The 230686-nt window shown below is 61.7% G+C and carries 196 protein-coding genes, 4 tRNA genes and 5 pseudogenes (2 of these 205 cut by a window edge); 91 read left to right on the forward strand and 114 right to left on the reverse strand.

Going from position 1 to position 230686, the window contains the following annotated elements; translation table 11 throughout:
* The 5 genes from AB4O23_RS14175 to AB4O23_RS14195 form a co-directional block, all read right to left on the reverse strand.
* Positions 1-616, reverse strand: the 5' portion of a protein-coding gene (locus AB4O23_RS14175) for a branched-chain amino acid aminotransferase (protein ID WP_017527033.1). 404 nt of this gene lie to the left of the window's left edge; the window shows 616 of its 1020 coding nt (coding positions 1-616); it begins with the start codon at positions 614-616; its stop codon lies beyond the left edge, outside the window.
* A gap of 82 nt (positions 617-698) precedes the next feature.
* Complete coding sequence (lpdA, locus tag AB4O23_RS14180; protein WP_068937417.1) at positions 699-2078, reverse strand: dihydrolipoyl dehydrogenase; 1380 nt, start codon at positions 2076-2078, stop codon at positions 699-701.
* A gap of 4 nt (positions 2079-2082) precedes the next feature.
* Positions 2083-3339, reverse strand: coding sequence for a dihydrolipoamide acetyltransferase family protein (locus AB4O23_RS14185; RefSeq protein ID WP_065877558.1), 1257 nt, complete (start codon positions 3337-3339; stop codon positions 2083-2085).
* The gene (locus tag AB4O23_RS14190) at positions 3340-4398 is read right to left on the reverse strand and encodes an alpha-ketoacid dehydrogenase subunit beta (RefSeq protein WP_016978112.1); all 1059 of its coding nucleotides are present in this window, start codon (positions 4396-4398) and stop codon (positions 3340-3342) included.
* A gap of 1 nt (position 4399) precedes the next feature.
* Complete coding sequence (locus AB4O23_RS14195) at positions 4400-5635, reverse strand: 3-methyl-2-oxobutanoate dehydrogenase (2-methylpropanoyl-transferring) subunit alpha (protein WP_017527036.1); 1236 nt, start codon at positions 5633-5635, stop codon at positions 4400-4402.
* A gap of 194 nt (positions 5636-5829) precedes the next feature.
* Between AB4O23_RS14195 and bkdR the strand changes: the two genes are divergently transcribed.
* The gene (gene bkdR, locus AB4O23_RS14200; RefSeq protein WP_003174877.1) at positions 5830-6318 is read left to right on the forward strand and encodes a Bkd operon transcriptional regulator BkdR; all 489 of its coding nucleotides are present in this window, start codon (positions 5830-5832) and stop codon (positions 6316-6318) included.
* Between the two features lie 54 nt (positions 6319-6372).
* On the opposite strand, the gene AB4O23_RS14205 is transcribed toward bkdR, so the two are convergent.
* Complete coding sequence (locus tag AB4O23_RS14205) at positions 6373-7236, reverse strand: MBL fold metallo-hydrolase (protein WP_460147119.1); 864 nt, start codon at positions 7234-7236, stop codon at positions 6373-6375.
* Between the two features lie 94 nt (positions 7237-7330).
* Between AB4O23_RS14205 and AB4O23_RS14210 the strand changes: the two genes are divergently transcribed.
* From AB4O23_RS14210 to AB4O23_RS14235, 6 genes are all read left to right on the forward strand, one after another.
* On the forward strand, positions 7331-7666 hold the full coding sequence (locus AB4O23_RS14210) for an ArsR/SmtB family transcription factor (RefSeq protein WP_017527038.1): 336 nt from the start codon (positions 7331-7333) through the stop codon (positions 7664-7666).
* 51 nt (positions 7667-7717) lie between these two features.
* Positions 7718-8962: an NAD(P)/FAD-dependent oxidoreductase gene (locus tag AB4O23_RS14215; RefSeq protein WP_065877556.1), complete on the forward strand. Its 1245-nt coding sequence runs from the start codon at positions 7718-7720 to the stop codon at positions 8960-8962.
* On the forward strand, positions 8963-9775 hold the full coding sequence (locus AB4O23_RS14220; RefSeq protein ID WP_017527040.1) for a sulfite exporter TauE/SafE family protein: 813 nt from the start codon (positions 8963-8965) through the stop codon (positions 9773-9775).
* A gap of 157 nt (positions 9776-9932) precedes the next feature.
* Positions 9933-11108, forward strand: a complete 1176-nt coding sequence (locus tag AB4O23_RS14225; RefSeq protein WP_065877554.1) for a porin — start codon at positions 9933-9935, stop codon at positions 11106-11108.
* A gap of 172 nt (positions 11109-11280) precedes the next feature.
* Entirely contained in the window at positions 11281-12426 is a 1146-nt protein-coding gene (gene nosP, locus AB4O23_RS14230) for a nitric oxide-sensing protein NosP (RefSeq protein ID WP_116077787.1), read from the forward strand.
* The gene (locus AB4O23_RS14235) at positions 12368-14311 is read left to right on the forward strand and encodes a PAS domain-containing hybrid sensor histidine kinase/response regulator (RefSeq protein ID WP_017527044.1); all 1944 of its coding nucleotides are present in this window, start codon (positions 12368-12370) and stop codon (positions 14309-14311) included. Before nosP ends, AB4O23_RS14235 begins: the two co-directional genes overlap by 59 nt.
* A gap of 46 nt (positions 14312-14357) precedes the next feature.
* On the opposite strand, the gene AB4O23_RS14240 is transcribed toward AB4O23_RS14235, so the two are convergent.
* From AB4O23_RS14240 to AB4O23_RS14265, 6 genes are all read right to left on the reverse strand, one after another.
* Positions 14358-15023 (reverse strand): response regulator transcription factor, encoded by a 666-nt coding sequence (locus AB4O23_RS14240; RefSeq protein WP_017527045.1) that lies wholly within the window; start codon positions 15021-15023, stop codon positions 14358-14360.
* A gap of 27 nt (positions 15024-15050) precedes the next feature.
* Positions 15051-15590: a PQQ-dependent catabolism-associated CXXCW motif protein gene (locus AB4O23_RS14245; protein WP_068937420.1), complete on the reverse strand. Its 540-nt coding sequence runs from the start codon at positions 15588-15590 to the stop codon at positions 15051-15053.
* Positions 15591-15697: 107 nt separating this feature from the next.
* Entirely contained in the window at positions 15698-16489 is a 792-nt protein-coding gene (locus AB4O23_RS14250; RefSeq protein WP_065877546.1) for an ABC transporter permease, read from the reverse strand.
* The gene (locus tag AB4O23_RS14255; RefSeq protein ID WP_065877544.1) at positions 16486-17226 is read right to left on the reverse strand and encodes an ABC transporter ATP-binding protein; all 741 of its coding nucleotides are present in this window, start codon (positions 17224-17226) and stop codon (positions 16486-16488) included. Before AB4O23_RS14255 ends, AB4O23_RS14250 begins: the two co-directional genes overlap by 4 nt.
* The gene (locus tag AB4O23_RS14260; RefSeq protein WP_017527049.1) at positions 17223-18182 is read right to left on the reverse strand and encodes a YVTN family beta-propeller repeat protein; all 960 of its coding nucleotides are present in this window, start codon (positions 18180-18182) and stop codon (positions 17223-17225) included. Before AB4O23_RS14260 ends, AB4O23_RS14255 begins: the two co-directional genes overlap by 4 nt.
* A 30-nt stretch (positions 18183-18212) precedes the next feature.
* Entirely contained in the window at positions 18213-19385 is a 1173-nt protein-coding gene (locus AB4O23_RS14265) for an ABC transporter substrate-binding protein (RefSeq protein WP_017527050.1), read from the reverse strand.
* Positions 19386-19552: 167 nt separating this feature from the next.
* On the opposite strand from AB4O23_RS14265, the gene AB4O23_RS14270 reads away from it, so the two are divergent.
* Both AB4O23_RS14270 and AB4O23_RS14275 read left to right on the forward strand, forming a co-directional pair.
* On the forward strand, positions 19553-20815 hold the full coding sequence (locus AB4O23_RS14270; RefSeq protein ID WP_065877771.1) for a sensor histidine kinase: 1263 nt from the start codon (positions 19553-19555) through the stop codon (positions 20813-20815).
* Positions 20812-21438: a response regulator transcription factor gene (locus AB4O23_RS14275; protein ID WP_017527052.1), complete on the forward strand. Its 627-nt coding sequence runs from the start codon at positions 20812-20814 to the stop codon at positions 21436-21438. Before AB4O23_RS14270 ends, AB4O23_RS14275 begins: the two co-directional genes overlap by 4 nt.
* A gap of 214 nt (positions 21439-21652) precedes the next feature.
* Here AB4O23_RS14275 and AB4O23_RS14280 read toward each other — a convergent pair whose 3' ends face one another.
* Together AB4O23_RS14280 and exaA are read right to left on the reverse strand one after the other, a co-directional pair.
* A complete protein-coding gene (locus tag AB4O23_RS14280; RefSeq protein ID WP_065877542.1) occupies positions 21653-22300 on the reverse strand; it encodes a pentapeptide repeat-containing protein in 648 nt (215 codons plus the stop codon).
* Between the two features lie 98 nt (positions 22301-22398).
* Positions 22399-24303 (reverse strand): quinoprotein ethanol dehydrogenase, encoded by a 1905-nt coding sequence (gene exaA, locus AB4O23_RS14285; RefSeq protein ID WP_083221592.1) that lies wholly within the window; start codon positions 24301-24303, stop codon positions 22399-22401.
* Positions 24304-24557: 254 nt separating this feature from the next.
* Here exaA and pedF point away from each other — a divergent pair, with 254 nt between their 5' ends.
* From pedF to AB4O23_RS14345, 12 genes are all read left to right on the forward strand, one after another.
* Positions 24558-25019 (forward strand): cytochrome c-550 PedF, encoded by a 462-nt coding sequence (gene pedF, locus AB4O23_RS14290; protein WP_017527055.1) that lies wholly within the window; start codon positions 24558-24560, stop codon positions 25017-25019.
* Between the two features lie 3 nt (positions 25020-25022).
* A complete protein-coding gene (locus tag AB4O23_RS14295; RefSeq protein ID WP_460150175.1) occupies positions 25023-25898 on the forward strand; it encodes a substrate-binding periplasmic protein in 876 nt (291 codons plus the stop codon).
* Positions 25899-25907: 9 nt separating this feature from the next.
* Positions 25908-26657, forward strand: a complete 750-nt coding sequence (locus AB4O23_RS14300; protein WP_460063681.1) for a quinoprotein dehydrogenase-associated SoxYZ-like carrier — start codon at positions 25908-25910, stop codon at positions 26655-26657.
* Between the two features lie 16 nt (positions 26658-26673).
* On the forward strand, positions 26674-27606 hold the full coding sequence (locus tag AB4O23_RS14305) for a quinoprotein relay system zinc metallohydrolase 1 (RefSeq protein ID WP_065877535.1): 933 nt from the start codon (positions 26674-26676) through the stop codon (positions 27604-27606).
* A 115-nt stretch (positions 27607-27721) separates the two neighbouring features.
* Positions 27722-29497 (forward strand): PQQ-dependent methanol/ethanol family dehydrogenase, encoded by a 1776-nt coding sequence (locus AB4O23_RS14310; protein WP_017527059.1) that lies wholly within the window; start codon positions 27722-27724, stop codon positions 29495-29497.
* Between the two features lie 122 nt (positions 29498-29619).
* Positions 29620-31140: an acetaldehyde dehydrogenase ExaC gene (gene exaC, locus AB4O23_RS14315; protein WP_017527060.1), complete on the forward strand. Its 1521-nt coding sequence runs from the start codon at positions 29620-29622 to the stop codon at positions 31138-31140.
* Positions 31141-31380: 240 nt separating this feature from the next.
* Entirely contained in the window at positions 31381-31452 is a 72-nt protein-coding gene (gene pqqA, locus AB4O23_RS14320; protein WP_074750225.1) for a pyrroloquinoline quinone precursor peptide PqqA, read from the forward strand.
* A gap of 103 nt (positions 31453-31555) precedes the next feature.
* Positions 31556-32719, forward strand: a complete 1164-nt coding sequence (gene ercA / locus AB4O23_RS14325; protein WP_017527061.1) for an alcohol dehydrogenase-like regulatory protein ErcA — start codon at positions 31556-31558, stop codon at positions 32717-32719.
* Positions 32703-34073 carry an ATP-binding response regulator gene (locus AB4O23_RS14330; protein ID WP_068937423.1) on the forward strand — a complete coding sequence of 457 codons (1371 nt, stop codon included), beginning with the start codon at positions 32703-32705 and terminating at the stop codon, positions 34071-34073. The genes ercA and AB4O23_RS14330 overlap by 17 nt, the downstream gene beginning before the upstream one ends.
* A 77-nt stretch (positions 34074-34150) precedes the next feature.
* On the forward strand, positions 34151-35614 hold the full coding sequence (locus AB4O23_RS14335; RefSeq protein ID WP_460063688.1) for a DASS family sodium-coupled anion symporter: 1464 nt from the start codon (positions 34151-34153) through the stop codon (positions 35612-35614).
* A 240-nt stretch (positions 35615-35854) separates the two neighbouring features.
* Positions 35855-37498: an MFS transporter gene (locus AB4O23_RS14340; protein WP_017527064.1), complete on the forward strand. Its 1644-nt coding sequence runs from the start codon at positions 35855-35857 to the stop codon at positions 37496-37498.
* Positions 37495-38640: an HlyD family secretion protein gene (locus AB4O23_RS14345; protein WP_065877529.1), complete on the forward strand. Its 1146-nt coding sequence runs from the start codon at positions 37495-37497 to the stop codon at positions 38638-38640. The genes AB4O23_RS14340 and AB4O23_RS14345 overlap by 4 nt, the downstream gene beginning before the upstream one ends.
* Positions 38641-38660: 20 nt before the next feature.
* Here the strand turns inward: AB4O23_RS14345 and AB4O23_RS14350 are convergent, their stop codons facing one another.
* The 9 genes and pseudogenes from AB4O23_RS14350 to copC all read right to left on the reverse strand — a co-directional run bounded on the left by AB4O23_RS14350 (position 38661) and on the right by copC (position 47180).
* Positions 38661-39560, reverse strand: a complete 900-nt coding sequence (locus tag AB4O23_RS14350; RefSeq protein WP_068937425.1) for an aldose 1-epimerase — start codon at positions 39558-39560, stop codon at positions 38661-38663.
* Between the two features lie 98 nt (positions 39561-39658).
* Positions 39659-40939 (reverse strand): TRAP transporter large permease, encoded by a 1281-nt coding sequence (locus AB4O23_RS14355; RefSeq protein ID WP_017527067.1) that lies wholly within the window; start codon positions 40937-40939, stop codon positions 39659-39661.
* A 1-nt stretch (position 40940) separates the two neighbouring features.
* Entirely contained in the window at positions 40941-41468 is a 528-nt protein-coding gene (locus AB4O23_RS14360; RefSeq protein WP_017527068.1) for a TRAP transporter small permease, read from the reverse strand.
* A 63-nt stretch (positions 41469-41531) separates the two neighbouring features.
* On the reverse strand, positions 41532-42494 hold the full coding sequence (locus AB4O23_RS14365) for a TRAP transporter substrate-binding protein (protein WP_017527069.1): 963 nt from the start codon (positions 42492-42494) through the stop codon (positions 41532-41534).
* Positions 42495-42544: 50 nt separating this feature from the next.
* Positions 42545-43420 (reverse strand): SMP-30/gluconolactonase/LRE family protein, encoded by an 876-nt coding sequence (locus tag AB4O23_RS14370; protein WP_135196099.1) that lies wholly within the window; start codon positions 43418-43420, stop codon positions 42545-42547.
* A 30-nt stretch (positions 43421-43450) separates the two neighbouring features.
* On the reverse strand, positions 43451-44269 hold the full coding sequence (locus AB4O23_RS14375; protein WP_065877525.1) for an NAD-dependent epimerase/dehydratase family protein: 819 nt from the start codon (positions 44267-44269) through the stop codon (positions 43451-43453).
* A 231-nt stretch (positions 44270-44500) separates the two neighbouring features.
* A pseudogene (locus AB4O23_RS14380) lies at positions 44501-45764 on the reverse strand (OprD family porin).
* A gap of 189 nt (positions 45765-45953) precedes the next feature.
* Positions 45954-46811: a copper homeostasis membrane protein CopD gene (copD, locus tag AB4O23_RS14385; protein ID WP_017527073.1), complete on the reverse strand. Its 858-nt coding sequence runs from the start codon at positions 46809-46811 to the stop codon at positions 45954-45956.
* A 3-nt stretch (positions 46812-46814) separates the two neighbouring features.
* A complete protein-coding gene (copC, locus tag AB4O23_RS14390) occupies positions 46815-47180 on the reverse strand; it encodes a copper homeostasis periplasmic binding protein CopC (protein ID WP_065877519.1) in 366 nt (121 codons plus the stop codon).
* A gap of 116 nt (positions 47181-47296) precedes the next feature.
* On the opposite strand from copC, the gene AB4O23_RS14395 reads away from it, so the two are divergent.
* Positions 47297-47917: a TetR/AcrR family transcriptional regulator gene (locus tag AB4O23_RS14395; protein ID WP_017527075.1), complete on the forward strand. Its 621-nt coding sequence runs from the start codon at positions 47297-47299 to the stop codon at positions 47915-47917.
* 112 nt (positions 47918-48029) lie between these two features.
* Here AB4O23_RS14395 and preA read toward each other — a convergent pair whose 3' ends face one another.
* The 3 genes from preA to hydA form a co-directional block, all read right to left on the reverse strand.
* Complete coding sequence (preA, locus tag AB4O23_RS14400; RefSeq protein WP_017527076.1) at positions 48030-49304, reverse strand: NAD-dependent dihydropyrimidine dehydrogenase subunit PreA; 1275 nt, start codon at positions 49302-49304, stop codon at positions 48030-48032.
* Positions 49304-50671, reverse strand: coding sequence for an NAD(P)-dependent oxidoreductase (locus tag AB4O23_RS14405; protein ID WP_065877513.1), 1368 nt, complete (start codon positions 50669-50671; stop codon positions 49304-49306). Before AB4O23_RS14405 ends, preA begins: the two co-directional genes overlap by 1 nt.
* Positions 50672-50829: 158 nt before the next feature.
* Entirely contained in the window at positions 50830-52269 is a 1440-nt protein-coding gene (gene hydA / locus AB4O23_RS14410; protein WP_017527078.1) for a dihydropyrimidinase, read from the reverse strand.
* 591 nt (positions 52270-52860) lie between these two features.
* On the opposite strand from hydA, the gene AB4O23_RS14415 reads away from it, so the two are divergent.
* On the forward strand, positions 52861-54348 hold the full coding sequence (locus AB4O23_RS14415) for an NCS1 family nucleobase:cation symporter-1 (protein ID WP_017527079.1): 1488 nt from the start codon (positions 52861-52863) through the stop codon (positions 54346-54348).
* Between the two features lie 155 nt (positions 54349-54503).
* Positions 54504-55787, forward strand: coding sequence for a Zn-dependent hydrolase (locus tag AB4O23_RS14420; protein WP_017527080.1), 1284 nt, complete (start codon positions 54504-54506; stop codon positions 55785-55787).
* A 160-nt stretch (positions 55788-55947) separates the two neighbouring features.
* Here the strand turns inward: AB4O23_RS14420 and AB4O23_RS14425 are convergent, their stop codons facing one another.
* From AB4O23_RS14425 to AB4O23_RS14435, 3 genes and pseudogenes are all read right to left on the reverse strand, one after another.
* Positions 55948-57366 (reverse strand): efflux transporter outer membrane subunit, encoded by a 1419-nt coding sequence (locus tag AB4O23_RS14425; protein WP_135196769.1) that lies wholly within the window; start codon positions 57364-57366, stop codon positions 55948-55950.
* Positions 57350-58516 carry an efflux RND transporter periplasmic adaptor subunit gene (locus AB4O23_RS14430; protein WP_068933548.1) on the reverse strand — a complete coding sequence of 389 codons (1167 nt, stop codon included), beginning with the start codon at positions 58514-58516 and terminating at the stop codon, positions 57350-57352. The genes AB4O23_RS14425 and AB4O23_RS14430 overlap by 17 nt, the downstream gene beginning before the upstream one ends.
* A pseudogene (locus tag AB4O23_RS14435) lies at positions 58506-61728 on the reverse strand (efflux RND transporter permease subunit). The gene AB4O23_RS14430 and the pseudogene AB4O23_RS14435 overlap by 11 nt, the downstream one beginning before the upstream one ends.
* 195 nt (positions 61729-61923) lie before the next feature.
* Here AB4O23_RS14435 and AB4O23_RS14440 point away from each other — a divergent pair.
* Positions 61924-62334 carry a PA0061/PA0062 family lipoprotein gene (locus tag AB4O23_RS14440; RefSeq protein ID WP_068933550.1) on the forward strand — a complete coding sequence of 137 codons (411 nt, stop codon included), beginning with the start codon at positions 61924-61926 and terminating at the stop codon, positions 62332-62334.
* Here AB4O23_RS14440 and AB4O23_RS14445 read toward each other — a convergent pair.
* Positions 62331-62480 carry a hypothetical protein gene (locus tag AB4O23_RS14445; protein WP_017527085.1) on the reverse strand — a complete coding sequence of 50 codons (150 nt, stop codon included), beginning with the start codon at positions 62478-62480 and terminating at the stop codon, positions 62331-62333. The two genes, AB4O23_RS14440 and AB4O23_RS14445, sit on opposite strands and share 4 nt — an antisense overlap.
* 210 nt (positions 62481-62690) lie before the next feature.
* Between AB4O23_RS14445 and AB4O23_RS14450 the strand changes: the two are divergent.
* A pseudogene (locus AB4O23_RS14450) lies at positions 62691-63354 on the forward strand (C39 family peptidase).
* Positions 63355-63389: 35 nt separating this feature from the next.
* Here AB4O23_RS14450 and pbpG read toward each other — a convergent pair.
* Both pbpG and folD read right to left on the reverse strand, forming a co-directional pair.
* Positions 63390-64313 (reverse strand): D-alanyl-D-alanine endopeptidase, encoded by a 924-nt coding sequence (gene pbpG, locus AB4O23_RS14455; RefSeq protein ID WP_017527087.1) that lies wholly within the window; start codon positions 64311-64313, stop codon positions 63390-63392.
* Positions 64314-64520: 207 nt separating this feature from the next.
* A complete protein-coding gene (folD, locus tag AB4O23_RS14460; protein WP_065877503.1) occupies positions 64521-65375 on the reverse strand; it encodes a bifunctional methylenetetrahydrofolate dehydrogenase/methenyltetrahydrofolate cyclohydrolase FolD in 855 nt (284 codons plus the stop codon).
* Between the two features lie 276 nt (positions 65376-65651).
* Between folD and AB4O23_RS14465 the strand changes: the two genes are divergently transcribed.
* The 10 genes from AB4O23_RS14465 (at position 65652) to AB4O23_RS14510 (ending at position 75047) form a co-directional block, all read left to right on the forward strand.
* Positions 65652-65728: transfer RNA gene (locus AB4O23_RS14465), tRNA-Arg, on the forward strand.
* Positions 65729-65760: 32 nt separating this feature from the next.
* Positions 65761-65836: transfer RNA gene (locus tag AB4O23_RS14470), tRNA-His, on the forward strand.
* A 57-nt stretch (positions 65837-65893) separates the two neighbouring features.
* A tRNA-Leu gene (locus tag AB4O23_RS14475) sits at positions 65894-65978 on the forward strand.
* A 76-nt stretch (positions 65979-66054) separates the two neighbouring features.
* Positions 66055-66130, forward strand: a tRNA-His gene (locus AB4O23_RS14480).
* Between the two features lie 398 nt (positions 66131-66528).
* Positions 66529-67839, forward strand: coding sequence for a trigger factor (tig, locus tag AB4O23_RS14485; protein ID WP_017527089.1), 1311 nt, complete (start codon positions 66529-66531; stop codon positions 67837-67839).
* 91 nt (positions 67840-67930) lie between these two features.
* Positions 67931-68566 (forward strand): ATP-dependent Clp endopeptidase proteolytic subunit ClpP, encoded by a 636-nt coding sequence (gene clpP / locus AB4O23_RS14490; protein ID WP_003174822.1) that lies wholly within the window; start codon positions 67931-67933, stop codon positions 68564-68566.
* A gap of 112 nt (positions 68567-68678) precedes the next feature.
* Positions 68679-69962, forward strand: coding sequence for an ATP-dependent Clp protease ATP-binding subunit ClpX (gene clpX / locus AB4O23_RS14495; RefSeq protein ID WP_010209414.1), 1284 nt, complete (start codon positions 68679-68681; stop codon positions 69960-69962).
* A gap of 160 nt (positions 69963-70122) precedes the next feature.
* On the forward strand, positions 70123-72519 hold the full coding sequence (gene lon / locus AB4O23_RS14500) for an endopeptidase La (protein ID WP_068935149.1): 2397 nt from the start codon (positions 70123-70125) through the stop codon (positions 72517-72519).
* A 150-nt stretch (positions 72520-72669) separates the two neighbouring features.
* Positions 72670-72942, forward strand: a complete 273-nt coding sequence (locus tag AB4O23_RS14505; protein WP_003174819.1) for an HU family DNA-binding protein — start codon at positions 72670-72672, stop codon at positions 72940-72942.
* Between the two features lie 230 nt (positions 72943-73172).
* Positions 73173-75047: a SurA N-terminal domain-containing protein gene (locus tag AB4O23_RS14510; protein ID WP_017527091.1), complete on the forward strand. Its 1875-nt coding sequence runs from the start codon at positions 73173-73175 to the stop codon at positions 75045-75047.
* 48 nt (positions 75048-75095) lie between these two features.
* Here AB4O23_RS14510 and AB4O23_RS14515 read toward each other — a convergent pair whose 3' ends face one another.
* The gene (locus AB4O23_RS14515) at positions 75096-76283 is read right to left on the reverse strand and encodes an MFS transporter (RefSeq protein ID WP_065877501.1); all 1188 of its coding nucleotides are present in this window, start codon (positions 76281-76283) and stop codon (positions 75096-75098) included.
* A gap of 119 nt (positions 76284-76402) precedes the next feature.
* Between AB4O23_RS14515 and AB4O23_RS14520 the strand changes: the two genes are divergently transcribed.
* Both AB4O23_RS14520 and AB4O23_RS14525 read left to right on the forward strand, forming a co-directional pair.
* The gene (locus AB4O23_RS14520) at positions 76403-77302 is read left to right on the forward strand and encodes a LysR family transcriptional regulator (protein WP_017527093.1); all 900 of its coding nucleotides are present in this window, start codon (positions 76403-76405) and stop codon (positions 77300-77302) included.
* 89 nt (positions 77303-77391) lie between these two features.
* Complete coding sequence (locus AB4O23_RS14525) at positions 77392-78165, forward strand: DUF2242 domain-containing protein (protein ID WP_017527094.1); 774 nt, start codon at positions 77392-77394, stop codon at positions 78163-78165.
* A gap of 1 nt (position 78166) precedes the next feature.
* Here the strand turns inward: AB4O23_RS14525 and aceE are convergent, their stop codons facing one another.
* Positions 78167-80827, reverse strand: a complete 2661-nt coding sequence (gene aceE / locus AB4O23_RS14530) for a pyruvate dehydrogenase (acetyl-transferring), homodimeric type (RefSeq protein ID WP_017527095.1) — start codon at positions 80825-80827, stop codon at positions 78167-78169.
* Positions 80828-80972: 145 nt separating this feature from the next.
* Here aceE and AB4O23_RS14535 point away from each other — a divergent pair, with 145 nt between their 5' ends.
* Entirely contained in the window at positions 80973-81443 is a 471-nt protein-coding gene (locus tag AB4O23_RS14535) for a MarR family winged helix-turn-helix transcriptional regulator (RefSeq protein WP_068935145.1), read from the forward strand.
* A gap of 78 nt (positions 81444-81521) precedes the next feature.
* Here the strand turns inward: AB4O23_RS14535 and AB4O23_RS14540 are convergent.
* From AB4O23_RS14540 to AB4O23_RS14550, 3 genes and pseudogenes are all read right to left on the reverse strand, one after another.
* A pseudogene (locus tag AB4O23_RS14540) lies at positions 81522-81632 on the reverse strand (transketolase-like TK C-terminal-containing protein); the annotation flags it as partial.
* 261 nt (positions 81633-81893) lie between these two features.
* Complete coding sequence (locus AB4O23_RS14545) at positions 81894-82928, reverse strand: AraC family transcriptional regulator (RefSeq protein WP_460063722.1); 1035 nt, start codon at positions 82926-82928, stop codon at positions 81894-81896.
* Positions 82929-82932: 4 nt separating this feature from the next.
* A complete protein-coding gene (locus tag AB4O23_RS14550) occupies positions 82933-84063 on the reverse strand; it encodes a carbon-nitrogen hydrolase family protein (RefSeq protein ID WP_267864565.1) in 1131 nt (376 codons plus the stop codon).
* Between the two features lie 212 nt (positions 84064-84275).
* Between AB4O23_RS14550 and AB4O23_RS14555 the strand changes: the two genes are divergently transcribed.
* Together AB4O23_RS14555 and AB4O23_RS14560 are read left to right on the forward strand one after the other, a co-directional pair.
* Positions 84276-86315, forward strand: coding sequence for an NADPH-dependent 2,4-dienoyl-CoA reductase (locus AB4O23_RS14555; RefSeq protein WP_116077808.1), 2040 nt, complete (start codon positions 84276-84278; stop codon positions 86313-86315).
* Between the two features lie 57 nt (positions 86316-86372).
* On the forward strand, positions 86373-87272 hold the full coding sequence (locus tag AB4O23_RS14560) for a 1-aminocyclopropane-1-carboxylate deaminase/D-cysteine desulfhydrase (protein ID WP_017527101.1): 900 nt from the start codon (positions 86373-86375) through the stop codon (positions 87270-87272).
* On the opposite strand, the gene AB4O23_RS14565 is transcribed toward AB4O23_RS14560, so the two are convergent.
* The 3 genes from AB4O23_RS14565 to AB4O23_RS14575 all read right to left on the reverse strand — a co-directional run bounded on the left by AB4O23_RS14565 (position 87253) and on the right by AB4O23_RS14575 (position 89891).
* Complete coding sequence (locus AB4O23_RS14565) at positions 87253-87810, reverse strand: cytochrome b (protein WP_017527102.1); 558 nt, start codon at positions 87808-87810, stop codon at positions 87253-87255. The two genes, AB4O23_RS14560 and AB4O23_RS14565, sit on opposite strands and share 20 nt — an antisense overlap.
* Before the next feature lie 115 nt (positions 87811-87925).
* Positions 87926-88753 (reverse strand): phosphonoacetaldehyde hydrolase, encoded by an 828-nt coding sequence (phnX, locus tag AB4O23_RS14570; RefSeq protein WP_068931684.1) that lies wholly within the window; start codon positions 88751-88753, stop codon positions 87926-87928.
* A 28-nt stretch (positions 88754-88781) separates the two neighbouring features.
* Entirely contained in the window at positions 88782-89891 is a 1110-nt protein-coding gene (locus tag AB4O23_RS14575; RefSeq protein WP_217855183.1) for a 2-aminoethylphosphonate--pyruvate transaminase, read from the reverse strand.
* 110 nt (positions 89892-90001) lie between these two features.
* Between AB4O23_RS14575 and AB4O23_RS14580 the strand changes: the two genes are divergently transcribed.
* The gene (locus AB4O23_RS14580; RefSeq protein WP_116077814.1) at positions 90002-90859 is read left to right on the forward strand and encodes a LysR substrate-binding domain-containing protein; all 858 of its coding nucleotides are present in this window, start codon (positions 90002-90004) and stop codon (positions 90857-90859) included.
* Positions 90860-90958: 99 nt separating this feature from the next.
* A complete protein-coding gene (locus tag AB4O23_RS14585) occupies positions 90959-91666 on the forward strand; it encodes a YebC/PmpR family DNA-binding transcriptional regulator (RefSeq protein WP_017527106.1) in 708 nt (235 codons plus the stop codon).
* A gap of 61 nt (positions 91667-91727) precedes the next feature.
* On the opposite strand, the gene AB4O23_RS14590 is transcribed toward AB4O23_RS14585, so the two are convergent.
* From AB4O23_RS14590 to AB4O23_RS14605, 4 genes are all read right to left on the reverse strand, one after another.
* Positions 91728-93029: a protein kinase gene (locus AB4O23_RS14590; RefSeq protein ID WP_065877769.1), complete on the reverse strand. Its 1302-nt coding sequence runs from the start codon at positions 93027-93029 to the stop codon at positions 91728-91730.
* Between the two features lie 37 nt (positions 93030-93066).
* Positions 93067-94161, reverse strand: coding sequence for a cell division protein ZapE (gene zapE / locus AB4O23_RS14595; protein WP_460063729.1), 1095 nt, complete (start codon positions 94159-94161; stop codon positions 93067-93069).
* An 83-nt stretch (positions 94162-94244) separates the two neighbouring features.
* The gene (locus AB4O23_RS14600; RefSeq protein ID WP_017527109.1) at positions 94245-94982 is read right to left on the reverse strand and encodes an anti-sigma factor family protein; all 738 of its coding nucleotides are present in this window, start codon (positions 94980-94982) and stop codon (positions 94245-94247) included.
* A complete protein-coding gene (locus tag AB4O23_RS14605) occupies positions 94979-95485 on the reverse strand; it encodes a sigma-70 family RNA polymerase sigma factor (RefSeq protein ID WP_460063732.1) in 507 nt (168 codons plus the stop codon). The genes AB4O23_RS14600 and AB4O23_RS14605 overlap by 4 nt, the downstream gene beginning before the upstream one ends.
* A 170-nt stretch (positions 95486-95655) precedes the next feature.
* On the opposite strand from AB4O23_RS14605, the gene AB4O23_RS14610 reads away from it, so the two are divergent.
* Together AB4O23_RS14610 and AB4O23_RS14615 are read left to right on the forward strand one after the other, a co-directional pair.
* Positions 95656-96738, forward strand: coding sequence for a catalase family peroxidase (locus tag AB4O23_RS14610; protein WP_017527111.1), 1083 nt, complete (start codon positions 95656-95658; stop codon positions 96736-96738).
* The gene (locus tag AB4O23_RS14615) at positions 96735-97274 is read left to right on the forward strand and encodes a cytochrome b (protein ID WP_017527112.1); all 540 of its coding nucleotides are present in this window, start codon (positions 96735-96737) and stop codon (positions 97272-97274) included. Before AB4O23_RS14610 ends, AB4O23_RS14615 begins: the two co-directional genes overlap by 4 nt.
* Before the next feature lie 15 nt (positions 97275-97289).
* Here the strand turns inward: AB4O23_RS14615 and AB4O23_RS14620 are convergent, their stop codons facing one another.
* Positions 97290-98441: a M14 family metallopeptidase gene (locus AB4O23_RS14620; RefSeq protein ID WP_017527113.1), complete on the reverse strand. Its 1152-nt coding sequence runs from the start codon at positions 98439-98441 to the stop codon at positions 97290-97292.
* A gap of 462 nt (positions 98442-98903) precedes the next feature.
* Positions 98904-99254, reverse strand: a complete 351-nt coding sequence (locus AB4O23_RS14625) for a DUF6124 family protein (RefSeq protein ID WP_017527115.1) — start codon at positions 99252-99254, stop codon at positions 98904-98906.
* Positions 99255-99385: 131 nt separating this feature from the next.
* Here AB4O23_RS14625 and AB4O23_RS14630 point away from each other — a divergent pair, with 131 nt between their 5' ends.
* Positions 99386-100021 (forward strand): LexA family protein, encoded by a 636-nt coding sequence (locus AB4O23_RS14630; RefSeq protein ID WP_065877490.1) that lies wholly within the window; start codon positions 99386-99388, stop codon positions 100019-100021.
* Here the strand turns inward: AB4O23_RS14630 and AB4O23_RS14635 are convergent.
* The 4 genes from AB4O23_RS14635 to AB4O23_RS14650 are packed head-to-tail and all read right to left on the reverse strand — an operon-like array spanning position 100018 to position 105544.
* Complete coding sequence (locus tag AB4O23_RS14635; RefSeq protein WP_065877488.1) at positions 100018-101943, reverse strand: acetyl/propionyl/methylcrotonyl-CoA carboxylase subunit alpha; 1926 nt, start codon at positions 101941-101943, stop codon at positions 100018-100020. The genes AB4O23_RS14630 and AB4O23_RS14635 overlap by 4 nt on opposite strands.
* Positions 101940-102746, reverse strand: a complete 807-nt coding sequence (locus tag AB4O23_RS14640; protein WP_460069594.1) for a gamma-carboxygeranoyl-CoA hydratase — start codon at positions 102744-102746, stop codon at positions 101940-101942. The genes AB4O23_RS14635 and AB4O23_RS14640 overlap by 4 nt, the downstream gene beginning before the upstream one ends.
* A 15-nt stretch (positions 102747-102761) precedes the next feature.
* A complete protein-coding gene (locus tag AB4O23_RS14645; RefSeq protein WP_065877484.1) occupies positions 102762-104369 on the reverse strand; it encodes a carboxyl transferase domain-containing protein in 1608 nt (535 codons plus the stop codon).
* An 11-nt stretch (positions 104370-104380) separates the two neighbouring features.
* Entirely contained in the window at positions 104381-105544 is a 1164-nt protein-coding gene (locus AB4O23_RS14650) for an isovaleryl-CoA dehydrogenase (RefSeq protein ID WP_017527120.1), read from the reverse strand.
* 150 nt (positions 105545-105694) lie between these two features.
* On the opposite strand from AB4O23_RS14650, the gene AB4O23_RS14655 reads away from it, so the two are divergent.
* Both AB4O23_RS14655 and AB4O23_RS14660 read left to right on the forward strand, forming a co-directional pair.
* On the forward strand, positions 105695-107326 hold the full coding sequence (locus AB4O23_RS14655) for an AMP-binding protein (RefSeq protein ID WP_065877482.1): 1632 nt from the start codon (positions 105695-105697) through the stop codon (positions 107324-107326).
* Positions 107327-107425: 99 nt separating this feature from the next.
* Positions 107426-112549, forward strand: a complete 5124-nt coding sequence (locus tag AB4O23_RS14660) for an NEL-type E3 ubiquitin ligase domain-containing protein (RefSeq protein ID WP_460063741.1) — start codon at positions 107426-107428, stop codon at positions 112547-112549.
* Between the two features lie 546 nt (positions 112550-113095).
* Here AB4O23_RS14660 and AB4O23_RS14665 read toward each other — a convergent pair.
* The 3 genes from AB4O23_RS14665 to AB4O23_RS14675 form a co-directional block, all read right to left on the reverse strand.
* Positions 113096-113995 (reverse strand): hydroxymethylglutaryl-CoA lyase, encoded by a 900-nt coding sequence (locus tag AB4O23_RS14665; RefSeq protein WP_116077824.1) that lies wholly within the window; start codon positions 113993-113995, stop codon positions 113096-113098.
* 5 nt (positions 113996-114000) lie between these two features.
* Positions 114001-114405, reverse strand: a complete 405-nt coding sequence (locus tag AB4O23_RS14670; protein ID WP_460150178.1) for a MerR family transcriptional regulator — start codon at positions 114403-114405, stop codon at positions 114001-114003.
* 84 nt (positions 114406-114489) lie between these two features.
* Entirely contained in the window at positions 114490-115425 is a 936-nt protein-coding gene (locus tag AB4O23_RS14675) for a LysR family transcriptional regulator (RefSeq protein ID WP_017527123.1), read from the reverse strand.
* Between the two features lie 166 nt (positions 115426-115591).
* On the opposite strand from AB4O23_RS14675, the gene AB4O23_RS14680 reads away from it, so the two are divergent.
* A complete protein-coding gene (locus AB4O23_RS14680) occupies positions 115592-116821 on the forward strand; it encodes an acyl-CoA dehydrogenase (protein WP_017527124.1) in 1230 nt (409 codons plus the stop codon).
* 51 nt (positions 116822-116872) lie between these two features.
* Here AB4O23_RS14680 and AB4O23_RS14685 read toward each other — a convergent pair whose 3' ends face one another.
* Entirely contained in the window at positions 116873-118204 is a 1332-nt protein-coding gene (locus AB4O23_RS14685; RefSeq protein ID WP_068931689.1) for a substrate-binding domain-containing protein, read from the reverse strand.
* 129 nt (positions 118205-118333) lie between these two features.
* The gene (gene xthA / locus AB4O23_RS14690) at positions 118334-119146 is read right to left on the reverse strand and encodes an exodeoxyribonuclease III (protein WP_017527126.1); all 813 of its coding nucleotides are present in this window, start codon (positions 119144-119146) and stop codon (positions 118334-118336) included.
* Between the two features lie 169 nt (positions 119147-119315).
* Between xthA and AB4O23_RS14695 the strand changes: the two genes are divergently transcribed.
* The 7 genes from AB4O23_RS14695 (at position 119316) to AB4O23_RS14725 (ending at position 130284) form a co-directional block, all read left to right on the forward strand.
* Positions 119316-119966 (forward strand): GNAT family N-acetyltransferase, encoded by a 651-nt coding sequence (locus AB4O23_RS14695; RefSeq protein WP_017527127.1) that lies wholly within the window; start codon positions 119316-119318, stop codon positions 119964-119966.
* A 64-nt stretch (positions 119967-120030) separates the two neighbouring features.
* Entirely contained in the window at positions 120031-121758 is a 1728-nt protein-coding gene (locus AB4O23_RS14700) for an autotransporter assembly complex protein TamA (RefSeq protein WP_460063747.1), read from the forward strand.
* A complete protein-coding gene (locus tag AB4O23_RS14705; protein WP_460150180.1) occupies positions 121758-125429 on the forward strand; it encodes a translocation/assembly module TamB domain-containing protein in 3672 nt (1223 codons plus the stop codon). The genes AB4O23_RS14700 and AB4O23_RS14705 overlap by 1 nt, the downstream gene beginning before the upstream one ends.
* A 189-nt stretch (positions 125430-125618) precedes the next feature.
* Positions 125619-126089, forward strand: coding sequence for a MarR family winged helix-turn-helix transcriptional regulator (locus AB4O23_RS14710; protein ID WP_017527130.1), 471 nt, complete (start codon positions 125619-125621; stop codon positions 126087-126089).
* Positions 126089-127540 (forward strand): efflux transporter outer membrane subunit, encoded by a 1452-nt coding sequence (locus AB4O23_RS14715; protein ID WP_460069587.1) that lies wholly within the window; start codon positions 126089-126091, stop codon positions 127538-127540. The genes AB4O23_RS14710 and AB4O23_RS14715 overlap by 1 nt, the downstream gene beginning before the upstream one ends.
* 15 nt (positions 127541-127555) lie before the next feature.
* A complete protein-coding gene (locus AB4O23_RS14720; RefSeq protein ID WP_017527132.1) occupies positions 127556-128755 on the forward strand; it encodes an efflux RND transporter periplasmic adaptor subunit in 1200 nt (399 codons plus the stop codon).
* Complete coding sequence (locus tag AB4O23_RS14725) at positions 128755-130284, forward strand: DHA2 family efflux MFS transporter permease subunit (protein ID WP_017527133.1); 1530 nt, start codon at positions 128755-128757, stop codon at positions 130282-130284. The genes AB4O23_RS14720 and AB4O23_RS14725 overlap by 1 nt, the downstream gene beginning before the upstream one ends.
* Positions 130285-130349: 65 nt before the next feature.
* Here the strand turns inward: AB4O23_RS14725 and lpxH are convergent, their stop codons facing one another.
* Both lpxH and AB4O23_RS14735 read right to left on the reverse strand, forming a co-directional pair.
* Positions 130350-131099, reverse strand: coding sequence for a UDP-2,3-diacylglucosamine diphosphatase (gene lpxH, locus AB4O23_RS14730; protein WP_017527134.1), 750 nt, complete (start codon positions 131097-131099; stop codon positions 130350-130352).
* Positions 131096-131602 (reverse strand): peptidylprolyl isomerase, encoded by a 507-nt coding sequence (locus tag AB4O23_RS14735; RefSeq protein ID WP_065877469.1) that lies wholly within the window; start codon positions 131600-131602, stop codon positions 131096-131098. Before AB4O23_RS14735 ends, lpxH begins: the two co-directional genes overlap by 4 nt.
* A gap of 237 nt (positions 131603-131839) precedes the next feature.
* Between AB4O23_RS14735 and AB4O23_RS14740 the strand changes: the two genes are divergently transcribed.
* The 3 genes from AB4O23_RS14740 (at position 131840) to AB4O23_RS14750 (ending at position 139021) form a co-directional block, all read left to right on the forward strand.
* Positions 131840-133540 carry a glutamine--tRNA ligase/YqeY domain fusion protein gene (locus AB4O23_RS14740; RefSeq protein ID WP_116077829.1) on the forward strand — a complete coding sequence of 567 codons (1701 nt, stop codon included), beginning with the start codon at positions 131840-131842 and terminating at the stop codon, positions 133538-133540.
* Positions 133541-133555: 15 nt separating this feature from the next.
* Entirely contained in the window at positions 133556-134938 is a 1383-nt protein-coding gene (cysS, locus tag AB4O23_RS14745; protein ID WP_017527137.1) for a cysteine--tRNA ligase, read from the forward strand.
* A 456-nt stretch (positions 134939-135394) separates the two neighbouring features.
* The gene (locus AB4O23_RS14750; protein ID WP_267864560.1) at positions 135395-139021 is read left to right on the forward strand and encodes a hypothetical protein; all 3627 of its coding nucleotides are present in this window, start codon (positions 135395-135397) and stop codon (positions 139019-139021) included.
* Between the two features lie 22 nt (positions 139022-139043).
* Here the strand turns inward: AB4O23_RS14750 and AB4O23_RS14755 are convergent, their stop codons facing one another.
* The 7 genes from AB4O23_RS14755 to AB4O23_RS14785 form a co-directional block, all read right to left on the reverse strand.
* Complete coding sequence (locus AB4O23_RS14755; RefSeq protein ID WP_017527139.1) at positions 139044-139403, reverse strand: Na+/H+ antiporter subunit G; 360 nt, start codon at positions 139401-139403, stop codon at positions 139044-139046.
* The gene (locus tag AB4O23_RS14760) at positions 139400-139678 is read right to left on the reverse strand and encodes a K+/H+ antiporter subunit F (protein WP_017527140.1); all 279 of its coding nucleotides are present in this window, start codon (positions 139676-139678) and stop codon (positions 139400-139402) included. Before AB4O23_RS14760 ends, AB4O23_RS14755 begins: the two co-directional genes overlap by 4 nt.
* On the reverse strand, positions 139675-140163 hold the full coding sequence (locus AB4O23_RS14765) for a Na+/H+ antiporter subunit E (RefSeq protein ID WP_017527141.1): 489 nt from the start codon (positions 140161-140163) through the stop codon (positions 139675-139677). Before AB4O23_RS14765 ends, AB4O23_RS14760 begins: the two co-directional genes overlap by 4 nt.
* On the reverse strand, positions 140160-141842 hold the full coding sequence (locus AB4O23_RS14770; protein WP_223496144.1) for a monovalent cation/H+ antiporter subunit D: 1683 nt from the start codon (positions 141840-141842) through the stop codon (positions 140160-140162). Before AB4O23_RS14770 ends, AB4O23_RS14765 begins: the two co-directional genes overlap by 4 nt.
* Complete coding sequence (locus AB4O23_RS14775) at positions 141839-142183, reverse strand: Na+/H+ antiporter subunit C (RefSeq protein ID WP_003192163.1); 345 nt, start codon at positions 142181-142183, stop codon at positions 141839-141841. Before AB4O23_RS14775 ends, AB4O23_RS14770 begins: the two co-directional genes overlap by 4 nt.
* A complete protein-coding gene (locus AB4O23_RS14780) occupies positions 142183-145104 on the reverse strand; it encodes a monovalent cation/H+ antiporter subunit A (protein WP_460063759.1) in 2922 nt (973 codons plus the stop codon). Before AB4O23_RS14780 ends, AB4O23_RS14775 begins: the two co-directional genes overlap by 1 nt.
* A gap of 154 nt (positions 145105-145258) precedes the next feature.
* Positions 145259-146188, reverse strand: coding sequence for a DMT family transporter (locus tag AB4O23_RS14785; RefSeq protein ID WP_267864558.1), 930 nt, complete (start codon positions 146186-146188; stop codon positions 145259-145261).
* A 93-nt stretch (positions 146189-146281) separates the two neighbouring features.
* Here AB4O23_RS14785 and AB4O23_RS14790 point away from each other — a divergent pair, with 93 nt between their 5' ends.
* The 11 genes from AB4O23_RS14790 to AB4O23_RS14840 all read left to right on the forward strand — a co-directional run bounded on the left by AB4O23_RS14790 (position 146282) and on the right by AB4O23_RS14840 (position 157171).
* Entirely contained in the window at positions 146282-146845 is a 564-nt protein-coding gene (locus AB4O23_RS14790; RefSeq protein ID WP_068934693.1) for a helix-turn-helix domain-containing protein, read from the forward strand.
* Between the two features lie 154 nt (positions 146846-146999).
* Positions 147000-148196 carry an SfnB family sulfur acquisition oxidoreductase gene (locus AB4O23_RS14795; protein WP_065877456.1) on the forward strand — a complete coding sequence of 399 codons (1197 nt, stop codon included), beginning with the start codon at positions 147000-147002 and terminating at the stop codon, positions 148194-148196.
* A gap of 12 nt (positions 148197-148208) precedes the next feature.
* Positions 148209-148535 (forward strand): acyl-CoA dehydrogenase, encoded by a 327-nt coding sequence (locus tag AB4O23_RS14800; RefSeq protein WP_065877455.1) that lies wholly within the window; start codon positions 148209-148211, stop codon positions 148533-148535.
* Entirely contained in the window at positions 148535-149971 is a 1437-nt protein-coding gene (locus AB4O23_RS14805; RefSeq protein ID WP_065877454.1) for an LLM class flavin-dependent oxidoreductase, read from the forward strand. The genes AB4O23_RS14800 and AB4O23_RS14805 overlap by 1 nt, the downstream gene beginning before the upstream one ends.
* Positions 149972-150080: 109 nt before the next feature.
* The gene (locus tag AB4O23_RS14810; RefSeq protein WP_065877453.1) at positions 150081-150929 is read left to right on the forward strand and encodes an AMP-binding protein; all 849 of its coding nucleotides are present in this window, start codon (positions 150081-150083) and stop codon (positions 150927-150929) included.
* Positions 150926-151696, forward strand: a complete 771-nt coding sequence (locus AB4O23_RS14815; RefSeq protein WP_017527150.1) for an ABC transporter ATP-binding protein — start codon at positions 150926-150928, stop codon at positions 151694-151696. The genes AB4O23_RS14810 and AB4O23_RS14815 overlap by 4 nt, the downstream gene beginning before the upstream one ends.
* Positions 151696-152577 carry a branched-chain amino acid ABC transporter permease gene (locus AB4O23_RS14820; RefSeq protein WP_017527151.1) on the forward strand — a complete coding sequence of 294 codons (882 nt, stop codon included), beginning with the start codon at positions 151696-151698 and terminating at the stop codon, positions 152575-152577. Before AB4O23_RS14815 ends, AB4O23_RS14820 begins: the two co-directional genes overlap by 1 nt.
* A gap of 4 nt (positions 152578-152581) precedes the next feature.
* Positions 152582-153631 (forward strand): branched-chain amino acid ABC transporter permease, encoded by a 1050-nt coding sequence (locus tag AB4O23_RS14825; protein ID WP_017527152.1) that lies wholly within the window; start codon positions 152582-152584, stop codon positions 153629-153631.
* A gap of 21 nt (positions 153632-153652) precedes the next feature.
* Positions 153653-154993, forward strand: coding sequence for an ABC transporter substrate-binding protein (locus AB4O23_RS14830; protein ID WP_460069575.1), 1341 nt, complete (start codon positions 153653-153655; stop codon positions 154991-154993).
* 3 nt (positions 154994-154996) lie between these two features.
* Positions 154997-155764, forward strand: coding sequence for an ABC transporter ATP-binding protein (locus AB4O23_RS14835; RefSeq protein WP_017527154.1), 768 nt, complete (start codon positions 154997-154999; stop codon positions 155762-155764).
* Between the two features lie 12 nt (positions 155765-155776).
* Positions 155777-157171: an FAD/NAD(P)-binding protein gene (locus AB4O23_RS14840; protein ID WP_137219765.1), complete on the forward strand. Its 1395-nt coding sequence runs from the start codon at positions 155777-155779 to the stop codon at positions 157169-157171.
* Positions 157172-157217: 46 nt separating this feature from the next.
* On the opposite strand, the gene AB4O23_RS14845 is transcribed toward AB4O23_RS14840, so the two are convergent.
* Genes AB4O23_RS14845 through AB4O23_RS14860 form a run of 4 tightly spaced genes read right to left on the reverse strand, consistent with a single transcriptional unit; the run spans position 157218 to position 161811 of the window.
* Positions 157218-158462: an efflux RND transporter periplasmic adaptor subunit gene (locus AB4O23_RS14845; RefSeq protein WP_065877447.1), complete on the reverse strand. Its 1245-nt coding sequence runs from the start codon at positions 158460-158462 to the stop codon at positions 157218-157220.
* Positions 158452-159915 carry a TolC family protein gene (locus tag AB4O23_RS14850; RefSeq protein ID WP_017527157.1) on the reverse strand — a complete coding sequence of 488 codons (1464 nt, stop codon included), beginning with the start codon at positions 159913-159915 and terminating at the stop codon, positions 158452-158454. The genes AB4O23_RS14845 and AB4O23_RS14850 overlap by 11 nt, the downstream gene beginning before the upstream one ends.
* Complete coding sequence (locus AB4O23_RS14855; protein ID WP_460063769.1) at positions 159908-161107, reverse strand: ABC transporter permease; 1200 nt, start codon at positions 161105-161107, stop codon at positions 159908-159910. The genes AB4O23_RS14850 and AB4O23_RS14855 overlap by 8 nt, the downstream gene beginning before the upstream one ends.
* Positions 161104-161811: an ABC transporter ATP-binding protein gene (locus AB4O23_RS14860; protein WP_135196778.1), complete on the reverse strand. Its 708-nt coding sequence runs from the start codon at positions 161809-161811 to the stop codon at positions 161104-161106. The genes AB4O23_RS14855 and AB4O23_RS14860 overlap by 4 nt, the downstream gene beginning before the upstream one ends.
* A gap of 356 nt (positions 161812-162167) precedes the next feature.
* Here AB4O23_RS14860 and AB4O23_RS14865 point away from each other — a divergent pair, with 356 nt between their 5' ends.
* Both AB4O23_RS14865 and AB4O23_RS14870 read left to right on the forward strand, forming a co-directional pair.
* Positions 162168-162917 (forward strand): TetR/AcrR family transcriptional regulator, encoded by a 750-nt coding sequence (locus AB4O23_RS14865; protein ID WP_017527160.1) that lies wholly within the window; start codon positions 162168-162170, stop codon positions 162915-162917.
* A 299-nt stretch (positions 162918-163216) separates the two neighbouring features.
* On the forward strand, positions 163217-166873 hold the full coding sequence (locus tag AB4O23_RS14870; RefSeq protein ID WP_460063773.1) for a hypothetical protein: 3657 nt from the start codon (positions 163217-163219) through the stop codon (positions 166871-166873).
* 109 nt (positions 166874-166982) lie between these two features.
* On the opposite strand, the gene AB4O23_RS14875 is transcribed toward AB4O23_RS14870, so the two are convergent.
* Together AB4O23_RS14875 and AB4O23_RS14880 are read right to left on the reverse strand one after the other, a co-directional pair.
* Positions 166983-168044 carry an FUSC family protein gene (locus AB4O23_RS14875; RefSeq protein WP_137219763.1) on the reverse strand — a complete coding sequence of 354 codons (1062 nt, stop codon included), beginning with the start codon at positions 168042-168044 and terminating at the stop codon, positions 166983-166985.
* A gap of 73 nt (positions 168045-168117) precedes the next feature.
* Positions 168118-169734 (reverse strand): NADP-dependent glyceraldehyde-3-phosphate dehydrogenase, encoded by a 1617-nt coding sequence (locus AB4O23_RS14880; protein ID WP_017527163.1) that lies wholly within the window; start codon positions 169732-169734, stop codon positions 168118-168120.
* 138 nt (positions 169735-169872) lie between these two features.
* On the opposite strand from AB4O23_RS14880, the gene AB4O23_RS14885 reads away from it, so the two are divergent.
* The 3 genes from AB4O23_RS14885 to AB4O23_RS14895 all read left to right on the forward strand — a co-directional run bounded on the left by AB4O23_RS14885 (position 169873) and on the right by AB4O23_RS14895 (position 173391).
* Positions 169873-170757, forward strand: a complete 885-nt coding sequence (locus AB4O23_RS14885; RefSeq protein ID WP_017527164.1) for a Dyp-type peroxidase — start codon at positions 169873-169875, stop codon at positions 170755-170757.
* Between the two features lie 65 nt (positions 170758-170822).
* Positions 170823-172187 (forward strand): MFS transporter, encoded by a 1365-nt coding sequence (locus tag AB4O23_RS14890; RefSeq protein ID WP_065877438.1) that lies wholly within the window; start codon positions 170823-170825, stop codon positions 172185-172187.
* A 70-nt stretch (positions 172188-172257) separates the two neighbouring features.
* Positions 172258-173391, forward strand: a complete 1134-nt coding sequence (locus tag AB4O23_RS14895) for an MFS transporter (RefSeq protein ID WP_017527166.1) — start codon at positions 172258-172260, stop codon at positions 173389-173391.
* 1 nt (position 173392) lies between these two features.
* Here the strand turns inward: AB4O23_RS14895 and AB4O23_RS14900 are convergent, their stop codons facing one another.
* Positions 173393-173914 carry a DUF3087 family protein gene (locus AB4O23_RS14900; RefSeq protein WP_017527167.1) on the reverse strand — a complete coding sequence of 174 codons (522 nt, stop codon included), beginning with the start codon at positions 173912-173914 and terminating at the stop codon, positions 173393-173395.
* Positions 173915-174040: 126 nt separating this feature from the next.
* Here AB4O23_RS14900 and AB4O23_RS14905 point away from each other — a divergent pair, with 126 nt between their 5' ends.
* Positions 174041-174220, forward strand: a complete 180-nt coding sequence (locus tag AB4O23_RS14905) for a hypothetical protein (protein ID WP_017527168.1) — start codon at positions 174041-174043, stop codon at positions 174218-174220.
* Positions 174221-174234: 14 nt separating this feature from the next.
* Complete coding sequence (locus AB4O23_RS14910) at positions 174235-174435, forward strand: DUF6021 family protein (protein WP_017527169.1); 201 nt, start codon at positions 174235-174237, stop codon at positions 174433-174435.
* Between the two features lie 31 nt (positions 174436-174466).
* Here the strand turns inward: AB4O23_RS14910 and AB4O23_RS14915 are convergent, their stop codons facing one another.
* The gene (locus tag AB4O23_RS14915; protein WP_017527170.1) at positions 174467-174703 is read right to left on the reverse strand and encodes a DUF6555 family protein; all 237 of its coding nucleotides are present in this window, start codon (positions 174701-174703) and stop codon (positions 174467-174469) included.
* Between the two features lie 260 nt (positions 174704-174963).
* Here AB4O23_RS14915 and AB4O23_RS14920 point away from each other — a divergent pair, with 260 nt between their 5' ends.
* Complete coding sequence (locus AB4O23_RS14920) at positions 174964-175716, forward strand: outer membrane beta-barrel protein (RefSeq protein WP_017527172.1); 753 nt, start codon at positions 174964-174966, stop codon at positions 175714-175716.
* A gap of 91 nt (positions 175717-175807) precedes the next feature.
* Here the strand turns inward: AB4O23_RS14920 and nuoN are convergent, their stop codons facing one another.
* From nuoN to AB4O23_RS15035, 23 genes are all read right to left on the reverse strand, one after another.
* Positions 175808-177271 (reverse strand): NADH-quinone oxidoreductase subunit NuoN, encoded by a 1464-nt coding sequence (nuoN, locus tag AB4O23_RS14925; RefSeq protein ID WP_017527173.1) that lies wholly within the window; start codon positions 177269-177271, stop codon positions 175808-175810.
* A gap of 7 nt (positions 177272-177278) precedes the next feature.
* The gene (gene nuoM / locus AB4O23_RS14930) at positions 177279-178811 is read right to left on the reverse strand and encodes an NADH-quinone oxidoreductase subunit M (RefSeq protein ID WP_017527174.1); all 1533 of its coding nucleotides are present in this window, start codon (positions 178809-178811) and stop codon (positions 177279-177281) included.
* A gap of 39 nt (positions 178812-178850) precedes the next feature.
* A complete protein-coding gene (nuoL, locus tag AB4O23_RS14935) occupies positions 178851-180704 on the reverse strand; it encodes an NADH-quinone oxidoreductase subunit L (protein WP_068934710.1) in 1854 nt (617 codons plus the stop codon).
* The gene (gene nuoK / locus AB4O23_RS14940) at positions 180701-181009 is read right to left on the reverse strand and encodes an NADH-quinone oxidoreductase subunit NuoK (protein ID WP_003174727.1); all 309 of its coding nucleotides are present in this window, start codon (positions 181007-181009) and stop codon (positions 180701-180703) included. Before nuoK ends, nuoL begins: the two co-directional genes overlap by 4 nt.
* A gap of 2 nt (positions 181010-181011) precedes the next feature.
* Entirely contained in the window at positions 181012-181515 is a 504-nt protein-coding gene (gene nuoJ / locus AB4O23_RS14945) for an NADH-quinone oxidoreductase subunit J (protein WP_017527176.1), read from the reverse strand.
* Positions 181516-181524: 9 nt separating this feature from the next.
* On the reverse strand, positions 181525-182073 hold the full coding sequence (gene nuoI, locus AB4O23_RS14950; RefSeq protein WP_003174725.1) for an NADH-quinone oxidoreductase subunit NuoI: 549 nt from the start codon (positions 182071-182073) through the stop codon (positions 181525-181527).
* Between the two features lie 11 nt (positions 182074-182084).
* A complete protein-coding gene (gene nuoH / locus AB4O23_RS14955) occupies positions 182085-183092 on the reverse strand; it encodes an NADH-quinone oxidoreductase subunit NuoH (RefSeq protein ID WP_460063788.1) in 1008 nt (335 codons plus the stop codon).
* A complete protein-coding gene (gene nuoG, locus AB4O23_RS14960; protein ID WP_460063791.1) occupies positions 183089-185803 on the reverse strand; it encodes an NADH-quinone oxidoreductase subunit NuoG in 2715 nt (904 codons plus the stop codon). The genes nuoH and nuoG overlap by 4 nt, the downstream gene beginning before the upstream one ends.
* A gap of 135 nt (positions 185804-185938) precedes the next feature.
* The gene (gene nuoF / locus AB4O23_RS14965; protein ID WP_017527178.1) at positions 185939-187294 is read right to left on the reverse strand and encodes an NADH-quinone oxidoreductase subunit NuoF; all 1356 of its coding nucleotides are present in this window, start codon (positions 187292-187294) and stop codon (positions 185939-185941) included.
* Positions 187291-187788, reverse strand: coding sequence for an NADH-quinone oxidoreductase subunit NuoE (gene nuoE, locus AB4O23_RS14970; RefSeq protein ID WP_003174721.1), 498 nt, complete (start codon positions 187786-187788; stop codon positions 187291-187293). Before nuoE ends, nuoF begins: the two co-directional genes overlap by 4 nt.
* A gap of 2 nt (positions 187789-187790) precedes the next feature.
* Positions 187791-189575 (reverse strand): NADH-quinone oxidoreductase subunit C/D, encoded by a 1785-nt coding sequence (gene nuoC / locus AB4O23_RS14975; protein ID WP_017527179.1) that lies wholly within the window; start codon positions 189573-189575, stop codon positions 187791-187793.
* A gap of 71 nt (positions 189576-189646) precedes the next feature.
* The gene (locus tag AB4O23_RS14980; RefSeq protein WP_017527180.1) at positions 189647-190321 is read right to left on the reverse strand and encodes a NuoB/complex I 20 kDa subunit family protein; all 675 of its coding nucleotides are present in this window, start codon (positions 190319-190321) and stop codon (positions 189647-189649) included.
* A 10-nt stretch (positions 190322-190331) separates the two neighbouring features.
* Positions 190332-190745 (reverse strand): NADH-quinone oxidoreductase subunit A, encoded by a 414-nt coding sequence (locus AB4O23_RS14985; RefSeq protein WP_003219575.1) that lies wholly within the window; start codon positions 190743-190745, stop codon positions 190332-190334.
* A gap of 555 nt (positions 190746-191300) precedes the next feature.
* Positions 191301-192626, reverse strand: coding sequence for an isocitrate lyase (gene aceA, locus AB4O23_RS14990; RefSeq protein ID WP_003174717.1), 1326 nt, complete (start codon positions 192624-192626; stop codon positions 191301-191303).
* A gap of 494 nt (positions 192627-193120) precedes the next feature.
* Positions 193121-193858, reverse strand: coding sequence for a secretin N-terminal domain-containing protein (locus AB4O23_RS14995; RefSeq protein ID WP_017527181.1), 738 nt, complete (start codon positions 193856-193858; stop codon positions 193121-193123).
* A gap of 229 nt (positions 193859-194087) precedes the next feature.
* Positions 194088-194510: a GNAT family N-acetyltransferase gene (locus AB4O23_RS15000; RefSeq protein ID WP_017527182.1), complete on the reverse strand. Its 423-nt coding sequence runs from the start codon at positions 194508-194510 to the stop codon at positions 194088-194090.
* The gene (locus tag AB4O23_RS15005; protein WP_017527183.1) at positions 194503-195669 is read right to left on the reverse strand and encodes a ribosomal protein uL16 3-hydroxylase; all 1167 of its coding nucleotides are present in this window, start codon (positions 195667-195669) and stop codon (positions 194503-194505) included. Before AB4O23_RS15005 ends, AB4O23_RS15000 begins: the two co-directional genes overlap by 8 nt.
* Before the next feature lie 83 nt (positions 195670-195752).
* Positions 195753-197123: an adenylosuccinate lyase gene (gene purB / locus AB4O23_RS15010; RefSeq protein WP_065877430.1), complete on the reverse strand. Its 1371-nt coding sequence runs from the start codon at positions 197121-197123 to the stop codon at positions 195753-195755.
* Between the two features lie 125 nt (positions 197124-197248).
* Entirely contained in the window at positions 197249-197872 is a 624-nt protein-coding gene (gene hflD, locus AB4O23_RS15015) for a high frequency lysogenization protein HflD (RefSeq protein WP_017527185.1), read from the reverse strand.
* Positions 197869-198993: a tRNA 2-thiouridine(34) synthase MnmA gene (mnmA, locus tag AB4O23_RS15020; protein ID WP_017527186.1), complete on the reverse strand. Its 1125-nt coding sequence runs from the start codon at positions 198991-198993 to the stop codon at positions 197869-197871. The genes hflD and mnmA overlap by 4 nt, the downstream gene beginning before the upstream one ends.
* A gap of 59 nt (positions 198994-199052) precedes the next feature.
* Positions 199053-199499 carry an NUDIX hydrolase gene (locus tag AB4O23_RS15025; protein ID WP_017527187.1) on the reverse strand — a complete coding sequence of 149 codons (447 nt, stop codon included), beginning with the start codon at positions 199497-199499 and terminating at the stop codon, positions 199053-199055.
* A 67-nt stretch (positions 199500-199566) separates the two neighbouring features.
* A complete protein-coding gene (locus AB4O23_RS15030; protein ID WP_017527188.1) occupies positions 199567-199968 on the reverse strand; it encodes a carbohydrate-binding module family 20 domain-containing protein in 402 nt (133 codons plus the stop codon).
* A gap of 211 nt (positions 199969-200179) precedes the next feature.
* Complete coding sequence (locus AB4O23_RS15035) at positions 200180-202405, reverse strand: NADP-dependent isocitrate dehydrogenase (protein WP_017527189.1); 2226 nt, start codon at positions 202403-202405, stop codon at positions 200180-200182.
* A 507-nt stretch (positions 202406-202912) separates the two neighbouring features.
* Here AB4O23_RS15035 and icd point away from each other — a divergent pair.
* Entirely contained in the window at positions 202913-204169 is a 1257-nt protein-coding gene (icd, locus tag AB4O23_RS15040) for an NADP-dependent isocitrate dehydrogenase (protein ID WP_065877767.1), read from the forward strand.
* Between the two features lie 81 nt (positions 204170-204250).
* Here the strand turns inward: icd and cspD are convergent, their stop codons facing one another.
* Entirely contained in the window at positions 204251-204529 is a 279-nt protein-coding gene (cspD, locus tag AB4O23_RS15045; protein ID WP_065877426.1) for a cold shock domain-containing protein CspD, read from the reverse strand.
* Positions 204530-204753: 224 nt separating this feature from the next.
* Between cspD and clpS the strand changes: the two genes are divergently transcribed.
* Complete coding sequence (clpS, locus tag AB4O23_RS15050) at positions 204754-205122, forward strand: ATP-dependent Clp protease adapter ClpS (RefSeq protein ID WP_460063804.1); 369 nt, start codon at positions 204754-204756, stop codon at positions 205120-205122.
* Positions 205123-205151: 29 nt separating this feature from the next.
* On the forward strand, positions 205152-207422 hold the full coding sequence (gene clpA, locus AB4O23_RS15055) for an ATP-dependent Clp protease ATP-binding subunit ClpA (RefSeq protein WP_017527192.1): 2271 nt from the start codon (positions 205152-205154) through the stop codon (positions 207420-207422).
* A gap of 186 nt (positions 207423-207608) precedes the next feature.
* Here clpA and infA read toward each other — a convergent pair whose 3' ends face one another.
* The 3 genes from infA to aat form a co-directional block, all read right to left on the reverse strand.
* A complete protein-coding gene (gene infA / locus AB4O23_RS15060; RefSeq protein WP_002553999.1) occupies positions 207609-207827 on the reverse strand; it encodes a translation initiation factor IF-1 in 219 nt (72 codons plus the stop codon).
* A gap of 100 nt (positions 207828-207927) precedes the next feature.
* Positions 207928-208635: an arginyltransferase gene (locus AB4O23_RS15065; protein WP_017527193.1), complete on the reverse strand. Its 708-nt coding sequence runs from the start codon at positions 208633-208635 to the stop codon at positions 207928-207930.
* Positions 208636-208691: 56 nt separating this feature from the next.
* Positions 208692-209372 (reverse strand): leucyl/phenylalanyl-tRNA--protein transferase, encoded by a 681-nt coding sequence (gene aat, locus AB4O23_RS15070; RefSeq protein ID WP_460063807.1) that lies wholly within the window; start codon positions 209370-209372, stop codon positions 208692-208694.
* Positions 209373-209857: 485 nt separating this feature from the next.
* Here aat and ftsK point away from each other — a divergent pair, with 485 nt between their 5' ends.
* The 6 genes from ftsK to cysG are packed head-to-tail and all read left to right on the forward strand — an operon-like array spanning position 209858 to position 217363.
* The gene (gene ftsK / locus AB4O23_RS15075; RefSeq protein ID WP_368949365.1) at positions 209858-212269 is read left to right on the forward strand and encodes a DNA translocase FtsK; all 2412 of its coding nucleotides are present in this window, start codon (positions 209858-209860) and stop codon (positions 212267-212269) included.
* Between the two features lie 54 nt (positions 212270-212323).
* Entirely contained in the window at positions 212324-212947 is a 624-nt protein-coding gene (gene lolA, locus AB4O23_RS15080) for an outer membrane lipoprotein chaperone LolA (RefSeq protein ID WP_003174700.1), read from the forward strand.
* A 27-nt stretch (positions 212948-212974) separates the two neighbouring features.
* Positions 212975-214300, forward strand: coding sequence for a replication-associated recombination protein A (locus AB4O23_RS15085; RefSeq protein WP_460150183.1), 1326 nt, complete (start codon positions 212975-212977; stop codon positions 214298-214300).
* Positions 214297-214671, forward strand: coding sequence for a fluoride efflux transporter CrcB (crcB, locus tag AB4O23_RS15090; protein ID WP_248079473.1), 375 nt, complete (start codon positions 214297-214299; stop codon positions 214669-214671). Before AB4O23_RS15085 ends, crcB begins: the two co-directional genes overlap by 4 nt.
* Before the next feature lie 16 nt (positions 214672-214687).
* Positions 214688-215968, forward strand: a complete 1281-nt coding sequence (gene serS, locus AB4O23_RS15095; RefSeq protein WP_460150185.1) for a serine--tRNA ligase — start codon at positions 214688-214690, stop codon at positions 215966-215968.
* A complete protein-coding gene (cysG, locus tag AB4O23_RS15100; protein ID WP_017527199.1) occupies positions 215969-217363 on the forward strand; it encodes a siroheme synthase CysG in 1395 nt (464 codons plus the stop codon).
* 107 nt (positions 217364-217470) lie between these two features.
* Here the strand turns inward: cysG and AB4O23_RS15105 are convergent, their stop codons facing one another.
* The 6 genes from AB4O23_RS15105 to tusD form a co-directional block, all read right to left on the reverse strand.
* The gene (locus AB4O23_RS15105; RefSeq protein ID WP_065877418.1) at positions 217471-218466 is read right to left on the reverse strand and encodes a glutathione S-transferase family protein; all 996 of its coding nucleotides are present in this window, start codon (positions 218464-218466) and stop codon (positions 217471-217473) included.
* Positions 218467-218554: 88 nt separating this feature from the next.
* Positions 218555-219556: a glycosyl transferase family protein gene (locus AB4O23_RS15110; RefSeq protein WP_065877416.1), complete on the reverse strand. Its 1002-nt coding sequence runs from the start codon at positions 219554-219556 to the stop codon at positions 218555-218557.
* On the reverse strand, positions 219553-219888 hold the full coding sequence (locus tag AB4O23_RS15115; RefSeq protein ID WP_068937039.1) for a TusE/DsrC/DsvC family sulfur relay protein: 336 nt from the start codon (positions 219886-219888) through the stop codon (positions 219553-219555). Before AB4O23_RS15115 ends, AB4O23_RS15110 begins: the two co-directional genes overlap by 4 nt.
* A complete protein-coding gene (tusB, locus tag AB4O23_RS15120; RefSeq protein WP_017527203.1) occupies positions 219885-220163 on the reverse strand; it encodes a sulfurtransferase complex subunit TusB in 279 nt (92 codons plus the stop codon). Before tusB ends, AB4O23_RS15115 begins: the two co-directional genes overlap by 4 nt.
* Positions 220163-220513: a sulfurtransferase complex subunit TusC gene (tusC, locus tag AB4O23_RS15125; protein WP_135196788.1), complete on the reverse strand. Its 351-nt coding sequence runs from the start codon at positions 220511-220513 to the stop codon at positions 220163-220165. Before tusC ends, tusB begins: the two co-directional genes overlap by 1 nt.
* A 1-nt stretch (position 220514) precedes the next feature.
* Positions 220515-220907 carry a sulfurtransferase complex subunit TusD gene (gene tusD / locus AB4O23_RS15130; protein ID WP_065877414.1) on the reverse strand — a complete coding sequence of 131 codons (393 nt, stop codon included), beginning with the start codon at positions 220905-220907 and terminating at the stop codon, positions 220515-220517.
* 157 nt (positions 220908-221064) lie between these two features.
* On the opposite strand from tusD, the gene AB4O23_RS15135 reads away from it, so the two are divergent.
* Positions 221065-222240 carry a CaiB/BaiF CoA transferase family protein gene (locus AB4O23_RS15135; RefSeq protein WP_065877413.1) on the forward strand — a complete coding sequence of 392 codons (1176 nt, stop codon included), beginning with the start codon at positions 221065-221067 and terminating at the stop codon, positions 222238-222240.
* Positions 222241-222280: 40 nt separating this feature from the next.
* Here AB4O23_RS15135 and AB4O23_RS15140 read toward each other — a convergent pair whose 3' ends face one another.
* Both AB4O23_RS15140 and AB4O23_RS15145 read right to left on the reverse strand, forming a co-directional pair.
* Complete coding sequence (locus AB4O23_RS15140) at positions 222281-222775, reverse strand: SprT family zinc-dependent metalloprotease (RefSeq protein WP_017527207.1); 495 nt, start codon at positions 222773-222775, stop codon at positions 222281-222283.
* 128 nt (positions 222776-222903) lie between these two features.
* Positions 222904-223507, reverse strand: a pseudogene (locus AB4O23_RS15145) (Yip1 family protein).
* A 361-nt stretch (positions 223508-223868) separates the two neighbouring features.
* Between AB4O23_RS15145 and ttcA the strand changes: the two are divergent.
* Positions 223869-224693 carry a tRNA 2-thiocytidine(32) synthetase TtcA gene (gene ttcA / locus AB4O23_RS15150; RefSeq protein WP_017527209.1) on the forward strand — a complete coding sequence of 275 codons (825 nt, stop codon included), beginning with the start codon at positions 223869-223871 and terminating at the stop codon, positions 224691-224693.
* Positions 224694-224761: 68 nt separating this feature from the next.
* Complete coding sequence (locus tag AB4O23_RS15155; RefSeq protein ID WP_065877411.1) at positions 224762-225433, forward strand: DNA-3-methyladenine glycosylase I; 672 nt, start codon at positions 224762-224764, stop codon at positions 225431-225433.
* On the opposite strand, the gene AB4O23_RS15160 is transcribed toward AB4O23_RS15155, so the two are convergent.
* Genes AB4O23_RS15160 through arsC form a run of 3 tightly spaced genes read right to left on the reverse strand, consistent with a single transcriptional unit; the run spans position 225427 to position 226797 of the window.
* The gene (locus AB4O23_RS15160; RefSeq protein WP_017527211.1) at positions 225427-225849 is read right to left on the reverse strand and encodes a DUF2069 domain-containing protein; all 423 of its coding nucleotides are present in this window, start codon (positions 225847-225849) and stop codon (positions 225427-225429) included. The two genes, AB4O23_RS15155 and AB4O23_RS15160, sit on opposite strands and share 7 nt — an antisense overlap.
* The gene (wrbA, locus tag AB4O23_RS15165; RefSeq protein ID WP_460063957.1) at positions 225833-226390 is read right to left on the reverse strand and encodes an NAD(P)H:quinone oxidoreductase; all 558 of its coding nucleotides are present in this window, start codon (positions 226388-226390) and stop codon (positions 225833-225835) included. Before wrbA ends, AB4O23_RS15160 begins: the two co-directional genes overlap by 17 nt.
* 53 nt (positions 226391-226443) lie before the next feature.
* Positions 226444-226797 (reverse strand): arsenate reductase (glutaredoxin), encoded by a 354-nt coding sequence (gene arsC, locus AB4O23_RS15170; RefSeq protein ID WP_017527213.1) that lies wholly within the window; start codon positions 226795-226797, stop codon positions 226444-226446.
* Positions 226798-226912: 115 nt separating this feature from the next.
* Between arsC and AB4O23_RS15175 the strand changes: the two genes are divergently transcribed.
* Positions 226913-227374 (forward strand): TlpA family protein disulfide reductase, encoded by a 462-nt coding sequence (locus AB4O23_RS15175; RefSeq protein WP_017527214.1) that lies wholly within the window; start codon positions 226913-226915, stop codon positions 227372-227374.
* 76 nt (positions 227375-227450) lie between these two features.
* On the opposite strand, the gene AB4O23_RS15180 is transcribed toward AB4O23_RS15175, so the two are convergent.
* The 4 genes from AB4O23_RS15180 to AB4O23_RS15195 all read right to left on the reverse strand — a co-directional run.
* On the reverse strand, positions 227451-227855 hold the full coding sequence (locus AB4O23_RS15180) for an META domain-containing protein (RefSeq protein WP_137219759.1): 405 nt from the start codon (positions 227853-227855) through the stop codon (positions 227451-227453).
* Positions 227852-228292 carry a hypothetical protein gene (locus AB4O23_RS15185; protein ID WP_065877407.1) on the reverse strand — a complete coding sequence of 147 codons (441 nt, stop codon included), beginning with the start codon at positions 228290-228292 and terminating at the stop codon, positions 227852-227854. Before AB4O23_RS15185 ends, AB4O23_RS15180 begins: the two co-directional genes overlap by 4 nt.
* 71 nt (positions 228293-228363) lie before the next feature.
* Positions 228364-229353 (reverse strand): 2-hydroxyacid dehydrogenase, encoded by a 990-nt coding sequence (locus AB4O23_RS15190; protein ID WP_065877405.1) that lies wholly within the window; start codon positions 229351-229353, stop codon positions 228364-228366.
* Between the two features lie 23 nt (positions 229354-229376).
* Positions 229377-230686 carry the final stretch of a response regulator gene (locus tag AB4O23_RS15195; protein WP_065877403.1) on the reverse strand. The gene runs 1444 nt beyond the window's last position, so 1310 of the gene's 2754 nt are visible here — the last part of the coding sequence; its start codon lies off the right edge, out of view — the gene reads right to left on this strand; its stop codon occupies positions 229377-229379.

Raw genomic sequence — 230686 nt, forward strand, 5'->3', positions numbered from 1 at the left:
CGGCGAACCCGGATTTTTTCGCTTCCGAGCCCGGCATCAGGCTGGCGGCGTAGTTGCCGCCGACTTTCGCGGCACCGGTGCCTTGCGGCGCGGCGCGGTCGAACGTGGAGATCTGGAAGTTGTGTGGCACCAGGCCGCCCTTGAAGTAGGCGCCAACCGGGATGCAGAACACCGAGAAGATGAACTCCGGCGCGGTACGCACGCCAATGTTGTCACCGGTGCCGATCACGAACGGGCGCAGGTACAGCGCGCCGCCGCTGCCGTACGGCGGGATGAATCGCTCGTTGGCCTTGACCACTTGTTTGCAGGCTTCGATGAAGTCCTCGGTGGGCACGTGCGGCATCAGCAGGCGGGCGCAGCTGCGCTGCATGCGCGCGGCGTTCTGGTCCGGACGGAACAGGTTGATCGAGCCGTCCTTGCAGCGGTAGGCCTTGAGGCCTTCGAAGCACTGCTGGCCATAGTGCAGGGCGGTGGAGCCCTCGCTGATGTGCAGCACGTTGTCGTCGGTCAGGGTGCCAGCTTGCCATTCGCCGTTTTTCCAGGTCTGGAGAAACCGCTTGTCGGTCTTGATGTAGTCAAAACCCAGCTTGTCCCAATTGATGCTTTCGTTACCCATGACACCCTCTATCTCTGGTCAAGTCGGATTTTTTCTGAATGGGCGCAACAATACTGCATTAGCCGGTGCCTTAGCACCCCCTTCAAAGGTGCAACGCGTGCCCCAATGCCCGCAGCGCAGCTTCCTGTACCGCCTCACCCAAGGTTGGATGGGCATGGATGGTGCCGGCCACGTCTTCCAGGCGCGAACCCATTTCCAGGCTCAGGCCAAACGCGGTGGACAGTTCCGACACGCCCACGCCCACCGCTTGCCAGCCGACGATCAGGTGGTTGTCACGTCGCGCCACTACCCGCACGAAGCCGGTTTTCGACTCCAGGGTCATGGCCCGGCCATTGGCGGCGAACGGAAAGCTCGACACGATGCAGTCCAGGCCGGCCGCCTTGGCCTCGTCCGGGGTCTTGCCGACCACCACCAGTTCCGGGTCGGTAAAGCACACCGCCGGGATGGCCGCCGGGTTGAATTCGCGGTGTTGACCGCTGATCAGTTCGGCCACCATTTCACCCTGGGCCATGGCCCGGTGCGCCAGCATCGGCTCGCCGCTCAGGTCGCCAATGGCATACACATTGCGCATGCTGGTCTGGCAACGGCTGTCGATCTTGATCGCCGCGCCGTGCATGTCCAGGTTCAGCGCTTCGAGGTTCCAGCCCTGGGTGTTGGGTTTGCGACCAACGGCCACCAGCACTTGATCCGTTTCCAGCGACAAGGTGTCGCCATTCGGGTCACGCACTTGCAGGCAGTGGTCGGCAAAGCCGATGACGCTGTGCTTGAGGTACAGCTTGACGCCCAGTTGCTTGAGGGATTCGCCGACCGGCTGCGTCAGTTCGGCGTCGTAGGCCGGCAGGATGCGATCCTGCGCCTCGACCACACTGACCTCGGCGCCGAGTTTGCGGTAGGCAATCCCCAGCTCCAGGCCGATATACCCGCCGCCCACCACGATCAGGCGCTTGGGCACGCGAGTCGGCGCCAGGGCTTCGGTGGACGAGATGATCGGCCCGCCAATCGGCAGCATCGGCAGGTTGACGCTGGTCGAGCCGGTGGCCAGCAGCAGGTGTTCGCACTGGATACGCTGGTCGCCGACATCGACGGTCTTGCCGTCGACCACCTTGGCCCAGCCGTGGATCACCTGCACTTTGTGCTTCTTGAGCAGCGCGGCGACGCCGGTGGTCAGGCGGTCGACGATGCCGTCCTTCCATTCCACGCTCTTGCGGATGTCCAGGGTCGGTACATCCACTTCGATACCCAGCGGCGAGCCCTGGCTGTGGTGCACGCTCTGCTGGAACTGCTCGGCCACGTGGATCAAGGCCTTGGACGGAATGCAGCCGATGTTCAGGCAGGTGCCGCCCAGCGCCTGGCCTTCCACCAGAACGGTCGGGATGCCCAGCTGGCCTGCGCGGATCGCCGCCACATAACCGCCGGGGCCGCCGCCGATAATCAGCAGCGTTGTTTGCAATGTCTGGGTCATGCCCTTACTCCAGGAACAGGCTGGCGGGTTGTTCGAGCAGGCCGCGAATGGCCTGGATGAATTGCGCCGCGTCCATGCCGTCGACCACGCGGTGATCGAACGAGCTGGAGAGGTTCATCATCTTGCGCACCACGATCTGGCCCTTGATCACCATGGGCCGCTCAACGATGCGGTTAACCCCGACAATCGCCACTTCCGGCAGGTTCAGCACCGGCGTGCTGACGATACCGCCCAGGGCGCCGAGGCTCGTCAAGGTAATGCTCGAGCCCGACAGCTCGTCACGACTGGCCTTGCCGTTGCGCGCGGCCGTGGCCAGGCGTGCGATTTCCTCGGCATTGCCCCACAGGCTGCGCGCCTCGGCGTGACGCACCACCGGTACCATCAGGCCCACATCGCTCTGGGTGGCGACGCCCACATGCACCGCGCCGAGGCGGGTGATGATCTGGGCTTCGTCGTCGTAACGCGCGTTGATCTGCGGGAAGTCGCGCAACGCCACGACCATGGCGCGCACGATGAACGGCAGCAGGGTCAGCTTGCCGCGCGTAGTGCCGTGTTTTTCGTTGAGGTGTACACGCAACTCGTCCAGCGCGGTGACGTCGATCTCTTCCACATAGCTGAAATGCGCGGCCCGCCGGGTGGCGTCCTGCATGCGCTGGGCGATCTTGCGGCGCATGCCGATCACCGGGATCTGTTGTTCGTCGTTGCGTTCGGCGTAGGGGTTGGCCGCTGTTGATGGCCTGGACGAGCCTTGTTGCAGGTACGCCTCGAGGTCTTCATGCAGAACCCGGCCCGCCGGGCCGGTGCCTTGCACCAGGCGCAGTTGAATGCCCGCGTCCAGCGCATGTTTGCGCACCGCCGGAGAGGCCAGCGGACGTTCATCGGCTGCACGGGCCGCTGGCGCCTGAGCGGTCACCGCGACCGGCGCTGGTTTGCTTTCGACCGGTGCCGGCCTGGCTTCAGGCACAGGCGCTGCCTTCGGCGGCTCAGCCACTGTCGGCGCGTCCTTGGCGTTACCAGCGCCTTCCACTTCAATGCTGATCAAAATACTGCCCACGGCCATGACCTCGCCCGGCTCGCCGCCGAGGGAAATCACCTTGCCGTGCACCGGCGAGGGGATGTCCACCATCGCCTTGTCGGTCATTACATCCGCCAGCACCTGGTCTTCGACGACCAGGTCGCCGACCTTCACATGCCACTGCGACAATTCAACTTCCGCGATGCCTTCGCCGATGTCCGGCATCTTGATAACGTGCGTGCCCATTCAGACCTCCATGACCCGTTTCAACGCCGCGCCCACTCGGGACGGCCCTGGGAAATACGCCCATTCCTGCGCGTGCGGGTAGGGCGTGTCCCAGCCGGTGACGCGTTCGATCGGGGCTTCCAGGTGGTGGAAGCAATGCTCCTGCACCAGCGACACCAGCTCGGCGCCAAAGCCGCAGGTGCGGGTAGCTTCGTGCACCACCACGCAGCGGCCGGTCTTTTTGACTGACTTGACGATGGTCTCCAGGTCCAGCGGCCACAGGCTGCGCAGGTCGATGACTTCGGCGTCGATGCCGGTTTCCTCGGCGGCGACTTGCGACACATACACCGTGGTGCCGTAGGTCAGCACCGTCACGGCCGAACCCGGACGCACGATGGCGGCCACGTCCAGCGGCACGGTGTAGTAACCGTCCGGCACTTGCGCTTGGGGGTGTTTCGACCACGGCGTTACCGGGCGGTCGTGATGGCCGTCGAACGGGCCGTTGTACAGGCGCTTGGGCTCCAGGAAGATCACCGGGTCATCGTTTTCGATGGATGCGATCAGCAAACCCTTGGCGTCATAAGGGTTGGACGGCATCACCGTGCGCAGGCCGCAGACCTGGGTAAACACCGCTTCGATACTCTGGCTGTGGGTCTGCCCGCCATAGATGCCGCCGCCGCAGGGCATGCGCATGGTCAGCGGCGCGGTGAACTGGCCGGCCGAGCGATAACGCAGGCGCGCGGCTTCGGAGATGATCTGGTCGGTGGCGGGGTAGACGTAGTCGGCAAACTGGATTTCCGCGACCGGTCGCAGGCCGTAGGCGCCCATGCCCACGGCCACGCCGATGATGCCGCTCTCGGAAATCGGTGCGTCGAATACCCGCGAGCTGCCGTACTTGGTCTGCAAGCCTTCGGTGCAGCGGAATACGCCGCCGAAATAACCGACGTCCTGGCCGAACACCACCACGTTGTCGTCGCGTTCGAGCATCACGTCCATGGCCGAGCGCAGCGCCTGGATCATGGTCATGGTGGTAGTGGTCATGGCGGTTTCCACTTCAATGCTGTTGTTGTGATCGTTCATGTCAGACCCCCAACTCTTGACGCTGGCGCTTCAAGTGCTCCGGCATCTCTTTGTAAACGTCCTCGAACATGGTCGCGGCGCTTGGAATCTGGCCGCCGGCGAGAGTGCCGTATTGTTCGGCTTGTTTTTGCGCGGCGATCACTTCGGCTTCCAGTTCGGCACTGACCGCCGCGTGTTCCTCTTCGGACCACTGGCCAATCTTGATCAAGTGCTGCTTGAGGCGCGCAATCGGGTCGCCCAGCGGGAAGTGGCTCCAGTCGTCGGCGGGGCGATATTTGGACGGGTCATCGGACGTGGAATGCGGGCCGGCGCGGTAGGTGACCCATTCGATCAGGGTGGGGCCGAGGTTGCGGCGCGCACGTTCGGCGGCCCAGGCGGAGGCGGCGTATACGGCGATAAAGTCGTTGCCGTCCACGCGCAGCGAGGCGATGCCGCAACCGACGCCGCGTCCGGCGAAGGTGGTGGCTTCACCGCCGGCGATGGCCTGGAAGGTGGAGATCGCCCATTGGTTGTTGACCACGTTGAGAATCACCGGCGCCCGGTACACGTGGGCAAAGGTGAGGGCGGTGTGGAAGTCGGATTCGGCGGTGGCGCCGTCGCCGATCCAGGCCGAGGCGATCTTGGTGTCGCCCTTGATCGCCGAGGCCATGCCCCAGCCCACGCCCTGTACGAATTGAGTGGCGAGGTTGCCGGAAATGGTGAAAAACCCCGCGTCCTTCACCGAATACATGATCGGCAACTGGCGGCCCTTGAGCGGGTCGCGCTCGTTGGACAGCAACTGGCAGATCAGGTCCACCAGCGGCACTTCTCGGGCCATCAGGATGCTTTGCTGGCGGTAGGTGGGGAAGCACATGTCGTCGATGTTCAAGGCCAGGGCCTGGGCGCTGCCGATGGCTTCTTCGCCAAGGCTTTGCATGTAGAACGACATTTTTTTCTGACGCTGGGCGACCACCATGCGGTTGTCGAAGATGCGCGTCTTGAGCATGGCGCGCATGCCCTTGCGCAGGATGTCGGCGGGAACGCCTTCGGCCCACGGGCCCAGGGCCTGGCCCTGGTCGTCGAGTACACGGATCAGGCCCTTGGCCAGGTCGGCGGTGTCGGCGGGTTCTACGTCGATGGCGGGTTTGCGCACCAGGCCCGCGTCGGTCAGGCGCAGGTAGGTAAAGTCGGTCTTGCAGCCTGGTCGGCCCGAGGGTTCGGGAACGTGCAGGCGCAATGGTGCATACGGCTGGTTCATGGCTTCTACGCTCGATCTTGTGAATTTCTTGTAGTGGGCGCGCTAGCTGACAGTCAGTCTTCGGGTAGAAGAAATCTTGTCCTACAACAATCATAGGCGGGGCGCAGAAGAATATTTATCTGTGTTTCGTTGCGCTGGGGCTCATTTGCGGATAAAAAAACTGCATAAACATAATAAACAGGTGATTTTGTCTCATGCGCAAACTGGACCGTACCGATATCGGCATTCTCAACGCCCTGCAGGAGAATGCACGGATCACCAACGCCGACCTGGCCCGCTCGGTCAACCTGTCGCCCACGCCGTGCTTTAACCGGGTGAAGGCAATGGAAGAACTCGGCTTGATTCGCGAGCAGGTAACCTTGCTCGACGCCGACCTGCTGGGGCTGCACGTCAACGTGTTTATCCACGTGAGCCTGGAAAAGCAGAACGAGCTGGCACTGCAGCAGTTCGAAGGGGCGATCTCGGACCGACCCGAGGTGATGGAGTGCTACCTGATGGCCGGCGACCCGGATTACCTGATCCGGGTGCTGGTGCCGACGATCCAGTCGCTGGAGCGCTTCATGATGGATTTTTTGACCAAGGTGCCGGGTGTCGCCAACATCCGCTCGAGCTTTGCGCTCAAGCAAGTACGCTACAAAACCGCGTTGCCGCTGCCGGCGAATGGCATCAGCCTCGGTTCTTGAATTAACACAGGACAGAATGTGGGAGGGGGTCCCCCCACATTGTTTAATCGCATTTCATAGTTGGTTGAGTGGGATCTTCAGGTAGGTCACGCCGTTCTCTTCCGCCGGCGGCATATTCCCCGCCCGCACATTCACCTGGATCGCCGGCAGCAGTAATGTCGGCATGCCCAACCCGGCATCGCGCTGGGTGCGCATCGCCACGAACGCCGCCTCATCCACGCCGTCATGCACATGGATATTCCCCGCGCGCTGCTCGGCCACGGTGGTCAGGCATTTGGCTTCGCGACCTTCAGGCGGGTAGTCATGGCATACGTACAGTTGGGTGTGCGGTGGGAAGGCCAGCAACCTGCGCATCGACGCATACAACTGCCGCGCATCGCCGCCGGGGAAGTCGCAGCGGGCGGTGCCCACGTCGGGCATGAACAGCGTGTCACCCACCAGGATCAAGCGGTCGTCGATCAGGTAGGCCATGTCTGCCGGGGTATGCCCCGGTACATGCAGCGCCTGGGCTTTTATCGCGCCGATATGAAAGATTTCATCCGGCGCGAACAAATGATCGAACTGCGAGCCATCGGCGCGAAATTCAGGCTCCAGGTTGAACAGGTGCTTGAACACGTCCTGTACCTGGCTGATGCACTGGCCAATGGCGATCTTGCCGCCCAGCGTGCGGCGCAGATACGGCGCGGCCGACAGATGGTCAGCATGGGCGTGGGTCTCCAGCAGCCACTGCACCTGCAAACCGTGCTCGCGGACAAAGGCGATGACCTTGTCGACCTGGCGCGTGTCGGTGCGCCCGGATGCCGGGTCGTAGTTGAGCACCGAGTCGACAATGGCGCAGGGGCCGCCGTCCGCTGCATAGACGACGTAGGTGTAGGTCGACGACGCCTCGTCCAAAAAGGAATGAATCAACGCTGACATGACGGCTACCCCTGCTGCTGAAAAAAGTGATTACAATCACTTTACATTTACACATAATGTTTCGAGCTTAAGTGACGCAAAGGACCCGAGGCAAATGGAATCTACTCTGAGTGAAGGCGAAGTTGCCCAGTTGCGCGCATCGGCGTCCAAGGCCTGTGCCTTGCTCAAGGCCCTGGCCAATGAGGATCGCTTGTTGATCCTGTGCCAACTCACCCAGGGCGAGCGCAACGTCGGTGAGTTGGAAACCATGACCGGCGTGCGCCAGCCCACGCTGTCACAGCAGTTGGGCATCTTGCGTGATGAAGGGTTGGTCGCCACCCGTCGGGAAGGCAAATACATCTTCTACGGGTTGGCCAGCCACGAAGTGATTCAAGTGATGAAGACCCTGTCCGGCCTGTACTGCGGCGCGGTGATAAAAAGTTGGGCGTGACGCCATACGGCAGCGACCCTTGTGTGCATTGACGATAAAAGGCAATAGACCATGACCGACCAACACTGGGGCCCAACCATCAGTGGCGATATCGTCGTCATCGGCGGCGGTTCGGCAGGCATCGGCCTGCTGGCCAGCCTGCTCAAGCGCGACCCGCACCTGAATATCACCCTTGTCGAACCCAGCGATCATCACTGTTACCAACCGGCCTGGACCCTGGTCGGCGGTGGCGTCTACGACATTAAAAAGACCCGTCGCCCCCTGGCGGACGTGCTGCCCAACGGTGTCACCTGGGTGCAGGCGGCCGTCACTGAGCTGCTGCCGGACGAACACACCCTGGTACTCGACAGCGGCCAGCGCGTCACCTGGAACAACCTGATCGTCTGCCCCGGCCTGCGCCTGGCCTGGGAAAAAATCGAAGGCCTGGAAAACACCCTGGGCCAGCACGGCGTCACCTCCAACTACCGCTACGAACACGCGGCCTACACCTGGCAATTGGTGCGGCAGCTCAAGGGCGGCAAGGCGATCTTTACCCAGCCGGCGATGCCGATCAAATGCGCCGGTGCGCCGCAAAAGGCCATGTACCTGTCTTGCGACCATTGGCTCAAGCAGGGCAACCTCAAGCACATCGACGTGGAATTCAACCTGGCTGGCGCAGCGTTGTTCGGCGTGGCGACCTTTGTGCCGCCGCTGATGAACTACGTAGCAAAATACAACGCGCGCCTGGCCTTCAATGCCAACCTGGTAAAGGTCGACGGCCCGGCACGCAAGGCCTGGTTTGAAGTGAAGGACGCCGAGGGCAATGTCACCGTCGAGGAAAAATCCTTCGACCTGTTGCACGTTGTTCCCCCGCAGGTCTCCCCGGACTTTATCCGCCACAGCCCACTGGCCGATGCTGCCGGCTGGTGCGAAGTGAACCCCCACAGCTTGCAACACCTGCGCTACCCGCACATTTTCGGCCTGGGCGATGTGTGCGGCACCACCAATGCCAAGACCGCCGCCGCCGTGCGCAAACAGATCGTAGTGGTTGCCGAAAACCTGCTGGCCCTGCGCAAGCAGGCGCCGCTGCCGCTCAAGTACGACGGCTACGGTTCCTGCCCGCTGACGGTAGAGAAGGGCAAGGTGGTACTGGCCGAGTTCGGCTACGGCGGCAAACTGCTGCCGACGTTCCCCCTCGACGCTACCAAGGCGCGGCGTTCGATGTGGTTCCTCAAGGCCACGCTGCTGCCGTGGTTCTACTGGAACGGCATGCTCAAGGGGCGCGAGTGGCTGACCCGCTTGAGCAAGGTGGACTGAATGCTGCTGGCCAGTGTGTTGGGGTTGTTGATGGGCCTGGTCATGGGCCTTACCGGCGCGGGTGGCGGCATCCTCGGCGTGCCGGCGTTGGTGCTGGGCCTGGGCTTGAGCATGACCCAGGCCGCGCCGGTGTCGTTGCTGGCGGTGGGCGCGGCGGCGGCCGTCGGTGCGATTGATGGCTTGCGCCACGGCCTGGTGCGTTACCGCGCCGCGCTGCTGATCGCCTTGCTCGGCGCACTGTTTTCGCCGTTGGGAGTGTTTGTCGCCCATCAACTGCCGGAGCCGTTGCTGATGGGCCTGTTCAGTGCGCTGATGGTGCTGGTGGCCTGGCGCATGTTGCAGCGGGAAAAAGTCGACGCCGGGCCGAGCGACCATGGCGCCGCGTCCTGGGGCCAGAAGAACTGCATGCTCAACCAGCAGACCGGGCGCCTGGCCTGGACCGCCAAATGCAGCGCCACCCTGGCTGCGCTCGGCGCCGTGACCGGCGCGGTGTCCGGTTTGCTTGGCGTGGGCGGCGGTTTTCTGATCGTGCCAGCGTTCAAGCAGCTCACCGATGTACAGATGCGCGGCATCGTCGCCACGTCGCTGATGGTCATCAGCCTGATTTCGCTGATCGGCGTGGCGGGGGCGTTGCATGCCGGCGTGCGCATCGAACCGGTCGGGTGGATGTTCATCGGCGCCAGCATCGTCGGCATGCTGGTCGGCCGACGCCTGTGTTCGGTGATCCCCGCGCGTGCCTTGCAGGTGGGGTTTGCCGGCCTCTGTGTACTGGTTGCCGTGGGCATGTTGGCCAAGGCCGGTCTTACGCATTAAGTGCCGGGCCTGCGAGCGGGCCCGTCTTACGCCAGAATTGCCGGGCACCCGCTGCCCGCCCAAAGCACCTTCAAACCACGGCCAAGGCAGCGTAGTCCGTGGCCTGGCGCCTTTCGATAATCGCCTCCGACATCAAGTCCCCGTTGCGGAGCGCGTTATGCATAACAATAAAAATGTCCCCCTGCGTCTGTTACCTGCGTTTATCGTCGGCCTGAGCCTCAGCCCGTGGGCTGGCGCCGAAATCATGCTGTACGACAAGGACGAAACCACCTTTTCCACCGACGGCTACATCAACGCTTTCTACGTCAACAGCGATGTGGACCGCGCCGGCGACCAGTACGACCGCCGTCAATCCCGCGTGAAGATGGGCTTTCTGCCCAACTACCTGGGCTTCAACATGAGCAAGCAGGTCGACGACCTCAAGCTCGGCGCCCGCGCCTCGTTCTGGGTCACCATCAACGACAGCGAAACCAACGGCACCGACACCGCCATCGACGTGCGCCAGTTCTACGGCACCGTGGCCAACCCCGAGTGGGGCGAAGTGCTGATCGGCAAGGACTTCGGCCTGTTCGCCCGCTCCAACATCCTGCTCGATGAACTGCTCGCCGGTTACGGCCAGGTCAGCGACAGCCTCGGCCTGGTGGACGGCGGCGGAGTGTCGTTCGGCAATATCGGCAGCGGTTACCCGTACCCGTTCCCCACCTCGCAGATCACCTATCGCACTCCGGTGATGGACGGCCTGCGCGTGGCCGTCGGCATCATGGACCCGGTCGACACCAACGACAGCAGCGCCGTGGGCAAGGCCTACCAGGAGAACCCGCGCACCGAAAGCGAGGTCACCTACCAGTTCGACCTGGGCGGGGCGAAGATCTACAGTTGGCTCAACGGCAGCTACCAGACCTCCGATAACACCGACTCCTCCGTGGCCTCGGTCACCTCCAAGGGCCTGGGTTATGGCGTGCAAGCCAAAATGGGCGGCTTGTCGCTGACCGGTTCCGGCTTCCAGGCCAAGGGCATCAACCCGTTCTTCACCAACAATGCCGGGGAAGCCACCCTGCGTAATGTGGACAGCAACGGCTACCTGGTGCAGGGCTCGTACAAACTGGGCAAGAACCGCCTGGCGCTGTCCTACGGTAAAACAAAGGATGACGGCAACGGCGTGGTGGGCAGTGGCGCGGATTATGAGACGCGCGGGGTTGCGCTGTTTCATGACGTGAACGACAACCTGAAGCTGGTGGCCGAGTACAACCAGTTCCAGATCAAGGGGCATGACACCAGCGCCCAGAATGAAGACACCGATACCTTCGCCGTTGGTGCTGTCTTGACTTGGTAATGCGGTTAACTGTGGGAGGGGCGGTGCGACGATTCGACTTGCCCCTCCCACATTTTGATCTCCATCAGTCTTGAGAGAGTCATCCCATCGCATCCCCCTACCCAGTACACAAGTAGCATAGGTCCCGCCCCCCAGCCCTTTGTACACTCATGCCTCAGAGGGGGAACCAACGATGCATAACAGTGAAGGCGTAGTCAGCGCCATGTCCCAGGCCACCGACGCGGGGCAGGCGGCTGAGGAGTTGGCCCGCCAACTGCTGCACCCCTACCTGGGGTTTGTGCTGTTTTTCTGTTCGGCTTCCTACGATTTGCAGGCGTTGGGCCAGGCCTTGCAGCAGTGTTTCGGCAATGTGCGCGTGGTGGGTTGCACCAGCGCCGGCGAGATCACGCCCCAAGGCTACGGCCGCAATTGCATTACCGCGATGGGTTTCAACCACGCGCATTTTTCCATCGCCACCGAGCTGATCGACCAGGTCGAGCACTTCAGCCTGATCGACGCCCAGCACATGGTCGAACGGCTGGTCGGCGGCTGCCGCAGCAATACCCTGGCCCCCATCAAAGGCAACACGTTTGCCCTGACCCTGCTCGATGGCCTGTCCAGCCGCGAAGAGATGGTGCTCGCCGCCCTCAGCGCCGCCCTTGGCGATATCCCGCACTTTGGCGGCTCGGCTGGCGACGACAACTTCCTCACCCACACCCACGTCTACTTCAACGGCGCCTTTCACAGCGGCGCGGCGGTGGTGGTGCTGGTCAATACCTGGCTGGATTTCGAAGTGTTCACCACCCACCACATCCTGCCGCGTGCCGAAAAACTGGTGGTGACCGGTGCCGACAGCCCCTCGCGCCGGGTCTACGAGCTCAACGCCGAACCCGCCGCCGAAGAATACGCGCGGCATATCGGCGTGGCGGTGGCCGACCTCGACCATCGGGTCTTTGCCGCTCACCCGCTGGCGGTGCGCATCCATGACCAGTACTACGTGCGCGCCATCCAGCAGGTGCATGAAGACCTCAGCTTGAGTTTCTACTGCGCCGTGGAAAACGGCATCGTGCTGACCGTGATGAAGCCCGGCCCGATCCTGCCCAACCTGGACAGCCTGTTCGACGGCCTGCAGTCGCGCCTCGGCGAACTCTTGCTGACCATCGGCTGCGACTGCTTCCTGCGCCGCCTGGAATTGGAAGACGCCGGCAACCTGGAACAGATCGGCAGTTTCCTGCAAGCCAAACGGGTGATGGGCTTCAACACCTACGGAGAACAGTTCAATGGCATGCATATCAACCAGACCTTCACCGGGGTCGCCATTGCCAGAGGCCGGCGCTGAACTGCTCGCCCAGGTTGCCCAGCTGCAACAGGACAACCACAAGCTGGCCCGGATCAACGCCGCGCTGATCGAACGCATCGAGTCCGGCATGAGCCAGGGCAATAACCCGTACACCACCTTCCAGCATTCGGTGGTGCTGGCCGAGCAAGTGCGCGAACGTACCGATGCGCTGAACCAGGCGATGGCCGAACTCAAGGCCAGCAACCACCTGCTGATCAACGCCCGGCTGCGCGCCGAAACCCTGCGCGGCGAACAAGTGGCGGCGCAGAAAGCCCAGGAAAGCGAGCGCTGGATTCGCCTGATCACCGATAACGTACCGGCGCTGATCGGCTACCTGAATGCCGACCTGGTCTATGAGTTCACCAATAAAGTCTACGAAGAATGGTACTGCTGGCCGCGCGGCATGATGCTCGGCCAGAGCCTGCGCGAAGTGCACAGCGAACAGCACTGCCAGCGCCTGGACGCCTACGTCGCCCGCGCCCTGGCCGGGGAGAGCGTGACCTTCGAATTCGCCGAGACCAATATCAATAACCAGGAACGCTACATGCTGCGCTCCTACGTGCCGAACATGCTGGCCAGTGGCGAAGTGGTGGGGATCTTTGTGTTGATCCGCGACATCACCGAACGCCGCCGCACCGCTGAAGCGCTGCATCAGGCCTATCAGCACCTGGAACAGCGCGTCGCCCAGCGCACCTCGGAACTCACGGCGCTCAATGACCAATTGCTCAAGGAAATCGACGAGCGCCGGCGTATGGAAAGCCGCCTGCGCGAGGCCAAGCTGGAGGCTGAACAGGCCAACCTGTCAAAAACCAAGTTCCTCGCGGCCGTCAGCCACGACCTGCTGCAACCGCTCAACGCCGCACGGCTGTTCACCAGCGCCTTGTTGGAGCGCCCGAGTGAAAAACTGGTGCGCAACGTGAGCAATTCCCTGGAAGACGTGGAAAACCTGCTGGGCACCCTGGTGGATATTTCCAAGCTGGACGCCGGGGTGATCAAGGCCGATATCGCGCCGTTCGCCTTGAGCGAATTGCTCGATAACCTGGCCGTCGAGTACACCGAATTGGCCCGCAGCGAAGGGCTGGAGCTGCACTTCATCGGCTGTTCCGCGCTGGTGCGCAGCGACATCCAGCTATTGGCGCGGATCCTGCGCAACCTGCTGAGCAACGCGATTCGCTACACCTATCAAGGGCGCATTGTGCTGGGGTGTCGGCGCCAGCATCAGCGCTTGTCGATCCAGGTGTGGGACAGCGGCATGGGCATTGCCGAGGAGCGGCTGGAGGAGATTTTCCAGGAGTTCAAGCGCGGCGATGTGCAGCGCCCGGACCAGGATCGCGGCTTGGGCCTGGGGCTGGCGATTGTGGAAAAAATTGCCGGCATTCTGGGGCACCGCATCACAGTCAAATCCTGGCCGGGCAAGGGCTCGATGTTTGCAGTGGAGGTGCCGTTGAGCGCCACCGCGCCCAAGTCATTGCCCCTGCCGTGCATGAGCGAGGCGTTGCTGGAGCGCTTGCAGGGCGCCCGGGTGTGGGTGCTGGATAACGACGCGGCGATCTGCGCAGGCATGCGCACCTTGCTCGAAGGTTGGGGCTGCCAGGTCGTGACGGCGTTATCCGAAGAAGACCTGGCGCGACAGGTGGACAACTACCATGCCGAGGCGGATTTGCTGATTGCCGATTACCACCTCGATGACGACCAGAACGGCGTCGACGCCGTGGCCCGCATCAACGCCCGGCGCGCCAGCGCGATCCCGGCGATGATGATCACCGCCAACTACAGCAACGAGCTCAAACAGCAGATCCGCGAGTTGGGGCACACCTTGATGCACAAGCCGGTGCGGCCGATGAAGCTCAAAACCGCCATGAGCCACCTGCTCGGCCGTCCCTGACAAACACAAAACCAGTGTGGGAGGGGGCTGTGTGGTTGCTGTGGGCTCAGCGGCGCAGGTAGGAGCCGAAATCGATATCTCCGGCACTCAATATCGCCTGCACGCGGTTATGCACATTCAGCTTGCGCAAGATCGCCGATACATGGGCCTTTACCGTGGTTTCGGCAATTTCCAGGGTGTACGCGATCTGTTTGTTCGACTCGCCCTTGGTCATGCGTTCGAGCACCAGCAACTGCTTGCGCGTGAGGGCCTGCAATAGCTCGGGGGCGAAGCCCGGGTTTTCGTTGAGGCGCCTGTGGGTGCCGGTTTTCTGGGTGCGGATGATGTCGGGCGGCAAGTACACATTGCCGTTGAGAATCTGCTGGATCGCCTCGGTCATTTGCAGGCGTGGCGAGGACTTGGTGATAAAGCCCACCGCGCCATAGGTGATGGCTTGCAGCACGATCTGCTTGTCCTGCTCGGCCGAGACGATCACCACCGGGATGGTCGGTGCCTCGTTGCGCAGGTTGATCAAACCGTTGAGGCCGTGCATGCCGGGCATGTTCAGGTCCAGCAGGATCAAATCGAGGTCATCGTGTTCCTGGGTCAGGGCAAGCGCGCTGTCCAGGTCGGCGGTTTCCATCACCTCGCTGCCGGGGAAGCCGTCGCTGATGACGTTGTGGATCGCCTCGCGAAACAGCGGGTGATCGTCGGCAATCAAGATCTTGTACATGGCCGTTCACCTTCTTGTTGTGGTTTTTTATTGAAAGGGTTCGGGTGTCGCAGCCGTCACTGGCAGTTGTGCCGCTTCCCAGGCATCCAACCCGTCGCGATACCAATACACAGAGGTATAGCCCAGGTTGGCGGCACGTTTTACCGCGTTCCAACTCAGCCAGCAATCGGCGCGGCAATAGAACACCAGCGGGCGTGCGAGGTCGCCGTCGGTGAACTTATACAGGTGGCGCACGAAGTACCCCTGCCACTCGGGCGTGAGGTCGCCGTCGCCGGTGTTGGCCAGCCAGTGGCTGCCGGGCAGGTTGGCGTGGGGCTGGTCTTCGATGAAGCGACCTTGCAGCCATGGGCGGCGATACACGTCAATCAGCACCGGCGCCGGCGTTTGCTCGAGCAGGGTTTGCAGGGCCGGGGTGTCGACAACGGCCGCCCCCGGCAGTTGATCGGGCGTGGGGCTGCGGTACAGGCTGATGCGATAGCCGTCGGCGGAAAACAGCGGGGAGTCGGCCTGGGCGTTGACACAGAGCAGGCACAGTAACGCCAACAGAGGCAGTCGGGCAGGCAGCATGGCGGGTCAATCCTTATCGTTATGTCGCCATTACACGTGAGTCGCGCTGCCTTGGGAATGCGACGATAGACAGCAAAACCAGTACTAAAGTAGTAGTTTTGCCGCCCTCAGCCTTTTTTGCGCAGTGCCGCGTGCTGGGGGTTGAAGGTCAGCACCGCCAACAATGCGAACAACGCTGTCAGCCCCACGCACACCGCCATCGCCAGCCCGGCGAAGCGCTCATACAGGGCAAAGCGCACCAGTTCCACGGCGTGGGTAAACGGGTTGATCGCGCACAACCAGTACAACCCTTCGCTGGAGTCGCGCATCTTCCACAGCGGGTACAGCGCCGACGACAGGAAAAACAGCGGGAAGATCACGAAGTTCATCACGCCGGCAAAGTTCTCCAATTGGCGAATCGCATTCGACAGCAACAAGCCCAGGGCGCTGAGCATCAACGCCACCAGCAGCAACGCGGGCAGGGCGATCAACAGCCCCATGGCCGGCGGGCGCACGCCGTAAACCCAGGCAATGGCGAGGAACGCATACACCTGCAACAGCGAGATCAACGCAGTGGCCAATAGTTTGCTGCACAGCAAAAACGTGCGCGGCAGCGGGCTGGTCAACAGCACGCGCATGCTGCCCATCTCGCGGTCGTAGACCATCGACAGCGAGCCCTGCATGCCGTTGAACAGCAGGATCATGCAGGCCAGGCCGGGGATGATGTAGACCTCATAGGGGATGTAGGTGTCGTAGGGCTCGATCACCGAGATGCCCAGGGCCGCGCGGAACCCGGCGGCAAACACCACCAGCCACAACAGCGGGCGCACCAGCGCGCTGAGAAACCGCGTGCGCTGCAACACAAAGCGCAGCCATTCGCGCAGCACGATGCCGCGCAGGCACTGCCAATAAGCGTTCATGCCGTGGCCCCCGCAATGGCGGGGCGCGTCAGCCGGGCGAACAGGCTGCCCAGGTCATCGCCCTGTTGTTGAGTGAGCACATCGACTTGCCCGCTGGCCACCAAGCGGCCCTGATGCAGAACCATCAGTGCGTCGCTGGCCTGCACCTCATCCAGCAAGTGGGTGGTCCACAGCACGCTGATGCCGTGTTCGGCGCACAGGCTGCGCACGTGCCGGTTCAGGGCCAGGCGGCTGGCGGGGTCGAGGCCGACGCTTGCTTCGTCGAGCAGCAGCACGCGCGGCGCGTGCAGCAACGCGCGGGCAATTTCCACACGGCGCCGGTGCCCGCCGTTGAGTTCGCGAACCTTTTCGCGGCGTCGCTCAGTGAGGGCCTGGCGCGCCAGTTCGGCTTCGACCCGCGTGTTGGCCTGGCGTCGCGACAAACCATGCAGCGCGGCGTGGTAACGCAGGTTCTGCTCCACGCTCAAGTCCAGGTCCAGGGTGCTTTGCTGGAACACCACGCCCAACTGGGTGAGGGCGGCGCGCGGTGCCTCGCGCAGGGAATGCCCGCTCACGCGAATGTCGCCCGACTGCAGGTCATACAGCCGGGTCAGCAGGGCGATCAAGGTCGATTTGCCGGCGCCATTGGCGCCCAGCAACGCCGCAAATTGCCCGGCTGCGAGGCTGAAACCCACCTCGTTCAAGGCCTGGCGCGAGCCATAGGCGAAACTCAGCGCGCTGACCTCCAGGGCGCTCATGGCGTTACCACCACGCCCCAGGGGTAGCGCCCGACTTTTACCGACTTGATCACCTTGAGGCTGTCCACATCGATCACCGACACATCACCGCTCACGCCGTTGGTGGCCAGCAGTTGTTTCTGGTCCGGGGTAAACGCCATCTGCCAAACGCGGCGGCCCACCAGCAGGTAGTCGAGGATCTCGAAAGTCTTGGCGTCGATCACCGCCACATGGTTGGCCGGGCCGAGGGCGACAAAGCCGTATTTGCCGTCGGCGCTGAGTTTGATGCCCACCGGTTGCACCTTGTCCGGGTGGACGCCCTTGATCTTGAACGTCAGGGTCTTGAGAACCGCGCGGCTGGCCACGTCGAGAATGGTCACGGTGCCGCCGATTTCCGCCGAGGCCCACAGCTGCGAGCCATCGCTGTTGAATTCGACAAACCGTGGGCGCTGATCCACCAGGGTGCTGTCGGCCAGGGTCTGGGTGCTGGTGTCGATCCAGTGCAGCATGTTCGTGGTTTCGCTGGTGTTCACCGCCCATTTGCCGTCCGGGCTCACCGCCATGCCCTCGGGCTCGACGCCGACGTTGATCTGGCCGAGCACCTTGGACGTCTCGGTGTCGATCACCGTGACCAGCGCATCGTCTTCGTTGGACACATACAACCAGCGGTTATTGGGGTGCAGGGCGAACTGCTCGGGGTCTTTGCCGGAGGGCAGCTCCTTGATGATCTTGCGCGTGGCCACGTCCATCACCTGCACCCGGTCCGAGTCGCTGGCGCAGATGTACAGCAGCTTGTTGTCATGGGACAGCAGCAGGCCCCGCGGGCGCTGGCCGACCTTGAGCGTGTCGGTGACTTGCAGGGTCTGCAGGTCGATCAGGCTCAGGCTGTTGTCTTTTTCATTGGAGACCCAGGCGGTACTGGCCACGGCGTGCCCGGCGGCAAGCAGCAGGGCGCATGAGAGCAGGGTGCGGCGCATGGCGGATTCCTTATTATTGTGGGGTGGCGATCAGGGATAGCGGCACGTCACCTCGGGCTTGTCATAGCCCAGGCTGTCCATTTCATTGGTGGGGTGCAGGAAGCCGTCCTGGGGTGAGGTGCTCACCAGGGCGCGCGGTTGCACGATAGGAATCGGCTGGCGCAACTGGCCGTTCCAGGGGCGATAGCTGAGCTTGCGACCCTTGAAACCGTCCAGCGGCAGCTGTTCGCTGATCGCCAGTTGGCGGATCGCCATGGGGTCGGCCTGGCGTAACCGGCTCACCGCACTGGCAACGCTGCGCACGGCCATCCAGGCGGCGAAGTCGCGGTCGTTCATCCAGCGCCCGGTCAGGGCCTCAAAGCGTTTTTGCAATTGGGCCGCGCCGTAGGTCTCGACGGTTTTGTGCCAGCCGGTCGGCGTGAGGCCCTGCGTACCGGCGACGGGGCGGGGGTACCAGGTTTGATAGGGGACGTACTCGCCGAAGTCGCCGCGCTCATCGGCCACCAGCACCACCTCGTATTCGGCGGTCTGGGTGAACAGCGGCATATCCGCCTGGGCGCTGCGGCGTTGGTCGTTATCGAAACGCCAGGCTTTTTCCGCCACCAGTTGCACGCCAAAACGCTTGGCGGCGCGGCGCAGGGCGGCGGCGTAGGCCTGGTCGTCTTCGGTGGGGCCGACGATCAGCAGCGCCTTTTGCCATTTGCGCAGCACCAAAAACTGCGCCAGCGCGTCGGCGAGCATCGCGCGGCTGGGCAGGGTATGCAGCACGTTGCCCAGGCAGTCGGTGCTGCGCAGGCTGTCATCGGGGCTGCCGGCGTTGAACAACAGGCTGTCGGGCAGGGCGGCGCTGAGTTGACGCAGGCTGGCGGTGGGCGCGTTCACCACGAACAGGCGCAGGCCCTGGTCATGTTGCACCTTGGCGGCGGCAAGCAGCGCCTCGGCCGTGTCCACCGTGGCGCTGGCCAGGCTGTAGCGTTGATTGAGAAAGGCGCCGGTGCTGTTGCTGTCGATGATCGCCAGTTCGGCGCCGCGTTGCCCGGCATCGGCGGGTTCGGTAATCACATTCGACAGCAGCGGCCCAGGGTCAGGTCGATAGCCCAGGTAGCCGAGCTGCACCTGCAACGGCGTCTGGGCAGCCTGGCCGGTGGTGGCCCAGGCGATCGCCATCAGGCAGACCACGGCATAAGGGGCGAGCTGGCGCATAAGGCACTCCATGACAGGTAGCGCCAGCATAGGAAGGCTTACGGTCGCTGCAAATATGCAGAAAGTACCGCCGAGCCAGTACCAAGGTAGTAGCCCCCCGCGCGTTGCGCGGTTTTAGCATGGAGCACCACGGGCCTATTCACAGGAGTGACACCAGCATGCGCGTCTTGTCGGCCTTGTGGCGGATCAACCTGTGGGTGTGCGGCTTCTTCGTGCTGGTCACCTGTGCCTGCACTGCGTTGTTGCTGCACCAGGCCCTGGCGGATGTGGAACGCGAGCTGCAATCGGCCGAAGCGGTGGTGCACTACCTGAGCGAGACCGCCGAACGCGACCCCGCCAGCCTGCAACCCAGGCTCACCGCCAGCCTGCGCCATGTGCGCGTGCACTGGCTCAAGCCTGGCGAGACCGCGCAGGCGCCCACGGCGCAGGGCCCGGATGCCTGGCTCGGGCGCCTGTTGTTCGTCGAGGCACGGCGCACGGCCCAAGTGCTGGACTTACCGGACGGTCGACGCGTGTCCATCGCGGTAGACCCACGGGATGAAATCGACGAAGTCTGGGACTCCCTGCAACAACTGTTGGGCCTGTGCGCCCTGGCGCTGGCGCTGAGCCTGTTGACCATCCGCTGGGCGGTGCGCCGTGGCATGGGCGTGCTCGATGAGCTGCTGCGCGCCCTGCAACAGGTGTGTGCCGGCCGGCTCAATGTGCGCCTGCGCAGCGAAGGCGCGCCGGAAGCGCGGCAATTGGCGCTGCACTTCAATCGCATGACCCACGCCCTGGAACAGGCCCGCACCGACAACACCCAACTCACCCAAACCTTGCTGGCGGTGCAGGAGCAGGAACGCACCCACCTGGCCCAGACCCTGCACGACGACCTTGGCCAATACCTGGCCGGTATCCGCGCCCAGGCGTGCCTGTTGCGCCTGGTGGCCGATCAGCCGCAAATGCTCACGCGCACCGTGGGGTTGCTGGAGGCGCATTGCGAGCATTTGCAGCAAGGTTTTCGCGCGCTGGTTCACGACCTGTACCCGGTGGCCCTGCAACATCTGCCGATGGCTGAGGCGTTCGCCATGCTGGTGACGCAGTGGCAGGCCAGCCATGGCATCCCGTGCCGGTTGCAGGTCAGTGCCGATCTGCCGGCGCTATCCGGCGCCAGCAAGACCCACCTGTATCGCCTTCTCCAGGAAGCCCTGACCAACATCCTGCGGCATGCCGACGCCAGCCAGGTGCGCGTGCGCCTGCAGCATCGCGGTTCACGCCTGCGCCTGTGGGTGCGCGATAACGGACGCGGCGCAGACACCCCCCAGCGGCCCGGCGTGGGCCTGCATTCGATGGCCGAACGCGCGCGCTGCCTGGGCGGCGAACTGAAGATCCTCAGCCACCCCGGCGCCGGTTGGGCGCTGGCGTTGAACATGCCATTGGAGGCCGGATGAATATTCTGTTGGTGGATGACCACGCCGTGGTGCGCCAGGGTTACGCCAGCCTGTTGCGCGCCGTGCTGCCGGCGGTCGAGGTACGCGAGGCCGCCAGTGGCGAAGAAGCGTTGAGCCGGGTGCAGGAAGCGGTGCCGCACCTAGTGATCATGGACTTCGGCCTGCCGGGCATCAGCGGCCTGGAAACCACCCGCCGCCTGCGCCAGCGCCTGCCGCAGCTGCGCGTGCTGTTTTTCAGCATGCACGACGAATTGCCACTGGTGCGCCAGGCCCTGGAGGCCGGGGCCTGGGGCTACCTGACCAAAAGCTCGGCGCCCGAAGTGTTGATCGAAGCGGTGCGGCGCATCCTCGACGGCCACGCCTACATCGAACAGGCCCTGGCCACCGAACTGGCCTATACCCCCAGCGATCAACGCCTGCAGGGCATGACCCCACGCGAGCTGGAAATCTTCCTGATGCTGGCCAAGGGCACCCCCACCCGTGCGATAGCCGACCGGCTCAATATCAGCAGCAAGACCGTGTCCAACCACCTGACCCTGCTCAAGAGCAAATTGCAGGTCAGTTCCCATGCTGAACTGGTGCATTTGGGAATCGACATGGGGGTGGTGCGGGTGGCTGGATAAGCGGGCCAGCGTGTTTGACGGGAGCCTGAGATCAAAAGCTCGGGCAACAGCAAAAGCAAAAGCCAGAGCTGAGGCTGGCTGAGCTCTATTTGATCGATGGAGATAAAACTGTGGGAGGGGGCTTGCTCCCGATAGCGGTGGGTCAGTTGACGTATCTGCAACTGATGTACGGCTATCGGGAGCAAGCCCCCTCTCACATTTGAATGGCGGTGTGCTAACGGTCCCAGGTGGTGGGGCAGTCCGTGCAGCCCTCCAGGTTGGCGTCCTGGAAGTTCGCGTAGTGCTGGCGACTGCCGGTGAGTGTCGCTTTTTCCAGGTTGCTCTCGCCAAACTTGGCTTCCTGCAAGTTCGCGTCACGCAGGTCTGCCCCTTGCAGGTCCGCCTTGCTCAACCAGGTCATTTCCAGATCCGCCGCACGCAGGTTGGCCTTGTGCATCTTCGCTCCCGACAGCCGTGCGAATTGCAGGTAGGCCGCGCTGAGGTTGGCGTTTTCAAACTGCGCGCCCTGGGCAAACAGGCCCCAACCCTGGATCGCCATCAGCGTGGCGCCGGTAAAGTCGGCCAGGCGCAGGTTGCTTTGTTGCAGGCTGGCGCGGGTGAGGTTGGCGCCTTGCAGTTGGGCTTTTTCCAGGTTGGCCAGGTCGAGCGTGGCGTGGCGCAGGTCCGCACCGCGCAGGTCGGCGCCGGCCAGGTTCATGTTGCCGAGGTTCTGGTTGCGCAGGTTGGCACCCTGCAGGTTGGCGCCGGGGCATTGGCTGTGTTCGGCGATGGTGCAGCCGTTGATGATCAGCGGGGCGTCGTCGCCATCATCGGCGTGGGCCAGGGGCAGGGCGAGCAGGAGTAACAAGGGTATGTAGTTCATCACGAGACCTCTGGGGATCCTGTAGCGAGCGAGCTTGTGGGGTGAGCGGGGCAAGCCCGTTCACCACAAAAAAGCGCGGCCCGGCATTGGCTGATGGGTTATTTCTGGGCGGTCTTGTTATCCCAACTCGGGATCTTGAACACCCAGAACGACCCACCCTGTGCCACCGGCTTGGTCAGCTCAGCCATGTCGCCGCCCCACAACGGCACCGCGCCGCCATAACCGACAGTCACGCCGATGTACTGCTCGCCATCCTGCTCCCAGGTGATCGGCGGCGAGACGATGCCGCTGCCGGTCTGGAACTTCCACAGCTCCTTGCCGGTTTTGGCGTCGAAGGCCTTGAAGAAACCGTCGCCGGTGCCGGTGAACACCAGGTTGCCCTTGGTCGCCAGCACGCCGGCCCACAATGGCAGGTGTTCCTTGTGCTCCCACACCACCTTGCCGGTGGTGGGGTTCATCGCCCGCAGGGTGCCGACGTGGTCGTCATACATGCGCTTGATGCGAAACCCCATGCCCAGGTACGCCGAGCCCTTCTTGTAGTTGACCTCTTCGGTCCAATATTCCTCTTTCCACTGGTTGCCCGGGATGTAGAACAGCCCGGTGTCCTGGCTGTAGGCCATGGGGTTCCAGTTCTTGCCCCCCAGGAACGGCGGCGAGACTTCCACCGGTTTGCCTTTGGTTTCGCCGGGCAATGGCTTGGCCGGGCGCTGGCCTTCGTTCTCGACCGGGCGGCCGGTCTTCAGGTCGATGTGGCTGGCCCAGGTGATGTTGTCCACGAACGGGAAGGCGTTCTGCAGCTTGCCGTTGTTGCGATCGACCACGTAGAAGAAACCGTTGCGGTCGGCGTGGCCGGTGGCCTTGACCACTTTGCCGTCCTTGCCCTTGTAGTCGAACAGCACCAGCTCGTTGTTGCCGGAGAAATCCCACGCGTCGTTGGGGGTGTGCTGGTAGAACCACTTCACTTCACCGGTGCTGGGGTCGACGCCGACCTGGCCGGAGGTGTAGAGGCTGTCGAAGTCGTGGGGGTTGCCGTCCTTGGCCGTCCGCGCCCAGGTGTTCCACGGGCCGGGGTTGCCGGCGCCGACGATGATGGTATTGGTCTCGGCATCGAAACTCGCGCTCTGCCAAGGTGCGCCGCCCCCGTGGCTCCAGGCTTCGACCTTGCCGGTTTCGGTGGTCGGGTCGTTCGGCCACGACGGTGCTTTCACGTCGCCGGTGGGCGTGCTGTCCTTGCCGTTCAGGCGACCCATGTGGCCCTCCACGAACGGGCGCATCCAGACTTCTTCGCCGGTGTCCGGGTCGCGCGCATACAGCTGGCCGACCACGCCGAATTCATCGCCGGAGCTGCCGTGGATCAGCAGTACTTTGCCGCTGACTTTGTCTTTGATCAGCACCGGGGCGCCGGTCATGGTGTAGCCGGCGGCGTGGTCGCCGAATTTTTTGTTCCACACCACTTTGCCGGTGTTTTTGTCGAGGGCGATCAGGCGCGCGTCGAGGGTGCCGAAGTAGATCTTGTCGCCGAAAATCGCCGCACCGCGGTTGACCACGTCACAGCACGGGCGAATGTTGTCGGGCAGGCGGTGGTTGTACGTCCACAGGCGCTTGCCGGTCTTGGCGTCGAGGGCAAATACGCGGGAATAGGACCCGGTGACGTAGACCACGCCGTCGTTGACGATGGCCTGGGACTCCTGGCCGCGCTGCTTCTCATCGCCGAACGAATAGGACCAGGCCGGGGTGAGCTTGAACACGTTCTTGTCGTTGACCTGCGCCAGCGGGCTCCAGCGCTGGGCGTTGGTGCCCATGCCGTATTGCAGCACGTCCTGGGTGGTCAGGTGGTCGTTGGCGATGTCTTCCCAGGTGACGTTGCGCGTCGGTTTTTGGGTAGAAGGGGCAGGCTCGGCGGCGGCAAAGCCGGTGGCACTCAACGACAGGCTGCCGACCAGCAGCAAGGCCTGCACGGCAAGGCTCAACGGTGAACGGGCGGGTAGCGATCTTATTGTCATGGTTGCAGTTCCCAGTGGAGGTTTTGGCCTGCACAGGGTGGAGCGCCGGGGCATTGGGCGGATACGGAAAAAGTCCCGCTGTGGCCGGGAAGACTTCCCGGACCGCCGCTGTTTTAGGCGTGCCCCTCAAGCCCTACTACCAAGGGAGGAGAGGCCGACCACCAAAGCAGCATACGGCCCATGCCCAGGGCTTTCTAAGATGGTTGCCATAGCCTCTGTAATGAGGTTTTGCGTGCAATTCTGAGGGCAAAATAATGACAACAAAACACAATGCCTGGCTCGTGGCTGGCCTGTTGGTGGGTGTGATCGGTGCCGGCTCCGCCTGGGCGCATGGCAACGTGGTTCCGCAAGCGGTGGAAACCAAGGGCCTGACCTCGATCAAAGACGCCGGTGTGCCGGTGGACGCCGACGGCTGGGCGGCGGTAAACCCGTATCGCACCTCGCCGGAACATGACAAAGCGGTGGAAATCGGTTCGTCCGCCTATAACCAGAACTGCGCTGCCTGCCACGGCCTGGAAGCCAAGTCCGGTGGTATCGCCCCCGACTTGCGCATGCTGGATGCGGGCGAGGCCGGTGATGAGTGGTTTGTGGAGCGCGTGCGCCACGGCGCGGTGCGCGACGGTCGGGTGTATATGCCGAAAATGGCCGATTACCTGAGCCAGGAGGCCTTGTGGGCGGTGCGTACCTACCTGGACTCCGTGCACGTCGAGGAGTAACCCATGCGCCTGTTCGCGTATGTGCTTGGCCTGGCCCTGCTGTGTTGCCAGACGGCACAGGCGCAGGTGCGCGGCTATGACCAGATGATCGCCGACGGTGAGATCAAGGTGGCGGTGTACAAGGACTTCGCCCCCTACAGCTTCCAGGAGGGCAGCTCCCCACGGGGTGTCGACGTGGAGCTGGCCCAGGCCCTGGCCAAGGCCCTCGGTGTGCAACTGACGCTGATCTGGGCGCCGACCGGCGAGAAACTCGACGACGACCTGCGCGACTACATCTGGCGCGGCAGCCCGTTGCACCACCAGCAACTGGCCGACCTGATGATGCGCGCGCCCTACGACCCTGCCTACGCACAAAAGCGCAACGACCAGGGCGAGTTGGAAAACGGCCACGTGGTGATGTTCGGGCCCTACCAGAACGAACAATGGCAGGTGGCGTATGACCGCCGACGCCTGGACAAGGTCGCCAGTGTGGCGGTGTTCGAGCAGCACCCGATTGGCGTCGAAGTCGACAGCGTGCCGTCGTTCTACCTCACCTCGGTATTCAACGGCATGCTCGCCGGCAAGACCCGTCACTACCCCGGCGTGCCCCAGGCGTTCGCGGCGATGAAGGCCGGCGAGGTCGACGCGGTGATGGCCATGCGCGGTGAAATCGACTGGCAGGTGCACGAGGCCCACGACCCGCAACTGGCCCTGGCGCAAAACGCTTACCCCAACATGGGCAAGCAGCGCTGGGAGATCGGCATGGCGGTGCACGAGAGCAATCGCCAGTTGGCCTATGCCGTGGAAGAGGCGCTGGAAGCGCTGATCCGCGATGGCTCGGTGCAGCGCATCTATAGCCACTACGGCCTGCAGTACGAAGTGCCCGACATGTACCAATAGGAGCAGGCGATGAACTGGCGACTGAGCTGCATATTGGCCTGCTGGCTGCCGTTGGCGGCGCACGCCGTGGAGGTCGACCCGGTGCCGTCGGTGATGTGGGCCTTCTACCACAAGCAGTTCCTGGCGGATGCGCCGTTTGTGTTCGACGAGCGGGTCAAGCTGCTGGCGCCGCCGTTCGCCGAGGATGCGCGCCAGGTGCCGCTGGAAATCGACGCCCGTGCGTTCAACGGCGAGGTGGTGAAGATCCTGGCCTGGGCCGAGCTGAACCCGCTGCCGAAGATTGTCGAGTTTGAACCCAAGGCCGGGGTGTTGCCGTGGCTGTCGATCCGTATTCGCATCGAACAGGCCACGCCGTTGCGCGCGGCGGTACTCACCACAGACGGGCTGTGGCACGTCGGCTCGACCCTGATCGACGCCGCCGGTGGTGGCTGCACCGCACCCAGCGTGGTGCGTAGCCAACCGGGGTGGGAGGAGCATATCGGCGAGGTGCTCGGCGGGCGTTACCCACGTGGCGAATTCAGCCGGGTGCGCGTGCAGGTGGCGCACCCGATGGACAACGGCATGGTCAGCGGCATCCCGGAATTTTTTCTCAACCATGCGCAATTGCGTGGCCGGGATGATCAGGTGCTGGCCGAACTGGAGCTGTTCCCGGCGGTCAGCGAAAACCCCAACCTGGCGTTCGATATCGACGCGCCAGGGCCCACCCGCCTGGTGCTGCGTGACAACAGCGGCAACGAATTCGACGCGGCCATCCCCTGACCAGAAGGAGCGCGGCATGCGCTGGATTCTCTTGTTGTGCCTGGGCCTGAGCCTGCCCGCCCTGGCAGACCTCGACTACGCCCTCAAACCCCGACTGATCGCCGACGACACCTGGCTGCTCGAAGGCAGCACCGACAACTTTGCCAAGGCCAATGGCGGCAATATCGTCAACACGGCGTTCATCGTCACCGAGGCCGGCGTGGTGGTGATCGACACTGGCCCGTCGCGGCGCTACGGCGAAGCCCTGCGCCAGGCCATTGCCAAGGTCACCGCCAAACCGGTGGTCCGGGTGCTGATTACCCATCATCACCCCGACCATGCGCTGGGCAACCAGGCGTTCAAGGACGTCCCCATCGGCGCGCTGGCCGACACCACGCAGTTACTGCACGAGCAGGGCGACAGCATGGCGCAGAACCTCTACCGCATGGTCGGCGACTGGATGCGCGGCACCGAAGTGGTGTTGCCCACCCAGGTGCTGGAGCCCGGTGTGCTCAGCGTGGACGGCCACGACCTGCGCCTGCTGGCACTCACCGGGCACACCGGCGCTGACCTGGCGATTCTCGACCAGAGTACCGGCGTGCTGTTTGCCGGTGACCTGGTGTTTTATCAGCGCGCCCTTACCACCCCCAACAGCCCTGGGCTGGCGGTGTGGCTGGCCGACCTCGACACCCTGCAAGCCTTGCCCTGGAGCCTGATCGTGCCCGGCCATGGCCCGGTGGCCAGCGATGCGCAGCCCTTCGCGCAGATGCGCGACTACCTCACCTGGCTCGATCAACTGCTGCGCGACGGCGCCGCCCAGGGCAGCGACATGGCCGAGATGATCCGCAGCCCCATCCCCGAGCGGTTCGCCGCGATCAGCCTGGGCCGCTATGAACTGATCCGCAGCGTCAGCCACCTGTACCCGCGCTACGAGCGCGCGCAGATGCAACGGGTGGATACCCGCTACTAAGGAACTAGCGATCTCGATACTGCGGTCAATTGTGACAATCGCCCCTGCGCCCAAGAATCTGCACCAGACCGGGAAAATTTCCCGGATATAACAAAAAACCGCAGAGGTAGCCGTCATGACCCAACCCGCACGTCGCCAACCCTTCGCCTTGAGTGTGTTGCTCGGTGCCATCCTGTTATCCGGCCAAACCATGGCGGCCGTGACCGACCAGGACATCCTCCAGGACCCGAAAACCCCCGGGCAGATCGTCACCAACGGCCTTGGCGTGCAGGGCCAGCGTTATAGCCCGCTCGATACGCTCAACGTGGACAACGTCAAGGAGCTGCGCCCGGTCTGGGCATTTTCGTTTGGTGGCGAGAAACAGCGCGGGCAGCAGGCGCAGCCGATGGTCAAGGACGGGGTCATGTACCTCACCGGTTCCTACTCGCGGGTGTTCGCGGTGGACGCGCGCACCGGCAAGAAGCTCTGGCAATACGATGCGCGCCTGCCCGATGACATCCGCCCCTGCTGTGACGTGATCAACCGTGGCGTGGCGCTGTATGGCGACCTGGTGTTCTTCGGCACCCTCGACGCCAAGCTGGTGGCCCTGAACAAAGACACCGGCAAAGTGGTGTGGAGCAAGAAAGTCGCCGACCACAAGGAAGGCTACTCGATCAGCGCCGCGCCGCTGGTGATCAACGGCAAACTGATCACCGGCGTGGCCGGGGGCGAGTTCGGTGTGGTGGGCAAGATCGAGGCCTACGACCCGAAAAACGGCGACCTGTTGTGGAGCCGTCCGACCGTCGAAGGCCATATGGGTTACGTCTACAAGGACGGCAAGGCCGTGGAAAACGGTATCTCCGGTGGCGAGGCGGGCAAGACCTGGCCCGGCGACCTGTGGAAGACCGGCGGCGCAGCACCGTGGCTGGGCGGCTACTACGACCCGGAAACCAACCTGCTGTTGTTCGGCACCGGCAACCCGGCGCCGTGGAACTCGCACCTGCGCCCTGGCGACAACCTCTATTCGTCGTCGCGCCTGGCGCTGAACCCGGACGACGGCACCATCAAGTGGCACTTTCAGAGCACGCCCCACGACGGTTGGGACTATGACGGCGTCAACGAGCTGATCTCCTTCAACTACACCGACGGCGGCAAGGAAATCAAAGCGGCGGCGACCGCTGACCGTAACGGCTTCTTCTATGTGCTCGACCGCACCAACGGCAAGTTCATCCGTGGCTTCCCGTTTGTCGACAAGATCACCTGGGCCACCGGCCTGGATAAGAACGGCCGGCCGATCTACAACGAAGCCAGCCGCCCCGGCGCGCCGGGCAGTGAAACCAAGGGCACCTCGGTGTTTGTCGCGCCGGCGTTCCTCGGCGCGAAGAACTGGATGCCGATGGCCTACAACCGCGACACCGGGCTGTTCTATGTGCCGTCCAACGAATGGGGCATGGATATCTGGAATGAAGGCATTGCCTACAAGAAAGGCGCGGCGTTCCTTGGCGCGGGTTTCACCATCAAGCCGCTGAACGAAGACTATATCGGCGTGCTGCGCGCCATCGACCCTAAAACCGGCAAGGAAGTCTGGCGCCACAAGAACTTCGCGCCGCTGTGGGGCGGGGTGCTCACCACCAAGGGCAACCTGGTGTTCACCGGCACGCCGGAAGGGTTCCTGCAGGCGTTCAACGCCAAGACCGGTGAGAAGGTCTGGGAATTCCAGACCGGTTCCGGCGTGCTCGGCTCGCCTGTGACCTGGGAAATGGACGGCGAACAGTACGTGTCGGTGCTCTCCGGCTGGGGCGGCGCGGTGCCGTTGTGGGGCGGCGAGGTGGCCAAGCGGGTCAAGGACTTCAACCAGGGCGGCATGCTCTGGACGTTCAAATTGCCTAAAGAGCTGGTCGCCAAGCACTAAATCTACGACCAAATAACAAGAGCCCCCCCTGCCAACGGCGCATTCGCCCGGCGGCGGGGGCTCTTTACTATCGGGTCATCGCCTGTTGACCGACAGGCCCGGACCCAGACAGAGGCTTCAACATGATCTACGCACAACCTGGTACCCCTGGCGCTATCGTCAGCTTCAAATCGCGCTACGGCAATTTCATCGGCGGCGAGTTCGTTGCGCCGCTCAGTGGTGAGTACTTCACCAATTCCTCGCCGGTCACCGGTGAAGTCATCGCCGAGTTCCCGCGTTCCAACGCCGCCGACATCGACAAGGCCCTGGATGCCGCGCACGCCGCCGCCGACGCCTGGGGCAAGACCTCGGCCCAGGACCGTTCCCTGGTGCTGCTGAAAATCGCCGACCGCATCGAGCAACACCTCGAAGTGCTGGCCGTGAGCGAGACCTGGGACAACGGCAAGGCCGTGCGCGAAACCCTCAACGCCGACGTACCCCTGGCTGCCGACCACTTCCGCTACTTCGCCGGTTGCATCCGCGCCCAGGAAGGCGGCGCCGCCGAGATCAACGAACTGACCACGGCCTATCATTTCCACGAGCCGCTGGGCGTGGTCGGGCAGATCATTCCGTGGAACTTCCCGCTGCTGATGGCCGCCTGGAAACTCGCCCCGGCCCTGGCCGCCGGTAACTGCATCGTGCTCAAGCCGGCCGAGCAGACGCCGCTGTCGATCATGGTGTTTGCCGAGCTGATCGCCGATCTGCTGCCACCGGGCGTGCTGAACATCGTGCAGGGCTTTGGCCGCGAGGCGGGAGAGGCGTTAGCCACCAGCAAGCGCATCGCCAAGATCGCCTTTACCGGCTCCACCCCGGTGGGCGCGCACATCATGCATTGCGCGGCCGAAAACATTATTCCGTCCACGGTGGAGCTGGGCGGCAAATCGCCGAACATCTTCTTTGAAGACATCATGAACGCCGAGCCTGCGTTCATTGAAAAAGCCGCCGAAGGCCTGGTGCTGGCATTTTTCAACCAGGGCGAAGTGTGCACCTGCCCGTCGCGGGCGCTGGTGCAGGAGTCGATCTACGAGCCGTTCATGGCCGAAGTGATGAAGAAGATCGTCAAGATCAAGCGCGGCAACCCGCTGGACACCGAGACCATGGTCGGCGCCCAGGCGTCCGAGCAGCAATACGACAAGATCCTCTCGTACCTCAAGATCGCCCAGGAAGAGGGCGCGGTGCTGCTCACCGGCGGCGCGGCCGAGCGTTTGGATGGCGACCTGGCCAGCGGGTATTACATCCAGCCGACGCTGCTCAAGGGCCACAACAAGATGCGCGTGTTCCAGGAGGAAATCTTCGGCCCAGTGGTGGGTGTGACCACCTTCAAGGACGAAGCCGAGGCCCTGGCGATTGCCAACGACAGCGAGTTCGGCCTGGGCGCCGGTTTGTGGACCCGCGACATCAACCGCGCCTATCGCATGGGCCGGGCGATCAAGGCCGGGCGTGTGTGGACCAACTGCTACCACCTGTACCCGGCGCACGCGGCATTTGGCGGGTACAAGAAATCGGGCGTGGGGCGTGAGAACCACAAGATGATGCTCGATCACTACCAGCAGACCAAGAACCTGCTGGTGAGCTACGACATCAATCCGCTGGGGTTCTTCTGACCCCCTGATTGCAACGCGGTCCCCTGTGGGAGGGGGCTTGCTCCCGATAGCAGTGGGTCAGTGACATGAATGTTGACTGACCCACCGCCATCGGGAGCAAGCCCCCTCCCACATTTTGTCCTGGGTACATTCGCGACTATTGCAGTGCATTCACTCCTTCGAAAGTAGCATTCGCACACCCATCCCCCCATGCATTAATGCCTCTACCGGAATCTTCCGGCATAACAAGAGGACTACCCCATGTGGACTAAACCGACCTACACCGACCTGCGTATCGGCTTTGAAGTGACCATGTACTTCGCCAGCCGCTGATCGCGGGCGCCGCACGGAGGATGCCTCTTTGGTCTGATTGCATTCGCGGCCGGATCGGTTAGTGTGGAGCGCATCTTCCAAAATAATAAAAACAGGCTTTCCAATGAGCCCCAACTTGAGCCTCCTGCGTAAATTCGTCTCGCCTGAAATCATCTTTGGCGCCGGCTGCCGGCATAACGTGGGCAATTACGCCAAGACCTTCGGCGCGCGCAAGGTGCTGGTGGTCAGCGACCCCGGCGTGATCGCCGCCGGCTGGGTGGCGGACGTGGAAGCCAGCCTGCAAGCCATCGGCATCGACTACTGCCTGTACAGCGCCGTGTCGCCCAACCCCCGCGTCGAAGAAGTGATGCAGGGCGCCGAGGTGTACCGCGAACACCATTGCGACGTGATCGTGGCCATCGGCGGCGGCAGCCCCATGGACTGCGCCAAGGCCATCGGCATTGTGGTCGCTCACGGGCGCAGCATCCTCGAATTCGAAGGGGTGGACACCATTCGCGTGCCCAGCCCGCCGCTGATTCTCATCCCCACCACCGCCGGTACGTCGGCGGATGTGTCGCAGTTCGTGATCATTTCCAACCAGCAGGAGCGCATGAAGTTCTCCATCGTCAGCAAGGCGGTGGTGCCGGATGTGTCGCTGATCGACCCGGAAACCACGGCCAGCATGGACCCGTTCCTGTCGGCCTGTACCGGTATCGATGCGCTGGTGCATGCCATCGAAGCGTTCGTGTCCACCGGCCATGGCCCATTGACCGACCCCCATGCGCTGGAAGCGATGCGCCTGATCAACGGCAACCTGGTGCAGATGATCGCCAACCCCAGCGACATTGCCCTGCGTGAAAAAATCATGCTCGGCAGCATGCAGGCGGGCCTGGCGTTTTCCAATGCGATTCTCGGCGCGGTACACGCCATGTCCCACAGCCTCGGCGGCTTCCTCGACCTGCCTCACGGGTTGTGTAACGCGGTGCTGGTGGAACATGTGGTGGCGTTCAACTACAACTCGGCGCCAGAGCGCTTCAAGGTGATCGCCGAGACCTTCGGCATCGACTGCCGGGGCCTTAACCATCGGCAGATCTGCGCGCGGCTGGTGGAGCACCTGATCGCGTTGAAGCACGCGATCGGCTTCCACGAAACCCTCGGCCTGCATGGGGTGCGCGTGGCGGATATTCCGTTCTTGTCCGAGCATGCGATGGACGACCCGTGCATCCTTACCAACCCACGTGAGTCGAGCCAGCGTGACGTCGAGGTCGTGTATGGCGAAGCGCTCTGACGACCAGCAGCGCGCCCTCGCCGGGCTGCTGGGGCTGGGCGACCAATCGGCGCGCAAGAGCCACTACCCGGAGCTGACGGCGCGGCTGGATGAGTTGGAGGACGAGCGCAGGCGCTACATCCGCCTGAACGACGAGCTGGAGCAGCGCGTGGCCGCGCGCACCGACGAGCTGCTGGAAGCCAACCACAACCTGCAACAGCAGATCGCCCAGCGCGAACAGGTCGAGCAAGCCCTGCGCGACGCCCGCGATGCCGCCCAGGCGGCCAACCGCAGCAAGGACAAATACCTCGCCGCCGCCAGCCATGACCTGCTGCAACCGCTCAATGCCGCGCGGCTGCTGATTGCCACGTTGCGTGAACGTAACCTGCCCAGCGTCGAGCAGGTGCTGGTGGAACGCACCCACCAGGCCCTGGAAGGCGCGGAAGATCTGCTCACCGACTTGCTCGACATTTCGCGGCTGGACCAAGCGGCGGTCAAGCCGGACGTGGCCCTGTATCGGCTGGATGAAGTGTTTGCGCCGCTGGTCTCGGAGTTTCAATCGGTGGCCCAGGCCGCCGGCCTCAACCTGCGGGTGCGCATGGGGCACTACGCGGTGCATACCGACCTGCGCCTGCTCACGCGGATCCTGCGTAATTTCCTCAGCAATGCCTGCCGCTACACCGATGAAGGCTGCATCCTGCTCGGCGCACGCCGCCGTGGTGATTACCTGCGCCTGGAGGTGTGGGACACCGGGCGCGGCATTGCGGCCGACCGGCTGGAGGCGATCTTCCTTGAGTTCAACCAACTGGACGTGGGCCGCGCCGCCGACCGCAAAGGGGTGGGGCTGGGCCTGGCGATTGTCGAGCGTATCGCCGAGGTGCTCGGTTATAGCATCGCCGTGCGTTCGTGGCCGGGGCGGGGCTCGCTGTTCAGCATCGAAGTGCCGCTGAGCGCCCAGATGCCAGCGGCGATCAGCCAGTTGCCGGTGCAACCGACCACGGGCAACCCGCTGCCGGGCCGGCGCTTGCTGGTGATCGATAACGAAACCAGCATCCTGGAGAGCATGCGTGCGTTGCTCGGCCAGTGGGGCTGCGAGGTCGTCATCGCCACCGACCAGGCCGGCGCGTTGCTGGCGTTGCAGGGCAGGGCGCCGGAGCTGATCCTGGCGGACTATCACCTGGACCACGGCGTACTGGGCTGCCAGGTGGTGCGGCAGTTGCGCGAGCATTTCGCGCAGAAGATCCCGGCGGTGATCATCACCGCGGACCGCACCGACCAGTGCCGCCGTGCGCTGCGGCGGTTGGATGCGCCGCTGTTGAACAAGCCGGTCAAACCTGGAAAGTTGCGGGCGGTGTTGAGTCAGTTATTGGGCTAGCCCCTTGACACCTGTCAACACGCGGCGCGGCGCTTTGCCTCATGCTCAAGGCTTGATTTAGAGCCCTGGAGCACCCCATGAGCGCGGCATCTTTCAAATTACCGTTGGGCCTGGTGGTCGCCGTACTGGTGATGACCGGTGTGCTGCTGTTGCCGCTGCCCGCCGACTTGCCGGTAGCGGGGCAGCGGATGCTGGCGATCCTCGCGTTTGCGGTGGTGGTGTGGATTACCGAAGCGGTGTCCTATGAGGCCAGCGCGATCATGATCACCTCGCTCATGGCGTTTTTGCTCGGTACCGCGCCGTCGCTGCAAGACCCCGCGCACCTGATCGGCAGCAGCCCGGCGATCAGCATGGCCCTCACCGGGTTTTCCAACCCGGCGCTGGCGCTGGTGGCGGGCGCGTTGTTTATCGCCGCCGCGATGACCCACACCGGCCTGGACCGGCGCATCGCCCTGGTTACCTTGAGCCGCGTCGGCACCAGCACCCGGCGCATTCTGCTGGGGGCGATTGCGGTGACTATTCTGCTCAGCCTGGTGGTGCCCAGCGCCACCGCACGCAGCGCCTGTGTGGTGCCGATCATGATGGGCGTGATCGCCGCGTTCGGCGTCGACAAACGCTCGAACATCGCCGCCGGGATCATGATCGTGGTGGCCCAGGGCACCAGCCTCTGGAACGTCGGCATCCAGACCGCCGCCGCGCAGAACCTGCTGACCGTGGGCTTCATGGACAAAATGCTCGGCCAGCGCGTGTCGTGGATCGACTGGCTGATCGCCGGTGCGCCGTGGGCGCTGATCATGTCGGCGGTGTTGCTGTTTCTGGTGCTCAAGTTGCTGCCTCCCGAAACCGACAGCATCCCCGGTGGCAAGGAGGCGGTGGCGCAGTCCCTGGTCGATATCGGCCCCATGACCGGCCCACAGAAACGCCTGCTGAGCGTGTCGCTGTTGCTGCTGCTGACCTGGGCGACGGAAGGGCGCCTGCACGCGTTCGACACCACCTCGACCACCTACGCCGGGTTGGTATTCCTGCTGTTGCCGGGTATCGGCGTGATGACCTGGAAGGACGTGCAGTCGCGGATTCCCTGGGGCACGGTGATTGTGTTCGGCGTGGGGATCAGCCTCGGTACGGCGTTGCTGACCACCCAGGCCGGGCAGTGGCTGGGTTCTGCCGTCGTGGCCCACACGGGGCTGGATCAGGTGGGGCCGTTGGGGGTGTTTGCGATTCTGGGGGCGTTTTTGATCGTGATTCACCTGGGGTTTGCCAGCGCCACGGCGTTGACCTCGGCGTTGCTGCCGATATTGATTGCGGTACTGCAGACCTTGCCGGGGGATTTCAGCCGGTTGGGGATGACCATGCTGTTGGGGTTTGTGATGAGCTACGGGTTTATCCTGCCGATCAATGCGCCGCAGAACATGGTGTGCTTGGGCACCGGCACGTTCACGGCGCGCCAGTTTGCCAAGGTGGGCATCCTGGTGACGCTGATCGGGTACGGGCTGATGCTGGTGTTTGCCGCGACCTACTGGAGTTGGCTCGGTTGGATCTGATTGCTCTTCTGAATGCACAAGAGATCTGAATGTGGGGCTTGCTCCCAATGAGGAAGTGTCAGTGGATGCATCTGTTGCTGACCCACTGCCGTCGGGAGCAAGCCCCCTCCCACATTTTTGACCGTGCCCGCTTCAGCCGTTAATTGCCCGCCAACATGACAAGATGAACTCCATTCAGGTTTACTACTCCCTGAATAACGCCCCCTGCGATCCCAACCGCCGGCTCATCCAGGTCATTGAATGGACAAATACACCCCCCACACCTGGGAACCCCACGAGCGCCCGAGCCTGCCGGGTTCGCCGTCGACACCGTTGCACCCCACGCACAAGCGTTGGCTGTTCGCACTGGTGGGCGTGCTGGTCGCCATCACCGGTGGCCTGGGTAACGCCCTGGTCATCGCCAACCTGCAATACCTGCAAGGCGCCCTCGGCGCGACCACGGCGGAAATGGCCTGGCTGCCCGCCGCTTATGTGATGACCAACGTTTGCATGAACCTGCTGCTGGTGAAGTTTCGCCAACAGTTCGGCCTGCGCGCGTTTACCGAGGTGTTCCTGGTGTTGTATGCGCTGGTGACCTTCGGCCATTTGTTCGTCAACGACCTCAGTTCAGCCATCGCGGTGCGTGCGGCGCATGGGATGGTGGGGGCGGCGCTGAGTTCGTTGGGTTTGTACTACATGATCCAGGCGTTCCCGGCGAAGTGGCGCTTGAAGTCGCTGGTGCTGGGCCTGGGCACGGCGCAACTGGCGTTGCCGCTGGCGCGGCTGTTCTCCGAAGACCTGCTGCAAATCGCCGAATGGCGGGGCCTGTACCTGTTCGAGCTGGGCCTGGCGCTGATCTGCCTCGGCTGCGTGTTCCTGCTCAAGCTGCCGCCTGGCGATCGTTTCAAGACCTTTGAAAAACTCGACTTTCTCACCTTCGCCATTCTCGCCAGCGGCGTCGCGCTGCTCTGCGCGGTGCTGTCCCTGGGGCGTATCGACTGGTGGCTGGAAGCGCCGTGGATCGGCGTCGCCTCGGCCTGTTCGCTGGTGTTGATCATGGCCGGCCTGGCCATCGAACATAACCGCGCCAACCCGATGTTGATGACCCGCTGGCTGGGCAGCGGCACCATGATTCGCCTGGCGCTGGCAGTGATCCTGATTCGCATGGTGCTGTCCGAGCAGTCCACCGGTGCGGTGGGCTTCATGCAGATGCTGAACATGAGTTACCAGCAGATGCACACCCTGTACGTGGTGATGCTGGCCGGGGCAATCAGCGGGTTGGTGGTCAGCGCGTTAACCATCAACCCGGCCCACTTGTTGATGCCGCTGGTGATTTCCCTGGCGCTGATGGCAACCGGCTCGGTAATGGACAGCTTTTCCAGCAACCTGACCCGCCCCGAGAATCTGTACGTCAGCCAGTTCCTGCTGGGCTTTGGCGGCACGTTCTTCCTGGGGCCGACCATGGTGCTGGGCACCAAAAACGTATTGGCCAACCCGCGCAACCTGGTGAGCTTTTCGGTGATGTTCGGCATTTGCCAGAACCTCGGCGGGCTGATTGGCGCAGCGTTGCTCGGCACCTTCCAGGTGGTGCGCGAGAAGTACCATTCCAGCATGATCGTCGAACACCTGAGCCTGATTGACCCGCGTGTGGCCGCACGGGTGCAGAGCGGCGGTTCGGCTTATGGCGGTCTTGTCGCCGACCCGGAACTGCGCAACCTCATGGGCATTCGCAGCCTGGCCACGGCGGCTACCCGTGAGGCAAACGTCATGGCTTACAACGATGTCTTTATGCTGATCGCGATTATCGCGATGCTGACCATGACCTGGATCTTTATCCGCAGTCTGTGGTTGATGAGCACCACCAAAACGGCCACTCCCGTTCAACCCAGCGGCGCGACTTCATGACCGAACCCACGACCACGACCACCAATGCCATCGCCTCCACCCCGGAAGGCACTACGCCGCCGGGCGCCACCGTTACCGAGCCGCGTTCGTTGCGGGTGCGCATACTCTCGTCCCTGGGCTTTGCCGCGATTGCCGTGGTGGGGGTGTTGATTGTGCTTTACGCCTGGCAGTTGCCGCCGTTCAGCAGCGCCGTGGAAACCACCGAAAACGCGCTGGTGCGCGGGCAGGTGACGATCATTGGTCCGCAGCTCAGTGGCTATGTATTTGAAGTGCCGGTGCAGGACTTTCAGTACGTCAAGGCCGGCGATTTGCTGGTGCGCCTGGACGACCGTATCTACAAGCAGCGCCTGGACCAGGCCCTGGCACAGTTGGCGGTGCAGAAGGCCGCCTTGGCCAATGTGGTGCAGCAACGTAACAGCGCCGAAGCGACCATCAAGCTGCGCCAGGCGGCATTGGCGGACAGCCAGGCCCAGGCGCGCAAAAGCACCGCCGACCTGCGCCGCAACGAAGAGCTGATCAGCGACGGGTCGGTGTCCCGGCGCGAGCTGGACGTGACCCGTGCCGCCCATGCGCAAACCCTCGCCGCCGTGACGCAAGCCCAGGCCAGCCTGGAAATTGCCCGGCAGGACCTGCAAACGGTGATCGTCAATCGCGGCTCCCTGGAAGCGGCGGTCGCGAGTGCCGATGCGGCGGTGGAGTTGGCGCGGATCGACCTGTCCAACACGCGCATTACCGCGCCGCGTGACGGTCAATTGGGGCAGATCGGTGTGCGCCTGGGGGCCTACGTCAATTCCGGCGCGCAGTTGATGGCGCTGGTGCCCAAGCAGTTGTGGGTGATCGCGAACATGAAAGAAACCCAGATGGACAACGTGCAGGTCGGCCAACCGGTGACCTTCACCGTGGATGCGCTGAACCACCGCAAATTCCACGGCACGGTGCAGCATATTTCCCCGGCCACCGGGTCCGAGTTCAGCCTGTTGCAGGCGGACAATGCCACCGGCAACTTTGTGAAGATCGCTCAGCGCGTGCCGGTGCGGATTATGGTGGATCCCGACCAGGTTGAGAGTGAGCGGCTGCGGCCGGGGTTGTCGGTGGTGGTGAGCATTGATACGGCGGGGCGCCTGAAAAACAGCCCGCCCTGACATCCCTGACACAACACAAATCAAAATGTGGGAGGGAGCAAGCCACCTCCCACAGTTGGAATGTATTTCAAGGTGAAATCGAGGTGGGTTGATTGGCCTTGCTCCAGCAGTTTCAGGCCCGGTTTGCCCGGCAGGTGATGAGCATTCACCGGATGACTCACCGGCTCGATGCAAAAGAACCCCAGCCCCGGCGGGCAGTACAGCAGGAAGTAATCGGCGCCGCTGGCCTGGCATTCCAGGGCGTAACCCAGCTCGGGCTGTTCAATGCGGCAATGCCCGTCCCACTGGCAAAAGCCGTTGTCCACGAGACCTTCGGGCAGCGCCTTCAATAGCTGAAAATCCCATTCGGGCGGCACTGGCGCCAAGCCTGTCGGCAACTTCGTGGTATCACTCAACCACACCTGTGCCGCCGAGGCCTGCAATCGTGTGTCCGGCCGGCGCGGGAAGTAGGGATGCAACCCCAGCCCGTGCCACGCGGCTTTTTCCGCCAGGTGGGTGACGCGCAATTCGATACTCAGCTCCCCATTGTTCAACCCAATCCGTTGCTCGGCGCGATAGGTAAACGGTGTCTCGCACCGCACCTCAAGCACCACTTCATTCGCCGTTTGGCTGACCACCTGCCACGCCTGCTGCCAGGCCGAGCCGTGAATCGGAAACGGATCGGTGGCGCTGTTGGGCGTCAGCACCAGCCAGCCGTCGGGATTGTCGAACCCTTCTTTTGCAATGCGGTTGGACCAGGGCGCCAAGGGGTAACAGCCCAGCTTGCCGGGCAGGCCGATGTTCAATGCCTGCTGGTCGTTATGCCGCAACAGCGGCTGGCCCGTGGCGCGTGCGGTCCAGTTGACGAGGCTGCCGCCGATGGCGGGGGCGAGGGTGAGGTGTGTGAGTTGATCGCTGATTTCGATGAGGTTTGAAGGCATGGTCTTTCGCCGGATGAAGGGGGACGGTGGCAGGGGCAAATTGTGGGAGGGAGCAAGCCCCCTCCCACATTTGATCTGCTTTGTGCTTGAGAGCGGGTTTACAGCACCACACTCGGCAGCCACAGCGACAAGGCCGGGATGTAGGTCACCGCTATCAGGATCAGGAACAGCACCGCGTAAAACGGCAGCAGCGCCTTCACGGTTTTCTCGATCGTGGTTTTGCCCACTGCCGCGCCGACGAACAGCACCGCGCCCACCGGCGGGGTGATCAGGCCGATGCCGAGGTTCACCAGCATGATCATGCCGAAGTGCACCGGGTCGACGCCGATACCCAGCACCACCGGCAACAGGATCGGCGTGAGGATCAGGATCAGCGGCGCCATGTCCATCACCGTGCCGAGCAACAGCAGCATGACGTTGATGCACATCAGGATCACGTAGCGGTTGTCCGACAGGGTCAGGAACAGCGTGGTGATCTTCGCCGGGATCTGCATCAGGGTCATGATGTAGCCGAAGCTGGCGGCGAAGGCGATCAGGATCATCACGATGGAAATGGTGCGCACCGTGCGGTGCATCAGCTTGGGCAGTTCGTTCCACTTATAGTCGCGGTAGATAAACATGGTCACGAAGAACGCCCACAACACGGCAATCGCGGCCGATTCAGTGGCGGTGAAGATCCCTGAGAGGATACCGCCCAGAATGATCACCATGGCCATCAGGCCCCAGAGTGCATCGGCGGCAATTTTCAGCGCCTGCTTGAGGGGGATGACTTCGCCTTTGGGGTAGTCGCGTTTCTTCGCGAAGATCAGGCACAGCACCATCAGGCACGCGCTCATCAACAGGCCCGGGACCACGCCGGCCATGAACAGCGAGGCGATGGACACCGTGCCGCCGGCCGCCAGGGAGTAGAGCACCGAGTTGTGGCTGGGCGGCGTCAACAGCGCCTGCACCGAGCCGCTGACGGTCACGGCGGTCGCGAACTCACGCGGGTAGCCACGCCGTTCCATTTCCGGGATCAGCACCGAGCCGACCGAGGCGGTATCCGCCACCGACGAGCCCGAGATGGCGCCAAAAAAGGTCGAGGCCACGATATTCACCAGGGACAGGCCACCGCGCACGAAGCCCACCAGCACCCCGGCAAACGCCACCAGGCGCCGCGACATGCCGCCCTCGGCCATGATCGCCCCGGCCAGCACAAAGAACGGGATCGCCATCAGCGAAAACTTGTTCACGCCGCCGGCCACCTGAATCATCAGGGCCTGGAAGGGGATGTCGATCCACCATGCGCCAATCAGCGCTGACAAGCCCAGGGCGTAGGCCACCGGCATGCCGATCAGGATCAAGGCGATAAAGCTGCCCAACAGAACTAAAGCATCCATTTCACGCAGCCCCTTCACTTTCTTCGACGAGGTCGAAGCGCACCACACGACGGTTGCTCTGGTCACCGAGCAGGAGTTTTTCCACCACAAAAATCAGCGTCAACACACCGCCGATAGGGATCGGCATGTAGGTGATGCCCACGCGCAGGGTGGGGATGGCACTCATGAATTGGTTCCAGGTGGACAGGCACAGCTTGGTGCCCCAAATGGCCATGAACAGACAGATGGTCGCCATCAGCAGTTGCGAGAAAATGCCGACGAGGCGGCGTTGTGCGGGCGGCAGGCGGTCAACGACCATGGCCACCGACATATGCGCGCCGGCGCGATAACTGGCGGCGGCACCGATAAAGGTGAACACCAGCATCAGCAGGATAGCGGTGGGTTCCGGCCAGCTTGCGCCGGTACCCAGGACGTAGCGGGCGAAGATGCCCCAGGGGATGATCAGGGCGACGCCGAGAACCGAAAGGCCGGCGACCCAGATACAGGTCATATAGATACGGTCGTTGATGCGCAGCAGTAAATTCTTCATGGCGTTCACCGTGACCGGGCGCGTCAGTACCCACCGCGCCGGGCCTTGTCAGAGAGGAGGGCGTTACTGCACGGCGTCGATACGCTTGATCAGGTCGGCGTAAGGCGCGCCGTACTTGGCCCGCACCGCTGCGGTGGCGTCGTAGAAGGGTTTTTTGTCGACGCTGATGAACTCGACGCCGGCATCCTTGAGTTTTTTCTCACTGCTGGCGGACTTGGCGTCCCACAGCGTGCGCTCATCGGCCTGGGCGGCCTTGGCGGCTTTTTTCACCATGTCTTGCTGGGCGGGGGTGAGTTTGTTCCAGGTGATTTTAGACATCACGATGGGTTCGGGCAGGATCAGGTGTTCGGTGAGGGTGTAGTACTTGGCGTTCTGGTAGTGGTTGTGCTCGAGCATGGTCGGCGGGTTGTTCTCCGCGCCGTCGATGACCCCGGTCTGCAAGGCGCTGAAGATCTCGCCGGTGTCCATGGCGATGCCATTGGCGCCCATCGCGTTGAAGGCTTCGATGAAGATCGGGTTGCCCTGCACGCGAATCTTCATGCCCTTGAGGTCTTCGATTTTGCGCACCGGTTTCTTGGTGTAGAGGTTGCGCGTGCCGCCGTCCATCCAGGCCAGGGCCACCAGGCCGAATTCGGAGTTGGTGATTTTGGCGAGGATTTCGTCACCGATCTCGCCGTCGATGATCTTGCGCATGTGCGCCTGGTCACGGAATACGAACGGCAGGTTGAACACATTCACATCGGGCACCACCGGCCCGACAATGCCGAGGCTGACGCGGGTCATTTGCACGGCGCCGACCTGGGCCTGTTCGACCACCTCTTTTTCGGAACCGAGCACACCACCAGGGAAGTACTTGAAGGTCAGTTCGCCGTTGGTTTCCTTCGTCAGTGCCTTGCCCATGTTCTCTTCGGCAACCACGGTGGGGTAGCCGGCGGGGTGGATATCGGCAAATTTGATTTCCAGCGCGTGGGCGGCGCTGCTGAGGGTGAAGACTGCGGCGGCGAGCAAGGTGCGTTTGAAGTCCATGGGTGTGTCTCCTGTGTTGTTATTTTTTTATTCAAGGCACAGCGATGCAGCTAGAGGGTGAAGGTGGGCTCCGGCAATCCGGTGACGCCGGGGTTGAGGGCGAACACGCCGCCGGACAATGACTCTTCACTTTGGTCGTCACGGATCGAGGTGACGAACAGGGTGTCCAGGCGACTGCCGCCAAAGGCACACATGGTGGGTTTTTTCACCGGCACGCTGAGGGAGCGATCCAGCCGGCCGTCAGGGGTGAAACGGTGGATCAACCCGGCGTCGTTGGCGCAGATCCAATAGCAGCCGTCGGCGTCCACCGCGGCGCCGTCGGGGCGGCCAGGGTGGTTATGCATGTCCACGAACACGCGGCGATTGGACGGCGTGCCGGTGTCGATGTCGTAGTCAAAAGCCCAGATCTGTTGCACCAGCGGGTGCGAATCCGAGGCGTACATCGTGCGGCCATCGGGGCTGAAGGCCAGGCCGTTGAGGGTGATGAAGCCATCCAGTTGGGCGTGGGGTGCTGAGCCTGACGCATAGCGGTAGAGGATGCCCTCGGCGGCATTTTTGCCCATGTTCAAGACCATGCTGCCGGCCCAGAAGCGGCCCTGGCGATCGCAGCGGCCGTCGTTCAGGCGCATGTCTTCACGCGGGTGCTCGACGCTGGCCAAAGCCACGGTGTCGAGGCTGCCGTCGTTGTGCGGGGTGAGTTGGAAAAAACCGGTTTGCATGCCGGCGACCCACTTACCCGCCTCGGTGCGGGCGATGCAGGCCAGCATCTGCGGGGCTTTCCACGCGGCGAGGTGGCCGCTGTCGGCGCTCCAGCGTTGCAGGCGACCATTGGGGATGTCCACCCAGTACAACGCGTTTTCCTCTGGCACCCACACCGGGCATTCGCCCACGGCGTTGCGGGCATCGACGATCAATTCAGCAGTCATGGCAACGCATTCCCTTGGGTTGATGTGAACTCAGTCACCAAACGGCCCGGCTGCGCAGAACGCACCGCCCTGATACACCGCGGCCGGGTCATCGGCGGGCACCGGCGGTTGGGCTTCGACCTGGGCGCGGAACACTTCGGAGCTGTCCTTGGGTCCAAAACCCAGGTGCGCGGCGTAGCGGTTGTCCCACCAGGTAGCGAGGTTGTCCGACACGCCGTAGACCACGGTGTGGCCCACATTTGGCGTGTACAGCGCACGTTCGAGCAGTTGGGTGAGGTCATCGAAGCTCAGCCAGGTATGCATCATGCGGCGGTTCTGCGGCTGCGGGAACGAGGAGCCGATGCGGATGCTCACGGTCTCGATGCCGTAGCGGTCGAAGTAGAAACTGGCCATGTCTTCGCCATAGGACTTGGACAGGCCGTAGTAGCTGTCCGGGCGGCGAGGGGAGTGGGCGTCGATGGTTTCGGTTTGCTTGTAGAAGCCGATCACATGGTTGGAACTGGCGAAGATCACGCGTTTGACGCCATGGCGGCGGGCGGCTTCGTAGATGTGGAAGGTGCCGCTGATATTGGCGCCGAGGATTTCTTCAAATGGGCGCTCTACCGAGACACCGCCGAAATGCAGGATGGCGTCGACGCCTTCGACCAAGTGATGCACAGCTTGTTTGTCGGCGAGGTCGCAGGGCTGGACTTCTTCCGAAACATCGGCAGCCGGGGCCATGGCGGCGATATCGGACAGGCGCAGGACGTGGGCGTAGGGGCGCAGGCGCTCGCGCAGGACTTTGCCGAGGCCGCCGGCGGCGCCGGTGAGGAGCAGGCGGTTGAAGGGCGCTTGGGTGGTCGTGGTCATGGGGATTCCAAATTTTTGTTGTAGGTTGTCGTATGACTGTGCCGAAGTATTGTGATGCAGCCCCAGGTTGTCAACGCTCTTGCCGACGAGTGAGAGTCAAAATGTGGGAGGGGGCTCCCGATGAGGGAGTGCCAGTAAATGTATCTGTTACTGACTGACCTATATCGGGAGCAAGTCGAATCGTCGCACCGCCCTCCCACAGGGGATTCGCTGTAGGAGGACGACTAAGTTCTACAGCAGGGAAATCGGATAGCTGACAAAAATCCGGTTCTCGTCAAACTCGTTGGTGCTGAAGTCCCGACGAATTGACGCGTTGCGCCATTTCACGTTGAGGTTCTTCAGCGCGCCGCTCTGCACGGTGTAGAGCCAGCTCCGATTCACGGCCCCATTCCTTGCCATCGGTGATCGTCCCGGTGTGCACGTTGCTGCCGCTGATATAGCGGTTCATCAAGGTCAGCCCCGGCACGCCGAGTGCCGCGAAGTTGAAGTCGTGGCGCACCTGCCAGGATTTTTCCTTGGCGTTGTCATAACTGGAGTTGTAGCTGTCGTTGGCCAGGGTGCCGCCGCTGGTGCCGTTGACGCGCATCCACACGCTGTCGCCGGTGAGTTTTTGCAGGCCCACGTAGAAGGTGTTGCCACCGTATTTGGCCGAGAGCAGGGCGAAGGTGGTTTTGTTGTCGAGGTCGCCGGCCAGGGCGCTGCCGTCTTCCTTGCCGCTGAAAAACCCGAGGTTGGCGCCCAGGGTCCAGTCGCCCACGGGTTGGCTGTGGGTCAGGTTTATGTAGCGCTGCTGGTAGATATCGGTGAGTTCGGCGTACCACAGGCCGACCTGGGTGCGTTTTTCGTTGAAGCTGTATTCGCCGCCGCCGAAGTTGAAACGGTCGGAGGTGAACGCGGCTTTGCCGTTCATGAACATGTCTTCCATGCTCGCGTCGTTGCGCGGGCTGTTACCCCGGAACTGCCCGCCGTAGAGGGTCAGGCCGGCGATTTCATTGGAGGTCACCTGGCCGCCGCGGAACGTTTGGGGCAGGGAGCGGCCATCGTCGGAACGCAGGATCGGCAATACCGGCATCCATTCGCCGACCTTCAACTCGGTCTTCGATAGCTTGGTTTTCAACGCCACGCCCAGGCGCCCGAAGTTATCGGCGGGGCGGCCGTCGTCGTGGATCGGCAGCAACTGAGTACCCCCGGTGCCTTTGCCGCCATCGAGCTTCTGCGAATACAGGCCCAGCACATCCAGGCCAAAGCCCACGGTGCCTTGGGTGAAGCCGGACTTGGCGTCGAGAATGAAACTCTGCGTCCATTCTTCAGCCTTGCCCTGGGCATTGGCCGGGTTGGTGAAATTGCGGTTGAAGTAGGCGTTGCGCAGGTTGAGCGTGGCCTTGGCGTCATCGACAAAACCTTCGGCGTGAGCACCGAGAGGCAGGGTGAAGGCCAGGCTGCCGAGGCCGATAAGGCCCAGGCGTGAAGAGGAATTGCGGGCGAATTGACTCACAGCGGTGCTCCCTTCTTTGTTGTTTTTATTATTTGTTATACGTCGTCGTACAACATTTGAGGGGATATTTGCGGGGTTTCCGTGGAGTGTCAAGCAGAAGTTATACGATGACTAAGCGGGAGGTGATCTAAAAAAGCGGACACGGTCAATGCGGGAGGGGGCTGCATTCAAACTTGAGAGCGGTGGGGTTCAGCCAGCCAGGACCATCGGAGGCAAGGTGCCAAGCACTGACACGGCCGCTACCGCGCCCACACCCAGGGCCCATTCCAGCATCACACTGGTTTTCAGGGCGGCCAGGCGCTGCTCGCACTGCTCCAGGCGCAACCGGTTGAGCAACGCCAGCGCTACCATGCCCAGCACGAGCATCGCCTTGATCAACAGAATCAGCGCAAACCCGCTGAACAATGGCGTGGGCCACAGTTGCCCGGTGAGCACGCGCACGTTGATCAGCCCGGTGACCAGCAAGCCGGCAACCAAACCGTAGCCCACACCGCTGAAGCGCCGCAGGACCGTCTGCAACGCATACCCCGGCGGTTGCCTGAGGATCAAGACCAGCAACAACAACCCACCCAGCCATGCACCGACACAGGCCAGGTGCGCCATTTGATTAAGGATCAGCAACTGCCCGCTAAGGCCGTCGAGCATCGCGCCATGGCCGACGGGCGCCAGGGTTACAAGCAATAGCGCCAGCAACGCCAGGCGCAAGGCCGGCCAGGGTTTGATCAGCGCGATCAGCAGTAGCAGGTTGAGCAGCAAGTGCCAGCCCCACACCTGGCCAAAAAAAGTCTTGCCCAGCACCAATCGCACCGTGCTCGGTTGCAGCGCTGCGCTCCAACTGCCGGCCATGCTTGCGGTGATCAACAACAACCAGGCCACCCCGGAAACCAGCGCCACCCAGGCCAGGCCACGGGTGATGCGCAGCAGTTGCCGGTCCAGCCTCGGCTGCGGTGCAGCGCCCAAAAGCCGGGGCCTGAACACGCAGGCCCCGAACATCAGCAACACCACGCTGAAATGCAGGAAGCGGCACAGCACCAGCAGCGTCATCATCGGTTATTGGCCAACCTTGAAGCTGTATTCACCGTTGCTCTTGTGGGTGTCGACCGAGACGGCGTTCCACACGACTTTGTAGTTGCCGGCGGCCAATGGCGCAGCGGGGGTGACCACCAGGACTTTTTTGTCGGCGTCCGGTGTTTCTACGCCCTTGATGGCAACTTCGGTGCCGTCCTTGCTCAGGGATACCTTGGTGAAGGTGGCCTCGACGCCTTCGCTGAACGTCAGGCGCAGCTCCTTCGGCGCCGCGCCGCTGCTGTCGGCGGCAGGTTCCGAGCTTTTCAGATGGGCGTGGGCAAAGGCCGCCGAGGCACCCAGCAGGGAAGCAAACAGGGCGATGGCGGTGAGGGATTTCTTGATCAACATTGTTCAATACCAATCAATGGGCAGGAGCGGGCAGTGTACGAAGTTTCAGTTGCCCCTGTCGCCCCGATCTAGAGCGGATGGTAGTCTTTGGGCCAAGTAGTTGTCAGGGAGCCCTTATGGGCAATCACAAGATCGGAATTCGTCGGGTCAACGTCGAGAAAATCCTGCTGGCGGCGGAGAAAGTCTTCGCCGAGAAAGGCTATGGCAGCACTGCCATGGCCGACATCGCCGAGCAAGCGCAACTGCCGCGCTCCAACCTGCATTACTACTTCACCACCAAGAGCGAGTTGTACAGCGCGGTGCTGTTCGACCTGCTCGATGTGTGGAAGCAGGACGCCCTGAGTTTCGAAACTTTCGATGACCCACGGGTGGTGCTCAGCAGCTACATCCGCGCCAAGATGCAACGCTCGCGCACGCGGCCCTATGGCTCCAAAGTCTGGGCCAACGAGATCATCCATGGTGCGCCCACTCTGGGTGAGGCATTGGATGAAAGCCTGTACGACTGGGCCAAGATGAAGGAGGCGAAAATTCGCCAGTGGGTGGAAGACAAACGCATCCTGCCGGTGGAGCCGTCGAGCCTGCTGTACATGATCTGGGCCTCGACCCAGCACTACGCTGACTTTGACCACCAGGTGAAGATTTTGAATGATCACCAGCCGCTGTCGGATAGGCAGTTCGAGAAGGCGATCCAGACGGTGACGGCGGTGATATTGCGGGGGATTGGGTTGGAGCCTTGAGTCTTGTGGTGAGGCTGATGGCCCTATCGGGAGCAAGCCCCCTCCCACATTTTGAATGTGTTCACACATCGAAATGTGGGAGGGGGCTTGCTCCCGATAGCGGCCTAAAGGACTACACAGCCTCCCGGTAGGGATTGCGGGGGTCCTGGGTCCAGTTCAAAAACGGCTTGCCCGTGTCCACCGGCACCATCTCGATGCAGTCGGCCACCGGGCAGGTGATCTGGCACAGGTTGCAGCCCACGCACTCATCATCGATGACCTCGTAGGTGTGCGTACCGTCTGCCTGTTTCACGCTGGCGATGGCCTGGTGCGAGGTGTCTTCACAGGCAATATGGCAACGGCCACAGCCAATACAGGCCTCTTGGTCGATCTTGGCGATCACCTGATAGTTGATGTCCAGGTACTTCCAATCCGTGGTATTGCCCACCGCCTTCCCGGAAAACGCTTGCAGGCTGGTGTAGCCCTGGCTGTCCATCCACCGCGACAGCCCATCCTTCATCTCTTCAACGATGCGGAACCCATGCAGCATCGCCGCCGTGCACACCTGCACCGCGCCGCAACCCAGGGCGACGAATTCCGCGGCGTCGCGCCAGTTGCCGATGCCGCCGATGCCGCAGATCGGCAGGCCTTGGGTCTGCGGGTCGCGAGCGATTTCGGCGACCATGTTCAAGGCGATCGGCTTGACTGCCGAGCCGCAATAACCGCCGTGGGTGCTTTGCGTACCGACGGTGGGCAGGGCAACCATGTGTTCGAGGTCGACGCTGGTGATGGAGTTGATGGTGTTGATCAGCGATACCGCATCCGCACCGCCTCTGTAAGCGGCACGCGCGGCCACGCGGATATCGGTGATGTTCGGCGTGAGCTTGACGATCACCGGCAGTGAGCAATAGGTCTTGCACCAGCGCGTCACCTGTTCCACGTATTCCGGCACCTGGCCCACCGCCGCGCCCATGCCGCGTTCGGGCATGCCGTGGGGGCAGCCGAAGTTCAGTTCGATGCCGTCGCAGCCAGTGGCTTGCACCAGCGGCAGGATGTTTTTCCAGGACGCTTCAACACAGGGCACCATCAGCGACACGATGAGCGCACGGTCGGGCCAGTCCTTTTTCACCTGGGTGATTTCCCGCAGGTTGATCTCCAGGGAACGGTCGGTGATCAGCTCGATATTGTTGATGCCCAGCACTTCACGGTTGGCGCCGTAATGTGCCGAATAGCGCGACGACACGTTGACCGCCGCCGGGTCTTCACCCAGGGTTTTCCACACCACGCCGCCCCAGCCGGCCTCAAAGGCGCGGACCACGTTGTAAGCCTTGTCGGTGGGTGGCGCGGAGGCCAGCCAGAACGGGTTGGGGGCTTTGATACCGGCGAAGACAATCGAGAGATCGGCCATTACGCAGCCTCCACATTGAGCATGAGTTGGGCGTGCATGGCTTCGGCGGCCAGCTTGCCGTGTTGCACCGCCTGCACGGTGAGGTCCTGGCCGAGGCTCACGCAATCGCCGCCGGCGTAAATGCCTGGAATGCTGGTGCGCAGGTGCTCGTCGACGAAAATCCGCTCGCCCACGCGATGCAGTTGCTGGGCCAGTGGATCGTGCAATGCCGCGTTGTCGAAGCCTTGCCCGATGGCCTTGAAAATCGCATCGGCGGCCAGTTCGAAGGTGTCTGCGGTGGCGCTCAGGCGGCCGTTTTCCAGGCGCGTGCGGGCAAAGCGCATGCCGCGCACATGGCCTTGAGCGTCGAGCAAGACTTCCTCGGGTTGGGCCCAGGTCAGCAGGCGTACCTGGTTGGCCTTGGCGATGTCCTGTTCGTGGTGAGTGGCGCCCATGTCCGCCAGGCCGCGACGGTAGACAAGGTTGACGTCGCGGGCACCGAGACGGGCCATTTGCACGGCCATGTCGATGGCCGTATTGCCGGCGCCGAGCACGATGCAGCGGTCGGCCAGCGGCAGTTGGGTCAGGTCATCGGCCTGGCGCAGTTCGCGGATGTAGTCGGTGGCGGCGAGCAGGCCGGGGGCGTCTTCATGGGGCAGACCCAGTTGTTTGCTGGCGGCGAGGCCGAGGCCGAGGAACACCGAATCGTATTGCTGGTGCAGTTCGCTCAGGGTGAGGTTGTCGCCCAGGCGCTGGCCGTGTCGAATCTCGATCCCGCCGATTTGCAGCAGGAACTCCAGCTCCTTCTGGGCGAAGTCGTCCACCAGCTTGTACTTGGCGATCCCGTATTCATTCAGGCCGCCGGCCTTTTCCCGCGCTTCGAAAATCACCACGTCATGGCCATGCAAGGCAGCGCGATGGGCGCAGGCCAGGCCGGCGGGCCCGGCGCCGACCACGGCAATGCGTTTACCGGTGGGCGCGGCGCGTTGGAAGGGGTGGTCGTCAAAGTGCGCATTGTCGATGGCGTAGCGTTGCAGCAGGCCGATCAGCACCGGTGCGCACTCTTCGGCGTGGTTACGCACGCACGCCTGTTGGCAAAGGATCTCCGTGGGGCACACCCGCGCGCAACTGCCGCCGAGGATGTTGGCCGAGAGGATTTTCTGCGCGGCACCTTGCACATTGTCGGTGTGGATGTTGCGGATGAACGACGGGATATCGATCTCGCTGGGGCATGCATTCACGCACGGCGCGTCGTAGCAATACAGGCAGCGCGAGGCTTCCAGCTGGGCCTGGCGGGCGTTGAGCGGGGGCGCCAGGTCGGTGAAATGGGCGGCGAGGGTTGTGCCGTCTTCACGGGGGTGGGGGAGGTGGGTCAGGGTCTGGATCACGGTGGTGGCCTCACGGTTTTTTTTGGATTGCCTCTAAATGGGCATTTTTGTTGCCTGTGCTGGCCTCATCGGGGGCGAGCCCCCTCCCACATTTGACCGCGTTTTTCCAATTGGAATGAGATCAGTGTGGGAGGGGCGACTTGCTCCCGATAGCGGTCTCAGCGTTTCACGGCCGTGGGCCTGGAATGCTCGGCCCGCTTGCTCAACTGCTCGAACACCGGCGGGTACGCCGGCCGTTCCACATAACGCCCGGCCCCACGCTCGGCGCGCAGGTCGCCATCGGCCCAGACCAGCTTGCCCTGGCTGATGGTATGGCTCGGCACGCCGCGCACGGTCTTGCCTTCGAAGATGTTGAAGTCGACTTGCTGGTGATGGGTCTTGGCGGAGATGGTCCGGGTGCCTTCGGGGTCCCATAGCACCAGGTCGGCATCGGCCCCCACGCGGATCGCGCCTTTGCGTGGGTAGAGGTTGAAGATCTTCGCGGTGTTGGTGGACGTGAGTGCGACGAACTCCTGCATGGACAGGCGCCCACTGTTGACGCCTTCATGCCACAGCAGCGCCATGCGGTCTTCGATACCGGCGGTACCGTTGGGGATCTTGCTGAAATCGTCGCGCCCCGCGGCTTTTTGCTCGGCGCAGAAGCAACAGTGGTCGGTGGCGGTGGTGTGCAGGTTGCCCGCTTGCAGGCCGTGCCAAAGCGCCTCCTGGTGCCCACGCGGGCGGAACGGCGGGCTCATCACGTAGCCGGCGGCGGTTTGCCAGTCGGGGTGCTGGTAGACGCTGTCGTCCAGCAACAGGTGGCCGGCGAGCACTTCGCCGTACACCGGCTGGCCCTTGGCGCGGGCATAGGTGATTTCATCGAGCGCCTCCTTGGTGGACACATGCACCAGGTACAACGGCGTGCCGAGGGTCTCGGCGATGCGGATAGCGCGGCTGGCCGCTTCGCCTTCAACCTGGGACGGGCGCGACAGCGGATGCGCTTCCGGCCCGGTGATGCCTTGGGCCATCAGCTTGCGTTGCAGGTGGTACACCAGCTCGCCGTTTTCCGCATGCACGGTGGGCACCGCGCCCAGTTCCAGGCAGCGCTCGAAGCTGGCGACCAGGGTATCGTCCGCCGCCATGATTGCGTTCTTGTAGGCCATGAAGTGTTTGAAGCTGTTGATGCCGTGATGGCTGACCAACTCGGCCATTTCCGCGCGCACTTGCTCGCTCCACCAGGTGATCGCCACGTGAAAACCGTAGTCGGATGCGCACTTTTCGGCCCAGCCGCGCCACTGGTGAAAAGCTTCCATCAGCGACTGCTGCGGGTTGGGAATCACAAAGTCGATGATCGACGTGGTGCCGCCCGCCAAACCCGCCGCCGTGCCACTGAAAAAGTCTTCACTGGCCACGGTGCCCATGAAGGGCAGTTGCATATGGGTATGGGGGTCGATGCCGCCGGGCATCAAGTATTGGCCACTGCCATCGAGTACTTCAGTACCGGCCGGAATATCCAGACCGGTGCCAATGGCGCGAATCAAGCCGCCCACACATAAAACATCGGCGCGGTAACTTTCATCATGGGTAATAACGGTGGCGCCACGGATCAACAGCGACATGTCGAGTTCCTCACAGGCTTGACCGGCTTGTGCCAGTTCTAAGTGTTGTAATGCTGCTTGCCGATGGCTGGTTGATTCTTGTCATCGGTGACAGGAATAGAAACTAGCCCGAGTTTTTCGATTGGGCAAGCAGATTTTTTATAAGCTTATTCAGATAGTAAATACTTAATTTTTAAAGGAAAAAATCAAATATCACCAAAATGTAGCGGCCTCTCCCCATTTTGACGCACTTGACAGGTTCGAGATTTGAGCAACATTTTCTATTGCAAATCAGGTGCTTGAGATATGCCTCTTGACGGCGTCGGGAAATAAAAATAATTGTGTCGCACCAGATTGAACCCCGACAGTTCGGGCAACTTGCAGGTTATTGCGCCTGGGTAACGCGGCAAGTGCGTAAGGTTTAATCGGAAAGCTGATTAACATCAGCAAGTTATATATGCGGTGCGGGCGTGGTGGTGGTTTTCGGCACGGTTATTGAGTGCGGTAACGGCTGGCCGGGCCCGTGATGTCATGTTGTTTACGAGGTACTCCGGCCACCTGCATTCACTACGCAGGTGAGCAAAAATAATTCGAAAAAACCGTGGAGCGGCCATGCAACAGAACAGATCGCAAGTCATTGAACGCAACGGCCTGTACGAACTCGACGCCGGCCCCGACGTCCTCGACAGCCCTCGCTACAACCACGACATGGCACCGACCAAGGTGCACGAACGAACCTGGAACACATGGCACATCACCGCGCTGTGGGTTGGCATGTCGATCTGCGTGCCCACCTACACCCTGGGCGGGGTGCTCACGGCGTATTTCGGGTTGTCGGTGGGCGAGGCGCTGGTGGCGATTTTGCTGGCCAATATCGTGGTGCTGATCCCGTTGACCCTCAATGCCTTCCCGGGCACCAAGTACGGCATTCCATTTCCAGTGTTGTTGCGTTCATCGTTCGGCATTCTCGGCTCCAACGTGCCGTGTTTGATACGGGCGCTGGTGGCATGCGGCTGGTTTGGTATCCAGACGATGTTTGGCGGGCTGGCGATTCACCTGTTCCTGGGGTCGATCTTCGAGGGCTGGAAGTCCCTCGGCGGCACCGGTGAAGTGATCGGTTTCATGGTGTTCTGGACGCTTAACCTGTGGGTGGTGCTGCGTGGCGCCGAATCGATCAAGCGCCTGGAGACCCTGTCGGCGCCGCTGCTGGTGGCGGTGGGGATCGGCCTGCTGGTGTGGGCGATGCCCAATGTGTCGCTCAGCGAACTGATGGCGATCCCGCCCAAGCGTCCGGAAGGCGCGAGCCTCACCGGTTATTTCATGGCGGGGCTTACCGCGATGGTGGGGTTCTGGGCCACCTTGTCGCTGAACATTCCCGACTTCAGCCGCTACGCCAAGAGCCAGAAAGACCAGATCCTCGGGCAGATTTTCGGCCTGCCGCTGACCATGTTCCTGTTCGCCGCGCTTGGCGTGGTAATGACCGCCGCCTCGGTAAAACTGGTGGGCGTGAGCGTGTCCGACCCGGTCACCTTGATCGGTCATATCCACAGCCCTGTCTGGGTGGCCGTGGCCATGGCGCTGATCATTGTCGCCACGTTGTCCACCAACACGGCGGCCAACATCGTCTCGCCCACCAACGACTTCCAGAACATCGCGCCCAAGCTGATCAACCGCACCACGGCGGTGATCCTCACGGGCCTGGTCGGGCTGGTGCTGATGGCCCATGAACTGCTGAAAAAACTCGGCCTGATCGTCTCCGATGTGAGCCTGGAGACCGTCTATTCCAACTGGTTGCTGGGCTATTCAAGCCTGTTGGGGCCGATCGCCGGGATCATGGTGGTGGACTATTTCATTACCCGCAGACAGCAATTGGACCTGGCCGGCCTTTACCGCGACGACGTGTACCCGGCATGGAACTGGAGCGGCTTTATCGCCTTTGGCGTGCCGGTGGTACTGACCTTGCTGTCGCTGGGCAGCGATGCGTTCAGCTGGTTCTACAGCTATGGCTGGTTTACCGGCTCGGCGTTGGGCGGGGTGTTGTATTACGGGTTGAATGCCAGGCGTGGCGTGATTCCGGTCGCGGCTAAATCCCCGTTGTAAACACTGCCAAATGTGGGAGGGGACTTGCTCCCGATTGCGGTGGGTCAGCCGCCCATGCACTGGCTGAAGGGCTGCTATCGGGAGCAAGCCCCCTCCCACACTGAATCGCGTTTCACCTGTTCCAATCATAAGAAACTCAGCCTGAGGAGATCCCCATGAACGCTGCCCTGGACGTTCTGCAATCGACCGATCAGCACATCAATCGCGACCGCTTGTGGCAGTCGCTGATGGACCTGGCCACGCTCGGCGCCACGCCCAAGGGCGGCGTGTGCCGGCTGGCCCTCACCGACCTCGACCGCAAGGCCCGCGACCTGTTTGTGCAGTGGTGCGAAGCGGCCGGCTGCACCGTGACGGTGGATGGCATCGGCAATATTTTCGCCCGCCGTCCGGGGCGCAATCCCGATTTGCCGCCAGTGATGACCGGCAGCCATATCGACACCCAGCCTACCGGCGGTAAGTTCGACGGTTGCTTCGGTGTGCTGGCGGGGGTGGAAGTGCTGCGTACCCTCAATGACCTGAACCTGCAAACCGAGGCGCCATTGGAAGTGGTGGTGTGGACCAACGAAGAGGGCTCGCGTTTTCCACCGTGCATGATGGGCTCCGGGGTGTTCGCCGAGAAGTTCACGCTGGCGGACACCCTGGCCAAGGTGGATGCGGATGGGGTCAGCGTGGGTGAGGCGTTGAATGCCATTGGCTATGCGGGAACGCGGCCGGTCAGCGGGCACAAGGTCGGCGCTTACTTTGAGGCGCATATCGAGCAGGGGCCGATTCTGGAGGATGAGAAAAAGACCATCGGCGTGGTGCTTGGTGCCCTCGGGCAAAAATGGTTTGACTTGAAGTTGCGCGGCGTCGAGGCGCATGCCGGGCCAACGCCGATGCACCTGCGCAAGGACGCCCTGGTGGGTGCAGCGGCCGTGGTCGCGGCGGTGAACGCGGCAGCATTGGCGCACCAGCCCCATGCGTGCGGCACGGTCGGTTGCCTGCAGGCATATCCGGGTTCACGCAATGTCATTCCGGGTGAAGTGCGCATGACCCTGGACTTTCGTCACCTGGAACCGGCGCGGTTGGATGCGATGATTGCCCAGGTGCGCAAGGTGATCGACGACACCTGTGCCAAGCATGGCTTGAGCTTCGAGATGCAGCCCACCGCCGACTTCCCGCCGCTGTACTTCGATAAAGGTTGCGTGGACGCCGTGCGCGATGCCGCCAATGGTTTGGGGTTGTCGAACATGGACATCGTCAGTGGGGCAGGGCACGACGCGATCTTCGTCGCCGAACTGGGCCCGGCGGGGATGATCTTCGTGCCGTGCGAAGGCGGCATCAGCCATAACGAAATCGAGAATGCCGCGCCGGATGATCTGGCGGCGGGGTGCGCGGTGCTGTTGCGCGCCATGGTTGCTGCTTCGGCCGCGATTGCCAGCGGTAAGCTTGCGGCCTGAAATGCGCTAAACAATGTGGGGGCTTGCTCCCACATGGGGCCTGTGGTGTTTATACATTGTGTGTCTGGCATAGAGCCAGTGTGGGAGGGGGCTTGCTCCCGATGACGGTGGGGTGGGCACTGCATGCATCAACTGAAGCAGTGCCATCGAAAAAACCGCCTCATGCCCCAGGCTGCCAACCACCCCCCAACGCCGTCAGCAACCCCACACTCGCTTGCAACTGCCGCGTCTGCACCGCCTGCAACGTCCGTTGCGCCTGCAATGCCGCCGTTTGGGCGGTTACCACGTCCAGGTAGCTGACCGCGCCCGCCTGATAGCTGTTCATTGCCAAGGCCTCGGTATGCTGGGCTGCATCCGCCGCTGCTTGTTCATCCTGTGCCTGCTGTTGCAAATCGCGCAGTTGCGCCAGGTTGTCTTCCACTTCGCGTACGGCTTTGAGCACTTGGCTGCGGTACTGCGCGCTGGCTTCTTCAAACTCGGCCTTGGCCTGGCGCTCATTGGCGCTTAAACGCCCGCCGTCGAAAATCGGCAGATTCATCAGCGGCCCCAGCGCCCAGTACCGATTACCCGCCGAGAGCAAATTCCCCACGCCCTGCGTCTGCCCACCGACCACCCCGGTCAAACTGAAATCCGGATACCACGCCGCCTTGGCCACGCCGATAGTCGCGTTGGCCGCAAACACCCGTCGTTCTGCCGCCGCGATATCCGGGCGACGTTGCAGCAGTTGACTTGGCAACTGCGACGGAACTACCGGCAGGGCGATCAAGTGCTTGTCGGGCGGCAAGCTAAAGTCGCCGGCTGCCACGCCCACCAACTCACCGATGGCATGCTCAGTGAGGCTGCGTTGCCCGCGCACCTCATCCCATTGCGCCTTGGCCTGCGCCAGTTGATTTTGCGCACGGGTCAGGTCCAGCTCCGAGGCAATCTGGCCTTCGTAACGGCTGCGGGTCAGTTGCAGTGCCTGCTTGAAATCCTCCAGCGAGCCAGTGAGGATCCGGCTCTGGGCGTCCAGCCCGTTGAGCTGCACGTACAAGGTTGCCAATTGACGCTGCAAGCTCAGGCGCGCCACCGCCAAGTCATCTCCGCACGCTTGTGCCTGGGCATCGCCGGCCGCGACCTGGTTGCGGATTCTGCCCCACAGGTCCAGCTCGTAACTCAACGAAAACCCGGCGCTGTTGCTGTCGTACACCGACGGCTGCGTGGTGCCCCGCAACGGCCGCGAGTCCGATTGGCGCTGGCGCAGGGGCTGCGCGCTGGCGGTGATCTGCGGGAACAACCCCGCCTGCAGCTGGCTGGCGTACGCCTGTGAGGCGTCGAAGTGCGCGAGTGCCGCCGCCAGGTCCGGGTTGGCCTTGAGCAGTTGCTGTTGCAGGTCATTCAGGCGCGAATCGTGATAGAGCTGCCACCATTCGGGGGCCAGTAGGTCGGACGGTTGCGCGCTGTGCCAGGGGCCGTCGCTGATTTGTTCGCGGTAGTTGGCCGGCAGGTCGAGCGTCGGCACCTTATAGGTCGGCGCCATCGAGCAGCCTTGCAATGCCAGCAGCATCACCGCCGCGAGCGGTTTAAGCCTTGGGTGCATGCGCACCTCCGGCGTCGGCCAGCTGTACGGCATCGCCTTCGCGCAGAGCATCGGGCGGGTTGTCGACGATGCGGTCGGCGGGTTTCAAACCTTGGTCGATCACCAGGCGTTCGCCCAGGTCCAGGCCGATATGGATCGCTTGCAGGTGCACATGATTCTGCGCATCCAGCACCGCGACCTGGGTGCCCTGGGCGCGGAAAATCAAGGCGCTGGCCGGGATGCTCACACCATGGGTATCCGCCGGAATCGGTAGGGTGGCTTCGGCGTAGTCGCCGGGCAGCAACTGCCCGCTGGGGTTGTCGACCACGAACTGTGCGAGCAGGGTACCGGAGCGGCGGTCGATGGCGGTGGAGTCGCCGATCAAGCGTGCGGTGAAATGCTTGCCGGGGTGTTCGGGCACGGTCAACGCTGCCTCCAGGCCGGGGTGGATCACCGCCGCGTAGTTCTGCGGCACCGGCACGTACAGGCGCAGTTGATGGGTGTCGGCAATGTTGAACAGCTCCGGATCGCTGTCGGTGTCGGCCTTGATCAACTGGCCGATATCGGTATTGCGCGCGGTGATGGTGCCGGCGAACGGCGCACGAATGGTCTTGTAGCTTTCCAGCGCCGACAGCCGTGCGACGTCGGCAGCCGCCGCCTCGGCATTGGCTTTGGCGGCCGCGGCGTTGGAGGTTTTTTCATCGGCTTCCTGGCGCGACACCGAGTGGCTGGCCAACAGGTTCTGCCAGCGCGTGGCGGTGGTTTGCGCCAGCCGCGCATTGGCTTGTTCCTGCACCAGCCTTGCCTGGGTTTGTGCAAGCTGTTGATCCAGGTCCGGGCTGTCGATTTGTGCAAGTATTTGCCCTGCTTTGACCGGGCTGCCGATGTCGACTTTCCAGTCCTTGAGGTAACCGCTGACCCGTGCGTGAATCGGCGCCTTGCTCCAGGCTTCCAGGTGCGCGGGCAAGCGCAGGGTGTCGCCGGTGGCGTTCTGTTTGGGTTGAAACACCATCACTTGGGGGACCGCGGCGGTTTCGGTCCAGGCAGTGACGGTTTGTGCGTGCAAAGTGCGCGCGTGCAGGCCGTTGGCGACCAGCAGGGCGGCGAGGGTCAGGCCACCGATACCCAGCAGCATCAGGCGCTTGCGCGAGGGTGTGTGATCAGACGACATGTGGGGTTTCTCCAACAGCTGCGCGAGTGGGGTGACGCCCGTGGACCAGGCTGAAGACCACGGGAACGAACAATAGGGTGGCGACGGTGGCAAAGATGAGGCCACCGATGACGGCGCGGCCCAGCGGCGCGTTTTGCTCCTCGGACAAGGCCAGCGGCAACATGCCGATGATCATCGCCAGGGCGGTCATGCACACCGGGCGAAAGCGCGTATAGCCGGCTTCCAGCGCGGCCTTGAGCGCGTCGCCATGTTCGGCCAGGCGTTCACGGCAAAAGCTCACCACCAGGATCGAGTTGGCGGTGGCCACGCCCATGCACAGGATCGCCCCGGTCAAGGCGGGCACCGACAGCGAGGTGCTGCTGAGGAACAGCATCCACACGATTCCGGCCAGCGCGGCCGGCAGCGCGGTGATGATCACGAACGGGTCGGCCCAGGACTGGAAGTTGACCACGATCAGCAGGTAAATCAGCACCACCGCGCCGAGCAGGCCCAGGCTCAGGCCGCTGAAGGCTTCATGCAGTGCATCGATTTGCCCATGCAGGCTGATCGTCGCGCCTTTGGGGCGCAGGTGCGCGGTGTCATCCAGCACTTTTTGCACGTCGCGAGCCACGCCACCGAGGTCGCGGCCCTGCACGTTGGCGTACAGGTCCAGGGTCGGTTCGATGTTGTAGTGGGTGACCACCGCCGGGCTTTGTACCCGGGAGATCGTGGCCACGCCGCCGAGGATCTGTGATTGGCCATCGGCACCGGTGACCGGCAAGGCTTCCAGCGACGGCAGGCTGTCGAGGCGATATTGCGGGGTGGCGGCGACGATGGAATACGACACGCCGTTGGCCGGGTTGAGCCAGAAGGTCGGCGCGGTTTGCGAACTGCCGGCCAGCGACGCGACCATGCTGTTGGTCACGTCACGTTCAGTAATGCCCAGGCCGTTGGCGCGCAGGCGGTCAACATTGACCTGCAGTGACGGGTAGCCGGTGGATTGCTGGATCCGCAGGTCGGCGATGCCCGGTACATGTTGCAGGCGGCGTTCAAGTTCGATGGCGTAGGCGCGGTTTTCGGCGTCGTTGCGCCCGGAGATTTTTACGTCCAGCGGAGCCGGGGCGCCGAAGTTGAGGATCTGGCTGCTGATATCCGCCGGCAGGAACGCGAAGTGGCTGCCGGGGAAACTCTGCGGCAAGGCTTCGCGCAGTTTTTTTACGTAAGCGGCGGTGGGCGCATGCTGCGGTTTCAGGCTGACCTGGATGTCGCCATCCTGCGGGCCGATGGTGCCGCTGCTGCTGTAGGCCATGTCGATGCCGCTGAGCGGGATGCCGATGTTGTCGACGATGGTGTCCAGTTCCTCGGCGGGAATGACCTCGCGAATCCGCGCTTCGATGCGGTCGAAGGCGGCGGCGCTTTCTTCGATGCGTGTGCCCAGCGGCAGGCGAACGTGGAGGGCCAGTGCTCCCGCGTCGGTGGCCGGGAAAAAGTCCTGGCCCAGGCTGGGCAGCAACAGCATGGAAGCGAGGACGCAGGCCAGGAAACCGATGATAAAGCGGCGGCGATGGCCCAGCGCAAGGGCGAGCAGGCCGTGATAGGTATCGCGGATATTCGAGAAATGGCGCTCGAAGCCCTGCTGAAAATTCAGCACCGCTTGCAGTGCGCGGTTACGCGGCTTGTTGTGCTGCTCACCCTCATGGTGGTTGATGAATGCATCTTCCGGGTGATGGCCTGCGCCCTGCTCGGGTATATGCGGCTTGAGCAGGAACATCGCCAGTGTCGGCACCAGCGTGCGCGAGAGGACGAACGAGCTGACCATGGCAAAGATCACCGCCAGCGCCATCGGCCGGAACAGGTAGCCGGCGATGCCTTGCAGCAGGAACATCGGCACAAACACGATGCAGATGCACAGCAGCGAGACAAAGGCCGGGCCGACAATCTGCGCGGCGCCGTCGAGGATCGCAGTCTTCACCGCCTTGCCTTGTTCCAGGTGCCAGTTGATATTTTCGATGGTCACCGTGGCGTCATCCACCAGGATCCCCACGGCCAACGCCAGCCCGCCGAGGGTCATCACGTTGAGGGTTTGCCCGGTGGCCGCCAGCAGCGCAATGGCCGACAGCACCGCCAGCGGGATCGACGCGGCGATGATCAGGGTGGAGCGCCAGCTACCCAGAAACAGCAGGATCATCGCGCTGGTCAACAGTGCGGCGATGATGCCTTCCTGAGCCACGCTGCCCACCGATTGCTTGACGAACACCGAGGCGTCGCCCAGCAGCGAGGTCTTCAGCGACGGCGGCAGGGTTTCGTTGATGCGCGGCAGCATCTGGCGGATGCCGTCGATGATCGACAGGGTGGAGATGCTGCCGTTTTTCAGCGCCGGCATCAGCACCGCGCGGTGGCCGTCGACGCGCACGATGTTGGTTTGTGGCGGCGAACCGTCGCGCACATGGGCCACCTGGCCGATGGTGATCAACGCGCCGTCGACGGTCTTGATCGGCAGGTCGTTGAGTTCATCGATGGCCTTGGGGCTGTTATTGAGCAGGATCGTGTATTCGTTGGGGCCGAGCTTGGCGGTGCCCACTGGGATGATCTGGTTCTGCAGCGCCAGGGCGTTGCCCACGTCCTGTGCCGACAGGCCTTTGGCAGCCAGTGCCTGGGGGTCGAGGTCGAGGGTGATCTGGCGTTGCTTGCCGCCCATCGGGGTGGGCATGGCCAGAGCCGGGCAGGGCGCTCAGGGGCAGGCGGATGTTGTTCTGCACCAGGTCGCGGATTTTGGCTTCCGACAGGCTGGGGCTGGAAAACGCCATTTGCAGGATCGGTACCGTGGACGCGCTGTAGTTGAGGATCAGCGGCGGCGTGATGCCCGGCGGCATCTGCTTGAGCACGGTTTGCGACACGGCGGTTACTTGAGCGTTGGCGGTGCGTATATCCACGCCGGGCTGGAAGAAGATCTTGACGATGCCCATGCCGGGCAGCGATTGCGACTCGATGTGTTGGATGTCGTTGACGGTGGTGCTCAGGGAGCGTTCGTAGGTGTAGATCACCCGACCGGCCATGGCGTCCGGCGACAGGCCGTTGTACTGCCACACCACGGCGACCACGGGGATGCCGATATCGGGGAAAACGTCAGTGGGGGTACGCAGGGCCGCCATCGGCCCGATGATGCAGATGAATATGGCCAGCACGATAAACGTGTAAGGCTTTTGCAGTGCGGTCTTTACCAGCCCGAGCATGCGTGATCTCCGGAGAAAGCAGGATTGCAAACCCCGGCAGTCTTGCCCGACCCACCTAACACGCACCTTTCAGCCAGGTGAAGGAACATTTAGGTCGAGGCTGAAAATCGTTTCATGGGTATTCATTTGTTCTACACAGGGCTGCTCGCCAAGCTTGTAACCCATCGGACACATTGTCTTTATTGGAGCCCTGCCATGTCACTTAAACCCTTGTTGTTGATCCCTGCACTCGGTGCCGTCCTGTTGTTGTCGGCGTGCGCCGGCCCGATCCCCAAGGCAGACCCGAGCGAGGCCTGGATTGGTCTTCAAGAAGAAGCGCCGAACGACCTGATGGCCGAACGCGTGGACGGCAAGCGTGTGGATGACGGGCGCTTCTTTGAAGTGACACCGGGCGATCATCGCCTGGATGTGACGTTATTTGAGGAAGAGGCGGGCGAGGACAACCAGCAGGACTGCCAGGGGCGCGTCGAGTACAGGCACTTCAAGGCGGGTGAGCACTACATCCTGGTGGAATCCAGCCTGGGCACCACCGTGCGCGCATCCTTGAAGGATGACCACGGCAAGGAAGTGGCGGCGACGCAAGACTTCAACTGTATGCCTGGCTAGGCGTGGCGTACCGCAGCCTTAGGGGGCTTGGCGGTTTTGACGTGGGGGTGATGGCGACGGGTAATGCGCAATACCCCCCACAGCATGGCGCCGGCAACCGCCAGCCAACCGCAGATCAACAGCATAATCGTCGTTGCAAGGCTCATTTGGGCCTCCTTTCGCCCCGCAGGGGGCACACACAGTCTTCTCAATGGACAGTCTAGCCACCTGACGGTTGCCTGCTATTGACCAATGGTCGTGTCTGTCCAACTTGTTTGCTCTATGCGAGCGGTAAACCCAGGCTTTGGGCTATACCCGCGTGGCAGAGCGTCCTATGATCAGGGCCCTTACCGGCAGTTGATCAAGAGAGTAAAAAATTGCGGTTACGGTCGAACGTTAAAACCTCCTTGTTATTGGCCTGCGCCCTGGGGCTGGCGGCGTGTGCCGGGCAGCCGTCGAAACTCGCCGGCTTGCCTGAGCGCGTTGAACTCAACGGTGTGCCGACCTTTCGCAGCGAGGCGTATCAGAGCGGTCCTACGGCTCTGGCCAGCATGCTGTCGCAACAAGGCATTGTCATGACACCAGGCTTGTTGGATAAGCCGCTGCGTTTACCGGGCGGCGAAGCGGACCTTGAGCGCAACATGCAGGTGTTGGCGCGTGAATACGGGCTGATGGTGTATCCACTGGATGCCAGGCTGACGGCGGTGCTGGCGCAAGTGGCGGCGGGTTATCCGGTGATGGCGCGGGTGGGCGGTGGGCTGTGGTCTGACGCGCACTATGTGGTCGTGGTGGGGTTCAACCAGCAGAAAAGCACGGTGCTGCTGCGCTCGGGCATGGACCGGCGCTTGTTGATGAGCTTCAGCGACTTTGAATCGAAGTGGGCAAGTGCCGGGAACTGGGCGATCCTCATTCAGCGCCCCAGCCAGTTGCCGGCCAATGTGGATGCGCAGCGCTGGCGCGAGGCCGCCCATGCGACGGCTCGAGGCCGGGCAGGAACAGGCCGCGGCGCAGGCACTCAAGGTGCTGGCGCAAGGAAAATAAAAAAAGGCGCTCATGGCGCCTTTTTCATTTATCGGTTACCGACGGACTTCTGCGGCATTCGGGCGGCTCTTCAGGTTCTTGTCGGCTTTATAGCGCAGCGCCACATCCGGCACCGAACCGCCCTTGCCGGTCTCGACCCAGCTGCGAATACGGCTGGCATCAGCGAAGTGAGTGAACTTGCCGAACGCATCCAGAATCACCAGCGACACCGGACGATTACCCATACTGGTCACCAGCACCAGGCAGTGGCCGGCCTGGTTGGTGAAGCCGGTCTTGGTCAGCTTGATGTCCCAATTGGCGCGGTTGATCAGGTGGTCGGTGTTGGAGAAACCGAGGGTGTAGTTGGGTTTGCGGAACGAAACGGTCTTTTCCTTGGTGGTGCTCAACTGGCTCAACATAGGGTAATGACGGGCGGCGGCCAGCAGTTTGCTCAGGTCGCGGGCAGTGGACACGTTATGGATCGACAGACCGGTGGGTTCCACATAATGAGTGCTGGTCATGCCCAGCGCCTTGGCTTTGGCGTTCATCGCTGCAATAAAGGCTGCATAGCCGCCTGGGTAGTGGTGGGCCAGGCTGGCTGCGGCGCGGTTTTCGGAGGACATCAGGGCGATCAGCAGCATTTCCTTGCGCGGCATTTGGCTGCCGATCTTCACCCGCGAAAACACGCCTTTCATTTCCGGGGTGTCGGTGATGTTGATGTCGATGTATTCGTCCATGTTTTGCTTGGCTTCAAGCACGATAAGGCCGGTCATCAATTTGCTCACCGAGGCGATGGGCACGACTACGTCCGGGTTGCTGGCGTAGATGACTTTGTTGGTTTGCAGGTCGACCAGCATGGCGCTGCCGGAAGCAATCTGCAGTTTGGACGGATCGCGCGGCGCCAGGGTGGATTCGGCGGCGTGCGCAAAGGTGCCTGTGAAAGCAAAAAATAGGCTGACGATAGAAAGACGAATTTTCACGCGGATGAACTCGCTAAAAAGTAAGAAATACCGTTAAAAAACGGGTTTTGTGAAAAATGGCGTTACATTTTAGGAGTATGGATCAGAAACTGTCGAATGTTCTTCTACATCCAGATGAAAGTGCTTAAAAACTAAGAAAAAACAGGGTTTCTTCCGGGCAATAAAAAGCCCTGCGATAAGGCAGGGCTTTTTCAGTACGCCTGGTTATTAAGCGTGCAGGGTCTCTGCGGCGTACAGGGTGTTTTCCAGCAGGCAGGCACGCGTCATCGGGCCAACGCCGCCCGGCACAGGGGTGATCCAGCCGGCGCGAGGCAGTGCGGTTTCGTACACCACGTCGCCCACCAACTTGCCGTCTTCCTGACGGTTGATGCCCACGTCGATGACGATGGCGCCTTCCTTGATCCATTCCCCTTTGACCAGGCCAGGCTTGCCGGCGGCAACCACTACCAGGTCGGCACGACCGACGTGGCCAGCGAGGTCCTTGGTGAAACGGTGCGTGACGGTCACGGTGCAGCCGGCCAGCAGCAGTTCCATGGCCATTGGGCGACCGACGATGTTGGACGCGCCGACGACCACGGCATCAAGGCCGTACAGGTCGATGCCGGTGCTTTCCAGCAGGGTCATGATGCCTTTGGGCGTGCACGGGCGCAGCAGCGGGATACGCTGGGCCAGGCGGCCGACGTTATAGGGGTGGAAACCGTCGACGTCTTTGTCCGGGCGGATGCGCTCCAACAGCTTGGATGCGTCTAGGTGCTCGGGCAGCGGCAGTTGCAACAGGATGCCGTCCATCGCCGGGTCGTCATTGAGGCTGTCGATCAGGTCGGTAAGGGCCTGCTGGGTGGTCTCGGAAGGCAAGTCGTAGGCCTTGGAAATAAAGCCGACCTCTTCACAGTCTTTACGCTTGTGCGAGACATAAACCTGAGAGGCAGGATCGCTGCCGACCAGGATCACCGCGAGGCCCGGCGTGCGCAGGCCTTGCTGGCTGCGCTCGGTGACTCGTTTGGCGATCTGCTGGCGCAGGCTGGCGGCGATTGATTTGCCGTCGATAAGTTGTGCAGTCATTACGCGTGATTAACCATCGAGAGGGGGAAGAAAAGTGCGCGCATTCTCGCACGCCAAGACGTGAGGGCAAAGGCGCTTGGTCTGCAAATTGGCCTAACCCCTTAAATAAAATGAATTTTTTTTAAAAAAGATTTGACGGGTTTCCAGCCCCTCTATACTATTCGTCGCACTTGTCGGGCACAGCCTAGCACTGGTTAAGAAGGTCAAGCAGAATTGCTGTTCTGCAAGGCTGGAAAGCACTTAGTTTGTAATCCTCAAAGAGTACAGATTAATAAGGCGCCCGTAGCTCAGCTGGATAGAGCATCCGCCTTCTAAGCGGATGGTCGCAGGTTCGAGTCCTGCCGGGTGCGCCATTAGGCAGCTTTGGCACAAGTAGCGCTATATGGTGGGCGTAGCTCAGTTGGTAGAGCACGGGATTGTGACTCCCGTTGTCGAGGGTTCGATCCCCTTCGTCCACCCCATATTTTGAAAAGGCGCCAGATTAATCGTCTGGCGCCTTTGCTTTAAGAGCTACAAGCGCGGATGTGGTGGAATTGGTAGACACACTGGATTTAGGTTCCAGCGCCGCGAGGCGTAAGAGTTCGAGTCTCTTCATCCGCACCAATATAGCTTGGCCCAGTCGACAGGCAGGGTAGGGCTCAACAAAGAAGTGGTTTGGTTTCTTTGTTAACGCAATATGGTGGGCGTAGCTCAGTTGGTAGAGCACGGGATTGTGACTCCCGTTGTCGAGGGTTCGATCCCCTTCGTCCACCCCATATTCGAAAGGCGCCAGATTTAACAGTCTGGCGCCTTTTTTGGTTTTAGCGGTTCAAATATTCGCGACTGCAGGTGCTGGGTCGCAACGGCAGGGCGTTTCGTCGTATTTGTGTTGCTCGATGATGCCGCGCTGCCTGCCGGCCCCGTTTGCGGGTTGGCCGTCAGGGAAGTGGATGACGACTTCTTCTATATATAGAAGGGGCGGCGCAGAGCCCTGGCGTGATGGGCTGTATTTGTCACCGGGGCGAGGTGCATCAGTGCCTTCGTACCGATAAATTGCCGGCTGTTTTCGGGCGTATTTCCAGTAGGGTGACTTCTTGAGTTTGACCCTCTAGAATGCATGCCCTTGATTGGGGTCGGAAATGGCCGGCTAACGTCTGTGCAACGAGGAATATCCATGCAAGTTTCTGTTGAAAATACTACTGCTCTCGAGCGCCGCCTGAGCATCACCGTGCCGGCAGAACGTATTGAGACTGCGGTCAACAAGCGTCTGCAGCAGACTGCCCAAAAGGCCAAGATCGCTGGTTTCCGTCCAGGCAAAGTGCCGATGAGCGAAATCAAGCGCCGTTTTGGTGCCGATGCGCGCCAGGAAGCTGTGGGTGACGTCATCCAGGCTTCTTTCTACGAAGCCGTTGTCGAGCAAAAGCTGAACCCGGCTGGCTCGCCTTCGATTGAGCCGAAGTCCCTGGAAGCTGGCAAGGACCTGGAATACGTTGCCGTATTCGAAGTGTTCCCAGAGTTTGAGGTTGCCGGCTTTGACGGTATCGAAGTCGAGCGCCTGAGCGCCGACGTCGCTGATGCCGACCTGGACAACATGCTGGAAATCCTGCGCAAGCAGAACACCCGTTTCGAAGTGGCCGACCGTGCCGCTCAGAGCGAAGACCAGTTGAACATCGATTTCGTGGGCAAGGTTGACGGCGAAGTGTTCGCTGGCGGCTCCGCCAAGGGTACTCAGCTGGTGCTGGGTTCCAACCGCATGATCCCTGGTTTCGAAGACGGCCTGGTTGGCGCCAAGGCTGGCGAAGAGCGCGTTCTGAACCTGACTTTCCCTGCTGACTACCAGAACCTGGACCTGGCCGGCAAAGCCGCCGAGTTCACCGTGACTGTCAACAGTGTTTCCGAGCCTAAGCTGCCAGAGCTGAACGAAGAGTTCTTCGCCCAGTTTGGTATCAAGGAAACCGGTATCGAAGGTTTCCGCACCGAAGTTCGCAAGAACATGGAGCGCGAGCTGCGTCAGGCCATTAAGTCCAAGGTCAAGAACCAGGTCATGGACGGTCTGCTGGCGACCAACCCGATCGAAGTGCCTAAGGCTCTGCTGTCCAATGAAGTGGATCGCCTGCGCGTTCAAGCGGTTCAGCAGTTCGGTGGCAACATCAAGCCTGACCAACTGCCGGCCGAGCTGTTCGAAGAGCAAGCCAAGCGTCGCGTTGTGTTGGGTCTGATCGTGGCGGAAGTGGTCAAGCAGTTCGACCTCAAGCCTGACGAAGACCGCGTTCGCGAAATGATCCAGGAAATGGCTTCGGCCTACCAGGAGCCTGAGCAGGTTGTGGCTTGGTACTACAAGAACGACCAACAGCTGAACGAAGTACGTTCGGTTGTGCTGGAAGAACAAGTTGTGGATACTGTTCTGCAGAAGGCTAAGGTGACCGATAAAGCGGTCTCTTACGAAGAAGCAGTCAAACCGGCGGAAGCAGCACAAGCCGACTGATTGTCCAACTCGTTGGAAATACAACCATAAGCCAGCCTCGCGCTGGCTTATGCGTTTTCAAGACATGACTATTTGGGAGTAACTGCAGAGCATGTTCCGTAATTCCTATATTCAGCAGAACTCTGATATCCAGGCCGCAGGCGGCCTGGTCCCGATGGTTGTCGAGCAGTCCGCTCGTGGCGAACGCGCCTACGACATCTACTCGCGCCTGCTCAAGGAGCGAGTGATCTTTCTGGTGGGCCCGGTAGAGGACTACATGGCCAACCTGATCTGTGCGCAACTGCTGTTCCTTGAAGCGGAAAACCCGGACAAGGACATCCATCTCTACATTAACTCGCCGGGCGGTTCGGTGACCGCGGGCATGTCGATCTACGACACCATGCAGTTCATCAAGCCGAACGTATCGACGACCTGTATTGGCCAGGCCTGCAGCATGGGCGCCTTCCTGCTGACCGCCGGTGCCGAGGGCAAGCGTTACTGCCTGCCGAACTCACGCGTGATGATTCACCAGCCACTGGGCGGTTTCCAGGGCCAGGCGTCGGACATAGAAATCCACGCCAAGGAAATCCTTTTCATCCGCGAGCGCCTCAACACGCTGATGGCCAAGCACAGCGGGCACACCCTGGAAGAAATCGAGCGCGACACCAACCGCGACAACTTCATGAGCGCCGAAGCCGCACGTGAATACGGGTTGATCGACGCAGTGATCGAAAAGCGCCCTGCTTAATATAAGCACCTCAAAATAAGGCTGGTCGGCTTTTCCGATCATCGGCGGGCTTGAAAAAGCCCGCATAAGCCTTCATCTTGTGTTGCAAGCCTATCGGATTTGGATCGAACGAATGACTGACACCCGCAACGGCGAGGACAACGGCAAGCTGCTCTATTGCTCCTTCTGTGGCAAAAGCCAGCATGAAGTACGCAAATTGATTGCCGGCCCCTCGGTCTTTATCTGCGACGAGTGCGTCGACTTGTGCAATGACATCATCCGCGAGGAGGTGCAGGAAGCACAGGCCGAAAGCAGCGCGCATAAATTGCCTTCGCCTAAAGAAATCAGCGGCATCCTTGACCAATACGTCATCGGTCAAGAGCGTGCAAAGAAGGTTCTGGCCGTAGCGGTGTACAACCACTACAAGCGTCTGAACCAGCGTGACAAGAAAGGCGACGAAGTCGAACTCGGCAAGAGCAACATCTTGCTGATCGGTCCTACAGGCTCGGGTAAGACCCTGCTTGCAGAAACCCTCGCTCGTCTGCTCAACGTTCCCTTCACCATCGCCGACGCCACCACTCTCACCGAGGCTGGCTACGTTGGCGAGGACGTCGAGAACATCATTCAGAAGCTACTGCAGAAGTGCGACTACGACGTAGAGAAGGCCCAGATGGGTATCGTCTACATCGACGAAATCGACAAGATTTCGCGCAAGTCCGACAACCCGTCGATCACTCGGGACGTTTCCGGTGAAGGCGTGCAGCAGGCCCTGTTGAAACTGATCGAAGGCACGGTTGCTTCCGTACCGCCACAAGGCGGCCGCAAGCACCCGCAGCAGGAATTCCTTCAGGTGGATACGCGTAACATCCTGTTTATCTGTGGTGGTGCGTTCTCGGGTCTGGAAAAGGTCATTCAGCAACGCTCCACCCGTGGCGGCATTGGGTTCAGTGCGGAAGTGCGCAGCAAGGAAGAAGGCAAGAAGGTGGGCGAGTCCCTGCGTGAAGTCGAGCCTGACGATCTCGTCAAGTTCGGTCTGATCCCGGAATTCGTTGGCCGTCTGCCGGTTTTGGCTACGCTGGATGAACTGGATGAGGCCGCTCTGATTCAGATCCTCACCGAGCCCAAAAACGCTCTGACCAAGCAGTACGCCAAGCTGTTCGAAATGGAAGGCGTGGACCTCGAGTTCCGCACCGATGCACTCAAATCGGTGGCCAAGCGGGCACTGGAGCGCAAGACCGGTGCGCGTGGCCTGCGTTCCATCCTCGAAGGCGTGTTGCTCGACACCATGTACGAAATCCCCTCGCAGTCCGAGGTGAGTAAAGTGGTGATCGACGAAAGCGTTATAGAAGGCAAGTCCAAGCCACTGTATATCTACGAAAACAGTGAGCCGGCTGCCAAGGCTGCGCCAGACGCGTAAGCGTTTCGCAGTTTCGGTACAAACAAGGGGCCTCTAGGGGCCCCTTTGTTTTTTCGAAGAGTTTTACTGCGTTTAACCGCGGGCAATAAGCTTGTTTTTTTTGCATGCAGCCCCCATCTTGGCTTCAAGCATATTTTTCAACTGTCATAGAGGCGAAATCATGAAGACAACCATTGAATTGCCTCTCCTGCCGTTGCGTGATGTCGTCGTCTATCCGCACATGGTTATCCCGCTGTTCGTGGGGCGCGAGAAGTCTATCGAAGCCCTCGAGGCCGCGATGACGGGCGACAAGCAGATCCTGCTGTTGGCCCAGAGAAATCCTGCCGATGATGATCCAGGCGAAGATGCCCTGTATCGCGTCGGTACCGTTGCCACCGTGCTGCAATTGCTCAAGCTGCCGGATGGCACCGTCAAGGTGCTGGTGGAAGGCGAACAGCGCGGTGCGGTCGAACGTTTCATGGAAGTGGACGGCCATCTGCGCGCCGAAGTGGCGCTGATCGACGAAGTCGAAGCGCCTGAGCGCGAGTCCGAAGTTTTCGTACGCAGCCTGCTCTCGCAGTTCGAGCAGTATGTGCAGTTGGGCAAGAAAGTCCCGGCTGAAGTCCTGTCTTCGCTCAACAGCATCGATGAGCCAAGCCGCCTGGTCGACACCATGGCCGCGCACATGGCGCTGAAGATCGAGCAGAAGCAAGACATCCTCGAAATCATCGACCTGCCGACCCGTGTCGAACACGTGTTGGCACTGCTGGATGCCGAAATTGACTTGTTGCAGGTCGAGAAGCGCATCCGGGGCCGTGTGAAGAAACAAATGGAGCGCAGCCAGCGCGAGTACTACCTGAATGAGCAGATGAAGGCCATTCAGAAAGAGCTTGGTGACAGCGAGGAAGGCCACAACGAGCTCGAGGAGCTGAAAAAGCGTATCGATGCGGCCGGCCTGCCAAAAGACGCTTTGACCAAAGCCACTGCCGAGCTGAACAAGCTCAAGCAAATGTCGCCGATGTCGGCCGAAGCCACCGTGGTGCGCTCGTACATTGACTGGCTGGTTCAAGTGCCGTGGAAGGCCCAGACCAAGGTGCGCCTGGACCTGGCCCGCGCCGAAGAAATCCTTGATGCCGATCACTATGGCCTCGAAGAAGTCAAAGAACGCATCCTCGAATACCTCGCCGTGCAAAAGCGCGTGAAGAAAATCCGTGGTCCGGTGTTGTGCCTGGTCGGTCCTCCGGGTGTAGGTAAAACCTCCCTGGCTGAGTCGATTGCGAGTGCCACCAACCGTAAATTCGTGCGTATGGCCTTGGGTGGCGTGCGTGACGAAGCGGAAATCCGTGGGCATCGCCGTACGTACATCGGTTCCATGCCAGGAAGATTGATTCAAAAGATGACCAAAGTGGGCGTGCGCAACCCGCTGTTCCTGCTTGATGAAATTGACAAAATGGGCAGCGACATGCGCGGCGATCCGGCGTCGGCGTTGCTTGAAGTGCTCGATCCGGAGCAGAACCACAACTTCAACGACCATTACCTGGAAGTCGACTACGACCTGTCCGACGTGATGTTCCTGTGCACCTCCAACTCCATGAATATTCCGCCAGCCTTGCTGGACCGGATGGAGGTGATTCGTCTGCCGGGTTATACCGAAGACGAGAAAATCAATATTGCCGTCAAATACCTCGCGCCCAAGCAGATTTCGGCCAATGGCCTGAAGAAGGGCGAGATTGAATTCGACGTCGAGGCAATCCGCGACATCGTGCGTTACTACACCCGCGAGGCCGGTGTGCGTGGCCTTGAGCGTCAGGTCGCGAAGATCTGCCGCAAGGCGGTCAAGGAACATGCCCTGGAAAAACGCTTCTCGGTGAAGGTCACGGCCGACTCTCTCGAGCACTTCCTGGGTGTGAAGAAATTCCGCTACGGTTTGGCTGAGCAGCAGGATCAGGTAGGGCAGGTGACTGGCCTGGCATGGACCCAGGTGGGCGGTGAGTTGCTGACCATCGAGGCCGCGGTGATCCCGGGCAAGGGCCAACTGATCAAGACCGGTTCCCTGGGTGATGTGATGGTCGAATCCATCACCGCAGCGCAGACCGTGGTGCGCAGTCGCGCCCGTAGCCTGGGAATTCCTCTGGACTTCCACGAGAAGCACGATACCCATATCCACATGCCGGAAGGGGCAACGCCCAAAGACGGTCCCAGCGCTGGCGTAGGTATGTGCACTGCGTTGGTGTCGGCATTGACCGGCATCCCGGTGCGCGCCGATGTCGCCATGACGGGGGAAATTACCCTGCGGGGTCAGGTATTGGCCATCGGTGGTCTGAAAGAGAAATTGCTTGCCGCACACCGGGGGGGTATCAAGACCGTGATCATTCCTGAAGAGAATGTTCGCGACTTGAAGGAAATTCCTGACAACATCAAGCAGGATCTTCAGATTAAACCGGTTAAATGGATTGACGAGGTCCTGCAAATTGCGCTGCAATACGCGCCGGAGCCCTTGCCGGATGTGGCTCCGGAGATAGTCGCTAAGGACGAAAAGCGAGAGTCTGATTCCAAGGAAAGAATTAGCACGCATTAATGCAATTAAGCCTGGGGGCTTCCTTGACAGCATTTTAGAGCCCTTGTTATAAAGCGGCTCTTAAGTGTCTGTAGGCCATTCAGCACTCGTTTTTGCTGTTTACCAAAAAAACTTAGAATCATACTCAATAGATATATAAGGGGACTTAGAGTGAACAAGTCGGAACTGATTGATGCTATCGCTGCATCCGCTGATATCCCGAAAGCTGCTGCTGGCCGTGCGCTGGATGCAGTAATCGAATCCGTCACTGGCGCTCTGAAGGCCGGCGACTCCGTGGTACTGGTAGGCTTCGGTACTTTCTCTGTGACTGACCGCCCAGCTCGCACTGGCCGCAACCCACAGACTGGCAAAGCACTGCAAATCGCTGCTGCCAAGAAACCAGGTTTCAAAGCCGGTAAAGCCCTGAAAGAAGCCGTTAACTAAGCTTCGATCAAGCCTTGCTTACCCGGGTCGGACGCATGTCCGGCCTGGCAGCGGAGCGGTAGCCGACCCACGTATCCATCGGGTCGCCACGCCGGGGGTGAGAAGTCAAACCCCCGTCCGCTCCGCCAGTTACGAGAAGGCGCATCCTCGGATGCGCCTTTCTTCTATCCGGACTCTACCCACGCTCCACGGTTGCCTATTTTTGAAGTTCAACCGTTTCTGGGGGACGCATGCTGCAAAATATCAGGGACAATTCACAAGGCTGGATTGCCAAGACCATTATCGGGATCATCGTCGCATTGATGGCGTTCACCGGTATCGAGGCCATTTTCCAGGCTTCGGGTACTAACAAGCAGGACGTGGCCAAGGTCAACGGTGAAGCCATCACCCAGACCGAACTGAGCCAGGCTGTCGACATGCAACGTCGCCAACTGATGCAACAGTTGGGCAAGGATTTCGATGCTTCGCTGCTGGACGAAAAACTGCTGCGCGAAGCGGCGCTCAAGGGCCTGATCGACCGCAAGCTGTTGCTGCAAGGTGCCGCCGATTCCAAGTTCGGCTTCTCTGAAGCGGCACTGGACCAGGTGATCCTGCAAACGCCGGAATTCCAGGTGGACGGCAAATTCAACGCCGAACGCTTTGACCAGGTGATCCGTCAGCTGGGCTACAGCCGTCTGCAGTTCCGTCAGATGCTGACCCAGGAAATGCTGATCGGTCAGGTTCGCGCAGGTATCGCGGGCAGCGGTTTCGTCACCGATGCCGAAGTACTGGCCTTCGCTCGTCTGGAAAAACAGACTCGCGATTTCGCCACGGTCAACATCAAGGCCAACCCCGCAGCGGTGAAGCTCACCGACGACGAGGTCAAGGCCTACTACGACCAGCACGCCAAAGAGTTCATGACGCCGGACCAAGTGGTCATCGACTATCTGGAATTGAAGAAGTCGTCCTTCTTCGACCAGGTCAGCGTCAAGGATGATGAACTGCAGGCGGCCTACGAGAAAGAAACCGCCAACCTCGCCGAACAGCGTCGTGCCGCGCACATCCTGATTGAAGTCAACGACAAGGTCACCGAGGCGCAAGCCAAGGCCAAGATCGAAGAGATCCAGGCGCGCCTGGCCAAAGGCGAGAAGTTCGAAGCCCTGGCCAAGGAGTTCTCCCAGGACCCAGGCTCGGCCAATAACGGTGGTGACCTTGGCTTTGCCGGCCCTGGCGTCTACGACCCGGACTTTGAAACCGCCTTGTACGCGTTGAAACAGGACCAGGTATCGGCGCCGGTGCGCAGTACCTTCGGCTGGCATCTGATCAAGCTGTTGGGCGTTGAAGCACCACAGGTGCCGACCTTCGCCAGCCTGAAAGACAAGCTGACCCGTGAGCTCAAGGCCCAGCAAGTCGAGCAGCGTTTTGTCGAAGCCACCAAGCAATTGGAAGATGCGGCATTCGAAGCGTCCGACCTGGCTCAACCCGCATCTGACCTGAAGCTGACCGTGCACACCTCCGCGCCATTCGGCCGTGAAGGTGGTGAAGGTGTTGCGGCCAACCGTGCCGTGGTCACCGCAGCGTTCAGCCCGGAAGTGCTGGATGAGGGTGCCAACAGCACCGCCATCGAGCTGGACCCGGAAACCATCATCGTGCTGCGTGCCAAAGAGCACCGCAAACCTGCGCAACTGCCGCTGGAAAGCGTTGCCGCGGCGATCCGCACCCAGATGGCCAAGGAGCGCGCCAGCGCCGCTGCCAAGACTCACGCCGACGAGCTGATCGCCAGCCTGCGTGATGGCAAGACACCGCTGAACCAGCCGGTCGACGGCCAGGCCTGGAAAGTCACTGAAGCGGCTACCCGTAGCGCGGACGCGGTCGACCCGGCCGTGCTGCAAGCGCTGTTCCGCATGCCCAAGCCTGCGGCCAAGGACAAGCCGACCTTCACCACCGTGACCCTCGCTGACGGCAGCCTGGTGATCGTGCGTTTGAACGGCGTGAACGAAGCGAGCGCTCCAACGGAAGAAGAAAAGGCGCAATACCGTCGCTTCCTCGCTTCCCGTGTTGGCCAGCAGGACTTCGCGGCATACCGCAAGCAGTTGGAAACCCAGGCTGACATCAAGAAGTATTGATGGCGGTTTGAATAAGAAGCCCCCGGCCTGAAAAGACCGGGGGTTTTTTTATGTGCGCTGGACGCCGACCTGTGATGCACCTGCCAGGGCCAACAGCATCAATAACACGATCGCCCAGGGGAACGTCGCAACGCCCCAGCCCTGAAGCAACACGCCGCCAGCCAACCCGCCGCCGGCTATCCCCAGGTTCCATACGGTCACGAGCATCGATTGCGCGGCGTCCGCCGATTCTCCCGCCGATTGGGCCAGGGCGGTTTGCAACAAAGCCGGCAGGCCGCCAAACGCCAGGCCCCAAAACACCACCGCGAGGTAGATGACGGTCGGCACCTCGATCCATAACGCCAACGCCAGGGCGATCATGCCGAACAGTGCGCAACTGATGAGCAGCAGTGTGCGCAACCACCGATTAATCAGCACGCCGGCCAGCCAGATGCTCAACAGCGCGGCGAGACCAAACACCAGCAGCACTCGGTCGATATCGGCAGCGATACCGGCGGGCTCCAACAGCGGTGCCACATAGGTGTAGAGGATGTTGTGGGCCAATACGTAGGTAAAGGTCACCCACAGCACCGAGCGAATACCGGGCAGGGTCAATACCTGGTGCAGGCGCAGGCGCTTTTGAGCGGCTTGGCCGGCAAAGTCCGGAAGCTGCCAGCGTGCCCATATCAGCAACACCAGTGTGAGCCCGGTCATGATCGCAAAACTCAGGCGCCAGCCCACGATGGTGCCGAGCCAGGTGCCGGCCGGCAGGCCCAGGCACAACGCCAACGGTGCGCCGAGCATCGCCACCGCGATTGCCCGGCCTTGCAGGTGCGGTGCCACCATGCGGCTGGCGTAGCCGGCGAGCAATGCCCAAAGCAGCCCGGCGAACACGCCGGCAAAGAAGCGTGCCACCAGGGTCAGCCCGTAGTGGCTGGAGAATGCCGTCACACTGTTGACCACGGCAAAGCCGCCGATGGCCATCAACAGCAGCGGTCGGCGGCGCCAGCCTCGGGTCAGCAGCGTGAGGGGGATGGCCGCCAGCAATGACCCTAGGGCGTAGAGGGTGACCAACTGGCCGACCAGTGCCGGCGACACGCCCAGGCCTTGGCCCATTTGCGGCAAGAGCCCGGCGGGCATCGCTTCGGTAAGAATGGTGATAAAACCAGCGCAGGCCAGGGCCAAAAGGCCACCCAAGGGCAGTGTTTCCCGTGGGGCGGTGGTGCCGATCTCAGTCACTAAGGGGTTAGCGCTCATAGTGTGTCCATGCAGAAAAGGGGCGAGGGCGCAGCGTAGGTGGCTGTGTCTTGCGGAAAAACAGGCTAAGGTTCCGAACTTATCGGACGTGGGTGTCCGCAATCGGCAAAGGCAAAATCATGGATAGCTTGGGCAGCCTCGCGGTATTCGTGCAGGTGGCGCAGACCCGCAGTTTCACCGCTGCCGCGCGTGTGCTGGGCGTATCGTCATCGGCGGTGGGCAAAAGCATTGCGCGCATGGAGGAGCGCCTGGGCGTGCGGTTGTTTCATCGCAGTACGCGCAGCATCACCCTGACTGGCGAAGGCGCACTGTTCCTTGAGCGTTCGCGGCGGATCCTGCTCGAGATCGAGGCCGCCGAGCGCGAATTGACCGACGCCCGCGTGGCGCCTCGAGGCAAGTTGCGCATCAGTGTGCCGCAAGTGCGTGGCTTGTTGATGCCGGTGCTCAGCGACTTTATGCGCGCTTACCCGGACATTGAGTTGGATGTGGATTTTTCCGACCGCATGGTTGACGTGATCGAGGAAGGTTTCGATGCGGTGATTCGCACCGGCAAGCCAGAAGATTCGCGCTTGATGGCCCGTCATCTGGGGCACTATCAACTGGTGCTGGTGGCGACGCCGGGCTACTTTCAACAGCACGGCACGCCGCTGCTGCCCCAGCATTTGAGCGGTCACGCCTGCCTGCGCCACAAGTTTTGCGCCACCGGCCAACTGGAGCCCTGGCCGCTGCGGCGGGCACTCGACGAGGTGGAGCCCACCTTGCGTACGCCGTTGGTCAGCACCACCATCGAGTCCCTTAACCATGTGGTGCATGAAGGCTTGGGCATTGCCTGCCTGCCGGACTATATGGTCCACCAGGCAGTGCGGGAGGGGCGTTTGCAGCGTGTACTGGACGATTACCTGGAACACCGGGGCAGTTTCTGGATGTTGTGGCCATCCAGCCGCCATGCATCGGCCAAATTGCGCGTGTTTATCGATCATATGTGCGCGCAGCTTTTTCCTGCAGGCGCCGTCGTGTAGGTCTGTGACGTTTTACCGACAGGAATGCGCGCGCCAAGGCCACGTTCTGTTGCACAATACCGGCCAGACCGTTTTCCTCAGGATTTTCAATGTCGACATCATTTCACTTGCGTTGCCTCGGGATGGCGCTGGTGTTGGCGGGCGCCGCGGGCTGCTCGTCACCCAAGACCGCTATTTACGAACATGAGAATTTCGACGACTCCGGCACGTTTTCCCGGGATTACCCGGTCAGTGATACCGCCGCGTGCGAAGCTGCCCGGCGTGCCTTGCTGAGCCAGGGTTACATCATCACCAGCAGCGATCCGAAGTTGGTAGTGGGTAACAAGAGTTTCCAGCAGACCGGCGAAACCCATCTGCAGATCAGCTTCAACGTGGTGTGCGCTGATGACGGCAAAGGCACCCACCATTCGACGATGTTCGCCAACGCCTTGCAGGACCGTTATGCGCTGAAGAAGGTCAACAACTCGGCAAGCCTGGGTGTGGGTGTGCTGGGGTCGGTGTCGATGCCGATCGGCTCCACCGATGACTCGATGGTGAAAGTGGCCAGTGAGACCGTTTCGGCACCGAAGTTCTACGAGCGTTACTTTGCGCTGGTGGACGTGTTCCTGCCTCAGGAAGTGAAGCAGGCGGCGCACATTCCCGAGCAGCCCAAGGCGGAGCTGGGTGTTCCGGAACCCAAGGCCGCACCGGCTGCCGAGAAGGTCGAAGCGCCGAAGGAAGAACCCGCCGCTTCGGAACCTGTGGCACCGCCGGCCGAACCTACGCCGATCGCGCCTCAGTCAGAGCCGGCACCGTCGCCGACCAATCCTGAGCTGCCGGCGCCGACAGAGGCGATTCCACCGCTGCCGACGCCTGCTCCATAAATCAGACCGCTGCGGGGTCGGTCTTGTCGACGTTGATCCCGTAGCGCTTGATTGCCTCACTGACTTTATCGCGACCGATCACGCCGTCATCGGCCAGTGCCTTCAAGGCCGCGAGTGCGATGAAGTGTCGGTCCACCTCAAAGAACTCGCGCAAGGCCTCCCGCGTATCCGATTGCCCGAAGCCGTCGGTGCCCAGCGCCACAAAGCGTCGGTTGTGCACGAATGGGCGGATCTGGTCGGCGAACAGTTTCATGTAGTCCGTCGCCACCACCACCGGCCCCGTCTGTCCGGCCAGGCATTGCTCCACATAACCCATGCGTGGCTCGCCTTCCGGGTGCAACAGGTTCCAGCGCTCGACTGCCTGCCCGTCACGGCGCAATTCGGTGAGGCTGGTCACGCTCCACACGTTGCTGTACACCGCGAAATCCTTGGCGAGCAATTGCGCCGCCGCGATCACTTCGCGCAGGATCGAACCACTGCCCATCAGTTGCACCTGGGCCTGCGGGCTGACGCCGAGCGGGTACATGCCCTTGAGAATGCCTTCTTCCACATCTTCTGGCATGGCCGGGTGCGGGTAGTTTTCGTTGAGCAGCGTGATGTAGTAGTAAATGTCCTCTTGCTCGACATACATGCGCCGCATGCCTTCGCGAATGATCACTGCCAGCTCGTAGGCAAAAGTCGGGTCATACGACACGCAGCACGGAATGACCGACGCCAGGATATGGCTATGGCCGTCGTCATGCTGCAGGCCTTCGCCCATCAGCGTGGTACGCCCGGCCGTAGCGCCCAGCAGGAAGCCACGCGCCCGCGCATCGGCCGCCGCCCAGGCCAGGTCGCCGACGCGCTGGAAGCCGAACATCGAATAAAAAATATAGAACGGTACGGTCATCAAACCGTGGTTGCTGTAGGACGTACTGGCCGCTATCCACGAGGAAATAGCGCCGGACTCATTCAGGCCTTCCTGCATAATCTGTCCGTCCTTGCTCTCCTTGTAGTAGCTCAGTTGCCCGGCGTCCTGTGGCGTATAGAGCTGGCCGACAGCAGAGTGGATGCCGATCTGTCGGAACAGGCTTTCCATGCCGAAGGTGCGTGACTCATCCGGCACGATGGGGACGATCAACTTGCCCATCTGTGGGTCCTTGAGCAGGGTGCCGAGGATGCGCACGAACGCCATGGTGGTCGAAATGGCCCGCTCGCCGGTGTCCTTGAGTTGAGTGGCGAAGGCGGCCAGGTCGGGGATCTGCAAAGGCTCGACGGCACTGTGACGCGCTGGCACGTGGCCACCCAGGGCTTGGCGGCGGGCAGCGAAGTAGCGGGCTTCTTCGCTGTCGACGGCGGGCTTGAGGTAAGGGATGTCGGCGAGTTGTTCGTCGGCCACGTCCAGGCCGAAGCGGTCGCGGAAGGCCTTGACGGCGTCGGCGCCCATCTTCTTCAGTTGGTGGTTGATGTTCTGGCCTTCGCCGGCTTCGCCCATGCCGAAGCCCTTGACGGTTTTGGCCAGGATCACAGTGGGTTGGCCGGTATGGCGCACGGCGGCGGCGTAGGCGTTGTAAACCTTGTCCGGGTCGTGCCCGCCGCGTGAGAGTTTCCAGATATCGTCGTCGGACATGTCCGCAACCAGTGCCAGCAATTCTGGGTATTTACCGAAGAAATGCTCGCGCACGTAGGCGCCGTTCTGCGATTTGTAGTTCTGATAGTCGCCGTCTACGCATTCCATCATGCGCTGGCGCAGCAGGCCGCTCTGGTCTTTGTCGAGCAACGCATCCCAGCCACCGCCCCAGATCACCTTGATCACATTCCAACCGGCGGCGCGGTACAGGCTTTCGAATTCCTGGATCACCTTGGCATTGCCGCGCACCGGCCCGTCCAGGCGTTGCAGGTTGCAGTTGACCACGAAGATCAGGTTGTCGAGTTTCTCGCGCCCGGCCAGGGAAATGGCGGCGAGGGATTCCGGCTGGTCCATTTCGCCATCACCGAGGAACGCCCAGACCTTGCGGCCTTGGTGTTGCTTGAGGCCGCGGTACTCCAGGTAGCGCATAAAGCGCGCTTGATAGGCGGCAGTGATCGGCCCGAGGCCCATTGATACCGTAGGAAATTGCCAGAAGTCCGGCATGAGTCGTGGGTGCGGGTAGGACGAAATCCCTTCGCCATTGGCCTCGCGCCGGAAATTGTCCAACTGCGCTTCGCTGATGCGCCCTTCGAGATAGGCGCGGCCGTAGATACCGGGTGAGGAGTGGCCCTGGATGTACACCAGGTCGCCATCGAAGCTATCGGTGCGACCACGGAAGAAATGGTCAAAACCTACGTCGTACAGGACGGCGGCTGACGCATAGGTCGCAATGTGCCCACCGACGCCCGAATGTTTGCCCGCACGCAGCACCATCGCCATGGCGTTCCAGCGGATAAACGCGTTGGTGCGGCGTTCGATGGCCAGGTTGCCGGGGTAGGGCAGTTGGCGCTCCACCGCGATGGTGTTGACGTAGGGGGTTGTCACCCGCCCGTAGAAATCACCGTGACGCGCCACGTCGAAATCCAGCAATTGATCGATCAGGTAGTGGGCGCGCGGGCGGCCTTCGGTGGACAGCACCGATTCGATGGACTCCAGCCACTCGCGGGTTTCCTGAGGGTCGTCGTCGCGGCGCACTGCGGTATTGGGGGTCATGTGAGGCTCCAGGGTAGGCGGATATCGAGTGGCGGGCTCCTTGTGGGAGTGTCGCCAAAGTAATTGCAATTGCAACTACATAAACGAATCTAGCGCGGGATGAGCTACTATTGCAACCTTCTTGAAATCCCCCGGATGGTGTTGCATGTCGTCGAAAGAGCCTGATGTATGGTTCCGTTTTGTCAGGGCCCACAGGACGGTCATCCGTGAAATCGAACGCCGCCTGGCCGAGGCGAACCTGCCGCCTTACGCCTGGTACGACGCCTTGTGGGGCCTGGAAAGCGGCCCCGACGGCACCCGCCGCATGCACGAATTGGCCGATGTGCTGGCCATCGAGCGCTACAACCTCACGCGCCTGGTAGACCGCCTGGAAAAAGACGGCCTGGTGGAGCGTTCCCGCTCGGACGGCGATGGCCGCGCGGCGTTTGCCTCGATTACCGAGGCCGGGCGGGCGCTGCGAAAAAAGATGTGGAAGATCTATGAAAGTACGGTAGATGAGCTGTTCCTCTCGCAGATCGAGCCCGAACAGCGCCAGGGGTTTGCCGATGCGTTGGAGCGCACGGCCGGGCTGGCGATGGAGGCGGGTGTGCAGACCCGCAGCCGCCGCAAATCCTGAAGTCGAAGCCGATCCCGTGTGGGAGGGGGCTTGCTCCCGATAGCACCGGGTCAGCTACAGATGCGTTGGCTGATGCACCGCTGGTGCCGATGGCTGCACCGAACCTGCTCCCAGCGCGATAAACCTTGAGTCCACGTAGGCCGCTAACTGATCGACAATCGCCTGCGGATACCCGGTTACCGCAATCACTGCGCCGCCTCGAAGCTCAGGGGCTAAATTCGGATAACGCTGCTACGTTTAATCTTGGAGTGCGGGAACGCCATGACGCAGACATTTTTTCGTCATGACGGCACTTTAAGCTGCTCATGCAGGTCATCTGTGTGCAGCCGCTTTTAACGTCAACAAGGAGTCCGCGATGGATGATTACCAGGAAGAACTGCTGGAGTACCAGGCCTTTGAATGGGATCCGCTGGATCCGGCCGACGACGCCACCGAGCTGTAGGACCGATTTCAGGCGTACTGCCGCTGACTGCGGCGAAACTCCCCTGGGGTCTGGTTGTTCCACCGCCTGAACGCCCGTTGAAATGCCTGGGCCGAGGCAAAACCGAGCAAGTAGGCGATCTCGCCGAACGCCAGTTCCGTATCGCGGATGTAGGTCATGGCCAGGTCGCGGCGGGTATCGTTGAGAATCGCGCGGAACTGAGTACCTTCTTCGGTCAGTTTGCGGCGCAGTGTCCAGGTTGGCAGCTTCAGGCGTGCCGCCACTTCTTCCAGGTCGGGTTCCCGGCCGCCATTGAGCATTGGCCCGAGCAAGCGGGTAATGCGCTCGCGCAGGCTGCGCGTGCGGGTCAACTGCTCCAATTCCCGTTCACACAATTGCAACAACAGCTGCCAGGTACTGGGGCAATGCTGCGGGTTGCGCAGGGCCAGGGTGGCCTGGTTCAGGCGCAGTTGGTTGGCGTCGGCGCCAAAGTGGACCGGGCTGTCGCCCAACAGGCGGTATTGGTCGCTATAGTCCGGTGCTTCGAACTCGATGTCGATGCGTTGCGCCTGCACTGGTTGTTGGGCCAGGCTCGACAGCTGGTGCAGCCAGCCGGCGATGATCGAGTCCACCACAAAGCGGTTATAGGCGTTGTAGGGGCTGATGGAATAGAAACGCAGCCAGGCGCCGTCGGCATCTTCTTCAAAACTGGACTGCCCACGATAATTGGCGCCATACAGCGGCTCGAAGCGCGTGAGCGTGCGGGCCGCCTCGCGGACGTTGGGCGCCTGGGCGGCGGTGACCCCGGCGAGCCCCGCCTGGCTCAAGCGGCTGAGCCGGCCCATGCGCAGGCCCAGGCCGGCGTCGCCGGTGAGTTGGATGGCCGCATGGCCCAGGCGCATGTAGCGTGGGATCGACAAGCGTGCGCCCGCTTCGGCAAGGCGCGCCGCGTCGAGGCCGTATTGCAGCAGCAGCGGTTGCGGGTCCAGGCCATTGCTGCTGATGGCATCGGCCAGGGTGTGCACGAAGCCCACCGACAGATCCCCCAGGCGCACCGGTTTCACGGCGTTACAGCCAGATATTCAATAAGCGCGCACCCTGTGCGTCGCCGTCGGCGCTGATATGCCCGGCGTGGCTCAGGAAGCTCTGCCCGGCGGTGCCCAGGTCCCAGAACTGACCCCGCAGGAACACGCTCATGCCGGCGCTGGCCTGGCTGATCGGTTGTTGGCTGATCAGTGTGAGGCGCCGCCAGGCTTCGCCTTCGCTGAGTTCCTCGGGCTTGAGGCTGATTTCCGGCGGTGTCGACACGCTTTTGAAACCGCGCCACGGCCGTTCCCAGGTATCGCGCCCGAGCACAAAGGCCGGCACCGCGATCAATTGCGCGCCTTGTTCGTTGAGTTTGCGGTAGTTGTCCGGGTACCAGCTGTCGCTGCCCACTAACACGCCGAGGCGTCCGGCTGGCGTGTCGACCACGCTGACGATGTTCTCGTCGCCGGGCTCGATAAAGCCGCGTTCATCGTAGATCGGGTAGAGCTGGCGCTGTGGATCGCCGATCGGCAAGCCGTCCGCCGCGAACACCACGCTGGCGTTGTACAGCGCACCATGACCGATCTGCAGTTGCCCCTGCCTCACCGTCGGGTTGGGCAGGGCGATGGAGCCGGCCACCACGGTAACGCCGAATTCCTTGGCCAGGCCACCGAACAGCACTTGATAGTCACGCGCCATGGTCGGGGCCTTCATGCGCAGGTACGCGTCGTCGCTGCGGCTGGTGCCGGTGGCGCTGATCCAGGCGCGCAGGAATTGCACTGGGTTACTCAATGACAACCAGTTCATCGCATCTTTCACATGCAATGCCTGGTACACCTGGTTTTTTTCGCCGGTGAGCATCAGCCAGGTGCCGATGTGCTCCGGCAGCACCACGATGGTCTTGTCGTTGATCAGGCCTTGGTCCCGGGCGTTTTGCAGGTAGGCCGCGAGTTTCAGGTGCAGGCGTTCCAGGCTTTGGTAATCGGCGGGGTACAGCTGCGGTTGGATGCCCAGCAAGTTGCCGCGATCGGCCGGCTGGCCTTCGTTGACCGCGAGGGTGATGCGCAGGTCCGACAGGTAATGCGCCACGGGGCGCTCCTGGGTCCAGACCAGATACGCGGCGACGGTGGCAACCAGGGCCAGGGTGACGGTGAACGCTAGAAGTTTACGCATGGGGCAACAGACAACAGACCGTGTGCTGGGTTCGCCGACTAGGGTAGGGCGCCTGTGGCGGCTTGCCAAGGGGCGCTGTGCATTTGGATCAATAACTTGTGAGTTTCGGTCATTGAGCGGTAGGGCATCGGCTCTTAGTCTGTGGGACATAAACCGATGGGGCGTCATTCGAACGCCTCACGTCCCGTGATGATCCGTTGTGGAGCTGTACCATGACCGCTGCTGCCTACCCGCACCTGCTGGCCCCGTTGGACCTGGGTTTCACCACCTTGCGCAACCGTACCCTGATGGGCTCGATGCACACCGGCCTGGAAGAAAAACCCGGCGGCTTCGAGCGCATGGCCGCTTATTTTGCCGAGCGCGCCAGGGGTGGCGTGGGCCTGATGGTCACCGGCGGCATTGGCCCGAATGACGAAGGCGGGGTGTATTCCGGCGCGGCCAAGCTGACCACCGACGAAGAAGCGCAAAAGCACAAGATCGTCACCCAGGCGGTGCATGAGGCGGGTGGCAAGATCTGCATGCAGATCCTTCACGCCGGCCGTTATGCCTACAGCCCCAAGCAGGTGGCGCCAAGCGCGATCCAGGCGCCGATCAACCCGTTCAAGCCCAGGGAACTGGACGAAGAGGGCATCGAAAAACAGATCCAGGATTTCGTCACCTGCTCGCTGCTGGCCCAGGTGGCCGAGTATGACGGTGTGGAAATCATGGGCTCCGAAGGTTATTTCATTAACCAGTTCCTCGCCGCCCACACCAACCACCGCACCGACCGTTGGGGCGGCAGCTACGAAAACCGTATGCGCCTGGCCGTGCAAATCGTAAGCCGTGTGCGTGCAGCGGTAGGCCCGAACTTCATCATTATTTTCCGCCTGTCGATGCTCGACCTGGTGGAAGGCGGCAGCACCTGGGAAGAGATCGTGCAGTTGGCCAAGGCGATCGAGCAGGCAGGCGCGACGATCATCAACACCGGCATCGGCTGGCACGAAGCGCGTATCCCGACCATCGCCACCAAAGTGCCACGCGGCGCATTCAGTAAAGTCACCGCCAAATTACGCGGCGCGGTGCAGATCCCGCTGATCACCACCAACCGCATCAACACCCCGGAAATTGCCGAGCAGATCCTCGCCGAGGGCGATGCGGACATGGTCTCGATGGCGCGACCGTTCCTTGCCGACCCGGAGTTCGTCAACAAAGCTGCTGCCGGTCGCGCCGATGAAATCAACACCTGCATCGGCTGCAACCAGGCGTGCCTGGACCACACCTTCGGCGGCAAGCTGACCACTTGCCTGGTTAACCCGCGGGCGTGCTACGAGACCGAGCTTAACTACCTGCCGGTGCGGCAGATCAAAAAAATCGCCGTGGTCGGCGCCGGCCCGGCGGGTCTGGCCGCCGCCACGGTGGCGGCTGAGCGCGGCCATCACGTGACGCTGTTCGATTCGGCCAGCGAGATCGGTGGCCAGTTCAACATCGCCAAGCGCGTGCCGGGCAAGGAAGAGTTCTTTGAAACCCTGCGCTATTTCAACCGCAAGCTGCAGACCACCCACGTCGAGCTGTGCCTCAACACTCGCGTGGATGCCGCGCAGTTGGCGGCCGGCGGCTACGACGAGATCATCCTGGCCACCGGCATCGCACCGCGCACGCCGGCGATCCCTGGTGTAGAAAACGCCAAGGTGCTGAGCTACCTGGACGTGATCCTCGAACGCAAGCCAGTGGGCAAGCGCGTCGCGGTGATCGGTGCTGGCGGTATCGGTTTTGACGTCTCGGAGTTTCTCGTGCATCAAGGCGTGTCCACCAGCCTGGACCGCGAAGCGTTCTGGAAGGAGTGGGGCATCGACACCCACCTGCAAGCCCGTGGCGGCGTCGCCGGGATCAAGGCTGAGCGCCATGCGCCGGCGCGCGAAGTATTCCTGCTGCAACGCAAGGCGTCCAAGGTCGGCGACGGTTTGGGCAAGACCACCGGCTGGATCCATCGCACCGGGTTGAAGAACAAGCAGGTGCAGATGCTCAACAGCGTTGAGTACCTGAAGATCGACGACGACGGCCTGCATATCCGCATCGGCGCCGAGGGCGAGCCGCAACTGCTGGCGGTGGACAATATCGTCATCTGTGCCGGCCAGGACCCGTTGCGTGAACTGCACGACGGCCTGGTCGCTGCGGGCCAGAACGTGCACCTGATCGGCGGTGCTGACGTAGCGGCCGAGTTGGACGCCAAGCGCGCTATCAACCAGGGCTCGCGCCTGGCGGCCGAGCTGTAAAAACCCATGCGGGGCGGTGTTAGACTACCGCCCCGTTTTTCATGCGGTTCCCCTCCAATGGGCCCCTTCGATTGGCTTCCCTACGCACCCCTTGAACCCTTGGCGCTGGATTGGCTCAATGGCGTCGAGTTGGCCGTGCTGCGCCTGGATCGCATCGACCCGCTGATCAGCGGCAACAAGTGGTTCAAGCTCACCGAGCATCTGGCCCAGGCGCATCAGGCGGGGGCCAGTGGCGTTATCAGCCTTGGCGGCGCCTATTCCAACCATCTGCACGCACTCGCGGCGGCGGGCAAGCGTTTTGGCTTTGCCACCGTCGGCCTGCTGCGTGGCCATGCGCACCACACGCCTACCGTCGAGGATCTGCAGGCATTTGGCATGCACCTGCATTGGCTGGGTTTCGGCGGCTATCGCGCGCGCCATGAGCCGGGTTTCTGGGCGCCCTGGCGTGAGCGTTACCCGCATCTGTATCCCGTGCCCGAAGGGGGCGGCGGGTTGGCGGGCGCAACGGGTTGCCGGGTGCTGGTCGAGCAAGCTCGCGCGCAATTGAGCCACCTGGGTTGGGCCGATTACGACGCCTGGTGGCTGGCGGCGGGCACCGGTACCACGCTGGCGGGGTTGGTCTTGGCCGAGGCGGGGGCGCATTTGGTGTACGGCGCCATGGCGGTGCCGCACGATCATGGCGTGGCGCAAAATGTGAGTGCCTTGGTGCAGGGCGGCTATCAATTGCTGGACGCCAGCCGGGGCGGCTTCGCCAAGGTCGACCCGCTGTTGCGCGACTTTATTGAAACCACGGAGCAGGCCTGCGGCGTGCCGCTGGAACCGCTCTACACCGGCAAAGCGTTACTGGCGTTGAAGCATCAGGTCGAGGCCGGGCACGTCGCGCCCGGCACTCGCCTGATCTTTGTGCACACCGGCGGCCTGCAAGGCCGGCGTGGGTTTACAGCCGGGCGCGCTTGACCGGCATCATGCGCAACGCGGTGTTATCGCGCACCACGTAATGGTGGAAGATCCCCGCCAATGCATGCAGCCCGATCAACCAATAGCCGATCTGGCCGAACAGCACGTGCCAACCTTCAATCTGTTTGGCCAAGGCTTTGTTCTCGCCGATCAACGGCGGCAGCTCGATGCCGTAGAACAGTACCGAATGCCCCTCGGCACTGACGATCAACCAGCCCGCGATGGGCAGGCCGATCATCAAGGCGTACAACGCAAAATGCGTCAGCGTGGCCAACAGGCTCTGCCACTTCGGCGGCGCCGGTACGATCTTCGGCGCAACCCCCAGGCTGCGTGCAAACAGGCGCAGCCACACCAGCACAAACACGGTGAGGCCGAGCATGAAGTGCATCTCGACGATCAGTGTGCGTGCGCCACTGCCTTTGGGGAACTGGCCGCGTAACTCAATGCAGGCGTAGACCACCGCCAGCAGCACCACCATCAGCCAGTGCAGCGCAATCGACATGGTGCTGTAGCGCGTATCGGAATTTTTCCACGGCATCGCTGGGTTTCCTCATTCATCAGGGCAAGCCTCCGTTCTTTGGCGACGGAGTACGGTTACTGTATGCCTGTTTTGAACGGATTACCCGGCGCGAATGCCGCACTATTGACCTCCATCAGCGGCCTTGCGGCATTTCACCGCGCGCCAGGCGCTGGTTGATATCGCTGATTACCGCCGGCAGGTCGGTAATGGTGTCGATCAGGTAGTGCGGGCGCGAGCCTTCGAACATCGCCTCGATGCGCTTGCGCTCGCCGGCCAGTGTGGCGTTGTCCAGGGCGCGAAATTGCTCATAGGTCAGGCCCAGCGCGTTGCCCGAGCAGGTCAGCGCCACGCTCCACATCCCGGCGCGGCGGCCTTCAAGGATGCCCGGCACGGTGTCGTCGACCTTCACACACGCCGCCACATCATCAACCCCCAGGGCAATCACGTTGGCCAGCGCCTGGGCCGGCCATGGGCGGCCGTTGGGTACTTCGTCGGTAGCCACTACATGGTCGGCGACGTAGCCATGGGTGGCGGCCAGGGCGACCACCTTGTCCATCACTTGCTTGGGGTAGCCGGAACACGAGCCGATCCTGATCCCTTGCCCGCGCAGATGCGCGAGGGTGTCGAGGGCGCCGGGGATCAGGGCCGAGTGCTCGGCAATTTTCTCGATCTGCAGGGGCATGAAACGCTGGTAGATGGCGGTCACGTCGTCGTCGGTGGGCGTACGGCCGAACGCCTTGCGGTAGCGCTCGGCGACCTGCGGCTGGTTGCAGAGGGTGCGGATATGGTCCCACTTGCCCATGCCCATCGGGCCACGGGCTTCTTCGATGGAGACTTGCACATCGAACTCGGCGAAGGCTTCGACAAAAATCTGGGTAGGCGCGAAGGAGCCGAAGTCGACCACGGTGCCGGCCCAGTCAAGGATCACGGCCTGGAGGGTGTTGGGGTTTTGATAGTTCATGGTTCAAATCCTGTGGGTAAGGGGGGAATCAAATGTCCAACACGTCCATTTCTTGCAGCACGTGGGCGATGGCCTTGACTGCCGCGCGCATGCCGGTGGCGTCGACGTGGCCGATGCAGCCGACGCGGAAGGTCTCAACCTGGGTCAGTTTGCCGGGGTACAAGATGAATCCCTTGGCCTTGACCCGTTCGTAGAAGTCCCTGAACTGGTAGCGCGGGTCTTTCGGGGCGTGGAAGGTCACGATAATCGGGGCCTGGATAGCGGCCGGGAGGAAGCTGCGCAGGCCGAGCCCGGCCATGCCCTCCAGCAGCGCCTGGCAGTTGTCGGCATAACGTTGATGGCGCGCGGGCAGGCCACCTTGCTCCTGGTATTGCAGCAACGCTTCGTGCAGGGCGGCGACCACGTGGGTTGGCGGGGTGAAGCGCCATTGGCCGGTCCTGGCCATGTAGGTGTATTGGTCGAACAGGTCCATCGCCAGGGAGTGGCAGTTGCCTTGGGCGGCGGCCAGTGCCTGCTTTTCGGCGAAGACGAAGCCCATGCCGGGCACGCCCTCCAGGCATTTGCCGGAGGCGGCGATCAGGGCGTCGAACGGCACTTGGCGGGCATCGATGGGCAGCGCGCCGAAGGAGCTCATGGCGTCGATGATCAGGCGCTTGCCGTGGTGCTTCACCACCTGGGCGATTTCCGGCAGCGGGTTGAGGATACCGGTGCTGGTTTCGCAGTGAATCAAGGCAACGTGGGTGATGCCCTCGTCGGCCTGCAACAGGCGCTCGACATCGGCGGCCGTCGTGGGCTCATCTTCAGCGGTTTCAAAGGTGCTGAAGTCGCGGCCCAACACTTCACAGATGTTCGCCAGGCGCTTGCCGTAGGCGCCGTTGATCAGCACCAGCACCTTGCCATTACGCGGGACCAGGGTGCCGATGGCGGCCTCGACGGCAAAGGTGCCGCTGCCCTGCAAGGGGACGCAGTGATGGCTGGCCGCGCCGTGGAGGATCGCCAGTAACCGGGCGCAGACGCTGGCGGTGAGTTGGTTGAAACCTTCATCCCATGAACCCCAGTCCACCAGCATCGCCCGGCGCGTGCGGTTCGCTGTGGTCAGGGGACCAGGGGTGAGCAGGAGGGGCGCGGCAGGGGTCATCTCGTGTCCTCGTAAACAACGGTGTGAATCTACGGCGCCTAAATTGCAGTTTGGCTTGTTATCAATCAAATTGTTTGTTGTTATGCGAGCTATCAGTGAGGCCGATAGCTATGAACCTGTTCCAATTGCGCGCATTCGACGCGGTGGCCCGCGAGGGCAGCTTTACTCGTGCGGCGGCGCGGCTGTTTATCAGCCAGCCGGCGGTGACCGGGCATATCAAGGCCCTGGAGGAGTACTACCAGATTCCCCTGTTGCGTCGCACCGCCCGGCGGGTGGAGTTGACCGAGGAGGGCGCACGCCTGGCCGCGATCACCCGGGCGATCTTCGGCCTGGTGGACGAGGCGCAGACGCTGCTCGAAGCCAATCGGCAATTGCTCACCGGGCGCCTGGAAGTGGCGGCGGACGGCCCGCACCTGGTGATGCCGATGATCGCCAGCCTGCGCGCGCGTTACCCCGGCATCACCGTCAACCTGCGCTTGGGCAATGCCCAGGAAACCCTGGCCGCGTTGTTGTCCGAGCACGCGGATGTGGCGGTGCTCACCGAAGTGCAGGCGCGCAATGGCCTGCACTTGCAGCCCCTGGACGAATCACGCATCTGCGCCTTGGTGCCGGCCGGTCACCCCTGGGCGATGCAGGCCGAGGGCATTCGTCTCGAACAGCTCCATGAGGTGATCATGGTGCTGCGTGAACCCGGCTCCATTACCCGTCGCACCTTTGACGATGCCTGCCAGGCGGCCGGTGTGCTGCCTAACGTGCTGCTGGAACTGGACAGCCGTGAAGCCGTGACCGAAGCCGTTGCGGCGCAACTGGGCGTGGGGGTCGTGTCGTCATTGGAGGTCAGCCCCGACCCCCGCGTGCAGGCGATTGCCCTTCAGGGCCATGGGCTGGTCAATCGGCACCTGCTCGGTTGTTTGGAGCGGCGGCGCTCATTGCGCTTGATCCAGGCGTTTTTCGACTTGGCGCCCTGAGGGTTTTTTGGTGGAACGATGCGTTGTCGCGCTATAAACTCTGCCCCCAAAGCGCCGGCCAGTAGACGTCTCGGCGCTATGGAAATCAGAGAGTGAGTCATGGGCGCACAGTGGAAAGTCAAACATAAAGAAGCGGCATCCAATGCCAAGGGCAAGATCTTCGGCAAGCTGGTGAAAGAAATCACCATCGCCGCCCGCAACGGTGCCGACACCGCGACCAACGCCCACCTGCGTCTGGTAGTGGAGCAGGCCAAAAAAGCCTCGATGCCTAAAGAAACCCTGGAACGCGCGATCAAGAAGGGCGCCGGTCTGCTCGGTGAGACCGTGCAGTACCACCGCGTGACCTACGAAGGGTTTGCCCCGCACCAGGTGCCGCTGATCGTCGAATGCGTGACCGATAACATCAACCGTACCGTGGCCGAAATCCGCGTGGCGTTCCGCAAGGGCCAATTAGGGGCTTCGGGCTCAGTGGCCTGGGACTTCAACCACGTCGGCTTGATCGAAGCTTCCCCGGACAGCCCGGACGCCGATCCGGAAATGGCCGCTATCGAAGCCGGCGCCCAGGATTTTGAAGAGGGCGAGGAAGCGGGTACGACCCTGTTTATCACCGAGACCACCGACCTGGATGCGGTACAGAAAGCACTGCCGGAGCAGGGTTTTACCGTGCTGTCGGCCAAGCTGGGCTACCTCTCGAAAAACCCGGTGAGCGGTTTGACCGATGAGCAGATGGCTGAAGTCGAGGCGTTCCTCGAAGGCCTGGACAATCATGACGACGTGCAGGACATGTTTGTCGGTTTGGCGGGCTGATTCTTATCTGGATGCATGGGGGCAAAATGTGGGAGGGAGCAAGCCCCCTCCCACATTGGTTTCAGGGGTGTTGGATAGATTTGAGCAAGACCTCTACCTCTTCAAAGCTTGGTCGCGCCAACACATCCGACTGACAGCAGGTTCTATGCAGTTCCAGCAGTTCGTCGCTCGCTCCCCCCTCAACCCGCGCCAGCAACTCCCCCAGCAACACCCCGAACGCCCGCACTTCAATCCGCTGCAACGCCCACGTTTCGAGAGTGTCCGCCGTGGCATGGAACGACGCCGCGCCAAAATCCCCGAGCAGACAACTCCCCGCGTCATTCCACAGAATATTGTGGCCGTACAGGTCGCCATGGGTGATGCCGTGGCGGTGCAAATGCGTGGCCACCGAAGCGATGCCCCGGGCCATGCGCAGGGCCACTGCGGCACTGAAGCGAGTATCGGCGGCGTACACGTCGCGGGTACATGAGGCCAGGCTCGGCAGGCTCGCGAGGTTGCGGTAGCTCGGGTCGATCAGGTCCATTACCAGTGCGGCCTGTTGGTCGGGATGGCCGACCACGCGGCCTTGCACCTTGATCAGGTTGGGGTGCAGCCCGGCGGCGATGCACGCCTGCATTTCGTGCAGCGGCGAGCCGTCGCTGGTGATGGTGCCTTTGTAGAGCTTGACGGCGACAGGTGTGCCTGTGGGTTTGCGCAGCGCTTGGCGAATCACTCCCGATGCTCCTTCGCCCAGCACCTCGCCCAGTTCCAGCTCTGCCCAGGGAATAGTCGGCGTGGCGTCGTCGGTAACCACCTTCACCGCCATTTCTACCGGGTTACCGGCATAGGCCAGCCAGGTCAGGCTTGGCAGCGTCAGCAGCCACTCGGGCAGGCGGGTGAAGCGGTTGGAGGCAATGCGCAGCAGTTCGAGGTGGTGACAGTTGGCCAGGCTGTCCGGCAGCTCTGCCAGGTGGTTGCCGGCCAGCATCAGCTTTTGCAGGTGGGGGCGCTCGCCCAATTCGCGGGGCAATTGGCTGATGCGGTTGTCGGTGAGGATCAGCCAGCGCAGCAAGGGCGGCAGCGCGGCGGCGGGGACGTGGCTGATGCGGTTGGCCTTGAAGCCGATCATGCTCAGTTGCGCGCACTGGCCCAGGCATTCGGGCAGCTCGGTGAAGGCGTTGTCCGAGCAAAACAGCACACGCAGGTGCGGCAGGCGGTGCAGGTCGTCGGGCAACTGGCTCAGGGCGTTACCGCTGAGGTTGAGGATTTGCAGGGAATCGGCCAGTTCGAAGATTTCCCGGGGGAACTCGGTAAGCCCGCAAGACAGGTCCAGGCGCGTAATGCCGGCCAGTTGGCCGGCCTTGAGTTGGGCGAGGGTATGCATGAACGGCGCGGTCACTCGGCTAGGGGGTAAAGGGCGTTCATGATACCGGGTCGGGCAGCGGTTGCGGGCTGGCCTGTTGCAATTGGTTCAGGCGGCTGGCGGTACGGGCGAGGTCGATGGCCTGGCCGCTTAGCGCCTGTGCCAGCGGTTGGTCGCCGATCAACACCACATGCTTGTCCTTGTCGTAGAGCACGTCCACCAGGTTGATAAAGCGCTGCTGCACGGCGATCGGGCAGTGCGCCAGAGGCGGCAGGCCGTCGATGATCCAGTGGTCGAAAGCCTCGCACAACAGCAGATAGTCCATCACCGCGGTCAATTGTTCGCAGAGGTCGTTGAAGGTGAACGCGACAGTGCGCGCCTGATGAAAGCGGCAGATCAGCTGCCGGTTTCCGACCGCCAGGGGGTGCGCCGGGCCATCCGTGGCGGGCAGCCCGAGCGCTGCACGCTGGGCCGCGGTGCCTGGCCACAGGTAGTGCCCGGTGGTAAAGCGCTGCGTGGCATGGGCCTGGGGCAGGCTGCGAAAATCCTTGGGTGAATTGACCTCCAGCACGTCCATGCGCGCGGCGATCAAGTCGATCACCGGCTTGAAACGCTCGTGATACAGCGGGTTGGGCAACAGGCCTTCGGGCGGATAGTTGGAGGTGACCAGTACCAGCACACCCCGCTCGAACAGGGCTTTGAACAGCCGCGTGATCAGCATGGCGTCGCCGATGTCGTGGACGTGGAACTCGTCGAAACACAGCACCCGGCAGCCGGCGAGCAGTGTGTCGAGGGTCACGCCCAGTGCGTCGTCCGCGGCTTGGTGCGCGAACATGCCCCGGTGCACGCGAGCGAAAAAACCATGAAAGTGCACGCGTTGTTTCTCGGCGATGGGCAGCGCCTCGAAAAAACCATCCAGCAGCCAGCTTTTGCCACGCCCCACCGGGCCGTGCAGGTACAGGCTGCGGGTGGGCTGGTTGGCGAGCAGGTGTCGGGTTTCGCGGGCCATGGCGGCGATCGCCTGGGCCTGGCCCGCGCTGAGGGTATACCCCTGCTGTCGGGCCTTGTTCTGAAAGAACGTCTGGATGGGCGAGTGTTTGTGGCTGTCGGAAGGTTTACCGAGCCAGCGACGGATCAACGAAAGCACGGCCAATGCGAGTCACTCTGTAGTGCGGTGGTCGCTCACTTTAGGACGCTCGCGGTGATTTGACCAATACAGAAGGCGCCTGCGTTCGCCTAGAACTGCAACACATGCGTGGGCGCCAGATCCGCCGGGCTGACCACCGCATAGTTGTAGCCGGCGCCGGACCAGTATTGCGCTTGCAGCCCGTTTGCCGTGCGGCTGCCGTGGGGCAGGAAGCCATTGTTCGGACCCGGTGGGCGAATGTAAAAGCTGATGCGCCGACCTTGTGGGTCTTCGTATAGCACCATGGCAGCCGTGCCTTGCTCGGTGTTGAGTAGCCGCCCGCTGACCGGTTTGAACCCCGATGGGCTCAAATCCGGCAGGCGATGGGCCTGGTTGAAATAGCGGTCGAGCCACGCCTGCATGGTGCCGCTGTCCTGGGCACGGTAATCGGCGGGCAGGACACCGTCCTGGGCAAACAGGCGGAATGCTTGCATCGCGTCGGCCATCGGTAGCATCGACGGTTGAGTGGCTTCGCGGGCGTGCCAGCCGCCGAGGCCGCCGAGGCTCACGGCGATCAACAGCACGGCGGCCGTCGCAAGGTGGCGGCGCGATTGGAGCCTGATGCGCCGACGAATCAGCGCCGGGTCCAGGTCGGGGTTGGCCGGCAGTTGCAGGGTGCCGCTCAATGAGGCACGCAGCACGTGCGCGTCCTGCTGCCAGGCATGTACCTGGGCGGCGGCGTCGGGGTGGGCGGCGAGCCAGGTTTCGAGGACTCGGCGATCACTTTCCGGCAGTTGGTGATCGACGTAGGCATGCAGGTCGCGTTCGCTGGGGGGCAGGCTGATCATTTGAGTATCCGCAGGGAAGGGCTGGCAATTTCACCATCGCTGAGTTGCCGCAGGGCTTGGCGGGCGCGTGACAGGCGTGACATCACGGTGCCAAGCGGCACATCGAGTATTTCGGCGACTTCCTTGTAGCTCAAGCCTTCGACCGATACCCACAGCAACAACGCGCGCTGTTCGGTGTTGAGTTGATCGAACGCTTGCAGGGTCGACTGGGCGATCACCGTACGCTCGACGGATGGCTGCACATCCTCGCGGCCGGTGAAAAACGCCAGCATGCGCGCATAGCGCCGGGTGCGGCGGTGGGCATCGAGGAACTGGCGATAGAGGATCGAGAACAGCCATGCACGCAGGTCGCCTTCGATGCGCTTGTCGGCCCAGCGGGTAATCGCCCGTTCCAGGGTCAATTGCACCAGGTCGTCGGCGCTGCTGGCGTTACGGGTCAGGGACACGGCAAAACGCCGCAGCCTGGGGATGAGTTCACGTAACGGTTCGTCGAGTTCATGCATGGGATGTCTGGCTGGTCACTGCGCTGGGACTAGAGAGACGCCCGGCGCTGGCGGTTATTCCGGGCCACGGAAAATAAATCCGCGGCGAGGGAATAGGGTGGATCGGCGTTCGTCTCAATGCTCCGACCTTATGTTTGACCCCCTAAGGCCTTTGGCCCTGGAGTTTGTTCATGGTAGATCACTCATCACCGCCCCGTCCCCCGTTGAGTACGGCGAGCCTGATCGCGCGCCTTGCCGGTATCGGCGCCGTGGTTGCCGTTGTTGCGGGGGCATTTGCCTACGTCAATGGCACGCTCGACCCACAACGGCTGCGTCCGAAAACCTTGGTCAACGCCTTGGAAACCAATAATGGCGTGCACGCAGGCTTTCGGCGTAACCATGCCAAGGGCGTGTGCGTGGCCGGGTATTTCGAGAGCAGCGCCCAAGCCCGCGCGTATTCCAGCGCACAGCTGTTCAGCGACGCCAGGACCCCGCTGATCGGCCGATTTGCCTTGCCCAGCGGTAACCCCTATGCGCCGGACAGCAGTGTGCCAATCCGCAGTTTTGCCGTGCAATTGAGCCAGGCCAACGGCCAGCAATGGCGCACGGGAATGAACAGCATGCCGGTGTTCCCCGTGGGCACTCCCGAGGCGTTTTACCAGTTGCTCAAGGCTGGCGCGCCGGACCCGGCCACCGGCAAGCCGAACCCGGCAAATATGCCGGCGTTTTTTGCCGCGCATCCGGAGGCCGCGCCATTTTTGGCGTGGGTCAAGACCGCCAAGCCCTCGGCCAGCTATGCCACCGAAACCTATAACGGCATCAACGCGTTTTACCTGGTGAGCGCCGAGGGCAAGCGTCAGGCCGTACGTTGGAGCGTAGTGCCCCAACACGAGGATGCCGAGGGCGAGACCGCACCGGCCGGCGCTGACTTCCTCGAAAAAGACCTGGTGCAACGTCTGGCTGCCGGCCCGTTGCGTTGGCAGTTGAACATGACCCTGGCCAACCCCGGCGACCCGCTGGACGATGCGAGTAAGCCCTGGGCCGGTGAGCATAAGGTCTTGAACGCCGGCACCCTGGTGCTGCAAAGCAGCCAGCCCCAGGCGGAGGGCGATTGTCGCGACATCAACTTCGACCCGCTGGTTCTGCCCAGCGGCATCGAAGCCTCCAATGACCCGCTGCTGGCCGCGCGTTCGGCGGCGTATGCCAGCTCGTACCTGCGCCGTGCCGGTGAAGTCAGCCCGTTGCACAGCGCCCCCAAGGAGTCGAAACCATGAATGCACAACCGCGCTTTTTCGCGCCTTTGGCGCGCCTGCTGCATTGGCTGATGGCGTTGCTGATCATTGCCATGCTGTTTATCGGGGCAGGGCTGGCGGCGTCGGTGTCGCAGCGGCATGAATGGTTGATTCACCTGCATAAACCCTTGGGGATTGCGATCCTGGCACTGGTGATTGTGCGCCTGGTGGTGCGCTTTTCTACGCGCCAACCGCCATTGCCCGCCGACTTGCCGCGTTGGCAAGTGCTGGCGGCCAAGGCGTCTCATCTGCTCTTGTATGCCTTGATGCTGGTGTTGCCGTTGTTGGGCTGGGCGATGATTTCGGCGGCGGGCGACCCGGTGATGCTCGGCAGTTCGGTACGGTTGCCGGCGTTGGTGGCGGCGGATGCGCCATTGTTTGCGCTGTTGCGCAAGGCCCATGGGTATTTGGCCTACCTGCTGTTCCTGACGGTGCTGCTGCACTTGGCGGCGGCGCTGTTCCATGGCTGGGTTCGGCGTGATGGTGTGCTGCAGAGCATGACCGGCACCAAGGGCTGATGCCGGGGGCAGGGGTTAGCGCAGGGCTGTGACGATATCGGCCACGGTGCTCAGCACATCCTTGCCCAATTGCTTGGACCGTTCACCTGACCAGCCGGTTTTTGGGTTGGGGGCGTCATTGTTGTCCTTGAAGGGCATTTCCAGGGTCAGGGACAGGCAATCGTATCGCTCGCCGACCGCATTGCAGGCCAGGGTCATATTGGCTTGGCCTGGCTGGTCGCGGGTGTAACCGTGGGTGGTCTGGAAGTCGCGGGTCAAGGCGCTCAAGTGGCGGCGGAAGTGTTTTTCCAAGGTCTCGATACGCGGGGTGTAGCCCGGGTTGCCTTCGCAAGCGGCGGTGAACACATAGGGGATTTCTTCGTCGCCGTGGATATCGAGGAACAGATCGACACCGTACTTCTCCATTTGCTGCTGCACAAACAGCACTTCCGGGCTGTTCTCCTGGCTGGCGCTTTGCCAGGCGCGGTTGAGGTCCTGGCCGGCGGCATTGGTGCGCAGATGGCCATGGAAGGCCCCGTCTGGGTTCATATTGGGCACCAGGTACAGGTCGGCCACCTTCAGGAGCTTTTTCACCTCGGCATCGCCGTCTTGTTGCAGACGCTCGATGATGCCTTCCATAAACCATTGCGCCATGTGCTCGCCAGGGTGCTGCTGGGCGATGATCCAGACCTTGCGTCGGCCCTCGCCGCCTTTGCCACGGCGAAGCAGTTGGATGTCGCGCCCCTCGACACTTTTGCCCGTGGCCAACAGCTTAGTGCCGGCGTATTTCAATGCCTGCTCGATCAGCCAGGCGTGGCGTTCGCGGCTGTAGGGTTCGAAATAAGCGAACCAGGCGTGTTTCTCGCGGGTTTCCAGGCTGATGTGCAGGATTTCTCCATCAAAGCGCGTAGGCACTCGGAACCAGTTGACATGGTCATAGGACGCCACGGCGTTGTAGCCGCTCCAGGCATGCTTGTAGGAAGACTTGCCCGCGTTGCTCAGGCGGAACGTGTGGGTGTGGCCCACATGCATGCCTTCGGCCTTGAAATGAAACCATTGGAAATGCTGGCTGCGAGTATCGGGTTTGATTGCCAGCAGCAACTGATAGGCATCACTGGCGTCGAGCACCTGGATGTTGCCACTGTCGAAGTTGGTGCTGATCTTGATGGAGGTCAAGGCCACGGTCATAGTCTGGTTGCCTGAATATGAGTGTTGTGGCGGCTATATTACACAGGAGTCCGGTAAAGCCCGGATGCAAAATTGTTGCGAGGAGGGGGCGTCGTCCATGACGCGGCCGCAGCTTAGAATTTATGAGATTGATTCTCAAGCGCTATTTCGCAGAGATACGAGCCGGAGCGCTACGCTGGCTTTCATTAGGCGATGGTCTTTTGCTACCATGCGCGCCATCAAGCAGCACACAGTCTTCATTAGCCTGAAGCCATGCCAGGGAAACTGGCAAAAAAAAGACCCGGCCAAAGAGCCGGGTCAAAAACCGTGATTAGCCTGATGAGGAGATATTCCAAGAGTCCGACCTAAGGTCCCTTGGACTATCGACTGATCTCGCGATCAGCTGAGCCCAATAATAATCATTATCATTTGTAAGTCAAATGTTTTTATCCGTGGGATAGAAATATTTTTCCTTCGGGCCTTCTATACGTTCGCTTGAGCCTCTGTCGCCTGCAACGAGCGCTCCAGCATCGCCTTCGCCATATCAATCAGATACACCACTGAAAACGCCAGGTCGCGGTGATTGCCTTGATGGCTGCTTGCTGACTCGTAGGCTGTTGCCGCCGCACTGCGCAGCAGGTCGGAGGCGTAGACCAGCGCCTCCTCCTGGCTGATGCCAGGCTTGATGGCAAACATGGCCTCGTCCGGGGCGGGTGCCGACATTTTTTCTTTCAAATAAAAGTCCAGCGCGCGCTGGGCAGCACCGCTGCCACGCAGGTCGTGCGCGTCATTGTTTTCGGTTGGTTCGGGCAGGAGGTACGGGCTCGTCGTCATAAGGGGCGGTACTCTGGGTGGGTGTCGAAAACCTTATGCCTGATGATAGTACGTGTCGTATTAATGTCGTTTCGTGGATTACTACAAACTGTTTATTGCCCTGAAAAATACCTGACGTATTGTCTGGCCCCATGGATAACTGGATAGCGTTGGTCAAGGCCAACATGAAAGACCGCAAGGTCACGCAGGGTGAGCTGGCTGAACGCTTGGGCATGTCCCAGGGCGGCGTCGGCCATTGGCTCAACAAACGCCGCGTGCCGAGCCTGGCGGACATGAACCGGGTGCTCGAAGAACTGGGCCTGGGTTATCTGGAAGTGGTGCAGGAAGTCCGCGAAAAGGCCCGCGACGCACCAGCCCTGTCAACACAGTACAACCCGTATTTTCGTTACCCGGTCAACGACTGGAGTGGCCTGTGCGAAGTCCGCGAAGAACGCCAGGCCTACGGCGCCGCGCGTTTCGAAACGACCGACTACCATGCGCGAGGCGACGCCTTCTGGCTGCCGGTTACAGGCGATGCCATGACCGCACCCAGCGGCCTGAGCATCGCTGCGGGCATGATGATCCTGGTGGATCCGGCCCTTAGCGCCGAGCCCGGCAATTTGGTGGTCGCCCAATGGGCTGACCGGCCTCACGCGACGTTCCGCCAGCTACTGGAAGAGAGCGGCCAGCGCTACCTGGTGCCGCTCAACCCCACTTATCCGAAACAGCTGTTTGACGCCGATTGCCGCATCCTTGGCGTCGTGGTGCAGGCCACCGCGAAGTTCTAGCCGACTGTTTCGAGCTCCACCAGTGCGCACCCCTCGGCAACCATTTCGCCCTCCTGGCAGAACAGCGCCTTGACCACCCCCGCCTGGGGCGCGCGGATGCTGTGCTCCATTTTCATTGCCTCCAATACCACCAGTTGCGCGCCGGCTTCGACCGCTTGGCCAATGTCCACCAGCACCCGTACGATGCTGCCGTTCATTGGCGCCGTGAGGCCTCCCTGGTGAGACTGGCTGGCCTCCACCGCTGCAATCGGGTCGAACAGGCTGACGCACTGCATCTCGCCATCCCAACGCAAAAACACCGCCCCCGCGCGACGCACCGCCAAGTGTGAACGGCGCACGCCCTGACGCTCGATCAGCAACTGTTCGCCCTGCAACTGCGCAGCATCTGCCGCCAACGTCACCAACCGATCCTGCCCGTTGCAGCTCAGGTGCAACGACACCTCGGCGGGCAAACCGGCACGAAAACCACGTCTATCCGCCCACGGCCCTTCAGCCACGGGCAAGCTCTGCATAAAGGCCGCGCCCGCCGCCTGCCAGAACTCATCGCTCAATTCACCGGGTGGCGGTAGCAACTCATCCTGATAACGTGGAATAAACCCGGTATCCAACTGCGCGGTTGCAAACGCCGGGTGCCCGATGATGCGCCGCAGGAACCCCAGGTTGGTCTTCAGCCCGCCGACGGCAAATTCATCGAGCATACTCAGCAAGCGCAGGCGTGCCTGTTCACGGTCCTCGCCCCAGGCAATCAGCTTGCCGAGCATCGGGTCGTAAAAGGGCGATACGCTGTCACCTTGCTCGACACCGCTGTCTACCCGGCGGCCCGCACCGGGTGCCGATTCGCGATACAGCGCCAGATGCCCGGTGGCGGGCAGGAAGTCATGGGTCGGATCTTCGGCATACAAGCGCACTTCAATCGCGTGGCCGATCAGCGGCACTTGTTCCTGGGTGAGCGGCAGCGCTTCGCCCTGGGCCACGCGAATCTGCCAGGCTACCAGGTCCAGGCCGGTAATCGCCTCGGTCACCGGGTGCTCCACCTGCAACCGCGTGTTCATTTCCATGAAAAAGAACTCGCCGCGTGCGTCCAGCAAGAACTCCACCGTGCCGGCGCCTACGTAGCCAATAGCCTGGGCCGCCCGTACGGCGGCTTCGCCCATGGCCCGGCGTTGTTCAACGCTCAACCCCGGTGCCGGTGCTTCTTCGACGACTTTTTGATGGCGACGTTGGATCGAGCAATCCCGCTCGTTGAGGTACAGGCAATGCCCGTGTTGATCGGCAAATACCTGGATCTCCACATGGCGTGGCTTGAGCAGGTATTTCTCCACCAGCATCTGCCCATTGCCAAAGGACGACAGGGCTTCACGCTGGGCCGAGGCCAGGGCTTCGGCGAGTTGGTCGACGTGCTCGACCACCTTCATGCCCTTGCCGCCGCCACCGGCTGTGGCCTTGAGCAGTACCGGGTAACCGATGCGTGCGCAGGCTTCGCGGAAAGTCTCCAGGTCCTGGGCTTCGCCGTGATAACCCGGTACCAGTGGCACGCCGGCGGTCTCCATCAGCGCCTTGGCGGCGGATTTGCTGCCCATGGCGTCGATGGCCGAGGCGGGTGGGCCGAGGAAGATCAGGCCCGCGGCTTCAATCGCGCGGGCAAAGGCGGCGTTTTCGGACAGGAAGCCGTAGCCCGGATGAATCGCCTGGGCCCCGCTGGCCTGGGCGGCGGCGATGAGCTTGTCGATTTGCAGGTAGCTCTCCGTGGCCTTGCTGCCGCCCAGGTCGACGCGGACATCAGCCTCGCGGCTGTGTCGCGCGTCGCGGTCGATGGCGCTGTGCACGGCGACCGTGGTCAAGCCCATGGCCTTGGCGGTACGCATCACCCGGCAGGCGATTTCGCCACGGTTCGCCACCAGTAAGGTGGTCAACGTGCTCATGAGCGCGGCTCCTGCGGTTGCCAACTGGGCGCACGTTTTTGCAGGAAGGCTCTCAAGCCTTCCTGGCCTTCGGCGCTGACGCGAATCCGTGCGATGGCATTTTCGCAATAGCGACGCAGGGCAGGGGTGAGGGCGCCGTTACCCACTTCACGCAGTAAGTCTTTGCTGGCGCGCATCGCGGCGGGGCTGTTGTGCAGCAGGTTGGCGATCCACTGTTCCACGTGCGTGTCCAGCTCGCCCGCCGGATAGCTTTCCGCGAGCAGGCCGATGTCCCGCGCACGCTGGCCGCCAAAGCGTTCGGCGGTAAGGGCATAGCGCCGCGCCGCACGCTCGCCGATGGCCTGCACCACGAAGGGACTGATCACCGCCGGTGCCAGGTCGATACGCACTTCCGACAGACAGAACTGCGCGTCGTCGGCGCCGATGGCCATGTCGCAGCAACTGATCAAGCCCAGCGCGCCACCATAAGCCGCCCCTTGCACCACCGCCAGGGTAGGGATTTTCAGCTTGGCCAGGTTGTACATCAGCTCGGCCAGTTCGCGCGCGTCGTCGAGGTTGGTGTGGTAATCCAGCTCGGCCGACTGCTGCATCCAGGCCAGGTCGGCGCCGGCGCTGAAGTGCTTGCCGCGCCCGCGCAGCACCAGGAAACGCAGGGAGGCATCGCCTTGCACGTGGTCGAGGGCGATGATCAGTTCGCGGATCATTTCGGCGTTGAACGCGTTGTTCTTGGCTTCACGACTGAGCCACAGCGTGGCAAAACCACGGCGGTCGGTGATCAGTTCGAGGGTGTTGAAATCGCTCATGGGGTACAGCTCCAGTTACATGCGGAACACGCCGAAGCGGCTCGGCTCGATGGGGGCGTTCAGCGCGGCGCAGAGGGCCAGGGCCAGCACATCGCGGGTCTGCAACGGGTCGATCACGCCGTCATCCCATAGGCGCGCGCTGGAATAGTAGGGGTGACCCTGGGTTTCATACTGGTCGAGGATCGGCTGTTTGATCGCCGCTTCCTCCTCGGCACTGAAGGGGTTACCGGCCCGCTCGGCCTGCTCACGCTTGACCTGCACCAGCACCCCGGCGGCCTGCTCGGCGCCCATCACACCAATGCGCGCGTTGGGCCACATCCACAAAAAACGCGGGTCGTAGGCGCGGCCGCACATGCCGTAGTTACCGGCGCCAAAGCTGCCGCCGATGATCACGGTGAATTTCGGCACCTTGGCGCAAGCCACGGCAGTGACCAGTTTGGCGCCATGCTTGGCGATGCCGCCGGCTTCGTATTTTTGCCCGACCATAAAACCGGTGATGTTCTGCAGGAACAGCAGCGGGATTCCGCGTTGGCAGGCCAGTTCGATAAAGTGCGCGCCCTTTTGCGCCGCTTCGGCGAACAGAATCCCGTTGTTGGCCAGGATTGCAATCGGGTAGCCGTGCAGGTGCGCAAAACCGCACACCAAGGTGGTGCCGAACAGCGCCTTGAACTCATCGAACACCGAACCGTCCACCAGCCGCGCGATTACTTCGCGCACGTCGAACGGCTGCTTGGCATCGGCCGGGATCACGCCATACAACTCTTCGCCGCTGTACAGCGGCGCCATCGGCACGCGCTGGGCCAATTGGCCGTGCTTGCGCCAGTTGAGGTTGGCCACGCTGCGCCGGGCCAGGGCCAGGGCGTGTTCGTCGCTGTCGGCATAGTGGTCGGCCACGCCGGAGACCTTGCAGTGCACATCGGCACCGCCAAGGTCTTCGGCGCTGACCACTTCACCGGTGGCGGCTTTCACCAGCGGCGGGCCGGCGAGGAAGATGGTGGCCTGGTGGCGCACCATAATTGCTTCGTCGGCCATGGCCGGTACATACGCGCCACCGGCGGTGCATGAGCCCATCACCACGGCGATCTGCGGGATGCCCTGGGCACTCATGTTGGCCTGATTGAAGAAGATGCGCCCGAAGTGTTCTCGGTCGGGGAACACTTCGTCCTGACGCGGCAGGTTGGCGCCGCCGGAGTCCACCAGGTAGATGCACGGCAGGCGGTTCTGCTCGGCGATGGCTTGGGCGCGCAGATGTTTTTTCACCGTGAGTGGGTAGTACGAGCCGCCTTTCACCGTGGCGTCGTTGGCGACGATCATGCATTCGACGCCCTCCACGCGGCCGATCCCGGCGATCACCCCGGCGGCGGGCACATCCTCGCCATACACTTGGTGAGCGGCCAATTGGCTGAGTTCCAGAAACGGCGAGCCGGGGTCCAGCAGGCGGTTGATGCGCTCGCGCGGCAGCAGCTTGCCCCGTGAGGTATGCCGCTCCTGAGCCTTGGCGCCGCCGCCTTGCTGCACGTGGGCGAGCAAGGTGTGCAGGGCGTCGACCTGTTGGCGCATTGCCGCGCTGTTGGCGGCGAATTCCGCCGAGCGCGGGTTGAGTTGGGTGTGCAGGGTGGCCATGGCGCGTTCCCTCAGCGGGTTTCGTTGAACAGTTCGCGCCCGATCAGCATCCGCCGAATCTCACTGGTGCCGGCGCCGATTTCGTACAGCTTGGCGTCACGCAGCAAGCGCCCGGCGGGGAACTCATTGATATAGCCATTCCCGCCCAGAATCTGGATGGCATCCAGGGCCATTTGCGTGGCGCGTTCGGCGCTGTACAGGATCACCCCGGCGGCGTCCTTGCGTGTGGTTTCGCCGCGCTCGCAGGCCTGCGCAACCGCGTAGAGGTAGGCACGGCTGGCGTTGAGTTGGGTGTACATGTCGGCGACCTTGCCCTGGATCAGCTGGAACTCGCCGATGCTCTGGCCGAACTGCTTGCGGTCATGGATATAGGGCACGATCAGGTCCATGCAGGCCTGCATGATCCCGGTGGGGCCGCCGGAGAGCACCACGCGTTCGTAGTCGAGGCCGCTCATCAGCACTTTAACGCCACCGTTGAGTACGCCGAGGATGTTCTCCTGCGGCACTTCGACGTCGTCGAAAAACAGCTCACAGGTATTGGAGCCGCGCATGCCCAGCTTGTCGAATTTGTTGCTGCGGCTGAAGCCTTTCCAGTCGCGCTCGACGATAAATGCGGTGATGCCATGCGGGCCCTTGTCCAGGTCGGTCTTGGCGTAGATCACATAGGTGTTGGCGTCGGGACCGTTGGTGATCCAGGTCTTGCTGCCATTGAGCACGTAATGGTCGCCACGTTTGTCGGCGCGCAGCTTCATCGAGACCACATCGGAGCCGGCATTCGGCTCGCTCATGGCCAGGGCGCCGACGTGTTCGCCGCTGATCAGTTTGGGCAGGTAGTTGAGTTTCTGTTCGTGGTTGCCGTTGCGGTTGATCTGGTTCACGCACAAGTTCGAGTGCGCGCCGTAGGACAGTGCCACCGAAGCCGAGCCACGGCTGATTTCTTCCATGGCGACCACGTGGGCCAGGTAGCCCAGCCCTGCGCCACCATATTCTTCCGCCACGGTGATCCCCAACAGGCCCATGTCTCCGAACTTGCGCCACAGGTCGGCGGGGAACAGGTTATCGATGTCGATCTGTGCCGCGCGGGGAGCGATTTCCTTGGCCACAAAGGACTGCACCTGGTCGCGCAGCATGTCGATGGTTTCGCCAAGGGCGAAGTTCAGGGACGGGTAACTCATGGACAGGCACCTTAATGTCAGCGTTGTTGTTGTGTCGATGGCGCGCCAGGGGAGGGCGCTCACCTTTACGTTAACGTAAGCTTGCGTTACGGCGCTGTCAATCGTAGTTTACGTTCACGTCAACCTACAAAAAAGACAACAGGGGTCGTTATGGATCAACCGCACCCGAGCTACAGCAGTGGCTCTCAGGATAAGCCCTTACTGGCCATGACCATTGGCCAGGCCTTCGATCACACGGTGGCGCAATACCCCGACGGCGAAGCCCTTGTGGTGCGTCATCAGCAGCGCCGCTATACCTGGCGGCAACTGGCCGAAACGGTTGAACTGCACGCCCGTGCATTCCTGGCGTTGGGCATGCGGGCCGGCGACCGCCTGGGGATCTGGGCGCCCAATTGTGCCGAGTGGTGCATCAGCCAGGTCGCCAGCGCCAAGCTCGGGGTGATCCTGGTGAATATCAACCCGGCCTACCGCAGCAGTGAGCTGGACTACGTGCTCAAGCAATCCGGTTGCCAATGGCTGGTATGTGCCGGGTCGTTCAAAACCTCCGATTACCACGCGATGCTTCAAGAGCTGAAGCCCGATCTGCGCGGCCTCATCAGCCTTGACCCCAACCCACCTTCGGGGTTCTTGCCCTGGTCGCAACTGACGGCCCTCGGCGCGGGTGTGCCGCCCGAGCAAGTGCACCGCCGCCAGGCCAGCCTGCATGTCGACCAGCCCGTGAATATCCAGTACACCTCCGGCACCACCGGCTTCCCCAAGGGTGCCACCCTCAGTCACCACAACCTCCTCAACAACGGCTACATGGTCGGCGAAAGCCTGGGCCTGACTGCGCGGGATCGCCTGGTGATCCCGGTGCCGCTGTATCACTGTTTCGCGATGGTGATGGGCAACCTGGGTTGCATCACCCACGGCACCACCATGATCTACCCCAATGACGGCTTCGACCCGCTGCTGACCCTCACCGCCATCGCCGCGGAGCGCGCTACCGGCCTGTACGGCGTGCCTACCATGTTTATCGCCTTGCTCGACCACCCACGGCGGGGCGAGTTTGAATTGTCCAGCCTGCGCACCGGCATCATGGCCGGCGCCACATGCCCCATCGAAGTGATGCGCCGGGTCATCAATGAGTTGCACATGGGCGAAGTACAAATCGCCTACGGCATGACCGAAACCAGCCCGGTGTCGTTGCAGACCGCTGCCACGGACGACTTGGAACGCCGCGTCACCACGGTCGGCCGCACCCAGCCGCACTTGGAACACAAGATTATCGACGGCGATGGCAACACGGTCGCGCGCGGTGAGATTGGCGAGTTGTGCACCCGAGGCTACAGCGTGATGCTCAGCTACTGGAACAACCCCGAAGGCACCCGCGACGCTATTGACGAGGCCGGCTGGATGCACACCGGCGACCTGGCGACCATGGACGAGCAGGGTTACGTGTGCATCGCGGGGCGTAACAAGGACATGATCATCCGTGGCGGCGAGAACGTGTATCCGCGGGAATTGGAGGAGTTTTTCTTCACCCATCCGGCGGTGGCGGACGTGCAGGTCATCGGTATTCCCGATGAGCGTTACGGCGAAGAGATCGTCGCCTGGGTCAAATGTCATTCAGGCCATATGGTCAACGAGCTTGAGCTTCAGAACTGGTGCAAGGGCCGCATCGCGCACTTCAAGACGCCGAGGTATTTCAAGTTCGTGGAGGCGTTTCCCATGACGGTGACAGGCAAGATCCAGAAGTTTCGGATGCGTGAGATCACCCTGAAGGAACTCGGCCGCGCTTGACACACTTCGGCATACGCAGGGCGATACTCGTGTGCCGCCTGTGTGCCGGTGCCACAGCCTAGGGTAGCGAATCTATTTCGCTCCCCCAGGGTTATGCTCGTGACACAGACCACTTCAGGCCAGAATGAACAAAACGTTCACCTTCACACCATCACAGACAACACACCCGACTGGTACACCGACGCGCTGGCGGAACACAAAACACAATTGGCCCTCCAGCCGCTGAACATTCCGGGTTGGTACAGGCACGCACCGGAGTCAGCCAGGGACGCGCTCAAGGCGATCCATATACGTAGCCGGCGCTCATTGAATCAGCTGGATCAACTGCTGGTCGGGTTGAACAGTGTCACTGACTTTGCCGAACCCTTGCTGGTCGAGGCCATCAAGAAAACCTTCGGCGTTCAATTGGACGTCAGGCAGACTTTTTATGCACGCAAGATAGAACAAAAGGAATGCGAGCGCCTGTCCGCTGAAGCGTCCCGAAGTCGTGAGTCGCCACTGGCGTCAGAGTTCTACTCCTATAAAGGGGTTAGCCTGCTGGAAGCGGCACTAAGCAACTTCAGCGAAGACGAAACCAGTGTGCCTGTCTGCCAGGACTGCCACCTGATTACCCGATACCCCTTTCATCGGCGTTCATTGCGGGCATGGCCGGATGCGGGCAACGTCAGGTCTGTGCCGGTGGGAATCAAGGCTCACGAGTTTGCCCGCATGTGCAGGACACTGGACCTGGGGGCGAAGTATTACGCGCATGTGCGTACCACGCTCAATGCCCGGATCACCTCGACAATCCCGGGGGCAGCCGCCGGTAAACTCTACAGCGCGATGATTACCGCGCATCGCAACCAGCTGGAGCTGGCCGCGCAGATCGCGGTGATGAAGCAGGACATCCAGAATGATGGTCATGCCTTGATCAAGGACATCCTGGTTAACCATCGCGGCCGGCAGTTGGATGGGGAGGATATTAAGTTCTCCAGGTTCTCGCTGTGCGCATTGGCGCTGGAAAATATTCTGGTCATCGGGCCCGTAGTGTTTAAAGCCCACTTCAGGAATGCTTCGCTTCAGCCCCGGCGATGCTGGGTCTACATTCCGGGCGATCCGGAATGTGTATTGAAGGAATATCCCAATCTCGGCTGGTTTGCCGATGATCTGACCACGCGTTTGTGCAAGGCCGAATACCGGACGTTCTTCAGCCAGTTCGTGCCGCTTTCCGAGCAGCAGGCGTTTTTCACCAAGCTCAAGACACTGCTTGACCCTGAGGGAAAGTTCACTCAATCCGAGGATTTCGCCCCGGCTTCCAAGCGCAGAATCTTTAGCCCGGCCGACTACGGCTACGGTCCGTCATTAAAGGATGTGTGGCAGGACAGCGCGGTGCAGAAAGTCCGTTTGATCATGGCCAACTGCAGTACCGCAGCCGTTTCGACGGGGGACATGGATAATCGTGTCGCACGCGCCAGGCTGTCGTTGTGGGGAAACAGGCTGCTGGACATTCTGAACCTGGCCGGGCTTGTGGTGCCGGGTCTTGGCGAAGTCATGCTGGTCGTCGGAGCGCTGCAAATGTCCTATGAGCTTTTCGAAGGCATCGAGTCGTGGTCCGAGGGGCAAGTACAAGAGGGCTGGGCGCATTTCTCGACGGTATTGCTGGGTGTGGCGGGGCTGGCGGTTCCCAAGGCACTGCTGGTGGCCAAGGAGTCGGCGTTCGTCAAACGCCTGGTCCGTGTCGAACTCGGGGGCGCAAGAGTACGCTTGTTTGATTCCGATCTGAGGGCCTTCAGGCACACGGTTACCCTGCCTGCCGAACTCAAGCCGGATGCCCGAGGGTTATACGCGCATGCGGGCGAAAGCTATCTGCCGGTGGAGGGCGGGCACTACAAAGTCGCAGGCAGCCATAACGATATCCGGCTTGTCCATCCAGACGACGCTTCGCTGTATTCACCGCGTATTCGGCATAACGGCGGCGGCGCCTGGGTGCATGAGTTCGAACAGCCCCTCACCTGGGACCGTAAGACGTTGTTACGCCGTATAGGGCACAGTGTCGACGCCTTGAGCGATACAGACCTGGAACAGCTCAGGGTCATGAGCGGGGTGACGGATGAAGCGCTGCGTGGCATCTATATTGACCAGCAGTTACCCCCACCGCTGTTCAGGGAAGCCCTGAGACACTTCGAGGCAAGCGCCAGACACCAGGCATTGCTCGATAATCTGCGCAGTACGGACCCGCAAGCGCTTACGCGCGTAGCCGGCTATGAGCAACTCAATTTGATCATGCGTAAGGGTGTGTGGCCTGACACCAAGGAGCTGCGGATTGACAATGCGGCGGGAGACGCCGTGTGGAGTTCTTATAAGGGATACACAGAAAAGCCAGTCGTGCTGCTGCACGAACAGGACGTGCTTGCTGGGCGTATCCTGCCGTCGCTCCTGGCACAGCTGGAGCTGACGGAAGCTCGTCAGTTATTGGATGAAGGCATTGCGCGCGATACGGTAAGACTCGATACCCTCGTCGGTGAGACAGAGGTCGAGCTGCCGGATCACTTGCAACGCCCTCTCGCCAAGAGGGCGCTTGAAGCGCCTTCCGACGCCAAAAGGCTTGTCACCTACCAGCGTCGTTTGCTGCAACTGGCAACTGAGTACCGCAGTGAAATCATTGAGCGCGACATTGCGTCCGGGGACCTGTCCGTTGACAGCAACGTGCAGCGGATCCAGCGCTCCTTTCCTGGCCTGCCCAAACTGGTCATCGAAGAATTGCTGGCCAATGCCAACAGCGAGGAGCTGGCACACATGACGCAGCACTCACGCGTGCCGTTGCGGCTGGCGGAAGAGGCGCGCCGCTACTTGCCGCGCTTACGCATCCTGCGGGCGCATGCCGCGCTTAATTTTGACGGCCCTCTCACAATGGATACTGTGCAACTGGCCCTGCACACGCTGGCGGCCATGCCTGGTAGATTGGAGGCAATCGGCATCGAGTTACGTGCCGACAGCCTCACCGGCGCGCTGCTCGATCGTGTTGGCAGCAAGGATGCTCCCCTACAGCGCCGGTTGGTTCGGGTCACCCTGGCACATTGGGAAGTTGTGGATGAGTCCGGTAAAACGCTGTACGCCCGAACCGATAAAGACGCTTTCTACAGCGCCCTCTGGTTCGCCGCAGGGGGTAAGTTCACCAGTTGGGAACGGCTGCACGCCGACACTCAGGCGCTGAAGCTTGAGCTTATGAGACAACCTTTGAACGACGCGCAGGCCCGGCGTGCATTAGCGCTACAACCCATCAAGCCAGGTTACAAATCCCCCATGCGCCTTGCCGATGGGCGTTTCGGTTATCCATTGAGCCCTGTGGGGGGCGCCTCGCAGCGACCTCTGGCACTTGAGCTTGCGGCGGTGAAAATCTATCCCTCCAGGACGCTTGAAGAGGTGCGCGCCTTTTTGGGATTTGAGGGGCGTAGCGACGCTGACTTCCACGCGAAGCTGACTGAGCTTGGGGTTGAGTTTGAACAACTCCAAACGGTGCTTAGCACATGGGTTGACGAGGCGGGTTCGGGTTATGCAAGGGCCAGGCGCAGGGTCGCCAGCACCCTCAAACTTGCTTGGCAGCGCAGCACCACCCAGGCATTTGCAGGAGCGCATACCCTGGATTTGTCTGACGAGATGATCGAAGAGCTCCCCGCGATCAGCGCAAATATGGACCATGTGAGCGATCTGCGTTTGAGCCGTATGGCGTTGAGCGATGAGTCGGCGGGGTTCTTGCGGGCCTTTGGCGGCTTGCGACGGCTGCTGCTCGAAAATAATAACCTGACCCAATTGCCGGAGTTTGCCAATGGCGGCGTCAACCTCACTGAGCTGAACCTGAGCGCCAACGATATTCGCCTGACCGAACAGTCGACCGCCCGCCTTGAGAGCCTGCATAGCCTGCAAATCCTCGACCTTTCCCATAACACCCTGCTGGGGTGGGCCCCAGACCTGAGCGGCCTGCGAAGCCTGAACCGGCTCAACCTGCGCCGTACCGGGACAAGAACATTCCCCACAGGTGTGCAGCATTTGCCGCAGCTTGTCGATATCGATTTGCATACCAATCAGATCAGCACGCTGCCCGATTACGTGTTCGAACAACCTGCACGAATCAATCTGCACGACAATCCGTTATCCGCACAGACGCTCCAGCGGCTGGGTCTCCAGGCCCCTGTGGTTCAACCGAACTGGGAGCATGTTACGGCTGCCGAAGGGCGGGAGTCATGGCTGCGCGACTTGGAACAGATCGAGCGATCACGCTATGAAACGATCTGGGACTCGCTCACGGCCAATCCGGAATCGAGTGCATTGCTGACGGTAGTGGCCGATACCACACGCTCTGCCGAATACCGCAGCGCGGCCACTCGACCGCAATTGAGAGCGCGTGTCTGGGAGATGCTCAAGGCGGTCAGCGAAAACGAGCGTATTCGCAATGAGTTATTCGTGATTGCCGATGACAGGGCCACGTGTGGTGATGGCAGTACGCTTGAGTTCATGAACCTGGAGCGTGAACTGTTCGTGCTGAACGTCATGGAGCTGGCAGAGGGACCGGCGCTCAAGGATCAGTTGTTGAACGCTTCGAAAAAACTGTTTCGACTGAAGTTGGTAGATGACATTGCGCAACGAGATGTGATCGCCAGAGGCGCGGCGTTTACAGAGCAGAGTGAAGTGATTCTGGCGTATCGAATTGGGTTGGCGGACAAGTTGGGTTTACCGGTCAAGTCGCGGAACATGCTGTTTTCTCAGACGGCCAATGTGGGCCAGGCGGCCATCGATGACGCCTACACGCAAGTGCTGACAGCCGAAGCTGTCAGCGGCGACCGGGAAACGTTTCTGGTTGAACAAACATTCTGGGACAGATACCTGCGTACGCACTACAACGATGAGTTGCAAATGCTGACAGCCCCCGCAATCAAGCTGATAGATGAAAAGAGCGATGCGCTGTATGAGCTGTCGAGGTTGCAGGAGGGGCCCGGTGCTCAAGCGGATCAAGCGGCAAGGGAGGCCTGGCAAACGGAACGAGACAGGGCGGTTGACACAGTGGTCAGTACGCTGGGCATGAGCCGCGAAGAAATTTTGGTCGATGGCTCGATGCAAAGTGACTTTTATGTGAAGCAGATGGACGCGCTCAGCATCGCGCGAAGGAGAGAGGAAAAACTGGGGCTAACACTATTGACGCGAAAAGTGCTCAATAATCACGCTGCGGAGCATGGCTCGCAGCTCTGAAATACCCACCGGAAAACACAAAGGGGACCCGAAGGTCCCCTTTAATGTGTCGTTGCGTGCTCTTTTTTATTATTGAGGGGCGGCCTGTTGTTGTTTTTGGCAGCCGTGGCCCTTTGTTGCTGTTTTTGGCGACCCCCATTCGGGGTCAAGAGCAAACGTATTTTTTTGAGCGCTGATCTGCTTCTTCGTAAACGATCCAACCAGTGGGTAGCTACCTGAGGTAGTTTTATTGTTCTCTAACCGGTTGCGGGTTTCGGCAAGCCGTACCCTGCGAAGCACATCTTCTCCAAAAAAATCTGTTAGCTGCGTCTCTGCCGTGTTGTTTTTGTTATGTCAGAGTCGTTTCGTCTTATTTTTATTAGGTTTGGTGCTTTTTATTCTTGTTATGCAATAGAGATAGCAGAAGGCGTGCCAACTTTTAAAAGTCGTTTAAATTCAATGGCTTGAGTTTTTTAGGGGAAATGCCACGCGGCCAATGCCCCACAATATGTTCCCGTGTTACTCGATGTGTAGAGGCTCGGTAACACATTGTCACAAGCCTTCTACTCAAACCGCACTGCGCGCCTTGGCCACCCGTGAGCCGGTAGGCCGGCCCAGTACCGTACTGATTTGCCGGCCCGCAAGAATCAAGGCCTCCAGGTCGATACCGGTGTCGATCCCCAAGCCATTGAGCAGGTACACCACATCCTCGGTGGCGACGTTACCGCTTGCGCCCTTGGCATAGGGGCAGCCGCCAAGGCCCGCGATAGAGCTGTCGAACACCTGGATGCCCTCCAGCAGGCTGGCGTAGATATTGGCAATCGCCTGGCCGTAGGTGTCATGGAAGTGACCGGCCAGTTTGTCCCGTGGCACCTGGGCACCCACCACCTCAAACAGCCGCCGCGTGGCGCCCGCCGTGCCGGTGCCGATGGTGTCGCCCAGGGACACTTCATAACAGCCCATGGCGAACAGTTCGCGGGCAACCGCCGCCACCTGTTCCGGTGCGACCGAGCCTTCGTACGGGCAACCCAACACGCAGGACACATACCCGCGCACGCTCACCCCATGGGCTTTGGCGGCGGCCATGATCGGCACAAACCGTTCCAGGCTTTCGCTGATGGAGCAATTGATATTGCGCTGGGAAAACGCTTCGGACGCGGCCGCAAACACCGCGACTTCCTTCACCCCGGCCGCCAGGGCATCTTCAAAGCCGCGCAGGTTCGGCGCCAGCGCGCCGTAGGTCACGCCGGGCTTGCGCTGGATTTGCGCAAACACCTCGGCCGAACCGGCCATCTGCGGCACCCACTTGGGCGAGACAAAACTGCCGACTTCGATATAGCTCAAGCCCGCGGCGCTGAGAGCGTCCACCAGTTGCACTTTGTCGGCCACGCTGATGGGGTGGGCTTCGTTCTGCAAACCGTCGCGCGGGCCGACTTCCACCAGGCGTACGTAGGAGGGGAGGGACATGGCAGTTACCTTCTGATCAATGGCCGGCTCTGGCTCATGGTGTGCGCAAGGGCCTGGGTGCAGCGCTCTTCGGCGGTGTCCAGTTCCAGTTTCATCTGCTCGATATCCAGCAACTGCTGTTCCAGTTGCTCACGGCGCTCGGCGATTTTCGCCAGCATGCTGTTGAGCTGGATATGGTTGCCGCTGGTGGGGTCATAGAGTTCGATCAACTCGCGGCATTCGGCTAGGGAAAAGCCGATGCGTTTGCCGCGCAGGATCAGCTTGAGGCTGACCTTGTCCCGCGCCGAGTAGATGCGTTCCTGGCCCCGGCGCTCCGGGGCCAGCAAGCCTTGCTCTTCATAAAAGCGAATGGCGCGGGTGGTGATGTCGAGCTCGCGGGCGAGGTCGGAAATGCTGTAAGTGGTGCTCATGACGGTGCTCAAGGGTGGCTTGGGCGTTAGGCTAGTGGCTGGTTTACGTTAACGTCAAGGGCTGCTTTGCAGCCCCGGCGCAGGTCAAGCCTGCTTGCCATCCAGTTTTTTCTCATGGGCCGTCACTTGCTGGCACAACTCGATCATCTGTTCGCGCATCCAGCGGTTGGCCGGGTCCTGGTCGGTGCTTTCGTGCCAGTACAAATGGGTTTCCACCGGCGGCACATCATTGACCGGCAAATTGAACCAGTGCAGTTCATGGCGCCGGGCGAAGCGTTCGGGCACGGTCATGACCATATCGGTCTGCTGCAGCACTTGCGAGGCCATCAGGTAATGCTGGGAGCGCAGGGCGATCTTGCGCTGCAGGCCCATCTTGCCGAGGGCCAGGTCGACATGGCCCAAGCCGTTGCGGCGGCTGGAGATATGGATATGGGTCAGCCCCATGTAATCGTCCAGGGTCAGTTTGTCTTTACCCACCATCGGGTGGCCCTTGCGCATGGCGCACACGTAGCGGTCTTCCATCAGCTTGACATGGCGCACTTGCGGGTCGGTGTTGAGCGGCGCGTCCACCGCAAAGTCCAGGCGGCCGGCGGCCAGTTCCTTGGTGGTTTCGCGGCGCTTGGACAGGAAACTCTCGATCACCACCGTCGGCGCCAGGCGGCGCAGGCGCTGGAACAGCAGCGGCAAGATCACCGCCTCCGTCAGGTCGGTCATGCTGATGCGGTAGGTCTTGGCCGCCTGTTGCGGGTTGAAAATGCGGCTTTCCTGCACCGACACCCGCAGCAACGACAGCGCATTGCGCACCGGCCCGATGATGTTCTGCGCCATGGGCGTAGGCACCATGCCTTGGGCGGTGCGCACGAAAAGCGGGTCGTTGAAGGTCTCGCGCAGGCGCGCCAATGCGTTGGACACCGCCGGCTGGGTGATGCCGACGATCTGCCCGGCGCGGGTCAGGTTGGCTTCGGTGTAGATCGCGTCGAAGACGATAAAGAGGTTGAGGTCGACCTTGCTCAGATTCATTGGGGTGCGCTCTTATTGTTAGGTGGCGATTTGTTGCGTGCCGAGGCGTCGATCATATATCGGTGATGAATGTTAATACACGCCGAGAATAGGCTAGGTAAATTATCAACGCTGTTCTAGCATCGATTGCATGACTTAAACAACCTCTCAGAGAAGGGAGCTGCTCATGGATTTCGCCTATTCGCCCAAGGTTCAGGAACTGCGTGAACGCGTCACCGCCTTCATGGACGCTTACGTCTACCCGGCTGAGCCGGTGTTCGAGCGCCAGGTCAGCGAAGGCGACCGCTGGCAGCCCACCGCAATCATGGAAGAGCTCAAGGCCCGCGCCAAAGCCGAGGGCCTGTGGAATCTGTTCCTGCCCGAGTCCGAACTGGGCGCCGGCCTGACCAACCTTGAGTACGCACCGCTGGCCGAAATCATGGGCCGATCCTTGCTGGGCCCGGAGCCGTTCAACTGCTCGGCCCCCGACACCGGCAACATGGAAGTGCTGGTGCGTTATGCCAACGAAGAGCAAAAGCACCGCTGGCTCGAGCCGCTGCTGCGCGGCGAGATCCGTTCGGCCTTCGCCATGACCGAACCCGACGTGGCCTCCTCGGACGCCACCAACATGGCCGCCCGCGCCGAACGCCAGGGCGACGAATGGGTGATCAACGGTAAAAAGTGGTGGACCTCCGGCGCCTGCGACCCGCGCTGCAAGATCCTGATCTTCATGGGCCTGAGCAATCCGGATGCGCCGCGCCACCAACAGCACTCGATGATCCTGGTGCCGGTGGACACCCCCGGGGTGAAAATCGTACGGCCGCTGCCGGTGTTCGGCTACGACGACGCGCCCCACGGCCACGCCGAAGTGCTGTTCGACAACGTGCGCGTGCCGTATGAAAACGTCTTGCTCGGCGAAGGCCGCGGCTTTGAAATCGCCCAGGGCCGTCTTGGCCCGGGCCGTATCCATCACTGCATGCGCTCCATCGGCATGGCCGAGCGTGCGCTGGAATTGATGTGCAAACGCTCGGTCAGCCGCAGCGCATTTGGCAAGCCGTTAGCCCGTTTGGGCGGCAATATCGACAAGATCGCCGACTCACGGATGGAAATCGACATGGCGCGCCTGCTGACGTTAAAAGCCGCCTACATGATGGACACCGTGGGTAATAAAGTGGCGAAAAGCGAAATCGCCCAAATCAAGGTGGTGGCACCGAACGTGGCCTTGAAAGTGATCGACCGCGCCATTCAGATCCATGGCGGAGCGGGCGTGTCCAATGACTTCCCGCTGGCCTACATGTACGCCATGCAACGTACCCTGCGCCTGGCCGACGGCCCGGACGAAGTGCACCGCGCAGCCATCGGCAAATTCGAGATCGGCAAGTACGTGCCCAAAGAGCTGATGCGCGGCGGGCAGTAAGATCGCGTCGCCTGTATCGGGAGCAAGCCTGAGCCCCGCAAGGCTCAGGTTTTAATACACCCAGACCTCCACCCGCCGATTCTTGATCCGGCCTTCATCCGCGGTATTCGCCGCCACCGGCATCTGCGCGCCAAACCCGCGAATGTCCCTGAGCACCACGCCGTTTTTTACCAACTCGCGACGCACCGCCATCGCCCTCAGCTTCGACAGCAACGCGGCCCGCTGCGGGTCATTCTTGGCGTCGCCGAACCCCACCAGTGTCACCTGTTTATCCAGCTTGGCGTGGTTGCGCAGGTACGCCACCACCCGCTGCAGATCCTGGCGCGCTTTGTTATCCAGGCTGGCGCTGCCTTCTTCGAAACGAAAATTCACCGTCAGCCGCTGGGCATCGCGGGCGATGGCTTGATAGTCCTCGGGCATCGACCCGCGCGCTTGCACCGCCATCGCCTGCACCTGCTGCGCGATAAACCCGTTGGCCGCGACGATGGCCTGGCCCTTGCTGCTCTGGGCAAACTCCACCAGTGCCTTGGCCCATGGGTTGTGGCCTGCCGGCGGCAAATAAAAGAACAGCCGCCGGGACAGTGGGTAATCCTCGGTGGCAATCAGGCTGTTGAGCGGCAACATGGGTTGTGAGTCGCCGTCCACAATCGCCACGGCCTTGGCCTGGCGTACATAGGGCAGGCCGATAAACCCGATGCCTTGGGCGTCCTGGCTCACCGCATCCGACAACTGCTCGCTCGACTCGAAACGCTTGGCCGAAGCGACGAGGGGCTTGCCACGCAAGCGCAGCACCAGTTCCTTGAAGGTGTCGTAGGTGCCGGACTGATCATCCCGCGCATACACATGGATAGGCCCGCCGATACCGCCCAGCGCCTCCCAGGTGCTGACTTCACCGTTGAAGACTTGCGCCAGTTGCTCGGTGTTCAAGGTATTCAGCGGGTTTTGCGGGTTGAGGATGATCGCCAAGCCGTCAATGGCGATCACCTGTTCGGCGCCGGGGCTTTTCAGGTCGCCGAGGGGCTCGAGGTCGACCAGCTCATTGTCCTTGATCGGGCGGGATGAAGCCGCGAGGTCGGCCGTGGAGTTTTTCAGCGCAGCAAAACCCGTGCTGGAACCATGAGCCGCCACTTCGACAGTGACCGACTTCCCCTGGCGAGTCTTGCCGATCACACGCTGCTCGTTGGCGCCGGCCGGCTCAGTGTGTATCGCCTGCAAGCCCTGTTGCTCCATCAATCCCTTGGCCAACGCAGGTCCCAGCGCCGCGCCGATGGTGTTGGAGCCCTGGATGCGCAACGCGGGGCCTTGTTCGGGGACGGGTAGGGGAGTGGCCATGGCGCAGAGGGGCACCGCGCAACACAACAGAAACAGAACGCGCAGCGTCATGCCGGCACCTTCTCAAGCCAAAGGGAGTGCCGCGAGATTAAGTCAGTTGGATTGCAATAATGTGACTGGCAATCAAGCGATCAAATGTGGGAAAGCCCTCCCACATTCAACCCAAGACGGTGAGGGGGATCAGCTCAGTTCAAGCCAGATCGGCGCATGGTCCGACGGCTTTTCCAGGCCGCGCAAATCGTAATCCACACCGGCATCCTTGACCCGCTGCACCAGGCCAGTGGACGCCATGATCACGTCAATGCGCAGCCCACGCTTGGGCTCATCTTCAAACCCACGGCTGCGGTAGTCGAACCAGCTGAAGCGGTCGGCCACGTCCGGGTTGAGGTGGCGGAAGCTGTCCACCAGGCCCCAGTTCTTCAAGCGGGCCATCCACTCGCGCTCTTCCGGCAGGAAGCTGCACTTGCCGGTTTTCAGCCAGCGCTTGGCGTTGTCGGGGCCGATGCCAATGTCGCAATCTTCCGGGGAAATATTCACGTCGCCCATCACCACCAGCGCCTGGTCATTGCTGAACTGGCTTTCCAGCAGGTGCTGCAAATCTTCGTAGAACCGTTGCTTGGCCGGAAACTTGGTAGGGTGGTCGCGGCTTTCGCCTTGGGGGAAATAGCCATTCATGATGGTGATCGGCTGGCCGTTTTCATCGGCGAAGGTGCCCCAGATAAAGCGGCGCTGGGCGTCTTCTTCATCGCTGGCAAAACCTTTGTTCACGCTCAGTGCTTCCTTGCGCGAAAGCAAGGCCACCCCGTAATGGCCTTTTTGGCCGTGGTAATACACGTGGTAGCCAAGGGCCTGTACTTCGGCCAGGGGGAACTGATCGTCGTGGACTTTGGTTTCCTGCAGGCCGATCACATCCGGTTGGTGCTTTTCAATCAGCGCCGCCAACTGATGGGGGCGGGCGCGCAGCCCGTTGATATTGAAGGAGACGATTTTCATGGTCGGCAGTCCGGTCCTGGCAAAAGGGCGATGCTAGCCGACAAGTCAGACGGGGGCCAGCGTGGCGGTAGCACAGTTGCACTGCTAAGGTCTGAGAACGATTTGTGCCGCGCAGGTTCGTACCCATACGAACGCCATCGTTTAAATGGCGCCCAGGGAGATTGACCGTATGCCTGAAACTTCGACTGCCGTTGCTGAAATCCGCCTGCTCAACAGCGGGTACTCCCGCGAGGCCCGCTCACTGCTGTACCAGGCTTATCGGCATGAGCCGACGTTCGCCTATATCTTCGAAGCAGAGCGTACCGGCTATGAACAACGGGTACGCGCCACGGTGCGCGAACTGGTCAAGCAACACTTTTTCCAGAAGCTGCCTGCCATTGGGCTGTTCGTGAATGATCGGCTGATCGGTATTGCCCTGATCGCCCCGCCGCAACGGCGCCTGGGAATTACCGAGAGCTGGGCCTGGCAGTTGCGCATGTGGCTGAGCACCGGCGTACGCGGTACGCGGCGTTACCTCGACTACCATCACGCGGTGCTGGCGTGCCTGCCCAGCGAGTCGGTGCACGTGCTGCCATTGTTGGGTATTCACCCACAGTTCCAGGGCAAGCACTACGGCGAGCAGTTGCTGGAGGCGGTCCACAACTGGTGCGCCGACGACCCGCATTCGTCCGGGGTGGTGCTGGATACCGGAAACTCACGGTATCTGGATTTCTATAAACGCCAGGGCTACGAGGAAATCGGCGAAGTGGCTGTAGGGCCTATCCTGGAGCACGTGTTTTTCCATCCCAACCCGCAGTCGTTACAGGCGACAACGGCTTAGAACAGAATTATTCAGATAATTCTCAGTTCAACGTAACTCTTCAGCTCGTGTAGCATCCGCGCCTATGAGATTTCCAGGAAGATTTACCAGCGGCTTGGTTCTGCTGTTCACAAGCTGCGGCGCATTTGCACAAAGCGAATTGGACGTGCGGATCAAACCCTCGAACGACGCGTTGAAAGCCAACATCGAAGGCTATATCGGCGGGGTGGGCGATCGTGATGAAGAGGCCTTGCTACGGTTCAGCCGTGGCGCCGAGGAGCAGGCGCGCAAAGCCGCCCAGGCGTTGGGCTTTTATCAGCCACAGATCGAAAGTGACGTGAAGGGCGGCAAGAACCCGCGCCTGATCCTCACCATCGACCCCGGCGAACGGGTGCATTTACGTAACGTGACCTTGCGGGTCGATGGCCCGGCCGCGAACCTCAAGGCGTTTCGCGTGCCCGCCAGCAACGACCTCATTTCCGGCGCCGTGCTCAACCATGGCCACTACGAAGACGCCAAGCGGCTGATCCAGAACCAGGCCTCGCGCTACGGTTTTTTCAGCGGGCGGTTTACCCGTCAGAAACTGGCGGTGGACCCCCAGGCCGGCGTTGCCGATATCGAACTTGTCTACGACAGCGGCCCGCGCTACACCCTGGGCATGGTCAACTTCGCCGGCGACACGCCGTTCGACGAAGAGCTGCTGCAACGCATGGTGCCCTTCAAGGCCGGCGACCCGTACGACTCCGAACTGATCGCCGAACTCAACCAGAACCTGCAAGCCAGCGGCTTTTTCGAGGGCGTGCGCGTGGACGCCGCTCCGGCGGCATCGGCCAACGATGTCATCCCGGTCGCCGTACGCCTGCAAACCCGCAAGCCACGCACCATGGGCCTGGGCCTGGGGTTTTCCACCGACGTCGGGCCGCGCGGCAAAGCCAACTGGACGCGCCACTGGGTCAACCCCCAAGGCCACAGTTATGGCTGGGAAACCGAACTGTCGGCGCCGCGGCAGAACGTCGGGCTGTGGTACGACATCCCGCTGGACCCACCGCTTACCGACAAACTGCGTTTCGCCGGTGGCTACCAGAATGAAGAACTGGCCAACACCGACACCCTGAGTAAATTGCTCACCGTGGGCCCGGAATGGCACAGCAAGTTGCCCAGCGGCTGGACCCGGGTGATCTCGCTCAAATACCAGCGCGAGGAATATCGCCTGGGCGATGACTCGGGCCTGAGTAACCTGGTGATGCCGGGTGTCAGTTATTCCTACCTGCGCAGCGACAACCGCATCGACCCTCACCACGGCTACCGCCTGCAATTGGATACCCGGGTGGCCAAGGAAGGCTTGGGTTCGGACACCAACCTGCTTTACGGCACGGCCATGGTCAAAGGCCTCACCACCTTGTGGGACAACCACCGTTTCCTGGCGCGGGCCCAGTTCGGCGGCAGCGCCACCAATGGCTACAAGTCGGTACCGCCGTCGCTGCGCTTCTTTGCCGGTGGCGACCAGAGCGTGCGCGGCTACGAGTACCAGACCTTGTCCCCCGAAAACGATCGCGGCGACCGCATCGGTGGCCGCTACATGGTGGCGTTGAGCGCCGAGTATCAATATTCGATTGCCGACAAATGGCGGATCGCGACGTTTATCGACCAAGGCAATTCCTTCAACAACCTGGAGCTGCCGAGCTTGAAAACCGGGGTCGGCATCGGTGTTCGCTGGGTGTCGCCCGTCGGCCCGATCCGCCTTGACCTGGCCCATGCCCTGCAAGACCCGGGCGGCATTCGTTTGCACTTTTCCATGGGGCCTGAGTTGTGATGCGTGGTTTGAAAATCGCGGGGCTGGCGCTTGTCGCTGTCCTCGCCGTGGTAGTGCTGGCGCTGTGGGTGGTACTCGGTACCCAGGCGGGCAGTCGCTGGGCCTTGGGCCGCTTGCCGGGGGTGAGCGTGGAGAACTTCCAGGGCCACTTGGGTGGGCAGTGGCGCGCCGATCATCTGCTGTGGCAGCAAGGCAGCAGCCGCGTGGAGCTGACTGCGCCGACCTTCGATTGGGCGCCGGCCTGCCTGCTGCGCATGACGCTGTGCATCAACCGGTTGGATGTGGAGCAGGTCAGCCTGCAATTTCCACCGAGTACCGAAGACAGCAGCGGCCCCATCACGTTGCCGGATTTGACGTTGCCGGTTGCCCTGCAGTTGGGCGACATTCGCGTCGCTAGCCTGCTGTTCAACGGCAGCGAGGAGCTCAAGGGTCTGCAATTGGCGGCGCATTGGACCGCCGCCGGCCTGCAGATCGATTCGGTGCAACTGCAGCGCGACGACCTGGCGTTGGACCTCACCGGCCTGCTGCAACCCACCGGCGATTGGCCGTTGACTGCCAGCGGCAACCTGAGCCTGCCTTACGCGCCCGGCGGCGCGCCTTGGAAAATCGCCCTCAAGGTCGATGGCAACCTGCTCGATACCCTCAAGCTCGACGCCGATAGCAGCGGCTACTTGGCAGCCAAGCTCACCGGCGAGCTGCAACCCTTGGTGGAAAACCTGCCGGCAACCGTGCATATCAAGGCTGACGGTTTCAAGCCCAGCGCCGATTTGCCCGACACCTTGCAACTCAATCAGCTCAACCTCAGCGCCCGAGGCGACCTGAAAAAGGGCTATCAACTGCTGGGCAAAGCCGCGCTGCCGGCGGAAAAAGGCCCGATAGACCTGCTGCTGCAAGGTAAGGTCGACGCCAAGGGCGCACAGATCGCCGGCCTGGGCCTGACTGCCGGGGATAAACAGAGCGTTAAACTCAGCGCCCAGCTGGATTGGCAACAAGGCTTCAGTGCCGACGCCAGGATCGATTGGATCGACTTCCCGTGGCATCGCCTTTATCCGCTGATCGACGCGCCGCAGGTAACATTGCGCACCTTCAACGGTGAGATCTCCTACAAAGATGGCAACTACCTCGGCAACCTCAAGGCCGACCTCGACGGCCCGGCGGGCAAGTTCAATGTAGTCACCCCGTTCAGCGGTGATCTTAAGCAAGTCTTCCTGCCCGAGCTGAAACTGACCGCAGGCCAGGGCAAGGCCGAAGGCCACCTGAACCTGCAGTTCGCCGATGGCATCGCCTGGGATACGGCGTTGGACCTGTCGGCGCTGAACCCGGCGTACTGGGTGGCTGAACTGCCCGGTACGCTGGCCGGGCCGCTGCGCAGCAAAGGCGAGTTCAAGAATGAGCAGCTCAAGCTCAACGCCGACCTCGACCTCAAGGGGCGCTTGCGGGGGCAAACGGCAGTGCTGGCGGCCAAGGCCGATGGCGCCGGCGAGCAATGGACCTTGGCGAACCTGGATATCCGCCTGGGTGACAACCGCATCAATGGCAGCGGCAGCCTGCAACAACGTCTGGCCGGGCAAATCGACATCAAGCTCGCGCGTCTGGCCCAGCTGTGGCCGCAGTTGCGTGGGCAGGTCAACGGTCGTCTCGATGTGGCCGGCAGCCTCAAGGCGCCCCACGGCAAACTCGACCTCAAGGGCCAGCAACTGGCGTTTGCCGACAACCGCCTGCAAAGCCTGAGCCTCGGCGCCACCCTGGATAATGCCCAGCGCGCGACCATCGATCTCAAGGGCAGCGGCATTCAAAGCGGCGAGACCCAACTGGGCACGCTCACCGCCGCCGCCCAGGGCGATATCAACACGCAAAAAGTCCAACTGGACCTGGCCGGCCCGTTGCTCAAACTGGCCCTGGCCCTGGACGGCAACCTCGACAAGGGCAACTGGCGCGGGCGCCTGGCCAGTGGTGATGTGCAAGCCGGCGGCCAGGACTGGAAACTGCAAGCCCCGGCGAAAATCGAGCGCCTGGCCGATGGCAAGCTGACCTTTGCTGCGCATTGCTGGGTGTCCGGTCCTGCCAGCCTTTGCGGCGAAGACCAGCGGCTGATGCCTGAGCCCAAACTGCGTTACCACCTCAAGCAATTCCCCCTCGACAGCCTCGCGGCGTTTTTGCCTAAAGACTTCGCCTGGCAGGGCAAGCTCAACGCCGACCTGCAGTTGGACCTGCCCAACAGTGGCCCCAAGGGCCTGGTCTCGGTGGATGCCAGTGGCGGCACCTTGCGCGTCAAGGACAAAGACCAGTGGCTGGATTTCCCGTATGACACGCTCAAGCTGGAAACCACCCTCAATCCCAAGCGCATCGACACACAACTGAACCTGCGCGGTGGCAAGCTGGGTGAGTTGCTGGTGCAGGCGCAGATCAACCCATTGCCGAAGAGCAAGCCGATGACGGGCAACTTCAGCCTCGTCGGCCTCGACCTGGCCGTGGCGCGACCCTTTGTACCGATGGTGGAAACCCTCGGCGGCACGCTCAACGGCAATGGACGCATCTCTGGGGGGCTATTGGCGCCGCAGGTCAACGGCAGCGTGAATCTGGTGGGCGGCGAAATTTCCGGGCCGGAACTGCCCATCAGCCTCGAAGGCTTGAATGTGCAGGCGTTGATCGCCGGTGAAAGCGTGCAGCTCAACGGTGGCTGGCGCAGCGGCAAGGCCGGGCAGGGCAGCCTCAAGGGCCGGATCGACTGGGGCCAGGCCCTGGCAGTGGACCTGAGCCTGCAAGGTTCGCAGTTGCCGGTGACGGTGGAGCCCTACGCGGTGCTCGAAGTGGCGCCCGACCTGAACATCAGCCTCAAGGATGACAAACTCGCCATCGTCGGCAAGGTGCGGATCCCCCGTGGTGACATCACCGTGCGCGAACTGCCGCCGTCGACCGTCAAGGTGTCGGACGACACGATCATCATTGGCAGCCAGACCGAAGAGGGCAAGCCGCCGATGGCCATGGCTATGGATATCGACGTGGCGGTGGGTGACGACCAGCTCAATTTCTCCGGCTTCGGCCTGACCGCCAAGGTGCAGGGCCACGTGCATATCGGCGACAACCTAGACACCCGTGGCGAGTTGTGGCTCAACGACGGCCGCTATCGCGCCTATGGCCAGAAACTCGACGTACGCCGCGCGCGCCTGCTGTTCGCCGGGCCCCTGGACCAGCCGTACCTGGATATCGAAGCCATCCGCAAGACCGACGACGTGGTGGCCGGCATCCGCCTCAGCGGCAGCGCCGAACAACCCACCACGCAAATCTTCTCGGAACCGGCCATGAGCCAGGAGCAGGCGCTGTCCTACCTGGTGCTGGGCCGCCCGCTGAGCACCACTGGCGAAGACAACAACATGCTCGCCCAAGCCGCCCTGGGCCTGGGCTTGATGGGCAGCGCAGGGGTGACATCCGACCTGACCAGGAACCTGGGCATCAAGGACTTTGAACTCGACACCCAGGGCAGTGGTAACAACACGGCGGTGGTGGCCAGCGGCAAGATCACCGAGAAACTCAGCCTGCGTTACGGCGTCGGGGTGTTCGAACCGGCCAGCACCATCGCCTTGCGCTACCTGCTGAGCAAGAAGGTGTACCTGGAAGTGGCCAGCGGCGTGGCCAGCTCGCTGGATATCTTCTACAAACGCGATTTCTGATCCTGAGGCGGTAAAAAAGTGGGCGGGGCGGGGCGACGATGCGACTTGCCCCCTCCCACATGGGGCCTCTTTCAATCCTCCTTCCTGAACAAATACCAAGCAACCTAATTATTCCATTTGACTTTCGCTGCCTAGGCAGTAACATCTCGTCATACATTCACTGCCTAGGCAGTAATAAGGTGACTTCCGATGTCCCACTTCACCCCTGACAACTTCCACAACTGCCACCTCGGCTTGTTGCTGGGCCGCGCGGCGATCCTCAAGGACCGCATCATCGACACCCATATGGAACCCCACGGCATTACCGCCGCGCAGTTCAAGGTGTTGATCATCATGGCGCAGTTCGGCGTCGACACCCCGGCCGAGCTGTGTCGCCACCTGTCGTTGGACAGCGGCTCGATGACCCGCATGCTCGACCGGCTGGAGCAAAAAGACTTGCTCAGCCGCAAGCGCTCCGAACTCGACCGCCGCCAAGTGCAGTTGGTACTGACCCCCGACGGCCAGCGCCTGGCGGACCTGCTGCCGTACATCGGCGCGCAAGCGTTGAACCAGTTGGCCGGCGCACTTGAGCCGGGCGAGCTGGAAACCCTGGAACGGATTCTCAAGAAAATTCTGATAGCTGCCGGTGACCCCATCACCCTGCAGCGGGTAGGTAAATAATGAACCCACGTGCCCTTTGCCTGGTGCTCGCGGCGATGAGCCTGGCCGGTTGCGCCAACTTCAGCGGCCTCGACACCCAAGGCCGGCGCCTCGACGCCAACACCTTGCAGGCGGGTAAATCCCTGAGCGGTGCGGCCCTGTCGAACGCCGCCTGGCCTCGCGCCGACTGGTGGAAAAGCCTCGGCGACCCGCAACTCGACGGCCTGATCCAGGAGGCCCTGCAAAACAGCCCCGACATGCAAGTGGCCAGCGCCCGTGCCCACCAGGCCCAGGCCGCTGCCTACGCCGCGAACGCCGCGCGCATGCCGACCCTGGACGCCAGCGCCGGCGTCAGCCGCTCGCGCCTGGCCCGGGACCAAGACCCGCGCGGTGAGGGCGATGCCTACTCCACCGTGCGTAATATTGGCGCCAGCTTCAATTACACCTTCGACCTGTGGGGTGGCCAGCGCGCCGCCTGGGAAGCCGCGTTGGGCCAGGCCCGTGCCGCCGAAGTCGACCAGCAGGCCGCGCGCCTGACCCTTGCCGCCGATGTGGCCAAGGCCTACAGCGACCTGGGCCAGGCGCATATCGTGCGCGACCTGGCCACCGATGACCTCAAGCGCACCCGGCAAATGCTTGAATTGAGCAAGCGACGCCTGAGCGCGGGCATCGACAGCCAATACCAGTACCAGCAGACCGAGAGCCTGGAAGCCAGCTCCCAGTCGCAACTGATCGACGCGGAAAAACAACTGCAGAGTGCCAAGATCGCCCTGGCGGTGTTGCTCGGCAAGGGCCCGGATCGCGGCAATGAGCTGGCACGCCCCAGCGTGTTGAAACCCGCCGCCGTTGCCGTCCCTTCGGTGCTGCCCGCCGAACTGTTGGGCCGTCGCCCGGACCTGATCGCCGCGCGCTGGCGGGTCGAGGCCGCGAGCAAGGACATCGCCGCGAGCAAGACGCGCTTCTACCCCAACCTCAACTTGAGCGCGAGCGCCGGGGCCGAGTCGTTGCTGGGGGACGCGATGTTTGGTTCGCCGAGCCGCTTCTTCAATATCGCACCGACTATTTCCCTGCCGATCTTCGACGGCGGCCGCCTGCGCGCCGACCTTGACGCGCGTGACGCCGACTACGACCTGGCGGTGGCGCAATACAACAAAACCCTGGTGCAGGCCTTGGGCGATATCGGCGACACGCTGTCGCAACTGCGCGAAACCGGCCGGCAGATCCAGGCCCAGCAACACGCCACCGACATTGCCCAGCAGTCCTACGACACCGTGGTTCAGCGCTACGGCTCCGGGGTCGGTAACTACCTGGATGTGCTCAGCATCGAGCAGCAATTGCTGCAGAGCCAGCGTCAGCTGGCGACCTTGAATGCCGGGCAAATCGCTCTGTCGATTCAATTGATGCAGGCCCTGGGCGGCGGCTTCGACGCCGACAACGTGGCATCGACCACCCCAGCCACACGCACGGAATAATTCGAGGTATTTGTCATGGCCACTGCCGAAAACACCCAAGCAACTGAACAACCGAAAGACAGCAACCCGCGCAAACGCAAAGTCATGCTGATCGGCCTGGCGCTGATCGTCATCCTCGGCGTCGTGGGCGTATGGGGCTGGTATGAATTTTACGGGCGCTTCAACGAAAGCACCGACGATGCCTATGTAAACGGCAACGTAGTGGAAATCACCCCGCTGGTCACCGGCACCGTGGTCAGCATCGGCGCCGACGATGGCGACCTGGTCCACGAAGGCCAGGTGCTGGTCAATTTCGACCCGAATGACGCTGCCGTCGGCCTGCAAAGTGCCCAGGCCAACCTGGCGCGCACCGTGCGCCAGGTGCGCGGTTTGTATAGCAACGTCGACGGCATGAAAGCCCAGGTGAACGCACAGAAAGCCGACGTGCAAACCGCCCAGGACAACTACAACCGCCGTAAGACATTGGCCCAGGGCGGGGCGATCTCCCAGGAAGAACTGTCCCACGCCCGTGACAGCCTGACCGCGGCGAAGAACGCGCTGACCAACCTTGAGCAGCAACTCAAGACCAGCAATGCGCTGGTGGATGACACCGTGATCAGCTCTCACCCCGACGTGCAGGCCGCCGCCGCGCAACTGCGCCAGGCCTACCTGACCAATGCGCGCAGCACCCTGATCGCTCCGGTGACCGGCTACGTGGCCAAGCGCACCGTGCAACTGGGCCAGCGCGTGCAACCGGGCACCGCGTTGATGGCGGTGATCCCGTTGAACCAACTGTGGATCGACGCCAACTTCAAGGAAACCCAACTGCGCGACATGCGCATCGGCCAACCGGTAGACATCGAGTCGGACATCTACGGCAGCGACGTGAAATTCAGCGGCACCGTCGACAGCCTCGGCGCCGGCACCGGCAGCGCGTTTGCCCTGTTGCCCGCGCAGAACGCTACCGGTAACTGGATCAAGATCGTGCAGCGGGTACCGGTGCGTATTCACATCAATGCCGAAGAACTGGCCAAGCACCCGCTGCGCGTGGGCTTGAGCACGGTGGTCAACGTGAACCTGCACGACCAGAGCGGCCCGGTGCTGGCGCAACAGCCACCGCAAAAGGCCTCGTTCACCACCAACGTGTATGACCGCCAATTGGCCGAGGCTGACGCCATGATCACCCAGTTGATCCATGACAACAGCGTCGCCGCTCCCAAGGCTGTGCAACGCTGATGAGCAATAACGCCTCCTTCACGCCACCCAGCCTGTTGATGGCCACCATTGGCCTGTCGCTGGCGACCTTTATGCAGGTGCTCGACACCACCATCGCCAACGTGGCGTTGCCGACCATTTCCGGCAACCTGGGTGTGAGTTCGGAGCAGGGCACCTGGGTGATCACCTCGTTTGCCGTGAGCAACGCCATCGCCTTGCCGCTCACCGGCTGGCTGAGCCGTCGCTTCGGCGAGGTGAAGCTGTTCCTGTGGGCAACCCTGCTGTTTGTGCTGGCCTCGTTCCTCTGCGGTATTTCTACCTCGATGCCCGAGCTGATCGGCTTTCGGGTGCTGCAAGGCCTGGTGGCCGGGCCGTTGTACCCGATGACCCAGACCCTGCTGATTGCGGTGTATCCGCCCGCCAGGCGCGGCATGGCCCTGGCGTTGCTGGCGATGGTCACAGTGGTGGCGCCGATTGCCGGGCCTATCCTCGGCGGCTGGATCACCGACAGCTACAGCTGGCCATGGATCTTTTTCATCAACGTGCCCATCGGTATCTTTGCGGCGATGGTGGTGCGTTCGCAGTTGAAAAAACGCCCGGTGGTGACCAGCTACCAGCCGATGGATTACGTCGGTTTGCTCAGCTTGATCGTGGGCGTCGGCGCCCTGCAGATCATCCTCGACAAGGGCAATGACCTGGACTGGTTCGAATCCAACTTCATCCTCATCGGCGCGGCGATTTCGGTGATTGCCCTGGCCGTGTTCGTGATCTGGGAAATGACCGACAAGCACCCAGTGGTCAACCTGCGCTTGTTTGCCTACCGCAACTTCCGTATCGGCACCATTGTGTTGATCGGCGGCTATGCGGGCTTCTTCGGCATCAACCTGATCCTGCCGCAGTGGCTGCAAACCCAGATGGGCTACACCGCCACCTGGGCCGGGCTGGCGGTGGCGCCGATCGGTATTCTGCCGGTGCTGATGTCGCCGTTCGTGGGTAAGTATGCGCACAAGTTCGACCTGCGCCTGCTGGCGGGGCTGTCGTTCCTGGCGATGGGGTTGAGTTGCTTCATGCGCGCCGGCTTCACTAACGAGGTGGACTTCACCCACATCGCCCTGGTGCAGTTGTTCATGGGCATCGGCGTGGCGCTGTTCTTCATGCCGACCTTGAGCATCCTGATGTCCGACCTGCCGCCGCAGCAGATTGCCGACGGCGCCGGCCTGGCCACTTTCCTGCGGACCCTGGGCGGCAGCTTTGCGGCGTCGCTCACCACATGGATCTGGATTCGCCGGGCCGACCAACACCATGCCTACATGAGCGAGAACATGACCGTTTATGACTCGGCCACGCGCGACGCCTTGCAGGCGCTGGGTGGGGCAGGGCAGAAGGCATACACGCAACTGGACCAGATACTGACCAGCCAGGCGTACATGATGTCCACCGTGGACTACTTCACCTTGATGGGGTGGATATTCGCCGGGTTGATGCTGTTGGTGTGGCTGGCCAAGCCGCCGTTTACCGCCAAGGCGGGGCCTGCGGCTTCAGGTCACTGACCGCTGAAGGCTGTAATGCAATTCAATTGGATCTCTATTCACGTTTGAACGACGGTGTGCTTGAGTCAGGCGCCAGGCAGCGCCAACTGCGGGTTCACAAAATCAAATGCCGCCAACGCGAACCCCTGCTCATCCACCTGCAAGGCCCAGCCTTGCTTGTCCCAGTCCCCCAGCACAATGCGCTTGGCCGCCTGGTCACCGATCTGCAATTTGTGGATGGCCGGGCGGTGGGTGTGGCCGTGGACCAGGGTACGCACGCCAAAGTGCTGCATCACCCGTGGCACTTCCTCGGGCGTCACATCGACAATGTCGTTGGCCTTCATGCGGGTTTGCGCACGGCTTTCACTGCGCAGCTTGCGCGCCAGCCTGTGGCGGGTACGCAAAGGCAGGTGACGCAGGATAAACAGCACGAGCGGGTTACGCAGGATGCGCCGCAGCTTCATATAGCCGAGGTCGCGGGTACACAGGCTGTCGCCGTGCATCAGCAGCACGGGTTCGCCGTAAAACTGCACGACACTCGGGTCCTTGAGCAGGGTGGCGCCTGCGGCTTTGCAGAACGCCTTGCCGATCAGGAAATCGCGGTTGCCGTGCATGATGAAAATCGGGGTGCCGCTGTCGCTCAGCTCACGCAGAGCCTCGCCAATCGAACGCTGGAAGGCGGTCATCCCATCGTCGCCAATCCAGGCTTCGAAGAAGTCCCCCAGAATGTACAACGCCTGGGCACCACGGGCGCGGCCGTGGAGCAGATCCAGAAACGCCCGGGTGATGTCCGGGCGCTCCTGTTCCAGATGCAAGTCTGAAATCAGCAATATCACGCTTCGATGATCTCGGCTTTCTCGACGATCACGTCTTCGGCGGGAACGTCCTGGTGACCGGCCTTGGAGGTGGTGGACACGCCTTTGATCTTGTCGACAACGTCGGTGCCTGCGGTGACTTTACCGAACACCGCGTAGCCCCAACCCTGCACGTTCTTGCCGCTGTGGTTCAGGAAGGCGTTGTCGGCGACGTTGATGAAGAACTGCGCGGAGGCCGAATGCGGCTCCATGGTACGGGCCATGGCGACGGTGTACTTGTCGTTGGAAAGGCCGTTATCCGCTTCGTTCTGGATGCTTGGGCGCTTGTCTTTCTTCTCTTTCATGCCCGGCTCGAAACCGCCGCCCTGGATCATGAAGTTGCCGATGACACGGTGGAAAACAGTGTTTTCGTAGTGGCCGGCCTTCACGTACTCGATGAAGTTGGCGACGGTGATCGGCGCTTTCTCGGCGTTCAGTTCGATGACGATGTCACCGTGGTTGGTGGTCAGTTTCACTTGAGTCATGTTCACTACTCTTTTCAGGGAATTCGTGGGTTTGGGCGAATAAACGCTTTACCTGTCTGGCTAAACGGCGGCCAAGGCGCGCAGTTTAGCCTGCCCTGTGCGAATTTCGAGGTGGTTTTTTACCGCCCGGGCAATTAATTGGCCGCGCTCTGTCAGTGTCTTGACTGCTTCGGCTATCATGAGCCCTTTGTTTTATCTGGCCCCAACCGGCCACGAACCTGTCTGTTCAAGGATCCTATGAGCAAGCCCACTGTCGACCCTACCTCGAACGCCAAGGCCGGACCTGCCGTCCCGGTCAATTTCCTGCGCCCGATCATCCAGGCGGACCTGGATTCGGGCAAGCACACGCAGATCGTCACCCGTTTCCCGCCAGAGCCCAACGGCTATCTGCACATCGGTCACGCCAAGTCGATCTGTGTGAACTTCGGCCTGGCCCAGGAGTTCGGTGGCGTCACGCACTTGCGTTTCGACGACACCAACCCGGCCAAGGAAGACCAGGAATACATCGACGCGATCGAAAGCGACGTGAAGTGGCTGGGCTTCGAATGGTCCGGTGAAGTGCGCTATGCCTCGCAGTACTTCGACCAGTTGCACGACTGGGCCGTCGAGCTGATCAAGGCCGGCAAGGCCTACGTCGACGACCTGAGCCCCGAGCAAGCCAAGGAATACCGTGGCAGCCTCACCGAGCCGGGCAAGAACAGCCCGTTCCGTGACCGCTCCGTGGAGGAGAACCTCGACTGGTTCGCCCGCATGCGCGCCGGTGAGTTCCCGGACGGCGCCCGCGTGTTGCGCGCCAAGATCGACATGGCCTCGCCGAACATGAACCTGCGCGACCCGATCATGTACCGCATCCGCCACGCCCACCACCACCAGACCGGTGACAAGTGGTGCATCTACCCCAACTACGATTTCACCCACGGTCAGTCGGACGCCATCGAAGGCATCACCCACTCCATCTGCACCCTGGAATTCGAAAGCCATCGCCCGCTGTACGAGTGGTTCCTGAGCAACCTGCCGGTGCCGGCGCAGCCGCGCCAGTACGAATTCAGCCGCCTGAACCTGAACTACACCATCACCAGCAAGCGCAAGCTCAAGCAACTGGTCGATGAAAAACACGTGCATGGCTGGGATGACCCGCGCATGTCGACGCTGTCGGGCTTCCGCCGTCGCGGCTACACCCCGGCGTCGATCCGCAACTTCTGCGACATGGTCGGCACCAACCGTTCCGACGGCGTGGTCGACTTTGGCATGCTCGAATTCAGCATCCGCCAGGACCTCGACGCCAACGCCCCGCGCGCCATGTGCGTGCTGCGCCCGCTGAAAGTCGTGATCACCAACTACCCGCAAGACCAGGTCGAACACCTCGAACTGCCGCGTCACCCGCAAAAAGAAGAACTCGGCGTGCGCAAGCTGCCGTTCGCCCGTGAACTCTACATCGACCGCGATGACTTCATGGAAGAACCGCCGAAGGGCTACAAGCGCCTGGAGCCCAATGGCGAAGTGCGCCTGCGTGGCAGCTACGTGATCCGCGCTGACGAAGCGATCAAGGACGCCGATGGCAACATCGTCGAACTGCATTGCTCGTACGACCCGGACACCCTGGGCAAGAACCCTGAAGGCCGCAAGGTCAAGGGTGTGGTCCACTGGGTGCCGGCCGCTGCCAGCATCGAGTGCGAAGTGCGCCTGTACGATCGTCTGTTCCGTTCGCCCAACCCCGAGAAGGCCGAAGACAGCGCGAGTTTCCTCGACAACATCAACCCTGACTCCCTGCAAGTACTCACGGGTTGTCGTGCCGAGCCATCGCTTGGCGACGCACAGCCGGAAGACCGTTTCCAGTTCGAGCGCGAAGGTTACTTCTGCGCGGATATCAAGGACTCCAAACCTGGTCATCCGGTATTCAACCGTACCGTGACCTTGCGTGATTCGTGGGGCCAGTGATTTAAGGGAGTTGTCGTGTTAACGATCTACAACACACTCAGCAAGACCAAAGAAGTCTTCAAGCCGCTCGATGGCAACAAAGTGCGCATGTACGTGTGCGGCATGACCGTGTACGACTACTGCCACATCGGCCACGGCCGCAGCATGGTTGCCTTCGACCTGGTGACCCGCTGGTTGCGTTTCAGCGGTTACGACCTGACCTATGTGCGCAACATCACCGACATCGACGACAAGATCATCAACCGCGCCAATGAAAACGGCGAGGCGTTCGACGCGCTGACCGAGCGCATGATCACCGCGATGCACGAGGACGAGGCGCGCCTCAACATCCTCAAGCCGGACATGGAACCGCGTGCCACTGACCACATCCCTGGCATGCACGCGATGATCCAGACCCTGATCGACAAGGGCTATGCCTACGCCCCCGGCAATGGCGACGTGTACTACCGCGTCGCCAAGTTCATGGGCTACGGCAAGCTGTCGCGCAAGAAGATCGAAGACCTGCGCATCGGCGCGCGCATCGAAGTCGACGAAGCCAAGCAGGACCCGCTCGATTTCGTGCTGTGGAAAGCCACCAAGCCCGGCGAGCCAAGCTGGGAGTCGCCATGGGGCGCCGGGCGTCCGGGTTGGCACATCGAATGCTCGGTGATGTCCACCTGCTGCCTGGGCGAGACCTTCGACATTCATGGCGGCGGCAGCGACCTGGAGTTCCCGCACCACGAAAACGAAATCGCCCAGAGCGAAGCCGCCACCGGCAAGACCTACGCCAACGCCTGGATGCACTGCGGCATGATCCGCATCAATGGCGAGAAGATGTCCAAGTCCTTGAACAACTTCTTCACCATCCGCGACGTGCTGGAAAAGTACCACCCGGAAGTGGTGCGTTACCTGCTGGTGTCCAGCCATTACCGCAGCGCCATCAACTACTCGGAAGACAACCTCAAGGATGCCAAGGGCGCCCTGGAGCGGTTCTACCACGCGTTGAAAGGCCTTCCCGCAGTGGCTCCGGCCGGCGGCGAAGCGTTCGTGGCACGCTTTACCGAAGTCATGAACGACGACTTCGGCACCCCGGAAGCCTGCGCGGTGCTGTTCGAAATGGTGCGCGAGATCAACCGCCTGCGCGAGAGCGATCTCGACGCGGCGGCGGGCCTGGCGGCGCGCCTCAAAGAGCTGGCCAGCGTGCTCGGCGTGTTGCAGATGCACGCCGATGACTTCCTGCAAGCCGGCGCTGAAGGGCGTGTGGATGCGGCTGAGGTGGATGCGCTGATTCAGGCGCGCCTGGCCGCTCGCGCAGGCAAGGACTGGGCGGAGTCCGACCGTATCCGTGACCAACTGACCGCGATGGGTGTGGTGTTGGAAGACGGCAAGGGTGGGACGACGTGGCGGTTGGCTGACTGACGCTTGGTTGCCGCACGCTGAATAAAAACGCCCCGACTGGTTCGGGGCGTTTTTTTTTGTGTTCTCAACGCTCTCCTCGCGATCTCAAGTGATGTGAGAGGCAAGCCCGCAAGCCTGTATGAAATGGAACCGCCCGCCGCCACTTCCCCACTTAGCGAATAAGAGGCCTCTCTGGCCTGCCGATCAGCGATGACAGGTTCACATAACCTCTACCCGCTGATGCATAGGTAACGCGTTTGACAGCACCTGTTCTTAGGACGAGGACATTTTCAAAAGTCTCTTTCAAGAGGGTTGAATATGCCGGTCTCCATGATCAATCTCCACGCACGCAACAGTCTGTACCCCTCCCACCCATCGCCTGAGCCTGAGGGCCCGCGCATCGCCGTTTCGTCTGAGAACACTGCGCAGCCCGGCTCGCCTCCAGGCAACGGGTTATTGCGAGCGCCGGGCGGGCACGTGGCGCCGCTTCCCTTTGGTACATCAGCGTTCGAGGAAACCGCTGCACGGCGCGAAAAACGCTCGCTTTTGAACGTGCCCTCCAGCGCCACGCGTCACACCCTGGGCATGCTGGATGGCCCGGCGTCTGCCTCCGTCGAAGCAGATAAAATCCTGCAAACACAATTGACCGGGAAAATGGCAAGCGTGTCTGACTCGTCGGTGAGCGTACCCGCGAACGCCCTGATCTCGCGACCGTTCGAGATCTACAAGCAAGTGGTGAATCAGCCCGAAGTGCTGGCCTGGTTGAGGAGCAAGGGGTTTTCACTGGACTCGGTCGTTATTGGCCACAACGGCGTAACGGGCCTGGTCACCCGCGATGGTGTGGTCACCCGCCAAACCTATGCGTTGCAAGACACCTGCGGCTGGTGGCAAATATCCGGTCGAGTGATGCGCGCGCTCGAAGCACTGGACCCCTCACACCACGGCGTGCCTTACGTCTCTGCCGCCAGCTCGCACATTTCTCGCAACGTGGCGAGCCTGTTTTATGGCGTTCAGCCGCCTCACACCCCGGAGCAAGCGAGCGCATTGGCCGCGACGCTGGAGGCGGGTTGGCCCGCGCTCTCCACAGCCCAGACACGTAACCGCCAACTCAGGCTCGAATGGGCCAAGCGCGGTATCGCTGAAATGGACGACCGACACAACCTGGCGGACGCCTTGCAGCGAGTGGCGCAGGGCCTTGAAGACGATAAGCCGATAGCGTTATCGGCTACCGCGTTCGAGGTGTCTCGAACACACCCGTTAAAGAGCGATCACGAGGCTCGCACACGCCTGGCCGAGCTGATTGCACGCCCCGAGATGCAGGGTGTTTTGGCGGACCTTGGGCAAACATTGCCGGACCGGCCGGTGCGTATCAGCGAAGGCCGTCTGCAAGTGCTGCAACCCACGCTGAATCAATGGTTGGAGGTACCTGTCAGTGACCGTTGGAGCCAGCCGCTGAAAGACGCATTGGCGGCGCTCGTCGTGTCGAGCGAACCGTTCGGTAACGCGCTCTATTCAGACGATAGCCACGATCTGCGCCAGGTCGCCAGGTCGATGGGCCTGGGGGCGCTCGATACCGCCGGCCAGGCTCGCGCCGCTGCCAAATGGCTGCGCACCTACTTCGCGCCGACGACGCCTGTCGGTAATTACGCGACATTACTGCCTCAGCATTGGGCTGCGGGCGCCTTGTCGGCGGGTGACAAAACCAAGTTGATCGCGTTGGCGACGGATCAGAAGTATGGCGCCAATACGATAGGGTTCGCCTTGGGCCTGCACGCGGTGACACACGTCGACCCGCAGGAAACAGCCGCCAAGGCAGACCAGATCTGGGACGACATACTCAACACCCCGCAGGCCCGGCAGTGGGGGCTGGAGCTCGCCCAGGCGTTGAATTGGTATACGGGGAACGCCGACAGTGATGCCGCGCAACACAAAAACCTGCTGACCAGCGCCATCCTGCTCAGTGTCGACCCAGATGTTCCCGGCGTCCCGGGAAGCGCCGCGGGTTACCCGTTTTATACGCCGGCCAACATGGGCCGTGAGATGGGGGCCGTACGCAAAGACTTTGAAAAGCACCTGATCGAGAAGAAAGGCGTGAGCGTACGGGCTGCACCGTTGGTGGCTCATCTGTTCCTGGCACATGCCGCCCCGGAGTTTTTGGTGAAACCGGACCAGCAGGAGTCTGCAGCGCTCCCCGGGCCGCTACGCCAGGCGCCAGGCAAAATACGTATCGGCAGCCCGGCGTGGATGACGCTCAGCCTGGGCACCGCATTGGCTGAAGTGTGGGGCGGTGCCGGCGCCAGTCGCGGCATGAGCCTCACCGAGCTTGGCGCATTGACCACCCTGCAAGCCGTGCAGCCGCAACAACAGGTCCTGGCCATAGGGCTGGGTGCCAAGTTGGTGCTGGATGCAGGGGTCATGACGGGGGCCGTGCCGCGGCGCAGCGACAACCGCTATACGCCAGAGGATTACCAGTTGGCGTCTAGCGCCATAGCCCGTCGCAGCGAGGCGCTCGAGCAGTCCGTCGTCACACTGGGGACGGCGCCGCCCACGCGTAGCAGTCTGGCGATCAAGGCACTGAAACAGGCATTTCCCGAGCTGACCGAGCGCGAGATCGAAACGCTCACGTTGACCAAGCCCGCGACGAAACACAGCCTATCGGGTGTGGGCATTAATACGAAGTGGCCGACCTTGGTCGAGGCGTATGCAACGGGCGATCTGCATGAGCATTGGTTCAAATTCAGCCACCCTCGAATGACCCAAGCGCAATTTGAAGCCCGAATACAGACACTTCCGCGTATTGCCGATCAGGTCGCAGGTGCAGTCGATGAGTACCTGAGTGATGTCAAAGGTGCGATGCCCTCGCTGATGAAGATGAGCCTTGCAAACCTGCCGCTTGACGTTCGGCAGGCGCTTGAATGGGGGGAGGTCGACGTCTACAGGCTGCGTCGGGAAACCGGTGAAACGCAGAAGGATGACGCTGCCAAGGGCAATAAGGTAGCCCGGAACCGTGGGTGGCACGGGGTACTGCTGCGCAGCAAATACAACGGTAAATACCGCTACCTCGAATTTTTTCCCACGTCCGGGACGATCATTGATCGCACGGCCAGTCTGGCGGGGAACAAGTCATTGAACCTGAAGGGGGGCGTCCTTGAAAAAGAGACCGTGCCCAGATGGAGAAGTGGCGAGAAGACCCACTGGTATCTGCGGGGCACAAGGCAGCCTTTTGATTTCAACGCCTACCTCACCGGGGAAGCCCCTCGCGAGAACACCTGGTCTAAGGTCATCATTTCCAAAGTCGGTGCTTCCCTGGCGGGGTCAACGGCCAAAGGCGCCGGCGACAACCGTAATGACTGGGTGCCCGACACCTTTGCCTCGGCTAAAAGCCAGGCGATTGTCGACACTGTCCTGACGGGTAATTACCTGGGCAATTTCAGCGGGCATCGCCAGGAACTCATTGACCATGCCAATGCCATGCTGCCCAGCGAAGACACTGTTCGAGGCTACGTCAATCGTCTGACGAGTGGGGAGAACGGTCGCGCACTGGTGTCGATGATTTCGTTCATCGGCCCATTGGTGGATATCTATGAGGGCAACGTCAAAGACGGCTTAAAGAATCTGGCAATCGATGCATTGCTGCTGATTGGCGCGGGAGGACTTCAGGGCGCCCGCAAAGCCTGGAAGGCGGTCAAGTTTGCCTCGCGCCTGAACAAGCAGGCATTTGGCATTTCTGCTCTTAAGGAAGGCACGGCATTGCTGCGTGGCATTTTCAACCCGGCGGATGGCTTATCCAACCTGCCGAGCCTGCCGGGTCGACTCACCAACTTTTTAAGACGTTCGAGCAAGGGTGTCCCCGTCAGAATCGGGATGGGCGTGTATGCACCGGTTGATATTTTTGCAAAGCTTCGCTTCACCCGTGACACCACTCCCACGGTCGTCGACATGCTCAATAAGGCGAATGCCCAGCAGGTGACTCCCCTGCAGGGCACGGTTAACCAAGTGGAGTTGCAGGCGATCCAGGCAGGGGGGCAATGGTATGCGATCAATCCCCACAGCGGTTTACCGTTCGGCTCGCCCCTCCAGGGTTTTGTCCCAACACACCCTTAGCACCCACGGGCTGATGGCGTCGCTAGGCTGATTTGGAGCGTTCAGCTCGGCGACTGCTGACCTCGGCGGGCACATCGTCACCGGCCATGCGTTTGCGAAACAGCGCCGTACGCGCCAGCAAAAGGGTAGTCACCGGCACGGTGATCGACAGCAGAATCGGGATCAACCAACCGTGCAACACCGGCCCGGACTTGAGTACCGAAAAATAGATGATCGACGCCAACGCCACACACCATGCACCCAGCGTCGAGGCCAGCGCCGGCGGGTGCATGCGCTGGAAGAAGTCCTTCATGCGCAGCAAGCCAATTGCTCCGATCAGCGCGAACACACTGCTTAATACCAGCAGCACAGCCACGAGGATTTCCACCCATAACGGCATCATTCAATCACCTCCCCACGCAGCAGGAATTTGGCCAGGGCAAACGAGCCGACGAAGCCGAACAGCGCGATCAACAGCGCCGCTTCAAAGTAGGTATCACTGGCGTACCGGATGCCCAGCACCAGCATCATCAGCATCGCCAGGATATACAGGTAGTCCAGCGCCAGGACGCGGTCCTGGGCCGAGGGGCCTTTGAACAGGCGCACCAGGGTCAGCACCATGGCCAGCGAGAACAAAAACAGGCTGAACAGGATCGCATTGGCGAGCAGGGCGCTCATTCGAAGATCTCCATCAGGGGCCGTTCATAGGTGGCTTTGAAGTGTTCGATAAACGGCGCTTCATCGTGCAGGTCGAAGACATGCAACAGCAGGAGGCTGCGGTCCAGGGCCAGCTCCGACCAGATGGTGCCGGGAATCACCGTGGTGATCATCGACAGCGCGGCGAGGCCGTTGGGGCTGCGCAGATCCAGGGGGATCTTGATGAAGCGCGAGTGTGGCGGGCGTGAGCCGCAGGTCAGGACGCGCCACGCCACTTGCAGGTTGGAGACAATCACGTCGCGGCCCACCAGCAGAAACAGGCGCAGGATCACGCCGGGACGGCGCAGGCTTATCGGTTGCGGGCGCAGCGGTGCCATCATCCACGGCGCAAGAACGCCCAGCAGTGCGCCCAATAGCAGGTTGCCGGGGCTGACCGACAGGTTCAGCAGCAGCCACAGTATGCACAAGGCCAGCGATAACCACGGGGCAGGGAGCAGGCGTTTCATGGCTGTACCTCCCGTGCGGCGGCCTTGGCTTCAGGGCTAGGCACCGGGCGCGTGGCCATCACGGCCATCACGTAGCGCTCCGGGTTGTTCAAGCTCTGGGCGGTGGCCAACGTGTAGTGCAGCAGGGGTTCAGCCTTGAAGGTCAGCGCAATGCTCAGGCCCAGCAGCAGGAAGATCGGCAGGCACTCATAGCGCCGCAACAGCGGCGAAGGGCGCTCTTCGGGGGTCCAGAAGCGTTGGATGCCCAAGCGCGCAAAGGCGATCAATGAAGCCAGCCCGGACAGAATCAGCAGCGCCACCAGGCCCCAGGCCGCCGGGCGAATCGGCTCATCCACGGCATTGCCCAGGCCCAGCGGGTTGACCAGCGCACTCAAGAGGCTGAGCTTGCCGATAAACCCGGACAACGGCGGCATGCCGATGATCAGCAGCGCACAGGCGATAAAACTCAAGCCCAGGAAGGCCATGGTCCAGGGAATGACCTGGCCGACCACGGCTTTCTGTTCGTCATCCAGATTCACGCCTGGCCGTGGATGCAGCGACTCCATGGCCTTGGGCAGCGCATCGATTTCTTCATCCAGCGGCAGGTCATTGGCCGAGCGCGACCGCTCGATCAATTCCGCCAGCAGGAACAGTGCGCTCAGCGCCAAGGTGGAGCTGATCAGATAGAACAGCGCCCCGGCGGTGAGGCTCGGCTGGGCAAAGCCCACCGACGACAGCAGGATCCCGGCCGATACCAGAATGCTCAGGCTCGCCATGCGTTCCAGCCGCTGCGCCGCCAGCATGGCCAGCGCCGCGCAGACGATGGTCGCCATGCCGCCATACACCAGCCAGTCGCCGCCAAACAGCGCCGATGCGCCGGCCTGGCCGGAAAACAGCAGGGTCCACAAACGCAGCACGGTGTACACGCCGACCTTGGTCATGATCGCAAACATCGCCGCCACCGGCGCGCTGGCCGAGGAGTAGGCGGGCGCCAGCCAGAAATTCAGCGGCCACATGCCGGCCTTGGCCAGGAACGCCGTCGCCAGGATCGCCGCACCCGCATGCAGCAGGCCACGGTCAGCTTCGGGCACCAACGGAATCTTCAGCGCCAGGTCGGCGAAGTTCAGCGTGCCGGTCACGCCGTAGATCATCGCCGCGCCAATCAGGAACAATGACGACGCCAGCAGGTTGATCGCGATGTAATGCAGCCCCGCCGATACGCGCGCGCGGCCGGAACCGTGCAGCATCAAACCGTAGGACGCCGCCAGCAGCACTTCGAAGAACACGAACAGGTTGAACAGGTCGGCCGTAAGGAAGGCGCCATACAGGCCCATCATCTGAACCTGGAACAGGGCATGGAAACTGGTGCCGGCACGGTCCCAGCGGGCCATGGCGAACAGCAGCGCGCTCACGCCGATGATCCCGGTGAGCACCAGCATCAGCGCCGACAGCGGGTCCACCACCAGCACGATGCCGAACGGCACTTGCCAGTTGCCCGGCAGGTACACGCCAATCGAGCCGGGGCCGTCTTGTTGCGTCCAGTACAGCAGCAACACGGCAATGCCCAGGCCGATCAGGCTGGAGAACAGATTGATGCGCGCCTTGAGCGGGCGGCGCTTCTCGCCGAGCATCAGCATCAGCCCGGCGGTCAGCAACGGCAGCAGGATCGGCGCGACGATCAGTTGATTGACCCCATTCATTCCTTGGGCTCCCGGCCATCCACGTGGTCGGTGCCGGTCAGGCCTCGGGAGGCCAGCAGCACCACCAGGAACAATGCGGTCATGGCGAAGCTGATGACGATGGCCGTGAGTACCAGTGCCTGAGGCAGCGGATCGGTGTAGTTGAGCAGGTCCTGCGGCACACCGTCCTTGATGATCGGCTCCTTGCCGATAAACAGGCTGCCCATGCTGAAAATGAACAGGTTGACCCCATACGACAACAGGCACAGGCCCATCACCACCTGGAACGTTCGCGGGCGCAGGATCAACCACACACCGGAGGCCGCCAGGACCCCAATGGCAATCGCGATGACTTCTTCCATCAGGCGGCTCCTTCTGTTACGGCAACGGGTTGGGGCTGGTTGCTCGGTTTGTGCGCGCGCACCGATTGGTGGCCGAGGGCGGTGAGCATCAGCAGGGTGGAACCGACCACCATGGCGTACACCCCAACGTCGAAAAACAACGCACTGGCTACATGGATATCGCCCAGCAGCGGCAGGCTCACATGCCAGGTATGGGTGGTGAGGAACGGGTAGCCGACAAACAGCGCGCCGAGCCCGGTGAGGGTCGCCGACAGCAGCCCGAAGCCCATCCAGCGCATCGGCCGCAGGCGCATCTGCGCTTCGACCCACTGCGTACCGGCGACCATGTATTGCAGAATGAACGCCACCGACATCACCAAGCCTGCGACGAATCCGCCGCCCGGTTGGTTGTGGCCGCGCATGAACAGGTAGAACGACACCACCAGCGCAATCGGCAGCAGCAGGCGCACCAGTACCGCCGGCACCATCATGAAGCCCAGGGCGGTGTCGCTGGCCTGGCGCGGGTTGACCAGGTCGGTGGCCACGTCCGGCGCCAGTTGGCGCTGTTGCGCGGGCAGTTGCATGCTTTCCTTCGAAGGGCGGAAGCGGCGCAGCAGCGCGTAGACGGTCAGCGCCACGGCGCCGAGCACGGTGATTTCGCCCAGGGTGTCGAAGCCCCGGAAGTCCACCAGCATCACGTTCACTACATTGCTGCCGCCGCCTTCGGGCAGGGCACGGCTCAAGTAGAACGAGGAAATGTCGTTGGGCGTCTGGCGCGTCAGCATCGCGTAGGACAGCAGCGCCATGCCGCCACCGACCACGGTGGACAACAAGAAGTCACGCAGGCGACGGACACGGGCCTTGCGCAACGAACTGGGCAGTGGCGAGACATCTTCGATCCGCCGTGGCAACCAGCGCAGGCCGAGCAGGATCAGCACCGTGGTGACGACTTCGACGACCAATTGGGTCAGCGCCAGGTCCGGCGCCGAGAACCACACGAAGGTCACGCAGGTCATCAGGCCGCACACGCTGACCATGGTCAGGGCCGCGAGCCGGTGATACTTGGCTTGCCAGGCGGCGCCCAGGGCACAGGCAATCGCCAGCAGCCACAAGGTTACGAACACGACGGAACCGGGGATCTTCGGCCGCTCGCCCCAGGTGAGGCCACTGTGCAGCAGCGGGATCATGGCGCCTATCACCGCGACGATCACCAGCAGGAACAACTGCGTTTGCAGGCGCTTGGTGCTGATGCGTTTTTCGATCTTGCGTACCCCGCGCATCATCACCACCAGGCAGCGTTCGAAACCGCGCTTGCCGTTGAAGTAGCTGATGACCGGCGGGTATTTGAAGCGACCGCGCTTGAGTTGCTTGCGCAGCATCAGGTAGAGCACCACGCCGCCGGTCATGGCCACCAGGCTCATGATCATCGGCGCGTTCCAGCCATGCCAGATCGCCAGGCTGTACTGCGGCAGCACACCGCCCACCACCGGCAACGCGGCGGCGGCGAGGATCGAACCGACCATCTGGGCCGGGAAGATCCCCACCAACAGGCAGGTCAATACCAGCAGCTCAACCGGCGCGCGCATCCAGCGCGGTGGTTCGTGGGGCGTGTGCGGCAAATCGGTGGCGGGCGGGCCGAAGAACACATCGACGGTAAAGCGCAGGGCATAGGCCACGCTGAATGTGCCGGCGATGGTCGCAATCACCGGCAGGGCGATTTCCACCCATTTTGTCGCCGAGATAAACACCGTTTCGGCGAAGAACATCTCTTTGGACAGGAAACCATTGAGCAACGGCACGCCGGCCATGGAGGCGCTGGCCACCATCGCCAGGGTCGCGGTAAACGGGATCAGCCGCACCAGGCCGCTGAGCTTGCGGATGTCCCGCGTGCCGCTTTCGTGGTCGATGATGCCCGCCGCCATGAACAGCGAGGCCTTGAAGGTGGCGTGGTTGAGGATATGGAACACTGCCGCGACGGCGGCCAGCGGGCTGTTGAGCCCCAGCAGCAAGGTGATCAGCCCGAGGTGGCTGATGGTGGAGTAGGCCAGCAGGCCTTTGAGATCGTTTTGAAACATGGCGCAGTAAGCGCCGAGGAGGAGGGTGAGGGCGCCGGCACCGCCGACGATCCAGAACCATTCTTCGCTGCCCGACAGCGATGGCCACAGGCGGGCCAGCAGGAACACGCCGGCCTTCACCATCGTCGCCGAATGCAGGTAAGCGGAAACCGGTGTCGGCGCCGCCATGGCGTGGGGCAGCCAGAAGTGGAACGGGAACTGCGCGCTCTTGCTCAACGCGCCGATCAGCACCAGGGTCAGCATCACCGGGTACAGCGAGTGCGCGCGAATCTGATCGCCCGCCGCCAGCACCTGGTCCAGGTCATAGCTGCCGACGATATGCCCCAGCAGCATCACCCCCGCCAACAGGCACAAGCCGCCCGCGCCGGTGACCATCAACGCCATATAGGCGCCGCGTCGTGCATCGGCGCGGTGGTGCCAGTAGCCGATCAGCAGGAACGAGAACAGGCTGGTCAGTTCCCAAAAGAACACGATCTGCACCAGATTGCCGGAGATCACCAGCCCGAGCATGGCGCCCATGAAGGCCAGGAAAAACGCGAAGAACCGCGGCACCGGGTCTTCCGGCGACATGTAGTAGCGCGCATACAGCGACACCAGCGTGCCGATGCCCAGCACCAGCATCGAGAACAACCAGGCGAAGCCATCCATGCGCAGCACGATGTTCAGCCCCAGGCTGGGCAACCACATGAATTCTTCGCGGATGACGCCGCCATAGGCGACCTGGGGGTAGAGCAGGGCAACTTGAACAGTCCCGACCAAGGCCACCAGGCCGGCCAACAGGGATTCGGTGTTACGTGCGTTGTGCGGCAGCAAGGCCGCCAGACAGCTGCCGATAAAAGGCAGAAGCAGTAGAACTATCAGGGACATAGGCTTCTAATCTGCGGGAGTTTGGGATGCATCATACGTGCCGCTTTCGTGATCACCAAACGGCAAGATGTGGCAGGATCCTACAAGGTAGATCGAAAATTCCGAATAAGCATTGTTTCAGCCCCGCACCGTTACCTGTGGTGAAGGCCGGGTCTTATCCTTGTTGTTCGTGTTCTACCTCCGCTTGAAGTTCAACCGCCTTCTGCCCGCGCGTCTTCATCTCACTCACAATTACCGCCAGCACAATCAACACCGCCCCCAGCATCGCTATCGGCGGGAAGCGCTCGCCGGCGAGCCGCCCGATCACCCCGGCCCAGACCGGCTCACCGGCATAAATCAAGGTGGCCCGTGTTGGCGAAACGCTCTGCTGCGCCCAGTTCATCGCGACCTGGATCACCGCGCTGGTCAAGCCCAGGCCCACCGCGCTGAACAGCAGCAACCAGGAGAACCCCGGCAATGCCTCGCCCATCGGCACGACCATCAGGAACGACAGCAGCGACGCCGTGGCCAGTTGCACCACGGTGACGCGGCGTACATCCACCTGCCCGGCAAAGGCGCTGATCAGGATGATTTCTGCGGCAATCGCGATGGCGCCGATCAAGGTCGCGATCTCACCCGCGCTGAAATTCAGCGACGCCCCCGCCGGGCCGGTCAACAGCATCAACCCGGCAAACGCCAGCATGATGCCGATACTGGGCATCAAGCCCGGACGACGCCCCAGCACCAGCCATTGCAGCAACGGCACGAACGGCACGTACAGCGCGGTGATGAACGCCGACTGGCTGCTCAAAATGGTTTGCAGGCCGATGGTCTGCAGGCCGTAGCCGAACATGATCGCCACGCCGATAAACACCCCGGCCTTGAGCTCGAACAGGCTCAGGTCGCGCAGGGTGCGCAAGGAAAAGAACCCCACCACAATCGCCGCCGCCGCAAAGCGCAGGCCCACGAAGAACATCGGCCCGCTGACGGTCATGGCGTGCTGCACCAGCAAAAAGGTGCCGCCCCAGATCATGGTGATAAACACCAGGATGCATTCGGCTTTGCTGAAACGATTGAAACGCGAAGGGGAGGTCGGGGCGGTCATGGCGGCTCTGGTCTTGCAAGGGAAAGGCACGGACCGCACAATGCGCCGCACGCTGGGCAGTATACTGCGCACACCCACCCATTGAGCAATATAGTGCACAAAGAAAATCCACACCGGGCCTCGGTCCTGCAACATGTCAGCCAGAACGTCCGTCGCCTGCGCCACGCCGCCGACCTGAGCCAGACCGCGCTGTCGGAAAAGTCCGGGGTCAGCCGGCGCATGCTGGTGGCCATCGAGGCCGGCGAGAAGAACGTCAGCCTGTCCACCCTCGACCGCGTGGCCGAAGCACTGGAAGTGGCCTTCAGCGACCTGATCCAGGCCCCGGATGCGGGCGACCACAGCCGCATCAACGAACTCGCCTGGGCCGGCGACATTCCCGGCAGCAAAGCCGTATTACTGGCCAAGGCCACTGCGCGGCGCGAAGTCGAGCTATGGGAGATGCGCCTGGAGCCCGGCGATCGCTACAGCCCCGAACCCGACCCCGAAGGCTGGAGCGTGCAGGTGTTTGTGTTTGAAGGCTGCCTGACCTTGCGCGTTGGCGAAGAAGACAAACAGGTCGCTGCCGGTGAGTTTTTCATGTTTGCCAGCCGCCAGGTGCATGGCTATCGCAATGAAGGTGACGTGGCCGTGAGCTTCGTTCGCAACGTGGTGATCTAACTGTCCGCCAGGCAACAGTGGATGTGCAATTTGCTGGTTTGAGTCGCGCTCTGCGGCGCCGATTTGCCAGCAACTTGCTGATTTTATTGAAGATTAAGTTCAGGCACGACTCCTGCAATCACTCCGGTATTCCCTCGGAGCCTGGAGTCGGCCCATGTCAGCCCACCCTCAACACCCTGCCCATATCATCCGCTCGGACGCGGAGGCCATTGAAGTCGCCACGCGCCTGGCCGAACGCTTTGCCGTCGAAGCCAGCGCGCGCGACCGCGACCGGCGCCTGCCGGTGGCCGAACTTGACGAATTTTCCGGCAGCGGCCTGTGGGGTATCACGGTGCCCAAGGCCTACGGCGGTGCCGGGGTGTCCTATGTGACGGTGGCCGAGGTGATCAAACGGATTTCCGCGGCCGACCCGTCCCTGGGGCAAATCCCGCAGAACCATCTGGGGGTGGTGGACCTCCTGCTGCAAACCGGTACCGAGGAACAAAAGCGCTATTACTTCGGCAAGGTCTTGGCGGGTTACCGCTTCGGCAATGCGTTCTCCGAAGCCAAGAGCAAAAACGCCGGTACCTTCGACACGCAGATCCGGTTCAACGGCGACACCGCGCAAATCAATGGTGAAAAGTTTTACTGCACCGGCGCGCTGTTCGCCCATATCGTGCCCACCGCAGGCAATAACGAGCAGGGCCAGGCGTTTATTGGTTTCGTCGAACGCGACGCGCCGGGGCTGAGCGTGATCGACAACTGGGACGGCTTCGGCCAGCGCACCACCGCCAGTGGTGGCGTGACCCTCGATGGCGTGAACGTACCGTTGAGCGCGGTGATCCCTGCGCATCTAGCGTTCGATAAACCCACCGCCGACGGCCCGATTTCACAAATCATCCAGGCCGCCGTCGATACCGGCATCGCCCTTGGCGCGCTGGAACAGGCCAAGATCCATGCCCGCCAGGCCCGGCCCTGGATCGACAGCCAGCTGGACCACGGCTGGCAGGACCCATTCACAATCGCCGCCATCGGCGACCTGCAATGGCGCGTTCACGGCACCGAAGCCATCCTCGCCAAGGCCGGCATCGCGGTCGACCAGGCGCTGGCCGAGCCGAATGAAGACAGCGTGGCCCACGCCTCTCTGGTGGTGGCCCAGGCCAAGGTGCTGTCGGCCGAAACCGCCTTGCTCGCCAGCAGCAAACTCTTCGAACTGGCCGGCACCCGCTCGGTGACCGCCAAGCACAACCTCGACCGCTTCTGGCGCAACGCGCGCACCCACACCCTGCATGATCCGGCCCGCTGGAAATACCACCTGATCGGTAACTTCGTGCTCAACGGCGTGAAGCCTGCGCGCCACGCCTGGAATTGAGGAGCCTGCCCCATGACCGCACTGACACTCGCCCGCCAACTGCTCGACAGCACCCGTCTTCACGTCCAAAAAAGTGACGACCCCTACGTGATCAGCCGCTTCGGCGACTTGCAGATCCGTGTCGACGTGGCCGCCGCCTTGCTTGAGCGCGCCGACAGCCACCCCAGCCCGGTGGCCGCCACCGAAGCGCAGATCGCCGCGGCCGAGGCCCTGATTGCCGCCAGCAACGCCGAATTCGAATTGACCGGCCAACGCACCGCGCTGCCGTCGACCCTGGATGACCCCTTGCGGCGCAAATACCAGATCGTCGGCAACTACCACCTCAACGGAGTGCTTTGATGGCCCGCCAAATCCGCTTGAACGCCTTCGACATGAACTGCGTCGGCCACCAGTCGCCAGGCCTGTGGGCGCATCCGCGTGACCGCTCGTGGCAGTACAAGGACCTGGAGTACTGGACCGATCTGGCGAAAATCCTCGAGCGTGGCAAGTTCGATGGCCTGTTTATCGCCGACGTGCTGGGCATTTACGACGTGTACCACGGCAACGGTGACGCGGCGATTCGCCAGGCCACCCAAGTGCCGGTCAACGACCCGCTGTCGCTGATCGCACCGATGGCGCTGGTCACCCAGCACCTGGGTTTTGGCCTCACCGCGTCGCTGTCCTTCGAGCATCCGTACCCCTTCGCGCGCCGGCTGTCGACGCTCGATCACCTGACCAAGGGCCGCATCGGCTGGAACATCGTCACCTCCTACCTGGAAAGCGGCGCCAAGAACCTCGGCCAGAAGGCCCAGACCGAACACGATGCACGTTATGACTACGCCGAGGAATACCTCGAGGTTTGCTACAAGCTCTGGGAAGGCAGTTGGGAGGAGGGCGCGGTGCTGCGTGATCGGGAGCGTCGGATCTTCAGCGACCCGAGCAAAATCCATGAGATCCGCCACGTCGGCAAACACTTCCAGGTGCCCGGCATTCACCTGTGCGAGCCGTCGCCGCAGCGCACGCCGGTGCTGTACCAGGCCGGCGCCTCCAGCCGTGGCAAACAGTTCGCCGCCGAGCAGGCCGAATGCGTGTTTGTCGCCGCACCGTCCAAGGTGCTGCTGAAAAAAACCGTGGCCGATATCCGTCGCCGTGCCGCCGAGGCGGGGCGCGATCCGAAGAAAATCCTGATCTTCAATTTGCAGACGGTGATCGTCGGCGAGACCGACGCCAAGGCCAAGGCCAAGTTTGACGACTACAAAACCTACGTCAGCTACGAAGGCGCAATGGCGTTGATCTCCGGCTGGACCGGTATCGACTTCAGCCAGTTCAAGCCCGACGAGCCGCTCAAACATGTCCACACCAACGCGATTCAATCGGCGGTGGAGGCGTTCTCCACGGCTGATCCGAACAAGGTCTGGACGCCCAATGAACTGGCTGACTGGGTGGGCATCGGCGGGTTTGGGCCCTTGTTTGTCGGCGGCCCGCAAACCGTCGCCGACCTGTTGCAGGAATGGGTGGAAGACACCGACGTGGACGGCTTCAACCTGGCGTATGCGCTGACCCACGAGACCTTCATCGACGCCGTGGAGTGGTTGGTGCCGGAGCTGCAAAAGCGTGGCGTGTACAAGACCGAATATGCCCAGGGCACCCTGCGCGAGAAGTTGTTCGGCGAGGGCGCAAGGTTGGGTCCAAACCACCCCGGCGCCAGCTACCGCGATCTGTCTGGTGCACGAAATTCCAATGTGGGAGGGGGCTTGCCCCCGATAGCAGTGGGTCAGCAATTGATAGGTGTCTGACACACTGCCATCGGGGGCAAGCCCCCTCCCACATTTGTCCCGTGTCGATCCAAATATCCCAGCCAGCGGACCACCGCACGCTTGACCACCCCAATAGGAACCACCCCCTATGAGCGTGCACGACCCCAAGGCCCTTCTGGAGCACCTGCGCCGCTGGGCGCAACTTACGCCGTTGCACATCGCCCTGCGCCACAAGCGCCAGGGCCAGTGGTACGCCTGGCGCTGGATCGACGCCTTGCGCGACGTCGAACGCCTGGCCGATGGTTTGCGCCAGCACGGTTTCGATCAACACTCACGCCTGGTGCTCAGTGGCGCCTTTGAGCCGAACCTGCTGTTGCTGGCATTGGCGGCCCAGTCCGTCGGCGCGCAGGTGCTGACGCTGGCCGATAACCTCGAGCCGCAGGCCCTGGAGCAGCAACTGTGGCGTATTCACCCCAGTCATGCCTACGTTCAAGGTCGCCTGCGCGATTGGGCATTCACCCAGCGCTTGGACTTCGCTCAGTTGCTCGGCCCGGTCGATCCGGCGCAACACCTGCAGCGTTGGTGGCAACCAACGGGCGAAACCGTGCTGTGGAGCGAAGAAGGCACCGGCTGGCCAGACGGCCTTGGCGTGGTGCTGGAGCAATGGCTGCACAGCGGTCATGGCCTGGCGTTTCCGGAAAACCTGGCCTCGGCGCGACGCGATCGCAGCGAAGTGGCGCCCACCGGCCTGGTGCTGTCGCCCGAGCGTTTGCAGCACCTGGCCGATGAGATCGAAAGCCGCCTGGCTCCCGTCGGCAGTTGGCGGCGCCGCCTCTGCGACTGGGCCATCGCCCACCCGCAAGGCGGCCTGCGCCGGTTGCTGAAAAACCGCGTGCGCACACTGCTGGGCTTTCAACGCCTGGCTTCTATCTGGCAACCCCTCAAAGCCGGTAATGAGCCGACGTGGCTGGCCGAATTCAAACGGGACATCGCATGAGCCAGGCCATTCTCCAGGTGCGGGACATTTCGCTGTCGTTCAAAGGGGTCAAGGCCATCAATGCGCTGTCGTTCGAGGTACAACGCGGCGAGATCTGCGCGTTGATCGGCCCTAACGGCGCGGGCAAAAGCTCGCTGCTCAATGTGCTCAACGGCGTGTACCGTTTCGATGCCGGCGAGATCGTCTTTGAGCAACAACACTTCCATCGCATCGACCCCTTGGGCGCCGCCCGCCGAGGCATTGGGCGCACCTTCCAGAACAACGCACTGTTCAAGAAGATGAGCGTGCTCGACAACCTCCTTACCGGGCTGTCGCGGCATATGCGCGCCGGCTTTCTCGAACAGGCCCTGGGCTTGCCCCGTGCACGCCGCGAAGCCGAAGCATTTCGCCGGCGCGGCCAACACATCCTGGAATTTCTTGAGCTGCAAGCCCATCGCGATGTGCTGGTGGGCAACCTGTCCTACGGCCTGCAAAAGCGCGTGGAGTTGGGCCGCGCACTGATTGCCGGGCCCAGCCTGTTGCTGCTTGACGAACCCATGGCCGGCATGAACGCCGAAGAGAAACAGGACATGGCACGCTTCGTCGCCGACGTGAACCGAGACCTGGGCACCACGGTGGTGTTGATCGAACACGACATGGGCGTGGTGATGGGCCTGTCTGACCATGTGGTGGTGCTCGACTATGGGCGCAAGGTCGGCGACGGCACGCCGGCCGAGGTGCAGGCGCACCCCGAGGTGATCGCGGCGTATCTGGGAGCGGTGCGCTGATGTCGTTCTTCTTCGAAACCCTGCTCGGCGGTTTGCTGGCCGGCACCCTGTACTCGCTGGTCGCCATCGGCTTCGTACTGATCTACAAGGCCAGCGGCGTGTTCAATTTCGCCCAGGGCGCGATGTTGCTGTTTGCCGCGCTGACCTTCGTCAGCCTGCACGAGCAGGGCGTTCCGTTCGCCGTGGCGCTGCTGCTGACGGTGCTGGTGATGATCGTCGGCGCGTTGCTCATCGAGCGCCTGGTGCTGCGCCCGCTGGTGAACCGTTCGCAGATCACCCTGTTCATGGCGACCCTGGGCCTGTCGTTCATCATCGAGGGCCTGGCCCAGGGCTTGATGGGCTCCCAAGTGCGCGCACTGGACCTGGGCATCGACGACGTGCCGCTGTTTGTCGGGCCGCTGATGCTCAGCCAGTTTGACCTGATCGCCGCCGCCACCGCCGTGGTGCTGGTGACGGTGCTGGCGTTGCTGTTCAACAAGACCCGCATCGGCGTGTCGTTGCGGGCGGTAGCCGATGACACCACGGCGGCGCTGTCCATCGGCATCAACCTCAACCGCATCTGGCAGATCGTCTGGGCAGTGGCCGGCGTCGTCGGCCTGGTGGCGGGGCTGCTATGGGGCGCGCGCCAGGGCGTGCAGTTCTCGCTGTCGCTGGTGGTGCTCAAGGCGTTGCCGGTGTTGATCATCGGCGGCTTTACCTCGATTGGCGGGGCGATGGTCGGCGGGCTGATCGTCGGCGCCGCCGAGAACCTCGCCGAGGTGTATATCGGCCCGCTGATCGGCGGCGGCATCACGCCGTGGTTCGCCTATGTATTGGCGCTGGCCTTCCTGTATATGCGTCCCGCCGGCCTGTTCGGCGAGCGCGCCATCGAGCGAGTCTGAAACCATGTCGATTCCTGTTGCGCAAGACACCGCGCCGTTACTGCTGATGCAACGACGCCTGCCCTGGGGCCTGCTCGGCCTGCTGGCCCTGGCTTTTGGCGTGGTGCCGCTGTGGGGCAATGACTATTGGCTCAATGCGATCCTGATTCCGTTTCTGGTGCTGTCCCTGGCCGGGTTGGGCTTGAACCTGCTGACCGGCTACACCGGGCAGACCTCGGTGGGCGCCGCCGGCTTCATGGCGGTTGGCGCATTTGCCACCTACGGCTTTCTGCTGCGCCTGCCCGAGCTGGGCCTGCCGGTGGCGCTGCTGGGCGGTGGGATTATCAGCGCAGGGGTGGGCTTGCTGTTCGGCCTGCCCAGTTCGCGGATCAAGGGCTTCTACCTGATGGTCACCACCCTGGCCGCGCAGTTTTTCCTGGAGTGGCTGTTCGTCAAATTCCCCTGGTTCTACAACTACGGTTCGTCCGGCACGATTTCGGCGCCCAAGCTTGCGCTGTTCGGCCATGACCTCAACACGCCGCTGGGCCGTTACCTGCTGACGCTGGTCACGGTGCTGCTGTTGACCTGGACCGCGACCAACCTGGTGCGCAGCCAAGTGGGGCGCAACTGGATGGCGATCCGCGACATGGACACCGCCGCCGCCGTGGTCGGCATTGCGGTGGTGCGCTACAAGCGCCTGGCGTTTGCGGTCAGTTCGTTCTACTTGGGCATCGCCGGCGCGCTGTGGGCCTTCGCCTACCTGGGCACCGCCAGTGCCGGCAGCTTCGATATCAACCGCTCGTTCCAGATCCTGTTCATCATCATTATCGGCGGCATGGGCAGCATCGCCGGCAACTTCGTCGGCGCGGCCTTCATCAGTTTGCTGCCGATCTTTCTCAGCCACGCCGGGCAGGCATTGTTCGGCGGTTCGGTGGACGCGGGGCAGTTGCAGAACCTGCAGAAAATTATCTTTGGCGTGTTGATCATCGTGTTCCTGATCAAGGAGCCCGAGGGCTTGATTCGCCTGTTGCATACCCTTCGCGATCGGCTGCGGCAGTGGCCGCTACGTTTCTAACCCCTGTAGAAGAGAACTTCCATGCGTGCATCCTTGAAACGTTCCCTGGTCGGCGCCGCCTTTGCGTTGGCCGCATTGGCCGGCGCCGTGCCCCAGGTCATGGCGACGCCGGACCAGCAATTCATTCCCCTGGCTACCTATCGCGTGGGCGCCTATGCCTCCAGTGGTGTGCAGGTGTGGGCCGGGATGATCGACTACCTGCGCTACATCAACGAGGTCGAAGGCGGCATCAACGGCGTCAAGCTGGTGTGGCAGGAATGCGAGACCGAATGGACGGCCGAGAAGGGTATCGAATGCTATGAGCGCTTCAAGCACGGCCTGGATGGCGCGCCGGTCGCGGTGTACCAACCCAACGGCGCGCCGGCGGCGTATGCCCTGAGCGAGCGCGCCGAAGTCGACAAGATCCCGCTGATCACCCTCGGCTACGGGCGCACCGAGGCCACTGACGGCACGGTGTTCCCCTACAACTTCCCGGTGATGCTGACCTTCTACAGCGAGGCGTCGAGCCTGGTCAATTACATCGCCGAGCGCGAAGGCGGCTTCGACAAGCTCAAGGGCAAGAAGATCGCCACGGTCTATCACGACTCGGCCTACGGTCGCGAAACCCTCGGGCCACTGAAATTGCTCGCCGAAAAGTATGGCTTTGAGAACATCCAGATCCCGGTGGCTGACCCCGGCAACGAACAATCGGCGCAATGGCGCCAGGTCCGCCAGGCCAACCCGGACTGGGTGTTCCTGCGTACCTGGGGCGTGTCCACGCCGGTAGCGGTGAAGACCGCCGCGCGCTTCGGCTTCCCCGTGGACCACATCATCGGCGACATCTGGGCCAGTTCCAGCGAGGACGTGCTGCCGGCCGGTGCCGCCGCCAAGGGGTACCTGGCGCTCACGCCGTACCCGGCCGGGGCCGACTTCGAGATCCATCAGCGCCTCAAGCAAGCCATCCTCGACAAGGGCCACAGCGACCTCAAGGACCTGAAAAACTTCGGCAGTGTCTACTACAACTCCGGCCTGGTGAATGCCGCCGTAGCGGTAGAGGCGATTCGCACCGCGCAGGCCAAATTCGGTAAGCGCCCACTCAATGGCGAAGAAGGCCGCTGGGGCCTGGAACACCTGAACATCGACGACGCACGCCTTAAAGCCATGGGCTACCTGGGCCTGATGCAGAACCTCAAGCTGTCGTGCCGCGACCACGAAGGCGGCGGCTCGGCGCGGGTGCAGCAGTGGGACGGCGCCCAGTGGACGCTGATCAGCGACTGGATCGCCGCCGACCGCGCACTGCTGCGCCCGTTGATCGATGAAAAGTCGGCCGCGTTCGCCAAGGAAAAAGGCCTGACGCCACGCACCTGCACTGGGGATGAATAAATCATGAGCCAGCCTGCCACCGAGCCTGCGCGCCCGTCGCTGCTGACGGTCAACGACATTGAAGTGATTTACGACGGCGCAATCCTGGCGGTGGCCGGGGTGTCGCTGAGTGTGCCCAAGGGCGCCATTGTTGCCTTGCTCGGTGCCAACGGCGCCGGCAAGAGCACTACCCTCAAGGCCATCTCCGGGCTGGTGCGTGCCGAGCGCGCCGAGGTCAGCCGGGGTGTGATTGAATACGCCGGGCGCGACCTGGCCGGTATCGACCCCAGCCAGCGCGTGCGCGAGGGCATGGTGCATGTGCTGGAGGGGCGGCATGTGTTCGGCCAACTGAGCGTGGAAGACAACCTGCGCAGCGGCGGCTTTGTGCGCCGCCTGAGCCGCAAGGACATGGAGCACGACCTGGAGCGCATCTACACCTGGTTCCCAAGGCTCAAGACCAAGCGCCACACCCGCGCCGGGCTCACCTCCGGCGGCGAGCAGCAGATGGTCGCCATCGGCCGGGCGTTGATGACGCGTCCTACTTTGGTACTGCTCGACGAGCCGTCCATGGGTTTGGCGCCTATGATCGTGCAGGAGATCTTCGCGATCATCGCGCAGCTCAACCGCGAACAGCAGGTGAGCTTCCTGATCGCCGAGCAGAACATCAACGTCGCGCTGACCTATGCGTCCCACGGTTACGTGCTGGATACTGGGCGCGTGGCCTTGAGCGGCAGCGCCGCTGAGCTGCTGGCACGGGGTGATTTGCATGATATTTATCTGGGTAAACAGTAAGGGCGAACCTGCATGAGTGAATCCACCCGCGACGCTGATGTGCTGATCATCGGCGGCGGCCTGAGCGGCACGATGCTCGCCGTGCAACTGCTGCGCTTGCCTGGCCGGCGTCGGATCCTGGTGATCGAGCCGCGTGCCGAATTGGGGCGGGGCGAGGCCTACAGCGCGGTCGAGCTGGGCCACACGCTGAACGGCAACGCGGCGCGCATGAGCGTCGACCCCGACAATGCCGACGACCTGACGCAGTGGCTCACCGAGCACATCGGCGCCGGTGGCTGGCCGGAGTCGGACCAACAGCACGTACCGATCAGCGAACTGTTCCCGCCGCGCGGGCTGTTCGGCTTGTACGCGCAGCAGCGGCTGGCCGAGGCCAAGGCGCTGTCGGCGTCCACGGTGGCGCATGTAAGGGCCGAAGTGGTCGACCTGCAAGTGGACGCGGGTTCAACCCGGCTGACCCTCGATAACGGCCAGTCACTGCGCGGCGCCGTTGCGGTGTTGGCCACCGGCATGTTCCCGGCGGCGCGCACGCCACAAACCGAGTCCAGCGGTTTGAACGCGGCGGCGGTGGACCCTTGGGACGTGCAGGCCATGGCCCAGCTCGACCCGCAATCGACGGTGCTGATCATTGGCTCGGGGCTGACCATGGTCGATGCCGTGGTGTCCCTGGAACAGGCCGGTCATCGTGGGCCCATCGAGGTGTTTTCGCGCCATGGCCTGCTGCCCCATGTGCGCCGCCAACCGCCGAGTTGGGTGGACTTTCTCGGCGAGGACCACAGCCTGCGCAGCCCTCGGCAGTTGCTGCGAGAGGTGCGGCGCCAATGCCGGATTGCAGTGGCGCAAGGCATTGACTGGCAGGCGCCGCTGGACACGGTACGCGCGCATATCGGCCGGCTGTGGAGCCAGGCCGGCGAGCGTGAGAAACGCCAATTCGTGCGGCATGTGCGGCCGTGGTGGGAGAGCCATCACCACCGCTCGCCGCCGTTGAGTGCGCAGTTGGTGGCGCGGTTGCACGACGAGGGGCGGTTACGCATTCGCGCGGCGTCGTTCAAGGGCCTGGCGCCTGCGGATGAGGGCGTGACGATCCGTTTGCGCTATCGCGGTGAGCCAGCGCTGACCCAGGTGTCGGGCGCGGCGCTGATCAACTCCAGCGGCATCGAATACGACTGGCGCCGCGTGGCGCGGCCGTTGCCCCGGCAATTGCTCAAGCGCGGCCTGATCCAGCCTGGGCCGTTGGCGTTGGGGATTGCGGCGCACGTGTCGGGCGCGGTGCTGGACGCCCAGGGGCAGGCCAGCCAAAGACTGTTCGCCATGGGCCCGCCGTTGCGCGGGATGTGGTGGGAGAGCACCGCGGTGACGGACGTGGCGCTTCAGGCCAAAGCCCTGGCTTCGAGGCTGGCGGAAATCTGAGTGTGGGAGGGAACAAGCCCCCTCCCACAGAAGAGCGGAACTCCATTTATTTTAAGATTTTCACCAGGCCGGGCTTGAGGCCGAATACCTCGACCCCTTGCGCCGTCGATTGGCCTGTCGTCACGTTCACCCGTTCCACCGGTTTATCCATCGCCTCGCGATATTCCACGGTCATGTCCGTTTGGATCGCCTGGCTCGGCACGACGAGCGCCTGGGCATTGTTGTAGGTGACGATGGTCAACCGTGCGCTCATGCCCAGCCGCACCCGCTGCAACTGCTGGGGCGTGAGCCGGGGGATCGTCAGGGTCACCGGAAACTGGGCGCTGCCCTGGCTGTCACTGGCCATCGCCAATCCACTGACCACACTCACCGAACCGCTCAGCCGTTCGCCGTCAAAACCATCACCCATCACTTCCACCGCCTGGCCCTGATGCAATTGGTTGATGTCCAGTTCCGAGACCTTGGCGACGATTTTGAGCCGTTCGATATTTGCCAGGCCAAACAGTACCTGGCCCTGGCTGACCTTACTGCCGGCCTGGATGGGCGCGTTGTTAATGTTGCCCCCCTGGGCTGAATTATTACCGGGCGCGGGCACCACGATGCCGGAGAACGGCGCCTTGACGTCCTGGCCTTCGAGCAACGTGCGCAGCGCCTCGTATTTCACCGTGGCGTTGGTCAGTTCCATGTCGGCGATCTGGCGGTATTCGCCCTTGCCCTGGTCCAGGGCCTGTTGCAGTTCACTGCGTGCGGAGGCGAGGTCCAGCTGTTGCTGTTGGGCCTGTTGCTTGAGGTCGTCCAGTTCATTGCGCGGGATGATGCCGCGCTTGAACAGGTTGTCGCTTTCGGTGAGCTTGCGCTGGGTGTTGCCGGCGCTCATTTCGGCGGTGCGCAAGCTGCGTCGGGCGCGGCTGACGGCGGGGCTGCTGTCCCAATCCTGCATTTCCTGCACGGTGCGCCGAGCCTTGAGCTGGGCGGCGAGGGCGTCGCGCAGTTGCATTTGCAGGGTGGCAGGGTCCATGCGCAGCAGCACCTGGCCGGCTTCGACCCGCTGACCTTGCTCCACCAGGTTGGCCTGCACATTGCCGTCGAATGGCGCGGTGAGGACCAGAGTGGTGTCGGGCTCGATCTTGCCCACCAGGCCGATCTGGTGCACCAGCGCGTCGGGCTTGACTGCCAGCCACTGCTCGGCGGTGCCGGCCGGGTCTTGCGCGGGGCTGCGCAGGGCCAGCGCCGCGCCGGCCACCAGCAGGATCAGCACAGCGCCCAACAGGCGTTTTTTATCAGTAGTCATTGAGGGCGATTTCCCAACTTTCCAACGTCATGCCCAGCGTCAGGTCGAGCTGGGTCTGGGCGTTCAAATAAGCGATCAGGGCATTGAGCCGGGCATTTTCGGCGTTGCGCAGGTCGGTCTCGAAACTCAGCACCTGGAAGTTGGTGGAGCGCCCGGCGCTGAGTTTTTCCCGTTCGATCTCGATTTTGCGGCGCGACAACTCCACCGCGCGCTGGGAGATTTCATACTGGCGCCAGCGCGTGCCGAGGTCGCGCACCACATCGTTGACGCTGCGCTCCAGCTCTTGGCGCGCATCGGTGATGCGGATCTGCTGGTCCTCGACGTTGACCCGCGCACGCACTTCGGCCTGGCGGGTGCTGATGTCGCCGATGGGGATCTGCACTTGCACCCCGGCGTAGCTGTCCCAGGTGCGGTTGTTACTGCTGCCGGCGTCGTTGTTGTAGGCGTCGCGAATCTGGTTCGCGCCGGCGACGAGGTCGACTTGCCAGCGCCCGGAGTCCTTGGCGATCACCAGGTTGAGGTCGGCCTGCTGGCTGCCGAGCAGGGCGGCGAGGTATTCCGGTTGCTGGGTTTGCGCCAGGTTGAAGGCTTGGCGCTTGTCGATCTGCATGGGCTTGGCCTCCAGGGCTTCGGTGGCGCGAATCGGCGTGGACAGGTCAAGCGCCAGCAGGCGCAGCAGGGCCAGGCGATTGGTGTCCAGTTGGTTCTGGGCTTCCTCCACGCCCAGTTGCTGGGTGGCGATGTCGGCTTCGGTCTGCACGATTTCGAACTCGGCCATGCGCCCGGCACTGATCAGCGCCTGGTTCACTTCCAGCAGGGTGCCGGAGCGCGCGAGGGCGTCTTGCACGATGCTCAGTTGCTCCTGGGCGCGCAGCAATTCGCGATAGGTGGCGATGATCTGGCTGATGGTCTGCGCCACCGTGGCCTTGAGGTTCAGGCGGTTGGCCTGCTCCGACAGGCGCGACAGGCGCAGCGGCGCGGTGGTGGCGTCCCAGCCGGCGCCGCGCAGCAGCGGTTGGATAATTGCCAGGTCCAGGCCGTCGCTGCGATAGCGGCCGGCGCGGTCGGCGTTGTTCAACTGCTGGGTCCAGGCCATGCTCAGGCGCGTGCCGTACTCACCGAGCAGGCTGCTGGACGGCGCCAGGTTGGCGTTGCGTGCGCTGTCCTGGGAGCCGCGAGTGCCGCGGTAATAGCTGTTGAGGGTGAGCTTGGGGTTGAACACGTCTTCGGCCACGCGCAGGTCGAACTTCTGCGCGACCCGTTGCAGGTACGCGCTGCGGATCGCCGGGTTGTTGCGCAGGCCCAGATACACCGCATCACCCAGGGTCAGGGTGGTGACCTGCGCATTCAGCGATACGCTGCGCGAGGTAGTGGGCGCCGACGGCCGGATGACCACGTCGGCGGCCATGCCGGGCAGGCTGATCAGCGTCAGCAATAGCAGCCATTTATTCATCGCGCAGGGCCTCCACCGGTTGCAACCGCGAGGCCGAGACCGCGGGGTAGATGCCGAAGAACAAACCCACCCACAACGTACTGCCCACTCCCAGGGGCAGGGCCGCCGCGGCCAGCGCGAATTCCCAGCCTGACAGCCAGGCGTAGAACCACGCCGCCGTCATACCGAGTACCGCGCCGCACAACGCGCCGACGGCGGTGAGGGTCACCGCTTCGATCAGGAACAGGTTGCGGATATCCCGTCGACGCGCGCCCAGGGCCATGCGGATGCCGATTTCGCGGCGCCGCTGCGAAACGTTCATCAGCATCACGTTCATCACGCCCACGCCGCCGCCCACCAGCGAGATCGCGCCCAGGGCCAGCAGCAAATAGGCGAACGTGCGGCTTTGCCGGGTCATGCCATCGATCATTTGCTGAGGCACCTGGATGTCGACATCGTGGTCGGTGAGTTGGCGTTGCAAGGCCGCGGCGGCGGCTTTGGCAATGCGTTCCATGTCTTGGCCGGGCGCGGCGCGAATGATCACGTTGCTGATCTGCGGGGTGGCGTAGATGCGGCGCATGCCTTCGGCGGGGATGAACAGCGACTCGTTGGCCTGCACCGGCATTAACATCGCCCGGGGCTGGTTGTGCAGGATGCCCACGATCAGGAACAGGTAGTCGTTGATGCGCACGCGGTCGCCCAGTTGCACTGGATCGCCCGGCGCGCCGAGGGCCTGGGCGATCTGGTCGCCGATCACGCCATAGGTTTCGTGGGTGTCGAAGCTCGACAGGAAGCGGCCCTGTTGCACCACCAGGCGCATCGCTGGCTGGATGTCGGGCGTACTGCCGACAAAGTTGGCATTGACGCTGCGGCCATGGAACACGATGGGCCCGCTGAACAGCGTCAGGGCGCCGATATGCGCGATGCCCGCTACCGCCTGGCGCACCGCATGCAGGTCGAGACGGCTGCGCATCGGCACGTTGGCGCCGCCTTTGGGGGGGAACTGGACGATGAGCGTGTCGGTGCCCATGTCCTTGAAAATCTTCGCGGCATCCACCGCCGCGTTGTGCCCGATATTGATCAACGCCACCACCGAGGAGCTGCCGATCACGATGCCGAGCAACGCCAGGACCGAGCGCTTGCCCAAGGTGCGCAGGCTGATAAAGGCTTCATGCAGCAGTTGGCTGAGGCTTTGTTCGACCCGCAGGCTCATGGGCGATGCGCCTCGTGCACCACGCCATTGCGCACCAGGATCTTGCGCGCCAGGCGTTCGGCGATGTGCGGGTCATGGGTGACGATAATCAGCGTGACCTGTTGCTCGCGGTTCAGGGCCAGCAACAGGTCCATGATGTCTTGGGCGGTGGTGCTGTCGAGGTTGCCGGTGGGTTCGTCGGCGAGGATCACCGAGGGGTTGCCGACCAAGGCGCGGGCAATCGCCACCCGTTGGCGCTGGCCGCCGGAGAGGTCGGCAGGGCGATGGTGAGCGCGGTCGGCCAGGCCGACCTGTTCGAGCATGTGCAGGGCCCGCTCCACGGACTCATGGCGCGACACGCCGCGATAGCTCAAGGGCAGGGCGACGTTATCCAGCGCGCTGAGGCGCGGCAGCAGGTTGAAGCTCTGGAACACGAAACCGATCTGCTGGTTGCGAATGGCGGCCAGTTCATCGGCGCTGGCGTTGAAAATATCGTGGCCGGCAAAGTGGTAGTGGCCGTCGTTGGGCAGGTCCAGCAAACCGAGGATATTGAGCAGGGTACTTTTGCCGGAACCGGAGGCGCCGAGGATGCCGCAGCTGTCACCGCTGGCGATGGACAGGCACACATCCTTGAGAATGGTCAATTCCTGCCCGGCGAGCTGATAGCGCTTGCCGATGCCTTGCAGGGAGATCAAGCCTGGGTGCGCGCGGGTATCGGTCATCATGACTACGCCTGCAGTCTCGACGCTGCCGTCATACCCCCGGTAAAGCCTTGTAACAAGTTCGGGAGCTGTCTGGTACGCGTCTCGGACTGGTTTTATTTCTTGTTTTTAAAATATTGTTTGAATACTAACCGCGTTCCCGGCGCTTCGCCAGCCAAGGATGTAGAGCGTTTTTACCCTTTGAAATGATTCTTTGATGGCGCTGAAGGCGCTCTTGAAAACTCCCGGACGATCCCCGAAACCGCCGTATGCCGAGGCTTTCGATGATATGGCGGAGTGTCACTACTTGCTTTCGACGGGCTGCATCGGTATAAAAATCAAATTATTTTTTAAAACAATATTTCCGCCGTGGAACCCTTATGGTCGCGAAGAAACTCAGCGCTCCAAACGTTACCAAGACCCGCTTGCTGGATGCGACAGAAGCTCTGTTTATCAAATACGGGTATGACGCGGTGCTGTTACGGCAGATTACCGAGCGTGCCCAAGTCAACCTGGCCGCCGTGAACTACCACTTCGGGGACAAGGATTCCCTGATGAAAACCCTGCTGATGCAACGTCTGGAGCCGCTCAACGAGCAGCGCCTGGAACTGCTGGCGCGCTGCGAAGCCGAATCCGACGGCCCGCTTGATTGCGACACGCTGCTGGGCGTGCTGTTCGCCCCGGCCATGGGCCTGGAGCGCAGCGACCCGTCAAGCGGGGAAGGGCGCTCGTTCATCCGCTTTTTGGGCCGGGTATACAGCGACACGTCGCCGTTTATCCAGGAATACCTCAAGGTGCATTACCAGCCGGTGTTCCAGCGCTTCTTCGAAGCCTTCGCCCTGGCCTTGCCGGACCTGCCGCGCAACGAGCTGGGGGTGCGCCTGCAATTTGCCCTCAAGGCGATTTCCGGGGTAATGGCCGGCACCGAGCTGCGCCTGCTGATGAACTCCATGAGCCTGGGCCGCCCGGCCACCGACGCCGAAGTCATGGCCAAGCTGATCACCCTGGTCTCGGCGGCGATCCGCGTGCCGCAACAAAGCCCCGAAGCGCAAACCGCCTTGGCCAAGGTGCTGGACACCCAGCGGGCTATTCGCGAACAAACGGCGCCTGTTGCCAACGCCGCACGCTGAGGCCCAAACCCCAGGCAAAAAAAAGCCCGCTGGGGCGGCGGGCTTGATGTGCAACGTTTGTAACGGATGAGGCTTCACCCTACGTCTGTGCATGTGAATAAATCGTGAAAAAAGCGTAAGAAAAAGTGTGGATGTTAAGAGATTCATACTCGGTTGCGAGCACGTCGGTTAGGCATTGCGTCCTAGCCATTCGTCGTCACTGTCAATTCTGACAGTAGATTTGATTGTCTCCCCAGGCGTTTAGTCACCTTGCCCGTCGCGCCATTTCAGCGCGGCCCTGACCATGCAAGGTGATGGCGATGTCCACAAATTTTCCTGTACCCGAACTTAACCCTTCTCCGATATACCCCCCCGTAGACCTGACGAAGGCCAAATACGCTGAAACATCCAAGATAGGCCTTGGCAGAAATGGCATATATGCCCTATTTGGCATCGATGACACAGACAAGGGCGCCATATTTAGCGTTTTGCGTTGGGACGTCGTAGATGGCGACTATCTGAGTTTGTGGATCAATAATCAGGCGTTCGTCGGGGCCAACGTCACGCGCGGCGAAAACTCTCATTATCTCTTGGAAGTCCCTGCCGAAAAGGTACCCGAGGGTGACTGCACGTATTTTGCCAGAGTTCGCCGTGCGCTCAGCGGGAATGAGGTTGATTCGGAGGTTCAGTCCATTCTGTTCAAGACGACCATCCCGGGCGGCTACGACGACGACGATACGCAGCAATGGCACAGCGGTTTGGCGATGGAGCTTGGGAACTTCAAGCCAGGCGCTATTCTGACGCCGACCAACACCGCAGACGGCTTGCAGTGTTTGATCATGCCTTATGAGAACATCCGCAAGAACGACAAGATCATCGTTCGCGTGGGCGGGACTATTTATGTGCACACCGTCGACGGTGAACAGGCGAAACAGCCACCGACGCAGCCGATTGTCGTGACTGTGCCCGTGGAGGTCTTGCGCAATCTCAACCCATCAGGGGAGGTTAAGGTGTACTTCACCGTGCTCGACGTGGTGAATAATGAACCTTTTGGTCGATTTCCGTACTCCCAACCTATCGTATTGAACAGTGAGATGTACACGTATCCGTTGGCGCCACCCTATGTGATGGTGGATGGCCAGTATATCAGCGAGCTTGATCTCGACACCCAGAGCGGAGCAACACTGGAGGTGGAGGTTGAGTTGAAGCCCAGTACCGTGCTGCCCAAGCCTCCGAATAAGGTAAAGGTTCATGTAGAAACGACCGATAAATACGGCGCGACCGAAACCTTGACTCACCAGGTAGACGACAACAATCGCAGGTTTCAAATCATCCCCCTGCCGGCCGAATGGATGGCAACGTTCAAGCAATTGGCCGGGGGGAGCTTTCGCGTATGGTACGAGCAGATTAAGAGCGACGGGGTATTCCTGAGGCGTTCGAACAGTACGTCGATTGGTGTAGTAGGTACACCAAGCCTGATGCCAGCACCCATCATCACACTTTTGGAAGCAGGGCTGTTTCCACTCAATACACATATGGAGTTGGTACTACCGCCTTATCAACCCCACGACCCTTCATACACGGAAACCGTGAAGCTTCAGCATATGGATGCGAACGGCGGCGGTGCGCTCGTGATCTCCCGTCAACAGGCTGGCGCGCAGGGCGGCACACGGCTGATACTCATGGAGGCCCTGAAGGTATTTGAGGGCAAGGGTGTCTGCCAGGCTTTCTACGAAACCGACGATGGTAAAGGTACGCCTGGCTCCGTTCGGCAATCGGAAAAGCTGAACTTCGAAATTGGTGTTCGCGTTCCAACCCTGCCGCCCATGACGGTTCCCGCCATCCTGGACAACAACATCGACCCGGCCACGGTGCCGGGTGCGAACTGGCTGATGTACATTCCCTACGCAGGCACTGTCGTCGGTGACAAAGTGTATTGGACCGTGAGTGGCAAAAGTACGGTGGCAGGTTCCATCGACATCACGTCCTCGCTTGAAGGAGTTCAGTTGACAACCCTGGAAATTCCGATAGATACCTCTTTCCTTGTCGAGAACAACAACCGCAGCATCCGTATCAGCTATAGCGTTGTACACGCCGGCCCGCCAAAAACGACTGAGAGCTCGATGGTGCTCAACCCCACCGTCGGTGCGGCGGTGGAGCTGGGGGTGCTCAAAATTCTTGAGGCTGATCCGACTACGGGCAGTATCCGGCCGATAACGGTGAAAGGCGGCGCAACCCTGCAAATCAGCTACAAATCGATGCTGCCGGGCGATGTAATTACGTACACATGGCGAGGTCAATATGGCTACAGCCAGTTTAAAGCTGTAGCGGCAGCCGATCCGGCAACCAACAGCATCAAGGTGGTTATTCCGGCCAATGTCATTGCCAGGGGCGTGCACCCAAGCGGCAACGCCATCACGGTGGAGTGTGAAGTAAAGCGTGGGCAAGTCAGCCACAAATTTCAGCCGTTGAATGTGCTTCTGCTGCCCCTAAAGGTATTCCCGACGCCTTATATCGTTGGGTTTGAAAACCAGACAGTGTTGCCGGTGAGTGAACTGCCTGCCGAGGCCACTATCAAGGTCGCGCCGTGGGAGTTTATCAGTGAAGGCCAACTCTATTGGGTGACGGTGGAAGGTACCTTGGCAACGGGTATTGCGTACACCGAAGACCTCGCCATCGCCAAGCCACTCACCGTAGGCGATCTGACCAACGGGGTTTCCTTGCCGCTCTCGGCAGATAAAGTGCGCGCGCTTCAGGATAATTCGGTCTTCAATATCCGCGTTTGGGTAAGTTTCCCAGAAATCCCCATCAAGCAAGTAGCGATAGCTTTTGAGGTTGCCAGCTACGTTGTACAGCTACTGCCGACTGAGCTGCCTTTCCCAACCCTTAACGGCGCTCCGAGTACGGGGCAAACGGTGACGGTCGACCCCTTGATGTTTAAAGACAGCACCCAGGTAACGGTTAAATACCTAGGTATGCTCGCGACGGACAGTATTACCGCGGAATGGATTCACTGGAATGGGACTAAAGTTACATTAACGCTCAATGGCATGGCAGGCGGATCGGTAGTTTTTGACTTTACAGCGCGTGAAGTTATACACGATAGCGTGAATAGTGTCGTGCAATTAAGGTACTCGATTGTGCGTAGTGGCAAAACGCTTGTTTCTCAAGTTCAAACGGTAACCGTTGGCACAATTGCAACGGCCAGGTTGCTGGGAGCATTGATTAACGGGCTGGCCTCCGGCGCTGCGTTGACTATGAATGCCTTTTCAGGCGACGCTAAAGCCTCCGTCCCCGCGTGGCCGCTTATTAAAGCCGGGCAAAAGGTATATCTGAGCCTTTTGTCAGGAGGGCGTGAGTTAAAGGTGCTGGGTGGCTATGTCGTCACTATGCAGGAATTGACCAACGGCATTGTGAACAAGCCCGTATTGCGTTCTTGGTTACAGAGGGTAATACATAACACCCCCATCACGGTAAAGTTATCGGTGGGGTTTGGTGGCAGTACAGACATGGCAAGAGCCACGCCATTTTTGACGACGACCTACCAAATGCTCAATTTACCTGACTTTACTAACTTTCAAGATGGGACGTTAAATGGTTGGGAACTTGGAACTGCAGGACAAGGGGGGGCGATAACCGGGGCGCCCGGAAGTAGAGTCTGGACGCAAACCACCGGTTCGGGCTTGAGTCAGTATCAAGGGTACGTGCTGATAAAAAGGATCACCCCTCTACCAGGGCATCGCTATAGACTTAGTTTTGCGGTCCGGCAGTTGAATGTGGGTACCACGACACCCAAGTTAAGGCTCACTGTTGGATACAGTACGACACCCACCTTTGCGGTGTCGTCTGGTAATTGGCAAGAGTACTCTCATACGGCGGTAAATAATGGCGAGGATCATTTCGCTGTGCACAGCGATGAGCCTACGTGGAGCGGAAATGACTTTGAAATTGCTTGGCTGAGAATCGAAAAAATATAAGTAAGGCAGTGAAACAGGGCAGATTTATTTAATCAATGAATCTGCCTTTTTAACAGGCGGTGGTGCCACGGATAGACCTTTATATAACCCTGCAGGCTCAACGCAGTGCTCAAACGCTCCAGTGTGGTAAATGCTTCACCAACCGGCCGCGCATTGCGTCCACATTGTCTGCCAATTGCATGGTTACCAACCGATAGCCATTGAGCGCAGTATCACCCTGTGAATTCGGTGCAGGCTCAACGCCACTGAGCTGGCCTGGTCGCTCCAACCGCTCTCCCGCACCCGACTTCAACGCCCGCGCCATCCCCACCAACTGCACCCGAATCTGCCGGTGCTCGGCCTTCAACATCACTTGCATTCTTGCCATTGCCTGCTCGTCACGCGGGTCCGGCCGGGTATTGCCGAGAATCTCCAGCGTGCTGATGCACATGCGCAGGTGGCGCTGGATGGCGTCCAGTTCGGTCATGGAGATGCGTACTTCCTTGGACACCGAGGGCATCAGCGAACGCAGTTGCACCATCGCCGCGTTGAGGCGGTTGAGCAGCTTGAGGTGTTCGTCGTCGGTGACCGACTGGCCATTGACGATGCGGCTGTAAATGGCGGCGCAGTCGCGCAGGGCGCCGGCCAGGTTGTAGCGCCACGAATACACCGCATACAGCGGCAGGGCGAAGGAGAACGCCAGGGCCAGCACGATGCCGATAAGAATATCGACGGTACGCCACAACCCGTCCGACAAGGGATTGTCCCCGTGGCCGGCGACGATAAACACGGTGATCGCCGACAACAGCGCGATGTAGCCGCCCTTGCCGATGGCATGGTAGGAGAAGAACCCGCACACCACCGACATCAGCAGGTAGGTCAACAGCGGCAGGCCAAAGTAGGCCTGTTGCACCACCAGCAGCAGGCCGACGCTGGCGCCGATCAAGGTGCCGTAGGCGCGCTCCACGGCCTTTTTGCCGATGTTGCCGTGGTGCTGCAAGCCGCCGATGACGATCAACATGGTCACCGATGCCCATTCGCCATGGGGTAGGTTGATGCCGGTGGTCAGCAGGATCGTCGCCAGCAAGCCGATGGACACGCGCGCGGCGTGGATCAGCTTGGCATGGCGATAGCGCCGGTAGGGGTCGAGCAACGGGCGCAACAGGCGCCGGGCGAAGAGTGGCAGGTTCATCAGTACTAAAGTGGCCTCGGTTCAGGAGATGTACACAATCCAAATGTGGGAGGGGCGGTGAGTCGTGCAGATGTTAGAAGATGTAATCGGTGGTCAGAAAGCTTGAATCGCGGTTGCGCAGGATGTCGCTGACCAGCGCCTTGTTGCTCTCCTGGAATTTGGTCGCCACCAACGTGCGGATCGAGAACACGCGCAAGGCGTCATGAACCGACAGCGTGCCTTCGGCGGAGTTTTTGCGCCCGTTGAACGGGAAGGTGTCCGGGCCGCGCTGGCATTGGGCGTTGATATTGATGCGCCCGACCTGGTTGGCGAAGGTGTCCACCAGGCGCCCGACCTGGGCGGCGTCGGTGCCGAAAATACTCAGTTGTTGGCCAAAGTCGGCGTCGAGTACGTAGTCGATCACCGTTTGCAGGTCACGGTAGGGCACGATCGGCACCACTGGGCCGAACTGTTCTTCGTGGTACACGCGCATCTGCGGGTTCACCGGGTACAGCACCGCCGGGTAAAAGAACGAACCGCGACTGACCCCACCCTCGCTATTGACCACGTTGGCGCCGTGTTGCACGGCATCGGCGACCAGCCCGTTGAGGTAATCCACCTTGCCCACTTCCGGCAACGGCGTCAGTGCCACGCCGTCCTCCCAGGGCATGCCGGGTTTGAGCGTTGCCAGCCTGGCATTGAATTTTTCGATGAAACTGTCGACCACGTCCTGGTGCACAAACAGGATTTTCAACGCGGTGCAGCGCTGGCCATTGAACGACAGCGAACCGGTGAGCGCTTCGCTGACGGCGTTGTCCAGGTCGACCTCGGGCAACACGATGCCGGGGTTTTTCGCATCCAGGCCCAGGGCGGCGCGCAAGCGGTGCGGTTTGGGGTGCAGTTTTTTCAGGTCGCTGGCGGCCTTGTTGGTGCCGATAAACGCAAAGATGTCGATCTTGCCGCTGGCCATCAGCGCACTCACGGTTTCGCGGCCACTGCCGTAGATCACGTTGATCACCCCGGCCGGGAAGCTGTCGCGGAAGGCTTCCAGCAACGGGCGAATCAGCAGCACGCCGAGCTTGGCCGGTTTGAACACCACGGTGTTGCCCATGATCAGCGCCGGGATCAGCGTGGTAAACGTTTCGTTGAGCGGGTAGTTGTAGGGGCCCATGCACAGCGCCACGCCCAGCGGCACGCGGCGGATTTGCCCGAGGGTGTCCTGTTCCAGCTCGAAGCGGCTGCTGCGGCGGTCGAGGTCCTTGAGGGCGTTGATGGTGTCGGTGATGTAGTCGCAGGTGCGGTCGAATTCTTTCTGCGAGTCCTTGAGGTTCTTGCCGATCTCCCACATCAGCAGCTTGACCACCGCGTCGCGCTGTTCACGCATGCGCCGTAAGAACGCTTCGACGTGCTGGATGCGCTCGACCACGCGCATCGTCGGCCATGCGCCCTGGCCACGGTCATAAGCGCGCACGGCGGCGTCGAGGGCGGTGAGGGCGGTGCCTGCGTCCAGCAGCGGCGTGCTGCCGATATGCACGCGCTCGTCGCCCAATTGCACCGGGCTTTGCACGCGGGCCAGCGGGCCGTTCCATATGTGCAATTGGCCGTCCACCAGGAACTCACGCTGTTCAATGGGCGCTCCCAGGCGAAAGGGCTCGGGAATATCGGCGGCGGAGGTCGGGAACAGTTGGGCGATCAGGTTGCTGGTGGTCATGTCGCTACCCCTGGAATAGTTGCAAAACATGACTAGAGAGTCACCCATCCCAGTGCGCTATGGCAAGGCTTGCGCGCTTTCTCCTACGCACGATGGCGTGCGCCGGGTAAACTGCGCGCCTTTCTTGAAGGAGTTCACATGAGCCAGTACCAGCCGGGCATTCTTGCCGCACCGGTGCCTTTGCAGGCACGCCATCTGTTCTTTGCCGTGCAAACGCCGGTAGCCGTACCCGCTGCGCTGGACGCGTTGGTACAGCTTGCGGATTCGTCGGCAGTGGTCGGTTTCGGTGAGCCGCTGGTACAGGCATTGGGCGTACACATTGATGGCCTGCGCGCCTTCCCGGCCGTCAGTGGTCCGGGCGCGCATAACCCGTCTACCCAGCACGCCCTGTGGGTGTGGTTGCACGGCGTGGATCGCGGTGAGTTGTTGCTGCGCAGCCGGGCGTTCGAAAAGGCCCTGGCCCCCGCGTTTGGCCTGGTGCAGTCAACCGAAGGGTTCCGCTACAAGACCGGTTTTGACCTTACGGACTACGAGGACGGCACCGAAAACCCCCATGACGACGCCGCCGTCGAAGCCGCCTTGACCGACAGTGGCGCCAGCTTCGCCGCCATCCAGCAATGGCAGCACGACCTGGATGGCTTCGCCGCGTTGCCCGCCCAGGAGCGCGACCACATCATCGGCCGCCGCCATGGCGATAACGAAGAACTGGAAGACGCCCCCGAGTCTGCCCACACCAAACGTACCGCCCAGGAGAGCTTCACCCCCGAAGCCTTCGTGGTGCGCCGCTCCATGCCATGGGCCGAGAACGGCCAGGCCGGCTTGATGTTCCTTGCCTTCGGCCATTCCTTCGACGCATTCGAAGCGCAACTGCGCCGTATGAGCGGGCTGGAAGACGGGATCGTCGATGGCCTGTACCGCATCAGCACGCCGTTGACCGGTGGTTACTACTGGTGCCCGCCGATCATCGGCGGGCACCTGGACCTCAGCGTGCTGGCGAACATGAAATTGTCGACAGGCGGTTGATCGGCGGCTGAAAAAAATCTGCGCCGCCCTTAATCTGGCGGCCTTATCACCGCGTGGGTTCGTTCATGTCTTCTGTTGCCGATGGCCTGCCCCTTAATAAACGCCTGCCGGCGGTCATCGCGATTTCCCTGGGGATCGGCATGGCGACGCTCGATACGGCCATCGTCAACACCGCATTGCCGACGCTGGCGCAGGGCATCGGCACCGATTCGGCCTCGGTGATCTGGGTGGTCAATGCCTACCAGTTGGCGATTATCGCCACGGTCCTGCCATTTGCCTCGTTGAGCGATGTGCTCGGGCACCGGCGGGTGTACCTCGGTGGGCTGCTGCTGTTTATCGTCTCGTCGTTGTTGTGCGGGTTGGCCGGTTCGCTGGTCACGCTCACGGCCGCACGGGTAGCGCAGGGCCTGGGGGCGGCGGCGATCATGAGTGTGAACACCGCGCTGCTGCGGCACATTTACCCGTCAACCATGCTCGGACGTGGCCTGGGCTATAACTCGCTGGTGGTGGGGCTGGCCTTCACCTTGGGGCCGACCGCGGCGTCGGCGATTCTGTCGGTGGCCAGTTGGCACTGGTTGTACCTGATCAACGTGCCGCTGGGGTTGCTCGCCTTGGGCTTGGGCCTGCGCTCCTTGCCGACGTTGCCGATGACCGGGCATGCGTTTGATGGTCTGGCGGCGCTGTTGTGTGCCGGGCTGTTCGCCTTGTTGGTGCTGGGCCTGGGCACGGCGGTACACGGTGCCCAGGGCGCGTTGACCCTGGGGCTGGTCGCCGTGGCGCTGGTGTGCGGTGGGGTGTTGTTGCGTCGTCAGGCGGGGCATCCGGCACCGATGCTGGCGCTGGACCTGTTCAAGCGCCCGGTGTTTGCCCTGTCCTCGCTCACGGCGATCTGCGCCTTCAGCGCCCAGGGCCTGGCCTTTGTTTCGCTGCCCTTTCTGTTGCAGGCGGTGCTTGGCCATAGCCAGGTGGAAACCGGTTTTCTGATGACGCCCTGGCCGGCGGTGGTAGCGGTGATGGCACTGGTTGCCGGGCGCTTGGCCGACCGCGTGTCCCTGGGCTTGTTGTGCGGTATCGGCCTGTTGATGTTGAGCGCGGGCATGGCAGCGATGGCGACGTTGGGCAATGGCGCGTCCGCCTTCGATATCGCTTGGCGCATGGCCTTGTGCGGCGCCGGTTTCGGCTTCTTTCAGTCGCCCAACCTCAAGGCGTTGATGACCAGTGCGCCGTTGGCGCGCAGCGGTGGGGCCAGTGGCATCGTGGCGATTTCACGTTTGCTTGGGCAAACGCTGGGGGCTTCCTTGGTGGCTTTGTGTTTCCACTTGTCCTTGGGCAGCGGTCCTTACTACGCGCTGTGGCTGGGCTGCGCGTTTGCGTTGGTGGGCAGTGTGGCCAGCGGTTTGCGTTTGTTGCCCTACGGGAAAAAACCCTGATGGGGCGTTGTAAAACAGCGTTCGGGAAGGCTACCGTGGCGGCCTGAATATTTCGGGATGTTTCAGATTTATGTCCAGCCAGGCTCAACGCACTGCCGACACCACCTCCCGCCGCGCCGCGCTGACCCTGGCTTTGTGTTTACCCAGCGACGTGTTGCTCTACCTGTTGCTGCCCATGGAATCCCAGGCGTTCGGCATCACCTTGGCCCAGGCCGGGGTGTTGCTGGCGGCCAACCGCCTGGTGCGGATTTTCGGCTATCGGCATGTACTCAACTTCTACGCGCGCAACGGCGATCGCCTGACCTGCATGATCGCCGCCGGTGCGGCTGCGCTGTGCGCCGTGGGCAACTCGGTGCTGTCGGGTTTTGCCGCGTTGTTAGGGCTGCGGCTGGTGTGGGGCTTGTGTTTCGCGGCGTTGAACCTGTCGACCCAAGTGCTGGCGACCTCCGAGCCCGTCGGCGCCGCACGCCGGGCCGGGCGTTCACGCGCGTTGATCGCCTGGGGGCCGATGCTGGCGTTGCCGTTCGGCGGCTGGCTGACCTTATGGGTGGGGCCGCGACCGATCTTTCTGATTCTCGCCGCCTGCTGCTTGCTGGGTGTGTGGGCGGCGCGGGGATTGCCGGGCGCCGCCCATGACTTGCACAACAGCTCGGGGCGGCGCTTCAAGTTTCCCGACAGCGTGGCGATGTGGTCGTTTATCGAAGGCGTGGCGTTGGATGGGTTGTTCATCTTTGGCCTGTCGATCCAGGCGCAAAAGCTGCTGGGGGGCGATGCGGTGCTGATTGCCGGTGGCTTGATGGCGCTGCGCTATGTCTCGGAAATGCTCCTGAGCCCGCTGGGCGGTCGCGCGGCGCAACGGTTTGGCGCCACCTCGATGTTGCTGCTGTTTTCGTTCCTGAGTGCCCTGGCCCTGAGCGCGTTCGGCAGCTATTGGGTGATAGTCGGCGCGGCCGCGGTGCTGGTGCTGCGCGCACTGCAACTGCCGCTGGTGACGACGTTGGTGGCCGAGCGCAACCCCGGCGCGATGCGCGTGTCGGCCCTGGCCTCCAATGCGGTGTGGCGGGACATCGGCGCAGGCCTTGGCCCGCTGCTGGCGGGCCTGCTGTTGCCGGTGGCCTCGGCGCCCCTGGTATTTGGCGTGGCCGGGGCGGCGATTGCCGTGAGTGCGCTGTTCTGCTGGCGGGCTGGCCCGTCGGCGAACTGACTCAGGCGCTCTTCAGGCGTTCCAGCCAGGCGGGATCGAAGCGGTTTTGTGCGGTGTCGATGCCCAGCGCCTGCAGCTTGGCTTGATGGGCCTGCATCTCGCCGACCAGTTGCGCCTGGGCACTGGAATTGGCGTCCAGCGCGTGCATCTGCGTCAGTCCCAGGTGATAGAAACGCAACACCTTCATCGCCGTCGGGTCGTTGGCCTGCACACCCTCGGTGACCTTGTGCATCACGTTGGTCACCCGCATCAGGCTGCGCTTGAGCTGCCAGCCATACACCGCCGGCGCCAGCCATGGCTGGCTCCAGAACGGGCCGCGTACCAGGGCAACGGTGATCAGCACGCCGGCGAATACACCGCCGACATTGAAGCGAAAGTTGTCTGCGCCGGGCTCGCCGAACAGCATCACCGCGGCGCTCGACAGCAGCATGGCCAAGGCCAGGAATAGCACGGCGACGATCAACGTGCTGCGGCGGGTCTGTTGGCGGTAGGTGACGGGGTCGCAGGCTTTGAGTTCGAACATGCGGGTAAGGTCTCCAGAGGGTGGCGGGGTGGCATCATCGCACGCCTGGGCAAACAAGTTGAACGATGCCGGCGGCGGCGTTCTCTAAATTCAGCCAGGCCACCAATGTTCATGAGGTGAACCATCATGCCCGAATACAAGCAGCCACCACCGGGTACACCCAACCCGGACCGCACACCCGGAGAAGAAGAGCGTGACAACGATGCGTTGCGCCCCAATGACCCGGCTGAGCGTGACCAAAATGACGACGTGGAGCGGGTCGAAGAAGACCTGGAAAACCTCCACGACAAAGCCCGCCCGCTTTGACAGAAGAGACTGCCATGACGAATCCTCCGAAAGGCCCGCGTTCCAGCGAGCACGCCAGCGGCAAGGACGAACTGGGCTTCGACCCGGACTCGCCGGACGTTGCCGACCCGCAGGTCGACCCCATCGGCCCGGCGATCGCGCCGTTGGACAAAGACAAGAAGCAGCCATCCGAAAAAAAACCGCCCTATGACCCGTTGGGCGACCTGAAGAAGTGACGCAGGCCCCGCCGTCGAGCGGGGCCTTCGTTTATTTGGGCGCTACCCAGGTGACGTCGCTGATCCCGTACTTTTCCGCCCAGGGCCGGGTGGTTTTTTTGACCTGCTCGTGGCCCACACGGCCGATGCGGCTGACGTGCGCAATATCGGCATCCACCGCCGCCCAGTGCCAGGCTTCGGCGTTATTCATCACTTCGGCGCGCACCACAAAAGACTTCGGTTTACCGTGCAATTGGTAGTGGACGGTGTAGATTTTTGCGCTACTCATGTTGCCTCCCTGTCTCGTTTTAAATGGAGGCAAATGCGTTCAAGAAGGTTCATTCAAAATGACAACCTGCACACGGCGGCGGCATAGTGGCCCATTCGCCTCGTGCACAAGGATCGCGGCTGATCGCCGGGAGCCTTGAGCTAGAGGCGTCGCTGAACCGTTTTATCTCCAACTGGGTGCATTTTTTTCGAACCTTTTGCGTCAACCTGCGCTCGAACCGGTTCCTGAATAATTTGCAACCAACAAGGAGATGTAAAACGATGTCAAGGCTATTCGGAACATTCCTCAAGAATTCTTCATTGCTGGCGCTGGTTGCCGCGCCGGCCGTGGTGTTCGCCGCCCCGTCCACCGACCCGATTTCGACCTTCGGGATCCTGGGCAGCTACAACGACTTCAAACTGGAGGGCGGTAGCGAAAGCGATAAAGACCATATGCCGCAGGCGGGCCTGTTCTATAACTTCGGTAACAAGCTCACTGCCGAATCCGGCTTTATTTACCAGGCCGGTATCGAAGCCAAGTACGGCAAGAAGAGCGACAACAAACTCAAGGAAGGCCAGGCCGACCTCGACCTCGGCTGGCGTGCCGCGCTCGATGCGCGCAATTTTGTAGACGTGGTCGTGGGCGGTGGCTACAGCTGGACCCGTTACGAGTTGGAGTCCAACGACAACGATCTGGAACTCACCAACAAATCGCCATTCGCCAAGGCCGCCCTGGGTTACAACCACCAGTTCGATGACATGACCCTGCGCGTCGAAGCCGGTGCCCGTCGCACCCTGGATGGCCGCACGCGAATCAAGGTCGACGGTCTGGGCAGCGACACCGTGGACCTCAAGGACCGCACCAACCCCTATGCCGAAGTCAGCCTGCTGATGAACCAGAAGGGTGATCTGCCGGTGACGGCGGGCCTGTATTACACCCGCACCGAGTACAAGCTGGATGCCGACTCCGAAGTCGCCGATAACACCAAGCTCAAGCGTGACGAGTATGGCGTCAAGGTAGGTATTGCGTTCTAAGCAGCTCCCTCGCCACAGAGGGGGCGGTGGTCTTCAGAATGTAAAAACGGCGCCCGAGGGCGCCGTTTTTTTTACTGCATCAGCGGTACGATCACACACCCAATACCGCGTGCTGCACCAAGGTGAGCAACGGTTGCGGGTACACGCCCAGGAAGAACGCGAGCAGGGCGATGGCCAGCAGCATCACGCCACCGGCTTTCTGTTCCCAGTGCAACTCGGCGTCCACACGGCGCAGGTTCGGCTCGATCAGGTACAGGGTGACCATCACACGCAGGTAATAGAACACGCCGATGGCGCTGCCCAGTACCAGGGATGCAACCAGCCACCATTCGTGGGCTTCGACACCGGTTGCCACGATGTAGAACTTGCCGATAAAGCCAGCGGTCAGCGGAATGCCGGCCAGGGACAGCATCATCACGGTGAGTACGGCGGTCAGGTACGGACGGCGCCAGAACAGGCCGCGGTATTCGTACAAGGCGTCGGCGTCACGGCCTTTGTAAGGCGAAGACATCAAGGTGATCACGCCGAACGCACCCAGGCTGGTGATCACGTAGGTGACCAGATACACGCCGATGGCTTCCACGGCCAGGCCTTTGCTCGCCACCAGGGCGATCAGCAGGTAGCCGAAGTGGGCGATGGACGAGTAACCCAGCAGACGCTTGAGGTTGTTCTGGGTCAGGGCCAGCAGGTTACCGAACAGGATCGATGCAATCGCGATCACGGTCAGCACGTTGCTCAGCACACCGGTGTTGGCCGCGGGCGAGATCTGGAACAGACGCACCATCACCGCAAACACTGCAACCTTGGACGCCGTGGCCAGGAACGCGGCCACCGGCGCCGGGGCGCCTTCGTACACGTCCGGGGTCCACAGGTGGAACGGTACCAGCGACAGCTTGAACGCCAGACCGATCAGCATCATCGCCAGGCCCAGTTGGGCGATGGGCGCAGGGCTGTTGGTGGTCGCCAGGGCGTGGCCGATACCGGTGAAGCTCAGGCTGCCGGCTTCGGCGTAGAGCAGGGCCATACCGAACAACAGGAACGCGGAACCGGCGGCCGACAGCACCATGTACTTGATGCCGGCTTCCAGGGAGCGTTTGTTGAAGAAGGCATAGGCCACCAGGCCGTAGGTCGGGATCGACAGCAGTTCCAGGCCGATGAACAGGCCGGCCAGGTGCTGCGCGCTCACCAGCACGATACCGCCGGCCGCAGCCAGCAGGATCAGCAGGTACAGCTCTTCGCGGTTGCCGGGGTAGCCGGTGCCGCCTTCGCCGAGGTAGGCGTGGGCGAGGGTGACGCAGGCCAGGGTCGCGACCAGGATCAGCGCGATGTACAGCAGCGCGAAGTCATCGACCATCATCAGCGGGGTGACCGCCAGTGGCGCGACCTTGAGGGCCGGGATGATCGACAGCAGGGCCAGGTTCAAACCGGCACAAGACAGCAGGAACGTTTGCGAGTGATTGCGGCGCCAGGCGATCGCCAGCATCACCACCACGATGGTGAGGCTGGTGATCAGCAGCGGCGCAAGCGCGATAAAGTGTTGGATCGTGAATTCCATAGCGCTCTTACCGGGCCGAAGCGAGTTGAGAGAAGGCGGTGCCGAACCACTGCTGCACGCCATGCATCGTTGCGGCAGAAGTGTCCAGGAACGGCTGCGGGTATACGCCGATGTAGATCAGCAGTACCGCGAGGCCGAGCACCATGATCAGTTCGCGAGCATCCATCCCCTTCAGGACAGTGTCGGACTTGGCCGGGCCGAAGTAGGCACGGTGGATCATGATCAGCGAGTAAACCGAACCGAACACCAGGCCCGAGGTAGCGATGGCGCTGATCCACGGCGTCTGCACGAAGGCTCCCATCAGGATCAGGAACTCGCCGATGAAGTTACCGGTACCCGGCAAGCCCAGGGATGCCGCGGCAAAGAACAGGCTGATCGCCGGCAGGTAAGCGATGCGCGACCACACGCCACCCATTTCACGCATGTCACGGGTGTGCAGGCGCTCGTACAACTGGCCGCTGAGGATAAACAGCGCAGCCGCCGAGACACCGTGGGCCAACATCTGGATCACCGCGCCCTGCAACGCCAGCTGGCTGCCGGAGTAGATGCCGATCAGTACGAAACCCATGTGGGAAACGGACGAGAAGGCGATCAGGCGCTTGATGTCGGTTTGGGCGAAGGCCAGGAACGCACCGTAGAAGATCCCGATCAGACCCAGGGTCATGGCGATCGGCGCGAACTCGGCCGAGGCGTTCGGGAACAACGGCAATGCGAAGCGCAGCAGGCCATAAGCGGCGGTTTTGAGCAGGATACCGGCGAGGTCGACGGAACCGGCGGTCGGTGCCTGGGCGTGAGCGTCAGGCAGCCAGGAGTGGAACGGCACCACCGGCAGCTTCACCGCGAAGGCGATGAAGAAGCCCAGCATGAGGATGTACTCGGTGGTCAGGGACATCTTGGTTTTCAACAGGTCGGCGTAGTTGAAGGTAATCACGCCTGTGCTGTTGAAGTTGACCAGTACCAGACCCAGGATCGCCACCAACATGATCAGGCCGGAAGCCTGGGTGAAGATGAAGAACTTGGTCGCCGCGTAGATCCGGGTTTTCTTGCCGTCCGAAGAACTGTGACCCCAAAGCGCGATGAGGAAGTACATCGGCACCAGCATCATTTCCCAGAAGAAGAAGAACATGAACAGGTCGAGGGCGAGGAATACGCCGACAACACCGCCCAGAATCCACATCAGGTTCAGGTGGAAGAAGCCCACGTGACGCTGAATTTCTTTCCAGGAGCAGAGTACCGAGAGGATACCCAGCAGGCCGGTCAGCAGGATCATCAACAGCGACAGGCCGTCGAGGGCCAGGTGCACGTTGATGCCGAAACGCTGGATCCATACGTGCTTGAATTCAAGCGCGAAGGTCGGATCGACGCCCGGTGCCGGAGCGAATGAGTAGTCACCATGGGCCCACAGCCAAAGGCCGAGCGCGAGTTCCAGGGACATGGTCAGCAACGCAATCCAGCGGGGGAGGGTGGCGCCGAAGCGTTCACCCATCCAGCAGAGCAGGCCGCCGATAAAGGGGATCAGGATTAGCCAGGGCAGAATCATGACAGGCTCGTTTCCTTTCGCAAGTTCGCAAAGTTCATATCAGACCGCTACCACTACGATGGCGCCGATCACCAGCACGGCACCGGCCGCCATGGAAGCTGCATACCAACGCAATTGGCCCGTCTCGCTTCGGCTCAGGGCGGTGTGACCGCCTTTCGCGGCGCGCGGGATCAGACCGATGGTCTGGTCGAGCGGGTCTTTGCGCAGTACGTGGCTGATAGCGAGGTAAGGCTTGACGAACAGTTTGTCGTAGATCCAGTCGAAGCCCCACGCGGCGAACCACCAGGCCGACAGGAAGCGGCCGATGCCACTGTTGGCCACGGCCGTCACGAAGCGACGCTTGCCGAGGAACAGCAGGGCCGCCAGCAGGATACCGGCAATGGCAATGGCGCCCGAGGCGATTTCCAGGCTGTGCTGAGCTTCGCCGCCGGCATGGCCGACGCTCTGTGGCAACACACCGTGCAGAGGCGGGGTGATCATCGCGCCGACGAAGGTCGACAGGATGATCAGCACCGACAATGGCAACCAGTGGGAGATGCCGTGGCCTGCGTGCGCTTCGGTCTTGGCTTCACCGTGGAAGGTGATGAAGATCAGGCGGAAGGTGTACAGCGAGGTCATGAACGCACCTACCAGGCCTGCGTACAGCAGGTTCCGGTTACCGCTGGCGAAGGCTTCCCAGAGAATTTCGTCCTTGGAATAGAAACCGGCGGTCACCAGCGGCAGGGCGGCCAGGGCGGCACCACCGACGATGAAGCTGGCGTAGGCCAACGGCAGTTTCTTCCACAGACCGCCCATCTTGAAGATGTTCTGCTCGTGGTGGCAGGCAACGATCACCGCACCGGAAGCGAGGAACAGCAGGGCCTTGAAGAAGGCGTGGGTCATCAGGTGGAAAATCGCCGCGTCCCAGGCTCCGACGCCCAGGGCCAGGAACATGTAGCCGATCTGGCTCATGGTCGAGTAGGCGAGGATACGCTTGATGTCGGTCTGCACCAGCGCGGCGAAGCCGGCCAGTACCAGGGTCACGCCGCCAACGATGCCTACAAGGTGCAGGATGTCCGGCGCCAGGGTGAACAGGCCGTGGGTACGGGCGATCAGGTAGACACCGGCGGTTACCATGGTGGCGGCGTGGATCAGTGCCGATACCGGGGTAGGGCCGGCCATGGCGTCCGCCAGCCAGGTTTGCAGCGGCAGTTGCGCGGATTTACCCACGGCGCCGCCCAGCAGCATCAGGGTCGCCAGGGTGATCCAGAAGTCGCCGACCTGGAATTTTTGCGGTGCCAGCACCAGCAGTTCCTGGATATTCAGCGTGCCCACCTGTTGGAACAGGATGAACAGGCCGATCGCCATGAACACGTCGCCGATGCGGGTGACGATAAACGCCTTGAGCGCCGCGTTACCGTTGTTGCGGTTGCTGTAGTAGAAACCGATCAACAGGTACGAGCACAGGCCCACGCCTTCCCAACCGAAGTACAGGAACAACAGGTTATCGCCCAGCACCAGGAACAGCATGCTGGCGATAAACAGGTTGGTGTACGAGAAGAAGCGCGAGTAGCCCGCTTCACCGCGCATGTACCAGGACGCGAACAGGTGGATCAGGAAGCCCACACCCACCACCACGCCGAGCATGGTGATCGACAGGCCGTCGACGTAGAGGGCGAAGTTGGGCTTGAAGCCCTCCACCGACATCCACTGCCACAGCACCAGGGTGTAATGGCCGCCTTCGGGCGGTGCCACGTTGAATTGCCAGATGACGTAAGCGGCGACGATGGCCGACAGGCCGATCGAACCCACGCCCACCAGGGCAGACAGGTTTTCCGACCAGCGTCCACGGGAGAACGACAGCAGCAGGAAACCGATCAGGGGAAATACGAAAGTCAGAAAGATCATGTTCATCCGCGCATCTCACTGGCAGCGTCGATATCAAGCGTGTGGAAGCGACGGTACAGCTGCAGCAGGATCGCCAGGCCAATACTGGCTTCGGCGGCTGCCAGGCTGATCACCAGGATGAACATGACTTGTCCATCCGGCTGGCCCCAACGTGCGCCCGCCACGATGAACGCCAATGCCGCGGCGTTCATCATGATTTCCAGGCTCATCAACACGAACAGAATGTTACGGCGAACCATCAGGCCGACCAGGCCAAGGCAGAACAGGATGCCGGCGACCGCCAGACCATGCTCCAAAGGGATAGCAGGCATCGTCATTGCTCCTTGGCTTCGTTGCGGCCCAAGTGGAAGGCAGTGATGGCTGCGGCGAGCAGCAGCATCGACGCCAGTTCGACCACCAGCAGGTACGGGCCGAACAGGCTGACGCCCACGGCTTTCGCGTCCACGGTGGTGTGGCCGATGGCCTGGCCGCTCTGGTGGGCGAACAGCACATACAGCAGTTCACCCAGCAGCAGCGCTGCGAGGACAACCGGGCCGAGCCAGATGCCGGGCTTGAGCCAGACGCGCTCCTGGGCGACCGAAGCCGGCCCCAGGTTGAGCATCATCACCACGAACACGAACAGCACCATGATGGCGCCGGCGTAGGCGATCACTTCCAGCACACCGGCGAACGGTGCGCCGAGGCTGAAAAAGGTCATGGCCACGGCGATCAGCGAAATGATCAGGTAGAGCAGGGCGTGCACGGGGTTGGTGTTGGTGATCACGCGAAGCGTGGACACCACTGCAATACCCGATGCGAAATAGAAAGCGAATTCCATCTTTCTTCCTTAAGGCAGCAAGCTCTTCACGTTGATCGGCTCGGCTTCGTTTTGTGCGGCGCCTTTGGGCTTACCGGCAACGGCCATACCTGCAACACGATAGAAGTTGTAATCAGGGTTTTTACCGGGACCGGAAATCAACAGATCTTCTTTCTCGTACACCAGGTCCTGACGTTTGAACTCGGCCATCTCGAAATCCGGTGTGAGCTGGATCGCGGTGGTCGGGCAAGCTTCCTCGCAGAGGCCGCAGAAAATGCAGCGCGAGAAGTTGATGCGGAAGAAGTCCGGGTACCAGCGACCGTCTTCGGTTTCAGCTTTCTGCAGGGAGATGCAACCCACCGGGCACGCCACGGCGCACAGGTTGCAGGCTACGCAACGCTCTTCGCCATCGGGGTCGCGGGTGAGTACGATGCGGCCGCGATAGCGCGGCGGCAGGTACACCGCTTCTTCCGGATATTGCAGGGTGTCGCGTTTGCGAAAGCCGTGACCGAACACCATCACCAGGCTTCGCAACTGGGTACCGGTACCCTTAACGATGTCGCCAATATATTTGAACATGGGTCAAATCCTCACTGAACCGCGCCGGCTGGCGTGTTCAACAACACGACGGCAGCCGTCACCAGCAAATTGATCAGGGTCAGCGGCAGGCAGAATCTCCAGCTGAAATCCATCACCTGGTCATAGCGCGGGCGCGGAATCGAGGCGCGCAGCAGGATGAACAGCATGATGAAGAACGCGGTCTTCAGGAAGAACCAGAAGAAGGCCAACTGCGGCAGGATGCCGAACGGACCGTGCCAGCCGCCGAAGAACAGCGTGACCAGCAGGGCCGAGATCAAGATGATGCCGATGTACTCACCGACGAAGAACATGCCCCACTTCATGCCGGCATATTCAATGTGGTAACCGTCGGCCAGTTCCTGTTCCGCTTCCGGCTGGTCGAAGGGGTGACGGTGAGTCACGGCCACGCCAGCGATGAAGAACGTACAGAAGCCAAAGAACTGCGGAATGATGAACCACAGGTTCTGCGCCTGGTACTCGACGATGTCGCGCATGTTGAACGAGCCAACCTGCACCACGATGCCCATCAGTGCCAACCCCATGAACACTTCATAGGATACGGTTTGCGCCGAGGCACGCAAGCTGCCCAGCAGGGCGAACTTGTTGTTGCTCGACCAACCGGCGAACAGCACCGCGTAGACCGACAAACCGGCCATGGCGAAGAAGAACAGCAAACCGATGTTCAGGTCCGCCACGCCCCAGGTCGGGGTGATCGGGATGATCGCAAACGCAATCAGCAAGGCGCTCATGGCCACGACGGGTGCTAGGGTGAAGATCACCTTGTCGGCAAACGGCGGGGTCCAGTCTTCCTTGAAGAACATTTTCAGCATGTCGGCGGCGATCTGGAACATACCGAACGGGCCAACGCGGTTCGGACCGTAACGGTCCTGCCACCAGCCCAGCAGGCGACGTTCGACGAAGCTGAGCAGGGCGCCCGCGACGACCACGGCCAACAGGATCACGATGGACTTGACCACCGAGATGATCACGTCAATTACTTCCGGCGTGAACCAAGTCATTGCGCTGCCTCCTGCAGACCGTCAACGGTTTTGCCGAAAATGGCGGGCGGGATCCCGGCGATGCCTTTTGGCAGCGCAACCAGGCCGGCACCCAGCTCTTCGTTGATGCGCAGCGGCAGGCGCAGGGCCTGGCCGGCCACGTTCAGGCTGAGCAAAGCGCCGTCGTTGACGCCCAGGCGGTCGGCTTCGGACTTGGCCAGCGACACGTAGGCGGCTGGAATGCGCTCTTGCACCGGCGCGGCCTTGGAAGAGTTCTCTTCGCTGCCGAACAGGTGGAAGAACGGCACGACCTGCCAGGTACCCGGCGCCGGGTTGAACGGACGCGGGACCGCGGCGAACCAGTTCAGCGAGTCACCGCTGCTTTCGATCAGGCGGGTGCCCGGGTCACCGGCACGGATATGCCCACCGACTTCGTCCTGGAACTTGTTCCAGGCCTGCGGCGAGTTCCAGCCCGGCGACCAGGCGAACGGCACCTGCTGACGCGGTTCGGCCGAACCCGAGTAACCTTCCATCGAGAAGGCGAACGCGGTGTCGTTGTCTTGCGGGGTACGCGGTTCGTGCACGCTGATGTCGGCGCGCATGGCGGTACGACCGGAGTAACGCAGCGGTTCACGGGCGAGTTTCAAGCCCTTGATGCGGAACGCGGCGGACGGCGCGGCATCGACGATACGCGCCAGTTGCGGTGCACTGGAGGCCACGGCAGCGGTGACGTGGTCGAGCTGGGTCCAGTCGATCGGCTGGTTCAGCAGGGTCGCGCGCAGGGCATGCAGCCAGCGCCAGCCTTCGTGAACCAGGATGCTGGCGTCCATGTACTTCGGATCGAACACCTGGAAGAAGCGCTGGGCGCGGCCTTCCTGGCTGACCAGGGTACCGTCGCCTTCGGCGAAGGTGGCGGCCGGCAGCACCAGATGGGCACGGTCGCTGGTGGCGGTCTTCTGGTGGTCGGCCACGATCAGCACTTTGGCGGCGCTGAGTGCGGCGTCAACCTTGGCGGCATCGGTGCGGGTGTACAGGTCGTTTTCCAGTACCACGATGGCATCGGCACGGCCGTCGGTCACCGCTTGCAGCGCAGCGTCAACGGACTCGCCACCGAGCATGGCCAGGCCGAGGCTGTTGGCTTCCGGCACGACCAGACTGATGGAACCGTTCTTGTCGCGCAGCTTGAGGGCCTTGGCGATGTTGGCGGCGGCTTCGATCAGCGCTTTGGAACCCAACGAGGTACCGGCAATGATCAGCGGGCGCTTGGCCGCCAGCAGGGCGTCGGCGATACGCTGGGCCAGCGCCACGGCTTCAGCGTCCAGGCCGTCGACGGCAGGCGCGCCGGCGTCAAGGGCGTGGGCCACGGCGAAACCGATGCGGGCCAGGTCGTCCGGTGCTGCGTGGACGCATTCTTCGGCGATGTCGTCGAGCTTGGTTTCAGCCAGGCTTGCGATAAACAGCGGGTTCAGCGCGTGCTGGCCGATGTTCTTCACGGCGGCGTCGAGCCACGGCTGTACGCGCATGGCGTCGGCCATTTCTTCGGCTTTGCCTTTGACCGACTGGCGCAACGACAGCGTTATGCGCGCGGCGGTCTGGGTCAGGTCTTCACCGAGCACGAAGATCGCGTCGTGGTCTTCGATGTCGCGCATGTTCGGCACGGGCAGCGGGCTGTCGTTCAGCACTTGCAGCACCAGACGGATACGCTCCAGCTCACCGGCTTCGATGCCGCTGTAGAAGTGCTCGGCGCCTACCAGCTCGCGCAACGCGTAGTTGCTTTCGAGGCTGGCGCGCGGGGAACCGATACCGACGATGTTGCGGCCGCGCAGCAGGTCGGCGGCTTTATCCAGCGCTTCGTCCAGGCTCAGCTTGGCGCCATCGGCCAGCAATGGCTGGCGTGGGCGGTCTTCGCGGTTGACATAGCCGTAGCCGAAACGGCCACGGTCGCACAGGAAGTACTGGTTGACCGAACCGTTGAAGCGGTTTTCGATACGACGCAGTTCACCGTAGCGCTCGCCCGGGGAGATGTTGCAACCGCTGGAGCAGCCATGGCAGATGCTCGGCGCGAATTGCATGTCCCACTTACGGTTGTAGCGCTCGGAGTGGGTTTTGTCGGTGAACACACCGGTCGGGCAGACCTCGGTGAGGTTGCCGGAGAACTCGCTCTCGAGCACGCCGTCTTCAACGCGACCGAAGTACACGTTGTCGTGTGCGCCAAAGACGCCCAGGTCGGTGCCGCCGGCATAGTCTTTATAGAAGCGCACGCAGCGGTAGCAGGCAATGCAGCGGTTCATCTCGTGGGAGATGAACGGGCCGAGGTCCTGGTTCTGGTGGGTACGCTTGGTGAAGCGATAGCGGCGCTCGTTGTGGCCGGTCATCACCGTCATGTCTTGCAGGTGGCAGTGACCGCCTTCCTCACAGACCGGGCAGTCGTGGGGGTGGTTGGTCATCAGCCATTCGACAACGCTGGCGCGGAACGCCTTGGATTCTTCATCGTCGATGGAGATCCAGGTGTTGTCGGTGGCTGGGGTCATGCAGGACATGACGATACGACCACGGGTGTCGTTCTCGTCGGTGTATTGCTTGACCGCACACTGGCGACAGGCACCGACGCTACCAAGCGCGGGGTGCCAGCAGAAATACGGGATGTCGAGGCCTAGTGACAGACATGCCTGTAACAGGTTGTCCGCCCCATCGACTTCGAGCGCTTTGCCGTCTACGTGGATAGTGGCCATGGTTCAAAGTTCTTCGTTGGCCCGTTGTCAGCGGGCGTGGCTAATGGAATCTTGTTATTCATGTGCATCTACACAGCCGTTACGGCGTCAGCACATGAGCAGGCGAAGGGCACGGACCCTTCGCCTGTTTAAGCGTTACGCGCCGACTACGATCGGCTTCGCCAGAGGCGGCACGGCGGCGCTGGTAGGCGCGATGCCGGCTTCGAACTCCGAGCGGAAGTATTTGATTGCGCTGCCCAGTGGCTCCACGGCGCCCGGTGCGTGAGCACAGAAAGTCTTGCCGGGGCCGAGGAAACCGACCAGGCCCAGCAGGGTTTCGATGTCACCCTCGCGGCCTTCGCCGTTTTCCAGCGCCATCAGCAGCTTCACGCTCCACGGCAAACCGTCGCGGCATGGGGTGCAGAAGCCGCAGGACTCGCGGGCAAAGAACTGCTCCATGTTGCGCAGCAGCGAGACCATGTTCACCGTGTTGTCCACCGCCATCGCCAGGCCGGTACCCATCCGGGTGCCCACCTTGCCGATGCCGCCGGCGTACATTTGTGCGTCGAGGTGCTCAGGGAGCAGGAAACCGGTACCGGCGCCGCCTGGCTGCCAGGCTTTCAAGGTGTAGCCGTCGCGCATGCCACCGGCGTAGTCCTCGAACAGCTCGCGCGCGGTCACGCCGAATGGCAGTTCCCACAGGCCAGGGTTCTTGACCTTGCCGGAGAAGCCCATGAGCTTGGTGCCCATGTCTTCGCTGCCTTCGCGGGCCAACGATTTGTACCAGTCCACGCCGTCGGCGATGATCGCCGGCACGTTGCACAGGGTCTCGACGTTGTTCACGCAGGTCGGCTTGCCCCACACGCCCACGGCGGCAGGGAAGGGCGGCTTGGAACGCGGGTTGGCGCGGCGGCCTTCGAGGGAGTTGATCAGCGCGGTTTCTTCACCGCAGATGTAACGCCCGGCGCCGGTGTGCACGAACAGTTCGAAGTCAAAACCCGAACCGAGGATGTTCTTGCCCAGCAGGCCCGCTGCCTTGGCTTCGGCCACGGCACGGTTGAGGTGCTTGGCGGCGGTGGTGTATTCGCCACGCAGGAAGATGTAGCCACGGTAGGTCTTGAGGGCGCGGGCACTGATCAGCATGCCTTCGATCAGCAGATGGGGCAGTTGCTCCATCAGCATGCGGTCTTTCCAGGTGTTGGGCTCCATTTCATCCGCGTTGCACAGCAGGTAGCGGATGTTGATGGACTCGTCCTTGGGCATCAGGCCCCACTTCACGCCCGTGGGGAAGCCTGCACCGCCGCGGCCCTTGAGGCCGGCGTCCTTGACCGTCTGGACGATATCGTCCTGGGCCATGTCGGCGAAGGCTTTGCGCGCGGCGGCGTAACCGTTCTTGGCCTGGTATTCGTCGAGCCATACCGGCTCGGCATCATCACGCAGGCGCCAGGTCAGCGGGTGGGTCTCGGCCGAACGCTTGATCAGGTTGGCCGGGCCGAAAGAAGTCAGGGTCATGGGTAGCCCTCGAGCAATTGGGTCACGCCAGCAGGCTGCACGTCACCGAATGTGTCGTCGTCGATCATCAACGCCGGCGCCTTGTCGCAGTTGCCCAGGCAGCACACCGGCAGCAGCGTGAAGCGCCCGTCCGGTGTGGTCTGGCCGAGGCCGATGCCCAGCTTGTTCTGGATCTCGCTGACCACCGACTCGTGACCCCCGATATAGCAGACCATGCTGTCGCACACGCGAATGATGTGGCGGCCGACCGGCTGGCGGAAGATCTGGCTGTAGAACGTCGCCACGCCTTCAACGTCGCTGGCGGGGATGCCGAGGATCTCGCCGATGGCGTAGAGCGCGCCGTCAGGCACCCAGCCACGTTCCTTCTGGACGATCTTCAAGGCTTCGATCGACGCCGCGCGCGGGTCTTCGTAGTGATGCAGCTCGTGCTCGATGGCCGAGCGCTCGGTTTCACTCAAGGTGAAACGGTCTGTCTGGATAAGCGTGCTGTTCATGCTTAGCGGTCCACGTCGGCCATAACGAAATCGATACTACCCAGGTACGCAATCAAGTCCGCGACCATCTCGCCTTTGATCACCGAAGGGATCTGCTGCAAGTGCGGGAAGCTTGGGGTGCGAATCCGGGTGCGGTAGCTCATGGTGCCGCCATCGCTCGTCAGGTAATAACTGTTGATACCCTTGGTCGCTTCGATCATCTGGAAGGATTCGTTGGCCGGCATGACCGGGCCCCACGAAACCTGCAGGAAGTGCGTGATCAGGGTTTCGATGTGCTGCAGCGTGCGCTCTTTAGGCGGCGGCGTGGTCAGCGGGTGATCCGCTTTGTACGGGCCGGCCGGCATGTTGCGCATGCACTGCTCGATGATCTTCAGGCTCTGGCGCATTTCTTCGACGCGCACGATGCAACGGTCGTAGGCATCGCCATTGGCCGCCAAGGGTACTTCGAACTCGAAGTTCTCGTAGCCGGAATACGGGCGTGCTTTACGCAGGTCGAAGTCGCAACCGGTGGAACGCAGGCCGGCACCGGTGACGCCCCATTCCAGGGCTTCTTTGGTGTTGTACTGCGCGACGCCGATGGTGCGGCCCTTGAGGATGCTGTTGTCCAGGGCGGCTTTCTGGTATTCGTCCAGACGCTTGGGCATCCACTCGACGAATTCCTTGACCAGGCGCTCCCAACCATTGGGCAGGTCGTGGGCCACGCCGCCGATGCGGTACCAGGCCGGGTGCAGACGGAAGCCGGTGATGGCCTCGATGACCTTGTAGGCACGCTGACGGTCGGTGAAGGTGAAGAACACCGGGGTCATGGCGCCGACGTCCTGGATATAGGTACCCAGGAACAGCAGGTGGCTGGTGATGCGGAAGAACTCGGCCATCATGATGCGGATGGTGTCGACGCGGTCTGGCACTTTAATGCCGGCCAGCTTCTCGACCGAGAGCACGTACGGCAGGTTGTTCATCACGCCGCCGAGGTAGTCGATACGGTCGGTGTACGGGATGAAGCTGTGCCAGGACTGGCGCTCGGCCATCTTCTCGGCACCACGGTGGTGGTAGCCGATGTCCGGTACGCAGTCGACGATTTCTTCGCCATCCAGTTGCAGGATGATACGGAAGGCACCGTGAGCCGAAGGGTGGTTCGGGCCCAGGTTGAGGAACATGTAGTCCTCGTTGGTGCCGGAGCGCTTCATGCCCCAGTCTTCCGGACGGAAGCGCGCGGCTTCTTCTTCCAGCTGTTGCTTGGCCAGGTTGAGGCTGAACGGGTCGAATTCGGTGGCGCGGGCAGGGAAGTCCTTGCGCAGCGGGTGACCTTCCCAGGTCGGCGGCATCATGATGCGCGTCAGGTGCGGGTGGCCAGGGAAGTCGATACCGAACATGTCCCAGACTTCACGCTCGTACCAGCTGGCGTTCGGCCAGATACCGGTCACGGTCGGGACGCTCAGGTCGCTTTCGCTCAGCGCGACCTTGATCATCACGTCGCTGTTACGCTCCAGCGACATCAAGTGGTAGAACACGGTGAAATCGGCGCCGCTCGGCAGCCCCTGGCGCTTGGTGCGCAGACGCTCGTCCACGCCATGCAGGTCATAGAGCATGACGTACGGCTTGGGCAGGTTGCGCAGGAAGGTCAGGACCTCGACGAGCTTGGCGCGCGCCACCCACAGCACCGGCATACCGGTGCGTGTGGCCTGGGCGGTGAAGGCGTCAGGGCCGAAACGGTTATTGAGTTCGACGACCACATCCTGGTCGTCTGCCTTATAAGGCGGGATATACAGAGCACTGCCTGTAGTCATGGTTTTTTATCGCTTTCGGTCAACGTAAAGAATGAGGCCAGGTTTTCGTTCTATAAAAGAAGCGGGCTGGATCAGACTTCGTCGGGGCTGCGCAGATTGGTGACTGCGATTCGCTGTTCGCGGCGCGCATCCTTTTGCGAAGGCATCTCGGCGCGATACACGCCTTGATCGCCGACGACCCAGGACAGCGGGCGACGCTCCTTGCCAATCGATTCCTGCAACAGCATCAAGCCTTGCAGAAATGCTTCGGGGCGGGGCGGGCAGCCAGGCACATAGACGTCCACGGGCAGGAACTTGTCCACCCCTTGAACGACCGAGTAGATGTCGTACATGCCACCGGAGTTGGCGCACGAACCCATGGAGATAACCCACTTCGGCTCGAGCATTTGCTCATAGAGACGCTGGATGATCGGCGCCATCTTGATGAAGCAGGTACCGGCGATAACCATGAAATCCGCCTGGCGCGGCGAGGCCCGGATAACTTCGGCGCCAAAGCGCGCGATGTCGTGGGGCGCCGTGAAGGCGGTGGTCATTTCCACGTAGCAGCACGAAAGGCCGAAGTTGTACGGCCACAGGGAGTTTTTACGCCCCCAGTTGACCGCGCCACTCAGCACGTCCTCCAGCTTGCCCATGTAGATGTTTTTGTGGACTTGGTCTTCTAACGGGTCGGAAACGGTTTCCCGTTCGCCGATGGGGTATTGCTCGTTAGGAGCATCCGGGTCGATCCTGGTGAGATTGTATTGCATCGCCAAAGCCTCATTGTTTCAGCTTCGCTTGCCGCTTACGACGAGCTTCCGGAGCCCAATCAAGGGCGCCCACTCGAAATAGGTAGACAAGGCCTGCCAACAGAATTGCTATGAAAACGAGGGCTTCGACGAATCCGGTCCAGCCGCTTTCGCGGACGGACACAGACCAGGCAAAGAGAAAAAGGGCTTCGATATCGAAGATCACGAAGAGCATCGCGACCAGATAGAATTTGGCTGAGAGCCGCAAGCGGGCGCCACCTGTAGGTAGCATGCCCGACTCGAACGGTTCGTTTTTGCTGCGGCCCCAGGCTTTTGACCCAAGGAGGCTGGAGACGCCGAGCATAAAGGCACAGAGGCCGACAACACCGAGGAGGAAAATGGCAAAGCCCCAGTTGTGGGCCATGAGTCCTGTCGCTTCGGTCATGCTGGAAATCCTTAACAGAGAGCAAAGGTCTCTGAGCTCGAAAAAGTAATGATGCAGTGACGATATGTCGCAGCGCAGTCAACCGCGGTGATTTTATGGCTAAACACCGGGCAAGTAAAATTGCGATAGCGAAATTATTCGTTGGAATAAGGACATAGTGCACCTCAATGGGGCTGTAACCCTTACAGGGTGGGCATTAGCGGGCATTTAATCAAATCTGTTTTGTTTAACCGGTAACGAAGCTTTTAAGTGCCAAATGATAATGAATATTGTTTGCGCGGAGGTTTAAGCGAGTGTTTCTCGTGTGGCGCGGGAAGTTGCCGTTACTTGCTTGAATGTCGCGAGTGTTGGAGTGGATCTTTTAACCGATTTATCTGCAGCGAATACCGCTCTGGATCAAGATTTGCGCAAAATTTTTAGGCAGATCACATTTCCCCATGTGGGAGGTGACTCAGTCCAGGCAAAAAAAACGCCCCGAACCAGTCGGGGCGTGATTGTTGTGCGGCACGGCGGTTAGGTCTTCCCTGGGGCCGCCGTGGCCGTGTACCCGATCAATCAGTGAAACTGTTCTTCTTCGGTCGAGCCGGTCAGCGCGGTCACGGACGAGGTGCCGCCCTGGATCACGGTGGTCATGTCGTCGAAGTAGCCGGTGCCCACTTCCTGCTGGTGCGCCACGAAGGTGTAGCCCTTGGCGGCGTCAGCGAATTCCTGCTCCTGCAGCTTCACGTAGGCGGTCATGTCGTTGCGGGCGTAGTCGTGCGCCAGGTTGAACATGCTGTGCCACATGTTGTGAATGCCGGCCAGGGTGATGAACTGGTGCTTGTAGCCCATGGCGGACAGTTCGCGCTGGAACTTGGCGATGGTCGCGTCGTCCAGGTTCTTCTTCCAGTTGAAAGAAGGCGAGCAGTTGTAGGACAGCAGTTGGTCCGGGTATTCCTTTTTGATCGCTTCAGCAAAGCGACGGGCTTCGTCCAGATCCGGCTTGGCGGTTTCGCACCAGATCAGGTCGGCGTACGGCGCGTAGGCCAGGCCGCGAGCGATAGCCTGGTCCAGGCCGGCGCGTACTTTGTAGAAGCCTTCCTGGGTACGTTCGCCGGTCACGAACGGCTGGTCGTACGGGTCGCAGTCCGACGTCAGCAGGTCAGCGGCGTTGGCATCGGTACGCGCCAGGATGATGGTCGGCGTCCCGGCAACGTCAGCGGCCAAGCGCGCAGCGGTCAGCTTCTGTACGGCTTCCTGGGTCGGAACCAGTACCTTGCCGCCCATGTGGCCGCATTTTTTCACGGAAGCCAGTTGGTCTTCGAAGTGAACGCCGGCAGCGCCTGCTTCGATCATGCTCTTCATCAGCTCGTAAGCGTTCAGTACGCCGCCGAAACCGGCCTCGGCGTCAGCCACGATCGGTGCGAAGTAGTCGATGTAGCCTTCGTCACCTGGGTTCTTGCCGGCTTTCCACTGGATCTGGTCGGCACGACGGAACGAGTTGTTGATGCGCTTGACCACGGTCGGCACGGAGTCCACCGGGTACAGCGATTGGTCGGGGTACATGGACTCGGCGGAGTTGTTGTCCGCCGCCACTTGCCAGCCGGACAGGTAGATCGCCTGGATACCGGCTTTCACCTGTTGGACTGCCTGGCCGCCAGTGAGGGCGCCCATGCAGTTGACGAAATCTTTGTCGGGGCGGAAGGAAGGCTTGGCACCTTGGGTGACCAGGTTCCACAGCTTCTCGGCGCCGAGTTTTGCAAAGGTGTGCTCGGGTTGAACCGAGCCACGCAGGCGGACGACGTCAGCAGCGGAATAAGCGCGGGTTACGCCTTTCCAGCGTGGGTTTTCAGCCCAATCTTTTTCAAGGGCTGCAATTTGCTGTTCGCGTGTCAGTGCCATGGGGAAAAACCTCGTCGCATAGGTCTAGGTGGAAAAGTCCTTTTGCCTGCCACGCAATCGTTGCGCGGTAGGGCGGCTCGCTGACCAGAGGCATAGGCGGTCAAGCCAGGTTCGACGGGGGAGGCGACGGGGTGAACGAAGGGCTCAAGGGAGAAAGTGAGCAGGTAGGGGCGAACCGAGAACAGTCTTTGGGCGTCGTGGGCCGTTGGACATTCTGCAGTGTGTTGCCGGGTTACCTGGTTAGCTTCCGTCCCTCGGGACAACTTCGTTCCAGTCGCAACCAACGTCAAACACACCTTGTGGGCGGTACAGACACGAATCGGCTCAGGTGGGTAACTTAGAGCGGCGATCCGAAGACCCTTGCCAGGGCCTCTGATTAGCGGGAGCGAGGCCATCATGCCCATGCTTTTTTGGATCGTCAAATGTTTTGTAGTGCTTTTTTTGAAGCACTACATCTTTAGTCTAATACGACTCATCAGTCAGTTTTTGGTGCTTCAGTTCAGGGTGTCGACCTTGACCCGTAAAGTCAGGTCGTCGCGCCCCTGGGTAGCGTAGCTGCGGGTTGTGGAGGATTTATCGGCCTGGGTTTCACGATTGACGCCTGCCAGGGATATCCATTCGCCCAAGCGCCCGCTGACGGTTGTGTCGGTACTTTGCACGTTCACTACATCGGGACGTTCCTGGCTCATGCGGTCACGGTTGGTACTGATCGCCAGGTGTACGGTCTCGCCAGTGACGCTGGCGGTCACATAAAAGCCCTGGGTGACATTGCGATATTGGGTCTGGTTTTGCGGGCGCCCGTACGCGTCGGGTTGGGTGGTGGTCAGCGGGACGCTCTGGCCTACCTGGATCAGGGCCGGCACGCCTTCACTGGCCTGGATCTGCTGGATGCCGCCGTCGCGACTGGCGGTGCCATAGCTGATGATGCGGGTCTGGCTGTCGCCGCTGTTTTGCTGGTTGGTTTCGTTGGTGTCGACGGTGATCAGCAGGCGCTTGGCCGGCGTGTCGAGTTGGGCGAGCAGGGCGCGCAGCTCTTCGATCTTGCCGGGCTCGGCTTTGACAATAAGCTGGTTGCCGTAAGCGCTGACGGTGCCGTCCTTGCCGATGAAGTTCTGTGCTACAGGCAGCAGGTCGGCGCTGGTGCGGTTGCTCAGGTTGACGACTTGGGTGTCGGCCATGGCCGAGACGCTGGCGGTCAGCAGGAGTGCGGTGAGCAGGGTGCGTAGGGACATGTCCGTTATCTCTGCGAGTCATTTGGGCTTGATAGTGCCAGTTTGTCGGCCTGGCGGGTCGCATATTGAATCGTAGACGGCAAAATGCCCTGGCTGGCAGGGCATTTTGGGGTGTTGCTGAGATAGCTATCGGGAGCAAGCCCCCTCCCACACTTGACCGAGTACATCCTTTGGAATGCGGCCAATGTGGGAGGGGGCTTGCCCCCGATGGCGGCGACTCGGTCTTGAGTCAGCCCCCGCGCACCATATCGACGTGCGGAATCCCGACTTCAAGAAACTCGTCACTGACGATCTCGAAGCCCAGCCGCTCATAAAACGGTGCGGCATACACCTGAGCGCTGAGAAACTGCTTGGTCTGGCCGCGTTTTTCAGCTGCTTCGATCACGGCCTCCATCAGCTTGTCGCCCACCTTCAGCCCGCGCCAGTCCTTGAGCACCGACACGCGGCCGATCTCGCCGCTGGGCAGCAGGCGCGCGGTGCCAATCGCAAAGTCGCCTTCGAATGCGAGGAAATGCATGGCGTCCGCGTCGTCCGCGTCCCATTCCAGCTCCGGTGGAACCGATTGCTCAGCGATAAATACCGCTTCACGAATGCGCCGAATCTCGTCGATATCCTTTCGCCAGTCCGCGACACTTACGTGAATCTTATTCATCGGCAAACCCCAAGCTCCCTTGCTTGACCAATTCGCACAGCAGGTCGCGACCGTCTTCGTCGGCGAGCCACTCGCCGAGGTTTTCGCTGTGCAGCGCATCGGCCGAGCACACCAGTTTCAACAGCTCGCGCAGTTTGCCTGGCAGGTAACGGCTCTGGCCGCTGGCGAACAGCAGTACATCATCATCCACTTCGGACCAGGCCATGCGCGCGCTAGGGTTGCGCACCAGGATCGCGCCGTCCTGCAGGCTGCCGAGGAAGTCTTCTTCGCCCACGTCTTCGCCCGCTACCAGTTCCGGGTAGCGTGGCTCGGTCATGAACTGGCCGAACCAGGTCAGCAACATGCGCTCGTCGCTCATGTGCTCGGCCAGCAGGCTCTTGAGGCGATCAAGGGCGTCGCTCTGGATCTGATGCGGGTCGCTGACGGGCTGGGCGTCGGCGTCGGTGTAGCGCTCTTCGTCCGTCAGGTACTGGGCGAGGAAGTCGGTGAAGTGGGTCAGTACTTCGGCGGCGCTTGGGGCGCGGAAGCCGACCGAGTAGGTCATGCAGTCATCTTCAGCGATGCCGTAGTGTGCCAGGCGCGGCGGCAGGTAGAGCATGTCGCCCGGTTCCAGCACCCATTCGGCACTTTCTTCGAATTCGGCGAGGATGCGCAGGTCGGCGTGTTGCAGCAGTGGGCTTTCGGAGCTGCACATCTGGCCGATCTTCCAGTTGCGCTTGCCTTGGGCTTGCAGCAGGAACACGTCGTAGTTGTCGAAGTGCGGGCCTACGCTGCCGCCTGGCGCGGCGAAGCTGATCATCACGTCATCGATGCGCCAGCTAGGCAGGAAGCGGAACTGCTCCAGCAACTCGGCCACTTCCGGTACGAACTGGTCGACCGCTTGTACCAGCAGGGTCCACTCGCGTTCCGGCAGGGTGCTGAAGGCGTCTTCGGCGAACGGGCCGCGGCGCAGTTCCCATGGGCGCTCGCCGTGTTCGATCACCAGGCGCGATTCGACTTCTTCTTCCAGGGCCAGGCCGGCCAGTTCGTCGGCGTCTATCGGGCTTTCGAAGTCAGGGATGGCCTGACGGATCAGCAGCGGTTTTTTCTGCCAGTAATCGCGCAGGAATTCCCGTGCCGTGATGCCGCCCAAAAGTTGAAGAGGGATATCAGGATTCATGTGTAACCTATTGAAAAAAAGCACTTTTCAGACTGAAATAAAAACGCCCGGCGCGGCCGGGCGTCTCAAGGGTCTTGCGATGATCAGATGCGCTTGGCTTGGGCCACGGCGTTGCCGATGTAGTTGGCCGGGGTGAGCAATTTCAGCTCGGCCTTGGCAGCGTCCGGCATGTCCAGGCCGTCGATGAAAGTTTGCAGCGCTTGCGGGCTGATGCCCTTGCCACGGGTCAACTCTTTGAGCTTCTCGTAGGGGTTTTCGATGTTGTAGCGACGCATCACGGTCTGGATCGGCTCGGCCAGTACTTCCCAGCACGCGTCCAGGTCGGCGGCGATTTTCTGCTCGTTGAGCTCCAGCTTGCTGATGCCTTTGAGGCTGGCTTCGTACGCGATCACGCTGTGGGCAAAACCCACGCCGAGGTTGCGCAGTACAGTGGAGTCGGTCAGGTCGCGCTGCCAGCGGGAGATCGGCAACTTGCTGGCCAGGTGCTGGAACAGCGCGTTGGCGATGCCGAGGTTGCCTTCGGAGTTTTCGAAGTCGATCGGGTTGACCTTGTGCGGCATGGTCGACGAACCGATTTCACCGGCAATGGTGCGCTGCTTGAAGTAGCCCAGGGAGATGTAGCCCCAGATATCGCGATCGAAGTCGATCAGGATGGTGTTGAAACGCGCAATCGCGTCGAACAGCTCGGCAATGTAGTCGTGCGGTTCGATCTGCGTGGTGTACGGGTTGAAGCCCAGGCCCAGTTCGTCTTCGATGAAGGCGCGGGCGTTGGCTTCCCAGTCGATCTCAGGGTAAGCCGACAGGTGGGCATTGTAGTTGCCGACAGCGCCGTTGATCTTGCCCAGCAGCGGAACGGCAGCGACTTGAGCGATTTGACGCTCCAGGCGGTACACCACGTTGGCCAGTTCTTTGCCCAGGGTGGTCGGGGAGGCGGGTTGACCGTGGGTGCGCGACAGCATCGGCACAGCAGCGAAGCGGATCGCCAGTTCGCGGATGGCTTCGGCGGTCTGGCGCATCAGCGGCAGCATCACGTCATCACGGCCTTCGCGCAGCATCAGGGCGTGGGACAGGTTGTTGATGTCCTCGCTGGTGCAGGCAAAGTGGATGAATTCACTGACCTGGGCCAGTTCCGGCAGCTTGGCCGCTTGCTCCTTGAGTAGGTACTCAATGGCTTTGACGTCGTGGTTGGTGGTGCGCTCGATCTCTTTGACACGCTCGGCGTGCTCCAGAGAGAAGTTTTCCGCCAGGGTGTTCAATACAGCGTTGGCCTCGGCGGAAAACGCCGGCACTTCGCTGATGGCGCGGTGACTGGCCAGGCGCTGGAGCCAGCGCACTTCAACCAGTACACGAGCACGGATCAAGCCGTATTCGCTGAAAATAGGGCGCAGGGCCTGGGTTTTGCCGGCGTAGCGGCCGTCAACAGGGGAAACCGCAGTGAGCGAAGAGAGCTGCATGGGGTGTTCTCGGACAGTCGGGCAACGAAATGGGGCGCGTATCATACATGAAAAAATCCGCCAGTCCGTTGCCAACTGACCGGCGTATTACGCGTAACGGCTTGAAAATAGCGTGCTGGTGCGACTTATTCGTTGCGCATCAACGGGTAAAGCTCTTTGAGCAATTTGCGCCGGCTGATCACCAGTTGCCAACGATGACCGCCCAACTGGCGCCACAACCGCGCCGAACGAATACCGGCCAGCAGCAGCGCACGGATTTTCGAGGCGTTGTTCGGTTGTTGCAGGTTGCGCATGTCGCCGTGCACCTGGATCCGTTGGCGCAAGGTACTCAAAGTATCCTGGTACAGCGCGCCGCAGGCGGCGATCACGTTTTCGTGAGCCGGGCCGAAGTGCTCGACCTGGGATTGGATCTGCGGCAGGCGTTTGCCGATGGTTTCCAGCATGTCGTCGCGCTTGGCCAGTTGCCGCTCGAGGCCGAGCATCGACAGGGCATAGCGCAGCGGCTCGCGCTGCAAGGTGCTCGGGTCGCGCTCCAAGGCGCCGATCAGCGCGCGGTAGCCTTCACGCAGCGCGAGGTCGTCGCCGCCGTAGACTTCGAGGGTGTCCTTGGGGTCGCGGATCAGCAGGCTGCCGAGCATGCAGGTCAGGCCCGCTTCGGTGACCTGGCCGGTCTTGGCGATCTTGTCCACCAGCACGGCAGACAGAAATACGCCGCCCAGTGCGGTCAATTGCTCCTGGGTCGGGCTCATGCCGGGTTGCTCCAGGCCTGCGCGACTTCAATCACGCCGCCGCCCAGGCAGATTTCACCGTCATAGAACACCACGGATTGGCCAGGCGTGACCGCGCGCTGCGGGTCATCGAAGGTGGCGCGGTAGCCCGAAGCGGTTTTTTCCAGGGTGCAGGGTTGGTCGCTCTGGCGATAACGCACTTTGGCGGTCAGGCGGCGCGGCGTGCTCAGGTCGATCGGGTTGACCCAATAGATTTCCGAAGCGAGCAGGGCGCCGGAGAACAGCAAAGGGTGTTCGTTGCCCTGGCCGACGATCAGTACGTTGTTTTCCAGGTCCTTGACCAGCACGTACCACGGCTCTTCACCGGCGTCTTTGAGGCCGCCTATGCCCAGACCCTGGCGTTGGCCGATGGTGTGGTACATAAGGCCGTGGTGGCGACCGATCACTTCACCATCGGTGGTTTTGATGTCGCCCGGTTGTGCCGGCAGGTATTGCTTGAGGAAGTCGCTGAAGCGGCGCTCACCGATAAAGCAGATCCCGGTGGAATCTTTCTTCTTGGCGGTGGCCAGGCCATGTTGCTCGGCGATCTTGCGGACCTCGGGCTTTTCCAGTTCGCCGACCGGGAACAGGGTCTTGGCGATCTGTTCGCCGCCGACGGCATGCAGGAAGTAGCTCTGGTCCTTGTTCGGGTCCAGGCCCTTGAGCAGTTCGGTGCGGCCGTCGATATCGCGGCGACGCACGTAGTGGCCGGTGGCGATCAGGTCGGCGCCGAGCATCATGGCGTAGTCGAGGAACGCCTTGAACTTGATCTCGCGGTTACACAGGATGTCCGGGTTCGGCGTGCGACCGGCCTTGTATTCGGCCAGGAAGTGCTCGAACACGTTGTCCCAGTACTCGGCGGCGAAATTGGCGGTGTGCAGCTTGATACCGATCTTGTCGCACACGGCCTGCGCATCCGCCAGGTCGTCCATGGCGGTGCAATATTCCGTTCCATCGTCTTCTTCCCAGTTCTTCATGAACAGGCCTTCCACCTCATAACCCTGCTCCATGAGCAGAACGGCGGAAACGGAAGAGTCCACGCCGCCGGACATGCCGACGATGACGCGCTTCTTTTGTGTGGCAGAAGGGGCTGGATCACGCATAGGGTTTCAACGGGTGTCTTGAAAAAGGACGCGATTCTAACAGGCCTGGGCCCGCAAGGCTAAAGAGAAGGGCGGATCAATTCCAGGCTGTGGCGCTGGCCGGCCAGATAATCATCGATACAGCGGATGATCAGCTCGCTGCGCCAGTCGTCGCGCAGGGCCATCAGTTCGTCACGGGTGAGCCAGCGGGCGCGGACGATGCCTTCGTCGAGTTGATAGCCCGGGTGGTGTTGCAGGGCCTTGGCGATAAAGCACACGCGCTGATAGGTCACGCCGTTGCTCGGTGCGGTGTACAGGTAGATGCCGACGATGCCGGTGGCTTCGACGTCCCAGCCGGTTTCTTCGAGGGTTTCACGCACGGCGGCTTCCGTCAGGGTTTCGTGCGGGTCGAGGTGGCCGGCGGGCTGGTTGAGCACGGCGCGGCCGCCCTTGAGTTCTTCGACCATCAGGAACTTGCCGTTGTCTTCGACGATGGTGGCGACGGTGATGTGGGGTTGCCAGGTCATGAATGGCTCTCGAATGCAGGTGGGGGCTAAATCATCCTGCATGATACGCCGGACATGGCCGGGCTGCTCAAAACGTAGCGGTGGCCTGGGCTTGCGGGGAGAACGTCAATATCACTTCGTTATTCGGCCCAGCCTGCCATTTCTGTACATCCTGCGGGTTCTTTTCGTTGCGAATAATGCACTTCCATTCCACCTTTTCATCGAGCTGGACGCCCGAAAAACGCACCTGGCCGGTCCATGTCGGGTAGTTGGATGGGCTGAGTAAAACGGCGTTGGCGGGGTCCCATTTTCCGACTTCTGGGTGCGAGCCAACCACATAAACGCTATATCCTTGCGTTGTGACGCCGTTCTGGCAGGTAAAGCTCGCGTTGAGGAAGTATGTCATCTGGACGTTTTGGCCAGCGTTTGCCAGGGGCAGCAGCGCAAGTAAGAAAGCGCCCAGTGGCAATAAATAGTAGGTGCGCAACATTTGATGGTCTCCCGGTCTCGGCTCAGTCGTCACGGGATAAGGATGGCCCTCAGGGGGCTGGGGGGCACCTGTTAGAACTTACAGTTCATTAGAGTTTTTCGCGATTGTTCTGCCATCGGGAGCAAGCTCCCTCCCACATTTGAATCCGGTTTATTTGCTGGAAACAGAAACCCCGGCACAAGGCCGGGGCTTCTTTTGCATCGTTACAACCTTACTTCAACTTGGCAATTGCCGCATTGAGGGTGTTGCTTGGGCGCATGGCCTTGCTGGTCAGCTCTGGGTTCGGCGCGTAGTAGCCGCCGATGTCCACTGGCTTGCCCTGTACGGCGTTGAGTTCGGCAACGATGGTTGCTTCGTTCTCCGCCAGGGTCTTGGCCAGTTCGCCGAACTGCGCTTGCAGTGCAGTGTCTTCGGTCTGGGCGGCCAGGGCTTGGGCCCAGTACAGCGCCAGGTAGAAGTGGCTGCCGCGGTTGTCGATGTTGCCGACTTTGCGCGATGGCGACTTGTTGTTGTCCAGGAACTGGCCGGTGGCCTGGTCCAGGGTCTTGGACAGTACCAAGGCTTTCGGGTTGTTGTAGGTCACACCCAAATGCTCAAGGGAGGCGGCCAGGGCCAGGAACTCGCCCAGGGAGTCCCAACGCAGGAAGTTTTCTTCCAGCAATTGCTGCACGTGCTTGGGTGCCGAACCGCCGGCGCCGGTTTCGAACAGGCCACCGCCATTCATCAGTGGCACGATCGACAGCATCTTGGCGCTGGTGCCCAGTTCCATGATCGGGAACAGGTCGGTCAGGTAGTCGCGCAGTACGTTGCCGGTTACCGAGATGGTGTCCAGGCCCTTGCGGGTGCGTTCCAAGGTGAACTTCATGGCGTCGACCGGCGACATGATGCGGATGTCCAGGCCTTCGGTGTTGTGGTCTTTCAGGTAAGCCTGAACTTTCTCGACCACGACGCCGTCGTGCGCACGCTTGGGGTCCAGCCAGAAGATGGCCGGGGTGTTGCTGGCGCGGGCACGGTTGACGGCCAGCTTGACCCAGTCCTGGATCGGCGCGTCCTTGGTCTGGCACATGCGGAAGATGTCGCCGGCTTCGACGTTCTGTTCCATCAGCAGGTTGCCCTTGCTGTCGGTGACGCGGACTACGCCGTCGGCCTTGATCTGGAAGGTCTTGTCGTGGGAGCCGTACTCTTCGGCTTTTTTAGCCATCAGGCCAACGTTCGGCACGCTGCCCATGGTGGTTGGGTCGAAGGCGCCATTGGCCTTGCAGTCTTCGATGACGGCTTGGTAGATGGTGGCGTAGCAGCGGTCTGGAATCACGGCCTTGGTGTCGTGCAGTTGGCCGTCGGTGCCCCACATTTTGCCGGAGTCACGGATCATGGCCGGCATCGAGGCGTCGACGATCACGTCGCTCGGCACGTGCAGGTTGGTGATGCCTTTGTCGGAGTTGACCATCGCCAGGGAAGGGCGAGCGGCGTAGACCGCCTGGATGTCCGCTTCGATCTGCGCTTGCTGGTCGGCCGGCAGCGCCTTGATGCGTGCGTACAGGTCGCCGATGCCGTTGTTCAGGTTGAAGCCGATCTGTTCCAGCACGGTGGCGTGCTTGGTCAGGGCATCTTTATAGAACTCGGCAACGATCTGGCCGAACATGATTGGGTCGGAGACCTTCATCATGGTGGCTTTGAGGTGCACCGACAGCAATACGCCTTGTTTCTTGGCGTCTTCGATTTCAGCGGCGATGAACGAACGCAGGGCGTTTTTGCTCAGCACGGCGCTGTCGAGGATTTCGCCGGCCTGGGCGGTGGTCTTTTCTTTGAGGACGGTGGTGGCGCCATCCTTGCCGACCAGCTCGATTTTGACAGCATCGGCCGCTTCGATCTGTACGGCTTTTTCGCTGCCGTAGAAGTCGCCGCTGCTCATGTGGGCAACGTGGGATTTGGAGTCGGCAGCCCAGGCACCCATTTTGTGCGGGTGCTTGCGCGCATAGTTCTTGACCGACAGCGGTGCGCGGCGGTCGGAGTTGCCTTCGCGCAGTACCGGGTTCACGGCGCTACCCTTGACCTTGTCGTAACGTGCGCGGGTTTCTTTTTCCGCGTCGGTGGTTACGGTTTCCGGGTAGTCCGGCAGGGCGTAGCCCTGGGCCTGCAGTTCTTTGATCGCGGCTTGCAGCTGCGGGGTCGAAGCACTGATGTTAGGCAGCTTGATGATGTTGGCTTCGGGGGTAACGGCCAGGGCGCCCAGTTCGGCGAGGTGGTCCGGTACAGCCTTGGTGCCCAGTTGCTCGGGGAAGCTTGCGAGGATGCGCCCGGCGAGGGAAATATCGCGGGTTTCCACGGCAATATCAGCGGAAGCGGTGAAGGCCTCTACGATAGGCAGCAGTGAATAGGTGGCGAGGGCTGGGGCTTCGTCGGTGAAGGTGTAGATGATCTTCGAGCGGGTGGGCATATTCGGATTAACTCTCTTCTTTGCTGAAAGCGTGCGCAGAAACTCGAGATGCGCCGGGTGGAGCGCGTTCGTTCAAAGTCATCCATGAGCGAAAGGTCGAGGTTTCTTCGCGGTGATGTTGGGTTGCATCAGTCGAGCGTCAAGCGGGTGGACTATTGTATTAGTCCTGCTTTTGGCGGAAGGCGCCGCTCTTTATTTGCAGAAACTGGAGCGGTCCGCCGTCGTGACTCTTTGGTCAGCGGCGGCATTATACATAGGTCGCTATGCTTACGCCGAGCCTTCATACAAAAGGTGTGTCGTCCATTGGTCTAAAGGTCGCAGGTACCGGGTTGCGCCTAAAGTCGCACGATGTGCTCAAGATTGGCGTTTTTCCCTTTTCTTTCAGGCTTGTAGGCGGCAATTTATGCTGTTTTCGATGCAAATGAGCATGGCGCGAGGTTTCAGTCGCCATTTATCTGGAGTAGGCTCGAACGCAGCCAGATGTTCAATCCATAGATGGAGTTCAGCATGGGATACAAGAAGATTCAGGTTCCGGCAGTCGGCGACAAAATCACCGTCAACGCAGACCATTCTCTCAATGTTCCTGACCAACCGATCATCCCTTATATCGAAGGTGACGGTATTGGCGTCGACATCAGCCCGGTGATGATCAAGGTGGTCGACGCAGCTGTTGAAAAGGCCTACGGCGGCAAGCGCAAGATTTCGTGGATGGAGGTGTACGCCGGCGAGAAGGCGACCCAGGTCTACGATCAGGACACCTGGCTGCCCCAGGAAACCCTCGATGCGGTCAAGGATTATGTGGTGTCCATCAAGGGCCCGCTGACCACACCGGTCGGTGGCGGGATCCGGTCGTTGAACGTGGCGCTGCGCCAGCAACTTGACCTCTATGTGTGCCTGCGCCCGGTGCGCTGGTTTGAAGGCGTGCCCAGCCCGGTCAAGAAGCCTGGCGACGTGGACATGACCATCTTCCGCGAAAACTCCGAAGATATTTATGCCGGGATCGAGTGGAAGGCCGGCTCGCCGGAAGCGATCAAGGTGATCAAGTTCCTCAAGGAGGAAATGGGCGTCACCAAGATCCGTTTCGACCAGGATTGCGGGATTGGCGTCAAGCCGGTTTCCAAGGAAGGTACCAAGCGCCTGGCGCGTAAGGCCCTTCAATACGTAGTGGATAATGATCGCGATTCGCTGACCATCGTGCACAAAGGCAACATCATGAAGTTCACCGAAGGGGCCTTCAAGGAATGGGCCTACGAGGTGGCCGCTGAGGAATTTGGCGCGACCCTGCTTGATGGCGGGCCGTGGATGCAGTTCAAGAACCCGAAGACCGGCAAGAATGTGGTGGTCAAGGATGCGATTGCCGACGCCATGCTCCAGCAGATCCTGTTGCGTCCGGCCGAATATGACGTGATTGCTACCCTCAACCTCAATGGTGACTACCTGTCCGACGCCCTGGCGGCGGAGGTGGGCGGTATCGGTATTGCGCCGGGGGCGAACCTGTCCGATACCGTGGCAATGTTCGAAGCCACCCACGGCACTGCGCCAAAATACGCGGGCAAGGACCAGGTCAACCCGGGGTCGTTGATTTTGTCGGCGGAAATGATGTTGCGCCACATGGGGTGGGTCGAGGCGGCCGACCTGATCATCAAGGGTACCAATGGTGCGATTTCGGCCAAGACCGTGACCTATGACTTCGAGCGGTTGATGGAGGGCGCCAAGTTGGTGTCGTCGTCGGGCTTTGGTGATGCGCTGATTTCGCATATGTAAGGCTCAAGCCATAAAAAACGGCCGCCCCACATTGATTGGGGGCGGCCGTTTTTTTTCGCGAGCTACGCGCTCGACGGTGGATCAGGCCGTTTGCTTCTTTTCTTTATGAGCGTGGGAGGGTACGGTTTTTTCCGTTGATTCGACTTTCACTGCATCGATGTTCACTGCGTGCAGCCCTTTCGGTCCTTGAATGATTTCAAAGCTCACCACCTGGCCAGCTTTCAGCGTTTTGTAACCATCCATAATGATCGCTGAGTAATGCGCAAAAAGATCCTCAGTTTTTCCTTCTTCATTCACAAAGCCATATCCTTTGGCGTTGTTGAACCACTTGACCTTGCCATTGATCTTGACGCCAGACATACCCATTTCCTTCTGCACCAGACTCCATCACTGGAGTATCATCCAGTTTATCCGTCCTAACCCGAATAAATAAGGTTGACTGCGCGGACCTTTTTTACCCACTGTGGGTTCTATTGGTTGTAACACCGATTTGCCGATAGTCAAGGCGACCAGTCGGTCAGAGTTGAATTTCTGACAGCTCGCCCCCACCACTGTATTTGAACCACTGACGAACCTTTCTTTCCATGCATGCAATCAGCCAGATTCGACTAACATTCAATCAGGATCGACCGGATCACGAACACGATGACGACGGTTCTGCGGGCATTGCTGTCAAAGAGGCCAAGCCTGCTTTACAGGCGCCGCCGATGTACAAGGTGGTTTTGTTCAATGATGACTACACACCGATGGATTTCGTCGTCGAAGTGCTCGAGGTGTTTTTTAACCTGAGCCGCGAGTTGGCGACCAAGGTAATGCTGGCCGTTCACACAGAAGGACGGGCAGTATGTGGAGTGTTTACCCGTGACATCGCCGAGACAAAGGCCATGCAGGTCAACCAGTACGCCAGGGAAAGCCAGCATCCGCTACTCTGTGAAATCGAGAAGGACGGTTAACGCCGACCACTTGGGTATGAGGTGAAGCTATGTTAAACCGCGAGCTCGAAGTCACCCTCAATCTTGCCTTCAAGGAGGCTCGTTCGAAGCGTCATGAATTCATGACCGTCGAACACCTTTTGCTGGCACTTTTGGACAATGAAGCTGCCGCCACCGTGTTGCGTGCGTGCGGCGCCAACCTCGACAAACTCAAGCATGACCTGCAGGAGTTTATCGACTCCACCACGCCACTGATCCCCGTGCATGACGAGGACCGCGAAACCCAGCCGACCCTGGGCTTCCAGCGGGTATTGCAGCGCGCTGTGTTCCACGTACAGAGCTCCGGTAAGCGTGAAGTCACTGGCGCCAATGTGCTTGTGGCGATCTTCAGCGAACAGGAAAGCCAAGCAGTGTTCCTGCTCAAGCAGCAGAGCGTTGCCCGCATCGATGTCGTCAACTACATCGCCCACGGTATCTCCAAGGTGCCTGGGCACGGCGATCATTCCGAGGGTGAGCAGGATATGCAGGACGACGAGGGCGGTGAGTCTTCTTCTTCAAGCAACCCGCTGGATGCCTATGCCAGCAACCTCAACGAGCTGGCGCGTCAGGGGCGGATCGATCCGCTGGTGGGGCGTGAGCTTGAGGTTGAGCGTGTAGCGCAGATCCTGGCGCGTCGTCGCAAGAACAACCCATTGCTGGTGGGCGAGGCGGGTGTGGGTAAAACCGCGATTGCCGAAGGTCTCGCCAAGCGTATTGTCGACAACCAGGTCCCGGACCTGCTGGCCAACAGTGTCGTCTACTCCCTTGATCTGGGTGCGTTGCTCGCCGGGACCAAATATCGCGGCGATTTCGAGAAGCGCTTCAAGGCGCTGCTCGGTGAACTGAAAAAACGCCCACAGGCGATCCTGTTTATCGATGAGATCCATACGATCATTGGTGCCGGTGCGGCATCCGGTGGCGTGATGGACGCCTCCAACCTGCTCAAGCCATTGCTGTCGTCGGGTGATATCCGCTGCATCGGCTCGACCACGTTCCAGGAATTCCGTGGGATCTTCGAAAAAGACCGTGCCCTGGCGCGTCGCTTCCAGAAAGTCGACGTCTCCGAGCCTTCGGTCGAAGACACCATCGGCATCCTGCGCGGGCTCAAGGGGCGTTTTGAGGCGCACCATGGCATCGAGTACACCGATGAGGCGCTACGTGCCGCTGCGGAGCTTGCGTCGCGCTACATCAACGACCGTCACATGCCGGACAAGGCTATTGACGTGATCGATGAAGCGGGTGCCTATCAGCGCTTGCAGTCGATCGAGAAGCGGGTGAAGCGCATCGATGTACCTCAGGTCGAGGATATCGTGGCGAAGATCGCGCGGATTCCGCCAAAACACGTCACCAGCTCCGACAAGGAGTTGCTGCGTAACCTGGAGCGCGACCTCAAGCTGACCGTGTTCGGCCAGGATGCGGCTATCGATTCGCTGTCTACCGCGATCAAGTTGTCGCGTGCGGGCCTCAAATCGCCGGACAAGCCTGTTGGTTCGTTCCTGTTCGCCGGTCCTACCGGTGTCGGCAAGACCGAGGCGGCGCGGCAGTTGGCAAAGGCCATGGGCATTGAGCTGGTGCGGTTCGACATGTCCGAGTACATGGAGCGCCACACTGTGTCGCGCCTGATCGGTGCGCCTCCGGGCTATGTCGGCTTCGACCAGGGCGGTCTGTTGACCGAGGCAATCACCAAGCAACCCCATTGCGTATTGTTGCTCGATGAAATCGAAAAGGCCCACCCGGAAGTCTTCAACCTGCTGTTGCAGGTCATGGATCACGGGACCCTGACCGACAATAACGGGCGCAAGGCGGACTTTCGCAACGTGATCGTGATCATGACCACTAACGCCGGTGCCGAAACGGCTGCGCGGGCTTCGATCGGCTTTACGCATCAGGATCACTCCTCCGATGCGATGGAAGTGATCAAGAAGAGCTTCACGCCGGAGTTCCGTAACCGTCTGGACACCATTATCCAGTTTGGTCGCCTCAGCCATGAGGTTATCAAGAGCGTGGTGGACAAGTTCCTTACCGAGCTTCAGGCGCAGTTGGAAGACAAGCGCGTGCAGTTGGATGTAACCGACGCGGCGCGCAACTGGCTGGCGGAGGGTGGTTACGACGCGGCAATGGGCGCGCGCCCAATGGCACGTCTGATCCAGGACAAGATCAAGCGGCCATTGGCCGAAGAGATCCTGTTTGGCGAACTGTCCGACCATGGTGGCGTGGTGCATATCGACCTGAAGGATGGCGAGCTGACCTTCGAGTTCGAAACCACGGCTGAAATGGCCTGATAGCGGGTTGCAACAAAGCAAAAGGCGCCGAAAGGCGCCTTTTTGCTGCCTTGGAATACGGTCATCAAAACAATTACATATCAAATGTGGGAGGGGCTTGCCCCCTCCCACAGAATTGCTCAGTGCTTGAGAAATCCTATGCACACAAAAACGCCCGGCATAACCGGGCGTTTTGTATTGACTTGCTTAGCGAGCGCGGTAAGTGATGCGCCCTTTGCTCAAGTCATAGGGCGTCAGCTCGACGCGCACTTTGTCACCGGTAAGAATACGAATGTAGTTCTTGCGCATCTTGCCGGAGATATGCGCGGTTACGACGTGCCCATTTTCCAACTCCACACGAAACATGGTGTTGGGCAGGGTGTCGACGACAGTGCCTTCCATTTCGAAGCTGTCTTCTTTCGACATGCAGTAAAGCCCTCGGTATCCAGTGAATGGCCCGGTGCAACTGCGCCAGGCAAAAGCGGCGTGCATTGTGCCCGAAAAAGGGTGTTTAAGCCAAGGGGTTCTAGTTAAGCGTGACCCATCTTTGATTAATCAGTAGCTCAATGGGCCGATATTGGGTCTTGTAGTTCATCTTTTTGCAGTTTTTTATCCAATATCCGAGGTACACCGCCTCCAGTTCCAGGCGCAGGGCCTCGCCGATTTGCCACAGGATCGCAAAGCGCCCGAGGCTACGGCGCTCCTCGGCCGGCTCGTAGAAGGTATAGACCGCCGAAAGGCCGTTCGGCAGCAAATCGGTCACCGCCACGGCCACCAGGCGGCCGTCCGCACGAAACTCGTAGAACCGCGAAAAGGGCAGGTCGCGCACCAGAAACGTTGAAAACTGGTCGCGGCTGGGCGGGAACATATCGCCGTCGGCGTGCCGTTGCTCGATATAGCGTTGGTAAAGATCGAAATACTCTTCGGTAAAGCGTGGCTTGCTCGACGTCACTGTCAGGTCGGCGTTGCGCTTGAGAATGCGCTTCTGGTTGCGGTCCGGCAGAAACTGAGCCACGGGAATGCGAGCCGGCACGCAGGCATTGCAGTTCTGGCAATGGGGCCGGTACAGATGATCGCCACTGCGCCGAAACCCCATTTCCGAGAGATCGGCGTACACGTGCACGTCCATAGGCTGGCTGGGGTCGAGGAACAGCGTGGTGGCCTGCTCGTCGGGCAGATAGCTGCAAGAGTGGGGTTGAGTGGCATAGAACTTCAAACGCGCCAACTCGGTCATGATCAACCCTCGGGGTAAGCTTTGAAATAAGTGTAAGCCAGGTGGGCGAATGTCGCCTACGAAACCCACGGCCCAGAGCTGGGTTGGTCCAGATGGTTGCGCAGAAAGCCGGCGAAGTCGCTGCGCGATATGGCGCGAGCGCCCAGGCTGTGCAGGTGATCATTGGGCATCTGGCAGTCGATCAGCACAAAACCCCAGGCCTTCAGTTGCCCGACGAGCGTGGCAAAGCCGAATTTGGAGGCGTTGTCGGCGCGGCTGAACATCGACTCCCCGAAAAACAACTGGCCCATCGCCAAACCATACAGGCCGCCCACCAGCTTGCCGTCGTCCCACACCTCCACCGAATGCGCGTAGCCGCGTTGGTGCAGTTCCAGGTAGGCAGCTTGTATGCCTTCGGTGATCCAGGTGCCATCGGCATACGCGCGCGGCGCGGCGCAGGCCTGGATAACGGCGGCGAAGTCCTGGTCGAAGGTCACGCGGTAACGCTGCTGGCGCAACAGTTTATCCAGGCTGCGCGATACATGCAGTTCGTCCGGAAAGATCACCGTGCGTGGGTCCGGCGACCACCAGAGGATCGGCTGACCCTGTGAGAACCACGGAAAGCAGCCGTGGCGGTAGGCTTGCACCAGCCGCTCGGCCGACAGGTCGCCGCCCGCGGCCAGCAGGCCGTTGGGTTCGCGCATGGCTTTGGCCAGCGGTGGGAAGGTCAGGGAGTCGCGTTGTAACCAAGTCAGCATGGTATCCAGGCTTACGGAAGGGGAGGGGAGTGGCAGGGATGGCGCCTGCCCCAAACGTGTTGATTATTGTCGACGCAGCGCCATCGGGCCAGCCCGAATCAGCCATGAAGGTGGATTAGCGTGAGCGGGTGTTTCTGCAACTCTATGCCTGAGGCGTGGTCGTAATCGGGTCTGAGCCATGCAGGCCATTTGCCAAGCTGGCCTGGATTGGTAAAAACAGCTCATAAGCCTTTGTCAGCAAAGACAATGCATGCTCAAATTGAGCACCTTATGACACGCCAATTGACTGGGCTGCCGGCTGAGTGGCAGGGCGTGGCATCGGAGACACAAACCCGTACAATGCGGCCATTGTGGCGTTATCGCCGTTTCGTGAATCAATCGCGCAGTGTTAAAAGTAGATCGTTCATTTTTCAGCTGCTCGGATTGGGCAGTATGTATCGTCATTTAACAGATGGACGCGCTAAAGGCGCAGGAATAGACCCGTTTTGAAGAAATCCACCGCAGCACCCAAGACAGTCGTGCCGGCCTGGCGCCAGCACCTGCATTATCGCCTCAAGGAAGGTGCGCTGATCGCGATCGGCGCGTTGTGCCTGTTCCTGATCATGGCGTTGCTCACCTATGGCAAGGACGATCCGGGCTGGAGCCACAACAGCAAGATCGACGATGTGCAGAACTTCGGCGGGCCGGTGGGCTCCTACAGCGCCGATATCCTGTTCATGGTGCTCGGTTACTTCGCTTACATCTTTCCCTTGCTGCTGGCGATCAAGACCTGGCAGATCTTCCGCCAGCGCCACGAGCCGTGGCAATGGAGCGGCTGGCTGTTTTCCTGGCGCCTGATCGGCCTGGTGTTCCTGGTGCTCTCCGGCGCGGCGCTGGCGCATATTCATTTCCATGCGCCTACCGGCCTGCCGGCGGGCGCGGGCGGGGCGCTGGGCGAAAGCCTTGGCGACCTGGCGCGCAAGACCCTGAATATCCAGGGCAGCACCTTGATGTTCATCGCGTTGTTCCTGTTCGGCCTTACGGTGTTCACTGACCTGTCGTGGTTCAAGGTGATGGACGTGACCGGCAAGATCACCCTTGACCTGCTGGAGCTGTTCCAGGGCGCCGCCAATCGCTGGTGGGCGGCCCGTGTCGAGCGCAAGCGCATGGTCGCGCAACTGCGTGAAGTCGACACCCGCGTCAACGAGGTGGTGGCCCCAAGTACGCCGGACCGCCGCGAGCAGGCCAAGGTCAAGGAACGCCTGATCGAACGCGAGCAGGCCCTGAGCAAGCACATGTCGGACCGCGAGAAGCAGGTGCCGCCGGTGATCGCTCCCGCGCCGCCCAAGGCCCCCGAGCCGAGCCATCGCGTGCAGAAAGAGAAGCAGGCGCCACTGTTTGTCGACAGCGCGGTTGAAGGCACCTTGCCGCCCATCTCGATTCTTGACCCGGCTGAAAAGAAACAACTCAATTATTCCCCGGAATCCCTGGCGGCCGTCGGCCACCTGCTGGAAATCAAGCTCAAGGAATTCGGCGTCGAGGTCTCGGTTGACTCAATCCACCCCGGCCCGGTGATCACCCGTTACGAAATCCAGCCGGCCGCCGGTGTGAAAGTCAGCCGCATCTCCAACCTGGCCAAGGACCTGGCCCGCTCCCTGGCCGTGACCAGCGTGCGTGTGGTGGAGGTGATTCCCGGCAAGACCACTGTGGGTATCGAGATCCCTAACGAAGACCGCCAGATCGTGCGCTTCTCAGAGGTGCTGTCGACGCCGGAATACGACAACTTCAAATCGCCGGTCACCCTGGCGCTGGGTCACGATATCGGCGGCAAGCCGGTGATCACTGACCTTGCAAAAATGCCTCACTTGTTGGTGGCCGGTACCACCGGTTCCGGTAAGTCGGTGGGCGTGAACGCGATGATCCTGTCGATTCTGTTCAAGTCCGGCCCGGATGACGCCAAGCTGATCATGATCGACCCGAAGATGCTGGAACTGTCGATCTACGAAGGCATTCCGCACCTGCTCTGCCCGGTGGTCACCGACATGAAGGACGCCGCCAACGCCCTGCGCTGGAGCGTTGCCGAGATGGAACGCCGCTACAAGCTGATGGCGAAGATGGGCGTGCGCAACCTGTCGGGCTTCAACGCCAAGGTCAAGGAAGCCCAGGACGCCGGCACGCCGTTGACCGACCCGCTGTACAAGCGCGAAAGCATCCACGACGAAGCGCCATTGTTGAGCAAGCTGCCGACCATCGTGGTCGTGGTCGATGAATTCGCCGACATGATGATGATCGTCGGCAAGAAGGTTGAAGAACTGATCGCCCGTATCGCCCAGAAGGCGCGAGCGGCCGGTATCCACTTGATCCTCGCCACCCAGCGCCCATCGGTGGATGTGATCACCGGTCTGATCAAGGCCAACATCCCGACGCGCATGGCGTTCCAGGTATCAAGCAAGATCGACTCGCGCACCATCATCGACCAGGGCGGCGCCGAGCAATTGCTGGGCCATGGTGACATGCTCTACATGCCGCCAGGCACCAGCCTGCCGATCCGCGTGCACGGCGCCTTTGTCTCCGACGATGAGGTTCACCGCGTGGTGGAAGCCTGGAAGCTGCGCGGCGCCCCGGAATACAACGACGATATCCTGGCGGGTGTCGAAGAGGCCGGCAGTGGCTTCGACGGCGGCAGCGGCAGCGGCGGTGGCGACGATGACGCCGAGACCGACGCGCTGTACGACGAAGCCGTGGCATTCGTGCTGGAAAGCCGCCGGGCCTCGATTTCCGCCGTGCAGCGCAAGCTGAAGATCGGCTATAACCGCGCTGCCCGCATGATCGAAGCCATGGAACACGCCGGCGTCGTCACCGCAATGAACACCAACGGCTCGCGTGAAATCATCGCCCCCGGGCAGATGCGCGACTGATCCCGTGCCGCGTGGCAATACGCGGCACGTCCTGACTACTCAATGAGGACTCCCATGCGCTTTATCCGCATGCTGTTGTTGCCGGCCCTGGCCCTGACCGCTGTTTCGGCTCACGCTGACCCGGCTTCGGTGGCCAGCCTGAAGAACCTGCTGGACAAATCCCAGACCCTGACCGCGCGCTTCTCCCAGCTGACCCTGGATGCCGGTGGCACCCAGTTGCAGGAAACCGCGGGGGAGATGGCCGTGCAGCGCCCAGGGCTGTTCTACTGGCACACCGAGGGCAAGGCCGAGCAGACCATCGTTTCCGATGGCCAGAAGGTTACCCTGTGGGACCCGGACCTGGAGCAGGCCACCATCAAGAAGCTGGACCCACGCCTGAACCAGACTCCAGCGCTGCTGCTGTCGGGTGATGTGTCGAAAATCAACGACAGCTTTGACATCACCTCCAAGCAAACCAGCAACGTCATCGAGTTCACCCTCAAGCCCAAATCCAAGGACACGCTGTTTGACACGCTGTCCCTGTCGTTCGGCAACGGCGTGATCAACAACATGCGCCTGGTCGACAGTGTGGGCCAGCGCACCGATATCCTGTTCAGCGGGGTCAAGGCCAACCAGCCGGTACCTGCGTCCAAGTTCAAGTTCGACATCCCCAAGGGTGCCGACGTGATCCAGGAATAAACTGCCCAGAGGTTTCAAACGCTGCCCATGGACCTGTTTCGAAGTGACCCGATTGCCCAGCCCCTGGCCGCACGCTTGCGCTCGACCAACCTGGATGAGTACGTCGGTCAGGAACACCTGCTCGCTCGCGGCAAGCCTTTGCGCGAAGCCCTGGAGCAGGGTGCGCTGCATTCGATGATTTTCTGGGGGCCGCCGGGCGTGGGTAAAACCACCCTGGCGCGGCTGCTGGCGAAAGTGTCGGATGCGCACTTCGAAACGGTCTCGGCGGTGCTGACCGGGGTCAAGGAGATCCGCCAGGCGGTCGAGGTGGCCAAGCAGCAGGCAGGCCAGTACGGCAAGCGCACGATTCTGTTCGTCGACGAAGTGCATCGCTTCAACAAGTCGCAGCAGGACGCGTTTTTGCCCTATGTGGAAGACGGCACGCTGATCTTTATCGGCGCCACCACCGAAAACCCCTCGTTCGAACTCAACAACGCATTGCTTTCGCGGGCGCGGGTCTATGTGCTCAAAAGCTTGGATGAAGCGGCGATGCAAAAGCTGCTGCAGCGCGCCTTGAGCGAAGACAAGGGCCTGGGCAAGCGCCAACTGAGTCTTAGTGACGAAGGTTTCAAGATCCTGCTCAGCGCCGCTGATGGCGATGGGCGGCGCTTTCTCAACCTGCTGGAGAACGCCTCCGACCTGGCCGAAGACGGCACCGAGATCGGTGTCGACCTGCTGCAAAGCCTGCTCGGCGACACCCGCCGCCGTTTCGACAAGGGCGGCGAAGCTTTTTACGACCAGATTTCGGCGCTGCATAAATCGGTGCGCGGCTCCAATCCGGACGGCGCGCTGTACTGGTTTGCGCGCATGATCGACGGCGGTTGCGACCCGCTGTACCTCGCGCGTCGCGTGGTGCGCATGGCCAGCGAAGACATTGGCAACGCCGACCCGCGCGCGCTGAGCCTGTGCCTCGCCGCATGGGATGTGCAGGAGCGCCTGGGCAGCCCGGAAGGCGAGCTGGCGGTGGCCCAGGCCATTACATATCTGGCCTGCGCGCCAAAAAGCAATGCGGTGTACATGGGCTTCAAATCGGCCCTGCGTGCGGCCGCCGAGTACGGCTCGCTTGAGGTCCCGCTGCATTTGCGCAATGCGCCGACCAAACTGATGAAGCAACTGGGCTACGGTGATGAGTACCGCTACGCCCACGATGAACCGGACGCCTATGCCGCCGGTGAAGACTACTTTCCCGACGAGCTTGAGCCATTGCCGCTTTACCAGCCTGTGCCCCGCGGCCTGGAGCTGAAAATCGGTGAAAAGCTCAATCACCTCGCCAGCCTCGATCGTTTAAGCCCCAGACAGCGGAGAAAGTCATGATTCCTTTGGTGGTTGCAGTCTCCGCAGGGGGGATCGCAGGTACACTGCTTCGCTTTGCAACGGGTAATTGGGTGACCGCCCATTGGCCGAAGCACTTCTATACCGCGACGCTGGCCGTTAATATCGTGGGCTGTCTGCTGATCGGCATTTTATATGGCCTGTTTTTAGTGCGCCCCGAGGTACCTGTCGAGGTGCGCGCCGGGTTGATGGTCGGCTTTCTTGGCGGCCTGACGACCTTTTCATCTTTTTCACTGGATACCGTGCGCCTGCTGGAAAGTGGGCAGGTGCCGCTGGCAATCGGCTATGCGGCCATCAGCGTATTCGGCGGGCTGCTCGCCACCTGGGCTGGCCTGTCCTTGACCAAACTTTGATAAACGAGAGACCGACATGCTCGATTCCAAACTGTTACGTAGCAACCTTCAGGACGTAGCGGACCGCCTGGCATCCCGTGGCTTTGCCCTGGACGTCGCGCGCATCGAAGCGCTGGAAGAACAGCGCAAGACCGTCCAGACCCGCACCGAAGCACTGCAGGCTGAGCGTAACGCGCGTTCCAAATCCATCGGTCAGGCCAAACAGCGTGGCGAAGACATCGCGCCGTTGATGGCGGACGTCGAGCGCATGGGCACCGAGCTGTCCGACGGCAAGGTCGAGCTGGACAAGATCCAGTCCGAGCTGGACCAGATCCTGCTGGGTATTCCTAACCTGCCACATGAGTCCGTGCCGGTCGGCGAAGACGAAGACGGTAACGTTGAAGTGCGTCGCTGGGGCACGCCAAAAGCCTTTGATTTCGAGATCAAGGACCACGTCGCCCTGGGCGAACTGACCGGTGGACTGGATTTCGAAACCGCCGCGAAAATGTCCGGTGCGCGCTTTTCGTTGCTGCGCGGCCCGATTGCGCGCATGCACCGTGCCCTGGCGCAGTTCATGATCAACCTGCACACCGGCGAGCATGGCTACGAAGAGGCCTACACCCCGTACCTGGTTCAGGCGCCGGCGCTGATGGGCACCAGCCAGTTGCCGAAGTTCGAGGAAGAGCTGTTCAAGATCAGCCGCGACGGCGAAGCCGATCTGTACCTGATCCCGACGGCCGAAGTGTCGCTGACCAATATCGTGGCCGGCGAGATCCTCGACGCCAAGCAACTGCCGATCAAGTTTGTCGCCCACAGCCCGTGCTTTCGCAGTGAAGCCGGCGCGTCCGGGCGTGACACGCGCGGCATGATCCGCCAGCACCAGTTCGACAAGGTCGAGATGGTGCAGGTGGTCGAGCCGTCGACCTCGATGCAGGCCCTGGAAAACCTCACCGCCAATGCCGAGCGCGTCCTGCAACTGCTGGAGCTGCCGTACCGCGTGCTGGCACTGTGCACCGGCGACATGGGCTTCAGCGCCGTGAAGACCTACGACCTCGAAGTATGGGTGCCGAGCCAGGACAAGTATCGCGAGATCTCGTCGTGCTCCAACTGCGGTGATTTCCAGGCCCGTCGCATGCAGGCGCGTTTCCGCAACCCTGAAACCGGCAAGCCGGAACTGGTACACACCCTTAACGGCTCCGGTCTGGCAGTAGGCCGTACCCTGGTCGCCGTGCTGGAAAACTACCAGCAGGTCGACGGTTCGATCCGTGTGCCGCAGGTGCTCCAGCCGTACATGGCGGGCGTCGAGGTCATCCGCTAAATGGAATTTCTGCCGCTGTTTCATAACCTGCGCGGCAGTCGCGTGCTGGTGGTCGGTGGTGGGGAGATTGCCTTGCGCAAATCCCGGCTGCTGGCCGACGCCGGTGCCGTGCTGCGAGTGGTTGCTCCCCAGATCGAAGACCAGTTGCGTGAGCTGGTGCTGGGCAGTGGCGGGGAACTGATTTTGCGCGGTTATCAGGAGGCCGACCTCGACGGTTGCACCCTGATCATCGCCGCGACCGACGACGAGCCCCTGAATGCGCAAGTCTCCAGCGAGGCCAAGCGTCGTTGCGTACCGGTCAATGTGGTGGACGCGCCGGCCCTGTGCAGCGTGATTTTCCCGGCGATCGTCGACCGCTCGCCGTTGGTGATTGCAGTGTCCAGCGGCGGCGATGCGCCAGTGCTGGCACGCTTGATCCGCGCCAAACTGGAAACCTGGATTCCGTCCACTTACGGCCAATTGGCCGGGTTGGCGGCGCGTTTTCGAGCCCAGGTCAAGGGGCTGTATCCGGACGTGCAGCAGCGCCGTGCGTTCTGGGAAGAAGTGTTCCAGGGCCCGATTGCCGACCGCCAGTTGGCCGGGCAGGGCGACGAGGCCGAGCGCCTGTTGATCGACAAAGTCAACGGCGCACCGCCGCACGCGCCGGGTGAAGTCTACCTGGTGGGCGCGGGCCCCGGTGATCCGGACCTGCTGACCTTCCGTGCGCTGCGCCTGATGCAGCAGGCTGATGTGGTGCTGTACGACCGTCTGGTGGCCCCGGCGATTCTTGAGCTATGCCGACGTGATGCCGAGCGTGTGTACGTCGGCAAGCGTCGCGCGGACCATGCCGTGCCGCAGGACCAGATCAACCAGCAACTGGTGGATTTGGCCAGGCAGGGCAAGCGCGTGCTGCGCCTCAAGGGCGGCGACCCGTTTATTTTTGGGCGCGGTGGCGAAGAGATCGAGGAACTGGCGGCCCACGGCATCCCGTTCCAGGTGGTGCCGGGCATTACGGCCGCCAGCGGCTGCGCGGCGTATGCCGGGATTCCGCTGACCCACCGTGACTATGCGCAGTCGGTACGCTTTATCACCGGTCACCTGAAGAACGGTACTTCGGATCTGCCTTGGCAGGACCTGGTCGGGCCCTCACAAACGCTGGTGTTCTACATGGGCTTGATTGGCTTGCCGATCATCTGTGAGCAGTTGATCAAGCATGGACGCGCCGCCGATACCCCGGCGGCGTTGATCCAGCAGGGCACCACGTCCAACCAGCGCGTGTTCACCGGCACCCTGGCGGACTTGCCTCGCATGGTGGCGGAGCATGAAGTGCATGCGCCGACACTGGTGATCGTGGGTGAGGTGGTGGTATTGCGCGAGAAACTGAAGTGGTTTGAAGGCGCTCAGTCCCAGGTGTGAGGCTTAAAAGCATCGGGAGCAAGCCACCTCCCACCTTTGGAACGCATTCCAGGTGTGGGAGGTGGCTTGCTCCCGATGCGGCCATCCATCACACCCTATCTTTTGGATCAGCTCCAAACCCCTGAACCCACCAGCCGCGCCCGATCATGCTTGCCCTCAAACCGCTGCAACGGCCCTTTCGGCACAATTGCCGTCGGATTGATCGTCCGATGGCTGGCGTAGTAATGCCCCTTGATGTGCTCGAAATCCACGGTCTCGGCCACGCCAGGCCACTGGTACATCTCCCGCAGCCAATTGGACAGGTTCGAAGAGTCCGCGATCCGCCGCAGATTGCATTTGAAGTGGCTGTAATACACCGCATCAAAGCGAATCAGCGTGGTAAACAAGCGCACGTCAGCCTCGGTCAGGTGTTCGCCGGCCAGGTAACGATGGTCGTCCAGGTGCCGTTCCAGATGATCCAACTCGGCAAACACATCATCAAACGCGCTTTCATACGCTTGCTGTGATGTGGCGAAGCCTGCGCGATATACGCCGTTGTTTACGGCCGGGTAGATGCGTTCGTTCAACGAATCGATGGTTGCGCGCAGCGGCTGGGGATAGAAATCCAGCGTGTTGCCGGTCAGCCCGTTGAACGCGCTGTTGAACATGCGAATGATCTCGGCGGATTCATTGCTCACAATGCGCTTGAGCTGCTTGTCCCACAGCACGGGCACGGTGACGCGGCCGGTGTAGTCGGCCGTGTCGGCGGTGTAGCGCTGGTGCATATAGGTAAAGTCGTCGAGGGCATCGCCGGTGGAACCGTGAGCCTTATCGAACGTCCAGCCGTTTTCCAGCATCAGCCAACTGACCACGGACACGTCGATCAAGCTTTCCAGGCCCTTGAGCTTGCGCATGATCAGCGTGCGGTGGGCCCAAGGGCACGCCAAGGACACGTAGAGGTGATAGCGACCGGCCTCGGCCTTGAAGCCACCTTCGCCGCTCGGGCCAGGCTGGCCATCGGCGGTCACCCAGTGGCGGCGCTGGGCCTGTTCGCGCTGGAAGGCGCCGTCCGCGCTACTTTCGTACCACTGGTCTTTCCAGTGTCCTTCGATCAGCAAACCCATGATTGGCTCCTCAACTAATAAGCGTTGGAGCCCAGTCTAAAGGGATGAGTTCGAACTAAAAGCGCAAAGACTGCGGGTGAATAATCGATTAAATCGATCTGTCCCGTGCATCCCAGTACTGCCGGGCCAATTCGAACGCCTGTTCCCGTGATTGCCCCAGGCCACGCAAGGCCAGTGCCATGGTGGCGGTCAGCGCCAGTTGCGGGTAGCTGTCCTCGACGTCGCCACGCCACAGCGCTTTCAGATGCTCGGGTTCCAGGGTCGCCGGTTTGACGTGGCGCTGGGCGGAGAGGGCGGGCCATTCTTCATCCCAGCTTGCGCCGCCGGTGGTGCCGTAGAGGTGGCTGGCCGTGTCCGGGTTGATCTCGATTTCGCCGCCGTCACCCTTCACCACAATCACGTTGTCGCCAAGCAGGCCGCTGGCATCGCGGTGAACGCCCTGATAACCCGGATGGAAAATACTTTGCAGGCCGCAGCGCGCATTCAGCGGGTTGAGCAGGCGCGCCAGGGAGTGGATCGGCGAGCGCAGGCCCAGGGTGTTGCGCAGGTCGATCATGCGTTGCAACTGCGGCGCCCAGTCGCCCAGCGGGATAAATGCCAGGTTGCCTTGCTCGTAGGCACTTTCGACCTGCTGCCAATTGCGGCACAGCGGGATCTGCAGGGTGTGCAGCAATTGCTCGGTGTACAACCGGCCGGCCGTATGAGCGCCGCCGCCGTGCATGAGAATGCGCACGCCGTTGTGTGCCAGGCATTTGGCCGCCAGCAGGAACCACGGCAGATGGCGTTTTTTACCGGCGTAGGTCGGCCAGTCGATAGCCACATTCAGCGCGGGTGCGTTCAAGCGTTCGCGCACGGCTTCGGTGAAACCGGCGAGCTCTTCCGGGCTTTCTTCCTTGTGGCGCAGCAGCATGAGGAAGGCGCCGAGCTGGGTGTCTTCGACTTTTTCGTCGAGCAGCATGCCCATGGCTTCGCGAGCTTCCTCGCGGGTGAGGTTGCGCGCGCCGCGCTTGCCTTTGCCCAGGATGCGCACGAACTGCGCAAACGGGTGCTCGGCCGGTGTTTCAAGAGTGAGTGGGGCAAAGTCGGTCATAAGCAATTCGTCGGCCGGGGCAGGCCCGCCAGCTTGGCGGCGAGTTTGGCGGGAGTGCCATTGAACAGTTTGTTGAGATGCAGGCTGTTGCCCTTTTCCGGGCCCAGCTTCAGGGCGGTGTACTTGATCAGCGGGCGGGTGGCCGGGGACAGCTGGTACTCGGCATAAAACCCGCGCAGCAGTTCAAGGATTTCCCAGTGGGCCGGGGTCAGTTCCAGGTGTTCGGCGGCGGCCAGGGCATGGGCCACCTCGTGAGACCAATCGTTCAGGTCGACGAGATAGCCGTCCTTGTCCAGTTCGAGGCGGCGCCCGCCCAGGGTCAGGGTGTTCATAGCCAGGTGTTGACCTTGTCGTAGTCGATCGACAGTTGCACGAAACCTGGGTAGTCCACGCTGTCGGCCCAGTCCGGCAGCGGCAGATTGCGCGCCTGCATGTCTTCGGCCAGCACGAACACCTTCACGCCTTTGATTTGCAGGGCCGGAGTGTGCAGCCCATAGGCGCCGTCGCCGCAGAGCAGGATCGCGTCTTTGCTGCCACACACGCGCAGGCAACTGTCGAGTCGGCTATCGGTGAATGGAGAGTGAGACACCACATGTAAAGTCGACATCAGAGGGTAATCACCTGGTCGTAACGGTCAATCAGTTGGGCGATTGCGTCGTTGCTCAACGGTTGCGCATCGGTGGGACGGGTAAGGCCGCGGGCGGCCAGGCTATGGCGGCAGGCGAACACGTCGTCAATGCCGAACAGCCCCAATGCCTGCAGGTTAGCGCTGAGGTCTTTTTGCTGCACGGCCTTGGCGTTCTGGTGCGGTGCCAACTGGAACACGCCATCGTCCATAAACAGCAGGCCGATGGGCAGATCAAACGCGCCACCGGCCAACACGATATCCAGCGCCTCGCGCGCGCTCGGCCCGGACCACGGCGCCTGGCGACTGATCACCAATAAGGATTTGGACATGTCACGGCCCTCCAAAACAGATCAGGCGGTCGGCAGCCTGGATCGCATCATGCAACTGCCCCAGGCCCGACAGCGCCCACGGCGCGTCCAGGTTGATCGCGCTGCGTTGATAGCGCGTGGCCTCTTCGCTGTTGAGCACGCCACGGCGCAACGCGGCGGCGATGCACACCACGCCGTCGAGCTGGTGTTGGCTGACGAACTCACGCCATTGTCGGGCAATGTCTTGCTCATCCTGGGGCGCAACGATGGTGTTGGATGCGCTGTACACGCCATCCTGATAAAAAAACAGCCGCACAATCTCGTGGCCGCCGGCCAGCGCCGCCTGGGCGAACAGCAAGGCGCGGCGCGAGGAGGGTGCGTGGGCCGCGGAATACAAGGCAATCGCAAACTTCATGGAACACTCGGCAAGCAAACGTGAGCCAATGATAAAGCCGCCGCCGCGAAAAAGCCCGCCGTGATCAAAACGGTCACTGCCGGTGACTGTTCCGGCGATTGCCGGTAGGGCCAAGGCTGCCTAGTCTGTGGTCAGTCGAATCGCAAATGGAGTTCCTATGTCAGGTCCCTTGGCGTCCCTCAAAGTGTTGGATTTTTCTACCTTGCTGCCCGGCCCGTTCGCATCGTTGATGCTCGCGGACATGGGCGCCGAGGTGCTGCGTATCGAATCGCCCACGCGTATGGACCTGTTGCGTGTGCTGCCGCCCCATGACCGGGGCACGTCGGCGGGCCATGCCTACCTCAACCGCAATAAGCGCAGCCTGGCGCTGGACCTCAAGCAGCCCGAAGCGCTGGAGATCGTGCGCGCGCTGGTCACAGGCTACGACATCGTGCTGGAACAGTTTCGCCCCGGCGTGATGGAGCGCCTGGGCCTGGGGTATGAGGCGTTGAAGGCGATCAACCCGAGGTTGATCTATGTGTCGATCACCGGCTATGGCCAGACCGGCCCCTATAAGGATCGTGCCGGCCACGATATCAACTACCTGGCCCTGGCGGGGCTGGCCAGCCACACCGGGCGCCAGGGCAGCGGGCCGTTGCCGTTGGGCGTGCAACTGGCGGACGTGGGCGGCGGTTCTTTGCACGCGGTGGTGGGGTTGTTGGCGGCGGTGATCGCCCGACAGCAGAGCGGGGTGGGGCAATACCTGGATGTGAGCATGACCGACTGCTCATTCAGCCTCAACGCTATGGCGGGTGCGGGTTACCTGGCGTGCGGAGTAGAGCCTGGGTGGGAAAAACACGCGCTCAATGGGGGCAGCTTCTACGATTACTACCGATCCCGCGATGGCCGCTGGATGTCGGTCGGCAGCCTGGAGCCGGCGTTTATGCAGCAGTTATGCATGGCGTTAGGGCGGCCCGAGTTGGCTGCGTGGGGCCTGGACCCGGAGCGACAACCGGCGCTGAAACAGGCGTTGCAGGTGGAATTCGAGACGCGCAGTTTTGACGAACTGTGTGTGCTGTTTGCCGAGCTGGATGCGTGTGTGGAGCCCGTGTTGAGTTTCGCCGAGGCGGCGGAACATCCCCAATTGAAAGCGCGCGAACTGGTGAGCCAAGTACCCCGGGGCGATGGCTCGACACAGGCGCAACTGGCCTGCCCGCTGAAGTTTTCCGAGGGGTTGCCGGCGCCTCGGCATATGGGTGTCGCGGTGGGTGCGCACAGTGATGAGGTGTTGGCGCAGTTGGGGCTGAGTGCTCAGCGCATAGCCGAACTGCGGCACGCCAAGGTGGTTGGGTGACTGATCTGGCGCTATCGGGGGCTTGCTCCCGATAAGGTCCCTATTCCACCCGGGTTTCCCCGGTAAACACCAGGGTCTGCCGACACCGCCTGCACAAATACCGCCGCCCCTGGCCCACCATTCCATGGCGCTGCGGCGAAAATGGAAAGTCGCTGTCGGCACACGGGCAACGGTAGATGTAGCGCGTCACCTGGCGGCGTTTCACGGCATAGGTGTGACAACGGTCCGGCGGCAGTTCGTAGACCCCACGCATGATCAATTGCCATTCCTCGCCATGGGGCTGGATGCGTTCGCCGAATAATTGGTGAGCGATCAGGTGCGCCACTTCGTGGGCTACGGTCTGCTTCAGGAAATGTTGGCTGTTTTCACGGTACAGCTGTGGGTTGAAGCGCAGCAGGTTCTCGTGCAAATGCGCGACACCGGCTTTTTGGCCCCGCAGCTTGAGGCTGACCTGGGGGCGTTTGAAGCTTCGTTTGAAAAAGAATTCGGCTTGCAGGAAACACTCTTCGACGCGGGTATTGAGTTGCTCGGGCATGCTGTACCTATCTCCAGAGAGGCCCAGTATGCCGCACAACCGTGTGTTTCCGAATCTGTCAGGCGCCGAATGGTCGTGCATCACGCACAAAGCCACCTTGCGGTGGCTTTGCCTTGGGGGTTGTCGGGTCAGTTGGTATAAATCGGGCCTACGCCCAGGCCCCAGACGATCACGGTGAACGCCATGATCGCTACCAGCACCACAGAGGCCTACAGCCAGCACCGAGCTGGAAAACAGAAAGCCTTCGTCCGGATCGATGTTCATGAAGGTCGGCAACCCTACATACAGCAGGTACACCGTGTAGCAGATCGCCGCCGTGCCCACGACCATGCCCAGCCACATATGCGGGTACAGCGCGGCCAGCCCGCCGATAAACAGTGGCGTGGCGGTGTAGGTGGCAAAGGCCACGCAGCGCGCCATGCTGGGGCTGGCATCATAGGTGCGCGCCATCCAATGAATGAAGGCGCCCATCACCGCCACGCCGCCGAGCATGGCCGCGTACGACATGATGGTCATCCATAACGCGCTTTCCTGGGTCAGCATCACCGGCGCGCGGTTGCCGATGACCCAGCCGACCTGGGTGGTGCCGATAAACGCTGAAATCGCGGGGATCGCCGCGAGAATCAGGGTGTGAGTGAAGTACATGTGGCCGATGCTTTCTTCTTTATCGCCACGGATTTCCCGCCATTCCTGGTCGGGATGGGTAAACAGCCCCACGACGTGATGGATCATGCCAGTCACTCCTGTCGTTATTACCATCGCCCCCCATCGGAGCGCCCACGGGCCAAATGGCCTGAAAGGTCTGGATATGTGTGCGACCTCATGTCGCAGTATAGGAAGGTATGACCGGAATGACTGTAGGGCCTTTAGAGCAAATCGCGCTGTAAATACCGGGCGTAATCGCGCCGAGGTCTGTGGCAGGCATGCATTTTAATGGGGGAGGTAGCTTGCTCCCGATGGCAGTGGGTCGGTTAATAAACAGGCGCCCGATATAACGCGTCGGGAGCAAACCCCCGCCCACCATGGAACTCGGTCGTTCATGAAGGTAAAATGCTGCGCTTTTCGTCACACACCTTTAGCGGATCCAAGCGCAATGGGCACTCTCACGGTCAACCAGAACAAACTGCAAAAACGCCTGCGCCGCCTGGCCGGTGAAGCAGTCGCCGATTTTAATATGATCGAGGATGGCGACAAGGTCATGGTTTGCCTCTCTGGCGGTAAAGACAGCTACACCATGCTCGACGTGCTGTTGCACCTGCAAAAGGTCGCGCCGATCAAGTTCGAGATCGTCGCCGTCAACATGGACCAGAAACAACCGGGCTTTCCCGAGCATGTGCTGCCGGCCTATCTGAAAGCACTGGGCATCGAGTACCACATCGTCGAAAAAGACACGTATTCGGTGGTCAAGGAGCTTATTCCGGAAGGCAAGACCACCTGCTCGCTGTGCTCGCGCCTGCGCCGTGGCACGCTCTATACGTTTGCCGACGAAATCGGCGCGACCAAGATGGCCCTGGGTCATCACCGTGACGATATCGTCGAGACCTTCTTCCTGAATATGTTCTTCAACGGCTCGCTCAAGGCCATGCCGCCCAAGCTGCGTGCCGACGACGGACGCAATGTGGTGATTCGCCCACTGGCGTATTGCAACGAGAAGGACATCCAGGCCTACTCCGACCTCAAGCAGTTCCCGATCATCCCGTGCAACCTGTGTGGCTCCCAGGAAAACCTGCAGCGCCAGGTGGTCAAGGAGATGCTGCTGGATTGGGAAAGCAAGACGCCAGGCCGTACCGACAGTATCTTTCGCAGCCTGCAGAACGTGATCCCGTCGCAGTTGGCCGACCGCAACCTGTTCGACTTCACCAGCCTGAAAATTGATGAGACCGCAGCGTCGCGTTTCGTCAATGTTGTGAACCTCTAACGTTTTTCAACGCTCTGAAAGACGGCGCTCACAGGCGCCGTTTTCATTTTCTATCCCCAGGAGAGGGCATGCGCGATTACAAGTGGCTGCACGAATATTGTCTGAACCGCTTTGGTTCAGCGGCCGAGTTGGACGCCCATCTGCCTGTACCCAAGACCCCTGCGCAATTGCGCAGGATCAGTGATGACCGCTATCTGTCTACCCTGGCTTTGCGGGTATTCCGTGCGGGCTTGAAGCACAGCGTGGTGGACGCCAAATGGCCGGCGTTCGAGCAGGTGTTTTTCGGTTTCGACCCGGAAAAAGTCGTGCTGATGGGGGCCGAGCACCTTGAGCGCCTGATGCAGGACACGCGGATCATCCGGCACCTGGGCAAGCTCAAGAGCGTACCGCGCAACGCGCAGATGATCCTCGACATTGAGCAGGAGAAGGGCAGCTTCGGTGCGTTTATCGCCGACTGGCCGGTGACCGACATCGTCGGGTTGTGGAAGTACCTGAGCAAACACGGCCATCAACTGGGCGGGCTGTCGGCGCCGCGTTTCTTGCGCATGGTCGGCAAGGACACGTTCGTGCCGAGCTATGACGTAGTGGCGGCCCTGAACGCACAGAAAATCGTCGACAAGGCCCCCACCAGTCTGCGCGATTTGGCAGCGGTGCAGGGCGCGTTCAACCAGTGGCACGCCGAGAGTGGGCGGCCGATGTGCCAGTTGTCGATGATGCTGGCGTATACGGTGAATCACTGAGGCTCAGGTGAGGCTGCCGCCAGCCGCCGGTTCAACTGATGCCGCCAGCGTACGTACAGCAGCGCCGTACAAAACACCGCCAGACTCGCCAGCATCTCCAGCACCCCGAACCCCTGCCGGTTCGGGTCATAGGCCGCCAGCGCGCCCTTGATGAAATACAGGTTCACCACAAAGCACATCCACGAATGCCCTCGTGCGCTGCCGACCAAGATCCCCGGCGCCAGCACCAGCAGTGGCACCAGTTCGATCAGCAGGATCACCCACGGCCGTGCGCCATGCAGGTCGGCCACAAACAGGTAATACACGCACAACAACCCCACCAGGGCGAAGAACGCCAGCAGGCTCAGCGCCCGAGCAACCTTGACACGCGGCTCCAGCCACGCCTGGGGCGGCAGAACCTTAGGTTTTCTGGCCACGGCCGTTCTCCAGCAGCGTGGCGGTGGTGGCCAGGCGCAGGCCCAAGGCCCGGCACAGCGCGATTTCATGTTGATCGAGCAGGCGCTTGCCGTCTGGCCCGGAATGGTGGCTGGCGCCATACGGCGTGCCGCCGCCTTGGGTGTCGAGCAAGGCTTGTTCGCTGTAGGGCAGGCCGGTAATCAGCATGCCGTGGTGCAACAACGGCAACAGCATCGACATCAGTGTGGTTTCCTGGCCGCCGTGCAGGCTGGCGGTGGACGTAAACACCCCGGCCGGCTTGCCGACCAGCGCGCCGGTGAGCCACAGGTTGCTGGTGCCGTCGAGGAAGTACTTGAGCGGCGCGGCCATGTTGCCGAAACGTGTCGGGCTGCCCAGGGCCAGGCCCGAGCAGTGCTTGAGGTCGTCGAGGCTCGCATACAACGCGCCTTCGTCCGGAATGCTCGGCGCCACGGCTTCACACTCGGTGGAGATCGCCGGCACGGTACGCAGGCGCGCTTCCATCCCGCCTTGCTCGATGCCCCGGGCGATTTGCCGGGCCATTTCACTGACCGAGCCGTTGCGGCTGTAATACAACACCAGCACGTACGCAGTGGTCACGGCAGAATCTCCAGCAGGTTTTCCGGTGGGCGGCCAATGACGGCCTTGTCGGCGGTTTCCAGGATCGGGCGTTCCATCAACTTGGGGTGCGCGGCGATAGCGGCGATCAGTTGCGCTTCGCTGAGGCTGGCGTCGGCCAGGTTGAGGCTTTTGTATTCGTCTTCGCCAGTGCGCAGCAATTGGCGCGCGTTGAGCCCGAGCTTGGCGAGCAGGGCCTTGATTTGCGCGGCGTTCAGTGGGGTTTCCAGGTAGCGCACGACGGTGGGAGTGAGGCCGCGCGCTTCGAGCAGTTCGAGCGCACCGCGGGATTTCGAGCAGCGCGGGTTGTGATAAAGCGTCAGATCGGTCATGTGCGGGTCGCATCTTGCGTAAGGTGGCGAGTATTCTACCCGCGCGGCGCCCCGTCCTTAAACCGTAAGAGGCGATAGCTCGCAGCCAACGTTCATTTTTGCGAAGGATTACCCCATGACAAGTCGACTGATCGGTGCATTGGCGATCATTACAACCCTGCTGCTCAGCGGCTGCGGGAATGACTACGGTGTTGACCAGTACGGTCAGAAAGTCGCGGCCCAACGTTTGGACAAGCAATGGCTGGTGGTCAACTACTGGGCGGAGTGGTGTGGCCCGTGCCGCACGGAAATCCCTGAACTCAACGCCCTGGCCGAACAGCTCAAGGCGCAGAACGTGGGGGTGTTCGGGGTCAACTTCGACAATGTGCAGGGGGAAGAGCTGAAGGCGGCCAGCGACAAACTGGGCATCAAGTTCACCGTACTGGCGCAGAACCCGGAAGGGATCTTTGATATTCCGCGCAGCGAAGCACTGCCGGTCACCTACATCATCGATGACAAAGGCAAGGTGCGTGAGCAGCTGATGGGTGAGCAGACGGCGCAGGGCGTACTGGCCAAGCTCAAGGCCTTGCGCGGTTAAAGCAACACCTCAAATCAAATGTGGGAGGAGCGAGCCCCTCCCACATTTGGATCTCGATCCAGTCACGGAGTCAGGATCAGCCTTCTTCAAGCCACAAGCGAATCGGCTTGCCCTCGGCCGGCCAGAACCGTGTCTGTTCGATCGGCGAGATGTCCCAGCGCTGCACGCCCCGCAGGGCCTGGAAGAAGCGGTTTTCCTGCTCCATCAAGGCTTCGCCGCACAGCTTGCGGGTGCTGCCCAGCGTGCCGAAGGTGAGCGTGTTGCCGTCCAGGGTGTACGGTGCAAACCAGTGGTTGCAACCGCCATTGCCATAGGCGCGACCATCGGCGCCGAGGGTCACGGTCAGGTGCGCGTAATCCATCAATGGCCGCTCACCGATCCACTCCACCACGTAGCTGTGGTCTTGCTTGAGTCTTACCCCGTCACCGGCGCAGCCATTCAGGGCCGCCCCGATGGCGGCGAGCAGCAGCAAGCGTTTCATTGCGCAGCCTGCTGGCATTTCGGGCAGCGGTGCTTGTCGCCTTCGCTGGTCCAGCCCAGTTCTTTGATACGCGCGTTGGCGGCGGGTTGCAGCGGCTCTTTGGTCAGCTTGGTTTCCACCGCGAATTCAAACTCCAGCACGCTGTCGCAGCTGTCGCAGTTGACCTTCCAGGTGTGAATTTCCAATTCGCCGAATTTGGGCCCCTGAGCCATGGCGACCCATTGGCCGGCCGGGCGGATGGAGTAGCGCGCATCGCCTTCGACGGTCAGGCGCATCGACAGGGTTTTACTGCCGCGCAGGGTGACGATCAGTACGTCGCCATGCTTGATCGAACCACCGTTGCCGGTGACTTGGTAACGGCCCGGCACCAGGGCGCGGCATTCGATCAGGGTGTGTTGCGGGCTCAGCAAGCTGAAGCGGAAATCGTGTTCGGCCATGGATCCTCCAAATAGGCGCGGCATCCTATCACGGGTGCCGGCCTATCATGAGCCTGGTATGTGACCGCTGATCATCCCTCCACGCGGTTTTGTACCTTGCCGCCGGCCCATGCGGCAATGTTGCTCAGCGTGGTGCCGGCAATCGCCGCCAGCGCTTCGCGGGTAAGGAACGCCTGGTGCGCGGTGATGATCACGTTGGGGAAGGTGAGCAGGCGCGCGAGCACGTCATCTTGCAAGGGCAGGTCGGAGCGATCCTCGAAAAACAACTGGGCTTCTTCTTCGTAGACATCCAGCCCCAGGTAGCCGAGTTGGCCGTCCTTGAGCGCGTCGACCAGCGCCGGGGTGTCCACCAGCCCACCGCGGCCGGTGTTGATCAGCATGGCGCCGGGCTGCATCTGCGCCAGCGAACCTGCGTTGATCAGGTGTTTGCTGTCGGCGGTCAGAGGGCAATGCAGGCTGATGATTTGGGCCTCGGTCATCAGCTCGGGCAGGCTGACATAGCGCGCGCCCAGGGCTTGGACCTGTGGGTTGGGGAAGGGGTCGTAGGCCAGCAATGTGCAGCCGAACCCGGCCATGATCTTGGCGAAGGTCGCGCCGATCTGGCCGGTGCCGACCACGCCGACGGTCTTGCCCACCAGGTCGAAACCGGTCAGGCCGTGCAGGCTGAAGTCGCCGTCGCGGGTGCGGTTGTAGGCGCGGTGCAGGCGGCGGTTGAGGGCGAGGATCAGCGCCACCGCGTGTTCGGCCACGGCGTGGGGCGAGTAGGCCGGTACGCGCACGATGGTCAGGCCCAGGCGTTTGGCGGCGGCCAGATCGACATGGTTATAGCCCGCCGAGCGCAGCGCGATGAGCCCGGTGCCGCCCCGGGCCAGGTGCTCCAGCACCGGGGCGCTGAGGTCGTCGTTGATAAAGGCGCAGACCACTTCGTGGTGTTCGGCCAGGGCCACGGTGTCGAGGTTGAGCCGGGCCGGCTGGAATTGCAGTTCCAGGCCCGCCGGCAAGGGTTCGCCGAGAAAACTGTCGCGGTCGTAGGTTTGGCTGCTGAAAAGAATCACGCGCATCAAAGGCGTCCTTATTGATAAGTTCAGGCGCTGATCCGCGCTTCACTGGCCAGCCGGGCGATGGCCATTTCCAATTCGTCCAGCGCGCTCATGGCCTTGGCATCGTCCTGTTTGAGCAGGGTTTCGGCACGTTGGCAGGCGGCGCGCAGTTGCGGCACGCCACAGTAGCGGGTGGCGCCGTGCAGGCGGTGGACGCGTTCGATCAGGGCAAGGTTGTCACTGGCGTCGCGGGCGACGTTGATGGCCTCGCGATCGGCTTCCAGCGAGGCCAGCAACATGGCGAGCATATCCGCCGCCAGGTCAGCCTTGCCGGCGGCCAGGCGCAACCCTTCCTCATGGTCCAGCACCGGCAGTTGCACGCCCGGGCCGAGGCCTTCCGTGGCGCGCTCCGGCCCTTGATTACGCAGGGCCAGGCCCGTCCATTTCAGCACCACCTGCGCCAGTTGCCGTTCGCTGATGGGTTTGGTCAGGTAATCGTCCATGCCGCTTTGCAGCAAGGCCCGTTTTTCATTGGCCATGGCGTGGGCCGTCAAGGCGACTACCGGTAATGGCGTGCCGTGGCGTTCGCTTTCCCACTGGCGAATCGCCTCGGTGCTTTGGCGTCCGTCCATGCCGGGCATTTGCACGTCCATCAACACCAGGTCGTAGGTGTCCTGTTTTACCGCGTCGACCGCTGCATAGCCGCTTTCTACCGCGCGCACCTTCGCGCCCATGTCTTCAAGCAGTGTTTGCACCAGCAGCAAGTTCGCCGGGTTGTCGTCCACACACAGCACGCGCGGCGCACGGCTGGCCAGCGGCTCGCCCGGTTCGTTGCGCGACGGGCGCGGGCTGATCAGGTCGGCCAGCGCCCGGCGCAGCTTGCGGGTGCACGCCGGCTTGGCCTGCAACTGGCTATTGGGGTTGGGCACCGATTGGTTGAACAGCATCTGTTCGGTGGTCGGGCACAGGATCAGCACTTTGCAGCCCAGGTGCTCCAAGTCCCACAGATGTTGGTTGAGGCGCTCGGGCGGAATGTCGTTGGCGGTCACGCCGAGCACTGCCAGGTCAATGGCCTGCTCGGTCTGATGGGCGCTGGTGATGCCGTTGGTCAGGCTTTCCAGGGTATTGAACGGCGTGACTTCAAGGCCGCAGTCTTCCAACTGATGCTGTAAGGCCTGGCGTGCCAGCTCATGGTTTTCCAGCACGGCCACGCGATGGCCCAGCAGCGGCGCGCAAGGCAGGTCTTCGACATCATCGCGGGTCTTGGGCAGGCTCAGGCTGATCCAGAACTCCGAGCCTTCGCCCGGCGTACTGTCGACGCCGATTTCACCGCCCATCTGTTCGATCAAACGCT

This window comes from Pseudomonas sp. H2_A10 (genome assembly GCF_054680085.1).

Bases quoted from the DNA above. Each gene is read 5' to 3' on its own strand.
- AB4O23_RS15185 (WP_065877407.1), bottom strand. From the start codon at position 228,292: ATGGCCGAACACGATTTCCGCTTCAGCTTGCTGAGCCCGCAACACACC.
- AB4O23_RS14825 (WP_017527152.1), top strand. From the start codon at position 152,582: ATGTCGATTCCTGTTGCGCAAGACACCGCGCCGTTACTGCTGATGCAA.
- AB4O23_RS14425 (WP_135196769.1), bottom strand. From the start codon at position 57,366: ATGCACCCAAGGCTTAAACCGCTCGCGGCGGTGATGCTGCTGGCATTG.
- AB4O23_RS14655 (WP_065877482.1), top strand. From the start codon at position 105,695: ATGGATCAACCGCACCCGAGCTACAGCAGTGGCTCTCAGGATAAGCCC.
- AB4O23_RS14675 (WP_017527123.1), bottom strand. From the start codon at position 115,425: ATGAATCTGAGCAAGGTCGACCTCAACCTCTTTATCGTCTTCGACGCG.
- AB4O23_RS14700 (WP_460063747.1), top strand. From the start codon at position 120,031: ATGAGATTTCCAGGAAGATTTACCAGCGGCTTGGTTCTGCTGTTCACA.
- tusC (WP_135196788.1), bottom strand. From the start codon at position 220,513: ATGTCCAAATCCTTATTGGTGATCAGTCGCCAGGCGCCGTGGTCCGGG.
- AB4O23_RS15035 (WP_017527189.1), bottom strand. From the start codon at position 202,405: ATGCCCACCCGCTCGAAGATCATCTACACCTTCACCGACGAAGCCCCA.
- AB4O23_RS14555 (WP_116077808.1), top strand. From the start codon at position 84,276: ATGACCGCTGCTGCCTACCCGCACCTGCTGGCCCCGTTGGACCTGGGT.
- AB4O23_RS14185 (WP_065877558.1), bottom strand. From the start codon at position 3,339: ATGGGCACGCACGTTATCAAGATGCCGGACATCGGCGAAGGCATCGCG.
- AB4O23_RS14360 (WP_017527068.1), bottom strand. From the start codon at position 41,468: ATGAAGAATTTACTGCTGCGCATCAACGACCGTATCTATATGACCTGT.
- AB4O23_RS14365 (WP_017527069.1), bottom strand. From the start codon at position 42,494: ATGGACTTCAAACGCACCTTGCTCGCCGCCGCAGTCTTCACCCTCAGC.
- lpdA (WP_068937417.1), bottom strand. From the start codon at position 2,078: ATGACCCAGACATTGCAAACAACGCTGCTGATTATCGGCGGCGGCCCC.
- AB4O23_RS14445 (WP_017527085.1), bottom strand. From the start codon at position 62,480: ATGAGCCTTGCAACGACGATTATGCTGTTGATCTGCGGTTGGCTGGCG.
- crcB (WP_248079473.1), top strand. From the start codon at position 214,297: ATGATTCCTTTGGTGGTTGCAGTCTCCGCAGGGGGGATCGCAGGTACA.
- AB4O23_RS14610 (WP_017527111.1), top strand. From the start codon at position 95,656: ATGGTAGATCACTCATCACCGCCCCGTCCCCCGTTGAGTACGGCGAGC.
- copD (WP_017527073.1), bottom strand. From the start codon at position 46,811: ATGATGACGCTGCTGGTGCTGTGCCGCTTCCTGCATTTCAGCGTGGTG.
- AB4O23_RS14705 (WP_460150180.1), top strand. From the start codon at position 121,758: ATGCGTGGTTTGAAAATCGCGGGGCTGGCGCTTGTCGCTGTCCTCGCC.
- preA (WP_017527076.1), bottom strand. From the start codon at position 49,304: ATGGCCGATCTCTCGATTGTCTTCGCCGGTATCAAAGCCCCCAACCCG.
- AB4O23_RS14830 (WP_460069575.1), top strand. From the start codon at position 153,653: ATGCGTGCATCCTTGAAACGTTCCCTGGTCGGCGCCGCCTTTGCGTTG.
- AB4O23_RS14580 (WP_116077814.1), top strand. From the start codon at position 90,002: ATGAACCTGTTCCAATTGCGCGCATTCGACGCGGTGGCCCGCGAGGGC.
- AB4O23_RS14795 (WP_065877456.1), top strand. From the start codon at position 147,000: ATGTCAGCCCACCCTCAACACCCTGCCCATATCATCCGCTCGGACGCG.
- cspD (WP_065877426.1), bottom strand. From the start codon at position 204,529: ATGTCTGGCGTCAAGATCAATGGCAAGGTCAAGTGGTTCAACAACGCC.
- AB4O23_RS14350 (WP_068937425.1), bottom strand. From the start codon at position 39,560: ATGCCTTCAAACCTCATCGAAATCAGCGATCAACTCACACACCTCACC.
- AB4O23_RS15105 (WP_065877418.1), bottom strand. From the start codon at position 218,466: ATGGGTTTGCTGATCGAAGGACACTGGAAAGACCAGTGGTACGAAAGT.
- AB4O23_RS14765 (WP_017527141.1), bottom strand. From the start codon at position 140,163: ATGAAACGCCTGCTCCCTGCCCCGTGGTTATCGCTGGCCTTGTGCATA.
- AB4O23_RS14645 (WP_065877484.1), bottom strand. From the start codon at position 104,369: ATGGCCACCCTGCACACCCAACTCAACCCGCGCTCGGCGGAATTCGCC.
- ercA (WP_017527061.1), top strand. From the start codon at position 31,556: ATGAGCCCCAACTTGAGCCTCCTGCGTAAATTCGTCTCGCCTGAAATC.
- AB4O23_RS14295 (WP_460150175.1), top strand. From the start codon at position 25,023: ATGCGCCTGTTCGCGTATGTGCTTGGCCTGGCCCTGCTGTGTTGCCAG.
- AB4O23_RS14205 (WP_460147119.1), bottom strand. From the start codon at position 7,236: ATGTCAGCGTTGATTCATTCCTTTTTGGACGAGGCGTCGTCGACCTAC.
- AB4O23_RS14685 (WP_068931689.1), bottom strand. From the start codon at position 118,204: ATGACGCTGCGCGTTCTGTTTCTGTTGTGTTGCGCGGTGCCCCTCTGC.
- AB4O23_RS14250 (WP_065877546.1), bottom strand. From the start codon at position 16,489: ATGAACGCTTATTGGCAGTGCCTGCGCGGCATCGTGCTGCGCGAATGG.
- AB4O23_RS14215 (WP_065877556.1), top strand. From the start codon at position 7,718: ATGACCGACCAACACTGGGGCCCAACCATCAGTGGCGATATCGTCGTC.
- AB4O23_RS14835 (WP_017527154.1), top strand. From the start codon at position 154,997: ATGAGCCAGCCTGCCACCGAGCCTGCGCGCCCGTCGCTGCTGACGGTC.
- AB4O23_RS14910 (WP_017527169.1), top strand. From the start codon at position 174,235: ATGACGAATCCTCCGAAAGGCCCGCGTTCCAGCGAGCACGCCAGCGGC.
- AB4O23_RS15175 (WP_017527214.1), top strand. From the start codon at position 226,913: ATGACAAGTCGACTGATCGGTGCATTGGCGATCATTACAACCCTGCTG.
- AB4O23_RS14920 (WP_017527172.1), top strand. From the start codon at position 174,964: ATGTCAAGGCTATTCGGAACATTCCTCAAGAATTCTTCATTGCTGGCG.
- AB4O23_RS14725 (WP_017527133.1), top strand. From the start codon at position 128,755: ATGAGCAATAACGCCTCCTTCACGCCACCCAGCCTGTTGATGGCCACC.
- AB4O23_RS14340 (WP_017527064.1), top strand. From the start codon at position 35,855: ATGGACAAATACACCCCCCACACCTGGGAACCCCACGAGCGCCCGAGC.
- AB4O23_RS14810 (WP_065877453.1), top strand. From the start codon at position 150,081: ATGAGCGTGCACGACCCCAAGGCCCTTCTGGAGCACCTGCGCCGCTGG.
- tig (WP_017527089.1), top strand. From the start codon at position 66,529: ATGCAAGTTTCTGTTGAAAATACTACTGCTCTCGAGCGCCGCCTGAGC.
- AB4O23_RS14710 (WP_017527130.1), top strand. From the start codon at position 125,619: ATGTCCCACTTCACCCCTGACAACTTCCACAACTGCCACCTCGGCTTG.
- AB4O23_RS14565 (WP_017527102.1), bottom strand. From the start codon at position 87,810: ATGCCGTGGAAAAATTCCGATACGCGCTACAGCACCATGTCGATTGCG.
- AB4O23_RS14420 (WP_017527080.1), top strand. From the start codon at position 54,504: ATGAACGCTGCCCTGGACGTTCTGCAATCGACCGATCAGCACATCAAT.
- nuoF (WP_017527178.1), bottom strand. From the start codon at position 187,294: ATGACCCTGACTTCTTTCGGCCCGGCCAACCTGATCAAGCGTTCGGCC.
- AB4O23_RS14755 (WP_017527139.1), bottom strand. From the start codon at position 139,403: ATGATGCCGTTATGGGTGGAAATCCTCGTGGCTGTGCTGCTGGTATTA.
- AB4O23_RS14195 (WP_017527036.1), bottom strand. From the start codon at position 5,635: ATGAACCAGCCGTATGCACCATTGCGCCTGCACGTTCCCGAACCCTCG.
- clpX (WP_010209414.1), top strand. From the start codon at position 68,679: ATGACTGACACCCGCAACGGCGAGGACAACGGCAAGCTGCTCTATTGC.
- AB4O23_RS15135 (WP_065877413.1), top strand. From the start codon at position 221,065: ATGTCAGGTCCCTTGGCGTCCCTCAAAGTGTTGGATTTTTCTACCTTG.
- AB4O23_RS15190 (WP_065877405.1), bottom strand. From the start codon at position 229,353: ATGCGCGTGATTCTTTTCAGCAGCCAAACCTACGACCGCGACAGTTTT.
- AB4O23_RS14235 (WP_017527044.1), top strand. From the start codon at position 12,368: ATGGCATGCATATCAACCAGACCTTCACCGGGGTCGCCATTGCCAGAG.
- AB4O23_RS15155 (WP_065877411.1), top strand. From the start codon at position 224,762: ATGCGCGATTACAAGTGGCTGCACGAATATTGTCTGAACCGCTTTGGT.
- AB4O23_RS14760 (WP_017527140.1), bottom strand. From the start codon at position 139,678: ATGAGCGCCCTGCTCGCCAATGCGATCCTGTTCAGCCTGTTTTTGTTC.
- AB4O23_RS15065 (WP_017527193.1), bottom strand. From the start codon at position 208,635: ATGACCGAGTTGGCGCGTTTGAAGTTCTATGCCACTCAACCCCACTCT.
- infA (WP_002553999.1), bottom strand. From the start codon at position 207,827: ATGTCGAAAGAAGACAGCTTCGAAATGGAAGGCACTGTCGTCGACACC.
- AB4O23_RS14775 (WP_003192163.1), bottom strand. From the start codon at position 142,183: ATGGAAGAAGTCATCGCGATTGCCATTGGGGTCCTGGCGGCCTCCGGT.
- AB4O23_RS14280 (WP_065877542.1), bottom strand. From the start codon at position 22,300: ATGAACTACATACCCTTGTTACTCCTGCTCGCCCTGCCCCTGGCCCAC.
- AB4O23_RS14515 (WP_065877501.1), bottom strand. From the start codon at position 76,283: ATGAGCGCTAACCCCTTAGTGACTGAGATCGGCACCACCGCCCCACGG.
- AB4O23_RS14875 (WP_137219763.1), bottom strand. From the start codon at position 168,044: ATGAACCTGCCACTCTTCGCCCGGCGCCTGTTGCGCCCGTTGCTCGAC.
- clpS (WP_460063804.1), top strand. From the start codon at position 204,754: ATGCATGCAATCAGCCAGATTCGACTAACATTCAATCAGGATCGACCG.
- AB4O23_RS14605 (WP_460063732.1), bottom strand. From the start codon at position 95,485: ATGCATGAACTCGACGAACCGTTACGTGAACTCATCCCCAGGCTGCGG.
- AB4O23_RS14355 (WP_017527067.1), bottom strand. From the start codon at position 40,939: ATGGATGCTTTAGTTCTGTTGGGCAGCTTTATCGCCTTGATCCTGATC.
- exaA (WP_083221592.1), bottom strand. From the start codon at position 24,303: ATGACAATAAGATCGCTACCCGCCCGTTCACCGTTGAGCCTTGCCGTG.
- AB4O23_RS14330 (WP_068937423.1), top strand. From the start codon at position 32,703: ATGGCGAAGCGCTCTGACGACCAGCAGCGCGCCCTCGCCGGGCTGCTG.
- AB4O23_RS14740 (WP_116077829.1), top strand. From the start codon at position 131,840: ATGAGCAAGCCCACTGTCGACCCTACCTCGAACGCCAAGGCCGGACCT.
- nosP (WP_116077787.1), top strand. From the start codon at position 11,281: ATGCATAACAGTGAAGGCGTAGTCAGCGCCATGTCCCAGGCCACCGAC.
- AB4O23_RS14560 (WP_017527101.1), top strand. From the start codon at position 86,373: ATGGGCCCCTTCGATTGGCTTCCCTACGCACCCCTTGAACCCTTGGCG.
- AB4O23_RS14600 (WP_017527109.1), bottom strand. From the start codon at position 94,982: ATGATCAGCCTGCCCCCCAGCGAACGCGACCTGCATGCCTACGTCGAT.
- xthA (WP_017527126.1), bottom strand. From the start codon at position 119,146: ATGAAAATCGTCTCCTTCAATATCAACGGGCTGCGCGCCCGCCCCCAT.
- folD (WP_065877503.1), bottom strand. From the start codon at position 65,375: ATGACTGCACAACTTATCGACGGCAAATCAATCGCCGCCAGCCTGCGC.
- AB4O23_RS14240 (WP_017527045.1), bottom strand. From the start codon at position 15,023: ATGTACAAGATCTTGATTGCCGACGATCACCCGCTGTTTCGCGAGGCG.
- AB4O23_RS14680 (WP_017527124.1), top strand. From the start codon at position 115,592: ATGGATTTCGCCTATTCGCCCAAGGTTCAGGAACTGCGTGAACGCGTC.
- ttcA (WP_017527209.1), top strand. From the start codon at position 223,869: ATGGGCACTCTCACGGTCAACCAGAACAAACTGCAAAAACGCCTGCGC.
- lolA (WP_003174700.1), top strand. From the start codon at position 212,324: ATGCGCTTTATCCGCATGCTGTTGTTGCCGGCCCTGGCCCTGACCGCT.
- nuoN (WP_017527173.1), bottom strand. From the start codon at position 177,271: ATGGAATTCACGATCCAACACTTTATCGCGCTTGCGCCGCTGCTGATC.
- nuoJ (WP_017527176.1), bottom strand. From the start codon at position 181,515: ATGGAATTCGCTTTCTATTTCGCATCGGGTATTGCAGTGGTGTCCACG.
- aat (WP_460063807.1), bottom strand. From the start codon at position 209,372: ATGCTGACTTGGTTACAACGCGACTCCCTGACCTTCCCACCGCTGGCC.
- AB4O23_RS14865 (WP_017527160.1), top strand. From the start codon at position 162,168: ATGGTCGCGAAGAAACTCAGCGCTCCAAACGTTACCAAGACCCGCTTG.
- mnmA (WP_017527186.1), bottom strand. From the start codon at position 198,993: ATGCGTGATCCAGCCCCTTCTGCCACACAAAAGAAGCGCGTCATCGTC.
- AB4O23_RS14850 (WP_017527157.1), bottom strand. From the start codon at position 159,915: ATGAATAAATGGCTGCTATTGCTGACGCTGATCAGCCTGCCCGGCATG.
- nuoK (WP_003174727.1), bottom strand. From the start codon at position 181,009: ATGCCTGCTATCCCTTTGGAGCATGGTCTGGCGGTCGCCGGCATCCTG.
- AB4O23_RS15085 (WP_460150183.1), top strand. From the start codon at position 212,975: ATGGACCTGTTTCGAAGTGACCCGATTGCCCAGCCCCTGGCCGCACGC.
- AB4O23_RS14190 (WP_016978112.1), bottom strand. From the start codon at position 4,398: ATGAACGATCACAACAACAGCATTGAAGTGGAAACCGCCATGACCACT.
- AB4O23_RS14880 (WP_017527163.1), bottom strand. From the start codon at position 169,734: ATGACCACCAGCAACCTGATCGCCCAACTGTTCCCGACCTCCGCCGCC.
- AB4O23_RS14220 (WP_017527040.1), top strand. From the start codon at position 8,963: ATGCTGCTGGCCAGTGTGTTGGGGTTGTTGATGGGCCTGGTCATGGGC.
- AB4O23_RS14665 (WP_116077824.1), bottom strand. From the start codon at position 113,995: ATGTCCCTCCCCTCCTACGTACGCCTGGTGGAAGTCGGCCCGCGCGAC.
- tusD (WP_065877414.1), bottom strand. From the start codon at position 220,907: ATGAAGTTTGCGATTGCCTTGTATTCCGCGGCCCACGCACCCTCCTCG.
- AB4O23_RS14225 (WP_065877554.1), top strand. From the start codon at position 9,933: ATGCATAACAATAAAAATGTCCCCCTGCGTCTGTTACCTGCGTTTATC.
- aceE (WP_017527095.1), bottom strand. From the start codon at position 80,827: ATGACCCCCAATACCGCAGTGCGCCGCGACGACGACCCTCAGGAAACC.
- exaC (WP_017527060.1), top strand. From the start codon at position 29,620: ATGATCTACGCACAACCTGGTACCCCTGGCGCTATCGTCAGCTTCAAA.
- clpA (WP_017527192.1), top strand. From the start codon at position 205,152: ATGTTAAACCGCGAGCTCGAAGTCACCCTCAATCTTGCCTTCAAGGAG.
- copC (WP_065877519.1), bottom strand. From the start codon at position 47,180: ATGTTGATCAAGAAATCCCTCACCGCCATCGCCCTGTTTGCTTCCCTG.
- tusB (WP_017527203.1), bottom strand. From the start codon at position 220,163: ATGTCGACTTTACATGTGGTGTCTCACTCTCCATTCACCGATAGCCGA.
- AB4O23_RS14520 (WP_017527093.1), top strand. From the start codon at position 76,403: ATGGATAGCTTGGGCAGCCTCGCGGTATTCGTGCAGGTGGCGCAGACC.
- AB4O23_RS14275 (WP_017527052.1), top strand. From the start codon at position 20,812: ATGAATATTCTGTTGGTGGATGACCACGCCGTGGTGCGCCAGGGTTAC.
- pedF (WP_017527055.1), top strand. From the start codon at position 24,558: ATGACAACAAAACACAATGCCTGGCTCGTGGCTGGCCTGTTGGTGGGT.
- AB4O23_RS14375 (WP_065877525.1), bottom strand. From the start codon at position 44,269: ATGACCACGACCACCCAAGCGCCCTTCAACCGCCTGCTCCTCACCGGC.
- AB4O23_RS15110 (WP_065877416.1), bottom strand. From the start codon at position 219,556: ATGACCGACTTTGCCCCACTCACTCTTGAAACACCGGCCGAGCACCCG.
- AB4O23_RS14640 (WP_460069594.1), bottom strand. From the start codon at position 102,746: ATGAGCGATTTCAACACCCTCGAACTGATCACCGACCGCCGTGGTTTT.
- AB4O23_RS14395 (WP_017527075.1), top strand. From the start codon at position 47,297: ATGGGCAATCACAAGATCGGAATTCGTCGGGTCAACGTCGAGAAAATC.
- AB4O23_RS14650 (WP_017527120.1), bottom strand. From the start codon at position 105,544: ATGAGTTACCCGTCCCTGAACTTCGCCCTTGGCGAAACCATCGACATG.
- AB4O23_RS15115 (WP_068937039.1), bottom strand. From the start codon at position 219,888: ATGAACACCCTGACCCTGGGCGGGCGCCGCCTCGAACTGGACAAGGAC.
- AB4O23_RS14210 (WP_017527038.1), top strand. From the start codon at position 7,331: ATGGAATCTACTCTGAGTGAAGGCGAAGTTGCCCAGTTGCGCGCATCG.
- AB4O23_RS14900 (WP_017527167.1), bottom strand. From the start codon at position 173,914: ATGTTCGAACTCAAAGCCTGCGACCCCGTCACCTACCGCCAACAGACC.
- purB (WP_065877430.1), bottom strand. From the start codon at position 197,123: ATGCAGCTCTCTTCGCTCACTGCGGTTTCCCCTGTTGACGGCCGCTAC.
- hydA (WP_017527078.1), bottom strand. From the start codon at position 52,269: ATGTCGCTGTTGATCCGTGGCGCCACCGTTATTACCCATGATGAAAGT.
- AB4O23_RS14715 (WP_460069587.1), top strand. From the start codon at position 126,089: ATGAACCCACGTGCCCTTTGCCTGGTGCTCGCGGCGATGAGCCTGGCC.
- AB4O23_RS15180 (WP_137219759.1), bottom strand. From the start codon at position 227,855: ATGAAACGCTTGCTGCTGCTCGCCGCCATCGGGGCGGCCCTGAATGGC.
- AB4O23_RS14255 (WP_065877544.1), bottom strand. From the start codon at position 17,226: ATGAGCGCCCTGGAGGTCAGCGCGCTGAGTTTCGCCTATGGCTCGCGC.
- lon (WP_068935149.1), top strand. From the start codon at position 70,123: ATGAAGACAACCATTGAATTGCCTCTCCTGCCGTTGCGTGATGTCGTC.
- AB4O23_RS15025 (WP_017527187.1), bottom strand. From the start codon at position 199,499: ATGACCTGGCAACCCCACATCACCGTCGCCACCATCGTCGAAGACAAC.
- nuoL (WP_068934710.1), bottom strand. From the start codon at position 180,704: ATGAACATGATCTTTCTGACTTTCGTATTTCCCCTGATCGGTTTCCTG.
- AB4O23_RS14335 (WP_460063688.1), top strand. From the start codon at position 34,151: ATGAGCGCGGCATCTTTCAAATTACCGTTGGGCCTGGTGGTCGCCGTA.
- AB4O23_RS14265 (WP_017527050.1), bottom strand. From the start codon at position 19,385: ATGCGCCAGCTCGCCCCTTATGCCGTGGTCTGCCTGATGGCGATCGCC.
- cysG (WP_017527199.1), top strand. From the start codon at position 215,969: ATGGAATTTCTGCCGCTGTTTCATAACCTGCGCGGCAGTCGCGTGCTG.
- AB4O23_RS14885 (WP_017527164.1), top strand. From the start codon at position 169,873: ATGAGCCAGTACCAGCCGGGCATTCTTGCCGCACCGGTGCCTTTGCAG.
- nuoE (WP_003174721.1), bottom strand. From the start codon at position 187,788: ATGAACAGCACGCTTATCCAGACAGACCGTTTCACCTTGAGTGAAACC.
- AB4O23_RS14575 (WP_217855183.1), bottom strand. From the start codon at position 89,891: ATGACCCCTGCCGCGCCCCTCCTGCTCACCCCTGGTCCCCTGACCACA.
- AB4O23_RS14905 (WP_017527168.1), top strand. From the start codon at position 174,041: ATGCCCGAATACAAGCAGCCACCACCGGGTACACCCAACCCGGACCGC.
- AB4O23_RS14980 (WP_017527180.1), bottom strand. From the start codon at position 190,321: ATGCAATACAATCTCACCAGGATCGACCCGGATGCTCCTAACGAGCAA.
- nuoI (WP_003174725.1), bottom strand. From the start codon at position 182,073: ATGTTCAAATATATTGGCGACATCGTTAAGGGTACCGGTACCCAGTTG.
- AB4O23_RS14780 (WP_460063759.1), bottom strand. From the start codon at position 145,104: ATGTCCCTGATAGTTCTACTGCTTCTGCCTTTTATCGGCAGCTGTCTG.
- icd (WP_065877767.1), top strand. From the start codon at position 202,913: ATGGGATACAAGAAGATTCAGGTTCCGGCAGTCGGCGACAAAATCACC.
- AB4O23_RS14245 (WP_068937420.1), bottom strand. From the start codon at position 15,590: ATGCTGCCTGCCCGACTGCCTCTGTTGGCGTTACTGTGCCTGCTCTGT.
- AB4O23_RS14820 (WP_017527151.1), top strand. From the start codon at position 151,696: ATGTCGTTCTTCTTCGAAACCCTGCTCGGCGGTTTGCTGGCCGGCACC.
- nuoC (WP_017527179.1), bottom strand. From the start codon at position 189,575: ATGACTACAGGCAGTGCTCTGTATATCCCGCCTTATAAGGCAGACGAC.
- AB4O23_RS14620 (WP_017527113.1), bottom strand. From the start codon at position 98,441: ATGACCGTGGCCTTGACCTCCATCAAGATCAGCACCAACTTCGACAGT.
- AB4O23_RS14305 (WP_065877535.1), top strand. From the start codon at position 26,674: ATGCGCTGGATTCTCTTGTTGTGCCTGGGCCTGAGCCTGCCCGCCCTG.
- AB4O23_RS14525 (WP_017527094.1), top strand. From the start codon at position 77,392: ATGTCGACATCATTTCACTTGCGTTGCCTCGGGATGGCGCTGGTGTTG.
- AB4O23_RS14635 (WP_065877488.1), bottom strand. From the start codon at position 101,943: ATGAGCACGTTGACCACCTTACTGGTGGCGAACCGTGGCGAAATCGCC.
- AB4O23_RS15000 (WP_017527182.1), bottom strand. From the start codon at position 194,510: ATGAATAAGATTCACGTAAGTGTCGCGGACTGGCGAAAGGATATCGAC.
- AB4O23_RS14805 (WP_065877454.1), top strand. From the start codon at position 148,535: ATGGCCCGCCAAATCCGCTTGAACGCCTTCGACATGAACTGCGTCGGC.
- AB4O23_RS14345 (WP_065877529.1), top strand. From the start codon at position 37,495: ATGACCGAACCCACGACCACGACCACCAATGCCATCGCCTCCACCCCG.
- AB4O23_RS14370 (WP_135196099.1), bottom strand. From the start codon at position 43,420: ATGACTGCTGAATTGATCGTCGATGCCCGCAACGCCGTGGGCGAATGC.
- AB4O23_RS14430 (WP_068933548.1), bottom strand. From the start codon at position 58,516: ATGTCGTCTGATCACACACCCTCGCGCAAGCGCCTGATGCTGCTGGGT.
- AB4O23_RS14590 (WP_065877769.1), bottom strand. From the start codon at position 93,029: ATGCATACCCTCGCCCAACTCAAGGCCGGCCAACTGGCCGGCATTACG.
- AB4O23_RS14815 (WP_017527150.1), top strand. From the start codon at position 150,926: ATGAGCCAGGCCATTCTCCAGGTGCGGGACATTTCGCTGTCGTTCAAA.
- AB4O23_RS14770 (WP_223496144.1), bottom strand. From the start codon at position 141,842: ATGAATGGGGTCAATCAACTGATCGTCGCGCCGATCCTGCTGCCGTTG.
- AB4O23_RS15030 (WP_017527188.1), bottom strand. From the start codon at position 199,968: ATGTTGCGCACCTACTATTTATTGCCACTGGGCGCTTTCTTACTTGCG.
- AB4O23_RS14585 (WP_017527106.1), top strand. From the start codon at position 90,959: ATGGGCGCACAGTGGAAAGTCAAACATAAAGAAGCGGCATCCAATGCC.
- AB4O23_RS14310 (WP_017527059.1), top strand. From the start codon at position 27,722: ATGACCCAACCCGCACGTCGCCAACCCTTCGCCTTGAGTGTGTTGCTC.
- AB4O23_RS14785 (WP_267864558.1), bottom strand. From the start codon at position 146,188: ATGACCGCCCCGACCTCCCCTTCGCGTTTCAATCGTTTCAGCAAAGCC.
- AB4O23_RS14995 (WP_017527181.1), bottom strand. From the start codon at position 193,858: ATGTCCCTACGCACCCTGCTCACCGCACTCCTGCTGACCGCCAGCGTC.
- AB4O23_RS14840 (WP_137219765.1), top strand. From the start codon at position 155,777: ATGAGTGAATCCACCCGCGACGCTGATGTGCTGATCATCGGCGGCGGC.
- AB4O23_RS14895 (WP_017527166.1), top strand. From the start codon at position 172,258: ATGTCCAGCCAGGCTCAACGCACTGCCGACACCACCTCCCGCCGCGCC.
- AB4O23_RS14855 (WP_460063769.1), bottom strand. From the start codon at position 161,107: ATGAGCCTGCGGGTCGAACAAAGCCTCAGCCAACTGCTGCATGAAGCC.
- AB4O23_RS14860 (WP_135196778.1), bottom strand. From the start codon at position 161,811: ATGATGACCGATACCCGCGCGCACCCAGGCTTGATCTCCCTGCAAGGC.
- AB4O23_RS14440 (WP_068933550.1), top strand. From the start codon at position 61,924: ATGTCACTTAAACCCTTGTTGTTGATCCCTGCACTCGGTGCCGTCCTG.
- nuoH (WP_460063788.1), bottom strand. From the start codon at position 183,092: ATGACTTGGTTCACGCCGGAAGTAATTGACGTGATCATCTCGGTGGTC.
- serS (WP_460150185.1), top strand. From the start codon at position 214,688: ATGCTCGATTCCAAACTGTTACGTAGCAACCTTCAGGACGTAGCGGAC.
- AB4O23_RS14550 (WP_267864565.1), bottom strand. From the start codon at position 84,063: ATGCGTAAACTTCTAGCGTTCACCGTCACCCTGGCCCTGGTTGCCACC.
- AB4O23_RS14890 (WP_065877438.1), top strand. From the start codon at position 170,823: ATGTCTTCTGTTGCCGATGGCCTGCCCCTTAATAAACGCCTGCCGGCG.
- nuoG (WP_460063791.1), bottom strand. From the start codon at position 185,803: ATGGCCACTATCCACGTAGACGGCAAAGCGCTCGAAGTCGATGGGGCG.
- AB4O23_RS14845 (WP_065877447.1), bottom strand. From the start codon at position 158,462: ATGACTACTGATAAAAAACGCCTGTTGGGCGCTGTGCTGATCCTGCTG.
- nuoM (WP_017527174.1), bottom strand. From the start codon at position 178,811: ATGATTCTGCCCTGGCTAATCCTGATCCCCTTTATCGGCGGCCTGCTC.
- AB4O23_RS14415 (WP_017527079.1), top strand. From the start codon at position 52,861: ATGCAACAGAACAGATCGCAAGTCATTGAACGCAACGGCCTGTACGAA.
- clpP (WP_003174822.1), top strand. From the start codon at position 67,931: ATGTTCCGTAATTCCTATATTCAGCAGAACTCTGATATCCAGGCCGCA.
- AB4O23_RS14670 (WP_460150178.1), bottom strand. From the start codon at position 114,405: ATGAGCACCACTTACAGCATTTCCGACCTCGCCCGCGAGCTCGACATC.
- bkdR (WP_003174877.1), top strand. From the start codon at position 5,830: ATGCGCAAACTGGACCGTACCGATATCGGCATTCTCAACGCCCTGCAG.
- aceA (WP_003174717.1), bottom strand. From the start codon at position 192,626: ATGGCACTGACACGCGAACAGCAAATTGCAGCCCTTGAAAAAGATTGG.
- AB4O23_RS14915 (WP_017527170.1), bottom strand. From the start codon at position 174,703: ATGAGTAGCGCAAAAATCTACACCGTCCACTACCAATTGCACGGTAAA.
- AB4O23_RS14800 (WP_065877455.1), top strand. From the start codon at position 148,209: ATGACCGCACTGACACTCGCCCGCCAACTGCTCGACAGCACCCGTCTT.
- AB4O23_RS14870 (WP_460063773.1), top strand. From the start codon at position 163,217: ATGTCCACAAATTTTCCTGTACCCGAACTTAACCCTTCTCCGATATAC.
- hflD (WP_017527185.1), bottom strand. From the start codon at position 197,872: ATGAGCCCGACCCAGGAGCAATTGACCGCACTGGGCGGCGTATTTCTG.
- phnX (WP_068931684.1), bottom strand. From the start codon at position 88,753: ATGAACTATCAAAACCCCAACACCCTCCAGGCCGTGATCCTTGACTGG.
- arsC (WP_017527213.1), bottom strand. From the start codon at position 226,797: ATGACCGATCTGACGCTTTATCACAACCCGCGCTGCTCGAAATCCCGC.
- AB4O23_RS14260 (WP_017527049.1), bottom strand. From the start codon at position 18,182: ATGCGCCGCACCCTGCTCTCATGCGCCCTGCTGCTTGCCGCCGGGCAC.
- AB4O23_RS14695 (WP_017527127.1), top strand. From the start codon at position 119,316: ATGCCTGAAACTTCGACTGCCGTTGCTGAAATCCGCCTGCTCAACAGC.
- AB4O23_RS14720 (WP_017527132.1), top strand. From the start codon at position 127,556: ATGGCCACTGCCGAAAACACCCAAGCAACTGAACAACCGAAAGACAGC.
- AB4O23_RS14300 (WP_460063681.1), top strand. From the start codon at position 25,908: ATGAACTGGCGACTGAGCTGCATATTGGCCTGCTGGCTGCCGTTGGCG.
- AB4O23_RS14625 (WP_017527115.1), bottom strand. From the start codon at position 99,254: ATGACGACGAGCCCGTACCTCCTGCCCGAACCAACCGAAAACAATGAC.
- AB4O23_RS15005 (WP_017527183.1), bottom strand. From the start codon at position 195,669: ATGAATCCTGATATCCCTCTTCAACTTTTGGGCGGCATCACGGCACGG.
- AB4O23_RS14615 (WP_017527112.1), top strand. From the start codon at position 96,735: ATGAATGCACAACCGCGCTTTTTCGCGCCTTTGGCGCGCCTGCTGCAT.
- AB4O23_RS14510 (WP_017527091.1), top strand. From the start codon at position 73,173: ATGCTGCAAAATATCAGGGACAATTCACAAGGCTGGATTGCCAAGACC.
- AB4O23_RS14735 (WP_065877469.1), bottom strand. From the start codon at position 131,602: ATGACTCAAGTGAAACTGACCACCAACCACGGTGACATCGTCATCGAA.
- wrbA (WP_460063957.1), bottom strand. From the start codon at position 226,390: ATGGCCCGGCAAATCGCCCGGGGCATCGAGCAAGGCGGGATGGAAGCG.
- AB4O23_RS14630 (WP_065877490.1), top strand. From the start codon at position 99,386: ATGGATAACTGGATAGCGTTGGTCAAGGCCAACATGAAAGACCGCAAG.
- AB4O23_RS14985 (WP_003219575.1), bottom strand. From the start codon at position 190,745: ATGACCGAAGCGACAGGACTCATGGCCCACAACTGGGGCTTTGCCATT.
- AB4O23_RS14535 (WP_068935145.1), top strand. From the start codon at position 80,973: ATGTCGTCGAAAGAGCCTGATGTATGGTTCCGTTTTGTCAGGGCCCAC.
- AB4O23_RS15140 (WP_017527207.1), bottom strand. From the start codon at position 222,775: ATGCCCGAGCAACTCAATACCCGCGTCGAAGAGTGTTTCCTGCAAGCC.